This is a genomic window from Microbulbifer sp. ABM4_008 (assembly GCF_056311705.1).
This window is the reverse complement of the sequence record NZ_CM149970.1, coordinates 2809801-3040486: the sequence shown is the minus strand read 5'-3', so window position 1 is coordinate 3040486 and position 230686 is coordinate 2809801. Positions and strand designations below refer to the sequence as shown.

The 230686-nt window shown below is 46.0% G+C and carries 187 protein-coding genes and 2 pseudogenes (2 of these 189 running past the window's edge); 126 read left to right on the top strand and 63 right to left on the bottom strand.

What is annotated here, in order from left to right; all coding sequences use genetic code 11:
• From ACYX4J_RS12975 to ACYX4J_RS12950, 6 genes are all read left to right on the top strand, one after another.
• On the top strand, window positions 1-429 hold the 3' portion of the coding sequence (locus ACYX4J_RS12975; protein ID WP_413665263.1) for a MotA/TolQ/ExbB proton channel family protein. 102 nt of this gene lie to the left of the window's left edge; 429 of the gene's 531 nt are visible here — the last part of the coding sequence; the start codon falls outside the window, past its left edge; its stop codon occupies window positions 427-429.
• Window positions 429-782, top strand: a complete 354-nt coding sequence (locus tag ACYX4J_RS12970; protein ID WP_444905685.1) for a DUF2149 domain-containing protein — start codon at window positions 429-431, stop codon at window positions 780-782. Before ACYX4J_RS12975 ends, ACYX4J_RS12970 begins: the two co-directional genes overlap by 1 nt.
• 2 nt (window positions 783-784) lie before the next feature.
• Window positions 785-4726: a cobaltochelatase subunit CobN gene (cobN, locus tag ACYX4J_RS12965; protein ID WP_476176777.1), complete on the top strand. Its 3942-nt coding sequence runs from the start codon at window positions 785-787 to the stop codon at window positions 4724-4726.
• A 284-nt stretch (window positions 4727-5010) separates the two neighbouring features.
• On the top strand, window positions 5011-5958 hold the full coding sequence (locus ACYX4J_RS12960) for a hypothetical protein (protein ID WP_444905683.1): 948 nt from the start codon (window positions 5011-5013) through the stop codon (window positions 5956-5958).
• 612 nt (window positions 5959-6570) lie between these two features.
• Window positions 6571-7248, top strand: coding sequence for a hypothetical protein (locus ACYX4J_RS12955; protein ID WP_444905682.1), 678 nt, complete (start codon window positions 6571-6573; stop codon window positions 7246-7248).
• A 232-nt stretch (window positions 7249-7480) separates the two neighbouring features.
• The gene (locus tag ACYX4J_RS12950; RefSeq protein WP_444905681.1) at window positions 7481-8251 is read left to right on the top strand and encodes a zinc-dependent metalloprotease family protein; all 771 of its coding nucleotides are present in this window, start codon (window positions 7481-7483) and stop codon (window positions 8249-8251) included.
• 105 nt (window positions 8252-8356) lie between these two features.
• On the opposite strand, the gene ACYX4J_RS12945 is transcribed toward ACYX4J_RS12950, so the two are convergent.
• From ACYX4J_RS12945 to ACYX4J_RS12935, 3 genes are all read right to left on the bottom strand, one after another.
• Complete coding sequence (locus ACYX4J_RS12945; RefSeq protein WP_444905680.1) at window positions 8357-8713, bottom strand: DUF4870 domain-containing protein; 357 nt, start codon at window positions 8711-8713, stop codon at window positions 8357-8359.
• Between the two features lie 46 nt (window positions 8714-8759).
• A complete protein-coding gene (locus ACYX4J_RS12940; RefSeq protein WP_444942088.1) occupies window positions 8760-9506 on the bottom strand; it encodes a metallophosphoesterase family protein in 747 nt (248 codons plus the stop codon).
• Between the two features lie 87 nt (window positions 9507-9593).
• The gene (locus ACYX4J_RS12935; RefSeq protein ID WP_476176776.1) at window positions 9594-10289 is read right to left on the bottom strand and encodes a LysE family translocator; all 696 of its coding nucleotides are present in this window, start codon (window positions 10287-10289) and stop codon (window positions 9594-9596) included.
• A gap of 63 nt (window positions 10290-10352) precedes the next feature.
• On the opposite strand from ACYX4J_RS12935, the gene ACYX4J_RS12930 reads away from it, so the two are divergent.
• Window positions 10353-11429 (top strand): FAD-dependent oxidoreductase, encoded by a 1077-nt coding sequence (locus ACYX4J_RS12930; protein ID WP_476176775.1) that lies wholly within the window; start codon window positions 10353-10355, stop codon window positions 11427-11429.
• 8 nt (window positions 11430-11437) lie between these two features.
• Here the strand turns inward: ACYX4J_RS12930 and ACYX4J_RS12925 are convergent, their stop codons facing one another.
• The 7 genes from ACYX4J_RS12925 to ACYX4J_RS12895 form a co-directional block, all read right to left on the bottom strand.
• Window positions 11438-12655 (bottom strand): phytanoyl-CoA dioxygenase family protein, encoded by a 1218-nt coding sequence (locus tag ACYX4J_RS12925; protein ID WP_476176774.1) that lies wholly within the window; start codon window positions 12653-12655, stop codon window positions 11438-11440.
• Between the two features lie 270 nt (window positions 12656-12925).
• Entirely contained in the window at window positions 12926-13186 is a 261-nt protein-coding gene (locus ACYX4J_RS12920; protein WP_444905675.1) for a hypothetical protein, read from the bottom strand.
• A 178-nt stretch (window positions 13187-13364) separates the two neighbouring features.
• Window positions 13365-14798: a hypothetical protein gene (locus ACYX4J_RS12915; protein ID WP_444916169.1), complete on the bottom strand. Its 1434-nt coding sequence runs from the start codon at window positions 14796-14798 to the stop codon at window positions 13365-13367.
• Between the two features lie 286 nt (window positions 14799-15084).
• Window positions 15085-15429 (bottom strand): ArsR/SmtB family transcription factor, encoded by a 345-nt coding sequence (locus ACYX4J_RS12910; protein WP_444905674.1) that lies wholly within the window; start codon window positions 15427-15429, stop codon window positions 15085-15087.
• A 268-nt stretch (window positions 15430-15697) separates the two neighbouring features.
• Window positions 15698-16063 carry a hypothetical protein gene (locus tag ACYX4J_RS12905; RefSeq protein WP_476176773.1) on the bottom strand — a complete coding sequence of 122 codons (366 nt, stop codon included), beginning with the start codon at window positions 16061-16063 and terminating at the stop codon, window positions 15698-15700.
• 785 nt (window positions 16064-16848) lie between these two features.
• Window positions 16849-18102 carry a phytanoyl-CoA dioxygenase family protein gene (locus ACYX4J_RS12900; protein WP_444905673.1) on the bottom strand — a complete coding sequence of 418 codons (1254 nt, stop codon included), beginning with the start codon at window positions 18100-18102 and terminating at the stop codon, window positions 16849-16851.
• Between the two features lie 352 nt (window positions 18103-18454).
• Complete coding sequence (locus ACYX4J_RS12895) at window positions 18455-18811, bottom strand: hypothetical protein (protein WP_444932811.1); 357 nt, start codon at window positions 18809-18811, stop codon at window positions 18455-18457.
• Between the two features lie 386 nt (window positions 18812-19197).
• On the opposite strand from ACYX4J_RS12895, the gene ACYX4J_RS12890 reads away from it, so the two are divergent.
• The 6 genes from ACYX4J_RS12890 (at window position 19198) to ACYX4J_RS12865 (ending at window position 26895) form a co-directional block, all read left to right on the top strand.
• Entirely contained in the window at window positions 19198-21480 is a 2283-nt protein-coding gene (locus ACYX4J_RS12890; protein WP_476176772.1) for a TonB-dependent receptor, read from the top strand.
• Window positions 21481-21948: 468 nt separating this feature from the next.
• The gene (locus tag ACYX4J_RS12885) at window positions 21949-22560 is read left to right on the top strand and encodes a DUF1287 domain-containing protein (protein ID WP_476176771.1); all 612 of its coding nucleotides are present in this window, start codon (window positions 21949-21951) and stop codon (window positions 22558-22560) included.
• 505 nt (window positions 22561-23065) lie between these two features.
• Window positions 23066-23989 (top strand): haloalkane dehalogenase, encoded by a 924-nt coding sequence (locus tag ACYX4J_RS12880; protein ID WP_476176770.1) that lies wholly within the window; start codon window positions 23066-23068, stop codon window positions 23987-23989.
• 187 nt (window positions 23990-24176) lie between these two features.
• Window positions 24177-24638 (top strand): GFA family protein, encoded by a 462-nt coding sequence (locus ACYX4J_RS12875; protein WP_475708280.1) that lies wholly within the window; start codon window positions 24177-24179, stop codon window positions 24636-24638.
• Window positions 24639-24696: 58 nt separating this feature from the next.
• On the top strand, window positions 24697-25845 hold the full coding sequence (locus ACYX4J_RS12870) for an alpha/beta hydrolase (protein WP_475708279.1): 1149 nt from the start codon (window positions 24697-24699) through the stop codon (window positions 25843-25845).
• 126 nt (window positions 25846-25971) lie between these two features.
• Window positions 25972-26895, top strand: coding sequence for a DMT family transporter (locus ACYX4J_RS12865; protein WP_476176769.1), 924 nt, complete (start codon window positions 25972-25974; stop codon window positions 26893-26895).
• A 134-nt stretch (window positions 26896-27029) separates the two neighbouring features.
• Here ACYX4J_RS12865 and ACYX4J_RS12860 read toward each other — a convergent pair whose 3' ends face one another.
• A complete protein-coding gene (locus ACYX4J_RS12860) occupies window positions 27030-27953 on the bottom strand; it encodes an alpha/beta fold hydrolase (protein WP_476176768.1) in 924 nt (307 codons plus the stop codon).
• A 143-nt stretch (window positions 27954-28096) separates the two neighbouring features.
• Between ACYX4J_RS12860 and ACYX4J_RS12855 the strand changes: the two genes are divergently transcribed.
• The 5 genes from ACYX4J_RS12855 to ACYX4J_RS12835 all read left to right on the top strand — a co-directional run bounded on the left by ACYX4J_RS12855 (window position 28097) and on the right by ACYX4J_RS12835 (window position 32665).
• Complete coding sequence (locus tag ACYX4J_RS12855; RefSeq protein WP_476176767.1) at window positions 28097-28486, top strand: winged helix-turn-helix transcriptional regulator; 390 nt, start codon at window positions 28097-28099, stop codon at window positions 28484-28486.
• A 271-nt stretch (window positions 28487-28757) separates the two neighbouring features.
• Window positions 28758-29531, top strand: coding sequence for a class I SAM-dependent methyltransferase (locus ACYX4J_RS12850; protein WP_476176766.1), 774 nt, complete (start codon window positions 28758-28760; stop codon window positions 29529-29531).
• Between the two features lie 314 nt (window positions 29532-29845).
• Window positions 29846-30652, top strand: coding sequence for a right-handed parallel beta-helix repeat-containing protein (locus ACYX4J_RS12845; RefSeq protein WP_476176765.1), 807 nt, complete (start codon window positions 29846-29848; stop codon window positions 30650-30652).
• Window positions 30653-30820: 168 nt separating this feature from the next.
• Window positions 30821-31276: a cupin domain-containing protein gene (locus ACYX4J_RS12840; protein WP_444905663.1), complete on the top strand. Its 456-nt coding sequence runs from the start codon at window positions 30821-30823 to the stop codon at window positions 31274-31276.
• Between the two features lie 513 nt (window positions 31277-31789).
• The gene (locus tag ACYX4J_RS12835) at window positions 31790-32665 is read left to right on the top strand and encodes a right-handed parallel beta-helix repeat-containing protein (RefSeq protein WP_444932819.1); all 876 of its coding nucleotides are present in this window, start codon (window positions 31790-31792) and stop codon (window positions 32663-32665) included.
• 207 nt (window positions 32666-32872) lie between these two features.
• Here the strand turns inward: ACYX4J_RS12835 and pgmB are convergent, their stop codons facing one another.
• The 3 genes from pgmB to ACYX4J_RS12820 form a co-directional block, all read right to left on the bottom strand.
• Window positions 32873-33586 (bottom strand): beta-phosphoglucomutase, encoded by a 714-nt coding sequence (pgmB, locus tag ACYX4J_RS12830; protein WP_476176764.1) that lies wholly within the window; start codon window positions 33584-33586, stop codon window positions 32873-32875.
• Window positions 33586-36003, bottom strand: coding sequence for a glycoside hydrolase family 65 protein (locus tag ACYX4J_RS12825; RefSeq protein ID WP_476176763.1), 2418 nt, complete (start codon window positions 36001-36003; stop codon window positions 33586-33588). The genes pgmB and ACYX4J_RS12825 overlap by 1 nt, the downstream gene beginning before the upstream one ends.
• Before the next feature lie 108 nt (window positions 36004-36111).
• Window positions 36112-36264 (bottom strand): hypothetical protein, encoded by a 153-nt coding sequence (locus ACYX4J_RS12820; RefSeq protein ID WP_444913430.1) that lies wholly within the window; start codon window positions 36262-36264, stop codon window positions 36112-36114.
• Between the two features lie 101 nt (window positions 36265-36365).
• Between ACYX4J_RS12820 and ACYX4J_RS12815 the strand changes: the two genes are divergently transcribed.
• The 3 genes from ACYX4J_RS12815 (at window position 36366) to ACYX4J_RS12805 (ending at window position 40284) form a co-directional block, all read left to right on the top strand.
• Window positions 36366-37625: an MFS transporter gene (locus tag ACYX4J_RS12815; protein WP_413665293.1), complete on the top strand. Its 1260-nt coding sequence runs from the start codon at window positions 36366-36368 to the stop codon at window positions 37623-37625.
• Window positions 37626-37696: 71 nt separating this feature from the next.
• A complete protein-coding gene (locus ACYX4J_RS12810; protein WP_444905658.1) occupies window positions 37697-38776 on the top strand; it encodes a LacI family DNA-binding transcriptional regulator in 1080 nt (359 codons plus the stop codon).
• A gap of 110 nt (window positions 38777-38886) precedes the next feature.
• Window positions 38887-40284, top strand: a complete 1398-nt coding sequence (locus ACYX4J_RS12805; protein WP_476176762.1) for an MFS transporter — start codon at window positions 38887-38889, stop codon at window positions 40282-40284.
• A 1-nt stretch (window position 40285) separates the two neighbouring features.
• Here the strand turns inward: ACYX4J_RS12805 and ACYX4J_RS12800 are convergent, their stop codons facing one another.
• The 7 genes from ACYX4J_RS12800 to ACYX4J_RS12770 all read right to left on the bottom strand — a co-directional run bounded on the left by ACYX4J_RS12800 (window position 40286) and on the right by ACYX4J_RS12770 (window position 46272).
• Window positions 40286-40942, bottom strand: coding sequence for a hypothetical protein (locus ACYX4J_RS12800; protein ID WP_413665296.1), 657 nt, complete (start codon window positions 40940-40942; stop codon window positions 40286-40288).
• Between the two features lie 194 nt (window positions 40943-41136).
• Window positions 41137-41898: an amidohydrolase family protein gene (locus tag ACYX4J_RS12795; protein ID WP_476176761.1), complete on the bottom strand. Its 762-nt coding sequence runs from the start codon at window positions 41896-41898 to the stop codon at window positions 41137-41139.
• Window positions 41899-41919: 21 nt separating this feature from the next.
• Complete coding sequence (locus ACYX4J_RS12790; RefSeq protein ID WP_476176760.1) at window positions 41920-42870, bottom strand: alpha/beta hydrolase; 951 nt, start codon at window positions 42868-42870, stop codon at window positions 41920-41922.
• A 95-nt stretch (window positions 42871-42965) separates the two neighbouring features.
• Window positions 42966-43688: an arsenical resistance protein ArsH gene (gene arsH / locus ACYX4J_RS12785; RefSeq protein ID WP_476176759.1), complete on the bottom strand. Its 723-nt coding sequence runs from the start codon at window positions 43686-43688 to the stop codon at window positions 42966-42968.
• 254 nt (window positions 43689-43942) lie between these two features.
• Window positions 43943-44443: a P-loop nucleotide/nucleoside kinase family protein gene (locus ACYX4J_RS12780; protein ID WP_444905653.1), complete on the bottom strand. Its 501-nt coding sequence runs from the start codon at window positions 44441-44443 to the stop codon at window positions 43943-43945.
• Between the two features lie 273 nt (window positions 44444-44716).
• Window positions 44717-45277 carry a hypothetical protein gene (locus ACYX4J_RS12775; protein ID WP_444905652.1) on the bottom strand — a complete coding sequence of 187 codons (561 nt, stop codon included), beginning with the start codon at window positions 45275-45277 and terminating at the stop codon, window positions 44717-44719.
• 311 nt (window positions 45278-45588) lie between these two features.
• On the bottom strand, window positions 45589-46272 hold the full coding sequence (locus ACYX4J_RS12770) for a hypothetical protein (protein ID WP_444896816.1): 684 nt from the start codon (window positions 46270-46272) through the stop codon (window positions 45589-45591).
• Window positions 46273-47026: 754 nt separating this feature from the next.
• Here ACYX4J_RS12770 and ACYX4J_RS12765 point away from each other — a divergent pair.
• Both ACYX4J_RS12765 and ACYX4J_RS12760 read left to right on the top strand, forming a co-directional pair.
• Window positions 47027-49195 carry a jacalin-like lectin gene (locus ACYX4J_RS12765; RefSeq protein ID WP_445358605.1) on the top strand — a complete coding sequence of 723 codons (2169 nt, stop codon included), beginning with the start codon at window positions 47027-47029 and terminating at the stop codon, window positions 49193-49195.
• 146 nt (window positions 49196-49341) lie between these two features.
• Window positions 49342-49791 carry a phosphate-starvation-inducible PsiE family protein gene (locus tag ACYX4J_RS12760; RefSeq protein ID WP_413665304.1) on the top strand — a complete coding sequence of 150 codons (450 nt, stop codon included), beginning with the start codon at window positions 49342-49344 and terminating at the stop codon, window positions 49789-49791.
• A 323-nt stretch (window positions 49792-50114) separates the two neighbouring features.
• Here the strand turns inward: ACYX4J_RS12760 and ACYX4J_RS12755 are convergent, their stop codons facing one another.
• Entirely contained in the window at window positions 50115-51026 is a 912-nt protein-coding gene (locus ACYX4J_RS12755) for an EamA family transporter (protein ID WP_476176758.1), read from the bottom strand.
• Between the two features lie 119 nt (window positions 51027-51145).
• On the opposite strand from ACYX4J_RS12755, the gene ACYX4J_RS12750 reads away from it, so the two are divergent.
• Both ACYX4J_RS12750 and ACYX4J_RS12745 read left to right on the top strand, forming a co-directional pair.
• The gene (locus ACYX4J_RS12750; protein ID WP_444905647.1) at window positions 51146-52546 is read left to right on the top strand and encodes an aminotransferase-like domain-containing protein; all 1401 of its coding nucleotides are present in this window, start codon (window positions 51146-51148) and stop codon (window positions 52544-52546) included.
• Between the two features lie 135 nt (window positions 52547-52681).
• Window positions 52682-53452 (top strand): hypothetical protein, encoded by a 771-nt coding sequence (locus ACYX4J_RS12745; protein WP_444905646.1) that lies wholly within the window; start codon window positions 52682-52684, stop codon window positions 53450-53452.
• 65 nt (window positions 53453-53517) lie between these two features.
• On the opposite strand, the gene ACYX4J_RS12740 is transcribed toward ACYX4J_RS12745, so the two are convergent.
• Window positions 53518-53898: a VOC family protein gene (locus ACYX4J_RS12740; protein WP_413665310.1), complete on the bottom strand. Its 381-nt coding sequence runs from the start codon at window positions 53896-53898 to the stop codon at window positions 53518-53520.
• A gap of 570 nt (window positions 53899-54468) precedes the next feature.
• Between ACYX4J_RS12740 and ACYX4J_RS12735 the strand changes: the two genes are divergently transcribed.
• Entirely contained in the window at window positions 54469-56337 is a 1869-nt protein-coding gene (locus ACYX4J_RS12735; RefSeq protein ID WP_476176757.1) for a carotenoid oxygenase family protein, read from the top strand.
• A 118-nt stretch (window positions 56338-56455) separates the two neighbouring features.
• A complete protein-coding gene (locus ACYX4J_RS12730; protein ID WP_444905644.1) occupies window positions 56456-58039 on the top strand; it encodes a D-arabinono-1,4-lactone oxidase in 1584 nt (527 codons plus the stop codon).
• Window positions 58040-58195: 156 nt separating this feature from the next.
• Here ACYX4J_RS12730 and ACYX4J_RS12725 read toward each other — a convergent pair whose 3' ends face one another.
• Entirely contained in the window at window positions 58196-59044 is an 849-nt protein-coding gene (locus tag ACYX4J_RS12725; RefSeq protein WP_444905643.1) for an alpha/beta fold hydrolase, read from the bottom strand.
• A 205-nt stretch (window positions 59045-59249) separates the two neighbouring features.
• Between ACYX4J_RS12725 and ACYX4J_RS12720 the strand changes: the two genes are divergently transcribed.
• A complete protein-coding gene (locus tag ACYX4J_RS12720; RefSeq protein ID WP_476176756.1) occupies window positions 59250-60041 on the top strand; it encodes a nucleotidyltransferase domain-containing protein in 792 nt (263 codons plus the stop codon).
• A gap of 169 nt (window positions 60042-60210) precedes the next feature.
• Window positions 60211-60942 (top strand): hypothetical protein, encoded by a 732-nt coding sequence (locus ACYX4J_RS12715; RefSeq protein WP_476176755.1) that lies wholly within the window; start codon window positions 60211-60213, stop codon window positions 60940-60942.
• A gap of 69 nt (window positions 60943-61011) precedes the next feature.
• Here the strand turns inward: ACYX4J_RS12715 and ACYX4J_RS12710 are convergent, their stop codons facing one another.
• Window positions 61012-61221: a helix-turn-helix domain-containing protein gene (locus ACYX4J_RS12710; protein WP_445358598.1), complete on the bottom strand. Its 210-nt coding sequence runs from the start codon at window positions 61219-61221 to the stop codon at window positions 61012-61014.
• A gap of 1 nt (window position 61222) precedes the next feature.
• On the bottom strand, window positions 61223-61732 hold the full coding sequence (locus tag ACYX4J_RS12705) for a DUF2975 domain-containing protein (protein WP_445358597.1): 510 nt from the start codon (window positions 61730-61732) through the stop codon (window positions 61223-61225).
• Between the two features lie 148 nt (window positions 61733-61880).
• Here ACYX4J_RS12705 and ACYX4J_RS12700 point away from each other — a divergent pair, with 148 nt between their 5' ends.
• Together ACYX4J_RS12700 and ACYX4J_RS12695 are read left to right on the top strand one after the other, a co-directional pair.
• Entirely contained in the window at window positions 61881-63947 is a 2067-nt protein-coding gene (locus ACYX4J_RS12700) for a S9 family peptidase (protein WP_476176754.1), read from the top strand.
• 408 nt (window positions 63948-64355) lie between these two features.
• Entirely contained in the window at window positions 64356-65057 is a 702-nt protein-coding gene (locus ACYX4J_RS12695; RefSeq protein WP_445358595.1) for an SIMPL domain-containing protein, read from the top strand.
• A gap of 176 nt (window positions 65058-65233) precedes the next feature.
• Here the strand turns inward: ACYX4J_RS12695 and ACYX4J_RS12690 are convergent, their stop codons facing one another.
• Window positions 65234-65722 carry an Lrp/AsnC family transcriptional regulator gene (locus tag ACYX4J_RS12690; RefSeq protein ID WP_282933267.1) on the bottom strand — a complete coding sequence of 163 codons (489 nt, stop codon included), beginning with the start codon at window positions 65720-65722 and terminating at the stop codon, window positions 65234-65236.
• Window positions 65723-66367: 645 nt separating this feature from the next.
• Between ACYX4J_RS12690 and ACYX4J_RS12685 the strand changes: the two genes are divergently transcribed.
• Window positions 66368-69880: an indolepyruvate ferredoxin oxidoreductase family protein gene (locus ACYX4J_RS12685; protein WP_476176753.1), complete on the top strand. Its 3513-nt coding sequence runs from the start codon at window positions 66368-66370 to the stop codon at window positions 69878-69880.
• Window positions 69881-69904: 24 nt separating this feature from the next.
• Here the strand turns inward: ACYX4J_RS12685 and ACYX4J_RS12680 are convergent, their stop codons facing one another.
• Together ACYX4J_RS12680 and ACYX4J_RS12675 are read right to left on the bottom strand one after the other, a co-directional pair.
• Window positions 69905-70576: a ChrR family anti-sigma-E factor gene (locus ACYX4J_RS12680; protein WP_476176752.1), complete on the bottom strand. Its 672-nt coding sequence runs from the start codon at window positions 70574-70576 to the stop codon at window positions 69905-69907.
• 7 nt (window positions 70577-70583) lie between these two features.
• Window positions 70584-71198, bottom strand: a complete 615-nt coding sequence (locus tag ACYX4J_RS12675; RefSeq protein ID WP_476176751.1) for a sigma-70 family RNA polymerase sigma factor — start codon at window positions 71196-71198, stop codon at window positions 70584-70586.
• A 254-nt stretch (window positions 71199-71452) separates the two neighbouring features.
• On the opposite strand from ACYX4J_RS12675, the gene ACYX4J_RS12670 reads away from it, so the two are divergent.
• From ACYX4J_RS12670 to ahr, 9 genes are all read left to right on the top strand, one after another.
• Entirely contained in the window at window positions 71453-71881 is a 429-nt protein-coding gene (locus tag ACYX4J_RS12670; RefSeq protein WP_413665319.1) for a nuclear transport factor 2 family protein, read from the top strand.
• A complete protein-coding gene (locus ACYX4J_RS12665) occupies window positions 71882-72661 on the top strand; it encodes an SDR family NAD(P)-dependent oxidoreductase (protein ID WP_476176750.1) in 780 nt (259 codons plus the stop codon).
• Window positions 72661-73911 (top strand): NAD(P)/FAD-dependent oxidoreductase, encoded by a 1251-nt coding sequence (locus tag ACYX4J_RS12660; RefSeq protein ID WP_476176749.1) that lies wholly within the window; start codon window positions 72661-72663, stop codon window positions 73909-73911. Before ACYX4J_RS12665 ends, ACYX4J_RS12660 begins: the two co-directional genes overlap by 1 nt.
• 13 nt (window positions 73912-73924) lie before the next feature.
• A complete protein-coding gene (locus ACYX4J_RS12655) occupies window positions 73925-74722 on the top strand; it encodes a DUF1365 domain-containing protein (protein ID WP_445358589.1) in 798 nt (265 codons plus the stop codon).
• Window positions 74719-75987, top strand: a complete 1269-nt coding sequence (locus ACYX4J_RS12650) for a class I SAM-dependent methyltransferase (protein WP_476176748.1) — start codon at window positions 74719-74721, stop codon at window positions 75985-75987. The genes ACYX4J_RS12655 and ACYX4J_RS12650 overlap by 4 nt, the downstream gene beginning before the upstream one ends.
• A gap of 137 nt (window positions 75988-76124) precedes the next feature.
• Window positions 76125-76640, top strand: a complete 516-nt coding sequence (locus ACYX4J_RS12645) for a DUF2878 domain-containing protein (RefSeq protein WP_444896832.1) — start codon at window positions 76125-76127, stop codon at window positions 76638-76640.
• Window positions 76633-77367, top strand: a complete 735-nt coding sequence (locus ACYX4J_RS12640; RefSeq protein WP_444896833.1) for a hypothetical protein — start codon at window positions 76633-76635, stop codon at window positions 77365-77367. Before ACYX4J_RS12645 ends, ACYX4J_RS12640 begins: the two co-directional genes overlap by 8 nt.
• A gap of 177 nt (window positions 77368-77544) precedes the next feature.
• Window positions 77545-77940, top strand: a complete 396-nt coding sequence (locus tag ACYX4J_RS12635; protein WP_444896834.1) for a glycine zipper family protein — start codon at window positions 77545-77547, stop codon at window positions 77938-77940.
• Window positions 77941-78493: 553 nt separating this feature from the next.
• Window positions 78494-79513, top strand: coding sequence for an NADPH-dependent aldehyde reductase Ahr (gene ahr / locus ACYX4J_RS12630; protein ID WP_476176747.1), 1020 nt, complete (start codon window positions 78494-78496; stop codon window positions 79511-79513).
• A 121-nt stretch (window positions 79514-79634) separates the two neighbouring features.
• Here the strand turns inward: ahr and ACYX4J_RS12625 are convergent, their stop codons facing one another.
• Together ACYX4J_RS12625 and ACYX4J_RS12620 are read right to left on the bottom strand one after the other, a co-directional pair.
• Complete coding sequence (locus ACYX4J_RS12625) at window positions 79635-80123, bottom strand: DUF4334 domain-containing protein (RefSeq protein ID WP_444957366.1); 489 nt, start codon at window positions 80121-80123, stop codon at window positions 79635-79637.
• Between the two features lie 515 nt (window positions 80124-80638).
• Window positions 80639-80890 (bottom strand): hypothetical protein, encoded by a 252-nt coding sequence (locus ACYX4J_RS12620; RefSeq protein WP_444905632.1) that lies wholly within the window; start codon window positions 80888-80890, stop codon window positions 80639-80641.
• A 219-nt stretch (window positions 80891-81109) separates the two neighbouring features.
• On the opposite strand from ACYX4J_RS12620, the gene ACYX4J_RS12615 reads away from it, so the two are divergent.
• Window positions 81110-82135, top strand: coding sequence for an alpha/beta fold hydrolase (locus tag ACYX4J_RS12615; RefSeq protein WP_476176746.1), 1026 nt, complete (start codon window positions 81110-81112; stop codon window positions 82133-82135).
• A 131-nt stretch (window positions 82136-82266) separates the two neighbouring features.
• Here the strand turns inward: ACYX4J_RS12615 and ACYX4J_RS12610 are convergent, their stop codons facing one another.
• The 3 genes from ACYX4J_RS12610 to ACYX4J_RS12600 form a co-directional block, all read right to left on the bottom strand.
• A complete protein-coding gene (locus ACYX4J_RS12610) occupies window positions 82267-83760 on the bottom strand; it encodes a lytic polysaccharide monooxygenase (protein ID WP_476176745.1) in 1494 nt (497 codons plus the stop codon).
• 844 nt (window positions 83761-84604) lie between these two features.
• Entirely contained in the window at window positions 84605-85000 is a 396-nt protein-coding gene (locus ACYX4J_RS12605; protein ID WP_476176744.1) for a hypothetical protein, read from the bottom strand.
• Window positions 85001-85226: 226 nt separating this feature from the next.
• Window positions 85227-85808, bottom strand: a complete 582-nt coding sequence (locus ACYX4J_RS12600) for a TetR/AcrR family transcriptional regulator (RefSeq protein ID WP_413665337.1) — start codon at window positions 85806-85808, stop codon at window positions 85227-85229.
• A 120-nt stretch (window positions 85809-85928) separates the two neighbouring features.
• Between ACYX4J_RS12600 and ACYX4J_RS12595 the strand changes: the two genes are divergently transcribed.
• The 3 genes from ACYX4J_RS12595 to ACYX4J_RS12585 all read left to right on the top strand — a co-directional run bounded on the left by ACYX4J_RS12595 (window position 85929) and on the right by ACYX4J_RS12585 (window position 87709).
• A complete protein-coding gene (locus ACYX4J_RS12595; RefSeq protein ID WP_444912762.1) occupies window positions 85929-86678 on the top strand; it encodes an SDR family NAD(P)-dependent oxidoreductase in 750 nt (249 codons plus the stop codon).
• Between the two features lie 93 nt (window positions 86679-86771).
• Entirely contained in the window at window positions 86772-87338 is a 567-nt protein-coding gene (locus tag ACYX4J_RS12590) for an alpha/beta hydrolase family protein (protein WP_476176743.1), read from the top strand.
• The gene (locus ACYX4J_RS12585) at window positions 87335-87709 is read left to right on the top strand and encodes a hypothetical protein (RefSeq protein ID WP_476176742.1); all 375 of its coding nucleotides are present in this window, start codon (window positions 87335-87337) and stop codon (window positions 87707-87709) included. The genes ACYX4J_RS12590 and ACYX4J_RS12585 overlap by 4 nt, the downstream gene beginning before the upstream one ends.
• A gap of 978 nt (window positions 87710-88687) precedes the next feature.
• Here the strand turns inward: ACYX4J_RS12585 and ACYX4J_RS12580 are convergent.
• The 3 genes from ACYX4J_RS12580 to csrA all read right to left on the bottom strand — a co-directional run bounded on the left by ACYX4J_RS12580 (window position 88688) and on the right by csrA (window position 91752).
• Window positions 88688-89191 carry a TlpA family protein disulfide reductase gene (locus ACYX4J_RS12580; protein ID WP_476176741.1) on the bottom strand — a complete coding sequence of 168 codons (504 nt, stop codon included), beginning with the start codon at window positions 89189-89191 and terminating at the stop codon, window positions 88688-88690.
• On the bottom strand, window positions 89191-91299 hold the full coding sequence (locus ACYX4J_RS12575; RefSeq protein WP_476176740.1) for a TonB-dependent receptor plug domain-containing protein: 2109 nt from the start codon (window positions 91297-91299) through the stop codon (window positions 89191-89193). The genes ACYX4J_RS12580 and ACYX4J_RS12575 overlap by 1 nt, the downstream gene beginning before the upstream one ends.
• A gap of 264 nt (window positions 91300-91563) precedes the next feature.
• The gene (gene csrA / locus ACYX4J_RS12570; protein WP_282933247.1) at window positions 91564-91752 is read right to left on the bottom strand and encodes a carbon storage regulator CsrA; all 189 of its coding nucleotides are present in this window, start codon (window positions 91750-91752) and stop codon (window positions 91564-91566) included.
• Between the two features lie 730 nt (window positions 91753-92482).
• On the opposite strand from csrA, the gene ltrA reads away from it, so the two are divergent.
• Window positions 92483-93781, top strand: a complete 1299-nt coding sequence (ltrA, locus tag ACYX4J_RS12565; RefSeq protein WP_444932862.1) for a group II intron reverse transcriptase/maturase — start codon at window positions 92483-92485, stop codon at window positions 93779-93781.
• A gap of 534 nt (window positions 93782-94315) precedes the next feature.
• On the opposite strand, the gene ACYX4J_RS12560 is transcribed toward ltrA, so the two are convergent.
• Window positions 94316-94912 carry a DUF4291 domain-containing protein gene (locus tag ACYX4J_RS12560; RefSeq protein WP_282933246.1) on the bottom strand — a complete coding sequence of 199 codons (597 nt, stop codon included), beginning with the start codon at window positions 94910-94912 and terminating at the stop codon, window positions 94316-94318.
• 146 nt (window positions 94913-95058) lie between these two features.
• Window positions 95059-95223: a pre-peptidase C-terminal domain-containing protein gene (locus tag ACYX4J_RS12555; protein WP_476178662.1), complete on the bottom strand. Its 165-nt coding sequence runs from the start codon at window positions 95221-95223 to the stop codon at window positions 95059-95061.
• 971 nt (window positions 95224-96194) lie between these two features.
• Here ACYX4J_RS12555 and ACYX4J_RS12550 point away from each other — a divergent pair.
• Window positions 96195-96719, top strand: coding sequence for a hypothetical protein (locus ACYX4J_RS12550; protein ID WP_476176739.1), 525 nt, complete (start codon window positions 96195-96197; stop codon window positions 96717-96719).
• Here the strand turns inward: ACYX4J_RS12550 and ACYX4J_RS12545 are convergent.
• Window positions 96680-98044: an IS4 family transposase gene (locus tag ACYX4J_RS12545; protein WP_476176738.1), complete on the bottom strand. Its 1365-nt coding sequence runs from the start codon at window positions 98042-98044 to the stop codon at window positions 96680-96682. The two genes, ACYX4J_RS12550 and ACYX4J_RS12545, sit on opposite strands and share 40 nt — an antisense overlap.
• Window positions 98045-98142: 98 nt before the next feature.
• Between ACYX4J_RS12545 and ACYX4J_RS12540 the strand changes: the two genes are divergently transcribed.
• From ACYX4J_RS12540 to ACYX4J_RS12510, 7 genes are all read left to right on the top strand, one after another.
• Window positions 98143-104385 carry an FG-GAP-like repeat-containing protein gene (locus ACYX4J_RS12540; protein ID WP_476176737.1) on the top strand — a complete coding sequence of 2081 codons (6243 nt, stop codon included), beginning with the start codon at window positions 98143-98145 and terminating at the stop codon, window positions 104383-104385.
• Entirely contained in the window at window positions 104369-105757 is a 1389-nt protein-coding gene (locus ACYX4J_RS12535) for an RHS repeat domain-containing protein (RefSeq protein ID WP_476176736.1), read from the top strand. The genes ACYX4J_RS12540 and ACYX4J_RS12535 overlap by 17 nt, the downstream gene beginning before the upstream one ends.
• A complete protein-coding gene (locus ACYX4J_RS12530; protein ID WP_476176735.1) occupies window positions 105754-106185 on the top strand; it encodes a hypothetical protein in 432 nt (143 codons plus the stop codon). The genes ACYX4J_RS12535 and ACYX4J_RS12530 overlap by 4 nt, the downstream gene beginning before the upstream one ends.
• 83 nt (window positions 106186-106268) lie before the next feature.
• Window positions 106269-106763: a hypothetical protein gene (locus ACYX4J_RS12525; protein ID WP_476176734.1), complete on the top strand. Its 495-nt coding sequence runs from the start codon at window positions 106269-106271 to the stop codon at window positions 106761-106763.
• A gap of 68 nt (window positions 106764-106831) precedes the next feature.
• A complete protein-coding gene (locus tag ACYX4J_RS12520) occupies window positions 106832-107257 on the top strand; it encodes a hypothetical protein (protein ID WP_476176733.1) in 426 nt (141 codons plus the stop codon).
• A 122-nt stretch (window positions 107258-107379) separates the two neighbouring features.
• Complete coding sequence (locus tag ACYX4J_RS12515) at window positions 107380-107832, top strand: hypothetical protein (protein WP_476176732.1); 453 nt, start codon at window positions 107380-107382, stop codon at window positions 107830-107832.
• Window positions 107813-108535, top strand: a complete 723-nt coding sequence (locus tag ACYX4J_RS12510) for a hypothetical protein (RefSeq protein ID WP_476176731.1) — start codon at window positions 107813-107815, stop codon at window positions 108533-108535. The genes ACYX4J_RS12515 and ACYX4J_RS12510 overlap by 20 nt, the downstream gene beginning before the upstream one ends.
• A gap of 117 nt (window positions 108536-108652) precedes the next feature.
• On the opposite strand, the pseudogene ACYX4J_RS12505 reads toward ACYX4J_RS12510, so the two are convergent.
• Window positions 108653-109586 (bottom strand): annotated as a pseudogene (locus ACYX4J_RS12505) (IS30 family transposase).
• 492 nt (window positions 109587-110078) lie between these two features.
• Window positions 110079-112310, bottom strand: coding sequence for a pre-peptidase C-terminal domain-containing protein (locus ACYX4J_RS12500; protein WP_476176730.1), 2232 nt, complete (start codon window positions 112308-112310; stop codon window positions 110079-110081).
• A 548-nt stretch (window positions 112311-112858) separates the two neighbouring features.
• Here ACYX4J_RS12500 and ACYX4J_RS12495 point away from each other — a divergent pair.
• The 4 genes from ACYX4J_RS12495 to ACYX4J_RS12480 all read left to right on the top strand — a co-directional run bounded on the left by ACYX4J_RS12495 (window position 112859) and on the right by ACYX4J_RS12480 (window position 116801).
• Window positions 112859-113452, top strand: coding sequence for a TetR/AcrR family transcriptional regulator (locus tag ACYX4J_RS12495; protein WP_444894188.1), 594 nt, complete (start codon window positions 112859-112861; stop codon window positions 113450-113452).
• Between the two features lie 74 nt (window positions 113453-113526).
• Window positions 113527-114657, top strand: a complete 1131-nt coding sequence (locus ACYX4J_RS12490) for a methyltransferase (RefSeq protein ID WP_476176729.1) — start codon at window positions 113527-113529, stop codon at window positions 114655-114657.
• Window positions 114658-114960: 303 nt separating this feature from the next.
• The gene (locus tag ACYX4J_RS12485) at window positions 114961-115785 is read left to right on the top strand and encodes a transporter substrate-binding domain-containing protein (RefSeq protein WP_282933242.1); all 825 of its coding nucleotides are present in this window, start codon (window positions 114961-114963) and stop codon (window positions 115783-115785) included.
• 146 nt (window positions 115786-115931) lie between these two features.
• On the top strand, window positions 115932-116801 hold the full coding sequence (locus ACYX4J_RS12480; protein WP_445364616.1) for an SMP-30/gluconolactonase/LRE family protein: 870 nt from the start codon (window positions 115932-115934) through the stop codon (window positions 116799-116801).
• Window positions 116802-116825: 24 nt separating this feature from the next.
• Here the strand turns inward: ACYX4J_RS12480 and ACYX4J_RS12475 are convergent, their stop codons facing one another.
• Window positions 116826-118208 (bottom strand): amidase family protein, encoded by a 1383-nt coding sequence (locus ACYX4J_RS12475; RefSeq protein ID WP_444913464.1) that lies wholly within the window; start codon window positions 118206-118208, stop codon window positions 116826-116828.
• Window positions 118209-118388: 180 nt separating this feature from the next.
• Between ACYX4J_RS12475 and ACYX4J_RS12470 the strand changes: the two genes are divergently transcribed.
• From ACYX4J_RS12470 to ACYX4J_RS12435, 8 genes are all read left to right on the top strand, one after another.
• A complete protein-coding gene (locus ACYX4J_RS12470; RefSeq protein WP_475708247.1) occupies window positions 118389-118985 on the top strand; it encodes an HAD family hydrolase in 597 nt (198 codons plus the stop codon).
• Window positions 118986-120228: 1243 nt separating this feature from the next.
• Window positions 120229-120675, top strand: a complete 447-nt coding sequence (locus ACYX4J_RS12465; RefSeq protein WP_445356283.1) for a hypothetical protein — start codon at window positions 120229-120231, stop codon at window positions 120673-120675.
• A 94-nt stretch (window positions 120676-120769) separates the two neighbouring features.
• Window positions 120770-121306: a hypothetical protein gene (locus ACYX4J_RS12460; RefSeq protein WP_252082835.1), complete on the top strand. Its 537-nt coding sequence runs from the start codon at window positions 120770-120772 to the stop codon at window positions 121304-121306.
• Window positions 121307-121790: 484 nt separating this feature from the next.
• On the top strand, window positions 121791-122240 hold the full coding sequence (locus ACYX4J_RS12455; RefSeq protein ID WP_444915333.1) for a hypothetical protein: 450 nt from the start codon (window positions 121791-121793) through the stop codon (window positions 122238-122240).
• 106 nt (window positions 122241-122346) lie between these two features.
• The gene (locus ACYX4J_RS12450; RefSeq protein WP_475708246.1) at window positions 122347-122937 is read left to right on the top strand and encodes a hypothetical protein; all 591 of its coding nucleotides are present in this window, start codon (window positions 122347-122349) and stop codon (window positions 122935-122937) included.
• A gap of 113 nt (window positions 122938-123050) precedes the next feature.
• Window positions 123051-123284, top strand: coding sequence for a hypothetical protein (locus ACYX4J_RS12445; RefSeq protein ID WP_444892212.1), 234 nt, complete (start codon window positions 123051-123053; stop codon window positions 123282-123284).
• 98 nt (window positions 123285-123382) lie between these two features.
• Complete coding sequence (locus tag ACYX4J_RS12440) at window positions 123383-123778, top strand: ribonuclease E inhibitor RraB (RefSeq protein ID WP_475708245.1); 396 nt, start codon at window positions 123383-123385, stop codon at window positions 123776-123778.
• A 110-nt stretch (window positions 123779-123888) separates the two neighbouring features.
• Window positions 123889-124245 carry a hypothetical protein gene (locus ACYX4J_RS12435; RefSeq protein WP_444958399.1) on the top strand — a complete coding sequence of 119 codons (357 nt, stop codon included), beginning with the start codon at window positions 123889-123891 and terminating at the stop codon, window positions 124243-124245.
• A gap of 28 nt (window positions 124246-124273) precedes the next feature.
• Here the strand turns inward: ACYX4J_RS12435 and ACYX4J_RS12430 are convergent, their stop codons facing one another.
• Window positions 124274-125215, bottom strand: a complete 942-nt coding sequence (locus ACYX4J_RS12430) for an IS110 family RNA-guided transposase (protein WP_445361041.1) — start codon at window positions 125213-125215, stop codon at window positions 124274-124276.
• 332 nt (window positions 125216-125547) lie between these two features.
• Between ACYX4J_RS12430 and ACYX4J_RS12425 the strand changes: the two genes are divergently transcribed.
• Entirely contained in the window at window positions 125548-126093 is a 546-nt protein-coding gene (locus tag ACYX4J_RS12425) for an SLATT domain-containing protein (RefSeq protein ID WP_475708243.1), read from the top strand.
• A 528-nt stretch (window positions 126094-126621) separates the two neighbouring features.
• Here ACYX4J_RS12425 and ACYX4J_RS12420 read toward each other — a convergent pair.
• The 3 genes and pseudogenes from ACYX4J_RS12420 to ACYX4J_RS12410 all read right to left on the bottom strand — a co-directional run.
• On the bottom strand, window positions 126622-127305 hold the full coding sequence (locus ACYX4J_RS12420; protein WP_476176728.1) for a hypothetical protein: 684 nt from the start codon (window positions 127303-127305) through the stop codon (window positions 126622-126624).
• A 715-nt stretch (window positions 127306-128020) separates the two neighbouring features.
• Entirely contained in the window at window positions 128021-128341 is a 321-nt protein-coding gene (locus ACYX4J_RS12415; RefSeq protein ID WP_476178661.1) for an alkyl sulfatase C-terminal domain-containing protein, read from the bottom strand.
• A gap of 135 nt (window positions 128342-128476) precedes the next feature.
• Window positions 128477-129600 (bottom strand): annotated as a pseudogene (locus ACYX4J_RS12410) (alkyl/aryl-sulfatase); the annotation flags it as partial.
• 1096 nt (window positions 129601-130696) lie between these two features.
• Here ACYX4J_RS12410 and ACYX4J_RS12405 point away from each other — a divergent pair.
• On the top strand, window positions 130697-131281 hold the full coding sequence (locus ACYX4J_RS12405; protein ID WP_476176727.1) for a hypothetical protein: 585 nt from the start codon (window positions 130697-130699) through the stop codon (window positions 131279-131281).
• On the opposite strand, the gene putA is transcribed toward ACYX4J_RS12405, so the two are convergent.
• Window positions 131195-134341, bottom strand: coding sequence for a bifunctional proline dehydrogenase/L-glutamate gamma-semialdehyde dehydrogenase PutA (gene putA / locus ACYX4J_RS12400; RefSeq protein WP_476176726.1), 3147 nt, complete (start codon window positions 134339-134341; stop codon window positions 131195-131197). The genes ACYX4J_RS12405 and putA overlap by 87 nt on opposite strands.
• Before the next feature lie 141 nt (window positions 134342-134482).
• Here putA and ACYX4J_RS12395 point away from each other — a divergent pair, with 141 nt between their 5' ends.
• The 10 genes from ACYX4J_RS12395 to ACYX4J_RS12350 all read left to right on the top strand — a co-directional run bounded on the left by ACYX4J_RS12395 (window position 134483) and on the right by ACYX4J_RS12350 (window position 151107).
• The gene (locus ACYX4J_RS12395; protein WP_108732847.1) at window positions 134483-134992 is read left to right on the top strand and encodes an Lrp/AsnC ligand binding domain-containing protein; all 510 of its coding nucleotides are present in this window, start codon (window positions 134483-134485) and stop codon (window positions 134990-134992) included.
• A gap of 254 nt (window positions 134993-135246) precedes the next feature.
• Window positions 135247-136401 (top strand): acyl-CoA dehydrogenase family protein, encoded by a 1155-nt coding sequence (locus ACYX4J_RS12390; protein ID WP_413665396.1) that lies wholly within the window; start codon window positions 135247-135249, stop codon window positions 136399-136401.
• 176 nt (window positions 136402-136577) lie between these two features.
• A complete protein-coding gene (locus ACYX4J_RS12385; RefSeq protein ID WP_476176725.1) occupies window positions 136578-138584 on the top strand; it encodes an alkyl/aryl-sulfatase in 2007 nt (668 codons plus the stop codon).
• A 67-nt stretch (window positions 138585-138651) separates the two neighbouring features.
• Window positions 138652-139878 carry a phytanoyl-CoA dioxygenase family protein gene (locus ACYX4J_RS12380; RefSeq protein ID WP_476176724.1) on the top strand — a complete coding sequence of 409 codons (1227 nt, stop codon included), beginning with the start codon at window positions 138652-138654 and terminating at the stop codon, window positions 139876-139878.
• A gap of 36 nt (window positions 139879-139914) precedes the next feature.
• Window positions 139915-141141 carry a phytanoyl-CoA dioxygenase family protein gene (locus ACYX4J_RS12375; protein ID WP_476176723.1) on the top strand — a complete coding sequence of 409 codons (1227 nt, stop codon included), beginning with the start codon at window positions 139915-139917 and terminating at the stop codon, window positions 141139-141141.
• 561 nt (window positions 141142-141702) lie between these two features.
• Window positions 141703-143655, top strand: coding sequence for a hypothetical protein (locus ACYX4J_RS12370; RefSeq protein WP_476176722.1), 1953 nt, complete (start codon window positions 141703-141705; stop codon window positions 143653-143655).
• 364 nt (window positions 143656-144019) lie between these two features.
• Entirely contained in the window at window positions 144020-144727 is a 708-nt protein-coding gene (locus ACYX4J_RS12365) for a hypothetical protein (RefSeq protein ID WP_476176721.1), read from the top strand.
• Between the two features lie 129 nt (window positions 144728-144856).
• Window positions 144857-149014, top strand: a complete 4158-nt coding sequence (locus ACYX4J_RS12360) for an RHS repeat-associated core domain-containing protein (protein WP_476176720.1) — start codon at window positions 144857-144859, stop codon at window positions 149012-149014.
• Entirely contained in the window at window positions 149014-149241 is a 228-nt protein-coding gene (locus ACYX4J_RS12355) for a hypothetical protein (RefSeq protein WP_445364588.1), read from the top strand. The genes ACYX4J_RS12360 and ACYX4J_RS12355 overlap by 1 nt, the downstream gene beginning before the upstream one ends.
• Window positions 149242-150300: 1059 nt before the next feature.
• Complete coding sequence (locus tag ACYX4J_RS12350) at window positions 150301-151107, top strand: DJ-1/PfpI family protein (protein ID WP_476176719.1); 807 nt, start codon at window positions 150301-150303, stop codon at window positions 151105-151107.
• Window positions 151108-151750: 643 nt separating this feature from the next.
• Here the strand turns inward: ACYX4J_RS12350 and ACYX4J_RS12345 are convergent.
• Window positions 151751-153280, bottom strand: a complete 1530-nt coding sequence (locus tag ACYX4J_RS12345) for a flavin-containing monooxygenase (protein WP_476176718.1) — start codon at window positions 153278-153280, stop codon at window positions 151751-151753.
• Between the two features lie 115 nt (window positions 153281-153395).
• Here ACYX4J_RS12345 and ACYX4J_RS12340 point away from each other — a divergent pair, with 115 nt between their 5' ends.
• Window positions 153396-154433 carry an AraC family transcriptional regulator gene (locus ACYX4J_RS12340; protein WP_444912791.1) on the top strand — a complete coding sequence of 346 codons (1038 nt, stop codon included), beginning with the start codon at window positions 153396-153398 and terminating at the stop codon, window positions 154431-154433.
• A gap of 22 nt (window positions 154434-154455) precedes the next feature.
• Here ACYX4J_RS12340 and ACYX4J_RS12335 read toward each other — a convergent pair whose 3' ends face one another.
• Window positions 154456-155988: a DUF1254 domain-containing protein gene (locus tag ACYX4J_RS12335; protein ID WP_444959624.1), complete on the bottom strand. Its 1533-nt coding sequence runs from the start codon at window positions 155986-155988 to the stop codon at window positions 154456-154458.
• 885 nt (window positions 155989-156873) lie between these two features.
• Between ACYX4J_RS12335 and ACYX4J_RS12330 the strand changes: the two genes are divergently transcribed.
• The 17 genes from ACYX4J_RS12330 to ACYX4J_RS12250 all read left to right on the top strand — a co-directional run bounded on the left by ACYX4J_RS12330 (window position 156874) and on the right by ACYX4J_RS12250 (window position 174654).
• Window positions 156874-158349 carry a class I adenylate-forming enzyme family protein gene (locus ACYX4J_RS12330; RefSeq protein WP_476176717.1) on the top strand — a complete coding sequence of 492 codons (1476 nt, stop codon included), beginning with the start codon at window positions 156874-156876 and terminating at the stop codon, window positions 158347-158349.
• Window positions 158350-158441: 92 nt separating this feature from the next.
• The gene (locus ACYX4J_RS12325) at window positions 158442-159590 is read left to right on the top strand and encodes a type III PLP-dependent enzyme domain-containing protein (RefSeq protein WP_476176716.1); all 1149 of its coding nucleotides are present in this window, start codon (window positions 158442-158444) and stop codon (window positions 159588-159590) included.
• A gap of 3 nt (window positions 159591-159593) precedes the next feature.
• Window positions 159594-160634 (top strand): hypothetical protein, encoded by a 1041-nt coding sequence (locus ACYX4J_RS12320; RefSeq protein WP_476176715.1) that lies wholly within the window; start codon window positions 159594-159596, stop codon window positions 160632-160634.
• Window positions 160631-161464, top strand: coding sequence for a hypothetical protein (locus ACYX4J_RS12315; protein WP_476176714.1), 834 nt, complete (start codon window positions 160631-160633; stop codon window positions 161462-161464). Before ACYX4J_RS12320 ends, ACYX4J_RS12315 begins: the two co-directional genes overlap by 4 nt.
• Window positions 161461-161991, top strand: a complete 531-nt coding sequence (locus ACYX4J_RS12310; RefSeq protein ID WP_476176713.1) for a hypothetical protein — start codon at window positions 161461-161463, stop codon at window positions 161989-161991. Before ACYX4J_RS12315 ends, ACYX4J_RS12310 begins: the two co-directional genes overlap by 4 nt.
• Window positions 161992-161993: 2 nt before the next feature.
• The gene (locus tag ACYX4J_RS12305; protein ID WP_444927537.1) at window positions 161994-163013 is read left to right on the top strand and encodes a hypothetical protein; all 1020 of its coding nucleotides are present in this window, start codon (window positions 161994-161996) and stop codon (window positions 163011-163013) included.
• Window positions 163006-164868: an acyl-CoA dehydrogenase gene (locus tag ACYX4J_RS12300; protein ID WP_476176712.1), complete on the top strand. Its 1863-nt coding sequence runs from the start codon at window positions 163006-163008 to the stop codon at window positions 164866-164868. Before ACYX4J_RS12305 ends, ACYX4J_RS12300 begins: the two co-directional genes overlap by 8 nt.
• Window positions 164865-166832, top strand: coding sequence for an NAD(P)/FAD-dependent oxidoreductase (locus tag ACYX4J_RS12295; RefSeq protein ID WP_476176711.1), 1968 nt, complete (start codon window positions 164865-164867; stop codon window positions 166830-166832). Before ACYX4J_RS12300 ends, ACYX4J_RS12295 begins: the two co-directional genes overlap by 4 nt.
• Window positions 166829-167743: an alpha/beta fold hydrolase gene (locus ACYX4J_RS12290; protein ID WP_476176710.1), complete on the top strand. Its 915-nt coding sequence runs from the start codon at window positions 166829-166831 to the stop codon at window positions 167741-167743. Before ACYX4J_RS12295 ends, ACYX4J_RS12290 begins: the two co-directional genes overlap by 4 nt.
• On the top strand, window positions 167740-168870 hold the full coding sequence (locus ACYX4J_RS12285) for a hypothetical protein (RefSeq protein ID WP_476176709.1): 1131 nt from the start codon (window positions 167740-167742) through the stop codon (window positions 168868-168870). Before ACYX4J_RS12290 ends, ACYX4J_RS12285 begins: the two co-directional genes overlap by 4 nt.
• A 2-nt stretch (window positions 168871-168872) precedes the next feature.
• Window positions 168873-169127: an acyl carrier protein gene (locus ACYX4J_RS12280; protein WP_476176708.1), complete on the top strand. Its 255-nt coding sequence runs from the start codon at window positions 168873-168875 to the stop codon at window positions 169125-169127.
• A gap of 19 nt (window positions 169128-169146) precedes the next feature.
• Window positions 169147-169881 carry a tetratricopeptide repeat protein gene (locus ACYX4J_RS12275; RefSeq protein ID WP_445359829.1) on the top strand — a complete coding sequence of 245 codons (735 nt, stop codon included), beginning with the start codon at window positions 169147-169149 and terminating at the stop codon, window positions 169879-169881.
• The gene (locus ACYX4J_RS12270) at window positions 169881-170585 is read left to right on the top strand and encodes an ABC transporter ATP-binding protein (RefSeq protein ID WP_444896901.1); all 705 of its coding nucleotides are present in this window, start codon (window positions 169881-169883) and stop codon (window positions 170583-170585) included. The genes ACYX4J_RS12275 and ACYX4J_RS12270 overlap by 1 nt, the downstream gene beginning before the upstream one ends.
• Complete coding sequence (locus ACYX4J_RS12265) at window positions 170582-171301, top strand: hypothetical protein (RefSeq protein ID WP_445359828.1); 720 nt, start codon at window positions 170582-170584, stop codon at window positions 171299-171301. The genes ACYX4J_RS12270 and ACYX4J_RS12265 overlap by 4 nt, the downstream gene beginning before the upstream one ends.
• Before the next feature lie 2 nt (window positions 171302-171303).
• Window positions 171304-172533: an ABC transporter permease gene (locus ACYX4J_RS12260; RefSeq protein WP_108732871.1), complete on the top strand. Its 1230-nt coding sequence runs from the start codon at window positions 171304-171306 to the stop codon at window positions 172531-172533.
• 12 nt (window positions 172534-172545) lie between these two features.
• Window positions 172546-173298, top strand: a complete 753-nt coding sequence (locus tag ACYX4J_RS12255) for an outer membrane lipoprotein-sorting protein (protein ID WP_445359827.1) — start codon at window positions 172546-172548, stop codon at window positions 173296-173298.
• 12 nt (window positions 173299-173310) lie between these two features.
• Window positions 173311-174654 (top strand): hypothetical protein, encoded by a 1344-nt coding sequence (locus ACYX4J_RS12250; protein WP_445359826.1) that lies wholly within the window; start codon window positions 173311-173313, stop codon window positions 174652-174654.
• Here the strand turns inward: ACYX4J_RS12250 and ACYX4J_RS12245 are convergent.
• A complete protein-coding gene (locus tag ACYX4J_RS12245) occupies window positions 174651-176915 on the bottom strand; it encodes a tetratricopeptide repeat protein (protein WP_445359825.1) in 2265 nt (754 codons plus the stop codon). The genes ACYX4J_RS12250 and ACYX4J_RS12245 overlap by 4 nt on opposite strands.
• 106 nt (window positions 176916-177021) lie before the next feature.
• Here ACYX4J_RS12245 and ACYX4J_RS12240 point away from each other — a divergent pair, with 106 nt between their 5' ends.
• Genes ACYX4J_RS12240 through ACYX4J_RS12230 form a run of 3 tightly spaced genes read left to right on the top strand, consistent with a single transcriptional unit; the run spans window position 177022 to window position 180045 of the window.
• The gene (locus ACYX4J_RS12240) at window positions 177022-178071 is read left to right on the top strand and encodes an HAD family hydrolase (protein ID WP_444927547.1); all 1050 of its coding nucleotides are present in this window, start codon (window positions 177022-177024) and stop codon (window positions 178069-178071) included.
• Between the two features lie 42 nt (window positions 178072-178113).
• Entirely contained in the window at window positions 178114-179676 is a 1563-nt protein-coding gene (locus tag ACYX4J_RS12235) for an arylsulfatase (protein WP_445359824.1), read from the top strand.
• A 42-nt stretch (window positions 179677-179718) separates the two neighbouring features.
• Window positions 179719-180045: a VOC family protein gene (locus ACYX4J_RS12230; RefSeq protein ID WP_444912810.1), complete on the top strand. Its 327-nt coding sequence runs from the start codon at window positions 179719-179721 to the stop codon at window positions 180043-180045.
• A gap of 16 nt (window positions 180046-180061) precedes the next feature.
• On the opposite strand, the gene ACYX4J_RS12225 is transcribed toward ACYX4J_RS12230, so the two are convergent.
• A complete protein-coding gene (locus tag ACYX4J_RS12225) occupies window positions 180062-181042 on the bottom strand; it encodes an integron integrase (RefSeq protein WP_475712991.1) in 981 nt (326 codons plus the stop codon).
• A gap of 374 nt (window positions 181043-181416) precedes the next feature.
• Here ACYX4J_RS12225 and ACYX4J_RS12220 point away from each other — a divergent pair, with 374 nt between their 5' ends.
• The 10 genes from ACYX4J_RS12220 (at window position 181417) to ACYX4J_RS12175 (ending at window position 195853) form a co-directional block, all read left to right on the top strand.
• Window positions 181417-182625: an IS91 family transposase gene (locus tag ACYX4J_RS12220; RefSeq protein ID WP_444913297.1), complete on the top strand. Its 1209-nt coding sequence runs from the start codon at window positions 181417-181419 to the stop codon at window positions 182623-182625.
• Window positions 182626-182696: 71 nt separating this feature from the next.
• Complete coding sequence (locus ACYX4J_RS12215; RefSeq protein ID WP_476176707.1) at window positions 182697-183059, top strand: hypothetical protein; 363 nt, start codon at window positions 182697-182699, stop codon at window positions 183057-183059.
• A 544-nt stretch (window positions 183060-183603) separates the two neighbouring features.
• The gene (locus tag ACYX4J_RS12210) at window positions 183604-183903 is read left to right on the top strand and encodes a hypothetical protein (protein ID WP_476176706.1); all 300 of its coding nucleotides are present in this window, start codon (window positions 183604-183606) and stop codon (window positions 183901-183903) included.
• Between the two features lie 213 nt (window positions 183904-184116).
• Window positions 184117-185673 (top strand): IS1182 family transposase, encoded by a 1557-nt coding sequence (locus tag ACYX4J_RS12205; protein WP_476176705.1) that lies wholly within the window; start codon window positions 184117-184119, stop codon window positions 185671-185673.
• A gap of 952 nt (window positions 185674-186625) precedes the next feature.
• Complete coding sequence (locus tag ACYX4J_RS12200) at window positions 186626-187279, top strand: hypothetical protein (RefSeq protein ID WP_476176704.1); 654 nt, start codon at window positions 186626-186628, stop codon at window positions 187277-187279.
• A gap of 367 nt (window positions 187280-187646) precedes the next feature.
• Entirely contained in the window at window positions 187647-188297 is a 651-nt protein-coding gene (locus ACYX4J_RS12195; protein ID WP_476176703.1) for an ABC transporter ATP-binding protein, read from the top strand.
• Entirely contained in the window at window positions 188291-190762 is a 2472-nt protein-coding gene (locus tag ACYX4J_RS12190) for an ABC transporter permease (protein ID WP_476176702.1), read from the top strand. The genes ACYX4J_RS12195 and ACYX4J_RS12190 overlap by 7 nt, the downstream gene beginning before the upstream one ends.
• 392 nt (window positions 190763-191154) lie before the next feature.
• Window positions 191155-191313, top strand: a complete 159-nt coding sequence (locus ACYX4J_RS12185) for a hypothetical protein (RefSeq protein WP_444932948.1) — start codon at window positions 191155-191157, stop codon at window positions 191311-191313.
• A gap of 1144 nt (window positions 191314-192457) precedes the next feature.
• The gene (locus tag ACYX4J_RS12180) at window positions 192458-193957 is read left to right on the top strand and encodes a vanadium-dependent haloperoxidase (RefSeq protein WP_445359811.1); all 1500 of its coding nucleotides are present in this window, start codon (window positions 192458-192460) and stop codon (window positions 193955-193957) included.
• Between the two features lie 498 nt (window positions 193958-194455).
• Window positions 194456-195853, top strand: coding sequence for a tryptophanase (locus tag ACYX4J_RS12175; protein WP_476176701.1), 1398 nt, complete (start codon window positions 194456-194458; stop codon window positions 195851-195853).
• 104 nt (window positions 195854-195957) lie between these two features.
• Here ACYX4J_RS12175 and ACYX4J_RS12170 read toward each other — a convergent pair whose 3' ends face one another.
• Window positions 195958-197697, bottom strand: a complete 1740-nt coding sequence (locus ACYX4J_RS12170; RefSeq protein ID WP_476176700.1) for a WD40/YVTN/BNR-like repeat-containing protein — start codon at window positions 197695-197697, stop codon at window positions 195958-195960.
• Window positions 197698-197807: 110 nt separating this feature from the next.
• Here ACYX4J_RS12170 and ACYX4J_RS12165 point away from each other — a divergent pair, with 110 nt between their 5' ends.
• Complete coding sequence (locus ACYX4J_RS12165; protein WP_476176699.1) at window positions 197808-198470, top strand: hypothetical protein; 663 nt, start codon at window positions 197808-197810, stop codon at window positions 198468-198470.
• Window positions 198467-200437: an alpha/beta hydrolase family protein gene (locus ACYX4J_RS12160; protein ID WP_476176698.1), complete on the top strand. Its 1971-nt coding sequence runs from the start codon at window positions 198467-198469 to the stop codon at window positions 200435-200437. The genes ACYX4J_RS12165 and ACYX4J_RS12160 overlap by 4 nt, the downstream gene beginning before the upstream one ends.
• Before the next feature lie 68 nt (window positions 200438-200505).
• On the opposite strand, the gene ACYX4J_RS12155 is transcribed toward ACYX4J_RS12160, so the two are convergent.
• On the bottom strand, window positions 200506-201282 hold the full coding sequence (locus ACYX4J_RS12155) for a LytR/AlgR family response regulator transcription factor (RefSeq protein ID WP_444935656.1): 777 nt from the start codon (window positions 201280-201282) through the stop codon (window positions 200506-200508).
• 7 nt (window positions 201283-201289) lie between these two features.
• Window positions 201290-202315, bottom strand: a complete 1026-nt coding sequence (locus ACYX4J_RS12150; RefSeq protein ID WP_444916925.1) for a sensor histidine kinase — start codon at window positions 202313-202315, stop codon at window positions 201290-201292.
• Window positions 202316-202709: 394 nt separating this feature from the next.
• On the opposite strand from ACYX4J_RS12150, the gene ACYX4J_RS12145 reads away from it, so the two are divergent.
• Together ACYX4J_RS12145 and ACYX4J_RS12140 are read left to right on the top strand one after the other, a co-directional pair.
• On the top strand, window positions 202710-204527 hold the full coding sequence (locus ACYX4J_RS12145; protein ID WP_476176697.1) for a haloalkane dehalogenase: 1818 nt from the start codon (window positions 202710-202712) through the stop codon (window positions 204525-204527).
• Window positions 204528-204877: 350 nt separating this feature from the next.
• Window positions 204878-206647 carry a DUF885 domain-containing protein gene (locus ACYX4J_RS12140; RefSeq protein ID WP_476176696.1) on the top strand — a complete coding sequence of 590 codons (1770 nt, stop codon included), beginning with the start codon at window positions 204878-204880 and terminating at the stop codon, window positions 206645-206647.
• Window positions 206648-207231: 584 nt separating this feature from the next.
• Here the strand turns inward: ACYX4J_RS12140 and ACYX4J_RS12135 are convergent.
• The 6 genes from ACYX4J_RS12135 to ACYX4J_RS12110 form a co-directional block, all read right to left on the bottom strand.
• Complete coding sequence (locus tag ACYX4J_RS12135; RefSeq protein ID WP_476176695.1) at window positions 207232-208395, bottom strand: acyl-CoA dehydrogenase family protein; 1164 nt, start codon at window positions 208393-208395, stop codon at window positions 207232-207234.
• Window positions 208396-208406: 11 nt separating this feature from the next.
• Complete coding sequence (locus ACYX4J_RS12130; protein WP_445359804.1) at window positions 208407-210431, bottom strand: acetyl/propionyl/methylcrotonyl-CoA carboxylase subunit alpha; 2025 nt, start codon at window positions 210429-210431, stop codon at window positions 208407-208409.
• Complete coding sequence (locus ACYX4J_RS12125; RefSeq protein ID WP_282933179.1) at window positions 210431-211234, bottom strand: enoyl-CoA hydratase/isomerase family protein; 804 nt, start codon at window positions 211232-211234, stop codon at window positions 210431-210433. The genes ACYX4J_RS12130 and ACYX4J_RS12125 overlap by 1 nt, the downstream gene beginning before the upstream one ends.
• A gap of 9 nt (window positions 211235-211243) precedes the next feature.
• Window positions 211244-212410 carry an acyl-CoA dehydrogenase family protein gene (locus ACYX4J_RS12120; RefSeq protein ID WP_413665474.1) on the bottom strand — a complete coding sequence of 389 codons (1167 nt, stop codon included), beginning with the start codon at window positions 212408-212410 and terminating at the stop codon, window positions 211244-211246.
• A gap of 81 nt (window positions 212411-212491) precedes the next feature.
• The gene (locus ACYX4J_RS12115; protein WP_476176694.1) at window positions 212492-214099 is read right to left on the bottom strand and encodes an acyl-CoA carboxylase subunit beta; all 1608 of its coding nucleotides are present in this window, start codon (window positions 214097-214099) and stop codon (window positions 212492-212494) included.
• The gene (locus tag ACYX4J_RS12110) at window positions 214099-214992 is read right to left on the bottom strand and encodes an SDR family oxidoreductase (protein WP_444894137.1); all 894 of its coding nucleotides are present in this window, start codon (window positions 214990-214992) and stop codon (window positions 214099-214101) included. The genes ACYX4J_RS12115 and ACYX4J_RS12110 overlap by 1 nt, the downstream gene beginning before the upstream one ends.
• 202 nt (window positions 214993-215194) lie before the next feature.
• Between ACYX4J_RS12110 and ACYX4J_RS12105 the strand changes: the two genes are divergently transcribed.
• Entirely contained in the window at window positions 215195-215839 is a 645-nt protein-coding gene (locus tag ACYX4J_RS12105) for a TetR/AcrR family transcriptional regulator (RefSeq protein WP_476176693.1), read from the top strand.
• A 183-nt stretch (window positions 215840-216022) separates the two neighbouring features.
• Entirely contained in the window at window positions 216023-218566 is a 2544-nt protein-coding gene (locus tag ACYX4J_RS12100) for a hypothetical protein (RefSeq protein WP_476176692.1), read from the top strand.
• Here the strand turns inward: ACYX4J_RS12100 and yciH are convergent.
• Complete coding sequence (gene yciH, locus ACYX4J_RS12095) at window positions 218563-218886, bottom strand: stress response translation initiation inhibitor YciH (RefSeq protein ID WP_444932961.1); 324 nt, start codon at window positions 218884-218886, stop codon at window positions 218563-218565. The two genes, ACYX4J_RS12100 and yciH, sit on opposite strands and share 4 nt — an antisense overlap.
• A gap of 166 nt (window positions 218887-219052) precedes the next feature.
• On the opposite strand from yciH, the gene ACYX4J_RS12090 reads away from it, so the two are divergent.
• Window positions 219053-219886, top strand: a complete 834-nt coding sequence (locus ACYX4J_RS12090) for an ion transporter (RefSeq protein WP_413665480.1) — start codon at window positions 219053-219055, stop codon at window positions 219884-219886.
• Window positions 219887-219949: 63 nt separating this feature from the next.
• On the opposite strand, the gene ACYX4J_RS12085 is transcribed toward ACYX4J_RS12090, so the two are convergent.
• Complete coding sequence (locus ACYX4J_RS12085; RefSeq protein WP_445358178.1) at window positions 219950-220414, bottom strand: PaaI family thioesterase; 465 nt, start codon at window positions 220412-220414, stop codon at window positions 219950-219952.
• A gap of 110 nt (window positions 220415-220524) precedes the next feature.
• Between ACYX4J_RS12085 and ACYX4J_RS12080 the strand changes: the two genes are divergently transcribed.
• From ACYX4J_RS12080 to ACYX4J_RS12035, 10 genes are all read left to right on the top strand, one after another.
• Complete coding sequence (locus ACYX4J_RS12080) at window positions 220525-221667, top strand: serine hydrolase domain-containing protein (RefSeq protein WP_445359801.1); 1143 nt, start codon at window positions 220525-220527, stop codon at window positions 221665-221667.
• Complete coding sequence (locus tag ACYX4J_RS12075; RefSeq protein ID WP_444894132.1) at window positions 221667-221894, top strand: SlyX family protein; 228 nt, start codon at window positions 221667-221669, stop codon at window positions 221892-221894. The genes ACYX4J_RS12080 and ACYX4J_RS12075 overlap by 1 nt, the downstream gene beginning before the upstream one ends.
• A 615-nt stretch (window positions 221895-222509) precedes the next feature.
• Window positions 222510-223157 carry a YiaD family glycine zipper/OmpA-like lipoprotein gene (locus tag ACYX4J_RS12070; protein ID WP_413665482.1) on the top strand — a complete coding sequence of 216 codons (648 nt, stop codon included), beginning with the start codon at window positions 222510-222512 and terminating at the stop codon, window positions 223155-223157.
• A 2162-nt stretch (window positions 223158-225319) separates the two neighbouring features.
• Window positions 225320-226333 (top strand): GlxA family transcriptional regulator, encoded by a 1014-nt coding sequence (locus ACYX4J_RS12065; protein WP_476176691.1) that lies wholly within the window; start codon window positions 225320-225322, stop codon window positions 226331-226333.
• A 150-nt stretch (window positions 226334-226483) separates the two neighbouring features.
• Window positions 226484-227569 (top strand): PQQ-dependent sugar dehydrogenase, encoded by a 1086-nt coding sequence (locus ACYX4J_RS12060; protein ID WP_476176690.1) that lies wholly within the window; start codon window positions 226484-226486, stop codon window positions 227567-227569.
• A 199-nt stretch (window positions 227570-227768) separates the two neighbouring features.
• Window positions 227769-228233 (top strand): hypothetical protein, encoded by a 465-nt coding sequence (locus tag ACYX4J_RS12055; protein WP_444897587.1) that lies wholly within the window; start codon window positions 227769-227771, stop codon window positions 228231-228233.
• A 309-nt stretch (window positions 228234-228542) separates the two neighbouring features.
• Window positions 228543-229109, top strand: a complete 567-nt coding sequence (locus ACYX4J_RS12050; RefSeq protein ID WP_476176689.1) for a hypothetical protein — start codon at window positions 228543-228545, stop codon at window positions 229107-229109.
• Between the two features lie 81 nt (window positions 229110-229190).
• A complete protein-coding gene (locus tag ACYX4J_RS12045; RefSeq protein ID WP_413665487.1) occupies window positions 229191-229559 on the top strand; it encodes a SpoIIAA family protein in 369 nt (122 codons plus the stop codon).
• Between the two features lie 36 nt (window positions 229560-229595).
• Window positions 229596-230399, top strand: a complete 804-nt coding sequence (locus ACYX4J_RS12040; RefSeq protein ID WP_444905541.1) for a class I SAM-dependent methyltransferase — start codon at window positions 229596-229598, stop codon at window positions 230397-230399.
• Between the two features lie 220 nt (window positions 230400-230619).
• Window positions 230620-230686, top strand: the start of a protein-coding gene (locus ACYX4J_RS12035) for an amino acid permease (protein ID WP_413665489.1). It continues 1454 nt past the right edge of the window; the window shows 67 of its 1521 coding nt (coding positions 1-67); it begins with the start codon at window positions 230620-230622; its stop codon lies beyond the right edge, outside the window.

Below are 230686 nucleotides of genomic sequence, written 5' to 3'. Positions count from 1 at the left end.
GCCGCCGGGCGCTTTATTTCACTGTGGATGCTTCGCCGTAAAAATGCCGGAGCCTATCGGTTGGCATTGAAGCAAGGTCGGGTTGAGCGCCTGCCGGGCTACCAGGTGCACAACTTTTACGTGAATAACCCTTTGGCATGTGACGACGAATTGGAAGTTTTTGCGTTGAGAAAACTGGAACTTCTTCGCATGGCTACCCGAATCGCGCCCATGTTGGGTTTGATTGCCACCATGATTCCTATGGGGCCGGCACTTCGCGCGCTGGCCGATGGCAATATCCAGGGAATTAGTGAAAACCTGATTATTGCTTTCGCCGCTGTGATCTGGGGCTTGGTAATCTCCACAATTACCTTCTGGCCCGCCTCAGTGAAAAAACGCTGGTTTGCCTCTGAGCTGATCAATATCCGCAAGCTGAAGGAGGCCGACTGATGCGCTTCCTCGACGAAGATGAAGAACTGAATCCTATTCTGAGTGCGGTGAACCTGATCGATGTGTTTCTGGTCATTATCGCCGCGCTGCTGATTGCCATTGCGCAAAATCCCTTGAACGTTTTTTCCAATGAAAAGGTCACGGTGATTAAAAATGCCGGCGAACCCAATATGGAAGTGATCGTCAAGGACGGTAAGGAAATCAAACAATACAAATCCACCGGGGAAATTGGCTCAGGGGAGGGCACCCGTGCGGGAGTGGCTTACCAGATGGCCGATGGCAGCCTGGTTTATGTACCGGAAGGGGAAGGTAAAGAAGCTCCCGCCGGTGAAAAAGCTTCGGGGGGGAATTAGTGGTGCGTAATAAACTGTGGGCACAGTTTGTGTGCCTATTGATGAGCTTGGCTTTTGCAACCTTTGCCCAGGCCAGTGATAAACCCAAAGTACTCTTGATGATGTCGAGCCACACGGCCAAGGCAAAAGGTACATTGCTGACTGATCTCTCTGCAGACCAACCCTTTGAGCTGGAGATCTTTAACAGCAAAGGTAAGAGCGATGAGGAAATTGACCTGGCCTGGTCTTCCGCTGAACTGATAATGCTGGATGGCATCAACCCGGCGCTTTCTGCTTTTATGTTTGGCAAGTTCCAGCCAATGCTGGCCAAGCATCCGCAAGTTCCGGTGATTTCCCTGGGGGATGCAGATAATAAGTCCATGAACCAGGGGTTGGCAGAATTCGAGCATCGGGCGATTGCCGCTTATTTTAATAATGCGGGCCGCAAAAACTACCGTCATATGATGCAGTTTTTGTCGGCAGAGGTATTTGAATTTTCCAGTGGCTCAGTACCGGAACCGATAATTGTACCCAAGGTGGGTTTTTATCATCCCCGCTTGGAGCAGCTTGTCACCGATAAAGAGGAATTTTTCTTTGACTGGTTAAAGCCCGCTGAGCAGCAACCAGTGATTGCCGTGGCCATCCATCGCTCCGTGGTGGATTACGAGCAGCAGCAGGTTGTCGACACCCTGTTGAATGGTCTTGAGGCTAAAGGTGCCAAGGCTTTCGCCTTCTTCTTTGAAGGCGAAGACTTGCCGCTTTCCTATCCAGAATTATTGCAAACCGAAAGCGGCAATACCCGTGTTGACTTGATGATTAATTACCGCTCCCTGCACTATGTCAGCAAGCGCCGCGCTGAATTTGAGAAGTTGGGAGTGCCGGTTATTCACGCGCTCAATTACACCGAGGGTAGTGAAGAAGAATATTTTGCTGATAATAGCGGTGTATCTCCATCCCTGACTCCATTCTTCCTGGTAATGCCTGAAGATACTGGCAGCATCGATCCGGTGATTATCGCTGCTAATAAAGACGGCAATAAAGTAGTGATGGATGTACAGATGCAGGCCTTGATAGAGCGCGCCTGGAATCACGCCTCCCTCGTTTATCAAAGCAACACCAATAAAAAGGTGGCAACGTTTATTTGGAACTACCCGCCCGGGGAAAAAAATATCGGTGCGGCTTTCCTGGATGTGCCCAGCTCAATTGAGTCGATTGCCCAGGCAATGCGCGAAAGAGGCTATGAGGTACATATCAGGGATTCAAAAACCCTTATCGATTGGGCCGGGCAGTTGTTGCGCCCTTATTATCGTCGCGAAGACAGCGTAGCCTTGATCGATAAAGGGCTGGCTGATTGGATGCCGCTGTCCACCTATCAAGCCTGGTTTGACCAACTGCCTGCAACTGTGCGGGATCCTATTGTAGAGCGTTGGGGCAAGCCAGAAGACAATGCCATGTTGGCCGAACATAACGGCGAGCCTGCATTTGTTATTCCCCGGATGACCCTCGGCAATTTGATTGTGTTGCCGCAAGGCGTTCGCGCGGACAATGCCAAGGATCACTCTTCCCTATACCACGATATGAAAACCCCGGTGAATCACGCCTACCTGGCGGTTTACCTCTATGCGCGGGAAACCTTTGGTGCCGATGCCTATATTCACCTGGGAACCCATGGCTCCCAGGAGTGGCTCAGTGGCAAAGAGCGGGGCCTGTCGGTTTACGATGCACCTAGTTTGGCCCTGGGAAATATCCCGGTGTTCTACCCCTACATTATCGATAATGTGGGAGAGGCTATGCAGGCCAAGCGCCGTGGCCGTGCCACCATGATCAGCCACTTAACCCCAGGCTTTGCGAAAGCGGGCCTATATGCGGAAGTGGCTGAGTTGTCCGAGTTAATTGGCAATTACCTGGTATTGTCTGAGGGGCAGACCCGGGCCAATACCCAAGAGCGTATTATCGGTCTGGCCGAAGAGCTCAATATGCTCAAGGATCTGGAAATCAGTGCTGAAGCCTTAAGTGCGGATTTTGATGGCCAACTGAGCCGCTTGCAGGATCATTTGGGTCAATTGGCAGAGATGAGCCAGCCGCTGGGCATCCATCGTTTTGGTCAGCTGCCCAAAACCGAACACCTCACCAGCACCATCCTGCAAATGTTGGGTGAAGGGTTTATCACCGCAGCGGATGAATATGAGGTGGAGCACGGGTTGCGTTTGCCGGAAGAGCAAACCCGGGACGAGCGCAATGTTGTGGCTTTGGAAGCGCAGGCGGGGTTCCAGTTGCTGGATACCTTCCTAGAGGGCGGTGAGCTGGAGCAGGTTCCTGAGCCCTTGCAGGCCCAGTTGGACCAGGCCCGGGAATACTCCGATAACTTTGCCAAAATTGCCGAGCTGGAAAACCTGATGTCGGCACTCGATGGTAACTACATTCCTGTAAGCCATGGGGGTGACCCGATTCGCAACCCACAGGCGGTGCCCACCGGCCGTAACCTGATTGGCTTTAACCCGGCTAAGGTGCCGTCGAAGGAAGCCTATGAAGCTGGTGTACAGCTGATGGACCAGACCATTGCTGACTACCATGCAAAGCATGGCCGCTTCCCGGACAAGTTGGCATTTTCCCTGTGGTCCCTTGAAACCATGCGCCACCAGGGAGCCCTGGAAGCCCAGATCCTGCACGCCCTGGGCCTAAAACCCAAGTGGAACCAGCAGGGCAATGTTACCGGTACAGAAGTTATTCCCTATTCGGAATTAAAGCGCCCGCGTATTGATGTCGTAATCTCTGCGACAGGCCTTTATCGGGATGCCTTCCCTAACGTGATGCTGTGGTTGGCAGAAGCCATCGATAAAGTGGCGCAGATGAAAGAAGACAATAACTTTGTCTACCGCCACAGCCAGGCATTGCAACAGCAGCTGCTGGAAGACGGCAACAGTGAAGAGGATGCTCGCTATTTGTCATCGGTGCGTATCTTCTCCAATGAAAGCGGCAACTATGGAACGGGCCTTGCCGCCGCCAGTCTGGCCTCTGACAGTTGGGAGGGGGATGACAAGCTCGCTAACCTCTATATGCGCCGTATGGGCTTTGCCTATGGTAAAGATGAATCCCGCTGGAGCGAGGATCAGCGCAGTGTTGAGCTGTACGGCAAAGTGCTGTCTGGCACTGATGGGGTGATTTTTTCCCGCTCCACCAACCTCTACGCCATGATGACCAATGACGATCCCTTCCAATACTTTGGCGGTATCGGTCTGGCGGTTCGCAATCTGGATGGCGCCACGCCGGAAATGTATGTTTCCAATTTGCGTCGCAAAGATAACGTAAAAGCGCAAACCCTTGCGGAGTTCGTCAACCAGGAAATGCGCAGCCGTTACTTCCACCCCCGCTGGATTGAGGCGATGCAGGATTCCGGCTACGCAGGCGCTACCGCTATCCTGGATCGCGTCAACAATATGTGGGGCTGGGAAGTAATGACCCCGGAAACCATTCGCGACGACCAATGGCAGGAAATGTTTGAAGTCTACGTGGATGACAAATATGAAATGGACATGCGCGAATTCTTCGAAGAGCACAATGCCGAGGCCCTGGCCCAGATGTTGGAGCGAATGCTGGAAGCGGTGCGCAAGGGATATTGGGATGCGAAGCCTGAAACCCTGGAGAAAATGGTAGAGACCTACACCGAGCTGGCAAATCAGTTTGATGTGGCTACCGACAATGACAAGTTCAAGGAATTCGTCAATCAGCAGGCACTAGGGTTCGGCCTTGCGGCCCTGGCCAATGCCCAGGTATTGGATAACCCTCAGGTTAACAGCGCCAATGCTGCGCAACAGGTCAGTGGCCAGAAGCTGGAGCAGGTTGCAGAGCCGACTCCCAGTGATAAGCCGGAAAAGCTGATATGGCTACTGTTGATGGCTATAGTGTTGGCTGGCTTTGTCAGCGGTTTCTTTGATCATAAGTGGGTGCGAACCAAGCCCGCTTAATGCCCTTCTTTAACGGCACCCGATCTGCTTAAAGCCGGGTGCCGTTAACCCCCCTCTGCTTTACCCCTTTCGTGTAAATAATCTTAAAGCTGCCTCGGCTACAGGGTTAAGAATTGTTGACCCCGGCAACTATTACTCTCTTACTGTGTTAGCTTTCTATATAGAAGGTGAAAAGTGCATTTTGATTACTTTGTAAATCATTAAGCTTGCAGCTTGTAAGATTAATAGGGCTACAGCTTGGTGAGCTTCTGACTAAAGCTGTCTCTTGAAAGGAGGTTGGAACGATGGGAAAACGGTATCAGGCGGCCTTCCTGGGCCTTATATCGATTACGGCAAATGCCTGGTCTCTGGAAAACCCTTACTCGAGCAATGGGGCGGTGGCTGAGGGTTCTGCCAAAGTAGAAACGGAGAACCTGTTTTCCTGTGCTTCTGGTCGCTCCCGGTTGTCGCCAATGGGGGTGAAGCAGGTAGAGGGCAAAGCCTTTACCGTTCCGGCTGAAGTGAATTACAGCAAGCGGTACTTTGCTGGGGATCTCTATAACCAGTGCTCTGGGGTCACTCCATCCTCATTGGATGATATTGATCTTACAAAGGTACCGGTGGTCGATATCGACAAAGAAGGTGAGGTGGTTACCGGTTATATCTTTGCCGACAATTATTTTGAGCTATATATCAATGGCAAGTTAGTTGCTGTTGATCCGGTTCCATTTACGCCGTTTAACTCCAGTGTGGTTAAGTTCAGGGTGAAGAGACCCTACGATATCGCTGTAAAAGCGGTTGACTGGGAGGAGAACTTAGGGGAAGGCACAGAGAGTAACAGAGGTGTCCGCACCCATGCCGGTGACGGTGGCTTTATTGCAAGCTTTTCAGATGGTACCAAGACGAATTCAAAGTGGCATGCACAAACTTTTTATACAGCACCTATTTATGATTTGGGGTGCTTGAAAGAGCGGGGAGAAGAGCGAACCTCCTCGGACTGTGCTGAGAGGCCCCCAAAACCAGGTGCACAAGTCTATTCTCTGCACTGGGATATTCCGAAAAATTGGAAAGTCGACGATCGCTATCTTTCTTGGCCTTATGCGACAGAGTACTCGGAGCAGCAGATAGGTGTGGACAATAAAAACGCGTATATGAATTTTCGGGAACAGTTTTATGGCAGTGGAGCTAAATTTATCTGGTCAAAAAACATAGTCCTGGATAATTTGGTGTTGTTGCGCTATCGAGTTGAGTAACAGTGTCGTCATTGGCCAATTAATTGCTGTGCGTTGAAGTCACTGCGCACAGCTTTATCTCTACCCAGCCAAGAATAAATAGATTGTCTGAATTGCCTGCCTAGTTACGATTTTCCAGTTTGTCCTTATATTCACTTTTTCTCACAGAAAATTCCATTCCAAAATGGAATAGAAATTTGAGCTTCAACTTTTTTCTTCTATTGCCTTTCGTACACTGAAATTATTAATTCTGCTTAAAAATCTACCAAATTTGTTTCTTGTGAAACTTATTTTTTGGTTTTTTGTAGGTGACTCCTGATCGTATTTGGGGGAATCTCGCCACTGGTATTTGGCTTGAACTAATTTGGTGTAAAAAGGGTTTTCGTGAAATATGTCTGCTTTAATTCCGACGTTCCCCACAGTTTTGAAAAATAATTTAGATTCTGTTCAATTTTTATGAAAATTATGTGAAAAATTTCCCAAAAAAAAGCTGCGTGATAATTAGGATCGATCGTCTCAACTAAATATCGAATGTTAAGAATCGTAAAGATGCCAACATGAGGTAGGGCTGGTTAAGCTGTCGATAGGACGTGCTTTGCCGTTGCACGTAGCATTATTTTGAGAGAAAAGCTTGTGAGAAAAATAATTCCTCTCGTCGCCATTGCAGTGGCAGCAGGGTATTTCGTTTGGGCCAAAAGCCAATCTGAAGGTCAAAAACCAGTCGCTGAGCTAGAAAAGCCCAAGCCAGCTATCAGTAAATCTGCTCAAAAAGCAGAGCCGCTTAAACCTGAGGAGGTTCAGGTGGGTGAAGAGGAGCTCCTCGAAAGTGATGAAGAAAAAGCACTTTGGGTTGAGTCAGAGCTGGCCAGGGAAGCTCTTCATGAAAATGGTCGCCTACCCGTAGATCTCAATGGTGAAACCTATCTCGAGCTGGATATTGATATGCTCCGGAATCTCACTGTTGGTGATTACGTCGACATTGACTTGCCAGGTATTGAAGGTGATTACGATGCTCAGGTTGGCAGTATCGAAGAGCATGCCAGCGGCAACAAAAGCCTACAATTAAATTTTCCGGGGATGACTCGCCTGCATGGCGCAACTTTTACGCTCGGAGCAAATTCTGTTTATGCACAACTAAACTTACCTTCCGGATCATATACTATGGAAGCTCAGGGTAGTTATGCGTGGATAGCGCCTAATGGTGCATTAATTAAAAACCACGTAGAGAAACACGATAAGGATATGTCCTCGGAAGCACCTCGTGAAAAGACCTGGTCGGATGACGATGTTCCGCTAAACGACTTCAAATAAGAAGAAATTGATTCAAGGTAATTATGCTTTGAGTTAATAGTCAGGCAAAGGAAGGCCCAAGAAAATCCTGCAGATACCGGGGGCTCGTCTCCTCAGGCGGTTAAAAGGCTAGGGATAGCTTTTTGATCGAGTCAGGGTATTAAAAGCGTATTGTTACTCCTTTGGGCAGCAATTTTATTTAATTGCTGGGGGAGGAGTGTGCACTACTTATTATAATAAAAGGAGTCTTATAATGAACCTGAAGAAAAGCCTGGCTGCTGCTATTGCAGCACTGACCGTTTCTGGCGCTGCGAGTGCCGATACTGTCGATATCGCTATTATGTACACTGCACCAGCTGCGGAGTATACCGGTGATATCTCAGCCAAAATCGATAACTATATCAGCTATGCCAACAATTCCTTTTCAAGGAATGGTGTTGATATCCAGTTGAACCTGGTAGACACCTGGCAAGCTTCCAGTTCAGATTTTCGTGTAAACGAAGAGACCCTGGACCTGATTACCTTCCACAACACTGTGAATAACTGGCGATCCTCTGAAAAGGCGGATATGGTGGTTTTCCTGGGTAAAGCTGAAGAAACCGTAATCGACGGCAATACTTACATTACCTGTGGTATTGCCTGGGTTGGACAGGGTAGCAATGGCACCATGTACTCCAGCGCAAAAGAGCGTGCTTACAGCGTAACTGGCGTTGACTGTGGTTATAACACCTTCGTTCACGAGCTGGGCCACAATATGGGTCTGGTTCACTCAACCAAGCAGGGTGATACCTCTGGTGGCGTTTACTCTTACGGTATGGGTCACGGTGTAGACAACAAGTTCTCTACCATCATGGCTTACCCTTGGAGATACGGCGAAAACGTTACCCAGTACGATTGGTTCTCTGATCCTGACTGGTACGAGTGTGGTGGCTTGGCCTGTGGTGAGCGCTCAAACGGCGTAGACGTTTCAAACGCTTACCGTGCTCTCGGTCCTATCACTGATGATCTCTCTGGTTACTACTAATCGGCACTAATTTGCTGAAAGTAATTGTAGAGATTACTGGCTTATAGCCAAGGGAAATCGGGAGGTGCTCTCCCGATTTTCCATCTGAAAAGAACGGTTAATTAATTAACCAAAAAACCGAATACTGAGTGGGTAGCGCCAGAATAGGCCTTCATTGGCCCGGATTGCACCAATCACAATAAATATAACATTGATTATTGCTAATGCAATCAGCCCCAAAATACCGATAACAAAAAATATCATTATGACGGAAATTATAGAATAGATAAGCAGGCTTAACATCCAGTTAAATATCATCTTGCCGTGTTTATCGATTTCTTGAGAGCGGTCCCTTGTTGTTGCCCACATAATAATGGGTAAAACAAAACCAGCACCAGGAATTACGATCCAAGCCAATTGACTTAGATGAAGCAGCATTATGAAGGTATTTAGTTCCATATCCCAAGGGCGATAATCTTCCATTTGGCGACTTTCCTTTTGATTCAATGTCCTATGCAAGCTGACTTACCTAGCTGGCTCGTCCGGTTGATAGATAGAAACCCCAGTCATCTCTCCCTTGCGCAATAGCAGCTTGAACAGCTTTATCTGTATCATAACTTACCTTAAAAAATTCTGCGCTCCAGGCTCCATTTTTGCTTCTCTCTATCAGGGCGTAACTCGCATGGGGGCTAAAGGTTTCCATTATATGGGGTTGCGGTTCACTGTCAGTGTAAGCCGGTAGCCCAACGCTGCCTGGATTTACGACCAGCTGGCCACTACCGACAGAGACACAGCGTGGTTGATGTGTATGCCCACATAGAATGACTTTTGAGGAAATCTTTCCAAGGAGGTTGAGGATTTCATGGTTGGAGCGTATCTGGGGGCGGCCGCTGCTGGTATCTTCCAGCAGATATATGAGGTCACTACTGGGTGTTCCATGGCAAAGAAAGACTTCATCGGTGATTTGTAAGCTGGGTGGTAACTGCTTCATCCATAATAGTGGTTTAACACCAAGGTCTTTCAGAATAAATTGCAGGGTTGGGTTGCTTTCTATTTCGGTAGATGTGGCTTCATATATTTGCCGGTCCTGATTACCGCGAATTGTCGTGTAACCTTGCTCCATTAAGCGTTCATAGGTGAGTCGTGGCGCAATAGGGCCATATAAAATATCACCCAGGTTCACCGTTAGATCGGCGCCTCTCTTTTTTAGATCAGCAACAATGGCATCGAGGGCATAAACATTGCTATGGATGTCAGACAGGACCGCTATTCGCATTGAGCTCTCCGCTGGACTGCTGAAAGTACTTTGACTGCCGCTATATTTTCACAGAAAGCTTCCTGTCGTCCATAAAACTATAAAAAATCAGCGGTCAAAAGCCAGGCGAGAGGCCAAGCCGAGGAAAATAACTCCAAGAAAACCATCCAGGTGCCGCTGAATATTGGCCTGTGTAGCAAGAGATTTTCCCAGCTTGCTAAACGATAGGGATACCAGGGTGTTAAAAGCCAGCGCTGTAATGCTTAAGAGTACGCCCAATACAAGGGTTTGGGGCGTGATTGCTTGGGATGATACGGTAAATTGAGGCAGGAAAAGGCTAAAGAAAAGTAGGGCTTTGGGGTTCATTAGGTTGTTGAGTAAGCCCCGGGCGATCAGCTGTGTTGCCGGCAGAACCACGGTATCTGGTTGGTTATTTTGTGTCACTCTATTTGAGCGCCAGTTGCGAAGGAGTGACAATCCAAGCCAAATTAAATATACGGCGCCTACCAGTTTTACTACCAGTGCTACCAGAGGCATCGTCTGCATGATATGTCCGAGTCCGAGAGCAACTAGCGCCGTTTGCACCATCCCGGCAGTAAAAATGCCCAATGAGATCATTGCTCCTGCAGTAAATCCGCGAGCCGAAGAGTAAGCAGATATTAACAGTAGGTCAGGACCAGGGGAGGCCGCTAGAACAACCGCTACGATCAAGAAGGCGGATAAAATACTGAGGTCGATCATATGAGGGGTGCCCTGAAATTGCGATTTTATCACAGCAGGTGAGTTTACTTCTATGATGGCCATGCCTTGCTTTTTCCCAGGCTTCTACAATAAAAGTGAGTTCTACGACAGGGTGCAATGGTACCAGTGAGCCATATAGACCGGGTGTTAGTGGTTGGTGCGGGTCCAACGGGGTTGGCGGCAGCTTGTGCTTTGTCATTCTATGGAATCAAATGCCGAATAGTTGAACGCCGTACCAAGCCCAGTGAACTCTCTCGGGCAGTCGGTATTTTTCCCTGCACCATCAGGCGCCTTCTTAAGGTGGGCGTTTCAGATAACTTGGTCTCTGAGGCGGTGCGACTCTGCAAAGTTCAATATCTTCAAGCGGGTAGGCCGCTGTTGTTTTTGGATAACCGGGGCGATGCGTATAAAGAGTATGTGGGCTTTGGGCTGCCGCAATATCGCACTGAGGAGATCTTGAAGGACGCTCTGCTCACGCAGGGTGTTGTAGTTGAATACGGTATTGCCGCTACTGAGGTGGACTCTAGCGAGCGCAGAGTGGAAGTCACCCTGTCTGACGGTAGTGTCGAATGCTTTGACTGGTTAATTGCTGCTGACGGAGTTCATTCAACTATTCGTGAAAAGCTGGGCATTCCCTTTCCGGGTATAGATTTGCCACAACCTTGGGGGGTTGCTGATGTGGACACAGAGGGGGAGTGTGACCCTGACTTGATTAGTGTAGATATTCAGAAGCCCGGCAATCAATTTACTATTGTTTTGCCCATGGGGAAGCAGCGATTAAGAGTAGTTGCTACCCAGCCAGATGCATTAGCAGCCTTACATCAACCGTTAAACATCAGTAATATCCGCCGCTCCGGTAGTTTTCAAATTTCCATTCGCCAGGCGAAAAGTTATCGCTCCCAGCGCGTACTTTTAGTGGGAGATGCCGCTCACTGCCATTCTCCGGTAGGTGGTAAAGGTATGAACCTGGGTATTGCCGATGCGATAGCTGCGGTTGATGCCATTATAAACGGCACAGTAGATAGTTATTCTGATGAGAGGCATAAAATAGGCGCGGCGACTATCCGGAAGACAGAAATTATTAGACGAATTATTAGTTCAAATGCCTGGGTGAATATAGAGTTGGTTCGTATTCTGGCAAAGCTTATTGTAACTTTCCCTGTAGTGCGACATGCCTATATCCAAAACCTGACAAAGCTCTAAGAGGTTGGTTATTCCTTAAGGATTTTGTTGTAGCCATAGGTATCATTGCCGTAGACCTGGAAAGTGCTGACGTCGGGAATATCATATTCAATTAAACCCTCGTCAGTTGAATACATGTCCTTGCCATAAGGGGCTACTTTTACGTGGTTAGCAGTGCATCTTGCTACAAAGGAAAATCGCCCTTGAGTCTTACTGCTGTTTGGGTATGAGGCATGCATGTTTAATGATGAGAAAATCAAGCACTCTCCAGCCTTCATCTTAATATCCTTTACTTCGAACTGGTCAAAGAAATCTTCTCCAATCAACTTGAGAGCAGTAAATAGGACAAGAGCACTTTTGTTAAACGTCCTTCCATAAAAAGCGACCTTTACTGCGTGGTATAGATAAACTGGCGACAGGGGTAGTAAGGATAAGTAGAATATCTTGTTATTGGGCGTAAAATTATAAAGATAGTCGATCCTGGCGTCGGTAAAGGAGCCTGCCAGTATCCGCAAACATCCATTTTCGGGGGTGGAATCTGTGAGAGCAACCCAAGCATTTAGTTGGATTATTGCTGGAGAAGTTTCTTGAGTAGGTTGTAACTTCGTATATTTCCCGGCCTCTCTAAAAGTTGCATTTTGGTGCCAAGGGGTTTCGTCGGTTCCTGGTAATTTATGAAAGAACTGGCTGCGCCAACACAAAACTTCATGTCCGAGAAGGCTGGCGAGACGTTGGGATATTTGGGGCTTTCGGATCAACTCCCGAAATGGCTTAAGTCGCAGTGCTTGGTACAATCCCGCATAGTCTATTGACCAGCGTCCATGTTTCTTCTCTATTTGGGGAATATGCTGCCCCAAATAACAAGTACCCTGGAAATCACTGTCGTACTCCTCTAGGGCCAGTACCTTCAGTTGTTCGGCCCCCTTTTTGTCAATTGCTTGGAAAGGGGGGAGATATCCATTCTGCTCAAAAAACGAGAGGTCTCCATCGCTGAGAAAAAAGTTGTCATCTCCCCCTGCATTTGACCATTTTCTTGGTAGGTTTATCTTTAAGTCTTTTAGCTGATCAAGTGTTTCTAATAGCTTTTGTTTTTTAGTTTTCTGCCAGGGTAGGATGAATACTCGATAAAGTAGTATTGTTGTGACTCCAGCTAATATTTTGAGGTGCTGAATATTTGAGATTGGAAAATTAGCAGTGTCCGCCAGGTTGCTCATTCCTCTGAACATTTTTTTTAGTGTATCGCTCACCGATTTATTCCTGCGATTAAGAGGTTGTCAGGCAAAATTTGGGGTCAATATTGAATCTGTCATGAACCTGTTTTAGGTGTCATTATTCGTTCATTAATACTAGGCAATTACTGAACCGCCTGTTGGCGCAATAGTTTGGAGTGTATCCTAGGTCGAGGAAGACGACATGATCTATGGGAGAAAGGGGGGTATTATTGGCCCAGGTCTTGGTAATCAATTGCTAGGATTATTGATTGCCAAATTTAGGACCTGTTGGGGCATTCTGTGTTACTAGCAGCAGTTTGATGCTGCTGATTCTTTAGCGCAAACACGGTTTTCATTTTTCTGGCAGATACTGGTGTCATCCCCAAGAAAATTCAACTCCAGCCTGCGAGCAGCTTGATAATTTCCTGCCAGCTCATCTGCAATAGAGCGAACCTGCTCATATCCCGTCAGCATTAGGAAAGTAGGTGCCCGACCATAGGATTTAATACCAGCAATATAAAATCCCTTATTATGATGGGATAGTTCCTCAGCGCCATGTGCTTTCATCGAGCTACATGAGTGGTGGTTTGGTTCTATCATTGGAGCAAGGACCTTAGGCGCCTCTACAATATGATCTATATCATGTAACGAATAGCCATAATAGGTTTTGTTAATGTATTTTCATCCGCTTTGAAGTGTGATTTATGGTGCCAAGAGATCCTTTTACGGAATGCTTGTGATGTTGTCATGCGATATTGAATATCAGTGAATCTAAAACGCCCTTGCCACTATGCACGCCACCCTCCATTTCCTGAGAGGATTTACTTCGAACTAAGTAGCCGGCAAAACCTTGTTCTGAAGTAGCTGGTTGACCATTGAAATGAACCGTAAACATACCTATTTCACTGATTAAATCGCCTACTAAATATAATTCAGAGTCTCTGACTACCAGGGCGGGGTTGCTTCTAGGGGGCGGGCTCAAGCGTGGCATTAGTGCCCAGGCAGGGTATTCGTCTACTGAGAGCTGTTTGAGTTTCAGCTTGATATCCTGGCCAAAGACACAGTGCCCGCCGCCTTCTCCCTGATTTTTGAGCACCCACTTAGAGGCGTTCTGCTGACCGAACCATTCTATCGTTTCTGATGAAATTGGTTGCATGTCGCCAAGTAATGACTTGATTAAAACCGCTTCATCCTGGGATACATTGAATCCGGTTAGCATTTCTACTGACATGGACGAAAGGATCATTTGTACACGCTTGCTGGTAGCCAGTTGTTGGCTTACGGTTGCATTAATTGCGATCCGATGGCTCTCAAGCAAAATTCGCGATTGCATCAGTGTTTCACAGCAGCGCTCGCTATCCAGGTCTTTGGCGACATAATCACAGTAGTTGTAGCCGGCTCGTAAATACACGCAATCTACAGGGCCTACTCCTTGCAGCAAGAGCCTATTGTTGGGGCCTGTTACCAGGCCCGCTTTGAGTTCACGAAAGGTCTTTCGTACCGTACGAATGCCTTTTTCAGCTAAGGCATATTCAAGAAGGTGTTGGTCGAAGACATTGTCTTCATGCTCCTGTATCACCATTAGAAATGTTGGGCTGCCACCATCTCCAAACTCGCTTTTGATGGCTCTTGTCGCATCGGCAAGGCCTTGGGAGAGTCGCTCAATTGCTGGGTTCTCTATAGGTTGGCCGTTCGAAGTATTGGACCAATCGGAATAGGTCTCAGGACTTTGCGAGCGGATGAATTGGTGCAACTCGTAAATACGCTGCCCAAAGGGCCCCATTCCTGCTGCGATTCCATTGAACTCAATGAGCTTTGGTCCCTGGCTCTCATCGTCCATAAAGTCACTTCTCATAATCAGGAGGGGGAGGCGGGGCGCATTTTTTATTTGACCATGCATGGCGAGTAAGGCACCGAAAAACGGGTCTCCATGTGCAACAGGCCTGATAGCTTCGTGAAGAAATTGGTGATCTTCTGAGACTTGATGGATCAGCTTTCCCAATAGGGGTACTGCTTTCTTTAACGTCTCAAACCGTTCCAGGGCGATAGTACTTGGGGTAAGGCTAAAAGGAACATGGCTCGCTGAGCCACGACTAGATTTGAAAGCCAGGCCATGGGCAAGCCCCCACTCTACCGCTTCATTGGCTGCCTGAATGGCGTTTGGATGGCTCTTTTTCATGGTTTCCACTGGCCTTTGTATGCTGGGGGGCACAACTCAGATTATATGATATTTCTAGAATAATGGAAATATAAGTGTTAAGTAAAGGTGTGTGTTCGAGTTATTTCCGAGGTATCCAAGAAAGGTATCAAGGGAAGGGAGCCAACTAAAGCTGGCTATTTCTGTAAATGGTCATTCTAGCGGTGCTTGAAGCAGAATTTAGGGCCTAAATGTATCCATCGGGGTGAAGAGAAGAAAGTTCGGACGCTCCATCGATAGGGGGCGCCCGAAGCAAGAGCGACATTGTTCAGTGCTGATCCGGTACCGCACACTTGATATCAGGACACTTTATCGGTGTATTGAAATCATCGTGGCAGCATTCATCTTGTAAAAACTGAATAACCTCAGTCAAGTGCTGATATTCGGCTACGCAGTAGAGGGTGCGGCTCTCGCGTCGCTGGAAAATTAATCCTGCCGAAATCAGACTGGAAATATGGTGGGAGAGGGTTGATCCGGGGATATCTAATTGCTCCTGGATGTTGCCTACAGGAATACCCGGTAGTCCGGCTTTGACTACTTTTTTGTAGATCAACAAGCGGGTTGGGTGTCCCAGCTCTTTGAGCGATTTGGCTACTTCTTCGATTTCCATCATGATTTGGTCATAAGTTCTATATTTGTCGAAATATATACAGTTTAGTGCTAAAGATAAAGTGTCGTGTGGACGACTGCTCAAGCTAGTGCTGCTACTAGTTGTTTAGGGTATTGAGAGGAAGCTGCATTACTTATATTTCTTTAAACTATATTACCAAACTTACCGAAATAACGCTTTTACTGCTAATTGCCCACACCAGGAGGGGGGTAATATCTATTCTGAAGTAGACGCATCATCATCCCGGATTTCATTGTAGCCATAAGAATCTTTACCAAACACCTGAAAATTGCAATGTGAATTCCAGCAGGCCCTCAATGGTTGAAATGTTGTCTTTGCCATAAGGAGCAACTTTTACGTGATTAGCTGTATACCTCATGGCAAACGAAAATCGAGATTTATCTTTTGATGTGTTTGCATAGGATACGTGCATATTTAGGGATGAGAAAATAAGGCATTCACCGGCTTTCATTTCCAGGTCTTTTACTTCCAAGTCGCCAAAGAGACCTTCTTCAATAATTTCCCTTGCACTGAACAAAAAGATGGCACCTTTTTGAAAAATTTGGCCAAAAGGAATAGCTTGGCAAGTATGTTTAATGAGCGGGGTGATGCAGGCACTAGTGATAAGTATATTCATTTGTTGTCTTGTATAAAATTATAGAGTTAGCTAGTTCTTGTATCGGTGTGTGACTTTGGAAGCATGCTCAGGTATCCGATTTCTTTCGTACTGTTGGTGAGCGGAACCCAAACGATGAGCTGGATTAGGGCGGGAGAAATTTATATGGATGGTCGTAATTTTGTATATTTGCCGACCTCCTGAAAGGTTGTATTCTGATACCAAGGCATCCCCTCAATATCGGGGTTTTTATCAAAAAATTGACTGCGCCAGCATATAACTTCATATCCCGGTAGGGTTGCCAATCGCTCTGAAATTTGTGGGGGTCGGAGGAGCTCCCTAAAAGGGTTTAGCCGCAATGTCTGGTATGATCCAGCGTATCCAATTGCCCAGCGTTCCTCTCTTTTACCAATCGCCTTCACCTTGTCGCCAAGGTGGCTCACTACTTGGAAATTGTTTTTAAACTCATCCAGTGCTATTCCCTTAAGCTTTTCACCTGTTCAGAGGAGATGCACAGAAGGGAGGAAGGAGTCCATTTTTTTTAAAGAGTGGCCCGATCATCTTCGTTTAGTTTTCAAATAATGGTGGCAGTTGTGCGCTAGATAGATGCTGAGTTTTCCTAACCGATCTAGATTAGAAAATAATTTTTATTTTTTGCTCCTCTGTCATGGGGGTATTATGAATTTGTATGCAATTATTGTCATAACTAAGTCTGCGGCCTTTAGGTGCTTTCCTAAGGGTAGGGAGGTTACCTAAGTTTTTTTTCGTCACCACCAGAGAGTATATTGATCATGACGGATTGTGGATTACTCTTCTGTTTTGTCCTCATCGTCTAATATTCCATTGTAGCCATAGGTGTCTTTGCCATAAATCTGAAAGCTGATAACCTTTGGGAGTGTATATTCTATTAGTCCGCCTAAAGTTGAGTAATTATCCTTTCCGTAAGGGGCAACCTTTACGTGATTGGCTGTGCAGCGACCTACAAATGAAAATCGAGTTTTGTCTTTTGATGTGTTTGGGTAGGAGGCGTGGATGTTCAGGGATGAGAATATTAGGCACTCTCCGGCTTTCATTTCTAGATCTTTGATGTCAAAGCCGTCAAAAATATGATCACCTAGCAATTTTGCGGCACTAAAAAATACTACTGCACCTTTGTGAAAAATCCTTCCATACATAAAAGATTTGCATAAATGGTATAGGTACAGTGGGGAAGCTGGTAGAAGCGATAAGTAAAACATCCTGTTGTCTTGTAGAAATTCGTAAAGGTAATTTACTCTCGCGTCAGCATAAGATCCGGGTAGAATTCTAAGGCACCCGGTTTCTTTTGTGGTGTCAGTTAAGGCAACCCACGCATTTACTTGAATGAGCGCAGGTGGTGTTTCTCTTGTGGGCTGGAGCTTTGCATATTTCCCCATTTCCCTGAAAGTTGCATTTTGGTGCCAGGGTGTCCCATCGGAGCCTGGTTTTTTTTCAAAAAACTGATTGCGCCAGCAAATAACCTCATCACCTAAAATGCTTGCAATCTTTTCCGAAATTTCAGGCTTTCTCATTAAGTCCCTGAAAGGCTTTAACTCTAGCGCTTGATATAGACTGGCATATTCGATATTCCAGCGGCCCTCTTTCTTAGCAATTTCTTTAATTTTATCTCCCATATAGGAAACGCCGTTAAAGTCATTGTCATACTCCTCCTGTACTAGAGTCATTAAGCCCTGTGCTTCTTCCGCGGATAGAACTCTATAGGGAGGCAGATAACCATTTTCTTCAAAGAAGTGGCGATCTTTGTCACTTAAAAAACAACTTCCTGTGGCGGCACTTTGGGGAGGATTGGGTAATTTTGCTGTCAGGTTTTTAAGCTTGTCGAGTTCGGAAAACAAATGATGACGCCTATTCCTTTGCCAGGGGAGAATAAACACCTTATAAGCTGTTATTAAGATTACAGTCCCAATAACTTTACACTTTTGGCTAAATGAAATATCGAAGTCAGCCAGACTACGTTCATTGTCTGCGCCTGAAAACATTTTAGAGAGCGTACTGCCACCTTGATTTTTCATGTCATGCATAAGTTACTTCGGGGTAAAGTTAGCTTTTATTAAGACTAGCTTCAGCTCGCACAAAGGTGTTCTGAACAGTACCCATGGCAATACTTCACGGCATGTGACGGGAATTTTTTCGGGGTGGCTAATGAAGGAAGTAGAGCGGTGCCAGGCCAGAATATAACCTGGAGTATCGAGCTTTATTGAACTGACGCCCATTGGCTGCAGGGGTCGGTTGGAGAGTACCCTTGAGGGGAGCCTGGCATGTTTCTCGAATTTCTCAGCTCTATGGGCACCCCTATCCCTTTTAAGTGCCTTAGGCCGATACAGTTCGACATTTCCCAAATCAGCAACAGCCAATCAAGTAAAGTGGAAAGTTTTAGTTACCTTTCACCAAGTCGACAGATCCGTGATCATCACAGTGATCACCATGAACATGGTGAAGTCGCCCGTTAACCAGATAGTCAACATGATCTCCGTGGGGAACCTGCTCATGGCCACAGTTTTTGCCGTGGATATGGGAGCTGTCATAGCCCCCTGTAACAGGGTGGCAACCCTCCGGGTTTTGGGTGCTTACTTCCAAGACGTGCTCGTCGTAGTGGTCTTTGTGGGGATGGTGTAGGTGGCCATCATGGAGGTAGCAGATATGGTCCCCATGGCGAATGGCTGTGTGGCCACAGTGGCTATTATGGGTATGTGAATGATGCTCCGCCTGTTGGCACTTGCCTTTTTCCATGATAACTCTCCTGGCCGCTTGGCACTTACATGGAACCACTCGTCGTCGAATGCTTCTAGAGTCAATAATTTGGCGCCACATTTGGACAGCCCTACATACTAAATCTAAGAACATCCGGGTGTAGTTTCCAAATATGAACTTCTACCAATGGCAGAAAACCTGCCCCTACCCCTCAAATCTTGATCTGCGAAGGTCTAACGGATGACTAGTCACTCAAATCTAGCCATTAATTCAATTTGCAATCGATTGCATTTGCGCATTATAGTTAAAGCACGGTGCATCAAGTAGCGTTTAGCAACTCTTTATGCAATCGATTGCATAAAGCTTTATAAAAATAGCACCGAAGTATCAGAACAGATAAGAATGACGACGAGAGGGAAGAGTTGATGAGCAAGAAACCATTGGCGCAGGCCGTATCCATGGCCGCGCTCTCCGTTGGTCTTTGCGGCTATGCCGCAGCCCAAGAAATTAGCCCTGAAAACGATATGGTGATGGAGGAAGTCATCACAACGGGCACCCCAGGCGGTGCGGGCATGCGTAAGCTGGATGCCAGCTTTTCTATCACAACTTTAAGTGATGATGAGATTAGCAAAGCCTCTCCTTCAAGTACTGCAGACCTGTTGAAGTCCGTTCCTGGCCTGTGGGTTGAGAGCTCTGGCGGTGTTTCTGGGGCAAATATCGATGTTCGCGGTTTCCCCGGCGGTAGTGATGCACCCTTTGTCACGGTATCCATGAATGGATTACCTCTGTATCCAGCGCCAACACTCTCATTTTTAGAAAACTCTTCTCTATTTCGTGTCGATGAAACTATTCAGCGAGTGGAAGCTCTGCGCGGTGGACCCAATCCGGTTTTCTCCAATGGCCAGCCAGGTCTGACTACCAACTTTATCTTAAAAGAAGGTACTGAAGAGACTGAGGGGCGCTTTAAGTACACTTTATCTGACTATGATCTGCAGCGAACAGATGCCCTAATGACTGGTAAGCTCGCAGATGATGTTTATTACATGATCGGGGGCTACGTATCTTCCTCCCCGGGTATTCGCGATGCGGGTTTTGATGCGGAAGAAGGGCATCAATTTACCCTGCACATCACCAAAGAGATGGATAACGGCAAAGCGGGTTTTTACATCCGGGATACAAAAGATACTGGTACCTGGTATTTGCCCAATGCTGCATTCCTGGAAACAGATTACACCCAGGTAGGCCCCAGTAATCGCAAGGTTTCTGTACCTATCACTCAGGCTGACGGTAATGGCGGCTCAGAAACTACCTGGGAAACTTTCGATATGGGCGAAGGGCGCGGGTGGAATGGTAGTGTAGCCGGTGCTTATCTGGAGCTAGACCTAGGCGATGGCTGGAGTCTCACCGAACGCTTTGGACTTACCGAAGGTAACGCTGATACTTTGGGTTTTGTTCCTAATGGTGCGCCCGTATCGCTAAATTCTCTTACTGACCAAGCAGTAGTAACCGCCTCTGGAAACGAACTTAGTGGCGATACTGTGGTACAGCAGTTTGGTGCCTGGGTAGTACGCAAAGATATCGAGGCTACGACAAATGACATTAGCCTGGCAAAAGAGTGGGATAACTTTAAGGTAACTGCCGGTTATTACACCTCTAGCTGGGAAGTTGATGAATGGTGGTCCCTGGGTAACCAGAAATACTATGTATTGGGTCAAGATGGGGAGCTGATCACAGGAGCTGCAGATGGCTCTGAGCTCACAGGAGACCTTGCCTGTAATACATCCGCCGATATCTCAACTTGTGACTGGAAATATGATGTGGATGCTGTGGGTGATGCCCGTGAAAACGCGCTTTACCTTGCCGGCGAGTTTTACTTAGGAGATTTCACTTTCGATCTGGGAGTGCGTTCCGCAAACCGGAAAACCAATTACTCCGTGGATCATGGCGAACGTGACGGTAATTTTACCACCTATAAAGCAGACGAAAATGGTACTGCCTACACTGCGGCAGTGGACTGGGCATTTGCCGAAAATATGGGCACATTCTTCCGTATAAACTCCGGTTATAAATTCGCAGACTTTGACAACTATCGAGAGTTTGGTGACAGCTTCATTGCTGGGTCTGATCTTGTGATCGACATTGAGCAATACGAACTGGGTTATAAATTACAGGAGCAAGATTACTCCCTCTTTGCGACGCTGTTCTACAACGAAACCCAGGGTATGCCTGACTGTATCATCGGCAGCAGTACCTGTACTCGTTTGGAGACAGAGGCGCTTGGTCTCGAATTGGACGGTAAAGTTCACTGGGGAGATTTCACCTTTGGGTTAAATACTACCCTGCAAAAGCCAGAAATCACGAGTGGTGAATATGAAGGCAACCAGGTTATGCGTCAGCCTGAATACCAGGTGCGCCTGAGCCAGAATTATGATTTCACACTGAATGACATTGATATGGCTGTGTATACCGATATCAGTCGGGTGGGTGATCGCTTTAATGGAAGCAACAATGAAGTAACTTTGCCAGCCTATACAAAAGTTGACCTGGGTGCGGTGGCTTATATCAATGATATTACTGTCCAGTTGGCTGTGGACAACTTAACTGATGAAGATGGTATCACCGAAGGTGATCCCCGCGATCCGCTAGCGTCTAATGTCCGCTATATCTTACCGCGCAATATCAAGCTTAGCTTCGCGTACGATTTTTAACCTCATGCCTCTCCCATAGGCTTCCAAGCTTTGCCGCACACTTCTCCAGTGTGCGGCTTTTTTATTGCCTGAAAAATTTAACTACAATCTATTTTCAAATCCATACAAATAATGGAGCTTCGATCTTTGTGGTCTAACCCAAATCCTTCCGGAGGCTCCCCAATAAAGTATGTGGTTAAACTGCTTTCATGAAGCGAAATTAGAGTCGAGGTTGAGAGCCCTAAGGTCATTGCAGGTGTGAAACCTTAATGTTCATATACAAATTTAATTTGGCAGTGGGAGATAGTTCTATTAAGTTATGAGCAGTTACCCCAATTCCTATTGCTAGCTGTATGTTGACGTTCGGACTAAAAAGTGGCATTAAGGTGGCGTAAGGGTTTGTTAGCTGTACTCTTTTCCCCCACCTATTATTAGTTTAGTAATGTTTCATATGTATTAGTGATTTTGGGTTGGTACATTTTTGGTAATATGAAAAAATTTATTGGCTTTCTTGTTGTTGTTTTGGCAATACCACTGCTCGTCTATTTTTCTACCTATAAGGGGGAAAGAAGTTTTACCAATCATCATGGCCTTCCAAATGTTAATCTGGTTGTCGATAATGCGTATTCTCTTTGGTTTACGCCTTATGATCCACTGATGGGGATGTATAATAATATAGGAGGGAAACTTGGATTTATTGTCTGTAGTGATGTACCTAATATCGCTTACGGAATGGCTGGATATTCATTTCAGGTCTTATTGAGAGATAGTTTTGTAAAAAATCCAAATTTTTATGATGCTCGAAATGGTAATAATCCAGAGAATCCATTTTTCCATCGCCGAGCAAGAAATCTATATTCCTATTTCCAGTCAATTCAATCTTTGAAACCAGCATCTTATAAGCCGAAGTTGGGGGATTTGGTTTTTTATAGAAAGATTGAAAAAGGATATATTGCCCATGTTGCTATAGTTACTTATGTTGATAATAGGGGGTTTAAAATCATGGAGTCAGCACCCAAAACCCTGTTCGCCAGGGAAGTAGAAATGGATTCTCCAGTGAAAAGGGGCTGGATCTTGGCGGGCTTTGGTAAAGTGTATTGAGGTGTTGTCCATGATTCGTAGTCATGAGAGATATTGTTCTTACAGTGATATATGCATCCCAGTGATTTTTGTAGCCTAATTTCTCCTAGGCTCAATTCCTGTTCACTGATAATTGAGATATATTGCTGGTAGACAGCTTACATCCAGATGGGTATTTCAATACATCTAACATGTTTTTAATGGTAAGAGGTTTGATTAATCGGCTTTGACAGGGTCGGTTGTACTTAGCCCAATGGTTTCAGACTTGCCAAATTGGCATTATGAGGTAATTTAAGTGATCTGGCGCCTAATAAGGTTTCTAAATGTAAAAATTAGAGATCATGCCATGTTTTAGGAGCATATTTATCCTTATTATCTAGTAGGATAATAGGTATTTTTCTACAGTTACCTTTTCAGATTTGAAGCACCGATAAAAGCGCCACAATGGATGATCTCTGGATTCCCACTGATCTAGCTTTTCAGAAGCAAGGCGTTAACTTAACTTTCAACTAAAAGAGGGTTGCCGATGTCTATTGAACGATTGAGAACTCCTGAGGAGCGCTTTTCTTTACTACCGGGTTTTCCGTATACTCCCCACTATATTGATAGCCTGGAAGGCTATGATTCTATGCGTATGGCATATATCGATGAGGGGGAGCAGGACTCGGATACCACCTTTCTTTGTCTCCATGGGGAGCCCAGTTGGGGTTACTTATATCGAAAAATGATCCCAGTTTTTGCTGAGGCAGGACACCGGGTAATTGCTCCAGATTTGTTTGGGTTTGGTCGCTCAGATAAGCCCGTCAATGAAGATGTGTACACTTTTAACTTCCATCGTAACAGCCTGATGCGTTTGATTGAGCATTTGGACCTTAAGAATATTACGCTGGTTTGTCAGGATTGGGGTGGACTTCTGGGATTGACACTTCCAATGGATATGCCGGATAGATTTACCCGATTACTGGTAATGAATACGGCTATCGCAGCAGGGGATGGTGCATCTGAGGGGTTCTACCACTGGCGGAACTTCTCTGTCAATGTACCTGAAATCCCTGTGGGAGGACTCATTGCCAATGATGCTCAATCTGAGGTCAATTTATTCGATATAGTAGCCTATGATGCGCCTTTTCCAGACAATCGCTATAAGGCTGGCGTTCGTCGATTCCCGTCAATTGTACCGGTTGATCCTGATATGGAGGGAGCAGAGCTAGGGGTAAGGGCTCGAGAATTCTGGTCTAGGAGCTGGGGTGGTGAGAGCTTTATGGCGATTGGAATGAGGGACTTTGTGCTTGGTGAGAAAGTGATGGAGTTGCTGAGGGGAACCATCAAAAACTGCCCCGAGCCTCTCAAACTAGCGGAGGCGGGCCACTTTGTGCAGGAATATGGTAAAGAAATTGCTGAAAAGGCTCTCAACCACTTCAAGCTTTCCTCTACAGTAACTGAAAATTAAGAGCGTACTAGTGCCGGGATAAGTTAGATCCCGGCGCTTTACTCCTGTGCAGCCTAAGAGGTTTAGGTTGCTCTCATCTTTCATAGCTAATTTACTACTGGGGCTCTGTTTACCGTAGTCTTGTTATCAAACTTCAGTGTGCTCAAAATGGGGCTTTTATCGATAACTATTACCTTTTATAAGGTTAATGGTAATCTGCACAGCTCGAATAGATACCTTAAGCCATTATTTTGAGTTGGGGTTTAATATGATCAATGGTAGTTGCCACTGTAAAAGTGTTCAATTTGTAGTTAATGAGAAATCACTGGATGTTCGCAAGTGTTATTGTGAAACATGTAGAAAGCTAAGTGGGGCTGATTATTCAGTGGTAGCATTGGTGAATAAGAGTCAGTTTAAGATTATTAGTTCTCCCCAGAAGCTTTTGCAATATATTTCTAAACCAGGAAAAACTCGGCACTATTGTCCCACTTGTTTTGCCCCGGTTTTTGTTGAGGTAGAATCCCAATCTAATCTTTGCCGGATTCGTCTGGGATTACTTGATGATAATCCTGAAGTTAATATATCTGGTCACATGTGGGTTAGTGAGATGCCCTCTTGGTGTAGTATTAGCGATAATCTTCCGGTATTCACTCACGATTACTCTGAATGATAAGACAGAGTTAGAAACTGTGGGCCGGTAAGTTGAGTTGTAATGAAAGGGTATTTGAATGAGAAGTATATTTGTTTTATTTTTGTTCTTTTCGGTTAATGTCCTAGGGGAGGTAGCACATTTCCGTATAGATTCAGAGATCCTGGGAGAGGAGGTTACAGCTCGGGTATCTTTACCGGATACCTATCACCATTCTAAGAGTTTTTCTTATCCTCTACTAGTGATATTGGATGGCTCAACGCAATTTAATCATATGGCGTCTAGTGTTCATTTTTATAGTACCTATGCCGTTATACCTGAAATGATAGTGGTCGGTATCAGCACTCAGGATCGGCTCGCATATTTTACTCCCACTGAGCCCGAAGCCTACGCGGGGCGCTCAGGCAAGGCTGACAAACTAACAAAATTCTTGGAAGACGAATTCTCAGGAATCTTGAGTAAGAAATATCGAATTTCTCCATATTCTATTATCTCAGGTCACTCACTTTCTGGGCTATATACTAGTTACTTGGCAATTAATAATGAATCTATGTTTGATGCAGCAATTTCAATTAGTCCCAGTTTATGGTGGGACGATTCATCTCTTATAGATGAGTATAAGGGTAGCCATGCAAGAAAGGAGAATAAGCCTTTTAGATGGTTTCTGAGCATGGCAAATGAGCCAAATGAAATGCCAGCGGCTTTTGACGGTATGCTTCAAGCATTAAACGATATGCCAAGATCAGGATTGCATTTCTCTTATGCGCGATTCCCCAATGAAACACATGACAGTACACCCTTAGTAGGCAATGCAAAAGGGTTGCAAGCAGTTTTCTCCGATTGGAATGCTGTGCCTGAAATTGATGTTATGTCTTTAAATGAATTAAAAGAGTTTTATAGTTCTAAAGTTGATGAGTATGGCTATTTATTTCAACTTTCTGCACATCAATATAATGTCTATGGGCTTAAAGCGGCCTATGAAGGTAAGACTGATTGGGGGATTGAGATCCTAGAGCAGGGAGCTAGGGAATTCCCCGATTCTGAGATTTTGTGGGATAGTTTGGCAACTGCCTATAAGTTGGGCGGAAAACTAAAGAGTGCAATGGGGGCTTCAGATCGAGCCGTTAAGTTAGCAGAAGAGACCAACTCAGTCTTTCTCAGCGAAATGAATACTCAAAATACTCAGCTTAGAGCTGTGCAGGTAGAAGGTTCTTTGGGGGATATATAAGAGGGAGGGGGTAATAGGGTAGTACCAGCATAAAATTACAGTAGGGTATTGGGACGATAAACTTGGTATGCATATTAGAAATGTCACACTTCAATAGAATCTGTAGTCTTTATTAGAGAGTTTAAAGTGAAGTTTAAAGACAGTCGTGGAATTATTCTGACTATTTTGGCAATGCTCTGTTTGGCTGGTATGGATGCGACAGGTAAGCTACTCATCCAGAACTATTCTATCGTTCAAATAATGGCGATTCGTTTCGCAATATTTTTCTTCATCGTTATAAGCTTGGCAACACTCAAAGGGAGCTCGGATATAGTGCGAAGTGAAATATTTGGCACTCAAATAGCTCGCTCTATTGTTCTCGCTCTTGAGGTGTCAGTATTTATTTTTGCTTTTAGTATGATGTCTTTGGCTGATGTGCATGCTATAGCTGCGACAGCCCCATTATTTGCAATATTAATGGCTGGATGGTTTTTAGATGAGAGAATAGACACAAGGAGCTGGGTCAGTGTTACGGCTGGATTTATAGGTGCCCTTATTATCATTAGGCCTGGAATGGGAATGATGGGTTGGCAAACCTTGATTCCCATCTTAGGAGCTATCCTATGGGCCGTATATCAAGTGCTTTCACGCCGTGTTTCACACTTTGATAGTGCCGATACAACCGTTTTCTATACCGCGACCATTGGTCTTATTATTTTTGGAAGCTTAGCACCATTTTATTGGGTAAAGCCGACAGTATCAGGATGGCAATTGTTGATTTTGAATGGACTCTTAGGTGCAATGGGCCACTATTTGCTGATTAGGGCACTGGCACTTACTCCAGCTTCGATTTTGCAGCCTTTTAGTTATGCTTTACTATTTTGGGCTATTGTTATTGGCTTTGTAATTTTCGGAGATCTGCCTGATGGAATTACATTATTTGGTGCCTTCGTAATATTGGCTGCGGGATTTTATGCTTCAGACTTAGGCCGCACACTGATTGGTGTTTCGCAGATTAAGGCCAAAAAGGGGAAAGATGATGCTGAATCAGAATCAAAGTTAATGAGTTAAAAAAACCAATTTGATAAAAGGGCTCTCTAATGATGGTTGTAGAGTGCCCCCTGATTTAATAGTGGCGAGATTAGGTAGCGTCACTTTCAATTCAATTAGTGATTAGGTATCTGATACTTGAAGGTTTGAATAACTCATGCGTCACGATGCTCAAGAAAGCCGCCGTCTACCCAATTGATTATCAAGTCAACATACTGTTGCCCAGCATCTTCCGATGAGAAGTGAGATGCATTGTCAAATATAACTAGCTTGCTATTGGGGATATGCTTGGATAAGGCAGTCGCATTTTCTACTAAAACAAATGGATCTCTCTTGCCCCAAGTGATCAATGTCGGAACTTTAATACCGTTTAGTTTTCTCTCAATCCATGGAAGCTCTTTCGAATAGCTTCCAAAGAAGCTGATGGCGCACTTGTGACTGTCACTATCAAAGGCTATGTCATAGTACTCTTGGGTAGCTCGTTTGCTGGGCTTGTAGTTGTGATAACCGTCTTTGACGGCAGTCAGGAAATTGGTTTTCATTACTGACTTCTTGTTTAAGCCTTTTGCTATCCAGCGAACCATTCGGGATCTGACAACGGCCATAAGAATAGGGGAGAGTTTTGGAGGGTAGGTGCCTGGGCCGTCAAAGATATTGAGGCTCAAGAATCGTTGAGGGTGGTTAATAACGGCCGTTAAAGTGATAGGCACACCCACATCCGGCCCTACCAGGTGGGCCTGCTTGATGCCAAAATGGTTCATAATTTGAACAAGGACTTCGCTCAGGTTGCTTGGAGACATATCTCCCTCCTCTGCGTTTGATAAGCCAAATCCTGGGATATCAAAGGCTAGCACATCAAACTTTTCACTAAATGCTTCAATAGATGACTCCCACATACGAATACTTTGGGGTAGGCCATTCAGCAGTAAGAGGCTGGGAGCCTGAGGTTTTTCCTTGCGTAGAAAGCGAATGTTAAATTTCCCTACAGAGACAAACTGCGGTGTAAATATATCGTCAACGGTTGGGGGTCTATTGGAGGCGTATTGGGTGAGGGCCTTGTTTAAGAGAGCTTGGGTCATAACAGGGTATATATCTATATGGGTCTATAGGTGATTTCGGCTAAAGTTACTTATTTATACTAGGTTACTCACTTGAGTGTTGGTTGCCAATAAGGCACTATTAAGTGGTCAAGTTACTTTTTGATAACCTATGGAGTGGAAGGGTGGGGACGCAGAATAAAAATAGTGAGAGGCGCGTGTTTGTGAATGATGATGAATGTCCCATTCGCAATGTGGTAGCTCAGATTGGTGACAAGTGGTCCATCCTGATATTGTTTGCCCTTGCTGATGGTCCAGATCGCTTCAACTCCCTGAAGTCGCGCATTGAAGGGATTTCACAGCGAATGTTGACGCAAACCCTGCGCGACTTAGAGCGCGATGGTTTTGTACTCCGTACTGTCTTTGCGCAAGTTCCAGTTAAAGTAGAGTATGAATTAACTGACCTGGGAAGAGGGTTATCTGCAGCTGTGTGGAAGTTAGTATCTTGGGCAGATGAACATCATCTTGAGATTCGTAAAGCGCGCCTAAGATATGATGAGGATAATCAATCGTAGATTAAGGATTCTACCTTCTATTGCCCCCATTTAGGGCTTTTCTCAAAGATTCAGCGTCTGCTTTATAGTAAATCATGATTTGTACTTGTAATTTAGTTCAATAGAGCCTTTCGTAGCTGGAGCATTGCTGTAAATATATAGTTAAAATGATTGGCGATCTTAGTTTTCTTTAACTCAAGGCATAACGGAATAGGACTTACAAGTAGATTTAAATTTCTTACCCTTGATAATTAAATAGAATCGATAAATATAAGTAATTAGAAGGTGAGCCATGGATTTTTTTGAAATTAACCGACACTCCTGGGATAGCCGCACCCGTATTCATGTGAAGTCTGAATTTTATAATGTTGATGGATTTCTAAGCGGAAAATCTACTTTAAATGAAGTTGAGCTTTCAGATATAGGTAATGTGTCTGGAAAAAGTTTACTTCACTTACAGTGTCACTTTGGATTGGATACCTTATCTTGGGCTCGATTGGGAGCGAAGGTGACGGGAGTTGATATTTCTTCTATAGCCATTACTGAAGCACAGGCTCTTTCTGACCGCTCAGGTTTATATGGAGAGTTTATCTGCAATGATATCTACAGTTTTGGAGAGTTAAATAATAAAGAATTTGATATCGTCTTTACTTCCTACGGTGCACTCTGTTGGTTGCCGGATATCGAGCGGTGGGCATCAGTTGTTGCTCAATGCTTAAAGCCGGGGGGGACTTTCTACATCGCAGAATTTCATCCATTTTATGATATTTTCTCTGGTTACACATATTTTCATCGAGCCGATCCAGATATTGAAGAGCATGGTACCTATACAGAGAATGATCGGGGTGACAAGTCTACCCTAGCCACCTGGTCACATCCGATTAGCGATGTTGTGAGTGCATTATTAAAATATGGTATTCAAATCGCCCAACTAAAAGAATACCCGTATAGTCCTTACAACTGTTTTGATGGCATGGAGGAGCGTGAGAAGGGGAAATACTACCTGTCTTTTAAAGGACATGAGATTCCGCTAATTTATACTATTAAAGGAGTCAAAGTTACTTGAGACAAAGAGCAATAATAGTAATCAGGCTGGCGGCAGATTTGCGCAGATTTTTTTTAGGGGAGGGAAAAGGAGGGTAATGAGTGCCGCCCCCTTAAACTTCCCATGTAAAGGCCCACTGGCTTCATATCCAACACTGCTTTCTTACATTTTGTCTAATTGGCATAGATAGCCACTATTTACCATTCACAGATGTTTAGATTCCGTACTTAGTTGCCATTTCTTTAAGAGAAATTTCTTATAGCCCTTTTAGCAAGCTGGATCACACTCTGTTCAGGAGAAGGTAATTATTAACTGATTTTATAGAGGGTAGTAAGATGGCTATATGGCAATTACAAGGTATGAAGTGTACTTTATCTATCTTTGCAGGTGCTTTTTGCTTGCTAATATCCGGGCTTGCATCGGCGGTTGATTGTGGTGATACCATTAACACCCGAGAAGTTTTGGATGATGATTTGGTATGTACAGATAATATCGCGATAACCATTGTTGGCCCAACTGGTGGCCTGGATATGAATGGTCATACCATTACTTGTGACAATAATTCTGCAATAGGCATAAATGTTGTCGGTCTTGTGGGGTATTTGGAGGGCGCAGGTACTATATCATTCTGCCAGACAGGGGTTGGATTGGCTGGTGACGGATTTCATAATGTAACCAATATTTCTGCTAACAATAATGACTTTGTAGGGTTGGCGGTATCGAGCGACTTTAATCTAATTACTAATTCAAGTGCTAATGGTAATGGTAATACTGGTATATTAGTTACGGGGCTAAGAAATACTTTGATCTCAAATATTATCGAAAGTAACTTACTAGATGGGATTCAGTTGGATGGTGATGCTCCAAGTTTAGCCCAAAATTATATATATGATAATAATCGATATGGGATCTATATTGCTGATTCCAACTTTGGGAATTATAGCCAGAACACCTCTGAGATGAATGGTTCAGTGGGTATCTATATGGAAGCAGCTAATCAGTTTTTTAACTTTATTCTCAACAACACATCCAAGGGAAATACTGATTTTGACTTGGAGGATCTAAATGCAAATGCATGTAGTAATATTAATGTTTGGCGTGGAAACACTTTTACTACTGCTAATCCCAGTTGTTTAAATTAAGGCTTTTTGCAAGGCTCACCTTAAAGTAAACTGGGTGAGCCTGTGTTCAATTCGTATCCGCTCAACTATTTGCTTGTTGTCTATAAGGATTAAATTTCACTGATACATTATGTGGTAATGTAGTATCAGACATGTTTCTAATTCTGATTACAAGGTGCTGATTAATCCATGAAGCCTGATAACTTAATTGATCATCCTGAAGGCGGGAAATTTCTTCAGGTGTTTAAGTCGAGCTCAATAGTAACAAGGGAGGATGGGCAGAAGCGAAGCGCATTGACGCATATTTACTTTTCCTTACAGAAAGATGAAGTATCTAGGTTTCACCGGGTCGAATCTGATGAGGTTTGGAATTTATATAGGGGGGAAGGCTTATATCTCTATATTTGGACTGAGGGGGATAGCTGTTTGCAAAGGACTGAGATTTCCGCAAAGAATAATATATTTTGTCATGTTGTTCCTGCTGGTGCCTGGCAGGCTGCTGAGCCAATTGGGAGTTCTGTTTTGGTCGGATGTTCGGTAGGCCCGGGGTTTGAATTTTCGGATTTCAATTTAATCAAGGTTGATGATCCTGTAGCAAAACAACTGTGTGAGATAGATAGTTGTTTGAGTCGCTTCATTCGTTAAGCCTAAAGTTTAAGCTGTAGTTACGCTTTACTATTGATGGATATTTTGGCGTAAATTTTATGGAGTCTATTTTAAGCTTTTCACTTCACGTCTATGCACGAATTTTGATTATTTTACTTGCCCAAGCTTCTCTATGCCATTACCTTTTACATGCCAGAGCTATTGAGAATATTTTCCTATGGATATTTCACTCTTTGGGCTCAAAATGTATCCCAATATTCTTTTTTCTGATTTCAAGAATTTTTATTGCCTGGGCATAATGGTTATGACTAAAAATTGTTATTGGGTTTACTTCAGCTCTTTCGGATAATGTAAATGCCGATGATGTGTACGCTGATACCATTGCGAGTACAGAAATAATAAGTAAGGATCTCAATTGTAATTTGATTGGGTTAACAGTTGCTGGGCTGACCGGTAGCTCGGGTTTAAGTGGCAACTAGCTGTGGTGGTGAGTAGTAATCAATAGCTAAACAGTTTTATTAGGGGGGTACAATACTATTTTAGGAGTTCATTATGAATATTTGGCAGGAAGGAACGCAGTCTAAACTATATTCTTATCTATTTTTCGGTAGTGCGTTAGTAATCTCTGGAAGTGTAAATGCAGATATAGTGTGTGGCGGTACTATTACAACTCCAGAGGTGTTAACTGGGAACTTTTCTTGTAATTCCGGTGTAATAGTAACTGGCCCTACAGGAAGCCTGAACTTGAATGGATTTACGTTTGATTGTGAAGGGGGGGCAGGTGTCATTCTTGAAGGTACAGGAGCTGTATTATCTGGAGGTGCATCAGGAGGTACATTGGATGAATGTGGTACAGGAGTCATTGCAGCAGGTTCCGGTAGCCACACAATTACGGGTATAACATTTAGTGAGGTTTTTGGAGAAGGGGTTTTCCTCGACTCGGACAACAATACGCTGTCTGGTTCGATTATTGATGTACCAATTGGTGGTGAAGGTGTGTTTATTAGAGGCAGTAACTCAACGGTGATAAATAACGAGATTGTTAGTTCAGATGGATTCGGGGAAAGTGGTATCTTTTTTGATCTCGGGGCAGATAATTCGACCGTAATATCTAATAAGATAACCGGTTTTAGTGATTATGGTATGGAAATATGTAGCAATGGTAATTTCATTGCTCAAAATACGGTTGAACTCACTGGTTTTACAGATCCTATTCCCGGCACTGCGGTAGGTATATCGTTGGCTAAGTTCGCCATTCCCATCTGCTTTTTTTTTGATCCGGATAGCCAATTCGGAAATGTAATTATTGGCAATATAGCAACTGATAACAACTCTACCGATCTTGAGGATACTAATCCCTTCCCCTGCCTTAATACCTGGTTTGGCAATACGGCTGATAATATAGAAGGTGCCTGTATTGATCAATGAGCCGTGAAATTCTTCCCTAGAAGGCCAGCGAAATCTTATTCTTTTGACTGATGTTTGGTGAAAGGGTGCGCGGATATTAATATAAGCCTTGGCCGATTACTAAAATATCACACCGGGATTATCCGGTGTGATATAGACGTGATTAGCTCATTTAGAGGTTCGTTATATATTGGAGTCTTGCTGCTTGCATGGTAGAGCCATAGGGTTCTAATCTATTTTTTCGTTGGGTCGTTTATCGATATTCATATTTTGACGAATGCCGGACTCTGCTAGTACTGATAGAAAGAAATCATATGGCACAAATTGTTCCAGACTGTCCAGCGTATAGTCTGCGTCCTTTAACGAATCTGGATTACCTATGCCTACAGCCGTCATGCCATTTGCGGACTTAATTGCACTGACTCCAGCGGGCGCATCTTCAAAAGCAATGCAAAATTCTGGATCAATTCCGAGACCTTTGGCGGCGGCTAGGAATATACCTGGTGCAGGTTTAGGTGCAGATTTTTCTGGGTCTGCAATAACAGAAAAGCAACGGGATATTCCCAGGGCTTCCAGTACCGCCGGCGCGTTTTTACTCGCTGAGGCGAGGCCAACCGGAATATGCTGAGAATTTAACCATGCGAGCAGTTCACCGGCGCCCGGTAACAAGTCTGCGGGAGAGAGGCTGCGAATTAATTCCTGGTAGCGGCTGTTTTTTCTAGCAGCCAGTGCGATTTTTGCTTCTTCAGTGTAATTGCTGCTTTTTTCCCCGAGAATCACCTCAAGAGAAGCCATTCTTTCCAGGCCCTTTAAGCGCTCTTCAGTATCCGCTGTCCAGGGAAGGTTGAGCCCTTCAGCCAGCTGTTGCCATGCGATCAGGTGGAGACGTGCGGTGTCTGCAATAACGCCGTCGAGATCAAAAATTGCTGCACGATAGATCATCAGGATACCTCCTCCATCGGTGCTATTTGAATGGTTTCTGTTTGCCCTGGTGTCTCCAGGAATAGAATTTGCTTGCCGTGATGAAGACTGAGTGCTTCACCTTTCACCAAGGTGTACCTGGCGCTGTAAGAATCGACATCGACTGCGATCGTGCGGCCACGGAATTGCAACCGGAAACGATAGCCGTCCATTCCATTGGGCAGGTATGGATTGAAGTTGAGTTCATTGCCGTGCAGGCGCATTCCTGCAAATCCCTGGACCATACACATCCAGGTACCCCCCATGCAGGCAGTGTGTATGCCGTGCTGGGTATTGTTGTGGTGGTTATCCAGATCCATTCGCGCAACTTGCTGGAAGTAGTTCAGCGCTTTATCCGGATACCCAACTTCACTGGCAATAATGCTGTGAATACAAGCGGACAAAGTGGAGTCGTGTGTGGTGAGCGGTTCATAGAAGTCGAAATCCCGACGCTTCTGATCAATTGAAAACTCTGAACTTTCCAGTAACAGGCCAAGAACGACATCCGCCTGCTTACAAACTTGGTGTCGATAGATCACCAGGGGATGATAGTGAAGTAACAGCGGGAATTGATCGGCTGGCGTTTCGGCAATATTCCAGCGGGGTTTGTTTAGAAAACTATCGTCTTGAGAATGTATACCCTGCTTTTCATCGAAGGGCAGATACATACTTTCTGCGGCCTTGGCCCAGTTATCAACTTCCTGTTTGTCGAGTTGAATACGCTGGGTTAACTCATCGCATGCTGCAGGATCGAATGATTTTAACCACTGTATTACTTCAACAGCATATTCAAGATGGGCCTTGGCCATCAGGTTTGTGTAGAAATTATTGTCAACCAGGGCAGTGTACTCGTCTGGTCCGGTAACCTCATTGATACAGAACTGGTTGTCGCGAAGTGCGTTGAAGTGGCCAATCTCCAACCACATACGAGCGCCTTCTATCACGACTTCTGCGCCCTTGTTGCGCAGAAAATAGACATCACCGGTAACCCGGCAGTAATGTCGTACGGCGTAGGCAATGTCCGCATTGATATGGTATTGCGCAGTGCCTGCCGGGTAATAGGCTGAGCACTCCTCACCGCCGATGGTGCGCCAGGGAAACAGTGCTCCCTTTTGAATCGACATCTCCCTCGCTCTTTTTCGTGCGGCATCGAGGATTGAGTAGCGGTATTCCAGTAGGCCGCGCGCTAATTCGGGTTGGGTGTAGAGGAAAAACGGTAGTACATAGATTTCTGTATCCCAGAAATAGTGGCCGTCATAGCCGTCACCGGAAAGTCCTTTGGCTGCAATATTGGTATTGCCATCCCGACCTAGGGATTGGAACAAGTGGTACTGGTTGAAACGTATTCCCTGTTGCAGGGCATCATTTCCACTGACCTGAATATCGGACTCAAGCCAGAAATTGTCCATTTGTATACGCTGGGTTTCGACATGGTCCGCAAAACTTTTAGCCGCACAGCGCTCCAGGTAATGATGCAATTCGTCTGCTGATATCGGCTCAGCATTTTGCTGTGCAAAGTAAGCGACGTACTTGGTTAGGCGAATAGGGGTGTTGCGGCGGGCAGCAAAGCGATAGTCAACCGAGACGCAGTCTTCACTGCGGAGGTTATTGGACGTGTAATCGCTGTCACTCTCACAAAGGTGCAGGGCTGCGCATCGTATAGAGAAGCCACTGCTCTTAACGGATAGAGGCAGGGCCAAATAACCATCTTCAGCTGTATTTTCCAGCCATTCGATATCTCCCCGATCAATAGGGGAGGCTAGGCGTGGGTCCTCACTGCGTTCTGCTTGGGCAAGGTCACCATCAAGGCAGGATTGCAGGTGTACCTCTCCGTCAAAATCGATGGGAGTGAGTTCCAGTTGCAGAGCTAATAGGTTTTTCTCACTGAGGGAAACCAGGCGCTGCACTTTGAGTTCAATGGTTTTTCCTTTTGGGGAGCGCCAAGTGAGTTTTCTCTCGCTGATCCCTGCGGCCATGTCCAGGCGACGCTCGTAGTTGAGCAGCTCGCCTTGGGCGAGATTAAAGCGTTCTCCATCCAAGCTGATATAAATGGTCTTACCGTCGGGAACCGTCAACATCCTCTGGTTGTTGCGCGCGTAGCCATAAGCAGACTCACCATAGGTGATAGGTTCGCTGGCGTAGACTCCATTCAGGTAACAACCATCTGTAAAGGGTTCTGGATCGAAACCCTCCTCAAAGGTACCGCGCAAGCCGATATAGCCATTACCGAGGGAGAATAGGGTGGCGTTGAGGCTGTAATCTTCAGGCTGGAAGGTGTCCTCCACCAAGTCCCAGGGGTGGATCTTGTGTTTGATTTGTTGTTTTTGCTTCATACCACTTTCACTGGATTGGAGATTGGGTTCTAGGGCCGGGTCGGCTGGGCCTCCGACTACTGGCATCCAGTCTATCCGTAGTTGATGTCTTTTTGCAATCGATTGCAAAATTGAGATTAAGCCTGGCTGTTACTAGAAGATAGACCTGATTTTCATCTCCGAAAAGTCTGTAAGCTATTGAAAAATATATGTTATTTTCTTTTCCTGGGTCAATTGCCAGTTGTTTTGTGACTGATCGGCATAAGGCATTCCCAAATTTTCATTGGTTTTTATGCAAACGATTGCAAATTTTTGTCTGACTGATACATACTGGGTTCCTTCAGGCATTGGGGCGAAGTCGCCTTTCTCCACAAAGTCTGGGTAAAAAATGTACAATAACAGGTTGGTACGGCTGACTGCCTAAACCACAGAGCCAGATAGAATCCACTATGAAGAATCAGCGCATACTCTTATCTCTATTCGCTATCTACTTTGTCTTTGCCATTTTGTTGAACAGCGTAGGCACGGTGATCCTGCAGGTAATCAATACCTATGGGGTAAGTAAATCTGCTGCGAGTGTGCTGGAGGGGTTCAAGGATATCCCCATCGGTATAGTGTCTTTCCTGATTGCTTCCCAGCTTCCCCGACTGGGGTTTAAGCGGGCGATGCTGACGGGATTGGCAATCGTCACCCTGGCTTGTACAGCTATGCCCCTGTTACCCGGGTTTTGGACGGCGAAGTTACTGTTCTTGTCCGTGGGTGTTGCGTTCGCATTGGTAAAGGTTGCCGCATACTCCACCGTGGGATTGTTAGCGCAGGGCCGCAGCGCACATGCGAGCCTTCTAAACACCCTGGAGGGGGTGTTTATGGTGGGAGTTCTCAGTGGCTATTGGCTGTTTAGCGCTTTTATTGATTCATCGAACCAAGGGTCTACTGCCTGGCTCAATGTGTATTGGGTGCTGGCGGTGGTCTGTGTGATTGCATTTGTATTACTCTGGTGCACAGAGCTGGATGAATCCGGGGCGCGAATCGAAGAGGCTAGCCCGAAACAGGACTTTATCGCGATGATAAAGTTGATGGCCAAACCTCTGGTATACATCTACGTGATCTCCGTATTTTTCTATGTATTGATTGAGCAGGGGATAGGAAGTTGGTTGCCGACCTTTAATAATGAAATTCTTAAGCTGCCCGCTGCGATGAGTGTTCAGGCTGCAAGTATCTTTGCCGCAGGGCTGGCGTTGGGGCGACTTGGTGCCGGTGTGATGATGCGCAAAGTACACTGGTACCCGATGCTTAATGTGTGCTTAGTTGCGATGGGATTACTGGTGGTCGTTAGCCTGCCCCTGGCGAGTAATATTGTGGCGAATCCCGATGTAAACTGGCTTAGTGCCCCAGTGGCAGCTTTTGTTTTACCGCTGATTGGCTTGTTTATGGCACCTGTGTATCCAGCTATCAATTCTGTGATGCTCAGTTCATTACCCACCCACCAGCACTCTGCAATGACAGGTTTACTGGTGATTTTTTCTGCGCTGGGCGGTACAACTGGCTCACTGATTACCGGGTCGGTTTTCGAGGCCTTTGATGGCCAGGTGGCTTTCTATTTATCCTTGGTACCCATCACAGTGATTCTGATTACCCTGTTCTTTTTCCGTCGCGCTGTAGAGCGGGGGGATGAGACGCTTGAGGCCTCAGCCCCCCTGGCTGGGTAGCAGGGTGGTTTTACAAACTTGGGCGACGGGCCTAAGATGGCATTTTTCCCGCGAACAAGGTGAAGTACGCCATGCCCAAGGGGTCCTCCTCTCCCGTTTCCATGTCCGATATTGCTCGGTTGGCGGGAGTTTCTGAATCTACTGTTTCGCGAGCGCTGAACGATAATCCATTGATTAACGAAAAGACTCGCGAACGTATTCAAAAAATCGCGAGCTCCATGAATTACAAAATCAATGAGAGCGCGCGAAACTTACGCCTGCAACGCAGCCATACAATTTCGGTTGTGATTAATACGGGGCGCAGTGGCGGCCAGACATTTTCTGATCCATTTATGATCGATATGATTGGTTCAATTGCCGATCGCCTCGCAGTGCATAAATACGATTTACTGTTTTCCAGCAGTATCGCCAGCCGCTCGGATTGGCATTCTTATCTGATGAGTTCCAGGCGGGCTGATGGCGTTATTGTGATTGGCCAAGGGGTGGACGATACCCCACTTCGTGATCTGCAGCAGCAGGGGGACCCTCTTGTTGTCTGGGGAGGGACCTCAAGGCAGGGGGCCGAATATTGCATCGTCAGTAGTGACAATCAAATGGGTGGGCGTCAGGCCACAGAACACTTAATGAACTTGGGGCGGCGGCGAATTCTCTTTCTCGGCGACACAGCTCACCCGGAGGTCAATGGGCGATTTGAAGGTTACTGTGCCGCGCTCAATGAAGCTGATCTGTCTGGCACTACCAGGCAGTTGACCGCCGGCTTCTCCAGTGAAAGTGGTTATCAATCCATTATCGACCTGGTTGCGCAGGAAGGGCTTAGTTTTGATGGCATTTTCGCCGCCAGTGACAGTATCGCTATGGGGGCGATAAAAGCGCTACAGGCCCGCGGCTATAAGGTGCCGGAAGATGTCGGCATCGTGGGTTTTGACGATATCCCAATCGCCCCGTTTTTTACCCCTCCTCTGACAACCGTTCGCCAGAACATCCACCGAGGTGGTGAATTGATGGTGGAGAAAATGATGGAACTCCTCTCTGGAAAATCGGCGATGCCAGATGTACTACCTACCGAGCTGGTAGTGCGGGGTTCTTGTGGTGCCAATCCGGATTACCAGCCTGTAGAGGAGTTCTTTCAAGACACTTCAGGTGAGCGTTAGTCGCAGGCCCTCACCATTTTGTTTGTCAGCAGGGGCGTATTTAGTGTCCCTGCCGTTTCCCGAGTTTGAGCCACACTTGTAAAGTCGAACTCTGTGGTTGGACTCGAAACATGGCAGATGAGAAAACTAAACTGACCAGAATTCAGGTACTGGGACTGTTTGCCCTAAGCTTGGCAATTTTTCTGATCGGAAATGACCTCACTGCGTTTTCCGTAGCAATTCCAGCCATCGAAAAAGACTTCAACTCCAATATCACCACCACCCAATGGATTATCAACGGCTATACATTGGCTTTTGGGGTACTGCTGATCTCGGGCGGGCGTTTGGCGGATATGTTTGGCCGGCGCAAAATCTTTTTCATCGGCATGGCCGCCTTTGCATTTTTCTCCCTCCTCGGCGGTATAGCTACCAATATTCCAATGTTGTTGGCGGCGCGGGGATTGATGGGGATCGGTAGTGCCCTTATGTGGCCGGCAATCCTGGGGCTGATCTACGGGATGTTACCGGAGGACCGCTCGGGCTTTGCCGGAGGCTTGGTGATGGGCATGTGTGCCGCTGCGAATGCAATTGGTCCGGTATTGGGGGGCATTCTTACAGACTTATTGAGCTGGCGCTGGATTTTCTTTATCAACTTGCCGGTGGCTGCATTGGCATTTTGGGTCTGCTGGAAGGTTATCCCGGATGACACACCGGAAAATGTCACCGAGCGCATTGATTACGGTGGTGTAATCACCCTGACTACATCGCTGTTTTGCCTTCTACTGGCGCTGGATTTAGTCGTGGATATCGGCTTTAAGAGCCCGGTGATTATTGTCTTGGCACTAGCCACCTTGCTGTTTATGGGGGCGTTTATCCTGGTTGAGCGTCATGTGGGCAGAGATGCGTTAATTCCCGTAGATGTAGCAACGAATCACGGTTTCTTTGCCGCAGGTATAGCTACCTTGTTGCTGTCTGTGGTGTTCTTTGCTGCCCTTGTATACGTTCCCCAATACTTGAGTAAGGTCCATAATCACTCGGCGATGTATTCGGGAATGGGGCTACTTCCTATGATGGTCTCATTTGGTTTGGTGTCTTTTATTGCCGGTGGCCTCTACGAAACGCTCGGTGCAAAAACGATTGTCTCAGCAGGCACCATTGCCATGTGTATCGGTATGTTTATGCTTTCTCATTTGCATAAGGAAACAAATTTTTTGCAAATGGTACCGGGGCTGGTGGTTCTCGGGGCGGGTATTGGCCTGTTTTACTCTGCTATTACTACTGCCGCAATTACGGTTGTAGCGCCGGAGCGAGCGAGCTTGGCGGGAGCAATTCTCTATATGTTCCAGATTGGTGGGGGAGCAATAGGCTTGGGTATGAATACCACAATTGTGGCAATGGCTCCCGATATGTCTACGGGGATCGATCGCGCTTTCACGGTTAATGCCTATCTGGCGATGGTGGGACTGGTGGTGTGCCTTTTATTTGTTTCAGGGAAGCCAGCGGATAAGACTCCCCTGTCTGAGAAATGATCTATTGCTCGCTTAAATTTCTATTGCCTAATTCTGCAAAATTCACGTTCGTGATGATGCCATCAGTATTGTAACTGAGAATCAATACTTTTTGATAAGAGACCGGTTGGAAAATAGCCTTATTGGTTTGGCTATACATATACACTTTGGCTTTCTCGGATTTATTGCTGATCAGTGGGTACTGATATTCGCCGGAGGGTTTGCCCAATAAATCCAGAGCTTCGAGAATACTGGTTTGGCCTTCGCTGATAAGTGGTACTTTTGACTCATCAAAATCGGTGGAATCTTCAGCGAGAGAGCTGACAAAATCCTGCCCAACTAATTTATCGTTATAAAAGTAGAAACCCTGGTTACGGGTGCCGCTAATATTTTCGCTAACCGCCTTTTTGCCAGTAGTGGGGTAAGCATAAGCGAGTGTTAAAATTTGTTGGTTGTTTTTTACAAACATGCCTTTTTCATAAGGCTTACCGAGCTTCTCTTTAATGGATTGCTCAGTATCCACGCCTAACGCTACCTCTTTTTCTCCCAGGGGTTTTGTGCCAATACCGGTACATCCAGATAGCACAAATAGGGAAAAAATAACCGTTACCAGTCCTTTCACTACAACCTCCTGCACTGTATCTTCCAGGTTCCCTGTGGCCTGAAATATTCGGCGCATCCTACAATTCGCATGTTTTAATTGCCAGTGATTTATAAAGATGATCGATGACCCGAGATTACACTGCTGTAGCATGAATTGAGTGGGTATAGAGAAGTGCACGAATTTAGGCATATCCTGCGCTTTTAGAAAATACAGCGTAGTGAATGACAGCAGAAGAAGAACTCAGTTCCTGATACTGCCCCCTCATTCCATTATTTTTTTAAATAAAATTGATAGGCATTTTTTACCAGGACATTTTCTGCTTGTGCTTCATCGAGGGTGTCGCGAATTAACAAAATATCTTCAGGTTTGAAGGGGCGAGGTGCCCTGGTAGAGGGAAGATCGGAGCCAAACATCAGGCAATGTGGGTTGGCCTGATAGAGGTCGACAATTGCCGCTGCGGGGTCGAAATCCAGGCGGCCAAAGCCGCTCGCTTTTACCTTTACCTCTTTTTCTGCCAGTTTGAGCAAGATGGGAAAACCCTGCTTGGTGATTCCCATGTGATCGATAGAGGCGGCTGGTAACGCGATCAATTTATTATAGAGAGGGGTCAATGCAGAGGCTTCAACGTATAGTTCGACATGCCAGCCTGCTAAGTCAAAAACTCGCCGGGCAAGGGTATCGATAAAACCGATCTGTTCCGAGCCACCCCGTACCAAATTAAAGCGTAGGGCTCTGACTCCATGTTTGTGGAGTGACAAAATGGTGTTATCGGGAGTGTCGGCGGATAGCTGTGTGACCCCAACATAGTTTTTGCCCAGCTTTTCCAGGGCATCAATAAGGTAGGTTTGATCCAGCTTCTGGAATGAGCCGGAAACTACAGCGCCCCCCACTAGCTGGTAGTTTTGTAACTTGAGTTGATAGTCGTCCACGGTAAATGTTGGCGGCAAATAGCCGTGATTTGGGAATAGGGGGAACTTGGGATTTATGATGTGGAAGTGACTATCAAATAGTCTCTGTTTTTGCTGTTCCATAGTCGGGTGCACCGTGCTCGCTTAGATTTCCTGGATGACTCTCACTCGATCTGCAAGAGCGCGCTGTGAGACGGGAATGTCCGGGGCGAATAGCTCCCAAGAGTGAATCACGCCAGGGCGAACGTGGAGCTCCGTGCTAACACCGGCATCAGTGAGTAATTGGGCGTATTGCATATCCTCATCGCGAAAAATATCTAGCTCGCCAACATCGATAAATGCTGGCGGTAGACCCTTGGCATCTTGCAGGCGGGCAGGGGCAGCATGAGGACTGACCGTAGGGCTGCCCACTTGGTTACCCAGGTAAGCGGTCCAGCCGGTGAGATTGTCTTCATAGGTCCAGATAATAAATGGCAATAACTCGGGATCGGGAGTAACCGTCCTATCGTCCAGCATTGGGTATAACAATATCTGCCGTGCCAGGGACGGGCCTTTTTTGTCGCGAGCGACAATTGTCAGGGCTGCAGCCAGACCCCCTCCGGCACTATCTCCCATGATGCCAATTCGCGTGGGGTCAATGGAGAGTTCCTGTGAGTGCTGTACCAGCCAAATGAATGCCCGATAGCAATCATCAATCGGTATAGGGTAGGGGAACTCCGGAGCCTTTCGGTAATTTACTGATAAAAATGGCACGCCGCTGGCAGCTACATATTTGGCGATGACCAAGTCGTACCGTGAGATATCGTGGCAGATGAGCCCACCGCCATGAATGTAGAGAATGGCGGAGCCTGGTTTGCTATTCTCCTTTTGGTACCAGCGTAACTGGATCTCCTCTTGGTCTGAACTCTTTAGGGTAAAGTCCCGAAAGGAAACATCTGATGGAAAACTGCGACCCTGAAATAGTGCTTGGGTGACCACGGCTCCATTCTTACGGCGAGTATTCACGTCCCCAATAGGCGCTTCTGCCAAGGTATCCAGCAAGTCGCCAAACTTGCCAAGGGCGCTTGAAAAGTCCGGGTCCAGGGAAAAGCTCATTGACGAGATCCTTATCGGAGTTCCTATCATCTAGTGGTCCATTGCTAGTGGACCTTTGCTAAATGTGGACCTTCGGCAGCGAAATGCCAGTACTTTTAGCTGGGTTCTGCGACACCGCTTTCAGCCACCAAGGTCTGAATAGATGTTGTCGAAGCTGACTGCACCTCTGATTTGTTCTCGCTGTACCGCTCGGTCAGATAGTTACCCTGGCCACGCAACAAAATGGTGGTTTTTACCAGCTCTTCCAGAACGTCAATCACCCGGTCCCGGAATGGGGAATCTTTGAGGTGCCCTTGTTCATCGAATTCCTGCCAGGCCTTGGCAATAGAGGATTGATTGGGAATCGTAAACATGCGCATCCAGCGGCCGAGAACCCTCAAATTGTTGACGGTATTGAATGACTGCGAGCCACCGGAAATCTGCATGACCGCCAGGGTTTTTCCCTGGGTTGCCCGGCTTGCAGATTGGTCCAGTGGTAGCCAGTCGATCTGATTCTTGAAAACAGCCGAGACATTTCCGTGTATTTCCGGGCTAACCCACACTTGCCCCTGGCTCCAGGCAGACCACTCGCGCAGTTGCTGCACCTTGGGGTGATCCTGGCTGGTGCCGTCGTAAAGAGGGAGGCCGACAGGGTCAAACAAGCGAACCTCAGCACCAAAATGCTGCAATATTTCAACAACCTGGTTGGCCAATAGACGCGAAAAGGAGTTGGGTCTCAGGGATCCGTACAACACCAGAATCCTGGTAGGGTCACCATTGGGAGGGGAGTCCACCAGGCGATTAAGAATATTGATGGGGGTGTGGTTCGGTAGCATCATGAGTTACCTCAAAATTTCTATATTTCTATAATAATCGAAATATAAGGCAAAGCAAAGGTACATCAGTCTCAGTCGGGCCTTTCTGAATCCGCTTGGAACCGGCTAGTCGAATAACGGGTTCACAGGGAGTCAAAATACTGAGCCAGCATCGAGACTTAGGCTTCCTTTAGTTTCTCCAACACTGGAGGAGATAGCGCAAACGGAAAGAGAGTCCAGTAGAGGTTACTCCCAATTATTAGAGGGAGTGGGTACGTTTAAATGCCTCCCAGATGGACTACTTCAATATTGAATCCCTCTGATTGGCAAGGTTCTTCAAAGTACTTATTAACTTGTTTGAAGGTCTCAGGGGTATCAAAGGCGGCTCGTTCCGGATGTGATTTTTGCCTTTGGGCAATTTGTTGTAAACATAATTTATCATCGGCTTTAAGATAGATTAATTGATGGGGAAAGAGGTTATCCAGAAATATCTCTTTGAACCAAGATCTTTGTTTTCTTGTATTGCCGGGAAAATCCAGTACTACCGAGATGCCACTCCTTAAGATATCCTGAGTATGTGACTTGATCATTGGTTTTAATCTTGCAGAATACTCTATGTAAGTGGAGAGTGAGGAAATCTCATGGGGATATAAATTAGACAGCCACTCATCTTCGGAAATAAGAATAGCTCCTGTAGTTTGTGCTATCTCCGCAGCTTTTGTACTTTTTCCTGCGCCCATCTTTCCACAAAATAAAAAGAGCATTCCGTTTTCTTTCACAGTTCTTCCCATTAATCTGATTAGAGAAAATTTCGACCATGGGAAAATAATGCCTGAAACTTTATACTTGGTAAATAGTGGTAAAGAGAGCTCATGAAGTGGCGATTTAGCTAAGCATCAGGGAAATACCAGAATTGCGGTGGCCGAATATGCTTGAGGGCATCTAGATGGCTAGTATTTAAGACGTGGGAATCTTTACTGCCATAGATACTTATATTCAGCCCAAAGGTGAGCCTGATATAGGTATTTCGTTTCTATGCAACAAGATACCGATTAACTGCGGCATTTGACAAACACCATTGAGTTTAACCAACTTTGATCGGCATCAAAATCTTTTATCAGGGGGGCTTCAGTAACGCCTGTAAATTTTCTTAACCCATGAGAAATCATATAGCTTGGTATATAGGATGGCGGCTTTGCGGCTGTCAAATAGTTACAAACTTCCAGCTTCCTTGCGCCGCCCTGATCAAGAGAGTTAATGCTGGCGAATAGTTTTTTTCGATCTCCCTCAGGCATCGAATTAAATTTTTTATTGAAAATCACTCTTAATACATTGTGCCCGGTTTTGTCGCTAACCCTCTGTGTGTCGAAATAAGCAAAGGCACTGGCAACCATTAACAGCTCAGCTGCCTCATCAAATTTGGATTGTTCGGTACATGTTTTGGCGGCAGCAGTAATATCTGTCGGTGTATGGGTAGATAGTACTGATGTGGCACTGATACATCCGAGAGGCGAAGTGGCTTGACTATCCTTACTGACATAGTTGTTGGCTTGCGCGCCTAAAACAAATGCGGCGAGCAGAAGAGCAAGAATTGGAGGCAGGATTTTGCTCATGATTCGAATTTCCTTTCCTTAGTGCCTCCTTAATCATAGACGCCGAAGTGCCAGTATCATCTCAACCACCTGAGAAATTTATTAGCCAGTTAGTGTAGATTTTAGTGGGATTTGTTTAAAAATCTGAATTGGAGATGTCTAGGGCTAATCTCCTGCCAATGGGGGAAGAAGTGTGCTTTCATGCCGTTGAAGTACAGGAGACTTCAGTTAAAGCGTGCCGCTTGCAATTCTCTGGTGCTAAGCGGCACCTAGTAGCCATCAGCTCTTACAGAGTTGGATTTGTCGCAATTGCTATTAAGTTAGTTGAGAAATTACTCTGTGTTAGGTTGTGATTCTTGAGAAGCTTGGAATAGTGATTTTATCAGATTCTTGGTGATTTCTTTTTGGTGTTCAGCTCTCAGGTTCTTCATGTACGCAGACTCGTCGGGAACAACTATTTCAGGCAGTATTTCTTTCACTGCTGAGTCGCCATTCCATTCTACGGTCGCTCTGCTGTCGAAGCTGGTTCTGAACTTTATATATTTATCCTTATCGACAAATACATAGCTATTTGAGAAGTATTCAGCATCGTTTCTGTTGGTAAGTGTGAAAGATGACTTTTTTCCAGAATATAGCTTTTCACCGATTTTAAAACTGAAGTTTTCAATAGTCTCTGGCGATCTTGACTTGTAATGCCCTTGCTCTATAGCAAAGTCAACTTCATCTATAATATCGCCCATTTCAATGGAGATGATTTCATCTGTATTTTCCCATGTGATACTATCGATAGGGTATACATAGACATTGATAATATCGGTAGGATACTGCTTATTATCGTACTTTAGGGCAATTCCCAGCATGGGTTCATCGAAGGTGCTGCTTTCGGTGAGTACAAAGTTATCTGTTTCTTCTGGGGTGATCAGGTCTTGCTGATAATTGCTTGCATTTTGCGGTCGCATAGATCCACATGAGGCGATAAGAATACTACTCAGTATGATAAGTGCCTTGCTTTTCATTCTCTCTCCTTGATAAGGCTGCTTTCTTGGGGCGGAAATTATAAGTTTCTATTTGTTCTATGAATGTAATATTTCAATAAGCCTACCACTCCTTGGGTGCTCAATTCATTGTTTGGTAAGTATAAATATCTAAGTTGTATTCTTCTTATATCTGAATCCGGCTTAGCTTTAAATCAACTCTACGCTTTAAGGAGAAGATTTCTTGTCGTCTATTTTTTTATCGATGTTAGCTGATGAGTGTGATGCTGACTCTTTTAAGGTTTGTCCCAATTATATTTTGAAACTATCAATAATCTGAAAAGATGAATTAGATGCCCAAACTCTGCTCCTAAACCAGAAGATTTAACGTGCGTGATATTACTTCCAAGGTTGTGATTGAACCCTAAATACTGGAGGGACATTTGGTCTGTCATTTATGTTGGCCCTGTTACAAATGGGCAGATATTTACATAACTGCCTTAAGCTCGTAACTGATTGGTCATGCTCTGTAGCTACTATTTGCGCCCCCCGCTAGCGGGTAGTTTTATGAATGTTTAATTCGGAGATGGATGTTTGTCAGTACTGAAAAGTGCGCAAATTATGAAAATGTAAAGTAGGGTAAATGACTAAAATTGACCAGTCAGTACTGTTGTAATTTAGCGGTTCACGACAGGCGTGTACGCTTGTTCCAATTAGTCAATTCAACTGAGGGGAAATACTTACTGGGATTTTTATTTTAGCGGTAACTATCAAGATACTTATCAGGAAAAGAATAATGCATAAAACAATTGGTTTGGTATCAAGTTTGCTTTTGAGTTTTTCGATGTCTGTTGTCGGCGAAATTGATGCTAGCGATGATAAAGTGAAGCGCCTGGATTTACAGGGGCAGATTGATACAAAGGCTCCCTTATCAAAGACCTTGTGGGCGGGAGCGCATAATGCCTATGCATCCTATCAGTGGGATCAGGGTGTATATACCGATGTAAACCAGTGGTACGCGCCGGAGAAATTATTCAGTCGGGGAATACGTCTGGCCGAATATGATACTTACCCTGCTTCCAATTTCAGCTCAACACCGCACCTGTGTCATATGGGCCTGGAAGAGGCCACTATGTGTATTTATATGTTTGGCACAGCTGCAACGCTGGGGGATGGGCTGGATGAGATTAAGGATTTTCTTGAAGATAATAACGATGAAGTCATATTCCTAAAGTTTGAGGCTTACGATTCTGATTACCACCAGAACTTCCGCAATAAGATTGGTGAGAAAATTGAAAGCAGGTTGGGGGATCTGGTATTTAAGCCTACCGACTGGGGCTATACAGAAGATGATTGCGCCTCCCTGCCGGCGCAAACACTGACTAAACAGGATGTGTTGGATGCGGGACGCAACGTTATCCTATTTATTCAGGTGCCCAGAGAGTATCCGCACACTGGTGATAACAATCTGTGTGATTACCATGACGAGTCAAACACATCGAAATTCAGACGTAATGTCTGGATCGGTGTGGATGAAATGGATGCATCTGGAAACCTCACTTCTAATGAGCCACTTGCACAAAATTCCAGCCAGCTAACAGCAGATATCGATGGTAATGCCAGCGCAACCAGCCACTACAACAATGGGAATCTAAGTGTCGCCCTGGATGCAACAACGGAATATAGCAAGGATGACATCAAGTATTCCGGCAGTGAGATCCTGGAGAAAGCAGTATCTGGGTATAACATGCTTGAGTTGGCGCTGGTGGAGGCCAATGCGACCACTATAGGTGCTTCTAAAGCTCCCCAGATTGAAGATTTTACGTGGTCTTGGCGGAATGACTCTCCCAGTGGCAACAATAGTTGCGCCTGGTTAAGTAATGACGGAGAAATTCGTGACTATAGCTGTAGTACGGAGCGAGTGTTTGCCTGTGTGGACGATGAGCGAAACTGGCACATCAGCAGTGCATCGGGAACCTGGAGTGAAGGTTACTCCGCCTGTGAAGCTGATGGCTACCGCTATGGAATGCCTTATAACGCTTTGGAAAATGCCGCGCTCTATGCCAAGAGGAATTCAGAAGGTGTAACTACCTCGGTTTGGGTGAATTACTACGAACCATTTGGTGGGTTCTGGATCGCCAACCAAGATAGTTACTCGGATTTTGGCTACATCAAAAAAGATGCCGTCGGTGGTACCGGAGGCGATGCGTTTGATTCAATCGACCTGGTAAAACGTAAACTGCTCGGCAGCGGTACTATGAATCTGAAATCTGTCCAGATTCGTTCTGGTGGACGAGTTGATGGTTTGAAAGCTTGCTATGAATTTAAGCAGTCCCTAAGCCATGCCGCAGCCAGTGATCATGAATACTGTATTGAATATGGTGATGGAGATGGGGGCTCGATGGGGAGTGTACTGAGTTTCAACTCCGCCAGCAGCGAGTATTTGGATGACGTTAAAATTTGTGTCGACGATGAAAAGCATGATACGGGTAGTGTTTACTACCTTAAATTGACGTCGAGCAATGGCTCATCTATTTCCGGGGGGACTCAGCAGGGGACTTGTACAACTTATTCTTCCACTTCATCCCAGCAAATTTTTGCTTTCCACGGGCGCCACGGTGATGAAATCGATGCTTTGGGCGTGCACAAGTTGTCCAACAGCTTGGTAAATCCAGGGTACTACGCAACCGAGTGGCTGGACCTGGATGATCCCTCCTCAGGTGGCATTGATTATGAGAGCTTTAACGAACACAAGTCAGCGGGAAACATCAGCAATAGCTGTGCTGTCAGTGATGTTGCTGGTATTGAGGCAAGGGTTGTTGATACGAAGTTGGATTATTCCTTAACCGGCGAAAGCATGCATATAGGCGATATCGGCACTAATTACCGCTTCTTTTGTGCAACAGAGGATTGTAGTGACTACGAAGTAAAGTATTTCTTCTCTAACGCAGCCTGCCTACCTTAACGACTCACAATATCCCGGCGGTGAATATGCTGCCGGGATTCCTCTTACTACTCGCTCACTAAAGGAAGCTCTCTCGGCTGAATACGGGGATTTCGCCTATAGTCGAACTCAAGCAATGTGCGGTATCAATCGGCAGAGCGAAGCCCATGAAATATGACGAGATACATGAGGATCATGCTGATCCCCTGATCAACCAATTACATCGAGCAATAAAATATGCCGTTAAATTTCTCGCCATTCTTATGGTGTTGGTCATATTCTGGACCATTGCAGATGTCGTCTATGTGCTTTATGAAAGGCTTATGGAGACGCCATTCCTATTGCTGGATATGGAAGATATCCTCGAGACTTTTGGGGCCTTTCTCGCCGTTCTTATTGCCATTGAAATTTTCACCAATATCCGACTCTACCTGGGTACAAATGTGATACCGGTGCAATTGGTATTAGCTACAGCCTTAATGGCTGTAGCTCGGAAGGTTATTGTGCTCGACTTGAAATTTGTTAATGCAGAGCAAATAGTCGGTATTGCTCTGGTGACTATCGCCCTGGGAGTTTCCTACTGGCTGGTGAGGGAAAAAAGTAATAAACCTGGTTAGTATTTTTGACCTTTGCCCTTGATAACATTCAGCTTAAGACTTTATTTTATTATTTATACGGCTGGCTAAAATAGAATGATATCGATACCTGTATAAATAGCTACTTATAGAATTAGCCCAAACTAGGAGAGTCGGGCATTTGGTTGAGTGCCAAATCCACGATAAATCTTATTAATGAATAGAATTTTCTGCTTCAACCGAACGAGGTGGTTGCAGGTTGTTACTGCGAAAGGTAACTGCACTAATCCTTGCTTCTGGCCAATGGGGACTAGCGCCATTAGTACATTGTCTGGAAATTAGCAAATCTCAACCTGGATACTTGTTCATCGCGATATGTTTAATATGCCAAAAATCCGTGAGTTTCTTAGCATCTTAAAGCTCTGGCAAAAATGAACAATACCAAGTGCCAGACCAGAGGAAATCATAACAGCGGCCATTAACTTTTCGGGACCAATCGACTCGCCAGTTAACAACCAACTAAAAAAGAGTCCAAAAACGGGACAGAGTAAACCTAAAGGTGCAACAGTAGACAGTGGGTACTTAACGATTAACCGGTTCCAGAACCAGTATCCAAGCAGAGTGGTTGGGTAGGCCTGAAACAATATGGAGAAAATTAACCTTCCACTAAGGTTGTTTTGTATTTCATAAAATACAGTCGCACCATTTTGAATATAGGTAGCAGCAAACAGTGGTAGCGGTGCAAAAAATAGTCCCCAGACAATAAAGCTAAATACATGCTGTGTGCCACTGGCTTTTACAATGAGCCCACTGATGCTCCAGCTGGTAGCCGCTATTAAGATAAGTGCAATACTGATAAGGGGCACAGTGCCATCTTCAACCATCAAACTTAGCATCAGCCCTCCCAAGGCAAGTAGAGCCCCAAGAGCTTTCTGCGGGATGATCTTTTCTTTCAGGAATACCCAGCCGAATAGTAAGCTAATCGCAACATTCACTTGCAAAAGAAGTGAGGCCATACCCGCAGAGAGTCCGCTAGAGATTGCCCAGGTGGCCATCCCCCAAACCCCACAGCCAAAAGCCAGGCTGTAGGCCAGAATGTACTTCCAGCTGACTGTCGGTCTGGAAACGAAAAGCACTGCCGGAAAGGCTGCCAAAGAAAAGCGCAAAGCCACCAGAAGGAGTGGGTCCAGATGTTCCGTTCCCATCTGGATAACGATGAAGTTGAAGCCCCACATTGCCATTAGTAACACACCAAGTGATAAATCCGAATACCGCATCAGCCCCTCCAATTTGTCTCGGGGCTAACTATCCAGGAAATGAAAAAAGGTATACAGATGCAATTTTTGTATAAAATAGGTATACAGTTTGGGTGGAGACGGAATCGGGGAGGGGAAAGGTGCGGTATAAAGAGCTTGCCGAACGCTGTATAGAGGATATTCAGTCAGGGAGAATACCAAGCGGTCATAAACTACCGTCCCTCAGGCGGTTCGCTGCACAAAACGAAGTGAGCCTGACAACAGCCCAAAGCACCTACTACTTGCTGGAGGAGCTCGGCTGGGCGAAGGTTCGACCGCAATCTGGATTCTTTGCCTCAGTTCCTCCCAGCAGTAACCCGCCTCCCATAATGCCCGCATTCACCTGCCGAACAACAGATCCAGTAAATCACGATTGCTATTTCCGTGGGTTGGGAACAGGGCCATTGGGTGTTGCGTCTTTATCTCCAGAGCTATTGCCGTTAGATTCCCTGGAGCGCAGTATGCGGCGGGCAACCCGAGAGGCTGGCGCCAGGATGCATGGCTATCCGGTTTCCTCTGGGGAGCCGCTTTTGCGCAGTGCGCTTAGCGCACACTTTGCCAGCTATGATTTGCATTTCTCTGCCAATGAATTAGTAGTGACGAATGGTTGTATGGATGCCGTCCGCACGGCGATTGCCATTACGACTAAGCCCGGTGAAGCGGTTGCGATCAGTTCTCCTTGTTACAACGGTCTTCTTAATCTGTTGGCTTTGATGGGGCGAAAAGTTGTTGAGATACCGACTGTTGAAAACGGCTTAGACCTTGCACAGCTAGAGCGCTATATGCAGCAGGGATTGGTCCAAGCGGGTCTTTTTAGTAGCAGTCATATGAATCCTACGGGCGTGTCCCTGAGCTCGGAGCAGAAAGAGAACCTGGCCGCACTGGCTGGTAAATATCGGGTTCCAATTGTCGAGGATGATGTGTATTTGGAACTCGGATTTCAAAGAAGTCTGCCCATGCCCGTGCGCTACTGGGACCGGAGCGGGTATGTGCTTTGGTGTGGCTCTATCTCCAAGACATTGAGCGCAGGCTATCGCCTGGGGTGGTGCTTACCAGGAAGGTATCGAAAACAATATGAACGCTATCGATTTACCGAAAGTTTCGGTGTGAACTTGCCCGTCCAATTAGCGGTAGCCGATTTCATCGGTACTACTCAATACTCCCGTCATGTGCAGGGGCTCAAGCAAAAGCTTGCCTTCCAGGTCGCATCCTATCGCAACTACTTAAGTTCAAACTTGCCCGATGAATCGCGCATCAGTGATCCCCATGGAGGAATGGTGATTTGGTTGCAGATCCCAGGGTTGGATAGCCGGAGTCTTTGCCGTATGGCTTCCGAAGAAAATATAGCCTTGTTGGGCGGTGCAGATTTTAGCACGCTTGATCTCTACGGTGATTGTGTGCGGGTGAATTGTGGTTGGCCGCTTGAAGGTAAAGATAGAGGGAAGGCTGAGGCCGGATTTCAGTTGGAACGTTTTATCGAGTTAACTCACTTATGCCGATAATTAATATTATTCAGATATTCACAACCTTGGAAGAAGGTACCTGAACTTTCATATCGTTACACTGCTTTTGATAGTTTTTTTTCCTCTGCTAGAATCCGCGTCCCTTTTAGGATGATTGTTCACGGAGGACATCTAATGAAAACTCTTGCCACTTTTACAGCAGCGATTGCTATTGCCGGTGCGGTTCCCGCTCAAGCAGAACAGACTTTTGAACTGCCTAAGTTCAGTCAGTGTTCTGTAGCGGCTTCTGCAAGTAATACTAATGATCGCGAGGTTTATCGCATCTTTTCAGACTTCTATTATGAAATAGAAGACTCTCGAGAGTATGCAGTTAAGGCTGTACAAAACTGGGCTGAAAGCTTTGCAGAAGGCTGTGCTGGGGAGACAAGTCAAGTCAGCCTGGATATGGTTCAGTGTGATAATTTTATTGGCGGTGCACCAGTTTGCAGAATAGAAAGTGATGAAGGTGATTACGTCATTGTGAAAGACTATGTTGATTCAACCAACGTAGTACTCTCTCAACATGATCAACAGAATTGGCCAGGAATACACTCCTCGAATGATCAGGAAACGCTGTGGATGGCCAGGCCTGAACTCTGCTATAGCGAGCTTCTGGAAGGGGGTATTGATTCCCAAGCATATTACCTGGATGCCTATAACTATCGCTACTTTGGTGATTACCGCTATGTATTGGCAAGGAGCAGCCGCGATTTAGTGCAAACTCTTGACAGACAATACAGTCAGTGTGAATACGATACTTCGGGAATTGAAGCCTACAAAATGCAGTGTTCTGAGACTTCCCAGGGGACGAAGGTGTGCGCAACTGCACATACTGGAGCCGGCTATTTCGTATTCGTGAGTGACGATCATCACGGTATGCACGTTATTTTCAACCGCTGGGACTGATTACACTATTAGTCCACTTCTAAAGCGCCTCCCTGTAAAGGGAGGCACCTGATAGCGAACCCTAATTAGCTTGCTCTATACAGTGCGCAAAGCTTATTGCCAGCAGGGTCTCGTAAGTAGGCGAGGTAGATTGGGCCTACGGCGCTATCCCGTACGCCTGGGGGTTCTTCGCAGCTGGTACCACCGTTGGCAATACCTGCAGCATGCCAGGCATCAACCTCTTCAGAACTGTTTACTGTAAAGCCAATAGTGCTGCCGTTGCCATGGCTTGCGGGCTCCCCATTGATGGGTTTGGTGATGGCAAAAATACCGTTGTCATTAAAATAGAAGCAGCGGCCACGATCATCAATAGTGCCGGGTTTGTAACCCAATATTCCAAAAGTGGAATCGTAAAATACCTTTGATTCCTCGATATCATTGGCCCCGACCATAATATGACTAAACATTGATGTCACCTTAAATTAATTTTAGGGTAGTTGTGCGTGAAAGATTGTATACCAATACTATTAAACATCAATGAATAATCATTCACTCAATGCCTAATAGAATTGTTCGTATATCCGTTACTTCCAGGCTGTACCTCTCAGGGTGTGTGGACTGGTGCAGCTTTCTATCTGTTGGGGTTTATATATGAGATGCCTCACAGATATATTAAATATTGTGCGATTCAATGATCATTAATGCTTATTTTAAATTCTATTGTTGATAATAATGTGGTGACTAATTCGGGTGATATCGGATTTCTTATCGATATTTTTTTGCTTGACTGACTGGTGTTTGTTTTTTGTTCTGTTTGATAGGTTTTATTTCCTGGTTTGGTTTATTTTTATTGTGGTATATAGGTTGATAGTGTGAATTTTAAGGGGGTAAAATTCTGGAGGTTTGATTTGATAAAAAATAATAAATGGTTTTCGCTTAAAGGTTTACTTTGGGTGTAAATTGCGCCAATTATTTCATTGAAAAATTTAATTTTATGGTCAGGTTAAGCTGTCGGCCGTATTTTTTAGGGATAAAAAATGAAGCGTCGAGATCTATTGAAGGCTGCAGGTGTAATGTCTGCATCACCGCTTATGGGAGTGGCATCAGCTAGGGCTGGAACAAGTAATGCTTTGGATGACTCTAGTTTCCCAGAGTCAATAATGGTTGGTAATCTATCAGATTCCTCCGGAGTACTCAGTGTAATACAGGGAATCTTACCTGATGATGTTATCGGCCATCTTCTTATGGCTGAGGGTATTCCACTGGCGTCCAACCATCTTACACCTAATGGAAAGGGGGCTTTGACCCGGCTCGACTTTACTGGGCGGAGCAATAAAAGTGAAGTTCCCTATACCCGAAAAATGATACGCACCGCGTCTGCGATAATGCAGGAGCAGGATTTAGCAGGTTTCGATAAATTTAATTTGTTGGGTGGAACAATATACTCAAGCCCGAATCTGGGATTCATGAATTACTGCAATACAGCCCCCAACTACATGGGAGATAACCGTTTTGCAATGAGTTATGAAGGGGGTATGCCCTATGAGTTTGATGCTACAACTCTGGAGATGGTAACCCCTATTGGAGAAATGGATGAATGGAAATCGAGCTTACCCCCGCTACTTGAAAATCTAACCCCGGAAAAGTGGCTATTTCCACAGGTCCGGACTACCGGTCACCCTTTCTTTGATCTGGAAACAGGTAACTGTATCACCATCAACTATGGAGGAAATATCGGTGATTCTGGTAGCTCAGGATTTATTCGCTTAATCCGTTGGGATCGAGAGGGTGCATTTGAAAGCTGGAATATTCGGGATCGTCAGGGTAACAACGCCTATATTGCTGCAAGCTCACACTCCCTTGGGGTAACGCGAAACCATATCATTGTCTTTGAAACTGCAGCGAGGGTTGAGTCTACCCGAATTATTGGAACACGAATTGTTCTGCCTCAAGAACACAGGACCCGGTGTTGGGTTATTCGGAAGGCCGACATGGTGCCGGGTACTGAAACTATTATCGCAGATTACCTGGAGCTTGGCTTTGATACGTCGGACATTGTCTGCAACTACGATGACAATGCGGATGAGATTACCCTGTATGGCCAATATATGGGGGCAATGGATAAATCTGAACAGTTATTCCGCTTTGAAATCCTGCAGAAGGGAGGTTTGGTACCCAAGTGGTTGTCCGGATACCCTGCGGCACCGCTGGATGTTGGAGGTTTGGTACGTGCCCGGATTCGAGTTAACTCAAATTCAGCTTTTGAGATAAAAGAAGACTACCGGGTTATTCGGGATGATGCGCTTTCCTGGGATATGAATGATCCTGCTTACCGTGGGCACTTCCAGTTCCCTGAAACCTTTGAGCACCTTTATTGGGCTGCTGTGGGTTACAGGCCTGACCATATATCTATGCGGGTTTCCTGGGCATATCGCGATTATCCTGAGCGCCACTACAGCTATTGGAATATGCCTGAAGAAAGTCGTCCCTCTGCTTTGATTCATATGGACTGCGTCAATATGAAAATTGCGGATGCCTTTCAGTTCCCAGAAGATTGCGTAATGCGTACACCGCAATTTATGGCCCGCCCGGGTTCCACGGCCCAGAACGACGGTTATGTGATTGCAGCAGTTGTACGCAAATATCCAACGACATCCGATTCCAATGGTAAAGAGTTTTGGGTTTTTGATGCGGCACGTCTCAGTGGTGGGCCAATTTGTATCCTAGCTAACCGATCACTGGAATTTGCAACCACGAATCATGCATTGTGGGTGCCATCCATTGGTCGTCGCCCTTTATCAGCCTACCGGTCAAATTATGCTGATTTTCTTCGCAGTAAAGCGCCTGATCACAGCAGTAATGTTCGGGACATTATCGATGGGGAGCTGCTTCCCCGTTTTGGTTGATTTATCCAGTCTACGTTAATGCAATAAAGGGAGTTTAGGTATGTGTGCAGAAATAATAACCAATTCCAAACATTTATTGAGGTGGTGTAGAAAAGCTCTTTGTATAGCAGGCGTTTTCATGGCTGCTACAAGTGTTGCAGAACAGCTACCGCCGCCAATTGAAGTGCCTGAGGTATTAAAAAACTACCAGGATACTCAGGATTGTTTTCCTGGTGTTATCCATGATCCGACCAGTATTGATGAAGTTCAGCAGATAGTACGTGATGCAGCGGATCAAGGCCGTAAAGTGATGACAGGGAGTCGCCGATTCAATAGTCAGATTGATGCGGCCTGTGCAGGTAATGGAGAGGTGCAAATCACTCTGGAAAATATGGATCAGGTCGTTAGCCTGGACAAAGATAACCTGTTGGTTACTGTCCAGGCCGGTATGAGATTCCGGGATTTGACCGCCTATCTTCGAGAGCATGAACTAAGTGTGCCGATGGTGACAGAGCTGGCCATATTCACGATAGGCGGTATGCTGGGAAGCGGTACACACGGTTCAACTTTTACACAAAAAAGCAGCATGATCTCTGATTATGTCACCGAATTGAAGTTGGTTGATGGCAATGGGGACTTACGAGTAATCAATGGTGAGATGCTCAATGCCGCCAGGGTAAACCTAGGTGTTTTAGGCGTAGTTGTTGAAGTGACCATAGAGGTTGAGCCTGGCTATAAAGTACAAGCAAAAGTAAAGGGGTATCACAGCGATGATGAGCTGGAGGATGTTGTTCTTGATTTGGCTCGAGATAATCATTCAGCTAATGTTGCCTGGTTCCCGGGATTAGGGCGCTATACCGTAACAACTTACAACAAGGTACCTTTGTCGACTAAGGGTAATGCCTACAATGCCCAGGCAGATGTATCAGACTTTTCCGAATATTTATTCGGACTGATATTTGATAGCCTTCATGAAGCCGATAGTGCCGCATTGCAGTGTTTTGCAGCTTCTCTTCGCCATACTGCTCGTTCCAGCTCCTATTTCAGGGATGTTGATTCAGGCTTGAAAAAGTTTATTAAGCCCACTGGACATGCGGACCTGATGCAACATTTCGTATGTAAAGAGCCAGACAAATGTGTCTGGGATAACCTTCCAATTGCACTTCAGGAAGTTGCGATTCCATTTGAAGAATTACCCAACTGGATTGCGGATGTCCGCCAGATTATTGCAAATAGTGAAAAAACCTGTTTTCCGCTGAATGGTATTTATTTCCGTTTTGGCAAGGCTTCCGATAGCTATTTAGGGATGACAGCAGGCCGTGACACAGCGTTTGTAGGGATTGAATATACCCTTCGTCAACGAGGTGAAGCTGTGCCAAAGAACTACTTTGTCAATTTGGAAATTGAGCAGATGTCTCTCCGGAAGTATGGAGCCAGACCACATTGGGGTAAGAATTCAGTCGCTATTTTTGAGGACATGGCTGAGCGTTTCCCCAAGTGGTCCCAGTTTATGGATGTTAAAGAAGAGTTGGACCCAAACAATATATTTTCCAACCCCTTTTGGAATCGGATAAGTGGAGATGATCCTTTGGAAAACTATTTAACTCCTGGCTGCAATCCCGATGGTCAGTGCTATTGTCAAACAGATGAACACTGTGAGGAGGGTGCTAGCTGCCAAGCGGGAGTTTGGTATTCAGACGCAAGGATTTGTAAAGCTGACTAGAGCACTTTGGGGGGGGGATAATTCCACCCCCTGCGTTTAATTGGTAGTGAATAGCAATAAGAGGCTTTTAACTGCTGAGCGGGAAAGAATACTCGAGAGACTAAGCCTACAATCGGTTTTCATGCCTTATAGGTATTCTTTCCCTGCTCTTTATTATTAAGTTACAGGTTGCTGGTCACAGCAATTAGCAATGCTTTCTCTCACAAGTTGGCAAAAGTGTGCAGGATCTTCCAGAGGCAGCATATGATTTGCTGAGCTTACCTTTTGTGGATGAGTATCTGGAATCAATGTACCTGCCGCAAGCGATACAGTTCTAAATAGCTGGCGAGTATTGCTGCCGTAGGCCACGGAAACTGGAATAGATATGCCTGAAAGACTAGTTGGGTTCAGTGCGGGTTGTTCAGTTTGATTTAGCTGCAGAGGTAGGGTGTAGGCATTATCCAGCTGCTGTACACGATATTTAAGGGGCTGCTGAGAGAAGTAGCCTGCTTGATTCCCAGAGCCGTCGATTAGTAGTTTAACGGCAGTATCCAGTTCACCCTCAGCTGTTGTTTTAAAAATTTCTGCAAACATAGATTCAGCATCTCGGCGATACTCTTCCATGTCATTGTTTTCAATGTATCCCGGATATCCAGGCTCATAAAGGTACAGACTTTTGATTAATTTAGGTGCCTTTATGGCAGCATTTAAGCTCACATCGGCACCATAGGACCATCCTACTAGGTGGACAGGACCTATATCTAGTGCCTCAATCAGCCCTACTAGGTCTGCTGCATGGGTATCAATTCCAAAGGGGCCTTCTGAAGGGTTACCCGGGTTACCGAAATGCCTTTGGGTGAATGAAATCGCTCTAAATTCACTTGATAGAATTTTGCAGTGTTCTTGCCACATACGAGCATCGGCCAGTGCACCATGTACAAAAACAATGGGTTCTCCCTGTCCCTCCTGGGAATAAGAGATAGAGTGGTTGTTTACAGTGATAGAGTCTTTTGGATTTCCGTCCATGGGGCTAGCTTCCTGGGAGCCACTTTTTAGCGCTTATCATAGTCTATAGGAGCTTTATGCTTAACATTTTCTAGTTCAGTTGTTAGGAGAGAGAGACAGCTGCCCTAATGGCTCTCTTATGAGAGTAAACCGATAGGTCTCCTAAGGGTAATCAACGAGCTTTTCGGGTATAGTTGATTTTTTTTGACGCAGCAGGTAGATGTATATGGAATCGCTGATAAAGGACCGCTTGAAATTACTGGAAGTAGAGCGAAATATTGAAATTATCTATGCCTGTGAGTCAGGAAGCCGCGCATGGGGATTTGAATCCCCTGATAGTGACTGGGATGTAAGGTTTATCTACAAACGTAATATTCAGCAATATCTCACTATAGGTACTCCCAGAGATGTTGTTGAGGTTCCATTTGATAAGAAACTTGGCGATGAACTGGACTTGGTCGGCTGGGATATCAAGAAGACTTTAACTTTAATGAGGGCAAGTAACCCCACTTTAATCGAGTGGCTATTTTCGCCAAAGGTCTATTTTAGAAATGAAGATATTTTGGAGTCATTGCAGGATTTGGCTTTAAAATGTTGGCAGCCGCGAGCATTAGCTCATCACTATATCAGTATGGGGTTTAATAATTATTCCAGGTTTATTCGCGAGGATGACCGAGGCTTTAATGAGATTAAGGTCAAGAAGTTACTTTATGTACTGCGTTCACTGCTTAATGCCCTGTATATAAAAGAGTTTACAAAAATTCCTCCTGTGGACTTTAGTCATATGTATAACGAGTTGTTGCCTTCCTCAGGAAGTGAGTGGCTTCTGGATATTCTTTCCAGTTTGATTGTGAAAAAGAAGGAGCTTGAAGAGGGCGATTTGATAGCCGTTGATGGCAAACTGGATGGCTGGATACAAGCAAATCTGGATAGATCTGGTGCCAACTCTATAGAGGAAAGGCCAAAGTTGGATCTTCCAGAATTTGACAGGCTTTTTCGTAAAGTGCTGGGCGTATAGCCTTTTAAATCGGGCGGATTGGAATTGTGTGCATAGGCGGTGCGCATAGGGTTTGGCGAGTAGCGGGAAGAGCAGTTGTGGGGATTAGCCTGAATTAACAGGTAACTATATAGCCACCTGTTACCTTGTGATAACGTTATATCTCACCTAATTTCGAAAGGGATTCCCGATGAATATGTGTACGAAAGTGCTACTACTGGCTGCCTTATTCGCTCTGGGTGGCTGTGCTTCATATACTACTCCTGGAGGCTCGGTACATCTGAGTGAACTGGCGGATGCCGATATCAATGAATTGATGTCTAAAGAGCCAGCAACGCCATTCCCTGCAAATATCTCGATTGCCCGAGTTCAGGCACCAGGGTACCAATCATACCGGCTCAATAGCTTTGGCACAGGTCGCTACAGTGTTGTTACGACTCGGGAGGTGGAGACTGAGGGAGATTTTCTTCGTTTATCGCAGCTACCGGCAGTATCCAATGTAGCGCCGCTTAATAAAATCCTTCTGCCGACCAATCTAGACTCAGTACGGTCACTTCGGGAGGCTTCGGCGCGGCTAAAAGCTGATATTTTGCTGGTGTATACTTTTGATACTTCTTTTCATGCCGGTGAGCAGAAATTTGCACCACTCAATGTTATCTCCCTGGGTTTTTTAAAGAATAAGGAGGTAAAGGTAACAACCACAGTCTCGGCAGCATTTTTTGATGTCCGCACCGAGTATCTGTTCGGTATTTCTGAAGCCACAGCAACAGACAGTACGAGTGCTAGTGTTTGGAGTACCTCGGATGCGGTTGATGATTTACGAGTTGCGACAGAGAAAGCCGCGTTTCAGGACTTACTGCCAGAAATTGAGAAGACCTGGGCGGGTATTCTAGCTCAGTACGCGAATTTTACCTTGGAGTGAATGGCTTGCTTCACTGCTGAACAAGGTTAAACCGAGTGTTAGAGAGCCCAATGGGCTCTCGTAATAATCTTACTCGTCTGGTTTAAACTCAAGAATATCGCCAGGCTGACACTCAAGTGCTTCACAGATTGCCGCCAAAGTATCAAACCTTACTCCTTTCACTTTGCCGCGCTTCAATAGGGATAAGTTGGCTTCGGTGATTCCAATCTGAGCCGCCAGTGATTTCGAGCTGACTTTACGTTTAGCCAGCATAACGTCCAAATTGACAATAATTGCCATGCTAAACAAACTCTTTGTTTTCTTGGTCAATTTGTTTTGCGGCGCGCAAGATATAAAGAATGCTCACCAAAACAAATAGAGTAAATATCCTGCCTATATCAAACTCAATGAGCAAAGTAAGCTCATTGCCGTGCAAGTGGGATAGGTAGCTAATCCATATTGACTCCATCACCCGCAATGGAATAAAAACTCCATACAGCCATATCAACCACAGGTAGCAGCGATCACTTTCCCGCCCAAAAAAGTCACCTTTTGCATACTGGCCAAAAAGCCGCCATAACCAGTAAGTAAATAACCCAAAAAGTAAAAAGAATGGTAGTTGGCCAAGCAGGAGTAGAGGTCTGTACCTGCTCGCCTCTGCCCACATTTCCTGGAACAGAAGATTGCTGCTATTGAACAGATTCTTGTCGAAAAGGAAAAAGTTGATAAGCAGCCAACAGGCTGCGGCCAAACTGACTATTAATACACTCCAGCGCAGACGAGTGCCTAATACCTGAATCTTCTGGCTCACCAGGTTTGCTCCATTGGAAAGAGTCGACATTATAGTGCAATAAGAGATTTATCTAAAGCAGCTATAAATTATTGCTTTACAATAATTTATAGCTGCTTTACAGTATTTCCAATAGTCGACACTGACAGCTAACAAGGAGTTAAAGCATATGAAGTTGCACATTCGTAACAGTTCAATAAAGAAGGCTATCTGCAGTTTGAGTCTTGCGATTGCATTTAGCGGTTGCAGTATGAATGCTTCCCAGGAAGAGGGGGCGACAAAAGTTAACGAGCAGGAGTTGATTTCTGTCGAGAGCCTCTTTAATGAGTCTGCTATCAAGGACGTTAATCTGTCATCAGATGGACAATGGTTAGCCTGGCTTCAGCAGCATAATGGAGCGCCAAATATATATGTGATGTCGGCTGATGGGGCAAGCAAAGATGCATTTGCGCTAACAGAGTTTGTAGATGGTGTTGATGCTTTTTTCTGGGATAAGCATCGGCTTGGGTTATTCGTTTTAAAAGATGTGGATGGGAATGAGCAACACCAGGTTTATCGATTGGACCTGAATGTTGAAGGCAAAAGCTTAAACTTGATTGGCACCGAAAAATTAACCCCAAACGATTCTGCAAATTACATGGTTTTAGGGCAATCTTCGGAAAATCAGGATTCACTGACACTGATAGCCAATCATGATGACCCGAAGAATATGAATTTTTATGAGCTCAATGTTGAGACGGGTGAATTAACATTTTTGATGGAAAATACTCATCGATTTTATGATGTTTTAATTGATGATGAAGGAGTTCCGGTTGCTGGTGTGCGACCCAACCCTGATACGTCAAAAGAACTATTTGTTCGCAAAGGCGGCTCCTGGGAAGGTGTACTAAAGACGGAACCGGGGGAAATACTATCTCTGTCGAGCTATAATTCAGAAATTGGCAGTCTATTTTTTGAATCAAGTTTTGGTAGGGCAGATACCTCTGGGGTAAAACAGTTAGATTTAACTTCAGGAAAAATAGTAGCCATTCACCAAGATCCTAATCAACGGTCAGATGTGTATAAAACCCTGTTTAATAAGGAGGGTGAGCTCCAGCTGGTTTCTTATTATTATGGTTATCGAGAAGATTATCCTGTTGATGAGAGTTTCCAAAAGCACTGGCAAAATATCACCAGTAACTTTAGTCGTCGGGTGGAAATAGACGTTGTTTCCATGGATGAAGAAACTGGAGTTTGGTTGTTAGAGATCGCCAGCGATATCGATCCTGGTGCATTTTATAGATATCAGCAGTCAGACCAATCACTGGTACGTTTAATTGACAAAGATTCACAGTTGGACCCTAAATTTTTGTCAGAAAAACGTTCAATAACCTATACCGCGCGTGATGGTATTACTATTCAGGCATATCTCACTTTACCCAAAGGGAAGAGCAAGCAATTGCCGTTGGTTGTTCTGCCTCATGGCGGTCCTTGGGCCAGGGATTACTGGAAGCTCAGCGATGGATTTATGACGCGCCTAGCGCAGTTTTTAGTGAATCGCGGTTATGCGGTCTTGCAGCCAAACTTCCGTGCCTCCACAGGTTTTGGTGAGACTTTTATCGCTCTGGGTAATCGCGAGTGGGGAACAGGTGCGATGCAGCATGACTTGACCGATGGAGTAGAGTTCTTGATTGAGCAGGGAATTGCTGACAGCGATAGAGTAGCAATCATGGGGGGCTCATATGGAGGTTATGCGGCTTTGTCAGGACTAACATTTACGCCTGATACATATACCGCAGCAGTATCGTTTGTTGGTCCCTCTAGCTTGATTACTTTGCTTGAATCGTTTCCGGAGTATTATCGCCCCTTTATCTCCAATTGGTTTAAAGCGGTTGGAGATCCTTTGATTGAGAGTGATCGGGAGGAAATGCAATCTCGATCTCCGTTGAACTATACCGATCGAATCAAGGCACCTTTACTGCTGGTTCAAGGGGCTAATGATCCTCGTGTTACCCAGGTAGAGTCTGATCAAATCGCCAAAAAAATGTATGAAAACGGGTTGGATGTTGAGTATATCTTGGCAAAAGATGAAGGGCATGGATTTAGCAAGCGCATCAACAAGTTGGCACTTTTAATAAAAACAGAAGACTTCCTGGCAGAACACTTAGGTGGGGAGGTGAGTCCATTGGTGTCGGATCAAGTTGCTACGCATCTGGCTGGTCTTGAAGTTGATATCTCAAGCTTATCTGAGAAGTAATTTTTATAGATAATTAATGGGGCGGGTCGCTAATAAAGTTCCAATTAATTGGCTTAAGTAACCCGCACAATTTTGCGACGGTTAAAGGCAAGGTTGAATCGACGCCTGCAAGAATGCAGGCGTCAAAAGGGGCTCAGCCTTGGCTTTCCAGCAATTGACCCAGTGGTAATTTTTTTAGTAAGAAAGAAGGTTAAATCATTGAGCGGACCATGGAGGTTAAGTAAGGGACCTGCCCTTTACAGAATATGACCAAATAGATACCGTAGGGACCTGGGCTGCCGGAACTGACAGGCAATTAGAGAGAAGGAAAGAATTGAGCTTTCATGTTATGTAACCTGTGTACCTAGTCGGGCATCGTGGAGTGCGGGCCTACCCCAATTACGAGACAATATTGAGCAAGGGATAAGAATGAATAAAGTAGCCGCATTAATAATACTGTCTTTGTTAGGCTCTTTCTCTATTGCTGAAGAAAGAATTATTGCTGTTGAAGGCTCGGGAGTGGTCGAGGCTGTGCCTGATCTTATTCGTATTGGGTACAACGTATTCAGTCTGAGTAAGAACGATCCATCTGAAGCCAAGGCAGAAGTTGATGAGATTTCATCGTTGTCAGTGCAATCACTGTTAAAACTTGGTATTGCCGAAAAAGACATAACATCCTCTTCACTGAATATCGAAACAGCTGAAGATTATAATGATAATGGAAATGCCTTTATCATAGGTCATTTGGTGCGTAGGGATATTGATATCGTCATTCGAGATGTCAGCCTTTACGGTGAGGTAATCCAAGCCCTGGTAGATAGTCATGTATCAGAAATAGATAGCATAAAACCAGATGTATCTAACTATGAAGAGTTAAAACGAGAGGCTTTGGCTAATGCGGCTCAATCAGCAAAATCTAACGCTGAGTTCTTGGCCAAGCAGTTTGGGGCTGAATTAGATAAGGTGCACCAAATAGGCAAGCAGAATATACGTCGCCAGTACAGCCTCGAAGAAGTCGTAGTAACTGGCAGCAAAAGACGTGCCTCAAATATAAAAAGCACACAGTACGAGTTCAAGCCAGGCAATGTAAAAGTATCATCGGAGATTTACGTCGAGTTTCAGCTCAAGTAAAACTCTCGAGAAGGACTGCCGTACTGGTAGTCCTTGTGGTGCCCTTTCGAGAGGGGGCATAAAGCTAAGATAACGCGCCTTAAACTGTTATCTTTTCTCAATAGCTTGAGATGGTAGCTTTATGACCGTGAAGTAATCAACAAAAGGCAGTTGCAGTTGATTCGATTAGCAGAAAGTTAATTTTGGCTTTCCAGCAATTGATCCAGCGGCAACTCAGTGCGGTACCGCACCTGCTTCAAAGAGAAGCTGCTTTTAATATGATCGATTCCTGGGAGCTCAGTGAGTTTTTTGTCCAGGAATTCCTGATAGGCCTGCAAATTGGGTACAACAACTCGCAGCAGGTAGTCGAAATCACCGGTCATCAGGTAGCACTCCATCACTTCCGGCCATTGGCCGATAACCGATTCGAAGTCCTGCAGCTCTTTTTTCACTTGGTGGTTAAGAGTAACCTGGATAAATACACTTACCGGCAACCCAACCTTTTCCGGTTCAAGCAGGGTAACTGCGCGTTTTATAAACCCTTGCTCGTTTAGATTTTTAACCCGCCGTGAACAGGGGGAGGGTGAGAGGCAGACTTTTTCTGCAAGCTCAATATTTGGAATGGTGGCATCCTGTTGAAGGATTTCCAGAATTTTTTTGTCGATGGCATCCAGTAAATAGGCCATGGTTATATTCCGTATCTCATCTCTCTGAACGTACGCCGGTATCGCCGGCTGCTAATCATCAACCTGCCAGTGAATCTTTGCTTCCCAGCGTTCTCCGGTAAATTGTGTGCATTGCGTACATGGTTTTTTTTGGTTTGTTATGGCAGTAGCTTCCTATACTGCGCATCTTTTGTGAGACCTTCTCGTTTTTTATTAATTTCCCGCTAATGGGTACTTTGCCCAACCGGTTGATACTAGTTAACTGCAATCGGGTGGAAACTGATATCCCCTGATCAGTTCCAGGCTATGCCTCTCAAAAAGCTGAACCTTTGGCGCTTATTTAGTCACACAGAGTGTGAAGGCCAGAGGTGAGCACCATAAGAGGGCATGTCCTTTCCGTTGTATCCCCCAAAATACTTCATTTTGGGTGATTTGTTGCCAGTAGCTGGTCATCTTTAGCGAGTTATGGCGGCATTATGCCTGAGTTGGGCCAATTTTGGTATGACCTGCTCTGCCGGGCAGTGTTAATTTTAGCGCTATTAAACAGCTCTGGTCTGTTCTGCTGTAACTCAGGAGATGCCGCGAATATTTTCGCGACATGTTACTGGCGTCGAGAACTGGAGTGATGAAAGCAATAAAGCAATAAAGATAAAATAGGTGGTACCCATGGCAATGGTCGAAGGCGATCAGGAATTGGGCTTTGATAGCGAGTATTCGCTGAAAGCGGCTTTTACCCGTGAATCCGGCCGTGTATTCCTGACCGGAATTGACGCCCTGGTTCGTTTGCCCTTAATGCAAAAGCGCATGGATGAGCTGGCGGGCCTCAATACAGCTGGCTTTGTTTCCGGTTATCGCGGTTCCCCATTGGGCGGTTACGACCAGGCCCTGTGGCGGCACAAGAAGCTGTTGGCCGAGCGGGAAATCCATTTTGAGCCGGGCATTAATGAAGACCTGGGGGCGACCAATATTTGGGGTACCCAGTTGCTGGATCACTATCGCCAGCAGGCAACGAAAGACGGCGTCTTTTCTATTTGGTATGGCAAGGGCCACGGTGTAGATCGCACCGCAGATGTTTTCCGCCAAGCCAATATTCAGGGTACCTCAAAATTGGGCGGTGTTTTGGCGCTGTGTGGGGATGACCACACAGCAGAATCCTCCATGTTTTCCCACAATACCGACCAGATTTTTGAGTCGGTAATGATGCCGCTGATATTTCCGTCCTCCATTGATGAGTACCTGACCCTGGGCCTCGCGGGCATTGCTTTATCCCGTTTTTCGGGCTTGTGGGTGGGTTTTAAGGCAATTACTGAAACTGTAGAGGCCGGTGCTTCCTTGATTGTGCCGGAGTTGCCCCAGTTTACAATTCCAGCTGACTTCCCAATCCCGCCACACGGCCTGAACTACGATCCCCACCTGAATTGGCCTGCCGAGCGCCTCGAGTACGAGCGCCGTATGCTGGAGGAGCGTTTGCCTGCAGCCAAGGCATTCGCCTATGCCAACCGCCTGGATAAAACCACCCACAGTGCGGAGCGAAAACGCTTCGGCATTGTAACGGTGGGTAAGGCCCACGGTGATTTGCTTGAGGCTTTGAAACTGCTCAACTTATCAGAGGCAGATCTGAACTCAGCCGGCATCTCCATCTATAAAGTGGCGATGTCCTGGCCGCTGGAGCCTAGGGGCATCAGTGAGTTCGCCAAGGGCATGGAGCGCTTGCTAGTAGTCGAGGAGAAGCGTCCCCTGGTGGAGGATCAGCTGAAAAACCTGCTCTACGGTTGGGAAGATAGTTATCGTCCGAAGGTAGTCGGTAAGAAAGACCTGGATGGCAAGGACCTGTTGCCGGCAGTGTGGGGCTTTGGCCCGGATCAGGTGGCCAAGGCCATTGCCCGCTGGCTGGTGGATACTGAACTGGCGCCACAGCTTATTCCCCTGGCAGAAAAACTGGGGGGCAATGTCGCTGCAAAGGCTCAGGGCTTGTTGGCTCGTGAACCCATTTTCTGTGCAGGTTGTCCTCATAACACTTCCACCAAATTGCCAGAAGGCAGTTTGGGGAGTGCCGGTATTGGCTGTCATATTATGGCTTTGGGTAAAGGCCTGCGCACCGATACCTATTCCCATATGGGAGGCGAGGGCGCCCAATGGGTAGGACTGCACCGTTTCTCCAGCGCCGAGCATATTTTCCAGAATATGGGCGATGGAACCTACAACCACTCCGGGCTATTGGCCATTCGCCAGGCCGTGGCGAGCCAGGTGAATATCACCTACAAAATTCTTCTGAACGATGCGGTGGCCATGACCGGTGGCCAACCCGCCGATGGCGAAGTTAATGCTCCCTCCCTGGCTGCACAGTTGCTGGCCGAGGGAGTTGGCACAGTCGTTCTTTTGACAGAGAACCCCGACCACTGGCGTGAACACCGCAGCCAACTGCCCACTGCCGTAGAAGTTCTTCCCCGCTCTGAGCTGGACGCCGTGCAGCGTCGCCTGCGGGAAACTGCCGGTGTGACGGCGATTATTTATGAGCAGGTCTGTGCGGCCGAGAAACGCCGCCGCCGCAAGAAAAAACAGATGGTCGATCCATCCCAGCGACTGCTGATTAACCACCGGGTCTGCGAAGGCTGTGGCGATTGCAGTGTTCAGTCCAGCTGTATTGCCGTGGAGCCGCTGGAAACCCCGTTGGGGCGCAAGCGTCAGATCAATCAGTCCAGCTGCAACAAGGATATGCGCTGTGCCGATGGTTTCTGCCCGAGCTTTGTCACTGTAGAAGGGGGAGAACTGAAAAAGCCCCCGGTGCAGTCCCTGGCGGATGCCTTGGACGTGGCTATTGCCGGATTACCTTCTGCGCCGGTCGCGACTCCGGCCCAGCCACTCAGTATTTTGGTGGCCGGCATTGGTGGCAGTGGTGTACTTACCGTGGCGGCACTGCTGGGTATGGCGGCGCACCTGGAAGAGAAGGGCAGTACAACTTTGTACTTTACCGGACTCTCACAAAAAAATGGCGCCGTAGTGGCTCATGTGAAAGTGGGAGAAAACCCCGAGGCGATTACCACCGCTCGTATTCGCGATGGCGCGGCGCAGTTGTTACTGGGCTGCGATATGGTCACCGCCGCTGGCCAGCGAACCAAATTTGCCACCGGCGAAATGCGTGCCCTGGTAAATACTGCTGAAGTACCGGTAGCGGCCTTTGTTCGCGACAACGAGCTGGCATTCCCTGCCGATGCGACCCAACAGAGTATTGAGTCTCTGTGTGCGGAATATTTTGCCTTTGATGCGAATAAATATGCCCAGGCACTGTTTGGCGATACCGTAGCCAGTAACTTGATGATTATGGGTTTTGCCTGCCAGAAAGGACTGCTGCCAATCGGTGAAGCGGCCTTGGAACGGGCCATTGAGCTAAATGGTGTGGCAGTAGAGAACAACCTGCGCGCTTTCCGCGCGGGCCGTTTGCTGGCGGAAAACCCTAAAGCGATCGAGCAATTGGCAGTGCCGGCCAAGCCGGTGAAATTGGTGGAGCCTGAGGAGTCAGTGGAGCAGTTGCTGGAGCGATTGGCGGCAGAGCTTCGCGACTATCAAAGCCCGGCCTATGCGGCAGAATTCCTTCGCCATATAGAGGCGCTGCGCAAAGCAGAATCCTCACTGCCAGCTGCTCGGGGCGATCTTACCCGTATGGGTGCGCGCAGCCTTTATAAAGCGATGGCTTATAAAGATGAGTACGAAGTGGCGCGCCTCTACACCGGTGAAGATTTCAAGCGACAGTTACGTGAGACATTCAGTGGCGACTACACCCTGAAATTCCATATGGCGCCGCCGCTTCTTGCTCGCCCCGATAGCAGTGGTCGCGTGCGCAAAATGCAGTTTGGCCCTTGGATGGGCAAGCTGATGCCGCTGTTGGCTAAGGGTAAAGTTCTTCGCGGTACTGCACTGGATGTCTTCGGTTACACCCAGGAGCGCCGTGCTGAACGGCGCTGGGCCCAACAGGTGGCCAAAGCAGTTGATAGCGTGGCCGCGCATCTGTCCGGCGAAAACCTGTCAGAGGCACAAGAGCTGCTCGAAATCCCCCTTCAAGTGCGTGGCTATGGCCATGTGCGCGAGGAAAAATTCGCGGCGGTCAGCGATCGTTGGGATGAGCTTTCTGCAGTATTTGTGGACGGGGAGCAAGAGCCGACTTCTCTGGCGGCGTCCTAGACGCCGCAGCTCTTTTAATCGGTGTCAGCCCGGACGAAACGGGATAAGGCGGTTTAGCAACCAGCCGCTGACACCGGTAATCGCCACCGGTGCCTGTACTGCAGAGAAGCACAGGCACTCTTGATCTTCTGTGACCGTCGGGCGGTGCACGTCGCCGGGTTCCCGCAACAGAAAGTCCCCTGGACTATAAACACCATCGCTATCAGAGAAGCTGCCGTACAGAACCAGGGTGAGTTCGTAGCCCCGGTGATCGTGCTCTGCAACTTTGCCGCCACAACTCAGGCGATGAAAGCTCACTTCATATTGATCCTGCCCGGTTTTTAGTCGACACATTTTTAAGGCGGGCGCGATAGTTTTCCATTTGATCGGGGGATTTTTTTCCAGCAGCTTGTGCACGACTGGCGGCGCATCCGCCAGCATGGGCTCTGTGGATTTGGATCTCTCGGGAGCCACTTGTTGCTCCGGTTCAGCTGCCTGATCAATACGTCCCATCAGGCGTTGGAAAGCCTCATCGTTTACGGCCTGTGGTGCACAGGACTCCAGAATGGAGCCACCCAGGGTGTTCATGGTTCGATATTGAGCGCGACACTCGGCACACATTTGTATATGGGCGGAAACGACCAGGCTGGCGCCTTTGGGCAGGCTGCCGGAAGCGTATTCAAGGAGTAAATTTTTATCGGGGTGGTGGCGAATCATACTAAACCTACTTGGCCAACCTCGCTTGTAACTTCTTTAGGGCCAGTCGCACGCGGGACTTTACCGTGCCCAATGGTAATTCCAGCTCCTTGGATATCTCACTGTGGGATTTTCCCTCCATATACGCCTTTTCCAAGACGTGGCTCTGTTCTGCTGGCAGGCTGTGCAGGCCTTCCGCAACTTCCTTTTCGTTGCGTCTTCTCTGTAGAAATATCAACGGTTGGTGTTCGGGGGTTTCATCCCAAACATCCATGGCTTCAATAATCTCGGCGTTTTGATGACGCCCGTTGCGGCGCAACATGTCGATACGAGTGTTGCGCATAATGGTGAATATCCAGGTGCTGGCAGAAGCCATACTGGCATCGAAGCTGGGGGCCTTACGCCAGACTTTAAACAGGGTTTCCTGAACTAGCTCATCGGCGGCTTCAGCGCTAATTGCCTGGGTGGTGCGGCTGTGATGGAAACCCTTAATTAGTGGGGCAAAGTGGTGAAAGAGCTGCTCAAAGGACTGGCGATCACGCTCCGCACCGACTCGCGTCAGCAGGGCACTCCAGTCCTGGTCCTCTCTTTGTGGCAGTTTCACCGGGCGTATTTCACTTTTTGCTTGGGGGCTATGCGCCATGTTAACGGTCTTTCTGTCGTTGTCGATACTCACGCAATCAAGCATGTCTGGAAATTAGAGTTGGGATCTGTTGTGGTACATCCGTGTACCACATTCTGCAACAGACTCTCAGGGGGAGACTTCCAAGTTGTCTGATAACTACTTACGCAGAGAGGGCATAACTGGATCACTCTGACCTACCTTTTATTGAGCGGTGATCCACCCGATGGGGTGTGGCGTATTTATCTGCAGCTAGAACAGTAAGGAATCCGATGATGAGCGCGTTGATTGAGGAGCTAGAGGAGTACTACAAAGACTTCCTGATGCAGGAAACTGGCAGCCTTGGATCACTATATAGCGACGATGTCATTTTTTGTGACCCGTTGCATCGGATAGAGGGATTGCCTGCTTTAAAGAGTTACTTTGCGGGAATGAGCAGGGGGCTTACCCAGTGCCGCTTCCAATTTGATGATCTGCCGGTGGTGGGCGAGGGCAGCGCCTGCCTTTCGTGGACCATGCACTACCGACACCAATCACTCAAAGGTGGACGCCCATTACAACTTCGTGGCTGTAGCCTGTTGCGTTACACCGATAAGATTCACTACCACGAGGACTTTTACGATATGGGCGCCATGGTCTACGAGCAGGTGCCGGTATTGGGCTCCTGCATAGGTTTTATCAAGTCGCGAATGGAGCGCAACTAAGTGTCCCAGGGGATTCGCGATAAAACCATCTGGATCACAGGTGCTAGCTCGGGTATTGGGCGCGCGCTTACACTGCGCCTGGTGGAACAGAATAATTTTGTGATTGCCAGCAGTCGCAGGCTCGATGCGCTGACGGAGTTACAGAACATAGCCCCCAGTCGCCTCAGGGTTTTGGACTGTGATCTTAGTGATGATGCGGTGATGCCGGGTGTTACTCGGCGATTAGCGGACTTCACAGATCACCTGGATATGGTGATTGCTTGCGCTGGTACCTGTGAATATGACGACGACCTTCAATTGGATGTCACCATGTACCGGCGGGTTTTTGATGGCAATTTCTTTGCCTTGGTGAATACCTTGAAGTGCGCGCAGCCACTGTTAGCCGCAAGCCGGTCTCCGGTATTTGCTGCGCTCGGCAGTCTCTCGTCAGTGGTACCTTTTCCCCGCGCCGAAGCCTATGGCAGTTCCAAAGCGGCGGTGGCTTATTTTCTGGAGTCGGTGCGCGCCGATATCAGCCTTACTCCACTTCGAGTGGTCCACATTCGCCCGGGGTTTGTCGACACCCGCCTTACCCAGCGCAATGACTTTGACATGCCTTTTTTAATGACTCCAGAGCAGGCTGCCGAGCGTATTGAACAGGGGCTCTGTGGCGTTGGGCACACAGTCGATTTTCCCAAGCGGCTCAGCTGGCCTCTGCGGTTTCTGGGTTTTTTCAGCTCAATCTGGTTCCGTTTTTGCGTACCCAAAATGACAAGAATCCGCACACTAAGGAAGAATTGATGCGAATTGCTATTGTTGGCAGCGGCATTGCCGGTCTTACTGCCGCTTATCTATTGAATCGAAAGTACGATGTCACCCTGTTTGAAGCACAGGCGCGCCTGGGAGGGCATACCGCTACGGTTGATATTGACGAGGGGGGACGCCGGTTAGCAGTGGATACCGGCTTTATTGTATACAACGACTGGACCTATCCGAATTTTATTCGCTTGCTTAAAGAGCTGGGAGTTCAATCCCAACCCACCTCCATGGGCTTTAGTGTGCGCTGCGATCAGGAGGGGTTTGAATATGCGGGTAACAATCTCAACAGTCTGTTTGCACAGCGCTCGAACATCGTCAGCGCTGGGCACTGGCGTATGCTCTGGGACATAGTGCGCTTTAACCGCAATGCCCTCCGCGACTGGCAGGAGGGGAGGCTGAGCGAGACATTGACCCTGGGTGAGTATCTACCTGCGAACGGTTACTCCGCGGAATTCGCCAATCGCTATTTGGTACCTATGGGCTCTGCTATCTGGTCTGCCAGTGTGGCGCAAATGCTGGAGTTTTCTGTCAGTTTCTTTGTCCGCTTCTTTGTCAATCACGGCCTGCTCAACCTGGTGCGTCGCCCGCAGTGGCGAGTGATTAGGGGCGGGTCGCGTGAATATATTGATCCGTTAATACAACCTTTCGCAGATAAAATTCGCTTATCTACGCCCATTGAGGCGGTGCAGCGCTGCAGAGAAGGTGTGAATGTTCGCACCGCAGCAGGGGAAAATTTGGAGTTTGATGCCGTTGTTTTCGCTTGCCATTCCGATCAGGCCCTTCAATGTTTGGCCGACCCCAGCGGTAGTGAGCAAAAAATCCTGGGGGCTATACCCTATGCAAAAAATGCAGTGGTCCTGCATACAGACAGCACCTTGCTACCGCGTCACCGTCGCAGTTGGTCGAGTTGGAATTACCAATTGCGCAGTGAACAGGATGCACTGCCCGTTTTGACATACAACATGAATATACTTCAGGGCTTGAATACCGAGAAAACCTATTGTGTCACCCTGAATGCCGAAGAGCGTATCGATCCCAAGTCTGTGCTCGGTCGTTTTGAATACTCCCATCCCCAGTTCTCTGTGGCCGGAACACGAGCGCAACAGCAGTGGGATAGTATTAATGGCGTTAACCGCACCTGGTTCTGTGGCGCTTATTGGGCAAATGGATTTCATGAAGATGGCGTAACGAGTGCGCTGCGAGTGGCTCGGGGGTTGGGTGTTGACTGGTAAGGAGGCCGGTATCATGGAAAGTGCGATTTATACCGGTTGGGTGGAACACCGGCGCTTCGCGCCCAGAGCTCATCAGTTTCGCTACCAGGTTTTTATGATGTACGTCGATCTGGCAGAGGTGGAAGCCATTTGTCAGCTCTCACCTCTTTGGTCCTCCCAGCGGCGCGCACCTGCGAGATTTTGTCGCAGTGATTTTTTCGGCGATGAATCCCTCAGTCTTGATGAGGCAGTTCGACAGCGGGTGGAGGAGGAAGCGGGAGAGCAGCCTGCGGGACCTATTCGTTTGCTGGCCAATTGGCGTTACTTTGGCTACAACATGAATCCACTCAGTGTTTACTATTGTTTCGATGCTGAGGGCCAGAATGTGGATTGGCTGCTCCTGGATGTACACAACACACCCTGGAAAGAGCGTCACAGCTATGTTTTGGATTGCCGTAATAATACCAAGTTGCAAAAAGCGACCTTCGCAAAAACATTTCATGTCTCGCCTTTTATGCCCATGGCCCAAGGGTATCGATGGAGGGGGACAAAACCTGGAGAAAAGCTGACAGCTTACCTGCAAAATTTTGATGCGAGTGCCGAGGATACAGAAGATGGCACTCGCCCAATGTTTGATGCAACCCTGAGTTTACAGCGCTGTGAAATTAGCGGCCGATCGCTTAATTCAATATTGATCCAGTACCCTTTGATGACCGTAAAAGTTATAGCCGCCATTTATTGGCAGGCACTGAAATTATGGGTCAAGCGTATCCCGGTATTTTCGCACCCTCGCGATGACGCCGAGGTTCAGGCAGGAGATAAACAACTATGAGAGCAGTTCAGGAAGTTGATCAGGCTTCGTCGTCAAAATCAGAAGTATCGGCACAGTCCTGGCTCGTTCGCCTGGCGCGCAAGCTGGTGTTGGAAAAACTCAAGGGTATTGATCGTGGCCACTTGCTAATCGAAGAGGGGGAGCAGTGTTACCACTTTGGCCAGAGACCAGAAGAAGCAGAGATCTCGGCACATATTTGCGTACATGATCCATCCAGTTATATACAGGTGCTATTAAACGGAACCATTGGTTCTGGAGAAGCCTTTATGCAGGGCGCCTGGACCTCAACCAATACCGTGGACCTGATTCGCCTGATGGTGGACAACATGGAATTGGTGGAAGGCATCGATAGTCGTTGGAGCTATTTACCTCGATTAGGCCTGCGCTGGTTACATCAATTAAATGCGAATAATCGCAATGGCTCACGCAAGAATATTTCTGCACACTATGACCTGGGCAATGAATTTTTCCGGTTATTTTTAGACAGGACCATGCTGTATTCATCTGCGGTCTACCCGTCTGAAAATGCAACTCTGTTTGAAGCCTCTAATCACAAACTGGAACTGATCTGCCGAAAGCTAAAGTTAAAACCCTCCGATCACCTCCTTGAGATTGGTACTGGGTGGGGTGGTATGGCCATTCATGCTGCCAAGTACTATGGCTGTAAAGTAACAACCACTACTATCTCCCAAGAGCAATATGACTATGCCCGCCAATGGGTGAAGCACGAAGGGTTAGAGGAGCAGGTGACCCTGCTATTACAAGACTATCGGGACCTGAAAGGTAAGTACGATAAAATTGTATCGATTGAAATGGTGGAGGCGGTAGGTCACGAATTTCACAAGACCTTCTTCGCCGGTTGTAGCGAATTACTCAAAGAAGATGGCCTGATGGTGATGCAGGCAATCACCATTCGCGACCAGCGCTACCACGAGTATCGTAAAGAGGTCGACTTCATTCAGCAATATATTTTCCCCGGTGGCTGCCTGCCATCTAATCAGGTTATCGCGGACCATATTGCCAATTCAACAGATATGCAGATTGTTGGACTTGAAGACATCACCGCCCATTACGCCCGCACATTAAGTGACTGGCGCAAAGCATTTCTTGAGCGAATTTCCAAAGTGCGCGAGTTAGGTTTTGATGAGCGCTTTATCCGTATGTGGGAATTCTATTTATGCTATTGCGAAGGGGGATTTTTGCAACGAGTGATTGGTACCGCCCAATTTGTGTTCGCCAAACCTCGGTTTTTGGGCAGTTTCTAAACTCTCTCAAGTTAATCTTGTGAAGTGTTTGCCTTTCAGAATGGCTCAGGATCAAAGCGTGATTTCAGGAGACTGTTTAAACTTTTTAAGAGTTTGCAACCCAAGGATATTACGGAATCAACCAGAGGCTCTCCTGCATGTGGCGTTTTGTCGCTAATGCCTTACTTTTCGATATCGCCTGGCCACTGTGCGTCATAGTGGCCAAGGTGTGGTTGGTGGTTCCCTTTACTCTGTTGAACCTTTTTATACATCTGCGCTATATCGCCAATTTGCCCAGGGAACCGCTTTGGTTAGCGGGGGTGTTTATCTTTGGTGTGTCTATAGACTCTATCTTGTTTCATTTGGGGGTGATGCGAAATGATAGTGGCTCCTCCTGGCCTCCCTTATGGCTGATCTGCCTGTGGTTGAACTTTGCCATGACCTTGCGATACAGTTTGGTTTTCTTACAGAAAAATCTATGGTTGGCGGTAATCCTGGGTGGTTTTTTCGGACCATTTAGTTACTTTACCGGTGCATTCCTAAATGGCACTGTGGAATTGCACAGGCCCCTGTGGCAATCCCTGGGAACATTAAGTGTAATTTGGGCCTGCATCCTGCCGTTGTTTGCCTATTTGGCAAGAGAGATTTGTCAAAAAGAGGTGAGCAATGCTTGAATTTATTGCGATGTCGGCTATTGCCGGAACTAACTGTCACTATGAAGGGCCTTTCCTGGTAAAAGGTCTGGCCTATGATCCGGATAATCAACAGTTACAGTACTGTGAATATTATACTTCGCAAGATAATGGCGAAATAACTGTTTTCTACTATGCACCCCAGGGTGATTTAATAGCAGAGAAAACCCTTCGAGAGCGAAATGGCCCCGCAGCTGGTCGCAGTGCCTTACCTAGTGTCACTCAAATAGATCGGAGGCACGGTGAAGTCCGTGAAGTCCTTTGGGATGACGGCCAGTGGATGATGCGCTATAGAGCCAACGAGGGCGAAGCCTGGAAAGTAAGTTTGCGAGAGGCACGAAGTGTTGATGTAGTTGATGCAGGCTTTGATACTTATGTGCGTGACCACTGGGACTTATTGTCCTCAGGAAAAACGCTTAAATTCAATTTTGCTTCGCCACTGCATGGTCGATCGATAAAGCTGCGCGCTAAGGCAGTATCCTGTAATCAAGCGGCAGGCGAAAATACTTGTATACGAGTAGATATTGCCCAGCCTCTTATCCGCCTTTTCGTAGAGGACTTAAATCTCACTTACGATACGGAGAGTCGGCGATTAAAGAGTTTTAAGGGCATAGTAAATATCCTCGATCCACAAGCGAAATCTCAAGAATTAGAAGTGTTTTACCAATATTCAATTCTGCCTATAGGAACCCAGCCTGCAGATCCATAGAAAAAAGGCGCCCTCCACTAATAGCTACAACACTATTTACGCCTGTTGAATTTGTTGCCCAGCGGGTCATTCATTTTTAGGCGCCGGACTGGCGCCAAGTTCTACCAGCAGCTAAACCTAAAGAAGAAAAGCGTGACAAGCTCACTATCCTGTGGCGAAAGCGATATGGGGTGTTTGATGAAGACTGCTATTTCTGCAACTGCTGGAATTATGATGTCGCTGCTTTACGGCTGTGCGAATCAGCCAGAGCAGGTTCCCGGTGCCGGTGGAATCGTTATCGATACCTGGGGCGTTAACATGAATCAGTATCAAGCGGACCTTGCAGAGTGCAAGGGAATCGCTTACTCCACGTACAGTGACCAAGGGCGCAGAACAGCTGCCGGTGCTGCGGGTGGTGCTGTAGTAGGTGGTGCGCTCGGTGCAATAGTCGGTGACAGCGGGCGTGCTGCGGTAGCCGGAGCCGGTGCCGGCGCGCTTGTTGGGGGCTTGTCAGGGGCGGGTAGTGCGAGCTCTGAGGCAACCTACATCATCAAGAATTGCCTGGTTGGTCGCGGATATCGAGTGTTGAATTGATCTTCTGCGTAAAACTGCGGTCCAATTTCTCATCAGTCCTCTGCTATTCAGCAACCTCACAGGACTTGGCACTGGCCGGGGGAAGTACCCCCGGCCTTTTTTCTGTTTTACAGCTTTAATTTCAATCTTTTACTTTCTCCCGGTTAACACTTTTAATTTCTGTGCTAGGGAGCCTCTGAATAATTCCGTAATGCCTCTGCGGGTCTTGAAGGCTGCAGATGTTAGGCGCAGCTCGCCGCGAATGGCCGTAGCCCTTTGCAAGAGCTGCAACGCAACAGCTGCGGCCTTCAAGGCCCGCCCTTCGGGGCATGCAGAGCGATTCACACTCCGCGTTGCAACTTCTTGAAAGGTCTAGACATTCCTGCGAAGTCGCGCCTTGATTGTGAACCGCTCTGCATGCCAGAGGCATCACGGAATTATTCAGAGGCTCCCTGGATAGTAGGGCCACTAGTTTCTAGAAAATAAAATTGTAAGGGTGCAATAAAGTCTACAGCTGAATGGCGTCTAAACTTTTAAGGTCATTTGTGATTTCCTTTTCTTCAAGGAGCCCGCCATGTCTACTGCATCAACTATTAATGCCTATGCAGTCTTGGAGGCCGGCGGTCCATTTAAGACCTACCAAATTGCAGCTGGAGAGTTGGGTGCAACAGAGGTTGAACTGGAAATCATGTACTGCGGCATCTGTCATAGTGACTTGAGCATGATTGAAAATGAATGGGGTATTGGACAGTACCCTATGGTTGCCGGTCACGAAGTCATCGGCCGTGTCACCGCGATGGGGGAGCAAGTAGCTCATCTTAAAAAGGGCACGGTGGTTGGGTTGGGGTGGAATTCAGGCTACTGTGAAACATGCCATACTTGCCGAATTGGTGACCTCAACTTATGTAGAGAGGCAAAGTTCACCATACTCACCAATGGAGGCTTTGCGGATAAAGCCAGGGCGGATATGAGTAGCCTGGTTGTTATCCCTGATGGTGTGGATTATGCATCGGCCGGCCCCCTTTTATGTGCGGGTATTACCGTATTCAATCCATTGGTCCAATTTGATATCAAACCCACTGACAAAGTGGCTGTGATTGGTATTGGTGGCTTGGGCCACCTTGCCTTGAAGTTTTTCCATGCCTGGGGCTGTGAAGTTACCGCGTTTACATCCAGCGAGGAAAAACGCAAAGAAGCCTTAGCTCTCGGTGCTCATAAAACACTGAACTCCCGTGATCCCGCAGAGATTCAAGCTGCGGCAATGAGCTTTGATTTTATTCTGTCGACTGTGAATGTCAGTCTTGATTGGGATCTGTATATCCAGGCTCTGAAACCTAAAGGGCGCTTACACTTTGTTGGAGCTGTAACTAACCCAATCCAATTTACTCTATTTCCCTTGTTATTTGGGCAGCGCTCAATTTCAGCATCTCCAGTCGGCAGCCCTGGTACCATCGAAACTATGCTTGAGTTTGTGGCGCATCATAAGATCAAACCTGAGATAGAGATTTTCCCAATGAGCCAGATAGAAGTGGCATTTGAGCATTTGAAATCTGGTAAGGCTAAGTACCGGATTGTTTTGTCGCAGGAAGGGTAGGGATATTTAACTGGATCAGCTTCTGGGTGAGGAGAGCGCAAAGTCACACTACAAAGGAGCTTAAATTAAAAAGTATGGGGTTGGGATTTAGGCAGAAGCAATTCATTAGAAATCGATAAGGTCAGTTAGTTTTTTTCATAGTGAAGAACATACGGCCATCCATTCCTTTTCTCTCCATAAGTCCTAGAATATGATCCTCATCGACTTTTCGCATCATATCATGCATAGGTATCGTGTCATAAATCATAGTGGCACTTGATTTCCCTCTGTGTTCCAAGATGCGCAGGCGGGCTTGGGCTTTTGTGGTTATATGTAGTTGTTGGGTACGGAAGAACAAAGGGGCATCGTAAGCGTTGATAGATTTGAAGTCTGAATCCCAGCATAGTAAAGGATAGACCGTTTCAGAATCAATAAACTCTTTGCCGTACCAGCGTTTTCCTGCATCCATTTCATGCTGTAAAGGATGTTGTGTGTTAAATCCTTGCGCTTCCCATCGGCCGATAAGAGAGTTTATTGATATAGGTGAGAGATTATCGTAAAACTCAAGCAGTTCTTGTGGATCTACCTGATCCAGTTTTTTAAGTTTTTCTAATGTGGTTAAGAAGTGCATGAGCTTGATTTAGTAGGGTATGTTTCTGGAGCATGTAATTGGGAAATAGCTTTCCAACATAACTAATACTGAGTATAGAAGTAGGAATATTAATAATCAATTATTCTTGCTGTGCTTGGCCGCTGATTTCAATGATGGTTACCCCCTCCGGCAGAGAGCCTAGAAACACTGGTCTTCGGTACAATATTCTTTGAGGAATTGGGTAAAACTAATACCTTCCTGGAACTGCACCTAATTACGAGCCATGATCTTTACCACTGTGAATCAGGTAAATGGCCGTGTCTATGTAGAGTTCATTGTGACCTTGCAGGGTGATAATTAGGGGGCTCATGTATATTTCAGAAGCCAAGAATAGAAAATATCAAAGAACTATTCAGGTGCTAGGGAAGTCAAATTCTTACACCTTTCAGGAAGCAGTGAGGGTATCTGGTCTTATAGCCTGTCTGGGAGGGGTGGATCAGGTGCCCAATACTGCTGAATGTAATACAAGTTGACCATTTGTATTTTTGTACTTCTCAACTGGAATCAGCCAGTGCTCGTGAAATTTCTGCTAGAGACTCTGGTATCTTCCAAATTTTTACAGAGGTTGGGCATTTTTTATCTTGAGCGGGTGGGAGAAATTTTCTTGCACCAATAGTATCCACCTGGGCATTATATAGAACTATAGGAGCACCAGGCTCATAAAGCAGCTGAGTCCATTGTTGGTTTCTATACCTTATATTTTCTGTTGCATGATCATTGAAGCTATGAGCTGCAGGCAGGTCCATACATAGGGTTGCACCCTTAATCCCCCTTGCGGAGGATTAATTTTAATGTGTACATTTATCATCCAGTCGTTGTAGCTGGGCAGTTTAATCATCAACAAAAGATGACAAATGTCATATATATTTGATAACAGAAATGACTTACCCAATTTCCGCTATTGCCTGATATTACATATAAATATTATTTCTGCACCGGTGTTACGGTGTTTATGGAGGCTTACATTGATCAAGAAAGTTTCTTTAATCATTGGCACGATAGTATTCCTTCTGGTGTTAGTCTGTACTGTTTGGGTCCTTACAACACCCCCGCTTCCCAAAGATATCCAGAAACAGCTAAGTTTGAGTCTTGAGAAACCACTACCTGAACTGATCTCCGGTCAGAGCGGATATGTTCGCTCAGGGAGCCTTAAAATTTGGTATCAACTTAAAAGCCCAGAGGGGATACCTGTTCGTGGCACAGTGTTACTGATAAACGGTATGGGCTCTTCTTCTTTGTACTGGCCATCTGAAGTCTATGAGCCACTCTTAGCTGCTGGCTATCAAGTACTACTCACCGATCATCGTGGCTGCGGTGCCTCGAGTTGGGTTACCAACTGGGCTAAGGAGACCGCTTACGACCTTTCCGACATGATGCGCGATAACCTTGCGGTTATGGACTCCCTGGGGATTAAGCAAGTTCATGTTATGGGCGCCTCAATGGGAGGGATGATTGCGCAAGAAATGGCCCTGCAATTCCCCAATCGCTTGAAAAGCCTTACTTCAATCATGTCCTCAGGTTTTCTCGACGACCCCGAGTTACCCCAGGGAAAAACCTTCAGATACAATATGCTTCGGCTATTTCTTCGCTATGGACTCAGTGGCTCCGATGAGGGTATGGCTAAGTTGATGGTAAGTACTTATCACAGTCTTCAGGGGCAGGGAGGCTTTGATGTTGAACATATTGCACACACCACTCTCTACGAACTACGTCATAGGCAAGGATTTGATCATAATCTGCCAATTCAGCAATTTACAGCAATCTCTCTTTCTGGCTCGCGATTAGAGCGATTGGAGGGCTTAGAGGTCCCCACTATGGTTATCCACGGTGATAGAGATCCCCTGTTAAGTATTGCTCAAGCCAAAAAGTATGCAGCTCGCATTCCTGGTGCTAAAACGTTGTGGGTAGAAGGTATGGGCCATGCCATGGCACCTGTATATGTGAAACAATGGATGGAGCATGGAGTACAATTTTTGGAAGCTAATAACTAATGCCGGGATATCACTATTTACACTAAATGGGCTTACAAAAAGAAAAGGCCTCAGGATTACTGAGGCCTTTTTGTTATATGCTGGTAGTCGAAGTTTCTAACAGTTAATATTTTTGGCTGGCGGTCCTTAACTTAACGCCAAACACCCCATTGGCCGGTTGTACCCGGCTCCTCGCCCCTTGTCCACCATCCGGCAGTCCATGTTTCACCATTGTGGCTAACGATATCACCTGCGGTGTAGATTTCGTTGCTATCCCAAGCTTGAATACTGGGATCTGTGGGATCTGTGGGATCTGTGGGATCTGTGGTAGTTGATGGTTCAACAGTAAATGAGTAGATCTCGTCATCAACAGCAGAGTCACCGCTTACGGTTAACTTGAAACTTAATTCATGCTGTTCATTTGTTAAGCTTGACGTGTCGATTACCAGTGCACCACTGGGCCCGGTTGCGGTTTCAACAGGGCTTCCACTTACCTGTGACCATTCCGTATTATTGATATTTCCGGCGCTTTCTCCCGATGAAAGTACCACTAAATCCCCGTGTTCTACTCTAGCTATATCAAGCGGTTTTAAAACCTTAGGTGTGATAGCAGCTATTAATTCACTACCGTTGCTTGTAATAGTGAATTGACCGGAGGCACGTGAGTCTTTGGAGTTGAAGTAGTTACCATGTAAATCACCCTGGAAGTACATGTAATGATTCATTTCTTCATGCCAGCGACCAATAAAAACATTTCCATTGTGGTTTGATTGGTACCAGCCGGTGACTTGAGAAGCTAAAAGCCTGTCCCAGTCATTCTTATTATCCTCGGTAATTGCCAGCGAAAATGATGAGTGTTCCTCACCATTTTTATTGAATACCGTATAATTGACGGTGTCCCCCACATTAACCGAATCTATACTAATGTCTTCTGGAATAAAGGTGTTGCCTTGAATCAGGTGCGGCTGTGTGGTGCCGGGATCAGGTTCGCTAGGCGGTTCAACATCACTATTTACAATAGTGATATCACTACAGTTGTAGAAGCCTTCACCAACTGGGTCTACTCGCTGCCAACGTACAAATAAAATTGCATTACCTACCCTGTCTTCTGGAATGGTGACATTCATTCGATATTGACCATTGACGACAGGTACGTCCCCTTCCTCCTGGATAAGCTCAAGGTCATCCCATGCCAGTGGTTGTGACAGGTCTGCATCCGCTTTCGTAAGGTAAAACTCCCAAAAAGATGGATTGTGTGGCGCTGTTGCCTGGAATACGTATTCGAATGTTCCAGCATTAACTTCTACACGGGTCCAGGCATCAGTTGCTGCTCCCATCCCTTTTTTCTGCGAATCATTTGCATAGCAAAGAGTTCCATCAGGAATGGCACTTTTTACAGCGGCAGAATTATTGTAGTCAGGGATGTTAATAGAGAATTCGTTGTGTTGTTGGAAAGGATAAGATCCAGAAATGGATTTTGCCAGGGCACAGCCTGGATTGGATGGTGTTCCAGACCAGATATTGCCTTGATCATAGCAAATTTTTTGCCTGGCTTTTGGAAATTCAGACCAGCCGTGAGCTTGTACTTGTAAGCTGAAAGGTATCAGCAACATTGTCGCAAGCGCGCTTTTTTTTCTTAAACGCATAAGGTTACTCCTGGTTTACATTATTCTCGTCGATTTATTTAGAACGACTGAAATATTAAGTTCAATTTCCTGGTAAATACTGTGAAATAAGTTGGTGTTTTAGAATGCTGGCCACTCTTTCCGTGTCACCAGGATCAAAAAATGCAGTTAGTAAATAAATATTTACCCCTTAAAAATTGCTAATAAGACAGACCTTCCACGTGGACATGGGTTCCATGCTATACATGAATTAACATGTTTTAATAAAATTTACGTTTCCATTAATCAATAGTTGCTTGAGTAGTGGGTCAAAAAATGAAGTTGTTTTTGGTGTTTTGTGACAATGTGATGGCTGTCAAAGAAAATAAAGCATGAAGAGCGGTATAAAAGCTTGAAGTTTATGTGCTAAATACAGAGGGCTCCACGGATTAATGAAAACGAAAAATACACACTAGCCTCATTAGCTTGCCTAAATTGTATTGGAATAGGAAGGTTTTCTGGGGGACTGAAAAATCGCATTTTTTGAGGAGGTTTGTCTCATAGCAGCATAGACTATTGCAAAGTAAATTTATTGCACTTTCGATGGTCTAGTCTCTATCTATTCTTGAAGTGAATATTAATTTATTTGGGTGGAGCTGATAGGGGTTAGACGAGAATAGGGGGAGTGACAATGACAAACCAATAATTGAGAAGCTTCGGCCTTCAAATATGTAGCGGGCAAAAATTGAACTGTAATTATTTTTTCAATCTATTTGCTTGTTGTATCAGATAAATCGGTCAATAAGTTAATGCTGTAGGCATCAATAGATTCAGGTGCTGGAGCTGATTTATATATCTTTGTACTTATTTTTATAGATATTAGGTCTCAGGTGGAGCTTATCAGCTTTAAGCGATTATCAATTAGCTTGTATACCTTTAAGTTGTTATTGAATGCCCCGAGAAACCATGAGCCACAGGCAATCCAATATTCAGCATCATGTTCTTTTAGAATAAAAATATCTTGGACATCCGATGTCCTCCAGAACAGCTTTCCTTTTAGGAGATAGTAGTTTTTGAGTTCTACAATTTCTATATTTTTGCTTCTTGCCCAAGATCTTATCTCTCTCCTAAAATATCTGGATTTTGGCGGAAGTACCACATACGGAAGTCCTCCAAGTATTAAGAATAAAAGTAAAGGTAGACTCCCTCCCAATTCAGGAACGAACGTATGGACTAGACTATCCAGGCCAACTGCTACTATTAGAATTAGAATCAATCTCATTTAACAATCCTAGCGGTTTCAAGCCCTATGGAGAGAGCGGCAGAAAGTGAAATATTCACTGTAGGCACATTTTTGTATCTTTCTTTAATTGCCAGATCTAAAAAGCACCTAAATAAAAACTATTCATCTGCATCATCGAATAAATGCTCTTACCATTTTGGTTTGGATACTTCAGTCATTTTCTGACTGCCATTAATTCTTAAAGCCGTTTTGATAAAAGAGTTTTTCACTCTTTAAATCGCAGTCCATCGGCTAAAAGTGCAACCATACGTCCTACTTGCCCAGATGAGTCTTCAGATGAGGACATCCCCAATCTTGCAATTCCTCCAAGTAGTTCATCTGCAGTTATATCTGAACGAACATCTCCCGATTCTATTGCTGCACCTAACACCATAGCGAGGGCAGGCCTTAAGTGCTGGTCAAAATAGCTTGGAAGGGTTTCAAAGGCTGGATCGCCTGAGTGCAATACTTCGGATAGTCCTCGCTTAGTGGCAAAAAAGGTCGCAAATATTTGCATACAGCTGGCCAGGGCTTCAAAGGGGGGGAGGTGTTTAGCTTGTTCTATCACTTCCTCAGAGCAGCTATCGATCTCCCTGCGGAAAACTGCCGCGATCAGGTCTGCCCGCTTCGGGTAGTGCCGATAAAGAGTGCCTACACCGACACCGGCCTTACCCGCAATCTCCCGCACTGGGGCATCTACGCCGGAGGTGGCGAATACTTCCTTGGCTGCCTGGAGCAGGGCGCCATGGTTGCGCTTGCCGTCTGCTCGCTTACGTTGGCTCGAATTAGTGTCATCAGGTTTTGGCATATCTACCCCTTGCTAAGCGGAACATTGTTCCGTATATTTAATCGGAACGTTGTTCCGATTTTGCCATAGCCATGTGCTGGAGCCAATGGCCCATGAGCTGTATCTATGTGGAGACTGACGATGCACGGTAGACCAATTGCATTGATAACTGGTGCTAATAGGGGAATAGGATTACAAGTCGCGAGGGACCTGAGTGCTAGAGGCGTTTCTGTCTTAGTTGGGGCTCGTGATTTGAAGCTGGGGCAAAAAGCCGCTGATTCCATAGGCGAAAGCGTTTGGCCTATTCAGCTAGATGTTACTGATGAGAGCAGTATCCGAGCTGCAGCCAACACTATTAGAAAAGACTTTGGCCGTCTCGATATATTGATTAATAACGCGGCGATTAGCCATGCAGGGGAGGCTGGAGTAACTCTGGCGGAAATCGGCAAAAAGACTCAGGTTAGCGCTGTAACTTTGGCTGAATTACGTGAGATATTTGAAACTAATGTTTTCGGGGTTGTAGCGGTTACACAGGCAATGCTACCTCTTCTAAAACTCTCTCCTTCTGCCAAAGTGGTTAATGTTTCTAGCGGTGCTGGCTCGTTGATGAGCCATTCAAATCCTAAGAATCCGGCACGAAAAATGTTTGGTGCCTACTCCATGTCAAAAACTGCACTAAATGCTGTGACTATGGCTTTCTCAATTGATCTTGAAAAATCAAACATAAAGGTAAATGCCGTATGCCCTGGGTTTACTTGCACTGGCTTAAATAATTACGAGGGTGAGCAAACTGTAGCAGAGGGTGCGAGGGAAATTGTGCGTGTCGCCCTTCTGGGGCGAGAAGGGGATTCTGGTACTTTTACTAGCTTCAATGGTTCGATGCCATGGTAATTCGGTGCTGATTGCAAATACCAGTGGCCACTTTACTGATTTCTATTAACCCCATCGATCAAGTGGAAAATTAAAAATGAAGGAGAACCATTTATGACAATATCAGATCATACATCAGTAAAAAAGCACGGCCCTTTTGTTATACATCATGCTGTATTGCTGCCTGACTCGGTCAGGGGGCAAGAGCTAAAGGTTCGTGTAATCGCACCGGTGAATGGTGAAAACTTACCAATCGTTATCTTCGCCCATGGATACAAATCACCACCTTATGGATACGCTCCAATAACTGAATTTCTCGCCTCTTTGGGTTTTGTAGTTCTGCAACCAGTTTTCCTGGATTCTGAGGTGCCAGATGATGACCCTAGAGTGCCTGAAATCTGGCAGTATCGAGTATCTGACATGAAGAGAGTTCTGGATGAGCTGGACAGTATCGAGAAAGCTGTTTCCATGTTGCGCGGCCGTCTAGATAAAGAAAAGGTAGTTGCTATTGGGCATTCCTATGGAGCACAAACTGTAGGTATGTTACTAGGGGCTCGGGTATTAAATGAAGACAATATCCCTGGCCCCGATTTATCAGATAAGCGGGTGTTTTACTTTGTGCAACTGGAACGGGCGGAGAGAACCTATCCCCTTTTGCGGCCAAGTTCTTCCCATTTATGAATCCAAGTTTTACGGAAATGACTGCTTCATGCTTAGTTGTTGCAGCGGATCAGGATAATTCCCCACTGAGTACCCGTGGGCCAGACTGGTTTACTGATGCTTTTACTTTGGGAACTGGTGCAGAGTACTTGCTGACCCTTGTGGGGGCAAAGCATTTACTGGGTGGAATTAATGGGTATGGCGTTATAAGTGAAGAAGAAAACAATCCTGCCCATGTATCAATTGTGCAGGCCGTAATTTCTGCGTACTTAAGTAAGCAGTTCTATGAGAAAAACTCCGATTGGGACGTGTTACTAAGCACGCTAAAAAACCAAGATCCATCTATTGGTTTTGTTGAAGAAAAGTCAGCCAACACTTTTATGGCTTTATAGTCTGGAAACCTGTTGATTCTTTTCATTCAATTAATCAGTTTTTCTGGGCAGAAAGCGAAGCACCACTTTGCCTTTAATCACTTCTACTTTTAGTGAATGACCTGGTAGTGTGATGAGTATACTTATCCAGACTTTAATTGCATTGTAGTGAATACTTTATCGAATCTCTATATCGATAGAATATCTGCTTTACACCCAGGAAAAGATATAACGATTGTAAGGCGTATCATTTAGAAAGCCAGGACTATAAATGGCAGGAATATTGGCTGTGTGTAATTTATACAGTTTTACGGGATTTTATTCCTTATTCTATTCTGTGTCAATATTTCTGACATGTATCGTTGTGTCAATATTTCTGACATGTATCGTTGTGTCAATATTTCTGACATGTATCGTTGTGTCAATATTTCTGACATGTATCGTTGTGGCAATGTTGGGTGCTCTACATTGGTAATACAGTTTGGAATTTTAAGGAAAGGGTTATGTTGTGAACAATGCTATTTATTGTAGCTCTATATTACCCAGGACTTAATCTATGAGAGTTGCGATACTGGTTGTGTTGTTGCTAGTAAGTGTTGCTTATCTAAGCAGGCCGGAGAAAGCGAGCGAGTTACTTGCTGAGTACTGTGAAGATTCTCATCCAGATAAATCATTAGCCTATTGCAGACAGCAAATAACAACGCCTCAAATTAGATGTAATGTACTGAAGGGCACTTTAGAAAAAGATGGTACTTGTGTTAGGTGGGGACCGCCAAAAGGGAGTCGGCGCGGGCTTGATAATGATATCAACTTGTAAACCTTCGCTGACTTAGTGAGCCTAAAATAATCCTTAGATCTTCTTGCCACAGCTCTAAATTAGGGGGAATAGCTAAGTGAGCTGATATCTACAGTATCACTGCCTATATCTTCAATCTATAAGTACTTAAGATCTAGCAGGGTTCCTATCTCAGCAAAAATTGCAGTATTCAGTTCTCTAATTTATGAGGCTGTCCCGGGAGCACTTTCACATTTGAAATCAAAGCTCTTCTCCAAAATCGGCTGTAGTTTCTTATCCGGAATATAACCCCTTAGCCAGCTGAGCGGTTCTCCGCTGGAGGCTATAAGGAAGCTAAATGGAGTGCCGGGAGTTTCGCCCAGTACTTGTTGAAGCTGTGTGCTTGCCTGAAGCATGGGGAATTCCGGGCGTAGCTTTCGATATTCAGCCAGTAGGGCTTTTCGGGAGCCATTGATACCCAGGGCGATGGGTTGAAACTGTTGGGGGCACTCGCTAGTAAGCCGGTTGAGAGCTCGAACCTGGCGAAAGCACCAGGGGCAGTCAGGTTCAACCAGTACTATCAAGCTGGGTTTCCCTTTGAATTGCAGCAGGTTGATACGTTCGGGTCCGGCGAGGCTGCGCAGTTCAAAATCGTAAAGGGAAATGGCAGCTTCTGTCGCGCCAGCAGGCGCGAACAGAAGTGTGATTAGTGCGAGCCAGGTTCGCATTACAGGCTCCAGTCGAAGCCCAGGTAATACTCACGCCCTCGTAGCGGGCCGTAGATATAGGCTACGTCGTAGGCACCACTGGCATCCCAGAATAGAGGGCTCTCACCTTCCTCAACCTGGGTGTAATCTGTCAGGTTGTTTCCGCCCAGATACAGGCTCAGGTTTTCAGTGACGTCAAAGGTTAATTTAAGATCTACTGTCCAATAGGCGTCTGCGCTTGTGCTTTTTAACGTGGAGTCGCCCAACTGGTTGAAACCTTCGTAGCCAAATTCATCCAGGTCCCGGGAGCCTACCCAAGTAGCGCTGGCATATAGCATCCAGTAGTCGGCTTTGTAATCCAAATTAAATAGTGCACGCTGCTCTACTGGAGCAATGGCAAAAGATTCCCGGAAAACATCGTCGTAATCATAGGTCTCCAGTGTGCCACCGATAGACAAATTTTCAGTGAGCGCATAGCCGAGAGTGATATCGGCAGCACCTACGGAGGCGCTTTCCTGCATCTGAGTAAGCAGTGGTACTCCATCCTCGGTTTCGCTCAGTGCTGCGAGGTTATCTACTTCGGTAAATGCCAGTGACAGGGTGCTGTTGAGGCGTTCTCCCTCGAAGCTCAATGCATAAGTTGCGGATAGAGATTTTTCAAGGTTTTCGATCTCGATGGCAAAGCCATCACCGGCATCAAGAATGCCGTGATCTGTTTCGAAAAAGGATAGGGGGGCTCGGTATCCTCGTCCCAGCGCTACCCGGGAGGTCCACTGGTCGTCGTGCAGATAGCGGAGGTCTATCCGAGGGGCGACCACCGTTTCATCGATCTCTGTACCAGGTTTTTGCTCGGCGACAAAGTCGGCTTTGGCATTGTCTACGCGTATGGCCAGTGCCACTTCGAGGTCCGGTGAAACGGTCCAGGTGTCCTGTATGTAGAGGCCGGTAGTTTGGTAGTCGAAACTATCTTCGATGTAATTATCGCTTTCCTCTCCTGCGACAGAGTCGGAGCGCATGGATTCATCGCGAAGATCGACACCAAATGTGAGTATGTGCTGATCGTTAAGGATTAAATTGTTGCGCAGGTCGAAGTAGTTGAGTGTGTCTGTAGCGGTGTAATCGAAGCCTTCGTAGAAGGAGTCCTGCTTGTGCTCAGACCAGGCGACAGTAAACAGCGTGTTATAGGATTCGCTGAATTCGTGGAGCCAACTTGAGGAAATTTCACTGCGAGTGGTGGAGATCCATTCGGTGGTTTCCCAGGGTTTGCCAATGTATTGCTGCCGCACATCGTCGTCGACAAACAAGTGGTCAGATTCCACACCATCGTAGCCTTGCAGGACGGAACCAATGCTGTATCCCTGGGGGCCGCCAAAAATACTGGAGTCGGTATAGGCTGTGCGCAGTACCACGTTGTCCCGCTCACCCAGGTCATGGGAGAGGCGAACTACATAACTGGTGTTCTCTTGCAGCGGTGCTTCGCTAACACCGTTGTCATCATTGTCCATCTGGTGGTGCTTATCATCCTGAATGACCAGCGATGTACGGGTGCGTTCATCATCGCTTACATAGCCGCCCATCATGCCTAGAAAATAGCTGTCGTTGTCCTCCATAGAGGCATTGATGTTGAGGCCGGTTTCCTCGATTTCCTTGGAGATGACATTGATGGTTCCGCCGATTGCTTCGGGTGCGAGCAGCGATGCTCCCGCACCTCGGGCCACTTCGATACGAGAGACACCCGTTGTGGCCAGAGCATCCACTGCGTAATAGCCAGCCATCATGGTGTGAAGAGGAACGCCGTCGGTGAGGATGGTAGAGTGCTCACCGCGCATACCGTTCAGCATTATTCGTTTGACCCCGCACATGGAGCACTCATTGGAAACCCGAACACCGGGGGACTTTTCAATGGCGTCAGTGAGGTTAACCGCCTGCAGGGATTTGATCAGACTTTCATCAACAACCTCAGTTTTCTGGATTGCATCCAGCAAGGCTCCGCGCTCATAGAGGCGCTGGCGCACGCCGACTACTACGGTTTCCTCCATTACCGTGGGCTGATCTGAAGGAGTTTCATTGGCGAGGGAGGCGGGTACTGCGGCTGCGAGTGCGGTAGCTAGCAGGGTTTTGCGAAACATGAGATAACTTCCAGCAAGTAAACTGCCGAACATGATAATGATTCGCATTTGCGTGGCAAGCGAGCAAAGGTGGTAGTTTTAGTGACTTTGGATTTAGCGGGCCAGGATAAATGGGCGCTAACTTAGGGGCGGGCACTCAAGGAGCCTATGGATTTCTCTTGGGTTGGCTTAGTGAGTTGCTCTTTGTGAAAGAGTTGGAAAACCTTGGTCGATAGATTGTGGTTGAGGCCCGCTGTGGGCCCTCATTTAAGGGGGAGTTGATTCTCAGCGTTTTCTGTTACTGAGTTTCTGCTCCCTTTGAATACGTATATAAATTTCTTCGCGGTGAACTGCTAGGGATTTGGGGGCATGTATTCCGATCTTTACTTGGTTGCCCTTAACCTCCAGTACTTTGAGTGAGATATCTGTTCCAATTCTTAGGTTTTCACCAGTCCGACGCTTCAAGATCAACATATTTTTTCCTACTGAATTTCAAGCTATTTTTTTGGCTCCGAAACCGGAAGGCTTAGAAAGTCGTAATTGCAGGAAGGGCAGGGGGAGCGCGAGAACGGTAAGCATGAAAGAAGAAAAGGCGGGCACTACGCTCCCAGAGCTTGGGCAATCGCTCCAAGCTACTGGATCTTCTCGACTTTATTGAAGACGAGCGGGTATCTAGCGTATGATGCATATAGCCAGTGCGTCCTGAGTATTTTTTTATTTTTTTATTTATTTTTATAAATAAAAAAATACGTGCTATCCAGGAGATGGAGGTCGGCCCTCCGTTATCGCTTTGCAGGAAGTGGTAACAAACCGTCTCAAGGTGATCGGAGTAAAGAGCTTTGGTTAGAAGCGCTTGAGGAAAAGGCGTACGAGATACGTCAGGTATGTTGTGTAGAGACGAATGCAAATGAACCACTGATGAGGTGTCGAAAGCGTATTACCAAGATGATGTCAAAACCCGTGCACTGGCTAAGTGCGGGGATAAGCTTGGAGGTTACCTGTTTACCGACCGAGTGGCATCCGGCATAGAGGTGGCGTGAACACACAACAGGCTTTTGGGTGGAACAGGAGAACCTGTCGTCCAGGTGTTAAGGAAGAGCGTCAAGTAGAGGCCCTACAAGACGTTGAGTACCAAGACTGGTCACAGGGGCGGAACAACCCGTAGTAGTGGAGAAGCGGCTGTAATGGACGTGGAGCGAAGGGGTTGTCGTATTCGGCGACTAACCGTGTAATCAACCCAGATGGGGAGGAATTAACGATTAGCGCAAAGCCATTCAATATTCCCAAGCGAGCGGTTTGGGGAGCGTGGAAGCAGATCAAGGCTAATGGCGGCGGAGCGGGGATTGATGAGATAACGATAGAGCAATACGAATCGAGTCTCGTCAAAAACCTTTACAAGCTATGGAATCGGATGTCATCTGGCAGCTATTTTCCATCAGCCGTCAAACGAGTGGATATTCCGAAACTCGATGGCAGCCTGCGACCACTGGGTATCCCCACAATCGAAGATCGCATTGCACAAATGGTGGCTAAGCAACTGCTGGAGCCAGAATTGGAGAAGGTATTTCACCCTGACTCCTACGGCTATCGGCCAGGCAAATCTGCTATAGACGCAGTGCGTCGAGCTCGACAACGATGCTGGGATAGAATCTGGGTAGTTGATTTAGATATCAAAGGTTTCTTTGACAATATTAATCACGAACTCCTACTGAAGGCATTGGATAAACATAATGATCATCGGTGGGTCAGACTCTATGTGCAGCGCTGGTTGACGGCTCCGGTACAACATCAGGATGGACAGCTTGAAGAGCGAACACAAGGCACTCCACAAGGGGGCGTAATCAGCCCACTGTTGGCGAACTTGTTTTTGCACTACGCGCTGGACGTCTGGATGGTAAGAACGCACAGAGATATTCCTTTTGAGCGTTACGCGGATGATGCTGTTTACCATTGTCGTAATCCCCGGGAAGCGGATCGCTTACTGGCGGCTCTAAAAGCACGCCTGACTACCTGCGGGCTTGAGGCTCATCCAGAGAAAACGCGCAAGGTCTATTGCAAGAACAGTAATCGTAAAGACTCCCACCCAGTGATCCACTTTGACTTTCTGGGGTTTCGATTTGGTCCCAGAAAAGCAAGGAATCGCCAAGGACAGATCTTCACCGCATTTAGTCCTTCAATGAGTCCTAAGGCCTTCAAGAGGATTAAGGATAAGGTCAGGCAATGGCGAGTAATAAACTGGGTGGATCGATCACTATCTGAAATGGCAAAAGTACTTAATCCCGCAATACAGGGTTGGCTGAACTACTATGGTCACTTTGGGCGGAGATATGGTGTTTATCGGCTACAGAAGTATCTTGATCAAACGCTGATGCGTTGGGCCAGGAAGAAGTTTAAACATCTGAAGCGAAGCTGTTTTAAGAGTTGGGTCTTTATTGGAAAGGTTCGTCAACAAATGCGTGGCTTGTTTGCACACTGGAGAATGGGAAGCTTGAAAATGTGCTGAATACGAAGAGCCGTATGAATTGAGAGGTTCACGTACGGTTCTGTGAGAGGTTGAAGGGGAAGTTCCTTTGGTCTACTCGACCTTTGATAGTGCGTTTATCAACTTGGTTAGCTGGCCCCTGGTGTTGGCGCACCTTGGGTCAGCGCCTTTTACTTACTTTTACGTCACGCTACTGTTCTCCTTTGAGAAATGAGTCTTGGATTTACTTGAATCAACAATCCTTAAAAAACTGCTGGGTAAGACTCTAATTCCGATAAATATTCATCAATTTTACGCAGCTTTGACACTAAAACAAACTTAATAAAATCCAATAAGATCATTTTAGTGCCTATATTTTTGTGTTTTTTTGAAAAGTCTACTGTGGGTTGTTGTATTTCTGGGGAGAAGGATAACGCTGCTTGTCATTCTCTATATTGGTTTTAAAAGTAATATCATTAATTCAATTGAGCCCCATTTGCTGACCAAAATTTTCTTCGGACTTTGTGATTTTTGGATGTGTCACAGGGGCTTAATGTTGGTATTGGCCGTGCAGATTTACATTTCCAATCTTTCTTTTAATGAAACACTTAAGGGGTACTCAACCTCTGAGGGAAGAAGATTCTCCGCTTGCTCAAATTCTCCCGCTTTGACTAGTTGGTGAATTCTGTGGGCGCTTTCAGTTACATCAGTAATTTTCTGAATCCATTCGTTAACGTAAAGCATTACAGCTTTATTCGACAGCCCAATCTGAATAGCTCTGTGAGGAAGGGGTTCCAGATCTAAATTCCGTTCAGGGTCCCATTGAATACGGACAGGTGTAGTTCTCTTAGCCTCCAACCATGCTTCTTTCGTAGGGTATTGATTGGTTTGGTGGCTAAGCAGGCTATTCTGTAAGGCCCATTCAAATCCTTCTCTAGTGATATCTATCGCCAGAATGCGGTTTTGTCCGTTGTCTTTTTCTCCCCAACCCGAACGGTACATCATCCATAGGAAAGAGGGTTTAATCCAAGTCATACGTTCCATTTTGAATGGTGGGGATACAAAGGTTCCGTTTTGTAGGGCGGAATTTGCAATGGCTGTATTGTATGCTTGGTAGACGCGAATGGTGTGATTGTTAAAGCTAGCGCGGATCTGGCGCGTTGGAATAGTCATTTCTTAACCTCTAAATACATACTGTAATGTTACAAGTGGTTAAGTTATTAGTAAAATTCTATGCAAATTTACTCCTCAAGAGGAGTAGTAGAGTCCGTTGATTTAACGAAGCTCTACTACCAACATATTAGTTAATTATTCATGCATCAATAATCAGCACTAATCCAAACATTTTCAAAGTCGGTATAACCATAGATGGTAATATACCAAGTGCCCGATTGAGGAGTGTTCAAATCAATGGTTTCATAGTTGCCCCAGTTTTCAGAAGCGTAGTCGGCATTTGATTCAGTGGCGGATTCACCGTCCTTGATGTAGTGAATGCTATATCCACTACCCCGAATAAAAGGACGCTGGAATTTTCTGGTACTGTGATGATGTAATACAACAATTTACCTGCATGGGCCGCTGATAGATTCTTGATTAATTATAATGTTGTCGGGTGGGTTTGCCAGGGATACACCTGTTGTTAAATTTTCACTTAGAAGGAGCGTCCAATGGGTGATGGTAATAGGTGTCAGCAGTTGATTTTAGAAAATGCTTTCAATATCTTCAGTGTTTCCAGTCTTTATAGTTTAAGTCAAAACTGAATATGCTGCTTTTAGGTATAAAATACTTAAGAGAAGGTGTTTACTGGGCGCTCCTCAGTTGATTTGTGTCAGAAAGCGAATGAAATAACTGTAGGTTCAGTAAGTCACCATAATAAGAGCGATCTAACTCAAAGGTGCTTGATGTAAATTTGGCATGTGTTTTTCCATGTGGCTTGTCTTTTTTCTGCATTTCTGCAAAATCTTATTTTCACTGGCTATATGTTGGAATGGTTAAGTTTCTGATTGAGTATAGTGTTAGATTTCACAATGGGAATAACTTTTTTACTAATACAGGAGTGATCCTTCTAGATTGAGGGTAGATAATTTTTATTCTGATTGTTATCTCTTCTAGAGAAAAGATGGGTGGTAAATGCCCATCCTATTTATATCTGTCTTGCGTCTGCTTTCTGCTTATTATTTGGAGTCTCAGGTAGTACCCTGATTTTTTTGAAGTTAATTAGAGCTGGCGGCTGGTGGAAATGAGGGGGCAAATGTAGCGTTATAGACCTGCTGAGTTTCTTGTTAATAGTGTGACTCGGTAACTATAGATTCAGGTGGTAAGGATGCTGTAGGTTCAGTGTTTAGAGAAGATAAGCAGGTTTCTTGTTCGGTTTCTATAAGTATGTCATGTGGTACGTTAGTGATGATTTCTTGAAAGTTCAAAATAAAACAACTATAGATTTTTTGGAGGGGGGATGAAAGGGGTTTTACTGGCTTTTCTAGCTATACAATTAATTATAATTTCTATATTTGCGCAAGCGGCTCCACAAGTAGATATTCCAGCTCCATTATATAGTTTATCTGTGCCAGTCAATAATGATGATGGAGATTATTCAGTTAGTATTACTGCGGCACCCGATTTAAACCCCAGTAGTTGGGTTACCCTTGAGGAAAAAAAAGATAGTGGCAGTTATTCATCTATTTCTGGGGTTGGGCCGATATATCTTTCCTCTTCGGGCGTCAGTATCAATATATACGATAAATATACAGCCACTTATCAGTACAGGGCGAAGCGTTGTATATCTTCCAGTAATTGTACGTCATGGATTTACTCGAATACACTTTCTGTAGTTCGTACACCTGATGTGCCGGCGCCGCCCTCTTCCGGGTACAAAAGTACTAGTGGTACTGTTAACGTTAGCTGGAGTAAGCCTGAAGGGGTGGCTGTGTTTTATACACATCATTTAAGTTCATTTAAAGCCTCTGCTGCCTCCATATAATGGAGAAGTTTAGTGTACCCCTGCCAAACGGTTTTAACTCCAGGCTCACCATCGCCGCTCCGCCCCAGAAAGCCTCCAAGTCCTGCCAACATACGAGTTATATCTCTCATACTTGGAGCTTCATTTGGTGGGGAGGTTTTAGCTTGCATTATCCATATCATACGCCACTCTTTTTCAGAGTAGACTTTCGTACACGACGTATCAGGAAGCGTTCGTGCCCGTGTTGTCATGGAGTGTAGACGCCACCCAATAATCATATAGATTGCAATACAGTTCAGCATTCGCTGCTCGGTTCTAAAGCGATTACTTTCTATCTGGCATCCGCCTTTCACCACTCGGAAATAGGTTTCAATTTCCCATCGACTTCGATACCACTCAATAATGATCCTCGCTTGCTTAAAGTCCTCAACTGCAAGATCGGTCAGCAGCATCCATTCAATACCTTTTTCCCCTTCTGGTGGGCTTAATTCCTTAGCAAAGACTGCGTAGAGAGAAAGAGGTCGTTTTGATTTTCCTTTTCCCTGCAATCTTACTTCTGCAATGGATACACTGACCTTAGCTTCCCTTTCTGGCTGTCCATTCCTTTTGGGGATACCTACTGAGTATTTCCCGATGGACTTCTGCTTGGTCATATAGTCCCAAAGTAAAGTCGTATCTTCTCCTTCGATCTCTAAACTACGATTAGCCTTGGCTCGAATAATATAGCTTGCACGCCGCTGTTCATTTTGATCTTCAGCTAATTGAAACCACTCATGAATATCCCCCTCTCTATCCGCGATGCTCACAATCGTGGTTTCAGGGCAGCGCTCTTGTATCTCACAAGCTGATTCATAATGGTCTAGCCAGCGTCGACTCTCTTTATCTTGTATCGACTTGGTATAGCGAGAATTAGCACTAGATTCTTTATCTCGCTGCCACATGCTACCCTCAATAATACCCAGATTATCTCTGGATGGTGTTATAGCGATAGACGTATGTAGGAGCTGCTGATTAGTCTCTTTGCGTCGGAGTGTTCCCATTTCTTTGCTTTCTAAATCGGTATCAAAATTTAGGAAAGTGGTATCCTGAGGGATAAGAACAACTGGTTGAACCTTGATTCTTTCAAGAGTGGCTGATTTATGGCCACTCATAATGGAGTCAAAGCTGACTTTATCATTTTCGATAAATCGATAGGCTGCAAAGGTTTCTGCCCAAGACTTGTTTGCACAGGGAATGCTACCCTTTGGGTCGGAACTTAAATTACTGAGAATATTGGACAAGCGCTTTTTCAATCGTGTATCACCCATAACCTGATTTTTCACTTCGTCCCTGACCCAGTCCTGCATAATTATCCAGCCAAATTTGTAGCCCCTATAACGTACAAACTGTAACTCATTGATTTTTATAATAAAACTGAAAAAACTTGTGTATAAAACTTAGAGGGGTGGTTAGCCATTACAATCTACAGAAGCGTCTCGGAAGTGGCTCCTGGAATACAGCTGCAACCAATATTTCTTCCACGAGTAAATCTGTTTCTGGTCTTGCTCAGGGAAACTGGAAGTTTCGAGTTCAGGCCTGTGATTCTTATAGTGGCACTTGTTCAGATTATTCTTCTAGCAGCAATATAAATTACGTGCGTTTTAAGCCATCAGTGCCACCAGCACCTTCGTCAGGTGCAAAAAGTACCAATGGGATTGTGTCGGTAAATTGGTCTAAGCCTAATGGTACCGTGACCTACTATGACCTGCAAAAGAAAAATGATAGCGGAAGTTGGAGTAACGCCATCATGGGTACTACTTCAACCAGCGGCACGCCTTCGGTGTTAGATGATGGAGATTGGTTTTTTCAGGTTAGAGCCTGTAATGAATTTAGTTGGGCATGCTCAAGCTACTCTTCTTCGAGTGGCATCAATTATGTACGTCGCAAACCTGGTACTTCAGGAGCCCCATCCTCAGGGAGTACTAGTACCAGTGGTAGTGTCCCTGTTGGTTGGACTAAGCCTAGTGGGACAGTGACTTACTATGATTTGCAAAAACAAGAAAGTAGCACTGGTTGGAGTGATGCGATTAAGGGTGTCACCGCTACAAGTAGTACGCTGGGAGGTTTAGTCGAAGGAGACTGGATATTCCGCGTACGGGCGTGTAATGAATATAGTTGGGCTTGTTCTAACTACTCGGCAGCCAGTGGTATTAGTTACGTACGATTCATTCCATCAGCACCCAGTGTGCCAAATGTTCCATCGGAATCTCTGGACCAAAGTGCTGTCATTGATTTTGGTTCCGTTGCAAGTGTAGGCAAGTACTATTTGCTGCTAAGTCGCAATGGCTTCATTGGGGATTTCTCCGAACATAACCCAGGTAGCCAAATTACCAGTTCCAGTACCACAGTCGGGGGTTTGTCTGATGGAAATTGGTACTTCAAAGTCTCCTACTGTAATGGCTTTGACTGGGCATGTTCCACCAGCGATACAAGTAGTGCTGTTAATGCGCGTCGCTTACCGCAAAGCGTCTCTCTTACAGTTCCGAGTGAAGGTTTACCAAGACGCAATTACGAAGCAGAATTCTCTTCTAGCAGCAACGTTACAGAATGGATACTCAGCGAACGTAGGGTTGGGGCTACCTCTTGGGCTATTACTTATCAAGGGAGTAACAGCAGCAAGACTATTGTCAAATCCACAGCGAGGGAGACTTGGGAATACCAGCTAACTGCCTGCAATACATCTGTCTCTTGTGTTACCACAGGGATAGAATCGATTGAAATTTTCCCACTGAGTATCGGTGATATCCACGATGCAGCTTTGGAACTCCCAAGTATCCCAATTAATGACCCTACAGTTGGGCACTTAAACCCTGACGTTTCTATTAATGGTGGAAGCCTCATTCTTGCTGTGCCAATAGTTATCCCTCCTGGTAGATCTGGAGTTCAACCAGATGTGACTCTAAAGTACAACAGTACTGGCGGAAACGGGTTACTCGGTCTTGGTGGATTATTGTCAGCCGGAGGGGCTATTCGGCGCTGTGCAGATATTTATGAAATAGATAATAGTTCAGGTAGTGTTACTGATGATGCTGGCGATAAACTTTGTTTAAATGGTGAGCGCTTAGTTTTGTCAGATGATGACAGTAATTATGGCGGCAGTGGCTCTGTTTACTACCCGGAAACTAAACCTTATCTAAAAGTTACCCAGTCTGGAGTACTTACAAGCGCTACTTTTAAAGTTGAACACAGTGATGGGACTACGGATCATTATGGTGATACCGATAATAGCCGAGTTTCGCGAAACAATGTACATATAGTATGGAAGCTAAGAAAGTCTCAAGACATCAATAATAACAGCGTTGTTTATAGTTACACGTCTTTTGAGGGTGGCTCATACTTGAAAAATATTTATTATACGGGGGATGGGGATACCCAAGGTAATCGCCAGGTGGAATTCATTTATGAGTCTCGTAGTGATATCAGAGTTAATTACAGGAATGGATTCCGTAAGATTTTGAATAAAAGGTTAAAGCAAGTTAGAACATACATTAATACAAAGAAAGTTCGTGACTATTATATTAATTATTACACGAATACCAGTCTTTCAAAAATGCAGTCTATAACTTTGTGTGGGTGGAATATAGCTGGCACAGATGACCAGTGTTACCCTGCCACACTTTTTGGTTGGGATAACTGGCAGCCAGGGTTTACAGCTACACCTTCCAAGGCTTTAGCTCTGGATGATAATGACTACCGGAATTTTGGTGGGGGTATAAACAAGTCTTTGGATTACGACGGGGATGGCCAAGCCGACATTATGCTGGGGCGTGATGGGCTAGCTGGTGATGTAATACTGTCATCTACCGGTACGAGGGAGCTTCTGCCTTATAAAGTAAACTCCATACCGCTTGTGAGTCAGCAGTCACGTAATACTATTAGTAATGGTATCGATATCAATGGTGATGGTCGTGCGGATAATTTTGGGTATAGCGGTGATTCATTATTCTATGGTCATTGGACTGGTAGTAAGTTCATAGGTGAACTTATAGATACTGATAATGTGTGTGTGGATTCTCCCTGGAACACATTGCCAATTAACAATGGTGCTGATAAGTATCGGGCTTGCGCGCATTACTCATTAGACTTTGACGGTGATGGTAGACAAGATTTGGTGGTAACGCACCAGAAGGATCCTATGTTTAGCTATTTAGATTTTTACCGTAATAATGGTAATGGCACCTTTTCTAATGTTGGATCACGTAGCGATGCACTTAAAGTGGATAGTCCGCTGATAGTGACCGACTATGATGGCGATGGTGATCCTGACCTGGTAGGAGTGCATACTGAAATTGATAATACGCAGCAAGTACTTGTGATAGAGCTGCAGTGGAATGGAAGCAGTGTTTCCAGTAGCATCAATATTCCTTCCTGGGAAGAGATTCCTTTGACAGCCCCCGAACATCAGCTTGTTTTTCTTGACGTTAATCAAGATGGCTTGATCGATCTATTGCGCTATAACAATGGTTGGGTGCTACATATCAACACAGGTGGGAATCTTACTAGTCTAAGTTACAGCGTAGGGAATATTGATAGCCTTTATCAAAATGATACACGTTTTCCGAATCAACGCTTTCTTCACGGCTATATCCGTACTTTGGACTACAATCGTGATGGTATCACTGATTTGTTGGTACCTAGTACAGCACCAGCTAAAACAATGAGTGATTGTGGTGGGTATTGCGCAACCTGGGAGTGGGGTCAAAGCGTAGCTGATCGCATGGATCTATATCAGTGGAATTTGCAGCTCGGTAGTTATGATTCTTCCGGTCAAATAACATTTAGCACCGCTCAACAATTGCCTGGTGTATTAGCCCCACTTACAGATCTTAACTTGCTAGACTATGATGGTGATGGTTATATCGATATCGTTACGCGGTACGGTACAAAATACCAGCACCTAAGCCTGGATTTAGAAATGCAAGGATCACATGCTAGTAGTCCCGGTGTTTATGTTTATTACAATCAAAGCAATTTGTCTGATCGGCTTAGTAGTGTAGCTACTGGACTTGGAGTTTTACATGAATTTGAATATTCGATATTACATAATGATCCTGGTTTTTACTCGGTTAGTAGTACAAGTCAGTCTTTTCCCGAAATAAATGGAAGTAGCCATAATTATGCTGTAAAAGAATACCGTACTAGCGATGGCATAGGAGGTCTGAACAGAACCACTTTTAGTTACAGTGATATAATTTTCAATTTACAAGGGCGAGGTAATCAAGGCTTTAGGGAAATCACGGAGAGCAAGTATGCATCAGAGTTTGATGGCGATCCGCACTCCAGAGTAAAAACAACTTTCAATCAGAATTTTCCTGAAACCGGTTTTGTTCTAAATCGTGAAACGACTGTCCGTGATAGCAGCGGAAACTTTATTACCACTGCTTTTCTAGAGAATCATTTACATACGGTTAATGGCTTATTAGCCGATACCAAATTCGTCTATACCGAAAGCTCTTCACGAGATGTATATGAACTGGACGGTAGCCTGATTAGTAATGAATCATTCACTCGCTCCTATAACTATATGGGCTTGCTCACCGGCGAGACTAATATAATTGGCGATAGTGGGGGCGGTATTACTAAAACTATAACTAAGGGGGCAGATTATACTCTGGATATCCCTAATTGGTGGTTTAGATTAAATAGTAGTTCCGAACGCCATGAAGTAAGCTATCAGGATCCTTTACAAATGCCTGCTGATGCACTTACTGATGTTACCATCAACAAGGTATTTGGCTATGCAGATAATAGTATACGTGAACCAACATCGGTATCCATATCAAGTAGTGATACTTCTCTAAATTTAGTAACCACTAATCGTTACTCTGGGCCTTTCAAACAGCTGGATCAGGTCTCTTTTTCTAGTAATGGTAGTGGTAATACCGCTATTCAAGGGAATCGCTGGACTGAGATGGAATACACTTCTGATAGTGGTGGCGGTTATTTTGTGGCTAAAACTTATAATAGTGCTTGGGGTAAGACGGTCGCAGCTAGCCAATTGACCTATGATGCACGCACCGGTCTTGCTCTTACTGAAACTAACGTAAACAGCCACGTAACCACTTCTGATTACGATCATTTTGGGAAATTGACTAGCAGGGAGGTTCCGGGATTTTCGGTTCAGAAGGTATCCCGTCAGTGGTGTGAAAACACATGCCCATCTGCGGCCAGCAGTCGTAATGCCATCTACTTCGAAATTATTGCTCAGGCTGGTACCCCGATAGTATTCAAATATTTTGATATGCGCGGCCGGGAAGTCTATCGAGAAACGGAAGGGGCAAATGGAACAATTAGTCAATGGCAGGAATATGATAACCGTGGAAGAGTGACTCAGGTTGTAGACCCCCATTACACCACCGCAGCCGCTAATGATTATGGTATTGTCAATTTTTCTCAATTTGATGCGCTCGGCCGTCCAGGCCGAAAGGCTGTGGCTCGCTCGCCGATTAACTATGAGGTGGACTACAGTTATAGCGGCCTAAGTACAAATATAACTGTCAGCCCAAATGGCTATGGGGCAGTCCTAATGATGGCGAGTCGAAATAGTGTGTTAGGAAAGCCCCTTTATCATCAAGATGCGAAAGGACGATTGACTCGCTTTCGTTATGATGCATTGGGAAATGTGGCCATGATTCAAGATGTCTCGGGGAATGCAATTACAGCAATTTATAATGGCTTTGGCCATAAACTTGCTTTAAATGATCCAAACATGGGGAGCTGGCAATTTTTATACAATGCTTTAGGAGAGCTGCGTTGGCAAAAAGATGCGAAAGGGCAGGTAACAACGCTCAATTACGATACTCTTGGTCGGATCACAGATTTATATCCCGGCAGCGATTCTCCGCAGCACTTTCAGTTTGATAATTATGCCTATGGTACATTGGATCGTGAGTACGTCGGAACTAGCAGCAATCCTGATTTTGAACGTATTTATAGCTACGATAGTTTTCAACGGGAGGCGGCTAGAATAACCCAAATAGATGGTCACATTTTTGAACAGATAACTGCCTGGGATTCAAACTATGGTCGAATTAAAGGGATACAGTACCCAGATGGAACAATTGTAGAAAGACTTTACAGCCAAACAGGCCGTGCAGTCGAAGATTGGGATTTTGCAGCGGGTATCAGATTGCGAACTATTGATAAGCGGAACGCGACAGAGGCGATCACCCAGCAAAGTTATGCGAATGCCTTGATCGAAGAGAGTGTCTTTAATGCAGCGGGTCTTCTGGATCAGCGTTGCATTAGTGATCTTACTGGTACCTGTACTAAGGCTAATCTAATCTACGGACAATATGATAGCTATGGAAATTTAAAGCATCGACAAAATATAATTGCTGGTGTTGATGAGAGCTTTTCATATGATGAGCTACATAGGTTAACCCAGTCCCACCGAAACTGGGATACGCATGTACCTTCTACATCAAATATTGTTGTTGATTATGGCTACGATGGCATTGGAAATCTAAGTTACAAAACGGATTTCTCAAGTAACGGAGCCAGTGCTTACCAGTATGGCAATATAAATAAGAGTTTTAATAATGCAGGACCTAATGCTGTTGCTCAGGTTACATTAAAAGACAATAGCGTGCGAAATTTTCATTATGACCAGAATGGAAATATGACGACTGATGGGATGGAATATTAGTTATGGCGTAAACAATAAGCCAAAATCAATTAGCCACAGTAACGGTAACAATGCTGATTTTTTCTATGCACCTGATAATAGTCGTTATAAACAGGTTGCCACTGATGGTAATGCTACTACCATCCGCTATTATCTGGGAGCCTTTGAATATGAGGAGACTCAAAAGAATGGTAGTACGGTAATAGTCGAGCGGGCAACAGTGGGTGATTTTGCTCAATATCGTACACAGACCATCAATGGGAGTGTGGAATCTTCAGGCTGGGAGTTCCTGCATAAGGACCACTTGGGCTCTATTGAGAGTATCAGTGATATATCAGGAAAAATTCAGGAGAGAAGAGGCTTTGACCCATTTGGTAGGACCCGAGACCTAAATGAAGATGACACAACGGGAGGCTTGCTGGATAGAGCTATTACTAAAAGAGGCTTTACAAATCATGAACATTTGGATGGTGTCGATCTCATTCATATGAATGGTCGGGTCTATGACTATAATTTGGGGCGCTTTCTTAGTGTTGACCCTTTTATTGCTATGCCGGGAAATAGTCAGGCTTACAATCCCTACTCTTATGTGATGAACAACCCGTTAAGGTACACTGATCCTACGGGGTATATGGCACAATTATCTGGAACCAATATTGTAATTAGTGATGACGATGCTAGTAAGGTACAGCAGGCAGTTGATACCTGCCAGTCGAGTCGTTGCACAGGTGTTAAGATAACACTGGATGATAAAACTACAGTGATCTATCTGAAAGGAAATGGAAATGGTGGAGGAAAAGTAGGGAATAGTGTGAATGGTTCGCCTGAAGGGGATGGGTTGAGTGGGCAGAGTGGCAGGGTGCATGCTGATTCTATTGAGAAGCGACCGGAAAAATATACTCGAGAGCATTTTGAGGGTGAACCTGAAGACCCTGAGAAATTTTACAACGATGTAATTGAGGCAAATCGCGATAATCCGTTTATGAATCCGGGTAAAGGAAAGGAAGTTAAGTTTCTCAACAAATATGGCGTGGGTGTTTGCGCTAGTCAGGCATGTGATTCCGTAATCGGAGTTAAGCCGTTTGATGACTTGGATCGAGCGATTGCGTATGCAAACAAGTCTAAAGATCACGTGTTTGTAGACGGCATTGCGATGACAAGGACAGCTTACATTTATCGCACTGCAACGATGCCAGGCTCCTTCGAATTGACACATGGTCGCTATGCGGGAAGTATGTCAGTGTTGACTGGAGTCGGAAATGTAATCCAAACCGTTGCGCACGAAATAGGTCACTTGCGGGGTTACAAGCATAGAACGTTTTCGTTAAATTTCATGGAGCGCAAAGCGCTTGAGTACTATCATGAGAATAAGAAAAATAGAGATGAGATATGAAAAAACTTGTTTATCTTTTTTTGGGGTTTCTTTTCTATTCAGGTTTTTTGGGTGCGGAAGCGCTAAGCCCCTCCGAAATGAAAGGCTTGGGGTTGAACGTTCGGGTATCCGCTGGCCTTGGGGCTATTGATGTTACCATCGAAATTTCTCCTGAGAGATTTAAGGATTGTTTAGGGAGAAGTTACTTCACTATTGCAATCTGGAGCGAGAGCGATGAAATGATTTATAAGGAGGTCGTTAATGTTTCTGAGCGGATAAAAAGATTTTCGGTAGATCCCAATAGCTATAAATTATTCTTGTATCAAATTCTTCTGGATGGGTTAGAAGGAGTGGATGATTCGTATTCAGCAGATGATTGCAGGAGATATAGACAAGAGTTAAGCTGGTTTAACTTATCTGGGAAGAAACAAGAAAAAGGACGCCCATAGTCAGCATAAAAATGGCGCCAGATCAAATTTAGACATCTATTTACTCTGGGCAGAGTGGTTCCAACCAAATAGCAAAAGACCATTTGACGGTAGAGCCTAATGAGCTTAATCGTGAGGAGAAAGCTGAGAAATTTCACATAGATATTAAGCGAGCTCATCGATCCGCCTATAGACGCTTAGTCAAATATTATAAAGAACAGCAAGATAAAGTCGGAGGTCCACTGGATTGGTCGCCTGAAGATTTTTTAGAAATTGATTTTCGCGTGATAAGTGGTTTTGCACCTGGGCAGGGCAAGGATAAGTTAAAAGATGGCGTAACCGGAGCGAGAGTTATAAGGAATCCATCAACGAGTGAGGTAGACCACGTGCAAATATTTGCGTCTGGATTTATATATACTGGCAATAATGTGCGAGAGTATGGAAAGAAACTGGTTCATGAGTTCTACCATACTACTCAGAAAGGAACGCATGAATTCATGAGATACAAAGAACATATCCGAGCTGGTGGTGAGCCAATTCTTTATCGGCGTCGAGAATATGAAGCCAAGGCATTTAAATTTGCTGATGATGTATATTGAGGGTTTATATTGTGAGATCTTCGAAGTTAATCTTATTTACTTGGGTGCTTTTCGTCGGAGCACCGGCTATGGGTAAAACTATTTATACATACATTGAGCCATTCTCTGGCGACGAAATCTCTTTGGATAGCAAATCTGGTCTTCTGGTTAATGGCCCATACGGCGATTTAATGCGATTTTGCGATAAAAATTACAAATGTTTTTCTCATCCAGAATACTGGTTTGCACTTCCAAAAGATAAAAAATTGGAGAAGTCGCAGAAATGGATTTTTGAGGGAAGGACTTATTGTCTGGCTGATATAAGATCAGATTTTAAATGCTTGGGATATGAAGGAGATGTTCTTGTTATCTACTCATATCTGAAAGATACTTGTGCTGGGGTTCCTTTATCACGTTATATTTATGCCAAAGATAACGGGTTGCTAATGATGGAGTTCTTTCGTCCAGGAGGTGGAAGGGAGTTGCTGATAGCGAAAGATGAGAACTATTTTTAAATGGGCAAAGTAATGAAGCCTCGGAAAGCAACCTTTTATCTGAGTCGGGATCAAGTGCTTCTACTCTTAAAGCTCCGTTTTATATCGACAAGAGTAACACTTATTTTTCTGAAAGGGACGCGTTGGCAGCGAGTGATAAGGCAGTTGCAGAGATGGGGGATGAATATGAATGGTCAAGTCTTGTTATGGAAAAAGAAGGGCTTTTCTTTATAACCCACCCCTCAACTTCATTTACAAAACATGGAGTGTCGGTAGATTTGGATTCCATCGATAAACTATATAAAGATGGCTTCTCTATCCGGATCGGACATCACAATCATCCTGAAAATCCATATTTCTCGGATTCTGACCAGAATTTTTCTAGTGGAGTTAGGTTGTCGAACATGACGACGAACCCGTTTAAGGTAACCCTTAGATATGGAAATACTATGAGATACGTTACGCAAGGTATGTCTAAAATGTCCGATGCACAAATACAGCACGCCTATGGATTGACCAGAAGGCAGGTGTTAGCGCAGGAGTTAAGCGGAAGAATCGTCAAAGGTGAGGTTTGCAATGATTATGTTTGTGAATAGATTATTTATGCTCTATCTCACTTTGTTGTTTACTTCATGGGCTAACGGGGCTGGCTTGTCAAGTTCTGAATCAAAGCATCATTTTATTTATGACTTTTACCATAAAGTTAGGTCTTTTTATGGGGACGACGACATCAAGTTTATAAAGAAATACTTTATAAACCTAGATGAGGAAAAATGTGGCTCGGAATGTAAAAGAAAAAGGGAGGAGTTTTTAGATGCTTTTATAGGATCTGCTCTGGGTTTTAAGCAGTATCTAGAGGATTTTGATTATTTTCTTGGGTATTCTCCAGAAGAGAAAAGCATGGCCTCTGCTGTTATATATGCTGTTTTTTCAGATGATGGCAATGAGAAGACCTTTGAGTACGAAATGTTAAGGTTGTATGCTGCACATAATTACCAGCAGAGGATGTTTCAGCGCATTTACGGAACGGGGGCTTTGTGTGAGGAAAGCAAGCCTGTGTACCTAGGGGATATTTATACGACTTCTGGATCTTATATCGGCTGGCAGGATGTGAAGAGCGATGTCTTTCCGATTTACGTATGTGAGAAAACAGGAAGTGTAATGACGTACTCGCTGAAGGCAAGAGATTGGGAAGACTTGGAGTCTTCTAAAATTCCAGCTCTACTGAATAAGAGCGATAACGAGTTATCGGATAGTAAAGCTGTTGAGTTTTTGTCAAATTTTATAAAATCGCAGTAGAGAATGGCTTTACATACTCGCAAAAGCCCCGACAGGTCAATCTGACGGGGCTTTGTCGTTATGGACTATCAAGTGCCTCTTCAGCTTGCCATTCTCAATGAACGTATCGATCAAATGCTAGATTGCCAACATAAGTGACACACGTTTACCCACCAGAAATTCCAGCGGGCTCCAATAATTTATCTTTTTTCTAGGCCGGGCATTAATACGAAACACTGCATCGTCAATTTGGCTTTTCGGTAGCTTGCCAATCTCCATCCCTTTCGGGAAGAAACGCCTCAACAGTCCATTGGTATTTTCGTTCAAACCACGCTCCCACGAGTGGTACGGTTTAGCAAAATATATCTTGCAGCCTAGTTTCCGCGCGATCGACTGATGGCCCGCAAATTCACCTCCATTATCGAAAGTTATGGTTTTGCACATGGCCTGATAAGGCTTTAGCATCTGCTTGATTGCACGGCTCACTGTCTTCTTGCTCTTATTTGATACTCTGCGAGTGAGCAACAACTTGGAGACTCGCTCAACTAGGGTCACCAGATAGCCATCTTGACCATAAACTGTGTCGCCCTCCCAGTGTCCGAGCTCTGTGTTGTCATCAACAATCGTTGGACGTTCGTCAATATCGATGCGCCCCGGTATAAGCTCCACTCCCGCCTCAGGGCCCATACGTGCCTTTTCGCGGCAAGCGCGGCCGCCAGCTGAGCTGTCTAATCCAGCGGTAAATGGTTGAACAGCTGACTGTTTTATCACACTTCTCAAGCCGCATACGCCCGGCAATTTGTTCGGGACTTGCGTTTTTCAGTTGGTGGTCGATTTGCACCTTCATGGCGAAATCGAGTTTAGTGTATTTACGCGCTCCGTGCCGCCGCTGCAGAATCTGTTGGTGAGCACTCTCCGCACTATAAGGGGTACAATGGCTTAGCTCGCGGGAAATAGTTTTGTTTAAACGAAAGAGCTTTATCGCAATGGCTCGTGCTGAATAGTTCTGCCCATTAAGGACTTCGATCTGGTATCGTTCTTTCAGGGTCAGCTGGTTGGTATGGGTTCCCATGGGGTTCCTGGCTTGTTTGTGTGGAAGCTAACCAGCCTACAGCCAGCTGGCCTCCTTCGCTATCGCCAAGTGTGTCGGTTGTTGTGGGAATCTAGGAATGAATTACCTGTTTTACGTAGAGTAGTTTGTCTGTGCTTAGCTTTAGAAGCTGCGCTATGTCTATCATCTAGTTGCCCAGGGGATTTTCTTTCTCACACTCGTAATAGGCTATGACCCGTCGTATAGCGTAAATTCTCTGCGCCAGTTTCTTCTACGTATAGTCAGTAATTTGGGGCAACAGCGTTAGTTGCTTATAAGTTAGATTATTAAGTTTGACTAGTTTAGACAGTCCCTAGCTAAAATGTAGGCTTGGGAAGCTCTTGAGTAGCTGCTGAAACATACGGCTGCGGATCGGTCATTTTGTATTCAATGATAGGTGTCAGAAAAATAGAGTGGGCAGTAGTGTCAATAAAGGTTGACAACCCTACTGCCCGATCGCTAGTTATTCATGCATCAATAATCAGCACTAATCCAAACATTTTCAAAGTCGGTATAACCATAGATGGTAATATACCAAGTGCCCGATTGAGGAGCGTTCAAATCTATGGATTCATAGTTGCCCCAGTTTTCAGAAGCGTAGTCGGCATTTGACTCAGTGGCGGGTTCACCGTGCTTGATGTAGAGATCTGCATCACCAACGGAGTTGAATAGAGCAGCCCCCGTAGCTACAGAAAGCTGGGTCGCTCCTTCAGGAACTTCAATCTTAAACTCTAATTGATCTCCTGCATGGCCATTCAGGTCAGAGATAACCTCGCCGGGGATTAAAAATTCATCAGTAGATGATTCAGTAAAAGAGCCGGTCAGGGATACTTGATCGAAGTCTGAGTAGCCGTGGAGCATGACATGCCAGATCCCGGGAGTTGGGTTTGCTATAGCAACGGACTCCTCATTGCCACCTAAATAGGGCCGATAATCATAGACTGATTCAGTAGGTCTGCTAGCAAAACGAATATAGAGATCCGCATCGCCACTACCACCGGATATCTCAAATGAAAGGTCGCTGGCATTTTCCGGTACTGTCATGGTGTAGAACAACGACTCTCCTGCACTGGCATTAAGACCGCTGACAGGTTTCTGATTAATCAGAATATTGTCGGACTGATCAGCCAGGGTTACCGTTGCCGTCAAATCTACCCCCTCGAAGGAGCGTTCGATAGGAGACAGTAATATGTACCAGCGGCCGGTTTCTGGCGAAGTGACCTCAATACTTTCAATATTACCGCCATTTTCAGAACTGAAGTCAAAATCGGTTGTGGTCGGTTGGCGATTATAGGCCACGTACATATTCATTTCACCGCCCAGTTCATCGCCTGAATTGTCAGTAATAACTGTCAGGGTTTGAGCATTTTCGGGCACGTCGATATGGAATACTTTTTCGCCTTTGCTACTTAAGTTCTCTCGCGTTTTTGATGGGATAAGAGTTAGCTCTGCCTCCTCATCACAAACTAATGAATTACCGCCTTTAGCGGGGCTGAAGCTAATGTTCCCTTCATTAAGATAAGAATCAATTAACTCAAGTGCCTCGCAGGAGTAGACATCGAGGAGATTGTCCGTAACATCAATATCAGTTAAGAAATGTCGATCCATTACCCATTCGAATTGCGCAGTATCCAAGTAGTTGCCGGCAATATTTAACGTTTCTAGGCGTTTCGGTAATTCGGGTAACTCTGTGAGGTTTTCATTGATAGCGGTTAAGTGCTTTAAGTATCGGAATACGTGAATACCTTGCAGTGACTGGATTTCCCCGTTGCCTGGAGTGCGAATCTCTTCAATGCTTGCTGCTTCCAGGCTGTCAATCTCACCATCGTTGTTTGTGTCGAAATAGGAAGTCAAATATAACTTGAATGCAGGGTCAGGAATATTAATATTGACCACGCCATAGTGGGATGCTGCTGCAACCTGATCACCGCCGCCCAAGTCGATACGCTGGGCCATTATACGGCTGAAGTGCTCATAACCCGATTTAGGGATAATAGTCTCTTGCCCATTAACCGAAAATGCACGTGATGGATAGTGCATTACAGACAGGAAGTCATAGTTACTGTAGTTGTGGGTTTGCCGTATATCAAAATTGTGGACATACTCGGGTTTAATATTATCTTCAATAATTTCGACATATTCATCACGATCAGATCGCTGATGTTCATGCCTCATACCAATAACATGGCCCAATTCATGGACAATAATGTACTTGGTATCCCAGTTGTTCATGCTGAATAATTGCCCGCCGCCAGTCTTTCCAACCATGGAACGGTTTTCAGTTCCGTTTCTTACGTGAACGTAGTCAGATTGATCAGTGCGTCTTAAAAATTGTAAGTCTGCAATTTCTTCCCAGACTTTGGTGGCGTCGATAAAACGCTGTTGATTTTCTTCAGTGACACTATCGTAAAAGTCGTAATATATGATTCCATCAGGCCACTTATTCGCTGATATTTCAACAGCGGACATCATGCTAACTTGACCGGAATCCTCTTGAACTGGCTCCAGCATATCTCCGGTCAGCTGGTATAGCTTGCCATCAATAATGACTTGGCTCGATTTGGGTTGCTCTTCCAATTGAGCAAACTCATTGCCGGTGTAACTTGGTATCGTTATATCTACAGCCTGGCTGTATGCCATTGCAGACTGAAAAGTTAAAGTTAGGGTTGCTGAAATTCCCAGTGCGGTACTGGTAAATAGTTTCATTTTCATGTTCCTGCTTTGAAAATGTTTTTAAAATTTTGCCAAACTTTTATCCATAAATAGTCGAGTAGGAGGCATGTCTGATTTACTCTGGCAACAAGTTAAATCAGGATGAATATGCCGCCGCGCGGGAGAATACCGATGTTTGGATTTGAGGTCGATAGGTGGTTTTAAGTTGATTCAGAATGCGAGATTTGATTCGTGGCATTTCTGGAAGGGCGAACTCACGAACGAGATAAAATGTAGAGGATGACTATCAATTTTCGAGTGTATATCTTGGTGTTATTAGCAATACTTGTGTTCTGAATATTAGGGATCACCCAGGTGCTTTGTTAGCTGGGTAAATAGTGCCAGATTCAAATCCACTTGCTCTAAACTACGAATATCTTCGAGACAATTTCATATGAATGAGTGGGGTCGTATCCAGTTTGAGGATATACGGCCACCTCAAGCAGTCGTACAAACCCCTCAAATTGAACAACAAATGGCCTGGAAGGCAGTAGGGTACCCTGTTAGCCTCTCTTGCAAGCTAGATAGGAAGGAGCGGGCCTATGCAGGAGTCGGATGTTGCCAATCGGCTAATCGATGCGGCGCGAGAGTGCTTTTTGAACGATGAGTACCACCGGGTCACAACTCGCCAGATCGCTGCTAAGGCTGGAGTGGCGGTATCGATGATTCGATATTACTTCGGTAGCAAGGATGGCCTCTATGAAGATATGATCCGCCAAACCCTTCTGCCATTGATCGAGGCCGTAGAGCAACTCAGCCTTGATGGCGATTGGGATTTTGGAGATTTCTTTGCCCTTTACTACTCCACCATGCAAGAGAATCCCAAGTTTCCGGCTCTGATCCTGAAAGTCATGGCCCTTAATCAAGGCCCGGGGAAAAATGTGATCCGTCAGCTCCTGGAGCGGGGGCGCCAAAGAGGTTCTCGGCGGTTAGCTGAAATTAAAGGTGAAGAAGCCGAATCTGAAGACCCCAAGTATGATTTGCTCAGGATTTCATTTGTCAGTTTGGCTATGTTGCCGATGTTGGCCAAACCCGTCCTGGAAGAGCAGATGGGGCACGTTATGGACCCCGATTTCTTAAAACAGCTTGCAGAGTTTAATGGCCGACTTCTGAAGTCAGGTTTGCAAAGCTTATAACGATATGGCCTCAGCAAGTTGAGGCCGGTCCCTTATATCTATTTTTAATCAGATGTTATTTCTGAGGAGTTCTTATGCCCCAGTCGATGCAAAGAAATAGGGCCGTAAATTGGGTCTTTCAACGCGCTTCTAATATGATTAATAGTATTTGTAATATTCCTAATGCTCTGATGCCGCCTCCATTTCGAGTAATGCAAATTGGATCGCTATTTTGGCAGTCTAGATGTCTGTATACGGCTGTCCGATTAAATATAGCTGATCATATTAACGGTGAAGTCGTTCCAGTAGAAAAACTGGCAAATGATTGTAATGCAGATAAAGAGCATCTATATCGATTGATGAGGATGTTGTGTGCAATGGGGATTTTTAAGGAGGTAAAAGCAAGGCACTTTTCACATAATCGAAACTCTGAAGTGTTGCGCAGTGATGCCAGCAACAGCGTAAGAAGCATGGTGCTTATGCATAACTCCCCTGAGTTCAGTAAGCCTTGGTTTAATGGGTTTGAAGACCATATTAAAGATGGGAGTGTGCCTTTTGAAGGTGTTTATGATCAGGAAATGTTTGATTATATGAATGATCATCAATCTGTGAGCACGCTGTTTTCGGACGCTATGGATACCGTTGATAATCTTACCGGACTACAGTATTTACAAGATTTTGATTGGAGCAAGTTTGATAGGATTATTGACTTGGGTGGGGCAAAAGGCAGCAAAAGTGCGAGTGTCCTCTCTTCATATAAAAACATCACGGCGATGGTGGTCGACAGGAATAATGTTGAGGGGGCGGCAAGAGAGTACTGGAAAAACTCACTGAGTGATTCAGTTGAAGAGCGATTGGACTTCTTCCCAGCAGATATTATTAACGATAGGCTGCCGGTAGCTAATAGTGATAAGGATATCTACTTGTGTACGGCCGTTTTTCACTTGCTGAATGACAGTAAGGCAAAGCGACTCCTCAATAATATTTACTCTGCCATGCAAGGGCAAAATGCTACGCTCGCCATTGTTGACGCAGTATTACCTGAGAAGGGCGCAGACCTTAATTTGGCTGCCATGGACATGCAGATGTTGATGGGAACTCGTGGGCGGGAGCGAACGTTGAGTGACTGGAACCAACTCTTTAGTGATAGTCCTTTCTACCTGGTGGAGACAGTCTCCGTGCGTACCTTTGCAAAACTGATGGTGTTGAAAAAGAGAAAGGGTTAGGTGCTAAGCAGTAAGTGGGTGTCAACAAGCGCAATGTTAGTAATTATGAAAATGAAAAAACATTGCGCTTATTGTATTGGTGGCACGAATAGTCCGCTTGTCAATTATAGATACGCCAGCAAGCCAATATCCGTAGTAGCTTAAAGTGCAGTATCACCTGTATTGGTTTTATATACGCCTATATTTACCTATAGCCTCTTTCTGCTAGTCGACTAAGGTTTCGGCCTTTGGTGTCTCAGTGGATATTACAGAATTACTTAGGGGGCTCTGAGCCAATATATTTGAAATTACTGGATCTTAGCTATGTATCTAGTGTCCCGTCTAATAGGCAGCTTGCTAGTTTTATCGGTTATTTATGTGGGGTATGTTTGGGCTGATCTTGAGGATCGAGAGCTAGTTGCTGGGGTTACTTATGATATTCCAGGGCTGGCTTATAGAGAACCCTCTTCTGGCGCTATAGAAGGCTTTGAGCCTGACCTGGTTAGGGCAATTGGGGAGAAGTTATTTGGCGGCCCTGGTTATATAAGGCTAACCCGTGTGCTGGATGAGGATCGTATAAAGGCACTTGAAGACGGAAGAGTGGATATGGTGGTATCCCAGTTTACCATCACTCCAGAGCGCGAAGAAAAAGTGGACTTTTCGATTCCTTATTACGTCACAGGGGAGGGGTTACTGGTCCATAAAGATAGCGATATTGAGAGCTTTATTGATCTGGAAGGTAAGATAATTGCTGTTACTAAAGGCTCACTTTCCCTGAAAAGAATGCGTGCTGTCCTACCGTCATTGGAGGGGGCAAGATTGGTTGTAGCGCCCACAAGCTCAGCGACCTTAGAGGCTGTTCAAAGTGGAAATGCTGATGCTGCCTCCAATGACATTATCAACCTGGTACTTTTGCGTAAAGCATCAGCTTATCCGACTTTATATCGTCTGGTGAATATTAGTGGAGACTTCCCGCCAAAGCCCTTTGGTATCGGTGTTAAGAAAGGGAATAAGGAACTGCTCGAGCGACTAAATGCTGCTCTAGAAAGCCTAAAGGAGAGTGGGGAGATCAATAGAATGCTGGATAAGGCCGTTTCCAGTGTGGGTTCAGAGAATGACCCTGATGATACCTTCAGCGGCTCACAGTAGAGTAGTCGCAGAACTATCCGTACAGATAAAGTCTAATTAGGGGCGATATGACTACTAAATCCCCCAGTGTCTTCTTTTCTTTGCTTTTCAGCTCAGTCCTTTTCTTGGCTATTACTTACAGCAATTATCTACTGGGGAATTCCCCGATGCAGGCTACCCATTCGATCTTGGTGGAAACGGATGCACATGAGGGGCTTGTTTATGTACCCTCCCAGAAACGTCTCTACTTCACCAGTGTTCCAGATTTAGAGATTGAGAATCCACAGATAGCGATCCGTTACTACGACTTTATTACTGGCGAAGTTGTAACCTGGAAGCACCGAAGCAATATGGCAAACAGCATGTGGCTTAGCAATGACGGTGAATATTTATTGGTTGCAGAGCAGGGGAAAGGAGCAACCCCGGGCGCTATCAGCCGCATAAGCCTTTCAGACGGTCAACGAGAAGTGCTTGTAGATGCCTATAAAGGTAAGCCATTTAATTCACCCAATAAAGTTGTACAGTCAGCCTCTGGCTGGATCTACTTCACCGATCCAGATTACGGCTACAACCAAGGCTTCAAGCCTGAGCCAATGTTAACGCCAGCTGTCTATGCTTTTGATCCTTCAACAAAAAAGTTAATTCGCTTGTCAGCGGAGTACATGATGCCTCATGGGTTGGCAATCTCCCCAATAGGCAACCAAATCTATATTGGTGATACTGCAGCTATCGATGGAAAGAATCCTTACAACCCCAAAAAAACAAAAGACATTTATGTAAGCGCTTTGCCATCCCCTGAAAAATTGGAGGAGAAGCAATGGGTGTTGTCGGTACCAGTAGGGATTCCTGATGGTTTTATTGTTACTGGCCCCAAAAATGATCTGTGGGTGGCGGCAGGTGACGGGCTGCGACACTATCGAGAGAACGGCTCTCTGGTTAATCTTTACCCTGTTCCCGGCGGCGTGTATAGCGTAGCAACTGACGGTAAAGCAATTTACTCATCAAGTAATACCGCTATATGGAAGACAATGCCCTGAGGGGAAGAGGGGGGATAGTTCCTCTTACTTTTGGAGTGTTATTGCCTGTTCGATCTGTCTAGCTACGGCAAGTAGTGCCAAATCCGCTCCGGGTAACCCATCTATCTCCAGGCCCACCGGTAATCCATTGGTACTTGGCCCGATGGGGATGCTGATGCTCGGGGCACCGGTAACTGGTGCGGAGACATTGTTGTATATCAGTGTGTCCAGGGTGGGGAGTGTCTGTCCATTTAGCTCCAGTTGATATGAGGATGTTTCCAGGGGTTGCGCTTCGATAGGCGCAGTTGGAAATACGATCGCGTCCAGTTGATGCTGCTGGATGATCTTCGAATAGCTCTCGTGCACAGCAGGCAATTTCTTTAAGGCCGCTTGATAAGCTGAGTCTGGCGGCGCCTTAGGGCCGAGCACTGATTCCTGATAGACCTCTTTCACATCCTCACTTTTGATCATTGCTACCAAACCCTCTAGTTGAGTTTGTGGTTGATAATTCGCCAGAAAATGCCCCATGGCAGTCCGCATCTGATGAAACCCGACGGGAAATCCGATTTCGAGAGCGGCGCTGACTATTGGTGAAAGGTCTACTTCTACCAGGTCTACTCCGGCATCAATAAGGGTACTGATTAGAGCCCTGAAAGACTGGCTTACTCCAGGTGAGAGGTTGTCAAATAGAGGATGGGCAAGCCCCAAGCGCAACTGATTGATTGGCTTGCATTGGGGTACGGAGACTCCTGTCATCACTTCAAACAGATAGATGGTATCTTCGACACTAACAGCCATAGGGCCGATCGTGTCAAATGCTGGCACAGAGGGTACGACTCCTTGGCAGCTAAGGCTGCCAGTTGAAGGGCGAAAGCCAACAATACCAGTTAACGCCGCCGGTAATCTGACGGAGCCGGCGGTATCGGTGCCGAGGCCAGCGGGCACAATCCCCGCGGCTACAGCAACAGCGGTGCCCCCCGATGAACCGCCGGGGAAGCAAGCGATGTCCCACGGATTCCTTACGGCTCCAAATGCAGCGTTATTGGAGGTTACGCCAAAGGCGAGCTCATGTAGATTGGTCTTCCCAACCACTATGGCCCCACATCCCTCTAGCCGCTCAACCACTGGGGCAGAGGACTTCGGCAGAAAGTTCATGCCAAGGGTCCCAGCAGTGGTATGCATACCCTTTACATTGATATTGTCTTTAACAGCGATGGGGATACCGGCAAGGGGCCTACGGTGGCTACCGGAGGCCAATTCCCTGTCAATACATTTGGCTTTTTGAAGGGCGCCATGCCGATCGAGGCAGATAAAAGCATTGAGTTCGGAATGAGCAACTGCATTGTCACAAGCTTCTTCAATCAGTGATACTGCGCTAATCTTTCTTGCGAGCACCATCTCCACAAGCTCATGAAGGGAAGTCGTCATAGTTTGCTTACTAGCTTCTGATTGTACTTGGGATCTTAGATCATAGTGAGAAAGAAAGTAGGACGATAAGAATGATATTGGCTAATTTGATAGCACTAGCCTTGATCTCTCCGAGGCGTATCTGATGGTGAGGAGTGAGCAGCGCGTTTCTGACCGTTGAAAATATGAGGGTTATGGGTTTTGAAAGTTGATGTATTACTGTTTGATCTCGGCGGCGTACTAATAGAGCTAAAAGGCCGTCCATTACCAACCGGTAAAGCGCCTGTGACTGATGTTATTATCTCCGGTCCGGTAAGGCAGTTTGAGAGAGGAGAAATCACCACAGAAGAATTTGCAAACGCTTTAAAGTCTCAATTGGAAATAGAGGAATCGATAGAGACGATAATCGATCATTTCACAAACTGGCCTACGGGATTCTATCCAGGAGCAATTGAATTACTCAGTTCTCTAGAGAAAAATTACAGAGTGGCCGCATTGACAAATACCAATGAACTTCACTGGCCACGCATCACTCATGAATTTAATGCACATAACTATTTGGGCCCAATATTCGCTTCCCACCTTATAGGTATGGCAAAGCCCGATGAAGCATTTTTCAAGCACGCGCTTGAGCAGCTGGAAGTTGAAGCCAGTAGTGTTGTCTACATGGATGATATCCCTAGAAATGTAGAGGTGGCGAATAAGGTGGGTATGAATGCGTTTCATACCAAGGGCTTTGATTCGGTGTTGGAGGTTCTAGAGCGTATTAATATTCAAGAGAAGAGCTACAAAAATTAAGATAGATGGGGAGTCTAACTGACCACCTTGAGAGGATAATTTTCTAATTTCTGAAATCTATTCATCCTCCCCAGCAACATACCCTCAAGATGATTGCTGCTATCTAAATTAGCATTTTCAGGGGGCACTCATGATTCGGCTTACTCAATTATCGGGGCAAGCAATATGATTTATGCCAGTTAGTAAGCGCCAGCTTGGTTAAATATGATCATGGTGAGTGTTATTTCTGAGTTAGGCTGAAATTTTGTGGGAAACACCCTGAAATCATTGGGTTACGTGAGCAGGGCGAAATTGAGATAGTAGTCATAGTGATCGTTTTTGTAGTTTGTTCGATCGTGCCATTTTAATATAACCACTTGATTTTCTATGGGAAACTGTAGTGGTGGCGGTAGATTGATTATGAGATAGTAGTCAATATAATAGTGATCAGAATGATTACTATATAGCTGTTATTGTGGCGGTCGGTTTTATTGATTTTTCGCGGTAACTGAAGGTTTCGTGCCACTAAATAGCATCTGGTATTGAGCAATTTTACTGATTGCTATTCAGGCAGTTTCGTTCCTAGGGTATTTGCTCAAGTGTGGTGGAGGTGGGCAGTCCGCTGCAATTTCGTGGAGTGCCAGTAAAATAGGAATTGGTTGGGGAAAGTGCGGTATTCTTTCCTCGTAAATATTGAGCAGCGGCCAGCCAAACTGTGGCTGGCAAAGTGCTAGTAGTCGGTCCCGAGCGCGCCAGCCATAACCAGGCTAGTCAAGCTCGCCCAACCCCTTCGGGGCTGGGCTGGACAGCCTACGCGTTGCTTCGGCTGCCCTTGCTAGCGGCGTTAAATTTCCTAAGGGCAATCTCCAGTGAGTCGTATTGATAAATCTCTCATTGTGATTTCACTTTTACCGTGGTTATCGGCTATGTGGGTAAACTGGTATGTCATTGAGATGGGCTTTGTCCATTCAAACGAGTCTCGTGACGTTGCAAGGCTAGCTCTCCATGTAGTTGCCGGTTTTACCGCGACGTATTTGGCTATTTTATTTCTATGGTATCGCAAGCAGCGATTCAGACTGTACAATTGTTTACCATATCTGAGCTGTATCAGTTTTTTAATATGGCTTAAATCGCTGGGGTGGCCTCAATGGACATAAAATTTAACCAGGCCAGGCAAGATCGCCCAGCTGGAGGCTGGGCTGGACAGCCTACGCTCCGCTTCGGCTGCCCTTGCTGGCAACGTTAGAAGTACGAAGGAGAATTCGTGGGGCATCATATAGAAGCAATTGTAGCCAAAGGCGATATCGATGCAGAGCTACTAAGGAAATTCGAGTTGCCGTGTGTCAACCATGAGGGGTTCTCGATCGTAGGTCTAAATGCAGGGCATTCAGATCATTGGGCAGAAAAACTGTTAATATCAAATGAAAGTAATGGGAAAATTGTTTTAAACTGCCCTGTTACCCATTATTTTGCTAAAGAGCTGGGCTTAAAGAGGTATGCAATTATTTTTACCGACTACTTTGGTGGTATCGGTAAGCAATACGCTGCGGTGTATTCTGATAGTAAAGTTGTAATGGAAGAAACTGAAGGCGGTATTAACCAAGCATTAAGAAATATTGGTGTATTCAAGAAAAGAGATCTAGACGAGTTTGATACGATCTGTCTTGGTCGCTACAGGTCATTTGATGAGCACTTTGCACAATACTTCTAACAAGTTTGTCAAACACCGCTACACACCTTCGGTGCTCCGCTGGACTCGCTCTTGCGTCGCTCGCCGTTTACAAAAGCGTTAGGGCAATTGGTAGATGAACGTATTTAAGAGGTTAGAAGAGCTCAGTAATGATGGTAGCTTCTACCTGAAGGCCTTTGATTTGAGTTTTCAACCATTTGAAGTAGAAAGTGATCTTTCTATCTTTAGTGCTCTAGCTACTGAGCTTGAAACCGAACATGCAGGTTATGAAACTCTGCTACTTGATGTGAATTGGCGTTCGCACTTAATTGCATGTATGTGCCTCATTGTCTCGGAGAATAAGTCGCACCTGGAAGAGCTAAAGAACCGCTTCAAAAATGGTAGTATGGTTAGCCCACAAATTGCTGTTGCAATGGCTCGCCTTCATTTCAGGGAAATGATGGACTTTTTTCCCAGCTATATAAATGGCGGGCATGGGCCGGAGTCTTCTACCCAGATAGGGGCGGCACTAGTACTCTTGCAATCGATGTTCGTGCGTGAATTCACGTTTCCAAAATCACAGCTGAACATCGAGCGTTTCTACTTAGGGCTGTCGGTTGCACAGCATCATTCTGGGTTTTGGCTTAAGCATAGAGGCAGTGCCCGGGGTTAGCCCTAACAAAGCGCTGCAAGGCGACGTCTTACTTTGTGCACTTTATGCGCAGTCGCTTTGCTCCTATTTTCGCGCATAAAGCGCCCAAAGTAAGCCGCCTCTGAGCGCGGCGTTATTGTGGCGGTCAATATTTAGATGTTTTGTAGCTGCTGCAAGCATCAATCTCTATCTGAGCACACTTTTCCTGAGAGTTTTCTTGCAAGTTGGTACCGCGATTCCGCTCCAGTGCCTTCGCTTTCAGTCAGTAAGCCCTACAAGCCTGCTAGGCCATCGTTGAGTGCCAATCGGATAGTTATCCGTTGGGAAAAGTATGGTATTTTCTCCTGTAAATTTATCGGGCAATGGCCAGCCAAAGTTGGCTGGCAGAGAGCAAGTAGGTCGTTCAGTGCGCGCCAGCTATAACTAGGCCAGGCAAGATCGCCCAGCCGGAGGCTGGGCTGGACAGCCTACGCTCCGCTTCGGCTGCCCTTGCTGGCAACGTTATGTGCAAACCATGATTGACCGAGAATCTAGAAATAAACTTGCTGAGCTTATTCGTAGCTTGGTTGCTGGCATAATTACAAATGATGAGTTTGAAGATGCTTTACCTCAGTCAAAAGATGATGCTGTATGGGAGGTTTTTCATCACGGGGTTTGGTGTCTGTACAGCGATATGAAAGAGTACAAACTTAGAGGCAAAGAGGCACTTTCCAATGAAGAGCGGTCTGTTGTAGCGCGTTGGATTCTTTTCCTAAAGTCAGACATTGAGTATAAGTGGCCCTCTGCTAGTTTCAGAGACAGATTTCTTAACTCAATCAGTTTCGGGGCTTTCGGGCAAAGCACTCTCGAAAAGTGGCAAGAACATGGTGAGTTGGCATATTGGCCTTTCACTGATATCGCTCAGTACAACAAGACAAAACTGAGTAAAGGGTATCTCGGTGCCAAAAACACATAACGAATCAATCAACTTCGCGCCTACGGCGCCGGACAGCTTGCTCTACGCTTCGCTTCGTTCCAGCTGCCGGTTATTGAGGCGTTACCTGTCTAGGAGAAAATAACATATGGGTTTGCATGTGCACTCGTTGACTAATATTCCCAAAAGTGAAAATAGAGATTATTTGATCTATTTGCTTGAGTATGGGTGGCATGAGTCTTTAGCCAGAGCGCTAAACGAAAATTTCGATAAAATGGCAAACCTAGCTGCCCAAAATCGGGCTGTAGTAATAAAGGGGACTGAATTGGCTCATTTTGATAATGAGGTTTTTTCTTGGCACCAAATTAACAATGAAAGGGGCGAGGATGTATTGCCAGCGATATTGGTTACAAATGCGCACCCTTCATATTTCTTAGAAAACAATCATGGCTACAGTCGCAGGCGAGGTCTATACCGGGAGCAAGAGGAGAGTGACCTAAAACTTGTTCTAATTCCCTTGAAAAAGTTTTGCTCTACTACAACCGAGGTTGTAGCTTTAGTCGAAAGACTATTTTCGGACATAGAATTAGGGAAAGACCTTTCTGACTTCAGCATTGCTAAAGAAGCACAGAAAGGAATCGGGTCGGCTATTGTAGATTCAATTATATTAGAGCCAAATATATCAGGGGTGGGGTTTAGTTTTAAAAAATTGGGGAGCTTCTTACGTGGCAACAGGTAACAAGTCAAATCACTCGGACTTGGTAAAGCTGTCACCTTTTTTGTTCCAAAAAAGCCGCCAACATCACCAATCCGGTGTTTGAGGCGTTATAGCTCCTTAATGGATAATGCGGAATGTACGAGCTGTTTAATATTTCCAATATCGAAGCCCTGGGTATATTGCTATGGTTTTGTGTTGTATTAGCTCTTAGCTATATGCTAGCTATCAAAAAAACCTTAAAGGTTAAACGAGCGGTTGTAGTTGGTGGATTTATGGCATTATTACCTCCTCTGGCAATTATATATTTGGTCTCGCTGCTACTTAGAAAAAGCCTTTCTGTATCAGAGAGATTAGATGAGACGTTATAACAAAACGCTGAAAATTCGCCCCCAAAAAACGTGGGCTGGACCTCCGGCAAAAAATGCCTCCGGCCTTTTAGCTTTGCGTTAAATTACCAAGGAAAGTCATGAGGAAGCTTCTTATTTCAATAATGGCCGCGCTAGGGTTTAGTGGCGCTCAAGCGGCCGAATTTCCACCAAATATGGAAATGAATGGCAAAACGATTCAAGCGCTCATTGATGCTGGTTCTGATCCAAGTAAACCGCACCCTCTTGAGCATCATTTTTATTGCTTTAGCTCTAACTCACTTAAAGAGCTTATGGCTAAAGGAGAATCTCTTGGTTACCGTGTAGCTAATGTCGGTGACAACGTACATGAAGGCACTCATTACTGGTATGGCGACTTAATTAAAGAGACCATTTTAGACATTAAAGTAATTAACAGTGAAAACTCTTTAATGCTCAAGCTGGCAAACGAGTTTGATGCTGATTATGACGGCTGGGGAACTCCGGTTGTTGAGTAATTTAACAAGTCAATTAACTACGCGCCTACGGCGCCGGACAGCTAAAAGCGTGGCTGCGCCACAACGCTGCCGGTTATTGAGGCGTTAAACACCTAAAGTATGGAGCAGCAATGCTGCAGAAAGTTGGATTAATTCATCTACTGTTTGCCATTTTCACGTTAGCTTACTGCGTGTTTGCTGTTGTGATCGGTAAAGTAATTGGTTATAAACGAGCTGGGCTCTCAGAAACAATCAGTATTGATATTGAACCAGAGAGATTTTGGGGTATCGTGTTGCTTTATGTAGGTATAGCATTAATTATGGTTATACTAAGTATAAAAAAGAACTTCCCCAAAAAACTTTATGAGCTCATTGATTTTGGTATCCATTCCAAACTATCCATTTTGCAAGTTATATTTATAATCAGCTTTACCGCTTTAATGTACATCACTATTTTTTGGTTAGCTGGGGTGTTAGCAAATGCTTAACAAGTGACTATGGTTACTCGTCAAGTTTTTAAGCCATACTTTCATCCCAATAGGTGTTATTTTTCACCATCGTATTCAGGATGGTAATCTGCTTTCTCATGCAGGCAATCAGAGCAACCTTTTTAGGTTTGCCAGCGTCGACTAATCGCTTATACATCGGCTTTAATTTGGGATGATGCTGAATGGCTGACATGATGGAGACAAACAAAACTGTTCGTACACGATGCCTTCCTCCTCGAATATATCTCTTTCCCTGGAAGCTGCCGCTATCACGGTTCATCGGAGCGATACCTACAAGTGCAGCGATTTCTTTACGGTTCAATTTTCCTAGTTCGGGAAGTTCACTCATCAGCGTATAAGCCAATACATTTCCGACCCCTTTGGCACTCAACAATAGGTCGCGCCTTTGCCGCCACTCAGACACACTGTTAACCAGTTTATCCAGTTGCTTGTCGATACCTTGTAACTCTTTCTTGATGGTGTTTAGAATGGTCTGGATAGGTTTGTGTACTGATTTCGGCATCCTCTGAAGCCGATTCTTTTGCATTGTACTCATCTCTAAACACTGACTTCTTACAGCCAGTAAGTCACTGATCTCCCTAAGCTTTACTGGCTTTAGCTCCGATAGTCTTGGCTTCATGGCCTCACCAAAATGTGCAATATCCATTGCATCTAGCTTGTCAGTTTTGGCGAGGCGCCCTGCGGATTTAGCGAAGCTTCTTATCTGTGAAGGGTTGCAAACAACAACAGGTAATCCTGCTCTGTCAGCGGCGCAAACAAACTCTAATTCGAGTCTTCCTGTAGACTCTATTAATACTCTTTGAGGTTTAAGAGGTTGTAATTGTTTAATGGCATCCTTAATGCCATTTTTATCATTGGCAACACTAAAGAATTGGCCAGTAGGTCTCACATAAATATCGAGTTGTTTACTGCTGGTATCGATACCGACATTGATCTCTTGAGGTTCCATAAGATAAGCTATCTCCGCCTTGCTATTCGGGCTCGAGGCCCACATGACTATCCGAGTTATGCCTAGTGAGTGCTTATCACGTTCATACTTGTTATCGGTCTTTTACGAACCAGTCAAGCAGCGAACTGTGATAAACAAGGCCTTCGGTGGCCGCCGAAGGTGGGTCTCAATTTACCCGTTAACGAAAAGGATTTTCAACATCAGAATCAGACAAGAGCAATCATACAAGTACAAGCAGGTTACTGCGGGCCTTTGGCCCTTCGCGGGACAGCCTACGCTACGCTACGCTCCGGCCACCCCTGTTGTAGTCGTTAGCCTTACAAGGAGGAATGATGGATAAAAAGGAAACACTCCTAATTGAATTTGAAAGGATAGAGATGAATGCAGCAACTTGTAAGTTTGCGCATTTTAAATCATCCAGCTCCAAACAAAATCTGACGCTAATTCTTGGAGTTCCGGTTGTTATAATAAATGTATTTATTGGCTCAACCTTGATTAAGTCTTTAGGCGATTATTCGGGCACAATAATCTCTGTGTTATCACTTCTGGCAGCAACTCTTGCAGGAGTTCAAACATACTTAAGCTACCAGAAAAAATCTATGCTACATATTGAAGTCGGTAATTTGTACTCTGACATTGAGAGAGAGTCCAGGATATCGAAAGGAAAAATAAAAGCAGATGTAATGAGCATAGAAGAAGGTTGGGCATCAGTTTCCGCGTTAGAATCAAAATATAGCGAAGCAAATAAAAAGGCACAGGAATGCCCAATATCTGACTCAGCTTTGAGTGGCGCTAGAAATAAGTTTCACTCGCTAAAAAAGGCTAACAAGTCAAACCAAAGGGCGAAACAAGGCTGCGCCTCTGCTAAAGGAAGTTGAAATCTCTCCTTTTCGAGTAGATGCTTGCCTTTTGAATAGGGTAGAAGAGTGCGCCTAAAATAGTAAGTGAAAAACGCGTTATTGGGTACGCATCAGAGCTCAAAGTTGGAGTTGTAGCTCCAGCTGAAGATCTTCAAGTCGATATGGTTACTATTGCCAAATTAATGAGAGTGTATCCAGTGGTGATATTTACGAGACGACAAATAACTTAAGTTATCGATACTGCCCAAATCCTAAACATGGATAGGCAAATAAGGTTTGGCTTTCAGTTGGTAAATATTTAATCAGATGACTTGCTGAATGTTAGCTAACAGTTCTTGCAAAAGCTCTCAGTGCAGTTAGGTGGATTTATTTATAGCTTGTGTTGCAAATAGAATCATAGAAATATAGATGGAAACTGACAAGGGCGCTCAGTGCTTTATCTCTGCCGCCCTTGCCACTAGCAATAACTCATGCAATTAAGTTGTACTCTAATTTTTAACTGCATACCACAATGAACTCGATGTATTGTTGGAGTTGTTAATTTTGTTAGTCCTCAGGGGGTGGCGGTGGTGGTGGAGGGGGCGGCGGTGGTTCGCTAGGGCTGTGCGGTGCGAGGGCAATTAGTAGAGTAACAACGCAGATTGCCTTCATTGTGAGGCCGCCAAGCAAACAAAAAATTAAAGCAAGAGAGTCGTCGTGAAGGTAGGTTAAGACGGGAAACAGCTGTGGTCTTTCCGGTGGTCGACCGTCCTGAATAGCCTCAACTAGGCGCTTTCCTTCTTCGCTAATTTCTATTCTGCTTAAAAGTGCTTGTCGAAGAGTTAAGAGCCATTTCTCCGTAGTGCCATACTTTTTTAAACCTTCTTTAAGCGCTGTCGCCAATGTTTCATCGACCTCTGTATTGGCGCGTATCTGTATTAAAAGTGAATCCGCATCAAGCCTTAGAATTTCTGAAAGACTATCCTTGAGTTGATCAAGAGATTCAAGTGCAACCTGAGACGCTTCAATCATGCATTCAAGTGATTGAAGCATATACAACGACCAGACATTTAATGCCCCGGAGGAAGTTAGCAACTCATCGTAGTATTTTGAATCTACCGCAAGACCATCTTCAATCCTTGTTGCTGCAAGGATTTTGGTGCGAAATGATCGATAAGACTTAAAGTCCCTGGCTGTCGTATCTGTTGCAGCAATCTTTGTTGCTACCGAAAGTTCCATTATATCTTCCATTGTCCATTTCCATTGTCCAATACGATTTAATAATGCGGTGTGGACAGTAAATATTTTATGTGAGCCAATCAAGCCGTTGTAAGGTTTTGTAATTTTCGATGTTGACGGCTAGAAGAACTATTACGTATTTGTTGTTTGGTGCGTAATATCAATAAATAGTAATAGGTTTGATTTGTGCGTGTTGTCTATTTCTATTGTGAGTAAATTGAGGGTTTTTAAGTTGGATTTAATATATGGTTGGCTTAGGTTGTGATTCTGCGGTTATAGGTTTTATTCGTGGTTTATAGCAGGTTGGCTTTTAGGGCGGAGTGAGGTGGGGTGGTGAGTAATCTTATTATGTGCCGAGATTATCTTAATCACTGCAGAGGCTGTTTTAGAGGCTCTTGTAAATTAATCTATCTAAGAAGTTTCCTGCAGAACTTTGCATTCTGTGTGTCATGATTTTCAATTTGGTTGAACAGTTATTGAATGCTGATGCAGGTTTGAAATAGACGAATGGGTAGTTAGTTTGACAGATGGGTTCACGTGCTATGCGGGGCACATTCTATCAATCGGTAGTATGACTTTCTTGGGTAGGGAGAATTTGGCCTTGTAAACATACAGAGCCCAAAAGGCTCTGTATTGTTTGGGTTGGTATGGGGCAGATATCTGCTGTTATCAGGCGTATTACAGTTTGTAGTTAGTTAGAATTTTACACGCTGGCCGCTTAACTTCTTCAAGGTGTTACAAGGCTAAAATTACGATCAAATTTATCAAATAACCGCCCGAATTTTATTAGGGCCAAAGGATTTCCGCTTACCTTGAGTCGACCATCTTTGATTAGAGTAGGGGCGCCTACTAACCCGCTAAACATCATACGTAAGTCGGTACTGTTCAGAGCGAGGCTGGCAGAGGGCTCGCTACTGTGTCGGCCGGGGTAGCCGTGCAGTACCCCATTTTGCACTACGACTAAGTACTTTTCTCCAGTGTCAGTCATATCGATATTTAAGCGGATATCTGCATCTGCCGCTTTCTCACCGTTAAGGCGCACCGCCATCGCGTCGAAAAGCAGCTGGAGAGGGACTCGCGCTACTATTTCTTCATCGGGCAGTATTTCTTCACGGTATTCGATACCATGACGCAATTCCTTGGCTCCGGAGAGATAAAAGTTGCGCCAGATACCAGATTCTGACTGATAGCCGAGTTGCTCTAGGCTGTCAGCCAATAGGTAACGGGCTTGCTCGTTCTCAGGTTCAGCGAAAACCAAGTGCTTTAGCACCATGGCTACCCAGCGATAATTGCCCTGGGCAAAATCCTGTCGGGCCCGAGCCATAATGGCTTCTCCCCCCCCATGTAGTCGATGTAGTGCTCTGCAGCTTCTTCCTGAGGAATAGGGTGGAGGTTTGCTGGGTTGCCATCAAAATAACCCAAATAGCGATTGTAAACTGCCTTGGCTCCAACATTGACAGTTCCGTAATATCCTCGATTGGCCCAAGCCTGAGAAAGGTTCTCGGGGAGCTCAAGGCGCTCTGCAACTTCGACCATATCGTAACCGTGGTTAGCTAGGCGCAGTGTTTGGTCGTGGATATATTTATAAAGATCCCTCTGCTTAGCCAGGTAATCCATAGCTTCATCTTTGCCCCAGGTGGGCCAGTGGTGGCTGCTGAAAACCACCTCGGTCTTATCGCCAAATTTCTCCATGGCGTACTCAATATAGCGACTCCAGGCCTTGGCATCGCGGGTTTTCGCACCACGCAGAGTGTAAATATTATGCAGTGTATGGTTGGCGATCTCACTCATGCAGAGTGCGTTAAATTGAGGGAAGAAAAACACAATCTCTGCGGGTGCTTCGGCCCCGGGTGTGTTAATGAAGACGATGTCCACTCCATCAACTGTCATCTCTGCACCGGTTTCAGTAATCTCTATTGTTGGTGTAGCTATTCCGTGCTCACCATCTGATACCCGGTTGCCTAAGCCGGATGAGACAAAACCCTCCGGACTGGAGGGCAGCAAATTTCCAAATTGGTATAACGCACGGCGCTGCATCACATTCCCGGTGCGCACATTCTCGCTAATCGCCTCCTCAGCAAAACCCTCTGGTGCAATAATGTCGATAGAACCGCTCGCGAGCTGTTCTTTAGTCAGAACTCCAGTTATACCGGCGAAATGGTCTGCGTGGCTATGGGTAAAAATAACGGCACTTACCGGTTGCTCTCCTAGTGCCTTGTTGGCCAGTGCAAGTGCTGCGGCTGCAGTCTCCGCAGAAGTGAGAGGGTCGATAACAATCCAGCCGTTTTCACCCTGCACCAGAGTCATATTGGCCAGATCCAGCGAGCGCACCTGATAGATACCATCTACCACTTTGAACAGGCCGTTATTCAGGACGTTGAGCTGGGCCTGACGCCAAAGGCTGGGGTTGACGGTATCAGGAGGGGTGCCTTGTAAAAATTGCATCTGGGATAGGCCATAGACTTCCCGACCTTCGGTATTTTTCACTTGGGCGCCGGGAATAGATTCAATAAAGCCTCGTTTAGCCAGCAGAAAATCAGTTTCATCGCCGAAGGGGAGTTGTTTTGCCAGGGATCTATTGTGGGAAATAGTTGCCTTGGAGGCGGGTTTGATCTCGGTATTTAAATTTTCTGTGTGAGTTTTTGGTTCACTACCACAGGCAATCAAAAAGAAGGACAGCAACCACATCAGTATCAGCGAGCGCATTGAGACTCCCCAAAATCGGTGTACATGAAACTTCATTTTTATACTGGGACAGGGTTTTTATTGCCCAGAGTGGCCTTAGCTTCTCCCACCTGCGGTGGCGCGTCAAGACAAGAACTATCCCTTTGGCGGCGTAAAAGTCTTTCTACAAGGGAAACAGTTTGATGTTACCCACTGGTTAACCAGTTTTGTCATTGGGCTTTGTATTTTCTACCAATACAGTCACGATTGTCGGCACTGTGATGAGTGAAGAGTTTGTGGTTCTTGAATCGAAGACGCTGGATTGTCGTAGCTGATAGTTTAATCTGATCTGTTTTTATATGCCCTTAGGGATTTTATATTTAGCAGGTTTAGGAAGGTTTCTATGGTAGTGAATGGTCGTAAAGGTAAATTTATTATTAGCTTTTTTCTGTTGGTACTAGTACCAAGCTGGCCATTCAAAATAGGGTGTCTTATTTATCAAATTCTATTTTAAAAATAAGACACCATCTATTGGGGTTTGAGCAGGTCGCCGATCAAAAATTCTTTAACTTCTATTAATCTTAACTCGAGAAGTAATTAAACAGCAGGTGATATATTTGCGCTCTTCCTGGCGAGCGTTGCGCTTAAGAATGCACAAAATGCCAGAGCTACGATATGAGGTACGTAAAGTGTGTATTCACTGGTGTGGAAAAAATACAGAGTGGCTTCGCAGGCGATAATGGCAATTGCTGCAGTTGCCCATGGGTGCAGTTTTATCAGCCTAGATGCTAAGAAAATGAGTGTGAAAACAATTAGTCCATATCCTATTAAATGGACAACAAAAATTTCCCAAAGAACAGCTCCCCCATCTGAAAGGAGTACTCTGAAAGCTTCGGGTATAGTGATGGCTGCAGAATATCCTGTAATTAATGGGCCTAAGTATCCGGCGACTAAGCCTATTGTTATTCCAGCTATTATGTTTTTCATTGAATCCATTTCATTTTTAGGGCCGACCAACTATACCTTATGTGGAGCTGTAAAAGAAAATACTTGGTTGTTGCCGCAAAAGACTGCGCTTGAAATTGAACTAATTGCCATGATTCATCCGATTAATTTACAGGGGCTGAAAATTTACGGGGAAGGGAAGTTTGGAGTTGGTACTTTGTGGGTGGTTAGCGAAATGTTTCTCCACAAAAAAGCGGGCCAAAAGCCCGCTCTCTCATTGTTTTATCGAAGCTTATTGCCCCAATGTAAACAGTGCAGTGTTACCGCCAGTGGCAACAGTGTTAATAGTTTTGGTTTTTTCACTGGCGAAACGGAATAGGTAGTGCGGGCCACCGGCTTTGGGGCCGGTGCCGGATAGGCCGTGGCCGCCGAAGGGGTTAACACCTACTACTGCACCAACCATATCGCGGTTTACATAGCAGTTGCCGACGTTGATACGCTTGAATACCGCGTGGGCGCGGCCTTCGATGCGGGAGTGTAGTCCGAAGGTAAGGCCGTAGCCGGTGGCATTAATGCGGCGGATTACGTCTTCCAGCTCGTCTGCCTTGAAGCGAACTACATGTAGGAAAGGTCCGAAAGTCTCGCGCTTGAGTACGGAGAAGTCTTCGATCTCTACTACCTGCGGGCCGAAGAAGGTGCCTTTGCTGGGCTTCTTCGCTTCCTCAAATGCAAATAGCGGCTTGGCTTCTCTCGCCATGCGCTCGCGGTGGGATTCCAGCATGCCGAGGGCTTTTTCGTCGATAACCGGACCGATATCGGTATCCAGTTTACCGGGATCGCCGAGGGTCAGTTCTTCACACGCGCCTTTCAGCATATTCAGCAGGTTATCGGCGATGACATCCTGTACACACAGGATACGCAGAGCGGAACAGCGCTGACCGGCACTGAGGAAGGCAGACTGGATCACATCGTCTACCACCTGCTCGGGCAGGGCGGTGGAGTCTACGACCATGACATTCTGGCCGCCGGTTTCGGCGATCAGCGGTACAATCGGGCCTTCTTTCGCTGCCAGCTGCTGGTTGATCAGGCGTGCGGTTTCGGTGGAGCCGGTGAAGGCTACACCGCCCAGGCGGGGATCTTCGATCAGCAGTTTGCCCACTGCGGCACCGGTACCTGTAATCAAGTGCAGTACTTTTGGCGGCACACCGGCATCGAGCATCAAGCGCACGGCGTGTGCAGCGATGATGGGGGTTTGCTCTGCGGGCTTGGCCAGTACGGCATTACCGGCAGCGAGTGCGGCAACTACCTGGCCGGTAAAGATTGCCAGGGGGAAGTTCCAAGGGCTGATGCACACGAAGGTGCCGCGGCCACTCAAATACAGCTGATTTTGTTCACCGGTAGGGCCGGGCAGTTCGGTGGGTTCACTGAAATGCTGGCGTGCGCCGTTGGCGTAGTAGCGGCAGAAGTCGATAGCTTCGCGCACTTCACTAATGCCATCATTTAGGGTGCGGCCCGCTTCAATGCAAATAATTGCAGCCAGTTCATTGGCTTTATCTTCGTAGAGATCAGCAATTCTGTCGAGAATATCCGCGCGGTGTTTTCCGCCCTGGCGATCCCAGTCGATCTGCGCCTCAGTGGCGGAGGCATAGGCCTGCTCAATCAGGTGCTTATCAGTATTCGCGGTGTGTCCAATTTTTTCGCCGGTTGCCGGGTTGTAAACCGGTTCTTCCGCTTCGCCCATGGTGCCGTTGACGATAGGGCCACCGAGGAAGTGCTTTTCGCGTTGCTGTTCAAGCTCTTTCAGCAGGGGATCAACGGAGAGTGGATCAGTCAGTTCGATGCCGTGTGAGTTTTTCCGTGGCAGGGCTTCTGCGCCCATATAAATATTCTCCGGAACAGGAATTTGCGGGTGACGGTAGGGGTTGCAGGCTTCGCTTTGTTCCAGGGTATCCTGGACCAGGGCTTCAACCGGCGTTGCCTCGTCCATAAAGCGGTTAACAAAGGAGCTATTAGCCCCGTTTTCCAGCAGGCGACGAACCAGGTAGGGCAGTAAGTCACGATGTGCCCCCACGGGTGCGTAGACGCGCACGGGCACACGCTTGCCGTGTACCGCTTCAATTTGTGCGTACAGCAAGTGGCCCATGCCGTGCAGGCGCTGGAATTCAAAGTCGGTGCGGCCATTGGCTAACTCAAGAATCAGCCCGACGGTGTAGGCGTTGTGGGTGGCAAATTGCGAATAGATTGCATCGCCAGCTTCCAACAGTTTTTTCGCACAGACCTGATATGACAGATCGGTGTGGCATTTGCGCGTGTACACCGGGTAGTCCGGCAGGCCCATCTGCTGGGAGTGTTTGATTTCACTATCCCAGTAAGCGCCTTTAACCAGGCGCACCATCAGTTTGCGGCCGGTATCGCGGCCCAGGGCAATCAGCCAGTCGGCGACATGGGGGGCGCGCTTTTGGTAGGCCTGCAGTACAAAGCCCAATCCTTGCCAGTCTTTAATTTCGGGGTCGCGGGCGAGGGCCTCGAAGATATCCAGCGAGATATCCAGGCGGTCTGCCTCTTCTGCATCGATATTCAGGCCCATATCGTATTGGGCTGCGGCGACACAAAGACGCTTCACCTGGGGCAGCAATTCGTCCATTACGCGATCCCGCTGCAGCACACTGTAGCGGGGGTGCAGGGCGGAAAGCTTGATGGAAATACCGTTGGCCTCAACCACATCCCGCTGGGTGTTGTCTTTGCCGATCTCTTCGATAGCCATCATATAGGCATCGAAGTAGCGGTGGGCATCGGCCATGGTGCGGGCGCCTTCGCCCAGCATGTCGAAGGAAAAGCGGGTGCCCGGGAGGTTTTCTTTGGGGCCGCGTTTCAGGGCTTCCTTGATGGTGCGGCCGAGCACGTACTGGCCACCCATAATTTTCATGGCCTGCATCATGGAGGTGCGCACCATGGGCTCGCCGATACGGCTAACCAGGCGTTTCATCCAGTGGGAGGGACGCTCGGTGATATCTGGGTCCAGCTCCACCACGCTGCCGGTGAGCATCAGGCCCCAGGTTGAGGCGTTCACAAACAGGGAGTCGGACTGGCCACGATGGCTGGACCAGTTGCCGGAATGCACTTTCTCGGCGATTAGTTTGTCGGCAGTATCGGCGTCTGGTACCCGGAGCAGGGACTCTGCCAGACACATCAATGCAACCCCTTCCTTATTGGAAAGGCCGAATTGCTGAAGGAAAGCGTCCAGCGTTCCGCGCTTGCTGCGCTGCTGTCGCGAATGATGAACCAGTGCGCGCGAGGTGTTCAGAATTTTCTTGCGCATCTCGTCGCTGGGGCGTGGCGCAGCCAGCAGCTCGCTCACGCAGAGGTTTTCGTCGGCGTGCAAATACTCGCGTGCCCGGTCTCGGGCATTCTGGAGGTCTCCGGCGAAGTTTGTCGACATATCGTCTCCCAAGCTCTATATCTAGGGTCAGAATAAAAAACCGGATTATGTGCGAAAATCGTTAGAATTAATCGCCATAATGTCGCGAGTTGTGGTTAAATATCACGCCTAATTGCGTGATTACCAGTAGGGTATTTTGTAATGTCTCGACAGTTGGAAGATCTTGATCGTATTGATCGCCAAATACTGCGAATTCTGCAACGTCACGGCCGCTTGCCGAATGTGGAATTGGCGCGCCGGGTTAACCTTAGTCCCACCCCTTGCCTGGAGCGAGTCAAGCGGCTCGAAAGGGAAGGATTTATTCGCGACTATGTAGCGCTACTCGACCCGCTCAAAGTTCATGCGGGCCTGGTGGTCTATATCCAGGTGACCCTGAACAATACGGCAACTGAAGCATTGGAAGCCTTTAATGAGCATGTGGCTGGACTGGAGGAGGTCCAGGAGTGCCATATGGTTGCCGGTGGTTTTGACTACCTGGTGAAAATTCGTATTAAGGATATGCTGGGTTATCGTCGCTTCCTCGGTGAAAAGCTGGCATCCGTACCGGGAGTACGGGAAACCCACACCTATGTGGTGATGGAGGAAGTGAAGACTGATACCGCTGTAGCGGTACCGGACCCAGAACCCAGTGTGAAAGGTTCGCGGCGCTAATTGAGCGCAGTCAAATATCCTGTGCGGAGTGAAAGAACTGTAGCGATTTTGCTGGTTGGCTTTTTTATGAACCTGGGTAGGAATCTGAATTCTCTCCTCAGGCCTCAATCATAGGGATTGATTGCTGATTTCATGGATGAACAGATGGAATTGGCAACCATTGTCGGCGCGGTTTTTATTATGCTCGGCATAGCGATGCGGTACCAAGGTGGGTGCCGTGTGATTTGTCCGTAATAACTATAAGTAGGTACTGTATGGATTTTTCACTGAGCGAAGAACAGCAGATGATTCAGGATGCGGCAAAGCAATTTGCTGACAGTGAACTGAAGCCCATTGCTGCCGAACTCGACAAGACCGGTAATCGAGAGCTCTTGTTGGAAAAGCTCAAGCAATTGGCAGAGCTGGGCTTTATGGGAATCAATATTGATCCCAATTACGGCGGTACTGGTGCTGGCACTGTCGCATTCTCCCTGGCGATCGCCGAGCTGGCGCGGGGCTGTGCCTCTGTTGCAACGACCACGTCCGTAACCAATATGGTGGCAGAGGTTATTCAGGCGGTAGGTTCGGAAGAGCAGCGCCAAAAATACCTCCCCAAAATCTGTAGTGGAGAATACCCTGCGGGTTCTTTCTGTCTCACCGAGCCCGGTTCCGGTTCGGATGCGGCCTCTATGCGCACCCGCGCGGAAAAGCAGGGTGATGAATACGTTCTCAATGGCAGTAAGCTCTTTATTAGTAGCGCCGAATTTGCCGGTATTTTTGTTGTTTGGGCGGTGACAGATTCTTCCGCGCCTAAAGGCAAAGGTATTTCCTGCTTCCTGGTTGAAGCTGGCACACCTGGCCTGGTGATTGGCAAGGCCGAAGAAAAAATGGGACAGAAAGCCTCTGTTACCAATGAGGTTTCTTTCGACAATTGCCGTATTCCTGCCTCCCATCTTTTAGGTGAAGAAAATCGCGGCTTTCGCATTGCTGCAGGTGAGCTCGCTGGAGGCCGAATCGGTATTGGCTCCCTGGCGCTGGGTATCGGCTTTGAAGCTTTGGATTGTGCCCGGGCCTATCTGCATGAGCGGGAGCAGTTTGGTAAAAAACTGGCGGAGTTCCAGGGGCTGCAATGGCAGCTTGCCGATAAATATACTGAGATGGAAGGTGCGCGACTCCTATTGCTGCAAGCCGCTTGGCAGAAAGATGCCGGAATGCCGTTTGGCCCTGCCGCTTCAATGGGCAAGCTGTTCGCTAGTGAGAAGGCTAACGAGGCATGTTATCTAGCTCTGCAAATGCACGGTGGTGTGGGCTATACCCGTGAATATCCACTCGAACGTATGAGTCGGGATGTGAGAATCACTACAATCTACGAAGGTACCAGTGAGATCCAGCGCCTGATTATTGCCAGGCATTTACTGGATGTCAGATAATATTTAATGACAAAAAAGCCGGCGCTCTTCGCCGGCTTTTTTGTTCCTTTCCCCCTAAATTTGTCAGATATTCTCCTGATTCCGGCATAAATACCCGCCCGCTTAATAGTTTCCTACCTATCCTCTACAAGGGGCTCTGCCGCTTCACTTTGTGAATTATGGAAAGGAAACAACTGATGAACGTTAACAAGCTGCCGCTGTTTTCGCTATTTTTAGTATTCCTTGCCTGTTCGCTAACGACCGTAAGTGTCATAGCGCAAGAACCCAATCCCGCCAGTGTCGTCACAATGAAATCAAACCAGGCTGTACTGAAAGAGCTCCCCTTTGCAAATCGGAAGGACTTTGAGGATGTAAAGCGGGGGTTTATTGCTCCTCTACCAAATAATGGTGTGATTAAAAACAGCAAAGGCGATACGGTATGGAACTTGGAGCAATTTCAATTTGCTCGCGATAAAGAGGCTCCTGACAGTGCCAACCCCAGTCTGTGGCGGCAACTGCAATTAATTTCGGAGGGCGGTCTCTATGAGGTGATACCGCGAATCTACCAGGTTCGCAGTGCGGACCTCTCCAATATAACTTTTATTGAGGGCGATACCGGGGTCATTGTTATGGACCCGCTGATTTCTGCCGAGACGGCTGAAGCAGCGTTGAACCTCTATCGGCAGCATCGCGGAAACAAGCCTGTCGTTGCTGTGATCTACACCCACAGTCACGTTGACCACTATGGGGGGGTTCGCGGTGTTATCGATGAAGAAGATGTAAAATCAGGCAAGGTTAAGGTAATAGCCCCGCAAGATTTCCTGATTGAAGCTGTTAGTGAAAATGTCTTTGCAGGAAATCATATGGCGCGTCGTGCCAGTTTTATGTACGGGAACCTGATCCCTAAAGATCCCAAAGGTACCTTAGGGTCTGGCCTCGGTCTTGAAACCTCCACTGGCACCATCACACTGATAGAACCGACAGACTCCATTGTTGAGACCGGGCAAACTTTGGAACTGGATGGACTTATCTTTGAGTTTCTCTTGGCGCCGGGCTCTGAAGCGCCGGCAGAAATGCACTTCTATATTCCTCAACTCAAAGCCGTAACCGCTGCTGAGAATGCAACCCACACCTTACATAACCTTTACACCTTGCGGGGAGCAAAGGTCCGAAATGCTCGTGACTGGTCTCGCTACCTCAATGAAACCGTGCAGCGCTGGGGTGGAAAAGCCGAAGTTCTGTTTGCACCCCATCATTGGCCAACCTGGGGACCAGAGAATGTGGTGAATCATCTGAAAAAGCAGCGCGACCTATACAAGTACCTCAACGATCAAACCCTACGATTAGCCAATCACGGGTACAACATGGTTCAAACGGCTGAGCTGATGGAGTTGCCTCCAGAGCTCTCACAATATTGGGCCAATCGCGGCTATTACGGCAGTGTAAATCACGATACCCGTGCGGTATGGAACTACTACCTGGGGTTTTTCGATGGCAATCCCGCTCGCCTGTATCCAATGCCACCGACGGCCGCGGGAATAAAGTACGTCGAGTATATGGGCGGGGCCGCCAATATTATCAAGCAAGCAAAGAAAGACTATGAGGCAGGAGAGTACCGCTGGGTTGCGGAGGTGCTCGATAAATTGGTTTCCGCAGAGCCTAATAATCGTGCAGCAAGAGACCTATTGGCAGATGCGTTAGAGCAATTGGGTTATCAGCAGGAGAATGGCACCTGGAGAAATTTTTTCTTAAGTGGTGCCAGGGAGTTGCGGGATGGTATCCAGAGATACCCTGTCCCTCTGACTGCGAGCCCGGACACTATTCGCAGTATGCCGGCTGGTTTGATTTTTGATTATCTGGGAATTCGACTCAACGGCCCAAAGGCAACTGGCAAAAAGCTCTCTATCAATATCAATATGCCGGACGTAAAAGAAAAGTATGCGCTTGTGCTTGAGAATGCGGTGTTGAACTATGGCCCCCCAGTTGAGAATCCAGGAAGCAGTGTGCAGATAAACCGCTCAGATCTCAATGATATCATCTTGGGTAGTGCATCTATCCAGGAGAAGATGGAGGATGGGAAAATCAAAATTGAGGGCGATGCGGGAGAGTTGAAGATATTACTTTCTTTAATGGACCGGTTTGATTTCTGGTGGAACCTGGTTACGCCTGAACCGATGGATAAGATGGTGCCAAAGGATTTCTAAGATCGGGTTGACTCAGAAGTAAGCGGATTGCGAAAAAGTATTGATCCATAGGAATAGGGTGAAGTGAATGGCAAATAAGGGAAGTACTCTATCTGAGATGTTGAAAGGGATAGGTACTTTGGAGGATAGTGCCGATTTCACTATTTCTTGGTTTCAGAGGTTACATATATATTTGGCAATCATAGGTTTTGTTATCTATCGCCTCTTGATTACCCCATGGAAAGTGCGGAAGAAAAGGAAATTCTTTTCAGATCTGGATGCCCTGAAGAACTTGCCTCTTAGACTCCCACAGCCTGATGAAATAAATGAGGAGGGGGAGAGCAACTTCCTTAAACAGGGTGAATTGGATTTCTTCAAAAAAAATGGCTTTTTGGTCCCATTTTCTGTTGTTTCAGAGGGTGAGGCTGTCAAGCTGAAGGGGCTTGCCCTTGATGAATATGATAAAAGTTTCCATGGAATTAGTTTTCTCGGGGATAAGGTTCGTGATATCGGAATTAGGCATGGGGACTGGCCGATAGAAGATGCTGGAGCCTATCAGGCACTAAGTCCCCCTTCATTTCGAGAGCTTCTAAGAAAGCCTAAAATATCGCACCGTTTAGCTAGTCTACTTGGCAACGAAGTTATTTGTTGGCGAAGTCAATTTTTCCATAAGATGCCGGGAACTGGCCCCACTGTCTGGCATCAAAATGCAACTTTCCGTGAGACAGGTAAATATGCCAAGCTTCAACCAGCGTTAGATGCAGACCCAGCGATAGTTCAGCTGAATGCGTGGGTGGCTCTAACTGATGCTGCTCGTGAAAATGGTTGCTTACTTTTACTTCCTGGATCGTTTTCGGGTGCGAGAATTAGTTACCTATATGAATATATGCAAACCAATAGATTCTTCTATCTGTCGCAGCTTCCGCTTTCACTTCCTCATTTATACTTTATGGCAAAAATCGGCTTCTATGGCTCTATATTTGCAAAGAGTGCCTTGGTGTTTTTCACAGCTGTGGAGATTTTAGGGGAGGATTTTTTTGAAAATTTCGAGGTTCTTGATGTTGAAATGAAGGCGGGAGAATGTCTTATTTTTTCTGCCTTAAATATGCATGCATCTTACCCGAACATAACAAAAATTGACTGCCGGTTCTCCTTTCTTGGGAGGTGTACCACAACTCATGTAAAGGTTTCCCCTTCTGGTAAAGATAGATTTCCTAGTGCTGAAGGTATGGTTGAGTTTGAGTTGCCAGAGGTTAGTTCATTTCAGATATATGGTGGTGATTCGTATGGGTACAACAAAGTAATGCGAAACTAGTGGGGGGTAGTCATTACTTGAATGAGGTTAAGTTTTATGGAGACTGGAAAAAGTACTTTTTCGGAGATGCTGAAGGGATTTGGTTCTATGGGGGATGCTGCAGATTTTGCGATCTCCAAAGTGCAAGCCTTTCAAGTTCTAATAATGATCACTGTTGTTTTGCTTTATAAGCTATTAATCCTCCCATGGCGTGGTTCGAAAAAGAAGCAGATGTTTGATGAGCTGGATAAGCTTAGAAATATGACGGTGACTATTCCGAGAAAAAATGTCTCAAGGGATGATGGTAAGGATGATTTCCTAACAGAAGAGCAAATTTGTTACTTTGAAAAAAATGGTTATTTGCCACCATTTCAGTTGGTTTCTGAAGATCAGGCAGCAAGTTTACGTAAAGAGGCTGAAGACGCATTTGCTGAAGACTTTCAAGGGGTAAGCTATGTTGGCAGTAAAGTAAGAGAGATAGAAAAGCGGCATGGACAATGGGTAATTGAAAGTGCTGGACTTTACCAGGCTCTTAGAATGAAGTCTTTTAGGGAGCTGTTGAGGAATCCAAAATTATCGCACAAGCTTGCCAGTCTATTGGGTGATGAGGTGATGTGTTGGCGATCACAGTTTTTCGATAAATTTCCTGGTGCTAGCGGCACTATATGGCACCAAAATGCGACTTTTAGGGAGACTGGTAAATATGCGAAACTGCAGCCTACAAAAGATACTGATCCCGCAGTGATACAGCTTACTGCTTGGGTCGCTCTATCAGAATCTACTATTGAAAATGGCTGTTTGAGATTTTTGCCGGGGTCGTTTAGTGATGCAAGAATGGATTTTCTATACAGCTTTATACAAGATAATAAGTTATTTTATATTTCTTTGCTTCCTTTTTCATTCCGATATTTTTTTGATGTTTTTAAGGTGGTTTTGTTTGGTCGGATTTTCACTAAGAGTATATTTGTCTTTCTTACGGCAGCGAAGCTCTTAGGAGAGGATTTCTTTGATAAGTTCAAAGTTAAAGATATGGAGATGAAGCCGGGTGAGTGCATTGTGTTTTCATCTCTAAATATGCATGCATCATATCCAAATACATGTAGTAGTAATTCTCGGTTTTCCTTTGTGGGAAGATGTACGGCAAATCATGTACGGGTCGCACCGGGAGGTAAGGATGTATACTCAACAGCGGAGGGAATGGTGGAGTATGAACTTCCAGAGGTAGGTAGCTTTCAAGTTTATGGTAAGGATTCTTTTGGCTACAACAAGATATTGAAAGATTAACCTTTATGTACCTTTAAAAGAGAGCGTCTTACTTGGTCTCTTGTAGTTTGCTCTTTATATTGTGTTGTAGAGTTATATGCGGTCTGCAGTTGGAAATCCTCACTTGTTACTTTGCTGTATAAGTTTTCTGGCTGAAATACTTTGAAAAACCAGCCTCTTCTTCAGGTGTAGTTGATGTGTTTGACCTATCTATGATAGGAGAGAGGCTGAATTCAGGTGGCGGAGTTTTTGACTATATTTGTGTGTTAGTTTGGTTTTTTATTTGCTTTTCTATCCTATCATTAGGTTAGTGTTGGATACTGCCCTATTTAATATCTTTTTATCTTTTTATCTTTTTATCTTTCGATGCCTGGAGTTTGTACGCCTTATTTAGGGTCCTGTCGGTGTTGAATGTCTCATTTTTAAGCTTCCTTATTGTGTTCATATTTTTTTAAGTTACGCACAGAATTAAATTTCGTTTCCGCTAAAATTTCGCCCACTTTTGCATTTCATGACTGTCCGGAACTTATATTTTGGACAGTACCTAACACCAAAATAAAAAACACGGCACTTAAGGCGATTATGGAAAAGTTATTCGGGCAGAAATTATTGGTAATTGCACTAACCGCGGCACTTGCAGCTTGTGGTGGAGGGGGAGGTTCGTCGGATTCTGACTCCGATTCACCACCTGTGAGCGATGGCGGAGATGATAATAGTGGGGGTAATCAAGATGGAGGAAGTGGAACAGGTGATAGCGGGTCAGATGATAGCGGGGATGACTCCTCATTGCCTGATAATGACCCATCGACTGTAACCGTTGGAGATGTGTCAACAGCTGAACTCGGGTTTGCAACAATTACCGCTACAGATATCACTTTGCCTAACGCAATGGTAAATGCTCAGGAAGTTTACCAGCTGGCCCACTATATTGGCCGTACGGACAGTGAGCAGGATGAGGAAAATATTGATATTCCTATCCGTAGCTATACGGCCTCTTGTGCAACGGATGCTGACCAGCCAAAAATGTATGTATCCACAACTTTGTCAGAGGGGAATAAAGCCTCTGATACAACCTTTGGGTCAGTTTACGAGCTTCAATATAACCCTGATACCATGAGCTTCGAGCAGACAGGTAACGCCACCATTCTGAATCAATGTTATGAGTCACATGGTATTACGGCCAGTTCGGATTGCTCCAGGGTAGCTGTTTTATGCAATACCGAATATAAGGCCAGTGAGCGATATGATATCGAGAAAGATCTGGTAGAAGAGTACGGTACAACCTGGATGAAGATTGAAGATAATCTTGACAGTGTTGCAGGTACCGATAATGAAGAGAAGTATAATGACCAGATCTGGCTAATGGAGTGGGATAACAAGCCTATAACAGAAACTCCAGATGCCTATGTTGTCAATAAAATGCATGGTGGCACTCATTTGGGGACTCAGGAGCTATTGTACGTAGAGGATGATAGCCAAGGGCGCACAAGTTATGCATTTTCCGTGACTGCTCGTGTTCTTGTTAGCGGTTCGCATTATTCGGCAGGGCTGACGGTAATCAATCGGGATGACTGGTCAATGTCCTTCTCTGGAGATGATCACCGGGGTTGGTACTGGGCGTGTGGCCATGGCCACGTTCTGAATATTCGAGCCTTTTATAATCCGGGGAATGAGATGTACGGTGCTCTGTGTACCAGTGATGGAAATAAATATTATCCGTCACCGGGCCTGAATGCGATCGCCATTAAAATGGAGGACAGTGGATCTTCTGTTTATGAAGGCACCTATAATCATTTAGTACCATCTACAAGTGCGATGATATCCAACGGTGGTGGCCATACGGTTGTCCCGGTTGATGCCGATACAAATCTCTCAGTTATTGTCTCTCCAAAGTACATTGAAGATTCGAACATGGATATGTTCTTACAGGATGAGCTGGGCATCGATACAAGTGGTGATGGCCCCTTCGATGAGGAATGTGCTGATAACGGCATTCGCAATTGCTTCTTCTCATATATCGACAGTGGTGAATATCCCGTAATTTCGAGGCAGGGTCTCTACTCTGGAGATGCCTTGGATACTACTTCCCTGACACGTGTAGGTATTGCAAAAGTTGATGGGGAAGGCAGTATTGAAGGTAATGGCATTGAATGGCTGGCAACGGATTCTGACTGCCAAATTAGTGATCCCCAGTTGGTTGATCTGAAAAATGGCCGTTACTTATTTGGGTACGCGCAGTTCCAGTGTATCTCCGATAACCTCCCGTACAATCGCAGTAACAATAAGAGTGGTGATGCCATGCGTATGTTGGTGCCAAAAGCTTACTATGTAATGGAGATTGATGCAGACTTAAATGTACTTGAGGGGCCGGTAAAGCTGACTGACTACGGTTGGGGTGGTTTGGATGAGCCTATGTACTTGGGTAATGGTAAAGTTGCCTGGAGCTATATTAAGAATCCTACCCTGGATAATTATATAGGTGGCCAACAAAATGTTTGGCAGGCAATAGTTTATCATTCTGACAGCGTAAATTAATTGCGCTGATTTGGGGTAAGCTTAGGCTTGCCCCAAATTGAATTATACCTCTGCATCTGTGGTATTTATCTCCCTCTCTTTAAGTTGTTTTCGTAACTCAGATATACGTGCCATTACATTAGGATGCATCATTTTTTATTGTGCTCCTGTGTAATCCATTTCCTAATTTCCCCTCAGTATAATCGCGCGGCTTTCCCGTTCCGAAAACCACTTTTCGTTAACAGTGGTGACAGAAGTTCCGACTCCCTGAGTTGCGAAGACTGAAATTGGAAAGGGCAGAGTACTTTTAGTGGACTTTATTTTGCTTTGAGCTAGCAGCGAAGGAATGTTGCATGGCTGGTTCGTAATCAATAAAGAGTGAGTTATGCAGCTATTTGTTGAGAATACATATGGAATTGTTTACCTGGCTCGAAGAGGGAGCGGTTTTAGCTCCGGATCTTCACTGCCAGCTAGTGCTGAGCAAACCCTGGAAATGTTCAGTGTTTCAGCTCTTCAAGAAATTTACGATTACTTCCTGGGTATGGGAGGGAGTTGTTCAGATCCTCTTCAACCAGGCAAGCAGCCTGATAGATGGGGTGATTTATCAGCCTCATTCCATTTAGATGCTCCTTCAAGCTACTCCTGGGTTGAGAGAGCTATTTATAAGGAGTTAGTTCAAAACCGCTTGGTAATCGAAGAGGCTCCATTTGCTGATGCGGTGCTAGCTGACAAGCAGTCCCAATTGATTCCTAAAATCGATACAGGCCTTCAGTATATTGTTGACCTAGGGCGAGTTAATTCAAGGTTATCGAACAATGAATCTGCTGATCAGAGTGACTTTACCGGAGGGCTAGCAATATGGCGTAAAGATTTATCTGAAGTAGAGACTTTGGTGAGTTCTATTCGCCCTTTGATGGCGCAGGGGTGCACCGCTAAGAACTATCTGCTGTATGAAAAGAGCATTGAAAGGCAAGATGAAAAATCTATACCGACTTCTAGCAGATCCCTAGTAGATGCGCTTGGTTTCGATGCCAATAAAGTTACCCGGCAGCACTTAGAGTTAGCCTTTGAAGTAGCTGAAACTTTATACTAGGATGTGAGAATACGTGAAACAAGTTTACGTTTCTTCCGCGATTACTTAAAAGCTCTATACCCATCGAAAGTTGCCCTACCAGATAATGGCCTTTTTGAGATTATCTTAACATTCGCCATGGTAGCATCCATGAGCGATTCCAACGCTGTCGAGATTTCCAAAGATAATGCGGGCTTACTGAGGTCTCTTCAGCGCGTTAGTAACCTAATGCTGGAATTTGCCAAAATCAAAAAGCGCCGCAATGTATTTTTCCATAAACGCGCAGGAAATGCTGAGGGTAATAAGGCGAGCTTCTCTGATCTGACTTCTTCTGAAGTTGCAGTACCACCTTCCTCCGGTGGGCAACCATCAAGTGCAGGAGCGTCGCAAAGCGGTAAAGGAACCGCCAATGATAATTCTGAAGCGGGTTCTGACAGCAGTCAGGGTTTGCAGAGCTCTCAGAATACAATCTCTGACCAGCCTGATAAAGCTGGGACCATAACCGGCACAACCCACACTGGGAAGAAAGTTCCTAATAATAGTTGTGCTATTGAAGGTGGTGATCCCATTAATTTAAAAACCGGGGAAGAGCGTTTGACCTTAGTCGATGCGCTATTAGACGGACCGCTCCCCCTTGTTTTTGAGCGTACTTATCGCAGTAGTAATCCCAGAGATTTCGGTTTGGGTCATGGTTGGACTCACACCTTGGGAGAGAGGTTAATAACGGCACCTGATAAAAGTGTTCAGTTTATGGGCGCAGAGGGTCGGGTAATTAGTTTTCCCTTTCCGGGGGATAGTGACCGCAGCCACAATGTTGTTGAGCATTTAACACTTACTCGTGTCGCCGGCGATCATTGGATTATTACCCCTTACGGGGCTCCCAATGGCGTGCAAAAACACTTTAAGGCAACCGGTGTAACAGGAGGACTTAAGCTTGCGGAAATACGTGATGGCTATGCTAACTTCTACCTGTTCCACTATATCGATGAGCGTTTAATATGCATTGAGAGCAGCCTCGGTGAAGCCTTGCATATCAGCCCTCCGCAAGGGCAGTCGAACAGCCTGCGTATCGGTGAGCTTAAGAAGGAAACTCGCGATGGCCACATTAAAGTACTCGCAAGCTATGAGTACAGCGATGTTGGAGATTTGGTTAAAGCCACCGACGCCGATGGTTACAGTGAACAGTACCAATACCATCACCATGTAATTAAGCAGCGCATCATAAAAACTGGCTACCGTTTCCATTTTGAGTGGGATGCCGAAGGCCCTTCTGCCCGCTGTGTGAGACAGTGGGGTGACCCAATCGATGGTCAGGCGACTTACAATTACCAGTTTGACTGGGACGATGATGGTAAGGGCGTTACTGTTACTGATACCCGTGGCGGCAAAGAGCGCTACCGCTTTAACGACCGGGCCTTGCCGATCTATCACCGCGATCCCGAAGGTGCAGAGACTCTCTACAGCTACAACAACCTGGGGCAGGTTACTCGGGTACAACTGCCCAGCGACGATGGCAGCCTTCGCGAGGAAATTTACCGGTACGATGACCAGGGCCGCCTGATACAGAAGAGCGATGCCGCCGGCAATAACCATCGTATCGAATACAATGCTGAAGGCCTGCCCGCAAAAGTTACCGACCCCGCTGGTAATAACTGGCAAAGGGAGTACAACGAAAATGGCCAGATCGTGGCCAGTAAAGATCCCCTCGGTAACAAGACCCAATACGGCTATAACCCCGTTGGTTTGATCGGCAGTGTTACCGATCCTCTCGGCAATACCACGCGTTATCTGTGGAACCCTGAAGGCAAGCTCGCCGCAGTAAAAGACCCTATGGGCCGTGCCCAGCACTACCGGTACGACAGTGCTCGCCGACTGGAAGAAGTGCAACACGCCCCCGGCCAGCTGACCCGCTATGAATACGACGCTCAGGATCGTATCCATGCGGTGACCACTCCAGACGGTGCCCGCACACAGTACAGCTACAACCCCCATGGATTACTTACCGAAGTTATTGACTCTGAAGGCCGCAGCACTTGCTATGCCTACGATGGCCTCAGTCAGGTAAAGACCCGTACCAACCCGGATGGCAGCCGCCTGGAATATCACTATGACGGCGAGCGTAACCTTATCGGGCTCACCAATGAAAACGGCGAGCGCTACCAGCTAAAATATGACTTCAATGAACGCCTGATTGAAGAAGTAGGCTTCGACGGTCGCGTTACCCGCTATGCCTACAACCGTGCCGGCCACTTGGTAAGCTCCAGAGCCGTGACCGATACGGACAGTGGTAAAGGTATCGATACTATCTTCGAGCGCGACCCCTTTGGCCGCTTGTTGGAAGAGGTTACCCCGGACGGCAATACCAATTTCCGCTACAACCGCAGCGGGCAATTGATAGAGGCGGATAATGCCCACAGCAAATTGCGTTGGGAATACGATGCCAATGGCCGAGTTACCGGCGACTGGCAGGGCAAAGAAAAGCTTAGCCACCGATACGATGCAGCAGGGAATCGTATTTCCACGACCTTGCCCGATGGAGAAGTACTTAAGTTTACTTTTAACCCTGCCGGACAATTCCAAAGCCTACACCGTCGCCCTTTAGGTAGTGATACTGATGAGTTAATCACCCGTGTCAGCCATGATGAACAGGGTAGGGAAAGCCTGCGTCAACACGGCAATGGACTGGAAAGCCAGAGAGACTACGATCCACAAGGCCGCCTACAAAAACTCAGACTGGGCAAAATAAGTAATGTAAATCAGAAACCAATGTCCGATCCCACTTCAGGCACAAACCCAGTCCTTGAGCGTAGCTACCAGTACAACAAAGCTGGTCAGATAGCCAAAGTTGAAGACAGTCTGCGCGGTAATCGCAGCTACCACTACGACGCCCTGGACCGCCTTACCCAGGTAGATGGCCCCAACCCAGAATATTTTGTACACGACCCTGCGCACAATATCCTTGCCGCTGCCAACTCAAAAGATGAAGCCAAACAGCAAGCCAGCGTTACCCAGGTAAAAGGTAATCGTCTCGCATTTCGCGGTGATACTCACTATCGCTACGATATTCATGGTAATCGGATTGCTAAACTGCGTGGTAAAGGACAAAAACTGCAGACGCGCTATCACTACAACAGTCGCCAGCAGCTGGTGCGTGTAGAGAAGCTAAAGGTGGAAGAGGGTGTGGAGCACCTTCAACAAGATATTCACTACCAGTACGACCCGCTGGGTCGCCGTATTAGTAAGGCTGCAAACAAAGAGAAAAATGATTTCCTTTGGGATGGCGATACCCTTCTAAAGGAAACTAATGCCGATAATCAAACCAAACAGAACCTCAGTGCCCGTACCTACTACTTCGAACCGGGCACCTTTAAACCGGTTGCTTTAAACGAAAGTAAGCTTGGCAAAGAAGGGGTCTACTACTATCACCTGGACCACCTTGGCACCCCAGATACTCTTACCAACCAAGCTGGTGAAGTGGTATGGAGTGTCGCCTACAAGAGCTATGGCAATATTGCCTTAGCCTATGAAAATCAGATAGAGCAGCCGATCCGTTTCCAGGGGCAGTATTTTGATGAAGAAACTGGGCTGCATTACAACCGGTTTAGGTACTATGATCCGCAGGTCGGGGAGTTTACTCAGCAGGATCTGATTGGATTATTGGGTGGCTACAACAGCTACCAGTATGTGCCCAACCCTAGTAATTGGGTAGATCCATTTGGATTAACAGCTAAGAAAGAGCATTCGAATAGGCAGGCAAGTGCTATTGCGGGACCGCAAATACAGAGAAGCCCCGTTTCCGAATACTGCGCCTTAATGAATCAAGGGGGACAAATTGCAAATTTTATACCACCAAAATCAGAAGAGTTAGGTGAAACAACGACAGTAAAAGAGTTATTATTAACTGGATACTTTCCAGGGCCTGAAGGTATAATTTTAGAAGATAGTGAAGTTGATTATGGTGACTTATATAAGTTGTCGACTCTAAATGGTAGAACTGTTGAGTTTGGTTTGGGTTACAAAATCGGTCCTGACGGAAAGAGAAAATTAATAATTAACAATGGTGGAATTTCTACCATTGGATTTGCTGTCGATGTATACCCTTTGGCCCATACACATCCAACGCCAAACCGGTTCCAGACTGCACCATCAAAAGCCGATCTGAATATTATGCAGCAGCGAGTATCTAAGCTAAGGGAAGAAGATCCGGGTGCTGCGATAGAACCTCATATTATTGTTTATTCAGAAGATGGGGCTACAACAGCATTTAGTCCGCTACCATTTGATTACTTTGAAAAGGAAAGTATTTAATGGATAATTTTTACGGGTTTTCAATTGATGAGATTGAAGAGAGGGTAATCGAACCTCACGGTGGTCTGGATTGCTTTGTTTTGGTTAGATTTCCTGGGTATAAAATCCCAAGATATATATTAGATGGTGGGTTGCAGATGGATTTGGTTGTTGAGGAGGATAATCTTAATGATGCAACTGTGGCATACTTGGAGTATAAAGGAGTGAAAGAAATTGATTGGAGGTGAGCGTAATATTGTTCGCCCCCTCTCTTGTTATTAAAAAATAAATAATATTACTGTTGGCACCTGCTTGATAGTTATTTTCTTTAGTTTTTTATAGGAAATAAATATACGTTTAACGGGGGGTGAGGTGGAGGTTAAATGGGAAATGCAGATAGCGAGTAATACCATTTAGGTGAAGTAATGTTGGGTTGTAAGGTGTAGTTAAAAGATAGTACTGCAGTCGTATTTCATATGTTTAGCGTTGATCTGATGGTGTGTGTGGGCTTACCTCGCTGTCTCTTTTACTGGTATTTAAGTTCTTAATTTGGATCGGATAGAGTCTGTGTTTTTTGAAATTCCCAGGTGCTTAGGAGTGGGAAAGGTGCTCTTGGCTATTTGGTGACGTTGCGTAAGGCAAGGTGTTGGCTACTCTTATCCACTAGTTCTAAGTAGTGATCTATCTGAAAGGATATCCTTTTAGATCGTAGACTTGAGACTTCTGCATGAATATATTGTTGGGTTGAGGCGTGATCATCAAAGATTACGCAGATAAAAGTAATGTTTATTTAAGCAATTGTCTTACTATTGGCCAGTTGAGGTATAGGCATATTTTGATATTTCGTCGGTTCAGTGCTAGTTTCTGGAGAGTATGCTTTTTGAGATTTTAAAATGTGTATCAGAGCGTATACAAGCATTATCAATATCCAACTCAAATATTATCAGTGAGATATAAGCGTCTCATATTCAGTCTTTGATGTCTGAATTTGTCGACTTTATGTCATTTGCGACCAGTTCCACTAACTTAAACTTCTAGCTGTACCGCCTAGAAATACCTCGTCTATATGTTTGAGCTTTGCTTGAGATGTCCGATAAGCACTTAAGTATGTATCTCACCAAAATAAAAAGGAAATAGCCATGCGTTCTTTAATCTGGGTTGGCCTATGCTTGCTACTTTTTAGCAATATGGTCTGGGCCCAATCTACGTCCAAAGATGCCTTCCATATAGGGATATTATTGTACGACGGTGCACAAACCATTGATTACGCCGGGCCCTATGAGGTTTTTGGGTAAGCCAATTATCGTTTGACAACGGTTTCGGAAGATGGTGGAACCATTACTTCAGCTATGGGGCTTAAAGTGGCTCCAGATACCAGCTTCGATCAGGACAATCAATTTGATGCATTAATTATCCCTGGGGGCAGTATTAATGAAGCAATGGAGAGCCCGGAAGTATTACACTGGATTAAAGAGCAGTCCAAACAGGCTCAGTACATTCTATCGATATGTAACGGTGCCTTTATTCTGGCAAATACTGGGCTTCTGGATGGTAAGAAAGCAACCACCATTCGCGGAGCATTTGATTCTTTCGAGAAGAACTTCTCTGATGTTGAATTGGTGAAGAATAAAAAATTTGTTGATAACGGTAAGTTTATTACTACAGCTGGCCTTTCATCTGGTATAGACGGCGCTTTATATCTGGTAAGCAAGGTTGATACGATTGAAAAAGCCAAAAGTGTCGCAGCGAAGATTGAGTACCTGTGGCTGCCAGAGGGGGGCTATATCCGGGGGATGATGGCGGATAAAATTATGCCAAACCTTGGTGACTTGCCTGAATCAATTCAGTTTGTTTCTAAGGAGTATAGCTATGGTAGCCTGGAAGAATGGTACACCGCGTTTCAGCTTTCCGGTGAAGTGGAAACTGTAAAAGCCTGGTTAAATGAGCAAATGAAAGAAAATCCCGAGTGGAGGAAGGGGCAGGGTAAGTCTATTGACAATAAATGGGTGTATCAGTTTTATGATGATCGTACTGTATTGCAAGTTGACTTCGTTGCTCCCTCTGATATCAATCCTTGGGTGCTTAAGTTCAGCATATTAGATCAAGAGTCATAATTTGGTAGCTTTCGTTAAAGCTGGAGACGATAAAACCTAGAATATAGGAAAAGTATTTGCTTTCTGGTCTTCAGATTGAACATACCGTTTGCACCGCCACATCGTCATTTTTGAATTACATTGGGAAGGCTCTTCATTCCGGCGATAGCATATTTGATAGGGCTTGGAAATTGACCAGCCTCTTTTAATATTATTAAAAGTTTGGAAATTTGTGAACGACGGGTTTTTTCCACCGGTAACTTGAATTTGACAAATTCTGTCCCAGTTTTCTAGTTGTATACTTACAGAAGACGCCATTGAAGTTATTGATAGCGAGGACAAAATCAAAAAAATACTCACAGCTCTCACAATAAGCCATCCTGTCTGGTGACCCAATATTCGGAATTGCTACCCCATGATTATATGGTTTCGTGAAGCCCGTAACGAATTCCGAGAAGGCATCGGTGGCGGATCAATTAGAAGTGTTTGTTACTTTTTTGTGAGGCGCGACTGTTAGGTCAAATAATGTTGATCGCGGCTGTTCACTTTGGGGTTTTAGTCTGGGCTTGAAGCTAGGGATTTTGTGCAGTATCTATATCCGTCTACCTGATGAAAGGTAAAATAGAAGCGAGCCGAGGCTCGCATTCTTAATGCTGCCTGAAATTTAAATACTGCTTACTTCGATAGAGGATGCGTTGCTTTTATCTTTTGTCTTTAGAGTTTTCTGGGTGTTAGATTGGTGGGGCACAAAAGTTAAAAATTCATCCTCAATCGCTGAATCAAGGAGTATCTTACAGTCCTCCTCATAGTTATTTAACAGGCGCCATGGATAGCGCTTACCCTGTCTGGGGAGTTCTCCATTTGCCCGTTTTACATAGCCAGAGTCCAGGCTGCTCATTACCGAACCTTGTTCAGAACTGCCTTCGCTATCTATCGCTGTACACACTTGAAAGTTATTTGTTTCCATATACTTGAATAATCGGCAAATATAGCGAGCGGTAATGTCTGCTTTAAGAGTCCAGGGGGCGTTGGTATAGCCGAATACCCATGAGATGTTAGGAACCCCCTCCATTAGCACTGCTTTGTAAGTCAGCTTTTGATTGACTGCTACCGGTGCACGATCAATACAGAGCTTGATACCTCCTAGAACTTGTAACTTTAATCCGGTCGCACTGATAACAATGTCTGCGTCTACTTGTTGCCCTGACTTAAGCAGGATACCTTTATCTGAGAAGGTTTCTATTTCACCGGTGGCAACAGAAGCTTTCCCTGAGCAGATTGAGGAGAACAGATCTCCGTCAGGTACAACGCAGAGACGTTGATCCCAGGGGTTGTAACTGGGATCGAAGTGACTGAGATCGTAATTAGCTGGAAGGCTTTTTCTTACATCTTTTAATAGTAACTTTCTAATAAAGTTAGGCCAGCGCTTAGCAGCTTTAAAAATCCAGCGCTGCAATTTGATATTGCGCCAGCGTCCTAGCCTGTGGACCCAGGGTGCTGGCAGAAATTTTGATAGTACACGAGAGATTTTATCGATAGATGGAACTGAAATGATATAGCTTGGGGAGCGTTGCAACATGGTGACATGTTGGGCGGTGGTTGCGAGCGAGGGGACCAGGGTAACAGCGGTGGCGCCGCTGCCGATCACGATAATACGCTTGTTGCGGTAGTCCAGATTTTCTGGCCACTGTTGGGGATGAATAAGTTTTCCTTGATAGTTTTCTATACCTGGATATTGCGGCAAGTAGCCCTCTTTATGGTCGTAATACCCAGTACAGGCAATCAGAAAACTACAGGTATATCTCACTGGGCTGCCAGATTCGGTGTTGTGACCTTCCAGAGTCCAAGCTCGGTCTGTACTGGACCAGTTTGCCGTAGTTAAATTTATTCCAAAGTGAATTCTCTTTTTAACGTCATATTGCTCTGCGGTGGTTTCAATATATTTTTGGATAGATGGGCCATCCGCGAGTATTTTCTCGCCGGACCAGGGTTGGAAGTCATAGCCGAAGCTGTACATATCGGAATCAGATCGAATGCCCGGGTATTTAAAGAGGTCCCAGGTGCCGCCGACTTGTGCCCGACGCTCGATAATGGCGAAGCTGCGCCTGGGGCATTCGCGACTCAAATGACAAGCCATTCCTACCCCTGAGAGTCCCGCGCCGATAATTAATACATCGAAATGAGTCGATTTCACAATCCCTATCCCTGCAAATTTCTATGCCTTATAGACTGGGTAGATGTGCCCGTGATTTATTGTTAGATTGCGACAAATAATTGTCTTTCCGCGCCACAAAGATGGGGAGCAAGTTATGGGTAGCCTTGTACGAGTCAGTATTCTTTCCGGTTTCAGTGAATTCGTGGAGCAGCTTGGGGGCAGGGGGGAAGCCTTCTTGGCCGAGTTCGGTATGCCTTGTGATATCAGCCCGGCGGATTCCCGCTTGGTATCATTTGTTGAGGTCGCGCGCCTGCTGGAAACTGCAGCACGCCGGTTAGATCGCCCCGATTTGGGGCTGTGCCTCGCATCGCGACAAGGGGTGGAAGGCTTGGGTGGGATAGGTGTAGTTGCATGCAATGCGGCCACTCCCCGGCAAGCCTTGCTATCCGTTAGGCGCTTTCTTTCTCTTCATAGTTCATCCCTCAGTATGCAACTGGAACCATTAAGTGAGGGAGATGTACTACGTATTGTTTTTGATTGGCAGGACCCAGCTCTCAATAGCTATCGCCAGATCCGAGAGCAGGTGCTGGGAAATACGCTGACGATGATACGGATGTTGGTAGAGACTGAGTGTTGCCCGCAAAACGTACTGCTGCCTCATGGTCCTCAAATGGTAGAGGGTGACTACTGCAATTACTTTGGGTGTGGGGTTCTGTTTAGCTCGGGCTATTGTGCGATGGACTTCCCAGCTGCATTTCTGGATACACCACTGAAGTCTGCCGATCCAGTGGTTGAGCGATTGGCCATTCACCATTTGGAGCAGCAGAGTGCGACGCTGCCCGTTCCTCTAACTGTAGAAATTCGACAATTACTCAGTGAAATACTGCCCAGCGGCAGATCTCAGCTCGGCACTGTGGCAGGGGCGCTGAAGCTCCACCCCAGAACTTTACAGCGCCGCCTGGCTGCGGAAGGGCTTAGGTTCGAAGAACTATTGGATAACGTGCGGCGGGATCTGGCGACTCGATACTTATCCGATCCGAATCTGGCCTTGGGGCAGATTACGGGTTTGTTGGGGTACTCCGAGCAGAGTACATTTCAGCGAGCTTGTCGACGTTGGTTTGCGGAGACTCCCCGGAATCACCGCATACGCCTTGCAGGCAGCGCAATTGTGGGGCGGCCAGAATCTCCGTGAAAGCCTGGAGGGGGCAGTTCTTTCAATATTCAGTAGGCTCCACCTCTCCAGGACGCCAGGTTTTCTCCAGCCATGGCCCCAAGGGTCCATACAGTCTCAGGATTACGAAAAAACCTTTGTTAGGTAAGGTCTCCAGCCAGTTTTTCTCAAACCCTTTTGGCGCCTTGGGTCCAAAATAAACGTCATAAGAACCATCGGAATTTTGTCTTATCCCTTTCGACTGGCTGCTTACTGCGGGAAAGGGTTGGCTGGTTTTTAACATTGAGCGCGTTTGGCTGTCGTAGATATTTACTGCCCAAAAGGCATTGACCGGTACATCGGGGGGCAGGTGCAATTTGTATTTTCTAGAGCCGTCAAAGGGCTCTTTATTTTCATCGACAAAGGCAATGGCGTAATCAGAACCTTTGCCAGGTTCAATTGCAGTCATTGCTGGGCTGACACCGGTATAGGGATAGAAGTAGCTGACTCGAGCGTCACTATTAATGGTTTTGCCATCGGGGCCATTGAAGAAGATGTTCTTGCCGGGAAACGCCATTACCCAGGCGCTATCTGTGCCTGGGTAGATTTTGATATCGGAGAGGGATTTGTCTGTCCGTGGGTACCAAACAATTGAGCGGGCTATACCATTACCAATTGCAACTGCGTCCGTAAGAATTTTGGTCATTCTTTTATCTGGACTGAAGGCTTTTCCTTTTTCAATGCCTATTGAGGCAAAGAGGCCGCGTGTTTCTGGGTTAAGCATCCCAACCCACTCGTATTGAACGACTTCATTAAGGTGCTTATAGAATTGATAGTCATTGGGGTGGATGGTGTTGAAAGCCTTTCCAGACGCACTGATAAAGACCATCCTTGGCGGGTTACCTTTTTGAGCCAGGGGGTAGATTCTCAAGTTGTCTTTGATGTTTTGCACGGCCTCCGGCAAAGGCTGGTTACTTGGCGAGCGCATAAACACCCACAGTCGGAAGGAGCGAGGGTAGATGGGAATGTAGCCGAAGGGAATATTGCCTTTATAGTCTGGTGGCAGTAACAGAAACTTTCCCCCGCGCCCCTTATCCGGGCCAGAGGAGCCGATATCTTCAACAAAGCGGAACCAGGCATCATTAAACGCGCCCATAACGTCGGGCGGCGAGTGAAACACAGTTGGTCCGTCTCGTTTTAGATCTAAAAAAGCCAGCGTATAGATAGTCGAAGTATTGCCTGTGAGAAAAAGAGACTCAGAGTTCATTAATCGATCGAAAATTAACACTTCATTGGCAGACTTAGCGCCAAGCTCTCTTCCCCCTTTCATTAGAGCGTGTACTGATGCTCCCTGAATTCCTTTGAGGAAACTATCCACCGCACGCATATGATCCAAATAGTCGTAGAGCTTTTCTGCGGTCTGGGGGTAGGGAGCGCCATCGCGGAATTCGAGGGTGCCAATACTACTGTCCACCTTATCTGGCGTACTGATTGATTTCAGAGTCTCTGGATGTAAATCGGCGCAAAGCGGCAGAGAGCTGGTTAACAGAAGAAAAATTCCGACAGACCAAAATGCGTACTGAAGTAATCGAATCAAAATAGCTACCTCTATATGCAAGGCGTGCGTGATACGTAAGTGTGTGGTATTGCTTCCTCTATTGGGGTTATTTCGTGCCAATTTTTTGTGTTAACTGCCGGATTATAAAGATGGCTATCCCCAGGCGTAACTTGGGTATCTTTAGCGATAAGTTTGGCTTAATTTTGATCTGGTGGGGTCGGTGATTTAAAAGGTCAGCTTTATTGTAATTATTGGTCTATGGCATTTAGGCATGGCGCCCATGTTTTGTCTGGCAGACCTGGATTTAAAGGTTTACTTGAAGTCAGTAATTTCACGCCGCTACTGATCTGCCCCCCCCCTGTAACCGAAATTATTGCATTAACTTGCATTCAAATATTTATCTGGCTTTCAGTGCCGGTAGCCGATCACTTGTAAAAGAAATCTCTCAAGGTTTCATGGTTCTCAAAAACCACCTTCAGAAATAAGTTTGAGTAATTTTTAATATTTGCCCATCCTATTTTGTGACCAGTCGGTTCAAATTTTTTGGGCTTTATAGGGTTTCACTACCAAAAAAATTATTTTCTTTTTTTTGATCGTTTAATGGAATTAAATCCTGAGTAAATTGGTTTTTCATTGCCTATTTTTTTACTTGGTAGTGGTGCGAGATCGGAAAAAGGGTTTATTAACTTCTTGATTTATTTGTCTTTTGGAATGTTTGTAATGTTTAGTCAGATCGAATAATTTCTAACAGGATGAAACTTTTCATGGATTGATAAAGAGGTTGTCATAAGCTTTACAGAAAATGCTTGTCATTATTGGGTCATCCGATTTATAAAATGATCGTCCCATGTAGCCGGTTTGAATAGTTTTTTTTAGGCTTATTCGGACTAGATCAAAAATCTTAGAATAATAAATGGACTAAAAATGTTTTCTCTTGCCAGCCTGTTCGAGAAAGTTGTGGAAAAATGTTGGCAAGGTCGTCTGGAAAATCTGGATGGCGAGGTTTTGACCGCGGCTCACTGTGAGAATGCGTGGCTCTCACTTACAAATGAAGAAGTTTGTTTCAGTGCTGGCGACCGCATTTTAGTGTGTACTCAGTCTGAAATAGAGGCGGTCGCCATTATGTTGGCGGCGTGGAAGATGGGGTTGGTGGTTGTACCTGCAAAGGGGGATCTGAGCCACTCTTCAATTAAAATGATCGCTTCAGACTGTAATGCCAAGGCGATATGGCGTGCTGGAAAAATTGAGGCCTTGCCCGATTATCAGCAGGAATGCTCAGAGTTTGAAGTGTCTTCTATTCCAGTGGTCACAGGCGTAGATCTGGCTCTGGTGATCTATACCTCAGGAAGTACTGGTAAGCCAAAAGGCATTATGCTTACCCATCAAAATATTCTGACCTCCTTGGCCTCAATATCCCAATATTTGGGCCTGACAGCACAGGACAGAATTTTGTGCTTATCCCCTTTATCATTTGACTACGGTCTTTATCAGGTACTATTTGCGCTATATAGCAACTGTACAACCATCCTCTACGACAAACCATTTAACCCCATACAAGCCCTTAAAACGATTTCAGAGCGGGATATATCTGTTCTTCCGATCGTGCCAGCAATGGGGGCTGCGCTGGTGAAACTGGTGGGTTTGGTTAAACCTGATCTCAGCAATCTGCGCAGTATCACCAATACTGGGGGCCATTTATCTGAGTACATGATTCGCGCCTGGAAGGAGTACTGCCCAAGTCTAAATGTTTTCTCTATGTATGGTTTGACTGAGTGCAAGCGAGCCTTGTACTTGGAGCCAGAGCTTTGGGAAGAAAAGATGGGTTCAGTTGGCAAGCCGATCCCTGGCCTGGATGCACGGGTATTTATACCTCACTCAGAGGTCAATAAATTTAGAGAAGCAAAAGCTGATGAGGTAGGTGAGCTTTATGTTCGTGGGACGGCAGTGATGCAAGGCTACTATAACCCGGCCGCTCAAGGTGGTGCAGAAATCGCTCCGGGCAGGTATCGGGACGACAACTGGTTGGCGACGGGAGACCTTTTTACCCGTGATCAGGATGGCTTCTTCTATTTTAAAGGGCGTTCAAAAGACTTAATAAAACAAGGTGGATTTTGTCTGTTTCCAAAGGACTTGGAAAATCATATTGATATGTGCCCATTGGTGCATATCAATGCAGTCATCTGCACTAAAGATAAGCTCGAGAATGAAGTGGCTACTTGTGTTGTGGAGCTTCATGAGAATACCGCTGACAATCAGAAGCAGTTTCGCACTTGGCTGAAAGCGAACATAGATACTGACTACATGCCAAGAGATATCAGGTTTGTTGATGGAATTCAATTAACCGCTAATAGCAAGGTCGATAGGAAGCGCTTAGAACAGGATTTACAAGTCCATGCCTAATGATCTGAGCATATTTAGGCGGGATCCCGCCTAAAACATAAAACGCTAACTTAATAAAAATATAAACGATACGTTTAACCCTTGGGGGAGTTATGGGTGCACTGTCAGATGCGCTGGTTCAGCAGTTGGGCCAAAACAAGAAGCAGCTATCTACACCTTGTTATATCTATTCCGTTAAAACTGCTCACGATAACTACAAGCAGCTGAAGGAAGCGCTGGGCACGGGATTGATATACTCTCTGAAAGCCAATAGTTGCCTTGATTTAATACTTCGTTGTGGGCACATCTTTGAAGACGGTATTGAGATTGCATCTATAGGCGAACTAAATCTACTTCCCAAAGGGAATAGTCCCCGATTTGTCAATAACCCATCGGCAGATAAGGCCTTTATACGCGCTGCCATTGCGAGTAAGTGCCATTTAATTATCGACAACCTCAATCAATTAACTTTGGTTGAGGAGTTGAAGGCAAGGCGGCCAGTAAATCCTGTCGTTTTAAGGCTTAACCCCTCAATCTTGAGCCACTTTGACAAGAATCAAAAGGGCCTAAGAAAAGATCATTTTGGTTTCGACTGGAATGGCTGTCTTGAGGCTTTGGATTTTTGTAAGAAACATGGGGTTCCAGTTTTAGGTTTTCATTTGTTTAGGGGCTCATACTCCTTTAATAAAGGTGCTTTCGACACTGCCAAAGTGGCTTTACAAGTTGTTTATGAGTTTGAGGAAATACTGGGATACCCTCTGTCATTAGCCAATCTAGGTGGTGGGTTTGACCCCAATTGGCGGGAGCAGGAGTTTGATTTTGAGCAATATAGAAATTTGATTGCTGAATTTCCTGATCATATCAAGGTGGTTCACGAGAGTGGTCGAGCAATTATGGGCTCAGCCGGTTATTTCGTCACGGAAGTTCGCTATAAAAAGTCCATTAACGGTGACAAGTACGCCGTATGTGATGGGGGAATGGCCCAAAATTTCCTGTTGGCAAAAACGGAAAGTACCTTTAAACGATTCCAGCAACCTCATGTTTTGCGTAATGGGACTCCTCTAAAAGGGAATGATGAGGGGCAGAAAGTCCTTTTAGTGGGCACATCTTGTAATAAGGAAGATGTGATTGGGGAAGTCAACAATATTGACCTTCGAGAAGGGGACTTAGTCATATTTGATGGATGTGGTGCCTATAACGCAAGTTATACCGTAGCACCTTTCCTCAAGTTGCCGGCTCCGAACTCTTATCTGGTGGAGTAGATCATGGAAATGCAATCGGTTGTAGGTGGTTTTGTTCTCAATCAATTATCCAGTATTTCACCAGTGCCCAGCACATTGAAATCGCTGTTAGAAAATTCTTGTGCTCGGCTATTCGATGCATCAATGATTATCGAAGATCCTTTGACAGAGCTTGCACCACTTAGGGACGCTTCGGTTCAGCAGCCATTAGAGCAGTTTGAGCAGACCTTTGTTATTGATCAAATTATTGACACTGTCCGGGATGAAGGACTGGATAATCACTTTCACAATATGATCGGGCTATTTGGCTCGATTATGTTGAGCCTGACTGCTACAGATGATCAGCTTGCCCAGGTCAATAAATGGGTGGAGCAGGGGATTTTCGGCCATTTCCTTATGACAGACCCCGGCGGCCCGAGCCTTATGGGTTGGAAGACAGAGCTGATTGAAACTGATAGCGACATGCTACTGAATGTCGACAAGATCCACGGCATTGAGGCACATAAGCTTGGCTTTGCCATGGTAGTTACCAAGCAACCGGGAAGGCCTTTTCCCCTGACAGTGATGTTGCCGCCAGAACTCTGTAACCAACTACGGCAGAGTACTGTAGGAGAGCCGTTTTTAAATGGCACCTTACAGCTGGGAAATTGTAAGGGTAAAGTATCAATTACCAAAGACATGTTGTTGAGCAAAGGTGGGTTGGGTAGCGTCAATCGATTTTTAACACTGGTTCGCCCGCGCTTTGTTAAATCACTAATGCACTTTGTGCTTTGGCTACATGACTGTAAAGAAGCTCATTTAACCAGCGAAGATCAGGGTCATATAGAGTATCTAATTTATTTGTGTAATGAGCAGGTAGCTGCAACCACTTTCTCTATGCACAGTGTAAACCGTGTACTGGCAACGAAATTTACCAGCAATGAGCTTTTGCTGAACCTGGTCTTGTCAGGAAAGATCAAATCCGTGAATCGACAGCGCGATCTGTTGGCTTTCACAAAAATGGAAGGCAGTTCATATCGGTGCTTCTTTGAGATATATAGCAAATTTAAGGGGCTGCGGGTATGAGCCTGTATTTACGATCTGCAGCTTTTATCCCCATAGAAGGTATCGCTGTCTCATCCAGTAGTGATGTATCAACTGTCTTTGGTGATATTGCCAGGATTATCCGAAGACAGACAGATAGTGTATTAGATGCTGCTCCAGAGATAAAAGATTCGCAAATAGATCGCCATTTTTTATGCTCTACCATGATTGAACTTCCTTTGAGCTCATCGGCGATTAGTGAGCAGGACTTCAATTACGGTGATAATGCAAGAGCGCCAGTTACCAGTTTTGTTAATACCTATGAATGTGCATCTTGGGGTTATAGCCTTCGGCATTACCTGACACAAAACCCGGAATCGCGCTACTTACTGGTTAGTATTCTTGACGCCAATGTTTTAGATCTAACGTTTTGGCGAGAAAATGAAAATTGGGGCGATAGTGGTTTTGGTCTCTGTACACTGTTGTTTGAAGTGCGGGATCTTGACAGTATAAACCTTAATGCATCCTGCACGATTACTTATAATACAACTCCGGAATTTGCCACTGTCATCCGAAAAATGGCTGTTGGACGAGATGACCTGACTTTATCTTTGCCGTTCTTTCCAGAGAATATTCGCCAAATTTTCTCCAAATTGTTGTCGACCAATCAAAAGTTACCAGACTTGCACGATCGATGGGGGCATTGTTTTGGTAGTGATCCCTGGCTGAATATTATTTGCCAAGGCGCTGAAAAGGGCTTCGACAAGCAAGAAAATTTTCTGGCCTGTTCGATTGCATTGAATGGCTATTATTGCACTGTAGAAGTTACCGTTGATGAACAAAGTCACTTCTATCTAATGGAGGCCGCGTGATGAAGACTGTTGAGCTATCAACGTGTCTCGAACGTAACCCCTATCCGGACACATTGAAATCCTGCTTAGTACAAATGCTCCCGTTGAGTACTGAGCAGGACTATCTTGCATTATCCAGTCTACCAGTTAATTCCAGCCCGGTGCTACTGAATCATTCAGAGCACTATCAATTACTGCTGGATATTCTGCGATACTTTGAAGATTCTGAACTGGATATAGACTTAATCTTGATAAAAATGCAGATGCCCGCTGGCGGGCGTATGCCAAGTGCTCTATTACAAGACACCGTTTTAATGCTTCATGACCTGGCTGGTGAAGAAACAATATTGGTTAGAGAAGGAAAACGATATATAGCTATTGAGGATAGCTTGGTTCGCCACCCATTTGAAGCGGGAACAAACCAGCTGAAAATCAGGTTGGCAGTGGATATTGATTGCCATGATCTCTTAATTGAGGGGCTTTCTAAACTACTTATCGAGTGCGGTTTCGGTGATATAACAATAAACACCATGGACGGGACAGCATAAAGATGTTTATTAAAAACCTATGGGTAGACAGTGGTGGGCAGGTTGATCGATTACTTGATGCCTTGAGAGGACACCTGGATCAATATGATTTGTTACCAGAACTTATCTATGTGGTTTCTGCGGGAGAGGCTAATGTTCTACAGGATAGTCGGGTTGTAGAGTTTATAGCAGACCTTGAAGATGGTGGGCATAATATTCGATTTGTGGGTAGCGCCTGCACCAGCTTCCATGCTGCAGTATTGAGTTTTTCAAAGTGTAGTGAAGCCGAAGCTTTGATCTTAAATCTCGAACTGGGCAAAGAGCGGCAACAAGAGTGCCTGGATTCATTGGGAATTGGAGTTGGACCTGATCAAGATGGCTTAGATGTTCTTGTAGGTGTGGCGGCTACCTGGATCTGTCGAGAGTATTGTGAAACACATCTCTGTCAAATATCCAGCTGCGATATTCTCTCTCAAGCGCCATCTTTATCTGGCGCACCAGATTTAGTAAAGAGTATTAAGCAGGTAATCTCAACCAGCTCTAGTGATGATACTCGAGTAGTATCCTTTGATATCCGCTCGAAATGGGCCAAGGGGCTCCTGAAAGGGTTTTCGCACAGCGACAAGGCCTCATGGTTACCCAGTATTGAAGAGGACGGCTGGCACTATTTGAGTATTAAACCTCTCTCTGAATTGATCAGTTATTACATTGAGGAAAAGGTGACTGATCTATGGCTGTTAACTCTAGGGGGTGGCGGCAGGGTAGGTTGCTTGAAAATAGACATTCCTTCGCCCAATTTTCAGGGATTTCTTTCAAGACTGGTAAATGTTGAGAAATTGGTGTTGGAAGACGCCTATATAGATTTTAGTTCCGCCCAGCACCTGGGTGACACTCTAGGCCAGGATTACCTTTCGCATATTCGTGAGGCATTAAGGTATCCCAAGAGGATTTACCGTGGAAGACACAATCAGATATTTGACTGGGTATTAGGTGCAGGTAGTTGGCGTACGCTGTTGGAATATCAAGGAGCAAGACATGGATAATAATATTTATAAAACTGATATAAGAGAATTTAAATTCCTTATTGAAGAACAGTTCCATGAAGCTAAAACTCTGTTCAGCGACCAGATGTTTAAAGGGTGCTCACCAGAGATTCTCCATGAAATTTTAGTTCGGGCTAAAAAATTCTCTTATGAGATTCTCGGGCCGGGATACCAGGATTCAGATCGAGAGGGATGCCAGTTAGAGAATGGGAAAGTAAAGCTCCCGAGCGCATTCCCTGAGATGTGGCAGAGGTTTAAGGAAGACTGGGGGAATATTTCCTCACTTGAGGGCGAACAAAATACAACTATTCCGCCCTTTGTAATGCAAATGCTCCTGGAAATGTTTATGGGGGCAAATCCAAGTTTTATGACTTATGGTGGTTTTTGCTTGCCGTCCTCCACCTTGGTGGAAAAATATGGAACCGATCTGCAAAAAGACCTGTTTAGGGACAAATTAGCCACCTCAGAGTGGACATCTTGTCTCTGTCTCACTGAACCCCAGGCGGGAAGTGATGTATCACTTGTAGAGACTCGCGCTGCGAAACAGGAAGATGGCACTTATTTGTTAACGGGCGAAAAATATCTGATCAGCGCCGGTATGCACGACCTGACAGAAAACACCATTTATTTCGTTATGGGTCGTGGCGAAAAAAGCGGCTCGGGCACCTACGGTTTGTCCTGCTTTATTGTGCCTAAGTACTGGGTTGAAGAGAATGGGAGTCTCGGCGAGTTTAATAATATCGAATGCATTTCTCTAGCTGAGAAAATGGGCTTTAAAGGGTGTGCAAACACTCACCTTCGCTTTGGTGACAATGGCCCCTGTAGAGCTTACCTACTGGGGAATCGTGAGAATGTAGGCTTGTTGCAGTTTCTTACCTTGATGAATCAGGCACGAATCAGCACAGGTGTTTACGCCTTGGGTATGGCTTCCTCAGCCTACTACAATGCACTTTCCTATTCGACAAAGCGCTTACAGGGCAAGAGATTTCACGAGAGCTTTAGCTCTACCGCAAGCCGGGTCAATATCGTTGAGCATACCGATGTCCAGCGTATGTTGTTGGAAATGAAATCCAAGGTAGAGGGCTGTAGAGCACTGATTGCTAAACTGACATTGTCAGAGAGCTTAGTCAAAATCTACCAGGGGCAGGAAGACAAAAAGGATCGCATTGCTCACTACCAGGGTTTAATGAACCTGCTAACTCCAGTTGTTAAAGCCTATATCAGTGACCAGGCTTGGCGTATCTGTGAATTGGCGATCCAAACCTGTGGTGGTCAGGGTTATCTCAAGGATCTGGGTATAGAGCAATATGCCCGGGATATTAAAGTGCTGGCAATCTGGGAGGGAACGAATTATATCCAGAGCCAGGACTTGATCCGGGATAAGTTAGGATTGGGTAATTCCAGTAAGCTATTCCAATTCTACCAGGCAGAAATTGACAATTTCCTCGATCGGGCCACGGACTACCCTCAGTTTGAGGTTGAATTTGAGCGCTTAAAGACCTCGTTTGGACATTTCGAGGCAGCACTGAAAGCTGTGCAGGTATGGGTGAAGACAAAAGAAATGTTCAAAATCCCTGCCTATAGCACACGTATTCTACATATGCTTGGTGATATAACCTTAGCCTGGCTTCTATTGGAGGCTGCATGTGCGTCATCAGATAAGTTGAGTCAGGACCTGAATGATACTGATGAGGAATTCTATCGCTCGAAAATTGTCAGTGCTAAATTCTTTATTCGCAATGAGTTACCCCGTACCAAGCTGGTGCTGGATATCCTTCAGGATCAGGACTCTTTTTGTGAAATGGACGCTTCCTCCTGGAATTCATTATTATCAAATGTGGAGGCTGTCTCATGAACAAGCTTGATCAGCTGGAATCCAATTATGATGTAGTGATTATCGGTGGTGGATGGGCTGGCTTAACCCTGGCCCGTCAACTTAAGCTCAATGATGGTGCTTTAACCATATTGGTTGTTGAGGCAAATACTGAGTTTAAGGCCAAAGTTGGTGAAGCGACAGTGGAGATGACCGGCCACTACTTTATGAAGCAGTTGGGCTTGGTGAATTATCTCTATAGGAATCACTTGCCTAAAAATGGTCTGCGTTTTTTCTACGATAACCCTGAGCATACACTGTCATTAACAGAGATGAGTGAGCACGGAACCACCAGTATTCCGCCTCATCCAGCTTTTCAAATTGACCGGGCCAGATTGGAATCCGACCTTGTCGATATGAATAGGGCGAATGGCATAGAGGTTATTCAGGGCGTAAAAGCAAAAAATCTTAACATACAGCCAGGTGATGAACTCCATTCTATAGAGCTTATGGAAGATGGCGCTAGCGGAGTGGTTAACGCCCGCTGGTTAGTAGATTGCAGTGGTCGAAATCGGGTTGCTAAGAAGCATAAGAAGCTTACCCGAGTTGAGAATGTCCCTAAACACTTCTCTGCCTGGGGTCGGTTTAAGAACATACAGGATATCGACTCCATGGGAGATATGAATTGGAGAAAGAAGGCCTTTGGACGCTTTCTTTCAACGAATCATTTTTCTGGAGATGGTTACTGGGTTTGGTTTATACCCTTAAGTGGTGGCTATACCAGTGTAGGTATCGTTGGCGAGAATAGTAAATTCGACAAGCCGCCCACAAAGAAGCAAGATTTCCTAGATTTTTTGTTGGCTTATAGAGCTATTTCGGAGCTTCTGGAAGGCGCCGAGCTTATTGATTTCGAGGCTTGGGGACAGCTTGCCTATAGAGCGGATGAGTTTATCTTCGAGGACCGCTGGGCTACCTCCGGATTTTCCTCGATGTTCCTTGATCCTCTGTTTAGTGGTGGGGGCGATATGATAGCCCTGTTTAATGACCATATTTGTAAGTACATTGTTGCCGATATCTCAGACAATAATCGTGATGAAGCTCAGCAGCGGCTTGCAAAAGAATTGCCGATCGCGAATCAAGTGGTCACAGAATTTTACCAGGGCCTCTATGCTCATGTAGCAAATGTATACCCGGTTATTGACTCTGCTGAACTGTGTTCTCCTTTGCTTGCCTACAATACCGCTGCTTATTTCCTGGAGAGTGCCTGGGATTATATGTCAGGTAATTATCTGGATCAGGAGTACTGGCTACGCAAAAGTTACCTGCGCCGTGGATACATGGCCCTTGAGTTAATCCTGCAACGTCTTTTAGTTGAAACGGCAAAAGAGCTTAAAGCTCAGAATCGATATTTTCGCAGAAATAGTGAAGGTTTCTTTGAGTCCGGTGCCGATCACTATAAGTACTTTGTATATTTAATGGGAACCCAGGGCCGGGACGGTTGGCGAATCGATCTGCGGGTCAAACTTTGGGTTGAAGTTTTCCTGAGTGTTGTCCAGGCGCGACTCGACCTCCCTAAACTGGCAAACCGGATGGTTGTTCAGCAGGCTATTACCCTGCCTGATCTTTTACAAAAGCCAAATATGAATGGGGCTGACCTCAATTGGCTGCTTGAGAAGTTATCTATCAAGCTTACAGATCTAGTCAATGAGGATATGGCAGATCCAGTGAGCGTTATTGTATCGGAAGAGTCCTTCCACACAGATACGATTGAAGTTATGGATCTTGCGGGTAGCTACTCCAATAAAGAACTCGCTGAGGTTAACAAGAAAGCAAAATCTATCTGGGTGCAGACTCAGGAGTATATTGCGATCCCTAGTATGGTTCCTGTATTTCTTGCTTTTGCACGCAGTCAGCCGGATAGCATAATGGATTCGGTCATTGACCAGCGTGAAGCTATGCGCACAGCTGAATTAGACTCTGCTCATGCGGATTCGGAGGTTGTGTGATTCAGGAGTTCTTTCAGGCGCGGGATGGAAAAAAACTCTCCTTTCGCTGGTTGCCGTGCGATGAATCTGACTTGGTGCTTGTCTGCATGCACGGGAGCACGTTCAGTAGCCAGTGGTATTTAATGTTTGGACGGATGGTGCACCGAAACGGTATTAGTGTGTGTCTGCCAGACTGGCGAGGCCATGGTAAGAGTGAAGGTGTTCCGGGGGATCTCGATTATTCCGACCAATTGCAAGACGATCTTGCCGATCTATTAAAACACCTCAAGAAAAGAGGGGCTAAGGCCTTTGTTCTTGGAGGGCACAGCGCGGGATCATTGGTTGCACTTAAATATCTGCACCTATATGGCAGTAAAGATATTGCAGGTTTTTTTGCGATAGCACCGCCTCTGACTCAGTCAGAGGAAACAAGAAAGTACGATATTCCCGCATCTGGCTTTGAGTATTACATTCGTTACGGAAGAAAGCGTCACTATACGCGGCCTAGGGCATCGGCTGGTGATCAGAATCTGCCAAAAATAAAAATGCTGAAATATTGGCTGGCACTTTTGTTCCCCCCATTGAGGAAGTTATCAGTGCTGAGCTTCCCCCCGGTGGGATCAGCAGCGGGGAATCAGGGGCGAGTTTTGGACTGTACGTTTAACTTGCTCAGCGCCTATAACGTAAAGAGATACGCAGATCTCTTTGCAAGTTTAAATGTACCCTGCCACTTTTTTGTTGGAGAGAAGGACGAAGTACTTGATACCCACGTGCTCCACTCCGTTTTGAGCTGGTATCTCTCTCCCAGTATTAAGGCTGGGCTCACTGAGTTGCCCAGAGCTACTCATATGTCAGCTATTTCTGCTTCGGCAAAACCTATTTCCAACTGGTTGACAACTTTGATGCAGCAACCTGAGGGGGCTGTTGCATGAGACCTAGCAAAGGCAAAACTCCCCTGATGCGAGAAAAAATGTTGCCCGTCGGTGCAGAGGTTTCACTGAGTTCATTTTTAAGTGATACCGATTGGGGAGCAGGGCATGGCGAAGATTGGACATCTTTAGGAACTATAAAGAGAAGTGATAAAAACACTTTTCACTTGCAAGTTGGCAAGGCGTTTCGCTTTCCCCTTTATTATTACCTGAAGGATGATCGTCTATTTGTTGGTCAGGATTTATCACTATTTCCTGCTGTTGGTGCCGATACGGTAGATTGCCACTACTTAATTGAAATAGAGTATTTTGGTTTCTCCACAGAAAGAAAGAGCCTTTTGCAGAATGTTAAAATGCTCTTTCCTGAAGATGATGTTGTTATATCAGCCAGAGAGCTTATTTGGCTCTCTGCTGAACATTATCAATCTGGGTCATTTGATGTAGCCCTGGTGACTCCTGAGGAAGCTACCGATAAACTCTTCAACAGTTTACCTGAGGTAACCTCTAAGCTTTTCTCGCCTGTTGATACCACTTTTTATGCTCATATTGCCAATCGTTTGGTGGAGTCAAGCGGCACCAAATTAAAAGTGGGTAGACGAAGCCTGCCTTTAACGGTTGGCTATCAGGAGAAGCGGGCAAAGATCTTTAATAAGGCTCATAAAAATAGAGTCGTAGAAGGGATCGATCTACAAAGTTACACCGACATGGTGCAGGAAGAGTTGGATCGAGCCTGGAAGGACTCAGAGTCAAGTCTCGATAGGGAAGATTATACCTTCCAAACTTTCTATCTGCCTTTTGCCCAGTTTTTACTCAATATACTGGCAATGAATACCAGCAAGATGGTGGAGATTGTTGAAGGTTCGGGAGATGAGGGTGTAACTCCCCCGGCACTGTCAATAAGTGATAAACCTATCTGTAATATTTACGAATCTTTTCAGCGGGTGTTTTTTTATGGACACCATTGGCTTGCAAAAGTCTGGTTCTATATACCGCCCATGATCAGTTCTGCTGCCATAAAACAGCAGCAAAAATACTCAGAACGAGAGCAGCATGTTTGTGTTTTTACTTTAACATTGGACTACTTGCTGCGATTTAATAACTTAAAAATAGGAAATGTTACTGGAGAGTAATTATGTCTACAGCAGTTGTAAAGAACAAGGTACAAGAGCTTTGTGAGCAAATAGCTCTTATGCTGAATGTTGATGCTGTCGATGCAGATACACCCATTGCAGAACTCGGGGTGGATTCCCTGAATATTGTCGAGGTGATTCTAATTTGCGAGCAGTTATACCCGGGGGTGATGAGCCCTGAAAATCTTGTTTTCGATGAGCACACCACCCTAAGGGAAATGGATGGTCAACTACTTGAAAACTCGGAAGAAGTCTAGCGTACTTCGGGAGCAGTCAATGTTTAAAAAAGTACTTACCATTCTTATCAGTAGTTTTTTTATTGGAAATGTTGTTGCCTGGTTTTCAGGTGCTGCTCCCATCGAGTTTGGCAAGATTGCCTATTCAGAAGGCGAGATGGAGCAGGTGGAGTTTCTCCAGCAGGAGATTGGTGAAAATAGTACAGACCCCGACTTGATGTTGGAGCTTGGGCAGTTATTTAGTCACCATAACGAGCTTGAAAAGGCTGCACACTTGCTGGAAGCCGCGTATCAACAGCGTCCAGAGGACATGTTGATACGTGCAGCGTATTACTCCAATGAGGGCAAGCGCGCAGGTGCAATGTTTGATCCTGCGATGGGTCTTTACAAGCTCTACCGTCTACGCCATGCGATGGATGAGGTGGATCAAGCGGGTCTCAGTGCCGATTCAGACTTTAATGTACGCTTGATACGGCTGATTACTTTTTCTTATGTAGGAGAAGTAAGCGGCCACTTTGAGCGGGTGTTCGAAGATGAAGCCTGGTTTAAGAATCTGATGGATTCAGATCCCGATCTATTGCCGGCTGCTATGCAGCAGGTGGTGTATTTGTCTTTGGCTAATGCCTACTGGGTGAAAGCTGGAGAGGGCACTGAGGATTTGGCAGTGGCCATGGATTACTACCAAAAAGCAATAGCAATGGCTCCTTGTCCTGCCACGATGCAAACCTCTTGTGAGCAACTGGGGCAAATGGCAGTGGCCCTGGGTAAAAGTTAATGTTGGTTGAGCTTAAGCGTGTTTCAAAGCGCTATCGATTGGGCGATCTCTGGGTCGATGCCTTACGGGATATAGATCTTGCTATCGATCGAGGTGAGTTTCTGGCTGTGAAAGGGCCCAGCGGTAGTGGTAAGAGCACATTATTGAACCTTCTATCCGCATTGGATCAGTGTGATTCCGGATCAGTTCATATTGATGGCGTTAATCTTGGGAGTTTGGGAGAGCATCAGCGCTCCCTGTTCCGAGGTCGTCATATTGGGATTGTTTTCCAGTCTTTTAACCTGATTCCCGTGCTTACAGCACTTGAGAATGTGATGTACCCGCTGACACTGCGGGGGGCTAACAATGCTAGGCAACTAGCGTTAGACGCTCTGGAAGCAGTGGGGCTTGCCAAGTTGGTTAATCAGCGTCCTACCCAGCTTTCGGGAGGGCAGATGCAGCGAGTGGCGATTGCCAGGGCAATTGTCAGTAAGCCAGATCTGGTGCTTGCGGACGAACCTACAGCTAATCTGGATTCGCGCACGTCGGAGAGCATTATGAGCCTTATGAAGCAGCTCAACCGGGAGCAGGGTGTCACTTTTATTGTAGCCACCCATGATGATTATGTAACCAGCTTGGCATCTCGTGTTATCACGGTGCGAGATGGTCATTTGGTAGAGGATACAGCTTCGCCTCAAGGAATTGTTCAGGAGGCTATTGCATGACAGCAATCATAAAAATGTTGCTGGCTAGGGGCCCGCTAACTAGAGCGGCTTTGGCTATTTCAGTTGCATTCTTAATTTCTGCACCAGCTTTGGCGGAAGACTTCGTCTTTCCAACTCCGATTCCATTCACCAATAGCGAAAGGGAAGCGCTGTTTGCTGCTGTCAATGGAGAAACGACCAGTGAGCAGAGAAAGCAGGCCTACTTGGCTCAGCTTGCGCGCCTTACGTCGATGGAAGATGCAGAGTTGCAGGATGTTGAGGAGTTAGAGGCTCTGATGCAGTCACTGGTGGAGAGTCTCCCGGATGACCCCGAACTCAATGCTGCATTGGGATCGACAACTTCCTTTAAATCCAGCTTCTACCTTGATCGATTGGCAAAACTATCGCTGTTCTCCAGACGAGGCAATCGCATGATGGATCGGGCTGTTAAACAATCTCCATTCAATCTGGGCGCCCGCCTTCAGCGGGGAATCAGCTGTGCCAATATGCCGGCCTTTCTAAAAAGAGCGCGCTACGCTGTTGAAGACCTGGAGCTGGTTAGGGAACAGGTGGGCAATCGGTTCGGTAAAGAATTTCTTGGTTTTGTAGAGTTCTACCTTGCCCAGGCTTACGAGCGCAATAAACAGCCCGATGATGCCCGGGTTCTTTGGGGAAAGGTGGCCGAGTCGGATACCGACTGGTCCGCTAAAGCCAAGCATGCGCTTCGGAGTATTTAGTCATGGGCTTGGGTTGGAAAGTTGCACTGCTGAATATTATGCGTAACGGGCGCCGCAGCCTGATTACCTTGGCTGCGATCGTTTTCGGTTGTACCAGCCTGATTATTTTTGGCGGTTTTGTACAGTCGATGTATGAGGGGATGCGGGAGAGTATGATCCGCTCGCAGCTTGGTCATATACAAATCTATGCCAAAGGCTACAACCAGTTTGGCAAAGCGGAACCGGAAAAATACCTGATTGCTGATGGGGAACTCAAAAAGATTTCCGAGCTGGTAGAAAACGAAACCGATACACTGGTGGTAGCGCCTCGCCTTAATTTCAATGGCCTGCTTAGTGATGGCAAGCAATCGATAGCCATCACTGGAATTGGTATTGATGCGGAGAAAGAAGTGATGCTTTCCTCTGCAATTCAGATTGTTCAAGGGGACGATCTATTTCCAGAGGATATTTCTGCTGCTCACCTTGGAGAAGGCTTGTTCAATGCCCTGGATGTTCAGATTGGGGACTACTTGACCCTGTTGGCAAGCACCCAGGATGGGGCAATCAATGCTGTCGATGTACAGGTGATGGGGGTAATCACAACCGGTGTTAAGGAACTGGATGATCGCTTGCTCAGGGTGAATTTGCCTCTGGCCCAGGAACTGCTCTATACGTCAGATATTACACGGCTAGTGGTTTTATTGGAGGAGACCGAACTTACATCTACCTCAATTGCAACTCTGGCCAGTGTCTTTGAGCAGAACAATTTGAACCTAGAAATAAAAAGCTGGGAAGAACTGGCGGGTTATTATCATCAGGTTGTTGGCCTGTTTAACGGAGTTTTTGGTTTTATTACCGTCATTGTGTTGGTAATCGTCGCGTTGAGTATTTCCAATACCATGTTGATGGCAGTAATGGAGCGCACCCGTGAGCTGGGTACTATTCGGGCCATGGGCGGCACTCCTCGCCAGGTTGTAAACCTGATTTTACTGGAGTCGGTATTTCTCGGTTTAATCGGAAGTTTGCTGGGGCTACTGATTGGTGCACTGGCAGCCAAGGGAATTACCTATGCGGAATGGATGATGCCCCGGCCACCGGGCAGTACCCAGGACTATCCTATCCGTGTGTTTGTCGTGCCGGATATCTTATTGAAAACATTCCTGTTGGGTTTTTGTATTTCACTTGTTTCCAGCCTTTATCCAGCGATAAAAGCATCCCGGCTGCCAGTAGTAAAAGCACTTAGGTTTACTTGATTTGGGTCTTCTATGTATAAGTTGAATTCTTTTTATGGGTGGGTGTTGGCGATAGCCTGCCTGCTGTTTAGCTACTCAAGTTATGCATCGGTTTCGGCTGAGTCACTGGTTAATAAGCTGGATGACTTTCGCGGGTTCAGGGATCAGGGCTTTAGCTTTGATATCACCAATATCAGCTATAAAAAGGACAAGGAGCCCCGCACCAATAAGCTCAGTGTCAAAGTGTTTAATGATCAATCATTGATCCAGTTTTTGGCACCCGCCCGGGAAAAGGGCAGGGCAATGCTAAAAGAGAGCGCCAATATGTGGCTCTATATTCCCGGTACGCGCAGGGTTATCCGGATTGCGCCCTCACAGCGGTTAATTGGCGAGACCAGTAACGGTGATGTAGTGGGGGCAAATTTCTCCCGGGATTACACCGCAGAGCTGCAAGGGCAGGAAACTGTTGATGGGCAAGATTACTGGGTGCTGTATTTATCGGCAAAATCCTCTGGTGTTGCCTATGACAAAGTAAAAATATGGATGGCACAGGCTGAGGGTAACCTGCCTTTAAAGGGGGAATTTTATACCCGCTCCGGGCGCCTCCTTAAAACAGCGCACTATAAAGAGTTCAAGCAGTTTGAAGGCGAGCTGAAACTGCATAAATTACTCTTGGTGGATACACTCATTGACGAGAGTTATACCTGGATGAAGTTCGATGACTATCGTCTTGAGAGCCTGGACCCGGCAATTTTCCAAAAAGGCTCCCTTGGCAGGCTGAATTGAGGTGAGTCGGTAATGGTTATCAGAATCAGGACAATTCTCCCATTTATACTCCTCTCTCTCGCTTTTGCTGAAAAAGTTGCCAGTGCCGAAGACTATCAAGATCCTTTCGAGACCAACTCGGAACTTTTCGATGAAGTGAGCACTGAGGAAAGGGTTTCTCGAGTTGTTTGGGATATTGATGCTTCGCTACTGGGGTATCACCAACAGAATGAAGTTCGGGATGATCCCTATTTCGATCCGGGTCTGTTTGTCTTTGATGAACAAGAGTCTTTGCTTGCTCTGGATCTCAGTGGCCAGTTTTCCCTGGGAGCACACTTCTCAGTTTACTCGCGGTTTGCGGCGATAGAGCACTATCGGTCTAATGAGGCTGGAACATCTGAAAAAGAGACAGAATCCCATCTGCTAGAGGGGTATTTCTCTTCTTACACTGACAACCGAAGGTTTGGTATTAACGTCGGTCGGATAAAACCTCAGTGGAGCAACGGTTACAATTGGTCTCCAGCAAATCTTTTAAAAGCCACTTTTGATCGCCCCAATCTGGATGCCGATGAACTTACCCAGCAACTGGGCTGGGATATGGCCCATTTCGATTTCCGCTATGGTCGCTGGAACACCGGCATTTATATGGCTCAGGTTGAGGATGAGCTGGATGGTCACTTTGACACTAGCGTAAATGACCATGAGTTTCAGTACGCACTCGTGGTGAATCGTGAAGGTGACTTGGATACCCGCTTGGTATTGCATCAGATAGAAGGGGAGGCAACCAATGTCGCTCTCGGGTTGAGTACCTTGGCTGGAGACAGTGCCACACTCAGGTTGGAGGGTGCTTGGGAACATCAGCGGGAGTTACCGCAGCCGGGCGAACTCTCCTATTTCCCGGCAGAAGACGATGGTTATTTGAAGCTGGTACTTGGTACTCAGCTCAGCTTCAACCAGGGATGGGATGTTACGGCGGAGTATCTGTATAACCAGCATGGATTCGATGATGATGAGTGGGATTTGGTTCAAACGCAGGTAGATAGTGCAAAGAACGGATTGAACAGCGCGCAGGTTTATGAGGCGATTGCTTTTCTTTCCGATAATTTTAACCTTTTATCTACCGGACAACTACGGCAGGAGTATTTGTTTTTGATGTGGGGTAACACCCGGCTGGATAAGAAGTTTCAATATCGTCAGAGTGTGCAATATAACCTGGATGACAAGAGCCAGTACCACAACCTGGAATTGATTCAGAACTGGACTGAGCATTTTAGTACTCGACTGCAAGCCCAGTTTTTCAGGGGCTGTGAGTCCTGTGAATTTGGTCTGCTGCCTACTGAAAGGCTTCTTAGGTTAAGTCTCTATTATGATTTTTAGCGTTTGCTGGCTAAAAGTGCTTCATATTTTTGTGCGATTTCCCGCTTGCCGGATTCCCTGCTAATAGAAATTAATGCCCGCAAAATATCCAGGTCCTGCGAAAACTGGTGATAGCCGTCTTCTAGAATATCCAGGGCGAGTTCGCTGTTGCCTTCCGAGTGAACGGCTATGGCATATACGTAGAGGTAGCGACTCTGGGTTTGCTCATGCTCAGCCGCCGCCTTTAGAAAACCCATTGCCTCCTGGTGGCGGTTCTGGCGAACCAGGGAAAGGCCTAAGGCATGTTGGATTACGGCGATATCCTCACTCTTCGATAGTGCCCCTCTGAGTAATAATTCCGCATCGGTTTCACGTCCACTTGCCCGGTAAAGATCGGCCAAGTTGATATAGGCGGGTGTGTAGTAGGAGGCCTTGGTTATTGCCCGGCGATAGAAGGCTTCCGCTTGTTGCGTGTTTCCTCTCTGGAAATGGAGGTTGCCCAGGTTTACCAGGGATTCCGGTCGGTCGCTGTTGAATAACTCTGAGGTGGTATAGATTTTAAGGGCCTTGGAGTATTGTTGCTGTACTTGCGCGGGCATGGTCCCGATCTGAGCATCGGTAACGCCATTGGCAGCCAGCGACCTTGTTACGGCCATTTTACTGAAAAGCAGCGGTACACCGATCATCAGTCGCAATTGCTCCGGTAGTTCATCCAGAGACTGTGCAAGGGCCAGGTTTAATAAGGGTTCTTCGCCCTGGGCAATTTGTTGGAGTAACTGAGCGGAATTTATCGTCAGGTAGCGCGGTAACAAACGGATTGCGCTGGCCCGGACAATCTCCGGTTGACTGCTGTCCTGAATAAGGTCCATTAACATCTTATCGGCCTCGCTATCCCCGCGCATAGCTGCGTGCAATGTCTGCCCGTAGTGAGGGGGAGGTGAGCCGTATTTGTCTTCCAATATCTTCGCTGCCCACTGGCTCGATTTATCTTGATGGCAGCTGTTGCAAGTATTGGGGGTGTCCAGCGCCTCGGAAAGGTCAGGTCGGGGAACGCGGAAACTGTGATCCCGGCGCCCATCCACCTGCATAAAATTTTTCGTCGGCATATGGCAGTTTGTGCAGCGGGCACCGGGGCTTTGAGTTGGGTGCAGATGGTGATCAGTACGGGCGAATCGCTCCGGCATATGGCACTGGGCACAAACTGCATCACCAGCTGCTCTCAGTTGTAGACTGTGGGGGTTATGACAGTGGCTACAGGTAACACCTGCAGCGTACATTTTGCTTTGCAGAAAAGATCCGTACACGAATACCTCGCCATCGGCCTGGCCATCTGCGTGGTAGAGAGGCTCTTGCAGAAGTGTGAGGTTGAAATGATCCAGTAATTCGCTGTTAGCCTGCGCTCCCGGTAAATGGGTACTCCGCCGAGAATGGCACTGGGCGCAAGTTGTTATTTCACGCTGGATGGCTGCCGATGGCGCAAGCTTGGCTATCCCCGTTTGCAGATCCATTCCTCGGAGCTGTTGGGTTGGGTCAATAAGATGGGGATCAAGCCCTTTATTCGGCAATGCCTCATTCTGTGTTTTTGCCCACTGAAGGTGTCTCGATCCCGGGCCATGACAGGATTCGCAACCGACACTGATCTCTGACCAGGATGTCTGGTAGCTATCGGTTTGTAGGTTATAGGCTTTTTGCAGATTGGTGGAATGGCAGTCGGAACACATAAAGTTCCAATTCTGGTTTATGCCGGTCCAGTGCAGGGGATGTTGATGATCTATCGCTTGATCGGGATAGAGATGGAACCAGCGCTGACCACCGGCAGATTTGTCCCGGCTATCCCAAGCGATACTCAGTGCCTGAAGACGTCCGCCTCCCAAGTCAATTAAGTATTGCTGTAAAGGGTGGACACCAAATGTATAGGCAAGGGGATAGTCCTGGAGGGCTCCATTGGGCCCATCAGTGCGTACGTAATAGCGCCCTTCCTTTTGATAGAAGTGAGATTTCTGCCCCTGATATTCAAATGCCACCCCGGAGAAATCACCTAGAACGCTGTCGCTATTGGCGGCCTGCATTGCTAGCTGGTGGTGGGAACCTTGCCAGGCACCGGCCTCTTCTTTGTGGCATAGGGCGCATTGCGCGGAGCCCACGAAAGTGGCTTCTGAGCTGATTGCTTCATCCTGGCGCTTGAGAGGTTGGGTATCAACCGGCTCTTCGTCACTACAGGCCACCAGTACGAGACAGATAAGGCTGATTTGGAGGAGGCTAGTGCCAGCTATATTTATCACGGTTTTTTTATTGTGATGAGTTCTTATCTTAGGGAGTTATTCAGAGGCTCCCTAGGCCAAAAGATTAGTTCATGTGCCGTAAATGTCATTTTGTGAGAGGGCCAGAATGCTGGATTGGAAATTTAGGGTTGCCCTGAGCCGAGGGTGTCTGTTGCTGGTTTTGGCAATCAGCTTACCGGCACTCAGTTCTCCCTTGCCATCCTGGCAAGATGGCGTTAAAGCCCAAATTATGGCCTTTGTTGACAAGGTTACCCGTAAGGACAGCGCCGACTTTATACCTGTCGGTGAACGTATAGCGGTATTTGATAATGATGGCACCCTCTGGTCTGAGAAGCCCGTGTACTTCCAGCTTCTCTATGCCGCTGATGAAGTTAAAAGGCTAGCGCCCCAACACCCAGAGTGGAAAACCCAAGAGCCCTTCGCTTCGATTCTAAAGGGCAATTTATCAAACCTGTTGGGGCAAGGCAGGGAAGGTTTGGAAGTAATGCTTACTGCGACTCATGCGGGATTGAGTACGGATGCCTTCCAGCGCTCTGTTGCCCAATGGCTCAAGAGTGCTAAGAACCCGGAAACTGGCAAACACTACAGTGCGATGGTGTTCCAGCCCATGCTGGAGTTGCTGGAATACTTAAGAGCAAATGGTTTTAAAACCTACATTGTGTCGGGGGGCGGCACAGATTTTATCCGAGTGTTTTCCCAGGAGTTATATGGAATCCCCCCAGAGCAGGTTATCGGCAGTCGCCTAAAGTCCCGCTATGAAAATGGGGGTGGGCATCCCTATATCGTGAAATTAGATGAACTGGCCTTCCTCACCGATAAACAGGGGAAGCCTATCGCAATCAATGACGTGATTGGCCGGAGGCCAGTTTTTGCCGCAGGCAATTCCGATGGTGATTTACAAATGCTGGAATGGACCACCGCCGCTAAGGGGCCGCGTTTTGCCATGCTGATTCATCATACCGATGCCAAAAGAGAATGGGCATACGATAAGAACTCCTCAGTGGGACGCCTGGACAAAGCGCTACAAGCCGCTAAGGCAAATGGCTGGTTGGTGGTAGATATGGCTAAGGACTGGCGGACGGTGTTTCCGCCAGAAGCGAAGGATCAATCAAGCCAGGGGCCGGTGATTCCTCAAGTTCCCGCCTACCGGGACTAGTCTTAAAGCGGTGTATTGAGCCTGCCAATATCGAGGTGTGTAATGCTCCTGATCTCCCAATCCCGTCTCCGACAGTTCCTTTTGGTTGTACTGGCTGCTGTATTCCTTTCCCCTGGTAGCCTCTTCGCGCAGACCAAACCCAATATTTTGGTGATCTGGGGAGATGATATTGGCATCTGGAATATCAGCTTCAACAGTCGTGGCATGATGGGCTACACCACGCCCAACATTGATCGGCTAGCGGTAGAAGGGCTCTCTTTTACCGATTACTACGGCCAGCAGTCGTGTACAGCAGGCCGCGCGGCTTTTTTAGCGGGTAATGTCCCAGTGCGGACCGGCATGACTAAAGTGGGGCTTCCAGGTGCCAAAGAGGGTTGGCAGAAGAGTGATGCCACTATCGCCACAGTAATGAAAAGCCTGGGTTATGCCACTGGCCAGTTTGGTAAAAACCACCAAGGGGATAGGGACGAACACCTGCCCATCAACCATGGTTTTGATGAATTTTTTGGCAATCTCTATCACTTGAATGCCGAGGAAGAGCCTGAGAACCGGGACTATCCCAAAGACCCAGAATTCCGTAAGAAGTTTGGCCCCAGAGGAGTGATTAAAGCCAAGGCCGGCGGACCAATCGAAGATACCGGCCCCCTCACCAAGAAACGGATGGAAACTATCGATGATGAAACCCTAGCGGCAGCTATCGACTTTATCGAACGTGCACACGCGGCTAAGACCCCATTCTTTGTCTGGTGGAATGCCACCCGGATGCACTTTCGCACCCATGTGAGAAAGGAGCACACAAACCTTGCGGGCCCCAACAGCAATGAGTATATGGATGGCATGGTTGAGCATGACATCCTGGTAGGAAAGCTGCTAAGTGTGCTTGACCGCCTGGATATCACCGACAATACCATCGTGTTTTATTCCACAGACAACGGCCCCCACTTCAATACCTGGCCAGATGCTGCAACTACGCCATTTCGCAGTGAGAAAAATTCCAATTGGGAAGGAGCTTATAGGGTGCCAGCTTTCGTGCGCTGGCCGGGCAAATTTCCAGCGGGCACTACGCTGACAGGTATTGTCTCCCATGAAGACTGGCTGCCGACTCTCGCTGCGGCCGGGGGGAATCCGAATATCAAGGAACAGCTCAAGGAAGGGGTCGAGCTGAATGGGCGCGAGTACAGAAATTATGTTGATGGCTACAACATGATGGATTACTTCACCGGTAAAGCAAAACTTTCTCCAAGAAAAGAATTTATCTACGTAAATGATGACGGCCAAATTGTAGCTATGCGCTACGAACCCTGGAAAGCTATTTTCCTGGAAAATCGCGGGCGGGGTTTTGAAGTCTGGCGAGAGCCCTTTACTGAATTACGAGTGCCACTGCTGTTCAATTTGAGGCAAGATCCTTTCGAAAAAGCCCAACACAACTCGAACACCTATAACGACTGGTTTATAGACAGAGCTTTTGTCTTGGTTCCCATGCAGCAACTCGCATCAAAATTTTTGCAAACGATGAAAGAGTATCCACCCAGCCAGGTACCCGGATCTTTTAATTTGGATAAGGTACAGAAGCAGCTGGAAGCTGGGGCGAGTGGTAGTAATTAAAAAATATAGATATCAAAACAAGTATTAATAAAGGTAGGGCCCATGGATAAAATTCATATAGCACTGTCGACTAATCAGATAGAAGAGTCAGTTGCCGACTATAGTAGAAGGTTAAATACTGCTCCCTGCGTGCATGTGCCCAATGAATATGCTTTATGGCGAACTGCCACTGTTAACCTATCGATTCGCCATGATCCAAATTGTGAAAGCGGAACGCTTAGGCATCTAGGATGGGAATCAGATGGTGCCGATAAATTTACCGCAGAAACTGACATTAATGGCATTACCTGGGAACACTTTAATGCAGAGCTTCAGGCAGATGAAATCAACAAGGCTTGGCCTAAAGCCAGCTACCACCCAAAGGCATAGCTGCCGGGGGCCGAAATTAGTCAAGAGGGCTGGTAACACCGCGCTCATGTACGCCTATAACATGGGTGTAAATCATGGTTGTACTGATATCGTTGTGGCCGAGTAGCTCCTGAATATTGCGTATATCAGTACCAGCCCGCAGAAGGTTGGTGGCAAACGAATGGCGAAATGTATGGCAGCTCGCCTTCTTACGAATATTGAGGGCCGAAACGGCCTTGGCAACGGCCCGCCTAACTTGCTGCTCACCAATATGATGCCGTCGCATCATATCGCTGCGAGGGTCTTGCGATAGAAATCGAGCGGGGAATACATACTGCCAAGCAGCACTCGTCGCTGCTTGTGGGTACTTTTTCGCCAGAGCGAAAGGCAAATAGACATACCCATAGCCCTCAGCCAAATCCTGCTCGTGTAGAGAAAGCGCATGTGCTATCTGCACCTTGAGGGGCCTAACCAGAGACCGAGGCAGTAGTGTTCTTCGCCACTTCTCACCCTTGGACTCCCGTACTATCAAGCATTGATCACTAAAATCAATGTCCTGTACCCTAAGCCGCACAGCTTCCATAACTCTAAGGCCCGAACCATACATTAATGAAGCAGCAAGCTTATTTGGACCGCTAAGGTGCTCTAATACGGAGGTTGCTTCTTCATGGCTAAAAGTAACAGGCAATCGCTTAGGCCGATGGCTTTTTTCGAACTGTAGTTGCCCTAATTCAATATCCAGAAACTGCTTATAGAGAAAGATAATTGCATTCAAAGCAGTTTTTTGAGTATTGGCTGACACATTACGATTAGCAGCAAGGTGACTTAACCACTTATCTATTTCAGCTTTTCCGAGCTCCTGCGGATGTTTCATCCCATGAAAGCGTATAAAGTCCTTCACCCAAAAGCAGTATGTCTTTTCTGTTTTGTATGCCAAATAGCGAGACCGTATAAAAGCCCTAAAACGGTCCATAAAGCGGGATGGTCGCTGGGGTAGCGGAATAGGGATGTCGTCCATTTTTACAGTCCGGATACTGTATGGATTAACAGTTTAATGAACATTTGACTGGGAGTCATCAGGATTTTCGATCAGTTTGACCGTTATTTTTGGCCTAGGTCCGGAATGTTTGAAAACCTATTTTATTTCAATGGGTTAGGGAGCTCGTATAAAATGGGGATAGTAGTCAAAGTGATCGTTTTTCCATTTGGTACAATGGTTCTGAATCATGAATAATATATTGATTTTACTTGGGTTTTGTGTGTTTTTTCGTTAGATTGATTCCAGGATAGTAATCAGGATAATAGTGATCAGAATGATTACTATATAAATGTTGTACAAACCCGCTGCGCGGGAGTGGTGCCACTTTTAAATTATAAGAGGCATTTTAGAAAATGCATAACCGGGTATTGCAAAATATATTTTCTGCGTACAGTGGTTATTTATCTAAAACTGCGCAACCACTAAAAAATTTAAAGGCTATCTCCTCGATACAAGAATGCCGTACAAAATCGATGGGAAGCAGTTATTATCGTTGTAAGCACAACCATGTCACTGAGCAGCATCATTCTTGTAGGCATAGAAGTTGCCCCCTTTGCTCAGGCAGAAAACAGCTCCAGTGGGTTGATCAGCAGCGTCGTAAATTATTTGATACAGAACATTTTCATGTGGTCTTTACTATACCTCATGAGTATCTGCCGATATGGCAATACAACGAGGAGAAGCTTACAGATATACTCTTTTTGTCGAGTAAAGAAACGCTATTTGAATTGATGGCAAGTAAGGACTATCACGGCGTAACCCCCGGGATGCTTATGGCTCTGCATACTTGGGGAAGACAGTTAACTTTACATCCACATATACACTGCCTGATCACCGCTGGCGGTTTGACTTTAAGAGAAAACTGGAAAGAAACAGGTGAGTATTTATTACCTGTGCGAGTGGTTAAGAGTCTTTATAGGGGAAAGTTTCAAGCGCTGTTACTAGAGCAGTATCGTGCTGGGCTAATCAAGCTGCCTCCCAGTTGGCCCATTGGCCAGTTTGATATTCTCTTTAAAGCTTGCTATCGCAAAGAATGGTCAGTTCGTATTCAGGATCGATATGAGCATGGACAAGGAGTGCTTCTGTATTTTTCACGATATATCAAAGGTGGCCCGCTGAAGCCAAAGCAGATATTAAACGTGGATCATAAGGAGCTGGAATTTCGTTATTTTGATCACCGTGACCAGCGACGCAAGCGACTAAGATTAAAGCCTCAGGAGTTCTTAAGACGTGTCTTGCAGCACATACCTCCAATAGGAAAACACATGGTACGGAGTTATGGGTTATATGCTGGGTGCAATAAGAAAAAGCACGATCTATGTAGTAATCAAGTGGGTTTAATGAAAGATCAACGACTCCCAGCTGGATTGCAAATCCAAGATCTGGTGGTAGAGTGTGGGCAGTGCCATGAATCTACAAAGTTGACTGGCAGAGTGTGGTCTAAGGCGAAAAAAGGAATTTCCTTTATAAAGAGGGCGGCTCGGCAAGATAGTGCCGGCGGGAATGTACAACATGGCGATGAACCAGACACTGCAGGAATGGGCCTCTTTAGTTCGGCCTAAATTCAATGCCAAGTCATTTTTTTACCGCCTGCAGTGCAGGTTATCTAAGCGTTAGCCGTAAGAAGTAGCTCATGGATAAATACGAGATTAAAGAATTAATAGGCGATTACTTAGAAGGAATTGTATCCCTGGATAGTCTAGACGGGTTGATTCAAACGGTATTACTTGGTCCCGTTGAAACTAGTCAAGGACTACAACGCTATTACATTGATATAGATACTTTACTGCTTGATAATATCGATACTTCAGAGGCAATTTGGAGTCTTGGGGAAGATGAAACCTATAACGGCAAAGAATCAGAAGTTGTCTTTTTCGAAGAGTTAAACCATCTTCGGGGAGTAAGGAAAAGAATATTGTCTCAAGAGGATGGTATTGCTAAATGGCAGCGTATCGAGTTAAAAGTATTAAATAGAATCGATGAATTACATGGCTAACAAGTCACTCCAGCTGACGTTTTTTCCGTCGCTCCTTTTTGTGCTTATAGCACAAACGGACTCCTTCAAAAACGCAGCTGAGTGAAGCGTTAAGCACCAAGAATTTAAGGATCAATAATGAAGCCTAATGAAAGATGGGAAAGAATTCGATCTAAAGGGTCGTTTCATTTTGCTTTAACTAGAGGTGTGCTTGGGGGCGGTTGTTTTCTATTTGTTATAGGATTTCTGTTGAGGCAGATAATCAATAATCAACCCATTCTCACTATGGATACATTATGGTCATTAATAGGTAGTTTGGCTTTTGGGTATCTTTTGGCTGGTGTAATCTGGTCTATTAATGAGTCAAGGTACAATGGGCCCAGAGCTTAACAAGCGGCTGCATTTCGTTCCGGCCTGCGGCCTCCACCGGACTCGCTTCGCTCGCCGATGAGCCGGGCGTTATGAATTCATGAGAAATACTAAATCAATACTACTACTAGTTCTCTTGGGGCTGACCGCTTGTAGTAATAAGCCGTCCGGTGGGTTTATGCGAGGAGATGTGCCTATGGTTGTCGGTATGTTTGAAAATTACTATGGCAAGCATGTTCAAGTTGTCGGTTATATGTACAAACCGCCTAGAGGCAATGTTTTAGTATTAATTCCATCAAAAGATCATATTAATTTACAGACACAGCCTCCAGCTAACGTATTGAGTTTACTGTTATTCTCCGACACAGCAATTAGAAATGGCAGCGTTCACTCCGAGATGGAAGGCTGTATCGGTAAGACTACCTATGTGTCTGGGCTAGTCGGCATTTTTTCTGGGTTACCTGCAATTGAAGAGATTCGTGAAGTGACGTGCTAAATTCATAACAAACGCAAGCAGGATGCTCCGGCCCTTCGGGCCTCCGCGGGACGCCCAACGCTATGCACATTTTGTGCGGATCGCTTCGCTCCCAGTTTCGCACAAAATATGCATATCATTGGTCGCCCCTGTTGCGGGCGTTCAGGCTGTAGAAAAACTCTTAAAAGGTAGCTTTTTTGTTAAAATGGAGGTCTTGATGTCGAGATTATCCATATGCCCAATTTCAAACGTTACGATTACAACCAAGATGCAATGGTAATCATCAATTTCGAAGAACAACTACAACCTGAAACCTTTGAGTTTACACTTCATCATTTGATTGATGACCATATCGACCTCTCTGTCTTCCATAAAAAATATCAAAATGATAGCGGCGGGCGAACCGCTTATGATCCAGCCATCCTCCTGAAAATCATATTGTTTGCTTACTCAAAAGGTATTACCTCAAGCCGTGAAATTCAATGGCAATGTGAGAACAATATCCTCTTCAAAGCACTGTCATGCGATACCGTTCCACATTTTACTAGTATTGCGAGTTTCGTAAGCAGTTATCCTGATGCGATTGAGTCGGTGTTTGAGCAAGTGTTACTGGTCTGCGATCAGCAGGGGCTGCTTGGCAACGAACTTTTTGCAATAGATGGATGCAAGATGCCATCCAATGCCAGCAAAGAACATTCGGGAACTTTTAAAGAACTAGAACAGAAGCAGGAAAAAATTCGCAAGAAGATCAAATATTGCCTCAAAGAGCACAAGAGGCTTGATGGCAGGAAGCCTAAAGAAAAAGAGCGAAAACAAGCGGTAGCTAAAGCGGCTGATACTCTTCAGAAACACTTTGATAAAATTGATCAGTTCTTAAAGAATCACTCCCCCAGGATGGGACAAGGTAAAAACCCTAAAGAAGTAAAAAGTAATATCACAGACAATGAGTCAGCCAAGATGACTACCAGCAAGGGAACCATCCAGGGCTATAACGGCGTTGCCGCAGTTGATAGGAAGCATCAGATAGTTGTTGAAGCACAGGCCTTTGGTGAGGGGCAAGAACATCATACATTGAAGCCTATTCTCGATGGCATCAGTTGCCATTATCAGCATATAGGAATAGATGAAGACATCTTGGCCAAACAGGTCATCATTACTGCTGATACTGGGTTCTCCAACGACGCTAACTACAGCTACCTGCGAGAGAGCGGCATCAATGCCTACATACCTGACAATAAATTCCGTTCACGTGATAAAGCTTTTGCTAAGCAAAAAGCCAAGTATGGCAAGCGTAAACAAAAAGGTAGGGCTAATGTCCAGCAGACTTTCCCTGCTAGTGAATTTACATTCAATAAGAAAAAGAAAACCTGTATCTGTCCGGCAGGAAAATCTATGCTTTTATTAAAGGAAGAGCATGTTAGTGAAGGTAAGAAAAAGCTATTGTTCGAAGGGCGCCTCACTGACTGCAGGGGATGCAGCCTTAAAAATCAGTGTATGCGAAACCCGGATTCTGCCAACTCTCGAAAAGGACACGGAAGGCAAGTATCCCTAACTTGGACAAACGGACGGACAGCCACTGACTGGATGAAAAAGCGGGTTGATAGTATCGAAGGCAAGACCATTTATGGACATCGAATGTCTGTTGTCGAGCCAGTGTTCGGGAACATTGGTACCAACAAGCGATTGAATCGCTTCTCGCTACGAGGAAAAATTAAGGTTCAGGGACAATGGCAGATGTTCTGCTTGGTACATAATATAGAAAAGTTGATGAGATATGGCAGTATCCACTGATTGAGTATAAGTTAAGGGCATCAAGGCCCCTAAATTTAATACAATGAAAGAAATTTAGTGGTATCGCTAAATGTAGACCGAAATTTTTGTTTGGAGGAACCTGAAGAATGACAGCTTTTTCTAAAACTGTTTTTCTACAGCCTCGTTAGTGCGACAAGCGAAGCTTGTTGCATCTTGCTGGGTGAAAGTCCCAGCCTGGTATGAGTTAGCCACTCACCAGTATCGAGTCTTGCGCGTTGTGCGGAGCTTTAAATTAGGGGTATTTGAGAGGCAGGATGCACGAGCGAACAATCAACGTGAAGCGTAGACAGAGAAATATGTAGGCCATAGGGAGTGCGCGCTCCTGAAGTGCTGGTATCGCTTCGAAATGCAAATTCTAGGTGACGAGGCTTGTAACGTGGTCGAAGTCCAAACAAAGCAATCAACTCAGGAGTGAATTTGTTTTCGCTACCTGAATGGCAAGATTGTGGAGACCTAGTGGAGTTCTTAAGTCGTGGCATGCGTACAGAGATGTAATGAGAACTTGTGAGACCCAAGGTAACTCCCAAAGGAATGGGTAGGGCGGTGTAGCTGAATAAGCGAGCCGAACGATGGTGTCTTGGGAGTCGGACCAGCTCATAGTAGTCGGAGGGCGGGAAAGCCGTCTACAGGGCGAAGGGGCTGGCAGTTATATTGAGCTTGTAGTCGATACATACACCGGACATGTAGGACTGGATATTGTATGAAAACAAAAGTGCAAGCATTACATTCAGTTGAATCTAAGTTTATGCACTTCAGTCATTGGGTGAAAAGGCGAAGATGGGTAGAGTGAATAGCTTTGATAGGATTTAGCTGCGCGGTAAATAATATAACGGAGGAGCCGGATACGGTAATTCCGCACGTCCGGATCTGCGTGGGGGCTGTCGGGTAACCGGCTGTCCTACCACTACGGCATTTATAAGGAAGTTAGGCATTGAAACTATTTTCAGCATTTTTTGTATTTTTAGTTTGTACCGGTTGTTCAACCCTTAGTAAGACTAAAAACTTTGAAATTGAGCCTTCTCCAAAGTACCAGAGAACCTATGTTTACGATTGGTGTGAAGAAGACCAAGCTGTATTAGGTATTTTGGGCGAGCACTGTTCTGGGATTTACAAGCCGCCTCTTTACTCGGTGCCTATCGATGATGGTTTTCTTGTTATCTACCCATTACTTTTGAGTCATAAAGAGCTTTCAGTGGGCCCTATGTGCTTGCCTATTATCCCTTTGAGTGGTAATAAAGTTTCCGCGAGTGAGGAGCAAAATATATATTTTCGGTTTAGAACCTACTCTAAGATAGGGAACTTTAATATTGCTCCAGTAAGAGTTTCGATTTTAAATGCTAATAGAGGCTCTTGCGACGTAATCGAACGTTCAGAGGATGCAATTGGAAAAGTTTATAACTGTGTGGTTGGTCTTAAAATTAATAAACTTCAAAAACTAATTATTAACCTGGAGCTAGATGACAATTCTACTTTAGATATTTCCTATATTTTGTCAGAGTTTACTAGTTACCGCCCTGTTGTTGCACCAAATGGACCTGCTAGGGATATTAAGCCGTTCATTACAATAGCTGATCCCGATGTCTAACAAGGTAATCATGTAAGGTGCCCATAATATCGGCGGTACTGGAGAAGCCTTAGGGCTTGCAGGTATTGGCAATCAAAAGTCAATTTTAGGGTAAGGGCATCAATTGACTTCAAATTTCGGAGGGTCAATTTGGAGAATGATGTCTGAAAAGCTCAAGATTGATAAAAATAGAAAGTCGGCATCACAGATCATAGTTGTCGGACAAAATTTACGCAGAACACGGCGCTATCACCAGTTAGTAACTTATTTCTACTGATTTCACCTTCATTTTACCTTTCCTTTTTTAAAGTGCTACTCAACCAGTTATTTAAAGAAACTAACTATGTCGAGTAGCATTCACTTAAAGCAAATTGACCATTATTTTACCTTGGATAAACAACAGGTCAGCCTGTTTGAGGGTTTAAATATTGAACTGCACAGTGGCCGTTCTTACGCCATTGTGGGGCCCTCCGGAGTAGGAAAATCAAGCTTATTGCTGTTAATGGCGGGCCTTGAACGTCCGGTTTCTGGCGAAGTGCAATTTCAGAAAAACGGTGAGCCACAATTATTAAAGAACCTGCGTCAAAACTCAGGTTTTATTTTTCAGCAGTTTCACTTGTTACCCGAACTTGATGCCTTAAACAACGTCGCTCTGCCTTTAAAACTAAAAGGTGACAAACACGCATTATCCACAGCTGAATTATGGCTCGATAAGGTAGGGTTATCTGAGCGAATGTATCATAAACCACAGCAACTGAGTGGTGGTGAGCAACAACGGGTGGCCATTGCCCGTGCTTTTGTAATGCAGCCGCAATTTATTTTTGCCGATGAGCCTACGGGCAACCTAGATGAGAATACCGCGCAGCATGTCGCGCAATTGATGTTTGATTTCTGTCAGCAAAACGGCGTAGGGCTGGTACTGGTCACTCACTCGATGGAATTAGCGCAGCAGGCCGATACCTTACTGCAATTGAGCCGAGGCAAATTAGTGGTCAAGGCGCGCAACAAAGCTGCGGTTATGGCGGGCCCATTATGCTGATTTTATTAGTGTGGCAGTTATTCCGCCAGCAATATCACCAAGCGGATGTGCGCTTAATTCGCTGGACCCAAGCAACTTTGATGTTTTTCATTTTAACGCTCAGCTTAACCAGCAGTTCTATTCAAACTTATTTAGCCAATAATTTGCAGCAAATGCTCGGTAGCGATTTGGTGATTTCTCAGAATCAAGCACTAACCGATGCACAACTAAGCGAGTTGCACCAGTATGCGCGGCAGTTGAGTGTGAGCCAGCTGGTGAATGTAACCTTGACCAATGATCACCATTGGCAAGCGGTTCAATTAAAAGCAGTGGATGATCTTTATCCAGTGCAAGGCACAGTGCAAGTGGCATTTGAGGCGGATGGACAAGGAGAACCCCTGAGCCATGGGCCTAAATCCGGTGAAATCTGGGTCGATAGCCGATTGTTTGCTTCGCTGCAGCTCACTCTTGGCCAATCCTTAGACATCGGACACGGACAATTGAAGCTCACAGGTTTGGTGCAACACGAACCCGACCGTCTGCTCGAAGGCCATTCCGTAGCGATGCGTGCATTGGTGCACCTGGATGATCTTTCACTGATACAAGCAGACAATGCCCGCTTTCGCTATTTACTTACGGGGGATGAAAGCGAACTGAACACCCTCAAACAGTGGGCCACTACTGAGCTAGTGACTGCACAGTTTTATGATAAATACAGTGGCCATCCGCTGGCGATGTTTTGGCAACGGGTTGAGAATTTTGTGGGTTTAGCATCGGTACTGTTGTTTTTGATGGCTGCCATTGCTATCGACCAAGCCGGTCGACGTCAGTTGTTATCCCAGCAGCGCTTTGCTGCGGTGTGTTTAGCCATGGGCAGCAATAAACCCCAAGTGTTTGCTTTATCATTTGGTCAATGGCTACTAACAGTCATTGCAGGTCTAATTCCGGCAACCGCCTTGGCATGGGGGGCGGAATACCTAATTTTGCAGCAAATGCAGATACAGTTTACGGACCTATCCGCCACCCGGGTATGGACGGATTTATTCAACAGTTACATGCTGTTATTAGCCCTATTGGCGATTTTCCAAATTCCCAATTGGCTAGTGATGGCCAAAGTAACCCCGGCGCAGTTGATTCGCCAAATGGCGAGTCCGAATCACCTATTGCCACGATATGGATTTGCGTTAATCGGTGTGGCTGTGGTGGCCTTTGTTTACTCTGATAACGGTCTGCTCACGGCCATGACTCTATCCGCTATGGCGGCCACCTTGATGTTGATGGTGGTATTGACTTGGTTGGTATTGAGGTTGGGCTATACGGTGACGAGCCGTACAACGGGCATCATGGCTCTTGGTTTTTATATGATGAAACAGCGTTTGCTCAGCAAATCCATTCAAATTCTGGGTGTTGGCATGTGTGCCACTTTGTTGCTGTTCACCTTAAGTTTGATGAAGGACATTGGTCAAACCATGGAAGGCTATACCCGCGAGCACGATGGTAATCTGATGATCACCCAGGCCAATGAACAACAGGTGCAAGACATACGCCAATGGAGTGCGCAAACTGGCAGTGAGATTCGCCAATTAAAGCCATTTTGGTACGGGCAGTTAAGCCATATCAATGGTCAGTCCTTGGTGGAATTAACCACCGGCCCCAGCGAAAGTTTGGCTAGCTTACAGAAGCCTATCCGCTTGCATTTCAGTATTAAGCAAGCAAACAACAACCAAACCGTGATTGGCCAACGCTGGCAAGATCGGGATGCTGACTGGCAACAAGTATCGGTGGAGCAAGAAGTTATGACTGATATGGGGTTGAAGCTCGGCGACCAATTGCGGTTTGAAGTTGCGGGGCAATCTTTGAACTTTGAAATCAAAGCTAGTCATAAATATGTACCAGGCAAAGGTTCCATTACCTTTTGGTTTAATGTGCCGCAAAGCACCATGAACCAGCTTCAAATATCGCCTCTTTATATGGGTAGCCTTGAGCTTGTTGACACTGCTTGGGTGCAGTTGGCAGAGCTTTGGCTGCGTCATCCAACTTTGCGGTTAATCTCGGTGCGCGAATTAACGCAACGCTTTGATGATACTTTGTCGATGGTCATTAAGTTGGTATCTGGATTTAGTTTGATGATTATTGTGCTGGCACTGTTGGTGATCAGTGCATCGGTCAAAGGCTATGAAGCTGATGAGTGTAAAAAGAATGCCTTACTGATCAGCTTTGGTCAATCACGCCTTGCGTGCTGTAAACTAAGCCTGTTTGAGTGGTTGTTGACTTCTTTAATTGCTAGCGTGGGGGCCATTCTAGGTACTTACCTTACGGCTCAATTGATCTATCAGTCTCAATTTGGCATCAATTACAAGCCTGATTGGTTATGGATCATTGCTACTTTACTCGTCAGTGCATTGGTGGTGTGCAGCGCTGGTATGATTGCCAATCGCAGCTGTTTAAAGTTTTCCGTTGGGACCTTGTTAAGGAGCACAGGGTGAATAACATTTCAATTTAGTTGGTGGAAGACCAACAGGATTTGGCCATTAATGTCACAGAATATCTTGAGCCAAAAGGTCCGTCGGTAGATTGTGCGAACTGTCTCAGGGGAAGACATGAACTTTGATCATCCTGATGGCAGCATGGTCTTCTGAACAATAGAGGCGAAGATATAGAGTTGCTTAACGATGGAGGTTGTATATTAATGGTGTGTGAATTGTAAAAATGTGTGTTGCGATACCTATAAAGAGTGTTCCATGCGTCTGGGGGCGCACTGTGTTCGGCACAGTGTGCATCGCCGTTTACGGTGATATAAGCGAGTAAAAAGTGTGAAGATAATTATCGCTATAGTTAAATCTGCACATGATTTTAGTATTTACTAAGAAAATTATTCATGAAAAAGAGCCTTGATCAGCTAATAGATAATAGAGAAGACTGGCGAACAATAGCATTTGCTTTTTACTCCCTGGTTCACAATGACCCAAGTGATTGGGATAAGCTTTCAGACGAATTGAAAAATAGTGAAATAGGCAATATTGTCAGAAATATATAGATATTAAAGATGCTCAGTACCTAATGGGGGCAGGTAAGATGCTTGCAGGTAAAAATTGGTACACAGCTCTTGGAAGAGCATTTTAAATGTTTGTTATTTTAAGTTGGTATAAAAGTTGTGGTGTGTCAAAAAGATGTTAAGTATTGCAAATTAGAGTGAAATTATTTTTCCTAGATTTAACGCTGCTCGCACTCGAAAGATAATATTTCTTGATAAAGCTGAATCCAATCCACTGTTGGTTGGCTTATTTCTGGAAATTGCAATAAGCGATTATTCCAGAGCCTTTCAGATGTGTATGCAGTTTATGGTTTCGTTTAACAGTACATTGTGCTGCCAGGGATGGCACTAAAGTATGAGGCTGTCGTTCATAAAGCTCTTCTCGCTAATTATTTTTACTCCCTTTGAGGGGGGTAGCTTGTTGTTCAGGTCTACTCAGTGCGCTTGTTCAAGAAATGTCAGGTAAGTGCCTGTAATTTCCTAGTGAATACAATTCTAGTAGAATAAAATCAAATAGCTGGTGCTGTTATATATGGCAATGATGGTAGCTCCACGCTATCCGTATTTGGGTTAAGTAGGCTTTAATTATTTAGGTGCTCATAAAATAAGACAGATAAATCCGATATCAGCAGAAAGTGTAATTCGGATGATTGAATGGAAATGTGTTGGATTTATAGTGTTAAGTACTGCCGCATTAGCACTTTTATCACTATTTGTGTTGGGCTAGCTCGTGTTTATGGAAAATATATGCTGGGATGACGCCCCATTTAATCCAAAAAATATTCGCTAAGGTGTAACTTTTTTGACTTTGCAGTTTGTTAAAAGAAAAAATGGATTGTTGGCTTTTTAAAGGAGCTTGCCAATAATTTGAATCTCAAAAAATTACTGTTTCTGTGAGCTGGTATCTTTACAAGTAATTACTTTGCAAGTAGTTTCATTAGCTTGCCTTAACTGTTGGTTTTTAATTTTAGGTTCTGATAATACAAGTGCCGCCGGCACTAAAAGAATGTCAGGAATTATGGTCATCTACAATTGAAATGGGGGCGAGCAGTCTGTTTTAAAGTGTTTTTAGGTGTTTATCATTAAAAAGTGATCGGTAGTTAGGATGCTACATTAGTCACATGGATATAGCAAAAAGGAAAATCCAATGTTAAAAGATGTAACTTATAAAAAAGCTTTAAAAAGTATTATAGGATTAGTATTTGTGTCAGCAAGTTGGCAAGCGCAGGCCATCAGTTGTCCTCAGTTAGAGGATGTTTCATTGCCTCCAAAATGTAGCTCTGAAGAGCTAGGGACTTGTAATGTTGCGGTACAAAATATAATCCCAGCTGCAGCCTGTGCAATCTTTGAAGTGTCTCCGGCTGCAAATGATGCGACGTTGGTACTCCGTTTTACAACGCTTATCACTAACTCCTGGTTTGATGCAACAGCACCTTATCATCCGACAGCAAAGGGCGTTTACTCAGATATTAGTCGAATGACAGAGCCGACAGATAATACTGAGTTAAATATTGCATTGACCTATGCTTCCCACAAAGTACTAAGTGGTTTATTTCCCCATTTGGTATCTGAATGGGATGACATGCTAATTGAGCTAGGGCTAGATCCTGAAAATATTTCAGAAGATACGACGACACCAATTGGTATAGGAAATTATGCTGGTAGAAAAGTTCTGGAAGGACGTGTCAATGATGGGATGAATCAGTTAGGTAATGAAGGTAACCAGCTTTATCATCGCTTGCCTTATGCCGACTATACTGACTTTAAACCTGCTAATTCTGCCTACAAGCTGCGTTTTCCATCAAAATGGCAGCCGGCAGTTTTAATGGAGCGACCAGGCGTATTTCGGGTTCAGCAGTTCGTAACTCCTCAAATTGCCTTGACTACGCCCTACAGCTACGAATCTCCTGATGAGTTCACTTCACCGATACCAATTAAATCCAAAATTTGGAACTACCCCAGTTACGTAGCGCAAGTAAATGATGTATTGGCTACATCAGCGAATTTAACTGATGAGCAGAAGATGAAAGCTGAGCTATTTGACATGAAGATATTCAGCTTAGGCTTCGCTGCCGTTTTTGCATCTGAATCTCAAGGTTTATCCCTGATGGATTTCATACACTATGACTTCCTGACTAATATGGCAGCTTTTGATACTGCAATTGCGATTTGGAAGGAAAAGCGTCGCCATAACTCAGTAAGACCTTTTTCTGCTGTTCGGTATATCTACAAGGATGAACCTGTAACGGCTTGGGGGGGCGCTGGAAAGGGAACTGTAAATGATTTGCCCGCCAGTCAGTGGACTAGCTATCTGCCTGTAGCTGATCATCCTGAGTATCCCTCCGCATCAGCTAGCTTTTGTGCTGCGCATGCCGAGACAAGCCGCTTGTTTTTACCTCAAGGCGATACTTTGGGATATTCTGTAACTGCTCTGTCTGGCAGCTCTCAGATTGAACCTGGTGTAACACCACAAACTGACTTGAATCTATATTTCCCTACCTGGACTTCATTTGAAGAGGACTGTGGTAATAGTCGTGTATGGGGAGGTGTACACTTTGAGCCTTCAGTACCTGCAGGGCAGGCGATAGGTCATCAAGTGGCACATCGTGCTTTTCAGTTTTACCTCTCAAAATTAGAAGGTAACTAAGAGAGATGACGTGGGGCAGAAGAATCACTAATTGATAAGCTCGGATCCAATTAGTATCTTCTGCCTCATTTATAAGTTAGATGTTTCTATTCTGGGACCTCTGTTCATCAATGTTTAAAATGTGAGCTAAGTTGTCATTAGATAATCTTTTATCTCGATACTTGGGAAATCTAGAGTGGCTTCCGATCACAAGAAATGTGAACCTAAGAACCCGATAATAAGTTCACTCAAGTGACTGAAGAGGCCATATAGATAATGCAGCCTATTGTACCATAAGTTAAGAAGTGAAATACTTGACAATGATTTTTGACAGAGGAGCCTGAATCTCAGTAGGGAACAATATCCCGTTGATGTATTTCTGCAGTTTTTAGATGTTTTACAGGGCTTAACTTTAATTAAAATATAATTCGGTCCTGTTTCTCTTATGCTAATTACTTTACTTATAATAATTGGATTGTTATTGCCTGCAGTATGGCAGGTATTGTTAGGATAATTGTGATGAAGCGAATCCCTGAACCCTTCCGTATAAAAATGGTTGAGCCGATCAAGATGACAACCTATAAAGATAGGGAGGTTGCACTCAATAAGGCTGGATTAAATCCGTTTTTATTGCGCAGTGATGATGTCTATATTGACCTATTGACAGATTCAGGTACTGGTGCAATGAGTGATAATCAATGGGCGGGTTTGATGCTTGGTGATGAGTCCTATGCCGGTAGCCGAAACTACTACAATTTGTGCAATGCGGTAGAGCATTTTTTCGGGTATAAATTGGTTGTTCCTACACATCAGGGGCGTGGAGCAGAACAAATTTTGTTTCCTGCTCTGATTGAGCGTATGCGTCAAGTGCGTGGAGGGACGGAGCCTGTATTTATTTCAAATTATCATTTTGATACTACTGCAGGGCATATAGAGTTAAATGGTGGAAAAGCAATTAATGTGGTGGATAAACGTGCTTTTGATACCACGACAGCATACGATTGGAAAGGTAACTTTGATTTACAACGCCTGGTCGCCACTATTGAGGAGCACGGAAGCCACAATGTCTGTGCGATTATAACTACTGTGACCTGTAACAGTTCTGGTGGTCAGCCTGTGTCCATGAAAAATATGCAGGCAGTTTATGAAATTGCTACTAAGTATGATATCCCAGTGGTAATTGATTCGGCTCGATATTGCGAGAATGCTTACTTTATAAAGCAAAGGGAAGAGGGGTATCAAGAAAAATCGATTTTAGAAATTATTCGCGAGATGTATCAATATGGGGACATGTTGACAATGTCCGCAAAAAAAGACCCTATGGTAAATATTGGCGGCCTTTGTTGTATTCGAAACAATGAGGAACTTTTTCAAGCCGTACAAACCCGCTGCGTCCCTATGGAGGGTTTTGTGACCTACGGAGGGATGGCTGGTCGCGATATGGAAGCGCTGGCCCGGGGGCTCTATGAGGCTGCCGATGAGAGCTATTTGAACTACCGAATTGGCCAAGTGGCCTATCTAGGAGAGCGATTGAGATCTGCTGGAGTACCCATTCAATATCCCACAGGTGGGCATGCGGTTTTTGTAGATGCATCGAAGATTCTTCCCCATATTCCATCAGAGCAGTTTCCGGCACAGGTGTTAACCAATGCGCTGTATCTAGAAGCGGGAATCAGGGCTGTGGAAATTGGCTCTTTACTTCTTGGGCGGGACCCGGATACCGGTGAACAAAAGAAAGCAGATCTAGAATTAATGCGGCTTACTATTCCACGTAGAGTCTATACAAATGATCATATGGATTATGTAGCAGATGCGATTATCGAACTTAGCTCGCGGGCCAATGAATTGCGGGGGTTAACTTTCGAGTATGAGCCACAAGTTCTACGACATTTTACTGCTAGATTTACAGAGATTTGAGCTATAAATAACTATTTTTTCTATTATAGTAAAACCATTCTTTAGTATATTTTACAACTAAAATAAGGTGGATACATTGGATGTTTGTATCCACCTTATTTTTTCTAGAAATTATCTTGTTGTCTTACCTGGTTCCAACTGGCCCCTAAGTCTGTCGATTCATAGAAATCACCATTGGCACCATCGCAGGAAACTAATAAACGATCGGCAACCAGAGGAACTATAGATGTACAGTAATCTGTAGGTGGTTTATTGTCTGTAGATATCCAGCTTTTTCCGCCATCCGTTGTTGTTAAGATTCTGTTTTCTGTTTCACGACCCCTACCAGAAAAGTTACTTTGTGAAAAACCAACAATCGCAACGGCTTCATTGTCAGTTGAGAACCAGGGAACGGATCGAAATGTGAAATTTCTATTTATACAGCGATTTCTGGAAGATTTGCTCTCTTTACATTCTTTAATATACGTAGTTATTTTATCCTGGTTGCCATTTTTATCAATTTTGTAATAGGTTGGCTTTCCTGTCCAGGACCAGAAGCCAGCTTCCTCGACACCTAACTGAACTGCGCCTGCGTCAATAATTGCATTTAGGTCAAAATCATCTACTGTTTTTTCGATCATCCAACTTTCAGGATCATAGATGAAGATTTCGCTATTGATTGGCGAAAATATAATACTTCCATACGTTGATTGCTCACGGACAGTTATGTAATTCTGGCCGTTGAATTCAAAAATAGTTGTATTGTATATATGTTGGTCACTCTTGGTGTGGGCTTTCATTTCCCCTATTTTTACTTCCGCAATATGCTTCCATCCTTGACCTGATCTTGAGGAGTATTGATTCAAAAGTTTCCACTTTACTTGTGAATTTGCTACTACTCCCCTATAAATATTCACTTCAAAGTCGCGAGTAACTAGAAGTTCTATCTCTCCTGTATCTAGAAGTTTCAGGTTTTCAATGTGAGTATTATGCTCCAATGATATGTCTAGCCAATCCCCTTTAGCAGAGCGCCAGAATAGGGCGCCTTCACTCCCCCCGACTACTAGATCACCATGATTGTTTTGTGCGATAGCCGTTAATTCATGATTGGTGTCAACAGCATCAAGCTCCCAGTCCCCGTCGGGGGTACGTTTCATAAACACGCCGACCTTTCCAAGAAAGTAGATGGAATTATCAGGAGAAATATACTCTTCGCTGTATGTCAGGGGGTTCTGTGCAATGGATATATAAGCTGACTCTCGCTCTTCATCATTTTCATCGATATGCCACCCGTTGATTGATTGAGGATCGTATTTTATGAATGGAAAGTGCTTTGCAATTACCTCTCCTTCTTTTGATTCAGGCGCGCGAATCAAAAGGTCAAGGTATCTATCACCTTGTGGCTTTGGATAATAGATCAAAGTACCAAGATCAGTGACCTCACCCTGCGTAACTGAAAAGGTCCCCAGCTTCTCATCTGCACTTACGAAACGGCTGTACCATCCATTACCGTTTGAATAGAACGCCCGAATGCTACTAATAGAGTAATTCCCTGGTTTGACAGAAGAGGCAAATACCGTTGTACCATTTAGCTTTGGTCGATCCGCAAGGAGACGTTCGGGTTTTATAGATTTAGACTCATTCAAGTTTTCCGGGTTAATTGTGAGTTGATTAAACGGCAGGGCAACTCCAGAGGCATTAATGATTCGAGCGACAACAATTCCATCTTGTTCGCTAATAGGGGCGTCTTCTTTTAATGTTGGTAGCATATTAACTTGCCCCGCACAACCTTGTAGAAATAATAAACAGACCGCTAAAAGAAGTGGGCAAGACTTAACGAACCTGAGAGGGTTCATCCCTGACATATTATTCTCCATAATTTGGACCAAAGCCTGCCAATTGTATTGCATTTGGCTCTGAGATAGTATTCAAAACGTTGTCACTCATTTATAAGTAAACATATGGAAGTGTTATTTTGACACTAAATTTTAGAAGCGTGATGCCGGTAGGCTATCAGGTAAGTGGAGTAGATACTCTTCTTAAAGGCATAATATTTGCGGCAATCCTTGTGTCTGAATCAGTAATTGCTCGGACGCTGTCATTGGTACCCTATGATAGTCCGCCTGAGTTAGAGGGCGGGCGTGGGTATGTTTTGGTAAAGCTCGATGTAGGAGGTACTGCGCCCTCAATTGAGTTTGCTAAGATGTACGCTAATGGAAATAAATACCTGCTGAGTGGGCAAAAATATAAACTGCGAAAGAAAGGTCGTTATAAAGTCAGCCTTAAGGATAAGTCCGAAGGCTTTTACCTGATGACAGTCCCTGCTGGCCTGTACCAAATTACCCAAATAAATGCACCTTACTTCAATCTTCCCTACAAACTAGATACTGCTAAGCGGCGCACATGGCGTTTTCATGTGGAAGCTGGAAAAACAAATTATATTGGCAGCTTGTTTATAGGTAAGCAAAGAAAGTCAGATACGGTAGAGGTCTATTTCAAAAATCGAATAGCAACAGATTTAGATGGAGTTCAAGAAGCCTTAAACTCATTAACTGAGTTGTATCCTCTGGTATCTGGTGCGGGAGTGCAAGATGAATTCTTGCAAAGTTGGTTAAGTCCTCTGGAGACAAATCAATGATTGTTTTTTTTCGAGGGGCTTTATTGGTTTTGTTATGCATTCTGGTGAAAATTGGTCCAGTAGTAGCAATGCCAGCAGAAAGCTACTTTAAATCGGTTGATACTATAACAGCACAGGTTAGTCCAGATGGAAGGTTGGTAGCGTCCATTAAGCAGAGTGACGCTAGTCAAAAGTTAGATATTTGGAGTCGTAAAGATGGATCTAGTCATACCCTAATTGATCTCGAAACATTGACTTCCAGGGATGCATCAATTCAATTTATCCGTTGGGTTGGCCCAAAGTATCTTGTTGCCCAGTTTAAGGAAGTCAAGAAGGGTGTTAAAAATTTACTAGATACCAAGCCAGCTTATCGACTATTAGTGCTTGATGTATCAGGCTCCGAAGGCCAGCTTCCAGAAATATTTGAGGTAAAAACGCCGGGTTGGTTGGTCCATGCGTTGCCAAACAGGCCGGGCCATTTTCTGTATGCAAAAAGTGGGATTTACTCCAAGGTATACAGTATTGACGTACCTAAGCTTAACCGATTTAAACAGAAAGCAAGTAAACTTTTACGAAAAGATGGAGGCCAGTTTACAGTTCAGAATGAAGTGGCCTCAGTTGAAGGGTATGCGATACGCTGGTTTTTTGATCCATCAGGCCAGCCAAAGTCAGTTTTGTTTTTCAATGACAGCAAGCTTCATCTGAGTAAAGTTGTTGATGGACACTCTGTCGGCCCAATAAAGAGTTGGTCTGAAGAAGAGTTGGAAGAGGAGCCCGCCCCCGGAGCAGAGCATGGAATCCTTATACCGGTATCTATAAGTCCGGAGTCTGGAACTTACTTTTGTTTAGATACTAATTCGGAGAAAGATCGGGTAGTTTACCGCTGCAATTTCACTAGTGGAGAACAGGGCATAGCTTATCGATCTGATAGCTACGATATTATCGATCTGGTAATAGAGCAATCGACAGGGGAGTTGATTGGTGTAAAAGTCGTTCATAATGGACGGTTAGAATATCAATACATTGATGAGGATAGACAAGAAAAAAATGGCATGGCGAGTCTACTAAAAACAACAGTAGGAAGAAGCCTCGATAGTACTATAGAGCTTTACTATAGTGAGAGCCACGGCCAGCCAGGACGTTATTTCATTAGCAGGAAAAACCAGAAAATTGACCAGCTAGTGGCCTCAAAACTTCCACATTTAAATGATCAGCTTGAGAGTCGCCAATACCACGACCAGGTTAAAGTGGAGGGATTGGATATTCCCTATATATTGACCATGCCAAAAGGTAACGGGCCATTCCCTCTTATAGTTATGCCACATGGTGGCCCTCTTGGCGTTTTTGACCATCAGTATTTTGACTACTATACACAGTTCTTTGTGGCGAATAATTATGCCGTTTTAAGGGTGAACTATCGAGGATCGAGTGGTTATTCAACTGAGCTGGAGGAAGCGGGTGTTCAGCAGTGGGGTAACTTAATGCTTGAAGATATATTTCAAGCAACAAAGGTGGTAAGTGACCGAAGCGATATTTTGTCTTCGGAAATTTGTTCTGTTGGAATGAGTTATGGTGGATATGCTGCACTAATGATGGCTATCAAACACCAGCAATTGTTCCGCTGTGCAGTCAGTGTGGCCGGTGTCACAGATGTTAACCTCTACCTGAACTCACCCTATGCAACTGAGGCTCAAAGCAAGTGGATGCAGGAGAATGTTGGAGATACTGTTAAAGACTATGGCAAACTGAAGGACATTTCACCGGTATATCTGGCACAAAACCTCCAAAGGCCTGTATTTATTATTCATGGTGAGAAGGATGAAACTGTTGATGTTGAACATATGTACCGCATGAATATGATGTTAAGTAAGTTTGATAAGGACTATGAGTGGAAACTATATCCAGATATGGCTCATGGCCCTACTGATAGTGAGCACCATAGAGCTATTTTTGGGTCGATCATCAGTTTCCTTAAAAAGAACATGTAGGTTTCTGGGATTATGGAGGCTCGGAGTAATTTCATAGCAGTATTTGTGGGATTACTTAGAGCCATCTATTACCCAATTAGAGAGCTAGCTGAGACTTTAATACTCTCCTTTAAGATGGAAAGAAAACTGCGAGATACTGGGATAAGTGTATCTGTTCCGGAAAGTCGGACAAAATGGCGTCGTGACTGTAACTTTAATTCAAGGATTCTATGGCTGTTAATGATGTAGCTTCGATGTAATCGGTAAAAAGTTTCCTTAGGTAGCTGCTCACTGAAACTGTCAAGTGTCATATCTGAAATAATGGTGTTTGTATTGTGAGATTTAACTCCTGTCTCGGTAAGGTGGATGCGACGATAACGACCGATACTGTCGATATAGTTAATTTGGTCGTATTCAAATATCTTCATTTGATTATAATCACTCAAAACCAATCGGTTTCCGCTTGTCGAAGACGTCTGTTGCCCTAAGGCATACATCTCTTGCCGTAATATCTTGCGAATGCTTTTCTTTATTAATTCTGGGTGAGCAGGCTTTGTCAAATAGTCAATTGCATTTGTGTCAAACGCACGTAGGGCATAGTGCTGATAGGCTGTTAGGAAGACAAGTTGATAGTTTATATGTTGAGTTGCATTAGCCACATCAAAGCCATTCACCTCTGGCATTTCAATGTCAAGGAATACGATATCAGGGCTTTTGGTTATGATCTGCTTTATCGCTGACTTTCCATCAGTTACTTGCGCCACAACTTTCAATTCATCGAAGGTGTTGATTACTTCTATTAGATTGGATCTTGCTGCAGGTTCATCATCGACAATAATTACTTTTTTAGTATTCATTTTCGCCATTTTCAACCTACGGGGTTATGGATGAATTTACTTGTGGGAAGCGAATTTTCAAACTTGCTCCTTCACCGCTTGAATTTAACTTAAGGGCGTGGTTGTCACTGAAGTTGACTCTTAATGTTTGAGTAAGAATACGCAATCCTTCACCATAAGTGATGTTCTTGTCATCAAAGCATGCCCCTGTATCCTGAACTTCCACTTCTATGTAGCTATTATTTAGTTCCACATTTACACTCACATGACCACTTTTGGCGTAGGGTGCAATACCGTACTTTATGGCATTTTCCACAGCTGGCATTAATAGTAATGAAGGTATATTCATTCCATTCAAATTTTGTGGACAGTCAATATCAAAGGTAAATCGATCCTCAAAGCGCTTTTGTTGCAGCAATAGGTATAACTCGATTAATCTTAGTTCTTCCTCAATAGTTATCCATTGGGTTTTGGTTAAGTTGATTGTGTCGCGCAATAAATCGGAAAGGCTGTAAATGAGCTCTTTAGCTTTTGATGGGTGCTGAATGACTTCTGATGCAATCAAATTTAGAGTGTTAAATAGAAAGTGAGGATTTGATTGCATTTTAAGTATTTGTAGCTCTGCCTGTTGTGCATGAAGCTGCGAGCGATAGAAGAAACTTTGCTGTTGAAATATATATATGGCAAAAATATAAACTGTGGATTCAAGTAGCATTATCGCCAATGGTAATATTTTAATATCAGGTACTTTGAAAGTTAATGGGGGTTCTACGATCGGTGCAATGCTTATAAATAGAAAAATGACTACAATTGGTCTAAGTAAGTAGGTGTGTTTTTCTTTTAATAATCGTAGAGGGCTGTTGGGAAGATTTTCAATAAAAATGAAAAGAAGGTGACATAAAATAAATGTTCCCCATATTTTAGCTGTAGCCAACAGGAAGAGGTGGGGGGTTAGTGACTCAAGTGAATAAAGTGTAGCAGAGACGATAAAGATATTCACCCATGGCCATATTAGAAGAAATATCCATGCTTGGATCTTATTTATTTTGCGAAATTCAAACAAGGTTCCTTGCCTATATTGCATTCAATATCGATTTTATATATCAAAATATCAACAGTGAATGATATAGGTAATCTCATATGAAAGAAACTTGCCATTTACTCCATTGAGCTTGAAATATGCACCGTTCATACAAAACATTCTCGATTGCAAGAAAATTTTTAAGTGTCTAAGCATAAGTTTATGTATCTCTGGTTTTTAAATTGGCGGAAGTTAGTCATGTGCTTTTTTATAGAGTTTTCCCTGTTTAATTAATGGTAAAACTTCCAACAGTTCTGGTCGTGCGGAGATTTTCACCATCCGCACAATTCTGTCATAGGTAGATGCTCTGATGGTGATATGAATATCCTCTCCAGTTAAAGGAATTTTTATTTAATGTAAAAGGAAGGTTTATATTATGAATTATTCTTTTGTCTCTATATCTAAAACTCCCCAATATATCTCTCTATTCCGGTGTCTGTTCGGTATCTGCTTTTTGGGTTCCCTATTGGTTGCTTGTGACTCGGATGACTCTGAAGATGTCTCAGGGACAGAGATTCCCTTAGTTACAGGCCCAAATAGCGATGCTTGTAAATTGTCTGAAAATGAAATACATGCAACCGCTACGGGTTTGGAATATATTGTTACTCCCGATGCCTGTTTTGACTCCCTTTCAGGATATGAGTTTGAGCCAAGTTACGTAGAAATTGACGGCTTAAATATGCATTACGTGGATGTTGGGCCTGATAATGGCGAAGTTATACTGTTACTACATGGCCAACCCAGCTGGTCCTATTTATACCGAAAAATGATCCCGATCCTTGCTGATGCCGGTTACCGAGTGATTGCACCAGATCATATTGGAATGGGAAGGTCAGACAAACCGATAGACGTCACTGTACATCAGTATGAACAGCATGTTGCTTGGAATAAGGCATTTATTAATAAATTGCAATTAACTGATATCAACCTTTTCGTACAGGACTGGGGCAGTCTTATCGGTCTTCGTATTGCGGGTGATATGCCACAAGTTATCGCAAGGCTAGTTGTTGCAAATGGTGACCTTCCGGTGATTCCATTGGGGGGAAATCCTTATGTATACCCGACTTTTGAGATTGATGAATCACTGGGTGATGCAGAAACATTCTTTAGTTCAAAATCGACTGACAAGGTGGAGGGATTCCAACAGTGGATTAACTATGCCGCTAGTGTGACGGAATTAATTGCTGGAGATGTGGTACAAACATTGACTATTAATCTGCTAAGTGATGAGGAAGTAATTGCGTATAACGCCCCCTACCCAAATATTGAGTATAAAGCGGCAATACGAGCATTTCCTGCGATGATGGTAGGTATTGAAATGCAGAATTTTTCTGCCTGGAAAACACTTGGAGCTTTTCACAACCCTTTTATGTTTAATGCCGGTGAGTATGATATCAACTTGGGGAGTATTGAAACGCAACAGAAGTGGGTGGAGCATGTACCCGGTTCGGATGATGGTGATCATAGGCGCTTTGCTGCCGGCCACTTTATTCAAGACGATGTAGGCGAGGAATTGGCCATACACTTTTTAGATTTCTTGCGAAATACTACGATTGAGGAACCATTGCAAGCTGGCGGTCCACTCTTTAATTTTCGCTATTGTGAGATATTACTGTCTTATCTAGACGGAGCTGAGGAGTCAACAGAGATTTGGGGTACCCCGGGTGTTAATTTTTGTCCCCAAAATCAGTGGGATGCTATCAACTTCAGCGATATAGAAATTGAGTATGGTGCGCTTTTTGCAATCCCTAATGGGCCGCGTTTTTTTGTGGTGGATGAAATTTTAGGTGGCGATATTGTCTCACCCAGTCCAGATGATGAACACCGTTTTTTTGGTGACTTAGAAATGCGCTTATTGACTACCATGAATTATAGTTCTGATCTCGGAGAGAGTGTTTCCTATATTCCTGGACAAGTACTAAGGAATAATACTTGGTTGTTTTATGAAGGCCGTCGTGTTTATGAGCTAACTGATATCAATGGGCAGGTGTATATTATGCAATCATTTAGTCGTATTGAGGTCTCTGATCTTCAGTTTGACGATTTAAAAGACCTGGGAAGTCGCCTCAATCTGCCAGAAGGCTGGACATTTAGAAGTCGCATTCTAAGTGAGCCATTAGAAGTTTCCGCCATCGATGGTATTGCTGAGGTGGTACAAGACGACTTAGGTAATAGCTACCAGTTAGTGCCGTAATATAAATGAAGTAACATTCATCGGTGTTATAAGGAATTGCTGTTCTTTAAGAAGCCCATTTTTATTAAAGTGGGCTTCTTATGCATCGCCATACCCTTCAAGTGCATAGGTTAAGGGAGGTTTAGGTGGTTTCTATGTCAAGTTGCTAGCGCTTGTTATTTATGACTCTGCCAATTAAACGAGTTCCGCGCTCTATCTCTGGGATTTATCTATAAATATCCTCGCTTCGCCGATATTCCGCATTTGAGGTGTTGAAACTCATTTTGTTACAGTGCCTACTATAAAACAGGAAGTTGAAGTTTTCTTTGTAGAAACCTTTTTAATGAGTTTTATGTTGCGGTCTTATAAGAATGATTAATGTAAAAAGAGTGGGTTTAGGTGTATTGGTAGTTTCATCGGTCCTAATGGGATGCTCAGTTACTGATAACCAAACTGATGTGGCCGGTAGGGAAGCTATTGAAAACTCGGCGCTACTCCATGATCTAGCGGATCAATATGCCGAAGCTTATTTAGAAAACTTCCAGCCGTACGCTTACTTCTCAGATATGGAGCTGGACAGGCACAACCTTTTTTTAAGTAACTCCCCCAGTAACGCTGCCTCTCTAGCGGCATCTGAGGACAGAATACTCAATAGACTGGCAGAGATAGATCTTAATGGTCTAAAAAGTGATCAAGAGAAGGTATTCTACTTCAAACTGAAGGAGCGATTAGAGTCCAATGTTGGCCTAAGGGTGTGTAAGACTGAACTCTGGTCTGTTGATCATATGTTTGGGCCTCATATCATTCTTGGCTTTTTGTCCGAGGTTCAGCCGGTTGAAACAGCCCAAGAAAAGGCAGATGCGATTGAACGTTGGCTTGACGCGGCTCGTTACTATGAGCAAGAAATAGCCAATCTCCGCCGGGGGTTAGAGCAAGGTTACTCCGCACCTCAGAGTGTGGTTAAGCGAGTCATTCAGCAAGTTGATGGCTTGACCCAAGTACCTATCGATGAGCACCCGTTCTTGGGGTTAGCGAAGAAAGCTGGGGACCCTGAGTTTGAAGCTGCATTCAAGCAAGTGCTTTCAGATCACGTTATCCCCTCAATGGAGAATTACAAGAATTTTCTAGAGTCTGCCTATTTACCTGAAGCCAGAGCGGAGCTTGGTATCCATGCGATTCCTAATGGCCGTGAATGTTATATGGCTCAGTATCGTTCTTATACGACTTTGCAGAGAACACCTGAAGAAGTTTTTGAGTTGGGTTTAAGGGCTGTCAACTCAAACAAGAGCGAAGTGGTTCGCTTAGGCAAGGAGTTCTATCAAGTAGATTCCTATTCTGAGGCAGTGGCAAGGGCCAGTGAGGATAAAACTCAGAAATTTAATAGCGCTGATGAGATGCATCAGTTTTATGAGCGCCTGGTAGATAAGTCTAGAGATTTAACCGTTGACTTCTTCCATGAAATGCCTTTGATTGAAATGGAAGTAAAAGCTATCCCTGAGCATGAACAGGGTTCAGGTCGCAGCGCACACTATATTCCGGGCACCAAGGAGCGCAAGGCGAGATTTGGATATGATCCGACAACTTACAAGGATGAGTCTTACGCTTCTGCAGAGAAGGTTACTATCCACGAAGGGTACCCGGGCCATCATATGCAAATTGCTCTCGTACAAGAGCAAGAAAAGTTTCACAAAATAGAAGATGCTTTGTCTAACTCTGCTTTTGCTGAAGGTTGGGGTAGGTACTCTGAACATCTAGCGGAAGAAGCGGGAATGTATCAGTATGGGTCAACCAAGATCCTAAGGAGAGCATGGCCTGCGCGAGGTATGGTAGCGGACACCGCAATGCATGTACTCGGTTGGAGTGATGAAAAGGTTGCGGAGTTTTTGCAGGATTCTGGCGCTTCATTTGCAAAAGGCCCGAGGACTCTGATGGACCGAATGGCGGTTATGCCTGCGCAGCTTACCTCTTATGATTCTGGTGCCCTCGAGATTTTCGCCTTGCGAGAACTGATGCAAAATGAACTTGGAGAAGACTTCGATATTAAGGACTTCCATGAAATCATTCTGAGAAATGGCAATGTTCCTATGGCCGTACTAAGTGAGCAGGTAAGGGATTTCATTCAGGATAAGAAGCAAGGGTAGCTGCGTTTAAGTCTGATCTCGGGCTCGTGTTATTGCGAGCCTGAGCTACACAGTTGGGTGCCAATTAATTTTTGACTAAGTGTCAGCGCTATATAAGTTGGGTTCCCGAATTGGGCTATGTTTAATTTTTTTACTATAGTGGTTTTTTCCTTCCCAGTTACGATTTTAATCAGTCACCTAAAGTTATCTGATCTGATTAAGTACCAATTTGAGAGGTACCATGAAAAATGGCTTAGGGATGGAAGTCCGATGGCTTTGTTTTTCAAACCGAGGGGTTCTTCCTCGTATGCCTTTCATGCTGTATGTAACAGGTTGGCTCGAGGGGAGAGGCCGGATTGGATCTTTGGTGATCCTTATGCAGAAATACTATTTGGGAAAGTGAATTTTTGGGATGAATTTTCTAAATATCACACAATTCTCTTCACTATCTCTATATTTTTATTCCTCTAGTAGTTGTTAAGATGGTTATAAAGTGGGTAGTTAATTGTTCTCTTAAGAAGTTGCTGCTGCTTGAGTCAAAGTAACTACCCCAAATAAAGCTTCGTAATTATTAATATGAATGTTTTCAGGGGGTCTTACACTTACTAAATCCCCATTTGCCTGGACGCTAGATCCCGCATTATTTCTTCAGATCCGCCACCAATCGCATTCACCCGCACTTCACGATATATACGCTCAACACGGCTGCCGCGCATATAGCCTGCGCCGCCCAACACCTGCATAGCCTCCCGAGCGCAGAACTCAAGGGTTTCTGTGGCTTGGACTTTGAGTAGTGCGATATCCGCTACTTTGAGCTGATGTTGTTGCTCTGCCCAGGCACAGAGGTCCAGATAGGCTTGGGTGGCATTGATGCGTTGAAGCATCTGGGCAAATTTGTGTCGAATCACCTGGTGATTGGCGAGACGCTTTCCGAAAGTTTGGCGCTCCTGGGCCCACTCAATGGCATCCTGCAAGCAGACCCGGCTGAATTCTACACAGGAAGCGGCAATGCCCAGGCGCTCGCGATTGAAGTTGTGCACTATGGGCAAGAAACCTTGGTTCTCACCGCCAATTAGATTACTCGCGGGCACGCGCACCTGATCAAAAAAGATACTGGCCGTATCAGAACACCACCAGCCCTGCTTTTTATCGAGAAGCTGCCTGCTAACGCCTTCGGCATCCGCAGAGATTAAGAGCAGGGAGATACCGCCGAAGCCTTCCTCGCCAGTGCGCACCGCAGTAGTAAACCAGTTAGCGCGCATACCGCCGGTGATATAGGTCTTTTCGCCGGTAACGATATAGTCATCCCCATCACGCTCTGCGCGGCACTGGAGATTGGCTACATCGGAGCCTGCGCCTGGTTCGGTAACAGCCAGGGAAATATGCTTTTCGCCACGTAATACCGAGGGAATAACCTGATCTTTTAGGGCCTCGCTGCCATAGTGCAGTAATGGGGGCAGGGCAATGCCGTGGACCATCAGGCTGGCGTAGAGGCCACCAGCGCCGGGGCGGGCTAACTCCTCTGCGGCAACAATCATATGGAAGACATCGGTTTCGATGCCGCCGTAGTTTTCCGGGTAACTCATCTGTAGAAGGCCAACTTCTGCGGCTTTTTTCCAAAGCTCGGCGGGTAGTTGGCCATCTTCGTCCCATTGAGTGATGTAGGGAGTAATCTCGCGGTCGACAAAGCGGCGCAACTGGGTGCGCCATTCCTGATGGCCTTCGTCATAGAAGGGGCTTGCCATACGGGAGGCATCAATATCGTACATGCTGATTTCCTTTAGGAAGTAGCGTCGCTGGGGATTTTGGCGGTTTCCGTGGGAGCGGCTTCGATCTGAACTAACAGCTGGCCACCGCGTACCTGGTCTCCTTCACAGGCGCCCAGTTTAATTACGGTACCGTCACGGTCTGCGCGCAGGGCGTGCTCCATTTTCATGGCTTCCATTAAGGCGATAGTGTCTCCCCGCTGAACTCTTTGATTGGGCTCAACCAATACCTGCACCAGGCAACCGTCCATAGGGGCCGTGATGCGGCCACTGCCTTCGTTAAGGCTCGATTTGGCCGGTGCGTGGGTGATATCGACAAAATGAAATTGCTTGCCGTCTAACAGGAGATGCAGATTGCTATGGTTGGCTAGAAACAGTCTCTTTTGGCTAACGCCATCCAGCAGAAGTTCAGCGCTATAAACTCCAGTTTCTTTTTGTGATTTCTCAAAATGGACCCACTGAATCAGGAACTGCTGGTCGCCTACTGAGATTTGATAAGAATTATCTACTAACGCCAGCAGCTCACAGTTTAGGGTTTGTCCTGCAATTTCCAGTCGGTAGTTGATCGGCACGCTGTTGTCACCACTGCGCCAGTCACTGCGGCCGCTACGCCGATCCTGAGGGTTGGCTTGGTGCAAATGATTAAGTAATGCGGCTTGGGCTGCAATTACTGCTGGAACTGGTTCTGCGGATGTCAGCGTGCTGTTTTGGTCGAGAAAACTGGTATCGGCATCGCCAGCGATAAACTGTGATTCGGCCAGGATCTTCTGCAGGAAATGGATATTGTTTTTGGGGCCGATAAATTCCAGCCGGGTCAGGGCTTGGGTTAGCTTGCGCCGAGCTTCTTCTCGATCTTGCCCCCAGGCAATTAATTTGCCGAGCATGGGGTCGTAAAATGGCGTAATTTCACAACCATTTTTCAAAGCGTGGTCGATACGGATTCCTTGTCCCTTTGGCGCTACCCAGTGGAGTACTTTTCCGGCCTGGGGCAGGAATTGTTGTTCCGGGTCTTCGGCATACAGGCGGACTTCAATGGCGTGCCCCTGCTGGGTGACTCTCTGCTGGGAAACGCACAGGGCTTCGCCGCGTGCTACTGCCAGTTGCCAAGCTACCAGGTCAAAACCGGTTACCATTTCTGTTACCGGGTGCTCTACTTGCAACCGGGTGTTCATTTCCAGGAAATAGAATTCGCCGTTGGGGCAGAGTAGAAACTCTACGGTGCCCGCGCCTAGATAACCACAGGCTCGCGCGGCGTCGACTGCGGCTTGCCCCATTCTTTCCCGCAGCTGGGTGTCGACCGCTGGGGAAGGGCACTCTTCGACCACTTTTTGATGGCGTCGCTGTACGGAGCAATCCCGCTCCCCCAGGTGAATACAGTTGCCATGACGATCCGCAAATACCTGGATTTCGATATGGCGAGCGTTGACCAGTGCCTTTTCCAGAATTAACTCGTCGCTGCCGAATGCACTCATGGATTCACTGCGGGCGGCGCGCAACTGGGAGGCCAGCTCGTTGTCTCCGTGAGCCAGGCGCATGCCGCGCCCACCACCGCCTGCGGCAGCTTTGATCATTAACGGGAAGCCAATGCGCCGCGCCTCGGCAACCAGGGTGTCGTCGTCCTGGGCACCCTGGAAGCCGGGAATACAGGGTACGCCGGCAGCGGCAACAAACTCCTTGGCTTTGCGTTTGTTGCCCATCAGTTCTATGACTTCGGCACTCGGGCCAACAAAACTCAGTCCATTCTCTTCGCAAGCGCTGGCAAATTCCGCATTCTCAGCGAGAAAGCCGTAGCCAGGGTGGACGGCAGTGGCTCCGGATTTTTTAGCTGCGGCGAGAATTTTTTGGATATCCAGATAGGACTCCGCCGAAGTCTGCCCGCCAATGGCTACGGCGATATCGGCAGTCTGTGCGTGAAGTGCATCGCAGTCCGCATCGCTGTAGACGGCGACTGTGCGATAGCCTTCCGCCCGAGCAGTTCGCATAATTCGCAGTGCGATCTCGCCTCGATTGGCGATTAACAGGGTCTCTGTTGTCGACATCAGTGCTGCCACTCCGGTGATCGTTTTTCCAGAAATGCACGGGCGCCTTCCCGCCCTTCATGGCCTTGAATTGCACGGGAAAACTGCTGCGCAGCGCCGTCGAGCAGTTGGCCGAGGGCAGTCTCATCGCTTACCCGTGCAGCATCCAGCAAGATCTGCTTGGTCGTTGCCAGGGCGCCGGGAGCGCAGGCATTGATCGCGCCCAAGTGTTCCTGCAGCGCGCCTTCGAGGGCTTCGGAATTATCGAGCAACTGGTGGATTAACCCAATTTCCAAGGCCTGCTGTGCATTGACTTTTGCTCCGCTGAGGGCCAGGCGCCGGGCCTGGGAGAGGCCGACCCGAGCCACGACAAAGGGTGCAATTTGTGCAGGCGGTAAACCCAGGCGGGTTTCCGGAAGGGCAAAGCGGCAACTGCGATCGGCGATAGCAATATCGGCACTGCAAGCGAGCCCGAAACCACCGCCCATTACGGCACCTTCCAGTACGGCAATGACTATTAAAGGGGTGCGATTAAATCGTTCCATCAGTTCACCGAAACGACGGTTTAGGTGAAAAAATACATCACTATTTCCATCGCTCGCGCCCTGTTGAGCATTGAGCATATCGGCAATATCGCCACCGGCGCAGAAGTTGTGTTCTGCACCCCGCAGTACCAACGCTCGCACCTGCGGATCTTCTTCCGCTTCTGCGAGTTTTTGCAGAAGCTCATCTACCATTTGCAAACTGATGGCGTTGCGCTGTTGCGGGCGATTTAGCGTGAGATGGCGGGCGATGCCGATGGTTTCATCAATAATTGTCTCCATGGCCTGACCTCACGCGGTGGGTTTGCGTTTGCTGGGCAGTATGCCCATCAGCTTACAGATAATGCCGAGCATTACTTCATCTGCACCGCCGCCGATAGCGGTGAGACGGCTATCCCGGTATGCGCGATTGATTACAGTCTCCTCGATATAGCCCATGCCACCCCAGAACTGCAGGCACTGATCGGGAATAGAGCGGGACAGGCGACCAGCCTTGAGCTTGGCCATTGAAGCAAGGGTAGTGACATCTTCACCTGCCACATAAGCTTCCACCGCGCGCCAGGTTAGAGAGCGCAGGCACTCCACTTCGGTCTGCATTTCTGCGAGGGCAAAGTGGATAGTTTGATTGTCGATCAATGGCGCTTTAAAGGCATGACGTTCGCGCACATAGTCGATGGTGCTGGTTACACAGTGCTCCAGGCCTTTTAAGTTCAGCGCGGCGCCGGCGAGGCGTTCTTCCTGGAACTGAAGCATCTGCAATAGGAATCCGGCACCTTCATCGCCGATACGGAAATGTTTGGGCACCCGTACATTGTCAAAAAAGATGGGAGCGGTTTCCGATGAGCGCATGCCTAATTTGTCGAGTTTTTCGCCGATGCGCACACCAGGCGTTTTCGCCGGAATAATGACCAGGGATTTGTTGCTATGGGCTTTGCCCTCACTGGTATTGACCAGGGTGCAGAAAAAATCGGCGCAGGGGGCGTTGGTGATCCACATCTTGCTGCCGTTAATCACATAGTCGTCGCCATCGCTCTTGGCGGTGGTCTTAATCGAAGCAACATCGGAACCGGCGCCGGGTTCGGAAACGGCAATTGCACCGATCATCTCGCCACTCACAGCGGGAATCAGGAACTGCTCTTTCAGATCCTGGCTGCCAAAATTAGCCAGAGCCGGGGTGCACATGGAGGTTTGCACTGAAATTGACAGGGGTACGCCGCCACAGTGGGCGCTGCCCAGCTCTTCCAGGAAAACGGTTTCGTAACTGAAGTCGAGGCCCAGACCACCGAAGTCCGTGGACTTGCTGATGCCCAGCAGGCCCAGGTTGGCCAGTTGTTGGAAAATTTCGTGGATAGGAAAGCGGCCGGCCTTTTCCCATTCCGCCACATTGGGATTGATTTCCTGCTGTACAAAGTTTTGTACAGTGCGCTGCAGTTCCCGGTGTTGATCGCTAAATATCATTATTGTTTTCCCTGCCTTGAAGTGTGAACCCGGTGATTGTGTTAATGGGCAACCGCACTTCCTTGTTGCCCCGGTTTTTCGTTAGAACCTAGCTACGCCAAAGGTATTTTTATTGAGTTTTCTCTGCTCGGCCTCATTGCAAATTTCTAGCAACATACCTAAAAGTTTGCGTGTATCGCGGGGATCGATAATGCCGTCATCCCAGAGGCGTGCACTGCAGGCGAGAGCATCGGAATTGCCATGCATAAATGCGCTGGTGTCATTTTCCAATTTGTCCAATACAGTCTCATCCACATTGCCACTGCGTTGCATTTTTTGCTCGGTGACGATGCGCATTACCTTGCCGGCCTGGGCTGCGCCCATAACTGCGGTGCGGGAATTGGGCCAGGCAAAAATAAAGCGGGGATCGAATCCGCGACCGCACATGGCGTAGTTGCCGGCCCCATAGGAACCGCCCACGACAATACTGAGTTTTGGTACGCTGGCATTGGCCACGGCCTGAATCATTTTGGCCCCGTGCTTGATGATGCCGTTGCGCTCCACCTCGGTACCCACCATAAAGCCGGTGGTGTTATGTAAAAACAGCAGTGGCGTGCCACTCTGTTCGCACAACTGAATAAACTGCGCGGCCTTGTTGGCGCCCTTGGGGGTGATGGGGCCATTATTCCCAATAATTCCCACAGGGAAGCCTTCGATACGAATATGGCCACATACGGTTTGTCGATCGAATTCCGGCTTGAAATCCAACATGGCAGAGCCGTCGGCTAGACGAGCGAGAATTTCGCGCACGTCGTAGGGCTTTTTACTATCTGCTGGAATCAGACCGAGCAGGTCGTCGATAGGGTGCAATGGGTCTCGGTAGTCTTTTTGTACTGAGCTTTTAATGGGGGAGGGTAGGGCGGCAATAATTTCCCTCGCTATGCGGATACCATCGGCGTCGTTCTCAGCTAAGTAATCGCCACTGCCGGATTCGGTACAGTGCATTTCCGCTCCGCCGAGGCTTTCCGCATCGGCAATTTCACCGGTGGCTGCTTTCAGTAGCGGCGGCCCAGCCAGATACATACCGGTTTGCCCGCGTACCATGACCACATAATCTGACAGGCCTGGCTGGTAAGCACCGCCGGCAGTAGCGCTGCCATGTACCACGGTTACTTGCGGAATACCGGCAGCGGACATTCGAGCCTGGTTAGCAAATCCGCGTCCACCGGGAGCGAAAGTGTCGCTGGCATACATCAGGTTGGCACCACCACTTTGTGCCAGGGCGACAATCGGCAAATGATTCTCCAGAGCGATCCTCTGCATTCGCAGGGCTTTATCCATCCCGGCTGGTGAGATGGTGCCACCTTTTACGGCATAGTTATCCACCCGAACCATGCAACGTTGTCCGCTGACCTGGCCAATGCCACAAATGGCTCCGCCACCCGCACCGGTACCATCCTGGTCGTCAAAAAGTTTATAGCCGGCAAGGGAGCACAACTCTACAAAAGGCGCGCCGGGGTCGAGCAATAAATTAAGGCGCTCCCTTGGCAGCAGCCAGCCCCGGTCACGATAGCGCGCAGCCTTACTTTTCTCTGCCTGTACCGGACGTTGCTCAGCTTCACGAAAATGGTTGATCTGTTCCAGCATGGCAGCTTGGTTGTCATTGAACTCTGCCGAGCGGTTGTCGAGCTGGGAATCAATCGGCTGCATTAGAGCTTGCCCTCCGCTTCCAATTCTTCCACTACCTGCGGCCGGCGTTTGCGATGGAATCCGTTGAAGCGCTTAGAGTTACGGGCCGCCTGTGGCTGCCAAAGGGGAGAGTGATGTTTGAGACTCGAGCCACCATCGATACGCAGCGTTTGTCCAGTGATATAGCTGGCGGCATCGGAAAGCAGGAAGCACACGGCCCCACTAATTTCCGCTTCCTCTCCCAATCGATAGAGGGGAATACTGTCTCGGAAACCCGGTAATAGCTCGCGCAGGAATTTGGGGTCGTAAGTATCAAAGCCGCTGGAGAGAATATAGCCTGGCGCTACAGCATTAACTCGAACCCCAAAAGGTGCCCACTCTAAGGCGGAGGTTTCGGTAATATTTTCCATGCCTGCTCGAGCGGCACCGGAATGGCCCATCATTGGCATACCGCCGGCGTTATCTGCGGTGATATTTACGATACTGCCGCCGTGCTGTTTCATAGATTGAACAAAAACTTCTCGGGACATTAAAAAGCCACCGAGCAGGTTACTGCGTACAACAGCATCGAACCCTTTTGTGTTGATCTGCTCAAGGGGTGAGGGGAACTGGCCACCGGCATTGTTCACTAATCCGTGAATTTGGCCCCGGGCCTGGACTATTTGCCCCACTGTCTCCTGCACCCCTTCTTCATCGCGGATGTCCAGGCTGAATAAGCTGCACTCGCCAGCATCGTTGTTGATCTCGCCGGCAACCCTTTCCAGCTTGTCCAGTTTGCGCCCGATCAATACTACATGGGCGCCGAGGCTGGCCAATTCGTGGGCAATGCAGCGTCCAATACCGCTGCCGCCACCGGTGACGATATAGGTTTGCTCGCTAAAGCTGCCGGAGCGCAGCTGGCTTTGATAGCGCATGAAAGTTTCCTTTTTTACGGCCTTACGGCTTATTCAGTTTTTATTGTTCTTGTCGGCGCTTGCGCCTGCGTGTGGGAAAACGCAGAATAGCTTAACGCTACCAAGCAAGCGCTTGGTATTCAATACTTGGCGCCTATTTGATTAAAAATTCTCAGGGCCGTTAAGATGTTTGACTCAAATTGATCAATACGGGGAGTGGTTCGTGATTGAAAGTGGGCAGGATTTAGTGAGAGTTCCCGAAGAGTTATTGCCGCAGCAGCTGGTAGGTGCTTTGGTGGCAGAGGGAGTGCTAACAGATCCTGAATCTGCCCGTGGACGTTTGCTGAATGCTGCGGCGCGGTTGTTTGAGCAAAAAGGGTTTGCCCGGACAACAGTGCGGGATCTCGCTGCGGAAGTGGGTATTTTGTCTGGCAGTATTTTTCATCATTTCTCCAGTAAGGAGCAGATTCTCTGTGAAGTAATGCGGGAGGTGACGATATTTGCCGGTGCGCGAATGCGAACCGCGGCGGAACAGAGTCGAACACCGCAAGAGAGGCTTCAGGCCTGTATTCAGTGTGAATTAGAGGCTATTCATGGATTGGCAGTACCGGGTTTTTCTATCCTGGTGGTGGAGTGGAGAAGCCTATCCGAAGAGAGTCAGCAGGAGGTTTTGCGCCTAAGGGAGGAGTATGAGCAGATATGGCTGGACGCTATTAAGGCCGCCGAGTGTCCCGGTGGTGATCCCGCTCTGGTAAGGCGTTTGCTGGTTGGTGCCTTGAGTCACACATACAGTTGGTATAAGCCGAGAAATAAGGGGTTGTCTATTCCAGATCTGGCGGCGCGTGTTCTAGCGATATTCACTCCCTGATTTCTTCCTAAATTGGCAAAGCGTGCCAGAAAAACTGTGAACTTTGCCTTCTTTCCTGCCATTTTTGTTTTTGAACTGGCTTGGTGAGAACTGGTGCGCAACTGATTTTCTCTGAATCTTTTACTCTCCGCGCAAGATGTAATAAATGTGACAATTTGCGTCACTTGGTGACAGGAGAGGGAGATGGCGGGCCAGGATTTGTACCAGGTGGTTTCCACGGGAAGGACACTTCACGCCAAAGAACCGGGTCCGGTTATCCGGGATGTGGCGAAGTTGTTCTCTATCTCGGAGCCCCAGGCGCGCAGGCTGCTACTAAAAGGCTGGGTAATTAAAGATCGGTTGGTTTCTGACCAGGCGCTGGAGTTTCGCACCAGTCTGCAGAAAATTGGCCTGCGAGTGGAGGTTTGTCCGGCGGGACGGTTTGATAACCGCGAGCTGATTGCAAAGATAAAAGTCGCCCAGCGGCGCAAGGCCCAGGTCAATGCTGCATCGGTGGATGCGCCGGATAAGTCGCGCGCTGGTACTGACCCTTTTGTTCCTGTTAGCCAGAAAACTCTCGAAGCAGACGAGCCCCAGAAAGTCGTTTCATCCACTCCTGCCGCAGGCAATCCAGCAATAAAGCCGGAAGGCTCCCAGGATTCGGTTGAGTGGTATTTATCTGATGCAGGCCGATTACAGGCTGACAGTGTCACCAGTCAGGGCAAGGCAGTTTGGGGAGTGGTCAAAGCAGTAATCGTGCCTTCAATATTCTGGTTGGTACTGTTCGCTTGTGTTTTCTCCAGTGGATATGCCCTATGGCAAATCCCTATGGCTGTTTGGCAGGGAGAACTTACCTGGGTGGGGGTGTCGCTGAGTATTTTAACCGTACTTCTCGCCCTGCTTGTTGGTCTGCTGTTTGCCTGGCCATTTTTCTGCTTACCCTCCCGTTTGCGAGAATCATCGGAGCCCCGTCAGCTGTTGCCCTCTGAAGGTAAGGAGGCCTTGAAGTTAATTAACTCATTGGTCGATAAGTTAGGGCTGCCAAAGATCAGCCAGGTCTTTGTAAGTGCAGACTCCCATATTCTGTCCCAGCCGGGATTTCTCCAGGTTTTTAGGCAGAATTTACCACTTACGGTAGGGCTTGCCAGCGTCGCCTCATTGGACGGAAAGGAAGTCCTGGCACTCGTGGGTAGGGGGCTCGCCTTCTATCGCGGCCGTTTGCTCGGCGCACTTGGTTGGTTAACTTACGGCACTGTGCAGCGATTGGAATTGATGCAGTGGGCTTTTGAAAATGAGCGCAGTGTTGTTAGCCCGGAGAATGCCCCCGGATCACTGGCCGCGCCATTTCACCGTATGCTAGTGACTGGTGGATATATTTTGCTCCCTATCTTGCAGCGCCTGGAGGCACTGCATTGCCGCTTAACCGCAGGCAGCGCCGTAATGCTACAGGAGAGGGCTGACGGTGTTGCGGCGCAGATAATAGGTAGTGATGCTCTGGCAGACTTCGCCAGGAAGTGGCACCGGTTAGTGCACGCAGATCTTTTAGTGGCAGAAATTAATCGCGAAGCCCAGGCGCTGGGACGCAGTTGTGCAAATATTCCCGATGCCGTCCGCTGGATGCAGGAGAACCTGGATGTTGATACCTGCGATGTGGTTGAGGCTGCTATGACACAGGCCAGGGACCCCTGGGATATTCAGCAGGCGATCGACAGTGAATGTGTAACGGTGTTGATTGAGCGGGAATTTGTGGGGCAGGTTAGATCTGCGATACCCCTGCAATCCATGTTTGTGGACTTTGCCGGGCTGGCAACCGCTGTGACGTCTGAAGTTGCTGGCAAAGACTGTGAGATGGTCGAAAACCGACTTTTACTGAGTTCAAGTAAGGAGTCAGAGGAGTCTGCTGAGGTACTGGACGAGTATTTCAATCGCCTGGCGCCCTTGACCCTGATGCCTCTGCGCAGGCCATCCTCTGCGGAAATGCAGGCGCTGGATCTGCAGGGCACTATCGATTGGCTGCGCAGTAAATTGGTGGAGTTGCGTGAATTGCGTGGACGCCGGGAGGACTTGCAGATCAGGGTTTTTACAATGCAGCTGGGAGCGTCGCTGATACGCGGCAAAATCCCTTTTACCGCTGAAGACTTTTGCTTGAAGGGGGCCAGCCTTGCAGGAGCTCAAGAGCAGATCGCTGTTAAGCGCGCTGAACTGGAGGAGTCACATAAGCAATTACAGCAGATTTATGGTGTTTTCTATCAGCGCCTGTGTCTATCCCTGGTAACTATGCCCACGGATCAGCGTCAGACAGCCAGGAATCAGCTGCGCCATTTGGCCGCCTACGATAGCTTGGCACCGCATCTGGATCGGCTCGCCGGTTATAGCCACTCGCTGGCAATATTTGCCCAGCACCTATCAACAGAATTGAATGAAAGGGAGCTGCTGCAAAAATATACAGCGCTGTCTTTGCGAGAGATAGATGCCATAGTAGCGGCAGTGGAGAGTTCGGCTCTATTAAAAGAGCAAGGCGTGGCGGCGGCAATAAATTTGAAAGCTCAGGGGGAGCCTTTCAGGCAGCTGCCACAAGGGCGACAGGAAGTGCTGGATTCTCTGCAGGTTATGGAATCGCGTTGCAAACACATTCGCGCTGCGATTCTGGAGCACTATCATATCCAGCTAGCCGCCTTGCTGAGTCAGTGTTTGGAGCGGGAAAAGCAGTTGCAGTTAAAGCCACTGCGACTGCTTAAGGCCGGCTAACCGCCGGCCAGTTTTACCGTGTGGTTGCGAGATTCCAGGAATGTTTTGATCTCAGTACGCTTGTCACCCTGAATCTCAATCACCCCATCTTTGAGGGCGCCACCGCAGCCACAGCGCTTCTTGAGTTCTGCCAGAAGCAGCTTGAGTTCGCTGTCAGTGCCTGGCAGCCCGCGCACGCAAGTCACCCCTTTTCCTTTGCGGCCCTTGGTTTCCCTTTGGATTCGAACTATGCCATCTCCATCACGGCGCTTCTCTGTCCTGGATTCCTCTTTAATTCGACCGAGGTCAGTTGAATAGACGAGACGATTCTCCTTAGCCATGGCTGGGAATACTCCGTTGGTATTTGCTGAAAATGCCGGGAATTGTGCCCGAGGTGCGCAGGATGTCAAAGCCGCTGTAAACGATGTTGAAAATGGGGCGACCCCTGAAGCCTGAGAGGTTAGAATTTTGCCGCAATATGAAACAGCAGCGTAGTTGAGGTGATAGATGGCGTTGACGGGACGTCGCAAACTGCTCAATGAGGTAATTTTCGGAACCGAGACCCGGGCAGGGCGGAATTTTGATGTTTTTTTGATCTGGGCGATCCTGATCAGCGTGGGTTTGGTGCTCCTGACCTCCATAGGTACGGTGCGCGACCGCTATGAGCACTTACTCATCGGCCTGGAATGGGTATTTACTGGCCTCTTCACCATTGAATATATCGCCCGGATATATTGCACGGTGAATCGCCGCAAATATATTTTCAGTTTCTATGGGATTGTGGATCTGCTCGCAATTCTCCCCAGTTACTTGGCGCTTCTCTATACTGGCGCCACCTATCTTTTGGTGATTCGCCTGTTGAGGGTGCTGCGGATCTTCCGAATCCTGAAGCTGGTTCGCTATTTACGTGATGCCAACGTCTTGTTGCGAGCCCTCGGGCTGGCCCGGCGCAAAATCCTGGTGTTTTACTCCAGTGTTTTGGTTATGTGCATTATTTTTGGTTCCCTGATGTTTGTGGTGGAGGGGCCAGGCCACGGATTTACCAGTATTCCCACGAGTGTTTATTGGGCCATTGTGACCATCACAACCGTTGGTTATGGCGATATCTCTCCGCAAACGCCTTTGGGGCAGGGCATTGCTGCAATGACCATGCTGATTGGTTACTCAATTATTGCAGTGCCTACCGGCATTCTAACGGCGGAATTGGCTGGAGAAATGCATCGGGAGCGAGTGCAACAGCGCTGTGATAACTGCAGCCGTAGTGCCCATGACCCAGATGCGGAATACTGCAAATTCTGTGGCCATCGCCTGGAGGATATGGAAGAGAGCGAAGCGCTGTAAGTTATTCGCACTTTGTCACTGCCGGCCAAAACAGGGCCGGCAGCCATTTATCAGCTTATGGTTTTACCACTCATCCGGGACGCGGACGGCTATGACTTCTGCCTTGGCGCAGAGGCGTCCATTGCTGGTGAGATTGCAGTGCAGAACAGTTTTCTTGGAGGAGCGCTGAACAATAGTGGCTTCGAGAATGACTGGTTTATCGATGGCAGCCGGTGCCAGATAGCTAATATCCAGTTTGCCGGTGGCATACCAGATCTTGTCACCAGTGCCGACAGCTCGTCCGGCTTGCAGGTAACCATCGGCGATGGCTGTGCATACGGTATGGCAGTCGATAACCGTAGCGATAATTCCACCGTTTAAATATTGAGCAGGTCCAGCATTGTGATGGGAGCAGGGAAGGAACTCGCAGCGGGTTTGATCCTTCTCGGTCCAGTAGCTTTTAATACGCAGGCCCTGGTCATTGTCTGGGCCACAGCCGAAGCAATGATTGCCCTGGATCTGATCTTGAATTGCGCTTTCCTGAGTCATATTTATCCCTCGCTATGAGCGCGCAATACTACCGATTTGCGCCGCAGAGTGGAAGAAACTACCCTTGCGGGCTTGCAACAGAGTTATCCGAATTATCTGGACGTAAATACATGGACATATACGGTTTTTGTGCCCCTGGTTTAGAGGCTCTTTACGATGCTTTTGCCAGAAATTTTCGCGAGTGCGGTGATACAGGAGCGGCCTTTGCCGTGCGCCAGCATGGAGAATTAATCTGTTCCTTATGGGCGGGAAGTGCAGATCGGGGTGCAGAGAGGCCATTTACTGAAGACACATTGGCCAATGTTTTCTCGTCTTCCAAAGGCGTTCTTGCAGTTTTGGCGATGCAGCAAGTTGCCGCAGGCAAACTGGATTTGGATCGCCCGGTAGCGGATTATTGGCCTGAATTTGCCCCAGGCAAAGAAACTGTCACCGCACGCCAATTGCTGTGCCACCGCAGCGGACTTGTCGCTTTCCGTGAGCGGGTAAAAGACAGTTTGATTTACGATTGGCAGGCCGCTTGCGACCAGGTGGCTGGCAGCGAGCCTTGGTGGAAGCCCGGAAGTGCACAGGGTTACGCCCCATTTTTATACGGCTGGAGCGTGGGTGGATTAATTGAAAGGGTTGCCGAAAAACCCTTGTTGGAACTTTATCGGGAATTGCTAGCCAAACCCCTCAATCTTGATGGGGGCTTTGGGGCAAACGGACACCTCTCGCAGAGAATTGCCGATGTCAGCCCGCTGAAACAACCCTTACCAGAGCTTCGGGAAAATGCCATTGGCCGTGCCATAAAAGAAGACCGCAAAGGGCCTGTTGCGATGGCATTTAGCAACCCGGTGAGCTTGATGATGGGTACCAATAGCTCCGAGTGGCGCGGTGCTTTAATTCCTGCAGCCAATGGCCACTTTAGTGCAAGAGACCTGGCAGCGGTTTACGGTGAACTCACCTGTGACGAGCCGACTATTTTGCCCAAGCGGTTGATAGATGAAGCGGCAAAGGAGCAGAGTCATGGCCGCGATAAAGTATTGCAGGCTGAGGTGAGTTTTGGTTGTGGTTTTATTCGCAGCAGTTCCGCTGCGGACTTGTGCTTTGGGGGTAGCCAGGGCTTTGGACATCCGGGAGCGGGTGGTAGTGTCGGCTTTGCTGATCCGGAAAGAGGGCTGGGCTTCGGATACGTGACAACTCGTTTGGGGCAGAGCTTATTTATGGATCGTCGAGCGGTCGGTCTGGTAGATGTTCTTTACGGGTTGTTGTGATGACTGAAGAAATAAAGGCTCTGGTAGAGCGGGTCGATGAACTGGAGAGCCGTTTGGCTTTCCAGGAAGACACTATAAGCCAATTAAATGATGTGATTGCTCGTCAGGATACGGATATTCGCACTCTACTCGCACATATGCGCGAGTTGGGCGAAAAGTATCGGACGATTGCTTTTGAGATGCAGGGGGCCGGCAAGCCGCTGGATGAAAAACCTCCGCATTACTAATTCAGTGGTTACAAAAGGTTTTTATAGAAGTCCACAGGGGCTGGCATGAAAATCTTTTTTGTTACTAAGTGACAGACATAGAGGTATTCGCTGCCTCTTGGTGGCGACTTTAAAAACAAAAGCGTCTAAAAAAATTGCCTCAGTGGAGCGTGAGGCTATTGACAAACTTTTCCACATACGCTGTTGGTAAAATTTGCTCTCAAATAAGAAGATATCCACCGCTATTTGACGTCAAAGCAGATTTCTAACTTGTTGTTTTTAAAAGGAAAACTGAAGAGTTTAAAAAATGTGCAAAACGCTGTAGGCGAGAGTTTACGCCGGCTGGCGCCATGGATAGCTTATTAGTGCACAGTTTTATCCACAGATTTTGTGGAAGACCGGGAAGCTGATCACTTCTTGCTCGCTACTTTGTCCGTCATTGGTACGTAGTTATGAATAGTTAGTACGTAATGGGGACTAGTCAGTAGAACTGACAATAAATTCGCTTTAGTCTATGGAAAATTTCATTGGGTTGGTTCAGCCGCCAGTCAGATAGTGTGTTGAACAATACAGAGATTGCACAAGACATGTGTAGCTCAATACCCGTTACTTAAAAATGCGTTAGGAGAGCCAATAATGAAATATTGGGTAGCAGCCCTGGCACTGGGTTCGATGGTTGGTTGTTCCACATTGGACCCTTACACAGGTGAAAGTAAGACCAGTAATGCCGCCAAGGGGGCTGGAATTGGAGCTGTAACTGGAGCGATCGTTGGTGTCGCTACTGCCAGTAAGAAAGACCGTGGTAAGGGAGCATTGACTGGTGCCCTGGGTGGCGCGGCGATCGGTGGTGGCATTGGTTACTATATGGATCGTCAGGAAATGTTGTTGCGTCAGCGTCTGGAAGGTACTGGCGTACGTGTTGAGCGTGAAGGTGATAATATTCGCCTGATCATGCCGGGTAACATTACCTTCGGTACTAACCGCGCAGATATTCGTACAGACTTCTATGACACTCTGGAATCGGTCACTGTTGTATTGCAGGAGTTTGATAAAACTGCAATTCGAGTCAGCGGCCATACCGATAGCACTGGTTCAGATGTGTACAACCAGAGCTTGAGCGAACAGCGCGCTAATTCCGTTGCTGGCTTCTTCAGCGGTCAGGGCGTTTCTGCAGGTCGGGTACAGGCGGTAGGTTACGGTGAGCGTTATCCTATTGCCAGCAATGACTCTGAAGCTGGGCGTCAGGCCAATCGCCGAGTTGAGTTGGAACTACTGCCTTTATAACGATCAGGTCAGATATTTTCTACCTTTAGTCGTTCTTTTATTGATAGTGCCCAGATTGTTCGATTTGGGCACTACACCCCTTCATAAATTCCCATTATTATTCTGCTCAATTTCTTAACTATTCCCTTAATCAGTTATTTGTTTGTCACTGTAAAGAGTTTCCGGCTTTGATCCCTGGTTACTCGACGGATGATGTATTGAGAGAAAGCTTTTTCACTTATCCTCTTGCCATCTTCAGAATCTTTTCCGAACTGTTTATGTAGTTGCCACTCAAACCATTCTATTTAGATCAAGGCTCATCTTTGGATTTCCGTGTTGTCTTGTTTTCAGACTTATATAAATCTAGCGACCCTAAGATTTAGCATTAGTTTGATTCTAGTATATTTTTAGAAAATGTTTTGTGAGCCAAACGAGAGTGGTTGTCAGTTCTTTGATGTCTCAGTTTGTTCGACTGCTAAAAATTAGACGTGCCAACATTTTTATAGAGATCATTTGCCAATCATATTTTCTACCTATGAATAATTGATTTTGTGGTCATGTATGCAGAGATGGATTTTCTTACTTTTTAATTTTTAACGCATTGGCCGTCAAGTAAGCAGGAAAGTCCGAAAATTAAGTTGTCTAGGGCTGGGTTGGCGCTAATAATAATTTCTTAGTTTTATTATTTTCTGGATTTGTACTTTATGTGATTTATATTTTTGACCAGCTTTTCATGTTGGTACGCCTGTGCAAGTTGAGGTGGTGTGAGTCATAAGTTTTTATTGTTTTTTCTGTCGCGGATATTTTTAGGTGTTTAGTTGGTGGAATCAGTTTTGATTAGTACCCCCAGGCAAAGGATCGCATAAATACTTCTAATTCGAAGGGTGTAGCGCCAGATTTTAGGGTTGTGTTAATAGTGGAGGTTGTTCCTTCCCTCATTCGCCACTTCGATTGGTAATTTAGTTGTTGGATGGATGTTTGTGTCTGTCTCGTCGGAGAATTAATTCGACACATTGAGGTGGGTAAAGAATTCCATAAGTATTGTTTTTCATGGTTTCACTGCTGTAAATGGCTGATCTATACGCTGCAGAAATATAATAATGGTGATTGTGAACCTGGCTGGTTTTAAGAGACGATAAAGTAAAATTTTGCAGGAAGCTTGTCCTTTTGGTTGGAAATGATGAGTCTTAAGATGTGGGCCTGTGATGATCGTCAAGCTTCATTACTTAAATGTTTTGTGAGATTCATATTGGGGCTGAGGGCTTCAAGCTCTTTTCATGAAGGTCTATGTCATTTTCAGTTCTTCACTAAAAGATTTTATCCATAAGATGGAAAGGCTATCTCGATAACTTTTGGTTGGTAATTAATAAGGGGTAGCGGTGATCTTGGCAGAAGGTGTTGGCTAAAAGTAGGTTCTGAGAAGAGTACACAATGAGTTCTTAACTTTTAAAGCCTTGACTCTCCTCTTAAGGGAAGAGTTTAGAATTTTAGTGGCTCAGGTAAAGAAAGGGGTCTCACTTAACATGCGGTAGATGTAGTAGCTGCGCCTAATTGCTGAATCGATCGTAAAGCTATTGATTGAGTGGTTGGATGTTAGGGTTGGTAAATAGTTCTTAGCTTTAGTGTTTTATTGCAATTTTATTACATTTAAATTTTTCTAGTAGGTTTTTGTTCTTTTTTTGTTTGTGATTTGGAGTTTTTTTAATTTTGGGTGATTGTTTTACACCCAGGCCCGGTCTGTGGGGCGGGGTGGAAAAATTGAGGCAGTGTTGTGGGTCCTTAATTGGCATTTTATTTCGATGTGTCAAAAAAACAGTCTTCAATCATTTGCTGGTGTGCATGCAAAAGACGCCAAAATTTTTAGGGTGGAAAATACTATTTATCGTTGTGTAAGTGAAATAATTATTGGTTCATCTGTACCAATTGAGGTTGTTAGTTTTATTGGTACAGCTTGTTAGTACAAGTGGGATGAAATTTGATCAGTTAAAAGGCCCCAAATTTTGGGTGACTGGTTATTCTCTAAGGTAATATCAATATTACTTTACAGAATATGCAAGGTTAGTACATCCTAATGCAAAGTCACTTAATTCCAGCGAGTTATTTTGCCTTTTTACGCCAAGTTAGATTTGCGAGAAAACATAAAGAACCCTTCTGGGTTGATAAGTTAGTTGTAGGTGTTTGCCGTGAAAAGTAGTCTTCTATCGTCATACCAGGGTCTTAAAGAAAGTAAAAAGAGAACGATATCGATCATTATTTGCTCTGGTGCCCAGTGCCTGGATATCACAGGTCCAGCTGAGGTGTTTACGTTTGCTAATAAACAAATGGCCGATTTTGGGTACGGCGAAGATCAGCTGTATAAAATTGAATTTTTGGCTGCAAGCAAGGAGCCGAGGCAAGTAACTACTGGCCTGAAAGTACATCCAGATAAATGTTTCTACGAGGCCGATTCCATCCATACTCTTCTAGTTGGAGGTGGTACTGCGAAAAGTTGCCTTGATTTAACGGATGACAGTCAGTTTCTTGAATGGTTGAAAGTTAAGGCAAAGGAAGTTGAGAGGATAGGGGTTAGCGGAAGTGGTACATTGGTACTTGCTAAGGCTGGAGTTTTATCAGGGCATCGGGCTACAACCCATGAAAAATACATCGGTGATCTAAAAAAATATAAAGATATTGAAGTAGATGACAAAGCGATTTTTGTGAGAGATAAGAAAATCTACAGTTCTGTAGGGCGAAGTGCAGGGATAGACTTGGCCTTAGCTATGGTTGAGGAGGACTTCGGTCGAAAACTGGCCCTTTTAGTTGCTCGGGAAATGATTTTGTACCTGAAGCGTGATGGTGATCAGAGTCAGTACAGTAGTTATTTGCAGGCACAATTAAAAAATAATAGGTTCTCCCCGTTGTTGGAATGGATAAACCTTAACTTAGAGCAGTCTCTCAGTGTTGATTTTTTGGCCAAAAAACAAGCAATGAGCCCCCGAAATTTTTCTCGCTGCTTCACAAGCGAGATAGGTGTAACTCCGGCTCGGTATTTGGAGCAGGTTAGAGTTGAGAAGGCCTGTCAGTTAATATTGGAGGCAGGGATTAGTCAGGATGTAGTGGCAACCCAGTGTGGCTTTTCGTCGCAGGAACAAATGAGAAGGGCGTTTCTTCGGCAGAAAGGTATTCTTCCCAGTAAATACCGCAAACAGTTCGCTTGAAAATACTGGATTTCGTTGATTTTTGGCTTATCTTCGACATGGGAGGCGGCTTTTCAGGGTTTAAGCATGAATGCTCATGTATGTCTGAACCTCTGAGTTGATCAACATCTTCACTTTTAGTTAATATTTATATTTTGCAAGAATATAAAGATGAAATACTTACTTTTGGCCAGTTTGCTATTTGCAGCTTCTGCAAGTGCTGAGATAGACCTTGATTACCTCAAGGTACCCGAGGGCTTTAAGCTCAGCTACTTTGCAGAAGATGTTGAGACGGCTCGTCAATTGGCACGTTCTGAGTCGGGTACAGTATTTTCTGGTTCTTTCAGCGCGAAAAAAGTTTATGCTTTCAAGGACACAGATAATGATGGTGTAGCTGATCAGCGTTGGCTATTGATGGATGATTTAAAAGCGCCGACAGGTATTGCCTATAAAAATGGCGATTTATATGTGGCTGATGTCAATAAGATTATTCGCTTCCCCCAGGTTGATAAAAATCTTGACAAACCGAAGTCTGAGGTTGTTTACGATCAGTTTCCAGCGGACAGGCATCATGGTTGGAAATTTTTGCGTTTTGATAGTGAAGGGCAGCTGATAGTGCCTGTCGGCGCACCTTGTAATATCTGTGATGCCAACGAAAATTACTCAAAAATATTTTCGCTGGACTTGCAATCTAAGAAAACAAAAGTGATTGCAAATGGAGTGAGAAATTCCGTTGGCTTTGATTTTCATCCGCAAACCAATGAATTGTGGTTTTCAGACAATGGTCGGGACATGATGGGTGATGATATCCCACCCTGTGAAATCAATAAGGTAAGCTTTGCAGGAGAGCATTTTGGCTACCCTTATTTCCACGGTGACGATATTGCAGATCCGGAATTTGGTCAGGGTAAGAAGGCCGCTGATTATTCCAAGCCGATATTAAATTTAGATGCCCATGTGGCGCCTCTCGGAATTCACTTTTATCGAGGTGGGCAGTTTCCCAAGGAATACCAACAGAACTTGTTGGTTGCTGAGCACGGGTCCTGGAATCGAAGCAAAAAATCAGGTTACCGAGTAATGATGGCGACAGTTAAAGGTGGTGAGGTCACGGATTACAAGCCGCTGGTCACTGGTTTTATGCGGGATGAAACCACCTATGGGCGCCCTGTTGCATTTTTAGAAATGCCTGATGGCAGCGTATTAATTTCTGACGATTTTGCCCATAAAATCTATCGCTTAACCTATACCGGTATTTAAATGGCCGATTTTATAGCTATCAGGGCTGCTCACTGAGCAGCCCGCTTAGTTATCCACTGTATTGATTTTCACGCTAGAGGAATTTCTGCCAAATTTCCTCACCTCTTAGCTATCCTTCAGACTCTGTAAAAAAGAATAAGCCGATCCTAATTACTTGTGCTATGTCTACTGCGATAAGAGCATAAGTAAGGAGAGGGTTGTGACGCAAAAAATATCCTGTGAGACATTTTCCAAAATCGTGAGTGTTATTTTATATCTCCTAGTGAGTAGCACGGCGCATGCGGCTGAGGACATAGCTTCGGCATCTACTGCTCATTTGGAATTACGTTTTGCCCAAGCTGAGGTTGTGGCGCAAGTAGAAATTATTGATGTTCACAGGGATGTGGATAGCGCACTGTCTGAGGAGGGAATTACAGCCATATCAGGCTATATCTACTCTGCCGTTCCCAGCCAGGTTTGGAAGGGGCCAATGGGTGGAGAGATCACCTTCCGCCTGGGATTTGAATCCTGTGATTTAAAGCTGGAGCAAGGTGAAAATTATCTGATTTTTGCGAATTTGGATAGCTACGGAAGGTTACACCTGAGGAGCTGTGAGGCGGTTATTGCCGAGTCAGACGCCACCGCGATACTCGCCCAACTTAATAAGTTTATTAAGCAAGGTTAATAATTTGCTCTCTTGCAGACCTGTTAGAACTATCAGTTGTAACTGGTTCTTTCTTTACAGCAATCCAACCTGCTACGAAGTGGCTCTCCCCCTTGAAGAACCCCAAAGGAGGGTTATTCTTATCAGTATTGGCGCGACCTTCTTTTACAGGCGCTGCATCTCATTAAGTTGCGCACCGTTGTAAACAGGCTGGAGTGTCAGGGTTTGGGATTGTTATCGAGAAAGTACACCGACCAGCACTGTGTAACCGGCTCGATTTTAATGATTAATGTCTTCTTTTGAGTTTGCCTGGGGTCGAGAGGTCCAGATATGAAGAAGTTACTGATTCCCCTGATCATTTTATTACTGATCATCGGTTATTTTATGTCGCGCAGCGGCGAGCATAAGGCTAAAGATGCCTATAACTCGATGGAGCAGGAGCAGAAGAGTGAACAGATGAGGGGATCCTCTACCCCCTCTAGTGGAGGAAGTAGCGGTGGCTCAATGGCCCCAGCAGATACCTCGGATTCCCCTGATGGTATGGGCAATCCCGATTCCCAAATGCCCCAGGACTCTGACTCAACCGATCCCGCCCCTCCAGGGTCTTCAGATAACGGGGGCTCACCTGACGCTACTATGTCTGGTTCAGACAATATGGGTGCAGATGGCAACATGAGCCCGGATGCTAATGATTCTAGCGCCATGCCAGACGCGAGCAATAACTCGGGCGGCGACCTAAATCAGCAAGCGGATAAGGTCGTAGATGATGCTACGAAGGAAGCCAATGATGCTGTAGAGGGCGCGACTAACGATATGGATGCCTCTGCCGATGGCACTGAAACAGATACAGAGGCAGATACCGGTCAGGATGAAGGAATGGAAAGTAATGATAACTGACCAATAGTAATGACTCAGCTACATCGAGCTAAGCGAAAAGCAGGGCCGCACAGAAGTGTGGCCCTGCCGCATTCTCAAAATATGATTGAGCATATCTGGCATCAGGGTGATCGAATACTCGAGGTTAGACCAGTTGGGAAGTTAACCGTTGAGGACTTCCAGTTGCTAGCCGCTCAAGTTGATCCGATCATTAGCAAGCGGGGACGTATAGAAGGGTTGCTAGTCAATGCGGGAGATTTCGCTGGCTGGGAGAGCTTCGTCGCAATGATCTCTCATTTTCGCTTTATTCGAGAGCATCAAAGGCATATCCGCCGGATAGCCGTGGTTACCGATAATCCTATCCTCCGCTTTATGCCCAACCTTGCCTGTCACTTCATCAGTGCTGAGGTGCGTCCCTTTCCCGAAGAGGAGTCCGCTCAAGCTCTGGAATGGTTACAAAAACCGGGTTAGCATCGCCTCCCTTTTTCAATGTTACCTGGAGGGCAGGTGAGTCCATCGTTGGCTATTGTCGCTGCGGCGCCAGAATATGTTTCCGCAGCGGAAGAACTATCCGCTCAGTTAGATTACCCCCTCCTTGGAGCTATTTCTCCTGCTGATGTGGTCGACTTTCCCCAAGTGTTGTGTCTCGGAGAGCAACTGCAGTTATGTGCGACCGGGCGTAAAGCAGCCGGGCCAGTATGGGTGGATTTTGTTGCTGGAACACTTGCTCATCGCCGCAAGTATGGCGGCGGTAAAGCTCAACCAGTAGCAAAAGCTGTTGGTCTGCGTTCTGGCTTCCATCCCAAAGTTCTCGATGCCACCGCTGGTTTGGGTAGAGATGCTTTTGTTCTGGCGGCGCTGGGATGTGAGGTGCAGATGCTGGAGCGCAATCCGGTTGTTTTCCAATTGCTGAAAGATGGAATACGCCGGCTGCGACAGGCGTCTATCGGGGATGCTGAGTTGGCTGCAATTTCTGAGCGAATGAGCTTGGTGGATTGCTGTACGGCGGCGTCAGAGTGGCTCGCGCTGCAATCGGAGGAATCCATCCCTGTTATTTATCTGGATCCGATGTTCCCTGCGCGAGGGAAAGCTGCCAAGGTCAAAAAGGAAATGGCTGCCTTCCATCATTTGGTTGGGACTGATGAGGATGCGGATAGCTTATTGAGCCCTGCCTTGGCGGCCTGCTACTACCGCACAGTAGTTAAGCGCCCTAAGCTTGCCCCCTATTTGGCTGATATGAAGCCCAACCTTTCCTTGGAGGGGAAATCCGGCCGCTTCGATATCTACACCAAACATGGGGTTCCAGGCTAACTGCCACATACCGCTGCCCTAGCCGATTTCTCCTTGGGTGAAAGATGGTGTGGGCACCGACTTGCTATGAATTCTATGTTTCCATAAGTCCGTTGCTAAAAGGGCGGCTTATGCCTTGGTAGCGGCACCTCTGTTATCCCATCTATCCCGCAGACCCCCACGATAGGCTTTGCTTCTTTGTACTGCCGCAAAAATATTGCACTCCAGGGAGGTCCCATCAGTGCGACCAAAAGGGAGCAGTGCATCGAGCACCCCGGATATTGCCAACAGAAAGATGTTTTCTGTGG

Excerpts from the sequence above, each read along its gene's own strand:
- pgmB (WP_476176764.1), bottom strand. The coding sequence starts at position 33,586 with ATGATCTATCGTGCAGCAATTTTTGATCTCGACGGCGTTATTGCAGAC.
- ACYX4J_RS12790 (WP_476176760.1), bottom strand. The coding sequence starts at position 42,870 with ATGAGCTTTTCCCTGGACCCGGACTTTTCAAGCGCCCTTGGCAAGTTT.
- ACYX4J_RS12860 (WP_476176768.1), bottom strand. The coding sequence starts at position 27,953 with ATGACCCAAGCTCTCTTAAACAAGGCCCTCACCCAATACGCCTCCAAT.
- ACYX4J_RS12045 (WP_413665487.1), top strand. The coding sequence starts at position 229,191 with ATGATTGAGCATATCTGGCATCAGGGTGATCGAATACTCGAGGTTAGA.
- ACYX4J_RS12650 (WP_476176748.1), top strand. The coding sequence starts at position 74,719 with ATGAGAGCAGTTCAGGAAGTTGATCAGGCTTCGTCGTCAAAATCAGAA.
- ACYX4J_RS12910 (WP_444905674.1), bottom strand. The coding sequence starts at position 15,429 with ATGATGGAAATCGAAGAAGTAGCCAAATCGCTCAAAGAGCTGGGACAC.
- ACYX4J_RS12265 (WP_445359828.1), top strand. The coding sequence starts at position 170,582 with ATGACAGCAATCATAAAAATGTTGCTGGCTAGGGGCCCGCTAACTAGA.
- ACYX4J_RS12375 (WP_476176723.1), top strand. The coding sequence starts at position 139,915 with ATGGAGACTGGAAAAAGTACTTTTTCGGAGATGCTGAAGGGATTTGGT.
- ACYX4J_RS12275 (WP_445359829.1), top strand. The coding sequence starts at position 169,147 with ATGTTTAAAAAAGTACTTACCATTCTTATCAGTAGTTTTTTTATTGGA.
- ACYX4J_RS12355 (WP_445364588.1), top strand. The coding sequence starts at position 149,014 with ATGGATAATTTTTACGGGTTTTCAATTGATGAGATTGAAGAGAGGGTA.
- ACYX4J_RS12480 (WP_445364616.1), top strand. The coding sequence starts at position 115,932 with ATGCAGGCTACCCATTCGATCTTGGTGGAAACGGATGCACATGAGGGG.
- ACYX4J_RS12895 (WP_444932811.1), bottom strand. The coding sequence starts at position 18,811 with ATGGAAAAAGGCAAGTGCCAACAGGCGGAGCATCATTCACATACCCAT.
- ACYX4J_RS12700 (WP_476176754.1), top strand. The coding sequence starts at position 61,881 with ATGAAGTTGCACATTCGTAACAGTTCAATAAAGAAGGCTATCTGCAGT.
- ACYX4J_RS12435 (WP_444958399.1), top strand. The coding sequence starts at position 123,889 with ATGCTGCAGAAAGTTGGATTAATTCATCTACTGTTTGCCATTTTCACG.
- ACYX4J_RS12175 (WP_476176701.1), top strand. The coding sequence starts at position 194,456 with ATGAAGCGAATCCCTGAACCCTTCCGTATAAAAATGGTTGAGCCGATC.
- ACYX4J_RS12625 (WP_444957366.1), bottom strand. The coding sequence starts at position 80,123 with ATGCACTTCTTAACCACATTAGAAAAACTTAAAAAACTGGATCAGGTA.
- ACYX4J_RS12600 (WP_413665337.1), bottom strand. The coding sequence starts at position 85,808 with ATGCCAAAACCTGATGACACTAATTCGAGCCAACGTAAGCGAGCAGAC.
- ACYX4J_RS12490 (WP_476176729.1), top strand. The coding sequence starts at position 113,527 with ATGCCCCAGTCGATGCAAAGAAATAGGGCCGTAAATTGGGTCTTTCAA.
- ACYX4J_RS12645 (WP_444896832.1), top strand. The coding sequence starts at position 76,125 with ATGTGGCGTTTTGTCGCTAATGCCTTACTTTTCGATATCGCCTGGCCA.
- ACYX4J_RS12190 (WP_476176702.1), top strand. The coding sequence starts at position 188,291 with ATGCTGATTTTATTAGTGTGGCAGTTATTCCGCCAGCAATATCACCAA.
- ACYX4J_RS12815 (WP_413665293.1), top strand. The coding sequence starts at position 36,366 with ATGAAGAATCAGCGCATACTCTTATCTCTATTCGCTATCTACTTTGTC.
- ACYX4J_RS12610 (WP_476176745.1), bottom strand. The coding sequence starts at position 83,760 with ATGCGTTTAAGAAAAAAAAGCGCGCTTGCGACAATGTTGCTGATACCT.
- ACYX4J_RS12760 (WP_413665304.1), top strand. The coding sequence starts at position 49,342 with ATGAAATATGACGAGATACATGAGGATCATGCTGATCCCCTGATCAAC.
- ACYX4J_RS12585 (WP_476176742.1), top strand. The coding sequence starts at position 87,335 with ATGAATCCAAGTTTTACGGAAATGACTGCTTCATGCTTAGTTGTTGCA.
- ACYX4J_RS12890 (WP_476176772.1), top strand. The coding sequence starts at position 19,198 with ATGAGCAAGAAACCATTGGCGCAGGCCGTATCCATGGCCGCGCTCTCC.
- ACYX4J_RS12285 (WP_476176709.1), top strand. The coding sequence starts at position 167,740 with ATGAGACCTAGCAAAGGCAAAACTCCCCTGATGCGAGAAAAAATGTTG.
- ACYX4J_RS12080 (WP_445359801.1), top strand. The coding sequence starts at position 220,525 with ATGGACATATACGGTTTTTGTGCCCCTGGTTTAGAGGCTCTTTACGAT.
- ACYX4J_RS12440 (WP_475708245.1), top strand. The coding sequence starts at position 123,383 with ATGAGGAAGCTTCTTATTTCAATAATGGCCGCGCTAGGGTTTAGTGGC.
- ACYX4J_RS12620 (WP_444905632.1), bottom strand. The coding sequence starts at position 80,890 with ATGGACCTGCCTGCAGCTCATAGCTTCAATGATCATGCAACAGAAAAT.
- ACYX4J_RS12845 (WP_476176765.1), top strand. The coding sequence starts at position 29,846 with ATGGCTATATGGCAATTACAAGGTATGAAGTGTACTTTATCTATCTTT.
- putA (WP_476176726.1), bottom strand. The coding sequence starts at position 134,341 with ATGTCGACAAACTTCGCCGGAGACCTCCAGAATGCCCGAGACCGGGCA.
- ACYX4J_RS12720 (WP_476176756.1), top strand. The coding sequence starts at position 59,250 with ATGGAATCGCTGATAAAGGACCGCTTGAAATTACTGGAAGTAGAGCGA.
- ACYX4J_RS12210 (WP_476176706.1), top strand. The coding sequence starts at position 183,604 with ATGGTTGTCGGTATGTTTGAAAATTACTATGGCAAGCATGTTCAAGTT.
- ACYX4J_RS12800 (WP_413665296.1), bottom strand. The coding sequence starts at position 40,942 with ATGCGCCGAATATTTCAGGCCACAGGGAACCTGGAAGATACAGTGCAG.
- ACYX4J_RS12100 (WP_476176692.1), top strand. The coding sequence starts at position 216,023 with ATGGCGGGCCAGGATTTGTACCAGGTGGTTTCCACGGGAAGGACACTT.
- ACYX4J_RS12185 (WP_444932948.1), top strand. The coding sequence starts at position 191,155 with ATGAAAAAGAGCCTTGATCAGCTAATAGATAATAGAGAAGACTGGCGA.
- ACYX4J_RS12660 (WP_476176749.1), top strand. The coding sequence starts at position 72,661 with ATGCGAATTGCTATTGTTGGCAGCGGCATTGCCGGTCTTACTGCCGCT.
- ACYX4J_RS12920 (WP_444905675.1), bottom strand. The coding sequence starts at position 13,186 with ATGAAAGCACATGGCGCTGAGGAACTATCCCATCATAATAAGGGATTT.
- ACYX4J_RS12915 (WP_444916169.1), bottom strand. The coding sequence starts at position 14,798 with ATGAAAAAGAGCCATCCAAACGCCATTCAGGCAGCCAATGAAGCGGTA.
- ACYX4J_RS12370 (WP_476176722.1), top strand. The coding sequence starts at position 141,703 with ATGGAAAAGTTATTCGGGCAGAAATTATTGGTAATTGCACTAACCGCG.
- ACYX4J_RS12575 (WP_476176740.1), bottom strand. The coding sequence starts at position 91,299 with ATGTTTCGCAAAACCCTGCTAGCTACCGCACTCGCAGCCGCAGTACCC.
- ACYX4J_RS12765 (WP_445358605.1), top strand. The coding sequence starts at position 47,027 with ATGCATAAAACAATTGGTTTGGTATCAAGTTTGCTTTTGAGTTTTTCG.
- ACYX4J_RS12475 (WP_444913464.1), bottom strand. The coding sequence starts at position 118,208 with ATGACGACTTCCCTTCATGAGCTTGTGGAGATGGTGCTCGCAAGAAAG.
- ACYX4J_RS12875 (WP_475708280.1), top strand. The coding sequence starts at position 24,177 with ATGGTAATCTGCACAGCTCGAATAGATACCTTAAGCCATTATTTTGAG.
- ACYX4J_RS12685 (WP_476176753.1), top strand. The coding sequence starts at position 66,368 with ATGGCAATGGTCGAAGGCGATCAGGAATTGGGCTTTGATAGCGAGTAT.
- ACYX4J_RS12160 (WP_476176698.1), top strand. The coding sequence starts at position 198,467 with ATGATTGTTTTTTTTCGAGGGGCTTTATTGGTTTTGTTATGCATTCTG.
- ACYX4J_RS12655 (WP_445358589.1), top strand. The coding sequence starts at position 73,925 with ATGGAAAGTGCGATTTATACCGGTTGGGTGGAACACCGGCGCTTCGCG.
- ACYX4J_RS12380 (WP_476176724.1), top strand. The coding sequence starts at position 138,652 with ATGGCAAATAAGGGAAGTACTCTATCTGAGATGTTGAAAGGGATAGGT.
- ACYX4J_RS12940 (WP_444942088.1), bottom strand. The coding sequence starts at position 9,506 with ATGCGAATAGCGGTCCTGTCTGACATCCATAGCAATGTTTATGCCCTC.
- ACYX4J_RS12905 (WP_476176773.1), bottom strand. The coding sequence starts at position 16,063 with ATGAATATACTTATCACTAGTGCCTGCATCACCCCGCTCATTAAACAT.
- ACYX4J_RS12125 (WP_282933179.1), bottom strand. The coding sequence starts at position 211,234 with ATGGAGACAATTATTGATGAAACCATCGGCATCGCCCGCCATCTCACG.
- ACYX4J_RS12755 (WP_476176758.1), bottom strand. The coding sequence starts at position 51,026 with ATGCGGTATTCGGATTTATCACTTGGTGTGTTACTAATGGCAATGTGG.
- ACYX4J_RS12305 (WP_444927537.1), top strand. The coding sequence starts at position 161,994 with ATGTTTATTAAAAACCTATGGGTAGACAGTGGTGGGCAGGTTGATCGA.
- ACYX4J_RS12120 (WP_413665474.1), bottom strand. The coding sequence starts at position 212,410 with ATGATATTTAGCGATCAACACCGGGAACTGCAGCGCACTGTACAAAAC.
- ACYX4J_RS12970 (WP_444905685.1), top strand. The coding sequence starts at position 429 with ATGCGCTTCCTCGACGAAGATGAAGAACTGAATCCTATTCTGAGTGCG.
- ACYX4J_RS12825 (WP_476176763.1), bottom strand. The coding sequence starts at position 36,003 with ATGCCAGTAGTCGGAGGCCCAGCCGACCCGGCCCTAGAACCCAATCTC.
- ACYX4J_RS12070 (WP_413665482.1), top strand. The coding sequence starts at position 222,510 with ATGAAATATTGGGTAGCAGCCCTGGCACTGGGTTCGATGGTTGGTTGT.
- ACYX4J_RS12235 (WP_445359824.1), top strand. The coding sequence starts at position 178,114 with ATGCTCCTGATCTCCCAATCCCGTCTCCGACAGTTCCTTTTGGTTGTA.
- ACYX4J_RS12225 (WP_475712991.1), bottom strand. The coding sequence starts at position 181,042 with ATGGACGACATCCCTATTCCGCTACCCCAGCGACCATCCCGCTTTATG.
- ACYX4J_RS12690 (WP_282933267.1), bottom strand. The coding sequence starts at position 65,722 with ATGGCCTATTTACTGGATGCCATCGACAAAAAAATTCTGGAAATCCTT.
- ACYX4J_RS12280 (WP_476176708.1), top strand. The coding sequence starts at position 168,873 with ATGTCTACAGCAGTTGTAAAGAACAAGGTACAAGAGCTTTGTGAGCAA.
- ACYX4J_RS12590 (WP_476176743.1), top strand. The coding sequence starts at position 86,772 with ATGACAATATCAGATCATACATCAGTAAAAAAGCACGGCCCTTTTGTT.
- ACYX4J_RS12110 (WP_444894137.1), bottom strand. The coding sequence starts at position 214,992 with ATGCGCTATCAAAGCCAGCTGCGCTCCGGCAGCTTTAGCGAGCAAACC.
- ACYX4J_RS12840 (WP_444905663.1), top strand. The coding sequence starts at position 30,821 with ATGAAGCCTGATAACTTAATTGATCATCCTGAAGGCGGGAAATTTCTT.
- ACYX4J_RS12060 (WP_476176690.1), top strand. The coding sequence starts at position 226,484 with ATGAAATACTTACTTTTGGCCAGTTTGCTATTTGCAGCTTCTGCAAGT.
- ACYX4J_RS12680 (WP_476176752.1), bottom strand. The coding sequence starts at position 70,576 with ATGATTCGCCACCACCCCGATAAAAATTTACTCCTTGAATACGCTTCC.
- ACYX4J_RS12900 (WP_444905673.1), bottom strand. The coding sequence starts at position 18,102 with ATGCATGACATGAAAAATCAAGGTGGCAGTACGCTCTCTAAAATGTTT.
- ACYX4J_RS12745 (WP_444905646.1), top strand. The coding sequence starts at position 52,682 with ATGAAAACTCTTGCCACTTTTACAGCAGCGATTGCTATTGCCGGTGCG.
- ACYX4J_RS12595 (WP_444912762.1), top strand. The coding sequence starts at position 85,929 with ATGCACGGTAGACCAATTGCATTGATAACTGGTGCTAATAGGGGAATA.
- ACYX4J_RS12545 (WP_476176738.1), bottom strand. The coding sequence starts at position 98,044 with ATGCAGGACTGGGTCAGGGACGAAGTGAAAAATCAGGTTATGGGTGAT.
- ACYX4J_RS12155 (WP_444935656.1), bottom strand. The coding sequence starts at position 201,282 with ATGGCGAAAATGAATACTAAAAAAGTAATTATTGTCGATGATGAACCT.
- ACYX4J_RS12050 (WP_476176689.1), top strand. The coding sequence starts at position 228,543 with ATGAAGAAGTTACTGATTCCCCTGATCATTTTATTACTGATCATCGGT.
- ACYX4J_RS12805 (WP_476176762.1), top strand. The coding sequence starts at position 38,887 with ATGGCAGATGAGAAAACTAAACTGACCAGAATTCAGGTACTGGGACTG.
- ACYX4J_RS12325 (WP_476176716.1), top strand. The coding sequence starts at position 158,442 with ATGGGTGCACTGTCAGATGCGCTGGTTCAGCAGTTGGGCCAAAACAAG.
- ACYX4J_RS12295 (WP_476176711.1), top strand. The coding sequence starts at position 164,865 with ATGAACAAGCTTGATCAGCTGGAATCCAATTATGATGTAGTGATTATC.
- ACYX4J_RS12945 (WP_444905680.1), bottom strand. The coding sequence starts at position 8,713 with ATGGAAGATTATCGCCCTTGGGATATGGAACTAAATACCTTCATAATG.
- ahr (WP_476176747.1), top strand. The coding sequence starts at position 78,494 with ATGTCTACTGCATCAACTATTAATGCCTATGCAGTCTTGGAGGCCGGC.
- ACYX4J_RS12365 (WP_476176721.1), top strand. The coding sequence starts at position 144,020 with ATGCAGCTATTTGTTGAGAATACATATGGAATTGTTTACCTGGCTCGA.
- ACYX4J_RS12885 (WP_476176771.1), top strand. The coding sequence starts at position 21,949 with ATGAAAAAATTTATTGGCTTTCTTGTTGTTGTTTTGGCAATACCACTG.
- ACYX4J_RS12130 (WP_445359804.1), bottom strand. The coding sequence starts at position 210,431 with ATGTCGACAACAGAGACCCTGTTAATCGCCAATCGAGGCGAGATCGCA.
- ACYX4J_RS12550 (WP_476176739.1), top strand. The coding sequence starts at position 96,195 with ATGAAAGGGGTTTTACTGGCTTTTCTAGCTATACAATTAATTATAATT.
- ACYX4J_RS12510 (WP_476176731.1), top strand. The coding sequence starts at position 107,813 with ATGATTATGTTTGTGAATAGATTATTTATGCTCTATCTCACTTTGTTG.
- ACYX4J_RS12390 (WP_413665396.1), top strand. The coding sequence starts at position 135,247 with ATGGATTTTTCACTGAGCGAAGAACAGCAGATGATTCAGGATGCGGCA.
- ACYX4J_RS12485 (WP_282933242.1), top strand. The coding sequence starts at position 114,961 with ATGTATCTAGTGTCCCGTCTAATAGGCAGCTTGCTAGTTTTATCGGTT.
- ACYX4J_RS12215 (WP_476176707.1), top strand. The coding sequence starts at position 182,697 with ATGGATAAATACGAGATTAAAGAATTAATAGGCGATTACTTAGAAGGA.
- ACYX4J_RS12420 (WP_476176728.1), bottom strand. The coding sequence starts at position 127,305 with ATGGAAGATATAATGGAACTTTCGGTAGCAACAAAGATTGCTGCAACA.
- ACYX4J_RS12460 (WP_252082835.1), top strand. The coding sequence starts at position 120,770 with ATGAACGTATTTAAGAGGTTAGAAGAGCTCAGTAATGATGGTAGCTTC.
- ACYX4J_RS12880 (WP_476176770.1), top strand. The coding sequence starts at position 23,066 with ATGTCTATTGAACGATTGAGAACTCCTGAGGAGCGCTTTTCTTTACTA.
- ACYX4J_RS12250 (WP_445359826.1), top strand. The coding sequence starts at position 173,311 with ATGGTTATCAGAATCAGGACAATTCTCCCATTTATACTCCTCTCTCTC.
- ACYX4J_RS12715 (WP_476176755.1), top strand. The coding sequence starts at position 60,211 with ATGAATATGTGTACGAAAGTGCTACTACTGGCTGCCTTATTCGCTCTG.
- ACYX4J_RS12450 (WP_475708246.1), top strand. The coding sequence starts at position 122,347 with ATGGGTTTGCATGTGCACTCGTTGACTAATATTCCCAAAAGTGAAAAT.
- ACYX4J_RS12425 (WP_475708243.1), top strand. The coding sequence starts at position 125,548 with ATGGATAAAAAGGAAACACTCCTAATTGAATTTGAAAGGATAGAGATG.
- ACYX4J_RS12205 (WP_476176705.1), top strand. The coding sequence starts at position 184,117 with ATGCCCAATTTCAAACGTTACGATTACAACCAAGATGCAATGGTAATC.
- ACYX4J_RS12445 (WP_444892212.1), top strand. The coding sequence starts at position 123,051 with ATGTACGAGCTGTTTAATATTTCCAATATCGAAGCCCTGGGTATATTG.
- ACYX4J_RS12240 (WP_444927547.1), top strand. The coding sequence starts at position 177,022 with ATGCTGGATTGGAAATTTAGGGTTGCCCTGAGCCGAGGGTGTCTGTTG.
- ACYX4J_RS12710 (WP_445358598.1), bottom strand. The coding sequence starts at position 61,221 with ATGGCAATTATTGTCAATTTGGACGTTATGCTGGCTAAACGTAAAGTC.
- ACYX4J_RS12535 (WP_476176736.1), top strand. The coding sequence starts at position 104,369 with ATGGGATGGAATATTAGTTATGGCGTAAACAATAAGCCAAAATCAATT.
- ACYX4J_RS12775 (WP_444905652.1), bottom strand. The coding sequence starts at position 45,277 with ATGAGCAAAATCCTGCCTCCAATTCTTGCTCTTCTGCTCGCCGCATTT.
- ACYX4J_RS12670 (WP_413665319.1), top strand. The coding sequence starts at position 71,453 with ATGAGCGCGTTGATTGAGGAGCTAGAGGAGTACTACAAAGACTTCCTG.
- ACYX4J_RS12560 (WP_282933246.1), bottom strand. The coding sequence starts at position 94,912 with ATGACTATTCCAACGCGCCAGATCCGCGCTAGCTTTAACAATCACACC.
- ACYX4J_RS12360 (WP_476176720.1), top strand. The coding sequence starts at position 144,857 with ATGAGCGATTCCAACGCTGTCGAGATTTCCAAAGATAATGCGGGCTTA.
- ACYX4J_RS12415 (WP_476178661.1), bottom strand. The coding sequence starts at position 128,341 with ATGGCGGTGCGCCTTAACGGTGAGAAAGCGGCAGATGCAGATATCCGC.
- ACYX4J_RS12315 (WP_476176714.1), top strand. The coding sequence starts at position 160,631 with ATGAGCCTGTATTTACGATCTGCAGCTTTTATCCCCATAGAAGGTATC.
- ACYX4J_RS12530 (WP_476176735.1), top strand. The coding sequence starts at position 105,754 with ATGAAAAAACTTGTTTATCTTTTTTTGGGGTTTCTTTTCTATTCAGGT.
- ACYX4J_RS12430 (WP_445361041.1), bottom strand. The coding sequence starts at position 125,215 with ATGGAACCTCAAGAGATCAATGTCGGTATCGATACCAGCAGTAAACAA.
- ACYX4J_RS12950 (WP_444905681.1), top strand. The coding sequence starts at position 7,481 with ATGAACCTGAAGAAAAGCCTGGCTGCTGCTATTGCAGCACTGACCGTT.
- ACYX4J_RS12090 (WP_413665480.1), top strand. The coding sequence starts at position 219,053 with ATGGCGTTGACGGGACGTCGCAAACTGCTCAATGAGGTAATTTTCGGA.
- ACYX4J_RS12115 (WP_476176694.1), bottom strand. The coding sequence starts at position 214,099 with ATGCAGCCGATTGATTCCCAGCTCGACAACCGCTCGGCAGAGTTCAAT.
- ACYX4J_RS12580 (WP_476176741.1), bottom strand. The coding sequence starts at position 89,191 with ATGCGAACCTGGCTCGCACTAATCACACTTCTGTTCGCGCCTGCTGGC.
- ACYX4J_RS12725 (WP_444905643.1), bottom strand. The coding sequence starts at position 59,044 with ATGGACGGAAATCCAAAAGACTCTATCACTGTAAACAACCACTCTATC.
- ACYX4J_RS12810 (WP_444905658.1), top strand. The coding sequence starts at position 37,697 with ATGCCCAAGGGGTCCTCCTCTCCCGTTTCCATGTCCGATATTGCTCGG.
- ACYX4J_RS12395 (WP_108732847.1), top strand. The coding sequence starts at position 134,483 with ATGTCTCGACAGTTGGAAGATCTTGATCGTATTGATCGCCAAATACTG.
- ACYX4J_RS12675 (WP_476176751.1), bottom strand. The coding sequence starts at position 71,198 with ATGGCGCATAGCCCCCAAGCAAAAAGTGAAATACGCCCGGTGAAACTG.
- ACYX4J_RS12605 (WP_476176744.1), bottom strand. The coding sequence starts at position 85,000 with ATGAGATTGATTCTAATTCTAATAGTAGCAGTTGGCCTGGATAGTCTA.
- ACYX4J_RS12170 (WP_476176700.1), bottom strand. The coding sequence starts at position 197,697 with ATGTCAGGGATGAACCCTCTCAGGTTCGTTAAGTCTTGCCCACTTCTT.
- ACYX4J_RS12135 (WP_476176695.1), bottom strand. The coding sequence starts at position 208,395 with ATGTACGATATTGATGCCTCCCGTATGGCAAGCCCCTTCTATGACGAA.
- ACYX4J_RS12820 (WP_444913430.1), bottom strand. The coding sequence starts at position 36,264 with ATGCCTGAAGGAACCCAGTATGTATCAGTCAGACAAAAATTTGCAATC.
- ACYX4J_RS12500 (WP_476176730.1), bottom strand. The coding sequence starts at position 112,310 with ATGAAACTATTTACCAGTACCGCACTGGGAATTTCAGCAACCCTAACT.
- ACYX4J_RS12850 (WP_476176766.1), top strand. The coding sequence starts at position 28,758 with ATGGATTTTTTTGAAATTAACCGACACTCCTGGGATAGCCGCACCCGT.
- ACYX4J_RS12255 (WP_445359827.1), top strand. The coding sequence starts at position 172,546 with ATGTATAAGTTGAATTCTTTTTATGGGTGGGTGTTGGCGATAGCCTGC.
- ACYX4J_RS12075 (WP_444894132.1), top strand. The coding sequence starts at position 221,667 with ATGACTGAAGAAATAAAGGCTCTGGTAGAGCGGGTCGATGAACTGGAG.
- ACYX4J_RS12340 (WP_444912791.1), top strand. The coding sequence starts at position 153,396 with ATGGGTAGCCTTGTACGAGTCAGTATTCTTTCCGGTTTCAGTGAATTC.
- yciH (WP_444932961.1), bottom strand. The coding sequence starts at position 218,886 with ATGGCTAAGGAGAATCGTCTCGTCTATTCAACTGACCTCGGTCGAATT.
- ACYX4J_RS12330 (WP_476176717.1), top strand. The coding sequence starts at position 156,874 with ATGTTTTCTCTTGCCAGCCTGTTCGAGAAAGTTGTGGAAAAATGTTGG.
- ACYX4J_RS12770 (WP_444896816.1), bottom strand. The coding sequence starts at position 46,272 with ATGAAAAGCAAGGCACTTATCATACTGAGTAGTATTCTTATCGCCTCA.
- ACYX4J_RS12735 (WP_476176757.1), top strand. The coding sequence starts at position 54,469 with ATGAAGCGTCGAGATCTATTGAAGGCTGCAGGTGTAATGTCTGCATCA.
- ACYX4J_RS12495 (WP_444894188.1), top strand. The coding sequence starts at position 112,859 with ATGCAGGAGTCGGATGTTGCCAATCGGCTAATCGATGCGGCGCGAGAG.
- ACYX4J_RS12385 (WP_476176725.1), top strand. The coding sequence starts at position 136,578 with ATGAACGTTAACAAGCTGCCGCTGTTTTCGCTATTTTTAGTATTCCTT.
- ACYX4J_RS12835 (WP_444932819.1), top strand. The coding sequence starts at position 31,790 with ATGAATATTTGGCAGGAAGGAACGCAGTCTAAACTATATTCTTATCTA.
- ACYX4J_RS12740 (WP_413665310.1), bottom strand. The coding sequence starts at position 53,898 with ATGTTTAGTCATATTATGGTCGGGGCCAATGATATCGAGGAATCAAAG.
- ACYX4J_RS12730 (WP_444905644.1), top strand. The coding sequence starts at position 56,456 with ATGGCTGCTACAAGTGTTGCAGAACAGCTACCGCCGCCAATTGAAGTG.
- ACYX4J_RS12795 (WP_476176761.1), bottom strand. The coding sequence starts at position 41,898 with ATGGAACAGCAAAAACAGAGACTATTTGATAGTCACTTCCACATCATA.
- ACYX4J_RS12085 (WP_445358178.1), bottom strand. The coding sequence starts at position 220,414 with ATGACTCAGGAAAGCGCAATTCAAGATCAGATCCAGGGCAATCATTGC.
- ACYX4J_RS12405 (WP_476176727.1), top strand. The coding sequence starts at position 130,697 with ATGGCAATTGCTGCAGTTGCCCATGGGTGCAGTTTTATCAGCCTAGAT.
- ACYX4J_RS12635 (WP_444896834.1), top strand. The coding sequence starts at position 77,545 with ATGAAGACTGCTATTTCTGCAACTGCTGGAATTATGATGTCGCTGCTT.
- ACYX4J_RS12145 (WP_476176697.1), top strand. The coding sequence starts at position 202,710 with ATGAATTATTCTTTTGTCTCTATATCTAAAACTCCCCAATATATCTCT.
- ACYX4J_RS12640 (WP_444896833.1), top strand. The coding sequence starts at position 76,633 with ATGCTTGAATTTATTGCGATGTCGGCTATTGCCGGAACTAACTGTCAC.
- ACYX4J_RS12220 (WP_444913297.1), top strand. The coding sequence starts at position 181,417 with ATGCATAACCGGGTATTGCAAAATATATTTTCTGCGTACAGTGGTTAT.
- ACYX4J_RS12270 (WP_444896901.1), top strand. The coding sequence starts at position 169,881 with ATGTTGGTTGAGCTTAAGCGTGTTTCAAAGCGCTATCGATTGGGCGAT.
- ACYX4J_RS12260 (WP_108732871.1), top strand. The coding sequence starts at position 171,304 with ATGGGCTTGGGTTGGAAAGTTGCACTGCTGAATATTATGCGTAACGGG.
- ACYX4J_RS12935 (WP_476176776.1), bottom strand. The coding sequence starts at position 10,289 with ATGGCCATCATAGAAGTAAACTCACCTGCTGTGATAAAATCGCAATTT.
- ACYX4J_RS12300 (WP_476176712.1), top strand. The coding sequence starts at position 163,006 with ATGGATAATAATATTTATAAAACTGATATAAGAGAATTTAAATTCCTT.
- arsH (WP_476176759.1), bottom strand. The coding sequence starts at position 43,688 with ATGATGCTACCGAACCACACCCCCATCAATATTCTTAATCGCCTGGTG.
- ACYX4J_RS12960 (WP_444905683.1), top strand. The coding sequence starts at position 5,011 with ATGGGAAAACGGTATCAGGCGGCCTTCCTGGGCCTTATATCGATTACG.
- ACYX4J_RS12520 (WP_476176733.1), top strand. The coding sequence starts at position 106,832 with ATGGGTAAAACTATTTATACATACATTGAGCCATTCTCTGGCGACGAA.
- ACYX4J_RS12870 (WP_475708279.1), top strand. The coding sequence starts at position 24,697 with ATGAGAAGTATATTTGTTTTATTTTTGTTCTTTTCGGTTAATGTCCTA.
- ACYX4J_RS12695 (WP_445358595.1), top strand. The coding sequence starts at position 64,356 with ATGAATAAAGTAGCCGCATTAATAATACTGTCTTTGTTAGGCTCTTTC.
- ACYX4J_RS12230 (WP_444912810.1), top strand. The coding sequence starts at position 179,719 with ATGGATAAAATTCATATAGCACTGTCGACTAATCAGATAGAAGAGTCA.
- ACYX4J_RS12320 (WP_476176715.1), top strand. The coding sequence starts at position 159,594 with ATGGAAATGCAATCGGTTGTAGGTGGTTTTGTTCTCAATCAATTATCC.
- ACYX4J_RS12140 (WP_476176696.1), top strand. The coding sequence starts at position 204,878 with ATGATTAATGTAAAAAGAGTGGGTTTAGGTGTATTGGTAGTTTCATCG.
- ACYX4J_RS12180 (WP_445359811.1), top strand. The coding sequence starts at position 192,458 with ATGTTAAAAGATGTAACTTATAAAAAAGCTTTAAAAAGTATTATAGGA.
- csrA (WP_282933247.1), bottom strand. The coding sequence starts at position 91,752 with ATGTTGATCTTGAAGCGTCGGACTGGTGAAAACCTAAGAATTGGAACA.